General features: G+C 56.4%; 217 protein-coding genes, 5 tRNA genes, 1 other RNA gene, 1 CRISPR repeat array and 1 riboswitch (2 of these 225 running past the window's edge). Of the genes, 145 read left to right on the top strand and 78 right to left on the bottom strand.

Going from position 1 to position 228,997, the window contains the following annotated elements; genetic code table 11:
- The 4 genes in view from fliI to fliF are tightly spaced (at most 4 nt apart) and all read right to left on the bottom strand, a layout consistent with a single transcriptional unit that may run on beyond the window.
- Positions 1-1,289, bottom strand: partial view of a flagellar protein export ATPase FliI gene (gene fliI / locus IEW65_RS14445; RefSeq protein ID WP_188640143.1) — the 5' portion only. 100 nt of this gene lie to the left of the window's left edge; 1,289 of the gene's 1,389 nt are visible here — the first part of the coding sequence; the start codon lies at positions 1,287-1,289; its stop codon lies off the left edge, out of view.
- 4 nt (positions 1,290-1,293) lie between these two features.
- Positions 1,294-2,052 carry a flagellar assembly protein FliH gene (locus tag IEW65_RS14440; RefSeq protein ID WP_188640142.1) on the bottom strand — a complete coding sequence of 253 codons (759 nt, stop codon included), beginning with the start codon at positions 2,050-2,052 and terminating at the stop codon, positions 1,294-1,296.
- Entirely contained in the window at positions 2,045-3,049 is a 1,005-nt protein-coding gene (gene fliG, locus IEW65_RS14435) for a flagellar motor switch protein FliG (RefSeq protein WP_188640141.1), read from the bottom strand. The genes IEW65_RS14440 and fliG overlap by 8 nt, the downstream gene beginning before the upstream one ends.
- Entirely contained in the window at positions 3,042-4,799 is a 1,758-nt protein-coding gene (gene fliF / locus IEW65_RS14430; protein ID WP_188640140.1) for a flagellar basal-body MS-ring/collar protein FliF, read from the bottom strand. Before fliF ends, fliG begins: the two co-directional genes overlap by 8 nt.
- Before the next feature lie 256 nt (positions 4,800-5,055).
- Here fliF and fliE point away from each other — a divergent pair, with 256 nt between their 5' ends.
- A complete protein-coding gene (gene fliE / locus IEW65_RS14425; RefSeq protein WP_188640139.1) occupies positions 5,056-5,382 on the top strand; it encodes a flagellar hook-basal body complex protein FliE in 327 nt (108 codons plus the stop codon).
- Between the two features lie 96 nt (positions 5,383-5,478).
- Here fliE and IEW65_RS14420 read toward each other — a convergent pair whose 3' ends face one another.
- On the bottom strand, positions 5,479-5,835 hold the full coding sequence (locus tag IEW65_RS14420; protein ID WP_188640138.1) for a flagellar protein FlaG: 357 nt from the start codon (positions 5,833-5,835) through the stop codon (positions 5,479-5,481).
- A gap of 258 nt (positions 5,836-6,093) precedes the next feature.
- On the opposite strand from IEW65_RS14420, the gene IEW65_RS14415 reads away from it, so the two are divergent.
- The 27 genes from IEW65_RS14415 to IEW65_RS14285 all read left to right on the top strand — a co-directional run bounded on the left by IEW65_RS14415 (position 6,094) and on the right by IEW65_RS14285 (position 35,542).
- The gene (locus tag IEW65_RS14415; protein ID WP_188640137.1) at positions 6,094-7,785 is read left to right on the top strand and encodes an HD domain-containing phosphohydrolase; all 1,692 of its coding nucleotides are present in this window, start codon (positions 6,094-6,096) and stop codon (positions 7,783-7,785) included.
- Positions 7,786-7,955: 170 nt separating this feature from the next.
- Entirely contained in the window at positions 7,956-8,372 is a 417-nt protein-coding gene (gene fliS / locus IEW65_RS14410; RefSeq protein WP_188640136.1) for a flagellar export chaperone FliS, read from the top strand.
- A 7-nt stretch (positions 8,373-8,379) separates the two neighbouring features.
- Positions 8,380-8,787, top strand: a complete 408-nt coding sequence (fliT, locus tag IEW65_RS14405) for a flagellar protein FliT (protein WP_188640135.1) — start codon at positions 8,380-8,382, stop codon at positions 8,785-8,787.
- Entirely contained in the window at positions 8,784-9,995 is a 1,212-nt protein-coding gene (gene fliK, locus IEW65_RS14400; RefSeq protein ID WP_188640134.1) for a flagellar hook-length control protein FliK, read from the top strand. Before fliT ends, fliK begins: the two co-directional genes overlap by 4 nt.
- Entirely contained in the window at positions 9,979-10,272 is a 294-nt protein-coding gene (locus IEW65_RS14395; protein WP_188640184.1) for an EscU/YscU/HrcU family type III secretion system export apparatus switch protein, read from the top strand. The genes fliK and IEW65_RS14395 overlap by 17 nt, the downstream gene beginning before the upstream one ends.
- Before the next feature lie 105 nt (positions 10,273-10,377).
- Entirely contained in the window at positions 10,378-10,710 is a 333-nt protein-coding gene (gene flhD / locus IEW65_RS14390) for a flagellar transcriptional regulator FlhD (protein WP_188640133.1), read from the top strand.
- Positions 10,707-11,231 (top strand): flagellar transcriptional regulator FlhC, encoded by a 525-nt coding sequence (flhC, locus tag IEW65_RS14385; RefSeq protein ID WP_188640132.1) that lies wholly within the window; start codon positions 10,707-10,709, stop codon positions 11,229-11,231. The genes flhD and flhC overlap by 4 nt, the downstream gene beginning before the upstream one ends.
- A gap of 222 nt (positions 11,232-11,453) precedes the next feature.
- Positions 11,454-12,323, top strand: a complete 870-nt coding sequence (motA, locus tag IEW65_RS14380; RefSeq protein WP_188640131.1) for a flagellar motor stator protein MotA — start codon at positions 11,454-11,456, stop codon at positions 12,321-12,323.
- Positions 12,320-13,300 (top strand): flagellar motor protein MotB, encoded by a 981-nt coding sequence (gene motB / locus IEW65_RS14375; RefSeq protein WP_188640130.1) that lies wholly within the window; start codon positions 12,320-12,322, stop codon positions 13,298-13,300. The genes motA and motB overlap by 4 nt, the downstream gene beginning before the upstream one ends.
- 45 nt (positions 13,301-13,345) lie before the next feature.
- Positions 13,346-15,427, top strand: a complete 2,082-nt coding sequence (gene cheA, locus IEW65_RS14370; RefSeq protein WP_188640129.1) for a chemotaxis protein CheA — start codon at positions 13,346-13,348, stop codon at positions 15,425-15,427.
- Positions 15,424-15,924 carry a chemotaxis protein CheW gene (cheW, locus tag IEW65_RS14365; RefSeq protein ID WP_188640128.1) on the top strand — a complete coding sequence of 167 codons (501 nt, stop codon included), beginning with the start codon at positions 15,424-15,426 and terminating at the stop codon, positions 15,922-15,924. The genes cheA and cheW overlap by 4 nt, the downstream gene beginning before the upstream one ends.
- 101 nt (positions 15,925-16,025) lie before the next feature.
- A complete protein-coding gene (locus IEW65_RS14360) occupies positions 16,026-17,327 on the top strand; it encodes a methyl-accepting chemotaxis protein (RefSeq protein WP_229755574.1) in 1,302 nt (433 codons plus the stop codon).
- A 68-nt stretch (positions 17,328-17,395) separates the two neighbouring features.
- Positions 17,396-19,570, top strand: a complete 2,175-nt coding sequence (locus IEW65_RS14355) for a methyl-accepting chemotaxis protein (protein WP_188640127.1) — start codon at positions 17,396-17,398, stop codon at positions 19,568-19,570.
- Positions 19,567-20,436 carry a CheR family methyltransferase gene (locus tag IEW65_RS14350; RefSeq protein WP_188640126.1) on the top strand — a complete coding sequence of 290 codons (870 nt, stop codon included), beginning with the start codon at positions 19,567-19,569 and terminating at the stop codon, positions 20,434-20,436. The genes IEW65_RS14355 and IEW65_RS14350 overlap by 4 nt, the downstream gene beginning before the upstream one ends.
- An 87-nt stretch (positions 20,437-20,523) precedes the next feature.
- Positions 20,524-21,585: a protein-glutamate methylesterase/protein-glutamine glutaminase gene (locus IEW65_RS14345; protein WP_188640125.1), complete on the top strand. Its 1,062-nt coding sequence runs from the start codon at positions 20,524-20,526 to the stop codon at positions 21,583-21,585.
- Between the two features lie 53 nt (positions 21,586-21,638).
- Positions 21,639-23,351, top strand: a complete 1,713-nt coding sequence (locus IEW65_RS14340; protein ID WP_188640124.1) for a methyl-accepting chemotaxis protein — start codon at positions 21,639-21,641, stop codon at positions 23,349-23,351.
- 53 nt (positions 23,352-23,404) lie between these two features.
- The gene (gene cheY, locus IEW65_RS14335; protein WP_139527816.1) at positions 23,405-23,794 is read left to right on the top strand and encodes a chemotaxis response regulator CheY; all 390 of its coding nucleotides are present in this window, start codon (positions 23,405-23,407) and stop codon (positions 23,792-23,794) included.
- A 42-nt stretch (positions 23,795-23,836) separates the two neighbouring features.
- Positions 23,837-24,532, top strand: a complete 696-nt coding sequence (gene cheZ / locus IEW65_RS14330) for a protein phosphatase CheZ (protein WP_188640123.1) — start codon at positions 23,837-23,839, stop codon at positions 24,530-24,532.
- Positions 24,533-24,665: 133 nt separating this feature from the next.
- Positions 24,666-25,832 carry a flagellar biosynthesis protein FlhB gene (flhB, locus tag IEW65_RS14325; RefSeq protein ID WP_188640122.1) on the top strand — a complete coding sequence of 389 codons (1,167 nt, stop codon included), beginning with the start codon at positions 24,666-24,668 and terminating at the stop codon, positions 25,830-25,832.
- Positions 25,829-27,910, top strand: coding sequence for a flagellar biosynthesis protein FlhA (gene flhA, locus IEW65_RS14320; RefSeq protein ID WP_188640121.1), 2,082 nt, complete (start codon positions 25,829-25,831; stop codon positions 27,908-27,910). Before flhB ends, flhA begins: the two co-directional genes overlap by 4 nt.
- Before the next feature lie 52 nt (positions 27,911-27,962).
- Complete coding sequence (gene flhF, locus IEW65_RS14315; RefSeq protein WP_188640120.1) at positions 27,963-30,155, top strand: flagellar biosynthesis GTPase FlhF; 2,193 nt, start codon at positions 27,963-27,965, stop codon at positions 30,153-30,155.
- Positions 30,152-30,751 carry a C15 family peptidase gene (locus tag IEW65_RS14310; protein WP_188640119.1) on the top strand — a complete coding sequence of 200 codons (600 nt, stop codon included), beginning with the start codon at positions 30,152-30,154 and terminating at the stop codon, positions 30,749-30,751. The genes flhF and IEW65_RS14310 overlap by 4 nt, the downstream gene beginning before the upstream one ends.
- 106 nt (positions 30,752-30,857) lie before the next feature.
- On the top strand, positions 30,858-31,250 hold the full coding sequence (locus tag IEW65_RS14305; RefSeq protein ID WP_229755573.1) for a flagellar protein FlhE: 393 nt from the start codon (positions 30,858-30,860) through the stop codon (positions 31,248-31,250).
- Positions 31,251-31,276: 26 nt separating this feature from the next.
- Positions 31,277-31,978: an RNA polymerase sigma factor FliA gene (locus IEW65_RS14300; protein ID WP_188640118.1), complete on the top strand. Its 702-nt coding sequence runs from the start codon at positions 31,277-31,279 to the stop codon at positions 31,976-31,978.
- Between the two features lie 39 nt (positions 31,979-32,017).
- A complete protein-coding gene (locus tag IEW65_RS14295; protein WP_188640117.1) occupies positions 32,018-32,833 on the top strand; it encodes a motility protein A in 816 nt (271 codons plus the stop codon).
- A gap of 4 nt (positions 32,834-32,837) precedes the next feature.
- Positions 32,838-33,509, top strand: a complete 672-nt coding sequence (locus tag IEW65_RS14290) for an OmpA/MotB family protein (protein ID WP_188640116.1) — start codon at positions 32,838-32,840, stop codon at positions 33,507-33,509.
- Between the two features lie 23 nt (positions 33,510-33,532).
- Entirely contained in the window at positions 33,533-35,542 is a 2,010-nt protein-coding gene (locus tag IEW65_RS14285; RefSeq protein WP_188640115.1) for a sensor domain-containing diguanylate cyclase, read from the top strand.
- Here the strand turns inward: IEW65_RS14285 and IEW65_RS14280 are convergent.
- Complete coding sequence (locus tag IEW65_RS14280) at positions 35,539-36,105, bottom strand: hypothetical protein (RefSeq protein ID WP_188640114.1); 567 nt, start codon at positions 36,103-36,105, stop codon at positions 35,539-35,541. The two genes, IEW65_RS14285 and IEW65_RS14280, sit on opposite strands and share 4 nt — an antisense overlap.
- Before the next feature lie 205 nt (positions 36,106-36,310).
- Between IEW65_RS14280 and IEW65_RS14275 the strand changes: the two genes are divergently transcribed.
- Together IEW65_RS14275 and IEW65_RS14270 are read left to right on the top strand one after the other, a co-directional pair.
- Positions 36,311-38,422, top strand: a complete 2,112-nt coding sequence (locus IEW65_RS14275; protein WP_188640113.1) for an adenosylcobalamin-dependent ribonucleoside-diphosphate reductase — start codon at positions 36,311-36,313, stop codon at positions 38,420-38,422.
- Between the two features lie 49 nt (positions 38,423-38,471).
- Positions 38,472-39,233 carry a ribonucleoside-diphosphate reductase gene (locus IEW65_RS14270; RefSeq protein ID WP_188640181.1) on the top strand — a complete coding sequence of 254 codons (762 nt, stop codon included), beginning with the start codon at positions 38,472-38,474 and terminating at the stop codon, positions 39,231-39,233.
- Positions 39,234-39,241: 8 nt separating this feature from the next.
- Here the strand turns inward: IEW65_RS14270 and IEW65_RS14265 are convergent, their stop codons facing one another.
- Together IEW65_RS14265 and uvrA are read right to left on the bottom strand one after the other, a co-directional pair.
- Positions 39,242-39,979, bottom strand: a complete 738-nt coding sequence (locus tag IEW65_RS14265) for a Crp/Fnr family transcriptional regulator (protein ID WP_188640112.1) — start codon at positions 39,977-39,979, stop codon at positions 39,242-39,244.
- A 124-nt stretch (positions 39,980-40,103) separates the two neighbouring features.
- On the bottom strand, positions 40,104-42,953 hold the full coding sequence (gene uvrA, locus IEW65_RS14260) for an excinuclease ABC subunit UvrA (protein ID WP_188640180.1): 2,850 nt from the start codon (positions 42,951-42,953) through the stop codon (positions 40,104-40,106).
- A gap of 171 nt (positions 42,954-43,124) precedes the next feature.
- Here uvrA and IEW65_RS14255 point away from each other — a divergent pair, with 171 nt between their 5' ends.
- The 4 genes from IEW65_RS14255 (at position 43,125) to IEW65_RS14240 (ending at position 46,945) form a co-directional block, all read left to right on the top strand.
- Entirely contained in the window at positions 43,125-44,504 is a 1,380-nt protein-coding gene (locus IEW65_RS14255; protein WP_188640111.1) for an MFS transporter, read from the top strand.
- A 97-nt stretch (positions 44,505-44,601) separates the two neighbouring features.
- Positions 44,602-45,219, top strand: coding sequence for a single-stranded DNA-binding protein (gene ssb / locus IEW65_RS14250; RefSeq protein WP_188640110.1), 618 nt, complete (start codon positions 44,602-44,604; stop codon positions 45,217-45,219).
- Positions 45,220-45,308: 89 nt separating this feature from the next.
- Positions 45,309-46,202, top strand: a complete 894-nt coding sequence (locus tag IEW65_RS14245; RefSeq protein ID WP_188640109.1) for a sugar nucleotide-binding protein — start codon at positions 45,309-45,311, stop codon at positions 46,200-46,202.
- A complete protein-coding gene (locus IEW65_RS14240) occupies positions 46,199-46,945 on the top strand; it encodes a lysophospholipid acyltransferase family protein (RefSeq protein ID WP_188640108.1) in 747 nt (248 codons plus the stop codon). The genes IEW65_RS14245 and IEW65_RS14240 overlap by 4 nt, the downstream gene beginning before the upstream one ends.
- 61 nt (positions 46,946-47,006) lie before the next feature.
- Here IEW65_RS14240 and fabB read toward each other — a convergent pair whose 3' ends face one another.
- Together fabB and fabA are read right to left on the bottom strand one after the other, a co-directional pair.
- Positions 47,007-48,224 carry a beta-ketoacyl-ACP synthase I gene (gene fabB / locus IEW65_RS14235; protein WP_188640107.1) on the bottom strand — a complete coding sequence of 406 codons (1,218 nt, stop codon included), beginning with the start codon at positions 48,222-48,224 and terminating at the stop codon, positions 47,007-47,009.
- Between the two features lie 12 nt (positions 48,225-48,236).
- Positions 48,237-48,752 carry a 3-hydroxyacyl-[acyl-carrier-protein] dehydratase FabA gene (gene fabA, locus IEW65_RS14230; protein WP_188640106.1) on the bottom strand — a complete coding sequence of 172 codons (516 nt, stop codon included), beginning with the start codon at positions 48,750-48,752 and terminating at the stop codon, positions 48,237-48,239.
- A 273-nt stretch (positions 48,753-49,025) separates the two neighbouring features.
- Here fabA and IEW65_RS14225 point away from each other — a divergent pair, with 273 nt between their 5' ends.
- The gene (locus tag IEW65_RS14225) at positions 49,026-50,864 is read left to right on the top strand and encodes a putative bifunctional diguanylate cyclase/phosphodiesterase (RefSeq protein ID WP_188640105.1); all 1,839 of its coding nucleotides are present in this window, start codon (positions 49,026-49,028) and stop codon (positions 50,862-50,864) included.
- On the opposite strand, the gene IEW65_RS14220 is transcribed toward IEW65_RS14225, so the two are convergent.
- The 9 genes from IEW65_RS14220 to IEW65_RS14180 all read right to left on the bottom strand — a co-directional run bounded on the left by IEW65_RS14220 (position 50,861) and on the right by IEW65_RS14180 (position 59,802).
- A complete protein-coding gene (locus tag IEW65_RS14220) occupies positions 50,861-51,379 on the bottom strand; it encodes a DUF2878 family protein (protein ID WP_229755572.1) in 519 nt (172 codons plus the stop codon). The genes IEW65_RS14225 and IEW65_RS14220 overlap by 4 nt on opposite strands.
- Positions 51,380-52,648 carry an SAM-dependent methyltransferase gene (locus IEW65_RS14215; RefSeq protein ID WP_188640104.1) on the bottom strand — a complete coding sequence of 423 codons (1,269 nt, stop codon included), beginning with the start codon at positions 52,646-52,648 and terminating at the stop codon, positions 51,380-51,382.
- Complete coding sequence (locus tag IEW65_RS14210; RefSeq protein ID WP_188640103.1) at positions 52,645-53,409, bottom strand: DUF1365 domain-containing protein; 765 nt, start codon at positions 53,407-53,409, stop codon at positions 52,645-52,647. The genes IEW65_RS14215 and IEW65_RS14210 overlap by 4 nt, the downstream gene beginning before the upstream one ends.
- Positions 53,406-54,755: an NAD(P)/FAD-dependent oxidoreductase gene (locus tag IEW65_RS14205; RefSeq protein ID WP_188640102.1), complete on the bottom strand. Its 1,350-nt coding sequence runs from the start codon at positions 54,753-54,755 to the stop codon at positions 53,406-53,408. The genes IEW65_RS14210 and IEW65_RS14205 overlap by 4 nt, the downstream gene beginning before the upstream one ends.
- Positions 54,752-55,537: an SDR family NAD(P)-dependent oxidoreductase gene (locus tag IEW65_RS14200; RefSeq protein WP_188640101.1), complete on the bottom strand. Its 786-nt coding sequence runs from the start codon at positions 55,535-55,537 to the stop codon at positions 54,752-54,754. The genes IEW65_RS14205 and IEW65_RS14200 overlap by 4 nt, the downstream gene beginning before the upstream one ends.
- A 65-nt stretch (positions 55,538-55,602) precedes the next feature.
- Positions 55,603-56,034 carry a nuclear transport factor 2 family protein gene (locus IEW65_RS14195; protein ID WP_188640100.1) on the bottom strand — a complete coding sequence of 144 codons (432 nt, stop codon included), beginning with the start codon at positions 56,032-56,034 and terminating at the stop codon, positions 55,603-55,605.
- Positions 56,035-56,133: 99 nt separating this feature from the next.
- The gene (gene phrB, locus IEW65_RS14190; RefSeq protein WP_188640099.1) at positions 56,134-57,546 is read right to left on the bottom strand and encodes a deoxyribodipyrimidine photo-lyase; all 1,413 of its coding nucleotides are present in this window, start codon (positions 57,544-57,546) and stop codon (positions 56,134-56,136) included.
- Positions 57,547-57,580: 34 nt separating this feature from the next.
- The gene (locus tag IEW65_RS14185) at positions 57,581-58,501 is read right to left on the bottom strand and encodes a MerR family transcriptional regulator (RefSeq protein WP_188640098.1); all 921 of its coding nucleotides are present in this window, start codon (positions 58,499-58,501) and stop codon (positions 57,581-57,583) included.
- A gap of 236 nt (positions 58,502-58,737) precedes the next feature.
- Positions 58,738-59,802 carry an NAD(P)/FAD-dependent oxidoreductase gene (locus tag IEW65_RS14180; protein ID WP_188640097.1) on the bottom strand — a complete coding sequence of 355 codons (1,065 nt, stop codon included), beginning with the start codon at positions 59,800-59,802 and terminating at the stop codon, positions 58,738-58,740.
- 187 nt (positions 59,803-59,989) lie between these two features.
- On the opposite strand from IEW65_RS14180, the gene IEW65_RS14175 reads away from it, so the two are divergent.
- Positions 59,990-60,892 carry a TIGR01777 family oxidoreductase gene (locus IEW65_RS14175; RefSeq protein WP_188640096.1) on the top strand — a complete coding sequence of 301 codons (903 nt, stop codon included), beginning with the start codon at positions 59,990-59,992 and terminating at the stop codon, positions 60,890-60,892.
- Between the two features lie 24 nt (positions 60,893-60,916).
- Here the strand turns inward: IEW65_RS14175 and rapA are convergent, their stop codons facing one another.
- Entirely contained in the window at positions 60,917-63,862 is a 2,946-nt protein-coding gene (gene rapA / locus IEW65_RS14170; protein WP_188640095.1) for an RNA polymerase-associated protein RapA, read from the bottom strand.
- Positions 63,863-63,977: 115 nt separating this feature from the next.
- The gene (locus tag IEW65_RS14165) at positions 63,978-64,781 is read right to left on the bottom strand and encodes a TlpA disulfide reductase family protein (RefSeq protein WP_188640094.1); all 804 of its coding nucleotides are present in this window, start codon (positions 64,779-64,781) and stop codon (positions 63,978-63,980) included.
- Between the two features lie 66 nt (positions 64,782-64,847).
- On the opposite strand from IEW65_RS14165, the gene IEW65_RS14160 reads away from it, so the two are divergent.
- The 3 genes from IEW65_RS14160 to IEW65_RS14150 all read left to right on the top strand — a co-directional run bounded on the left by IEW65_RS14160 (position 64,848) and on the right by IEW65_RS14150 (position 67,973).
- A complete protein-coding gene (locus IEW65_RS14160; RefSeq protein ID WP_188640093.1) occupies positions 64,848-65,084 on the top strand; it encodes a hypothetical protein in 237 nt (78 codons plus the stop codon).
- On the top strand, positions 65,077-66,645 hold the full coding sequence (locus tag IEW65_RS14155; RefSeq protein WP_188640092.1) for a phospholipase D family protein: 1,569 nt from the start codon (positions 65,077-65,079) through the stop codon (positions 66,643-66,645). Before IEW65_RS14160 ends, IEW65_RS14155 begins: the two co-directional genes overlap by 8 nt.
- Positions 66,646-66,764: 119 nt before the next feature.
- Positions 66,765-67,973, top strand: coding sequence for an ABC transporter substrate-binding protein (locus IEW65_RS14150; protein WP_188640091.1), 1,209 nt, complete (start codon positions 66,765-66,767; stop codon positions 67,971-67,973).
- Positions 67,974-68,079: 106 nt separating this feature from the next.
- Here IEW65_RS14150 and IEW65_RS14145 read toward each other — a convergent pair whose 3' ends face one another.
- The 6 genes from IEW65_RS14145 to typA all read right to left on the bottom strand — a co-directional run bounded on the left by IEW65_RS14145 (position 68,080) and on the right by typA (position 75,616).
- Positions 68,080-69,405: a branched-chain amino acid ABC transporter permease gene (locus IEW65_RS14145; protein WP_188640090.1), complete on the bottom strand. Its 1,326-nt coding sequence runs from the start codon at positions 69,403-69,405 to the stop codon at positions 68,080-68,082.
- Complete coding sequence (locus IEW65_RS14140; RefSeq protein WP_188640089.1) at positions 69,405-70,409, bottom strand: branched-chain amino acid ABC transporter permease; 1,005 nt, start codon at positions 70,407-70,409, stop codon at positions 69,405-69,407. The genes IEW65_RS14145 and IEW65_RS14140 overlap by 1 nt, the downstream gene beginning before the upstream one ends.
- 16 nt (positions 70,410-70,425) lie before the next feature.
- Positions 70,426-71,154, bottom strand: a complete 729-nt coding sequence (locus IEW65_RS14135) for an ABC transporter ATP-binding protein (protein WP_188640088.1) — start codon at positions 71,152-71,154, stop codon at positions 70,426-70,428.
- A 118-nt stretch (positions 71,155-71,272) separates the two neighbouring features.
- Positions 71,273-72,043: an ABC transporter ATP-binding protein gene (locus IEW65_RS14130; protein WP_188640087.1), complete on the bottom strand. Its 771-nt coding sequence runs from the start codon at positions 72,041-72,043 to the stop codon at positions 71,273-71,275.
- A gap of 54 nt (positions 72,044-72,097) precedes the next feature.
- Positions 72,098-73,534, bottom strand: a complete 1,437-nt coding sequence (locus IEW65_RS14125; protein WP_188640086.1) for a sodium-dependent transporter — start codon at positions 73,532-73,534, stop codon at positions 72,098-72,100.
- Between the two features lie 255 nt (positions 73,535-73,789).
- A complete protein-coding gene (gene typA, locus IEW65_RS14120) occupies positions 73,790-75,616 on the bottom strand; it encodes a translational GTPase TypA (protein ID WP_188640085.1) in 1,827 nt (608 codons plus the stop codon).
- Positions 75,617-75,779: 163 nt separating this feature from the next.
- On the opposite strand from typA, the gene IEW65_RS14115 reads away from it, so the two are divergent.
- The 48 genes from IEW65_RS14115 to IEW65_RS13880 all read left to right on the top strand — a co-directional run bounded on the left by IEW65_RS14115 (position 75,780) and on the right by IEW65_RS13880 (position 111,740).
- The gene (locus tag IEW65_RS14115; protein WP_188640084.1) at positions 75,780-76,763 is read left to right on the top strand and encodes a biotin--[acetyl-CoA-carboxylase] ligase; all 984 of its coding nucleotides are present in this window, start codon (positions 75,780-75,782) and stop codon (positions 76,761-76,763) included.
- Positions 76,760-77,599 carry a type III pantothenate kinase gene (locus IEW65_RS14110; RefSeq protein ID WP_188640083.1) on the top strand — a complete coding sequence of 280 codons (840 nt, stop codon included), beginning with the start codon at positions 76,760-76,762 and terminating at the stop codon, positions 77,597-77,599. The genes IEW65_RS14115 and IEW65_RS14110 overlap by 4 nt, the downstream gene beginning before the upstream one ends.
- A 127-nt stretch (positions 77,600-77,726) precedes the next feature.
- Positions 77,727-77,810 (top strand) — tRNA-Tyr (locus tag IEW65_RS14105).
- Between the two features lie 106 nt (positions 77,811-77,916).
- Positions 77,917-77,990: transfer RNA gene (locus tag IEW65_RS14100), tRNA-Gly, on the top strand.
- Between the two features lie 15 nt (positions 77,991-78,005).
- Positions 78,006-78,080: transfer RNA gene (locus IEW65_RS14095), tRNA-Thr, on the top strand.
- A 150-nt stretch (positions 78,081-78,230) separates the two neighbouring features.
- Positions 78,231-78,306, top strand: a tRNA-Trp gene (locus IEW65_RS14090).
- A gap of 72 nt (positions 78,307-78,378) precedes the next feature.
- On the top strand, positions 78,379-78,762 hold the full coding sequence (gene secE / locus IEW65_RS14085; protein WP_188640082.1) for a preprotein translocase subunit SecE: 384 nt from the start codon (positions 78,379-78,381) through the stop codon (positions 78,760-78,762).
- Between the two features lie 8 nt (positions 78,763-78,770).
- Positions 78,771-79,304, top strand: coding sequence for a transcription termination/antitermination protein NusG (gene nusG, locus IEW65_RS14080; protein WP_188640081.1), 534 nt, complete (start codon positions 78,771-78,773; stop codon positions 79,302-79,304).
- Between the two features lie 122 nt (positions 79,305-79,426).
- Positions 79,427-79,858, top strand: coding sequence for a 50S ribosomal protein L11 (rplK, locus tag IEW65_RS14075; RefSeq protein WP_009098963.1), 432 nt, complete (start codon positions 79,427-79,429; stop codon positions 79,856-79,858).
- A gap of 2 nt (positions 79,859-79,860) precedes the next feature.
- A complete protein-coding gene (gene rplA, locus IEW65_RS14070; RefSeq protein ID WP_188640080.1) occupies positions 79,861-80,553 on the top strand; it encodes a 50S ribosomal protein L1 in 693 nt (230 codons plus the stop codon).
- A 301-nt stretch (positions 80,554-80,854) separates the two neighbouring features.
- Positions 80,855-81,361 carry a 50S ribosomal protein L10 gene (gene rplJ / locus IEW65_RS14065; RefSeq protein WP_188640079.1) on the top strand — a complete coding sequence of 169 codons (507 nt, stop codon included), beginning with the start codon at positions 80,855-80,857 and terminating at the stop codon, positions 81,359-81,361.
- 112 nt (positions 81,362-81,473) lie between these two features.
- Positions 81,474-81,842 (top strand): 50S ribosomal protein L7/L12, encoded by a 369-nt coding sequence (rplL, locus tag IEW65_RS14060; RefSeq protein WP_188640078.1) that lies wholly within the window; start codon positions 81,474-81,476, stop codon positions 81,840-81,842.
- A gap of 363 nt (positions 81,843-82,205) precedes the next feature.
- On the top strand, positions 82,206-86,282 hold the full coding sequence (gene rpoB, locus IEW65_RS14055; protein ID WP_188640077.1) for a DNA-directed RNA polymerase subunit beta: 4,077 nt from the start codon (positions 82,206-82,208) through the stop codon (positions 86,280-86,282).
- 10 nt (positions 86,283-86,292) lie between these two features.
- Positions 86,293-90,507, top strand: a complete 4,215-nt coding sequence (gene rpoC, locus IEW65_RS14050) for a DNA-directed RNA polymerase subunit beta' (protein WP_188640076.1) — start codon at positions 86,293-86,295, stop codon at positions 90,505-90,507.
- A 197-nt stretch (positions 90,508-90,704) separates the two neighbouring features.
- The gene (gene rpsL / locus IEW65_RS14045) at positions 90,705-91,079 is read left to right on the top strand and encodes a 30S ribosomal protein S12 (RefSeq protein WP_009098973.1); all 375 of its coding nucleotides are present in this window, start codon (positions 90,705-90,707) and stop codon (positions 91,077-91,079) included.
- A 139-nt stretch (positions 91,080-91,218) separates the two neighbouring features.
- Positions 91,219-91,689 carry a 30S ribosomal protein S7 gene (gene rpsG / locus IEW65_RS14040; RefSeq protein WP_106374971.1) on the top strand — a complete coding sequence of 157 codons (471 nt, stop codon included), beginning with the start codon at positions 91,219-91,221 and terminating at the stop codon, positions 91,687-91,689.
- A 167-nt stretch (positions 91,690-91,856) separates the two neighbouring features.
- Positions 91,857-93,980 carry an elongation factor G gene (gene fusA / locus IEW65_RS14035; protein WP_188640075.1) on the top strand — a complete coding sequence of 708 codons (2,124 nt, stop codon included), beginning with the start codon at positions 91,857-91,859 and terminating at the stop codon, positions 93,978-93,980.
- Between the two features lie 29 nt (positions 93,981-94,009).
- A complete protein-coding gene (gene tuf, locus IEW65_RS14030) occupies positions 94,010-95,203 on the top strand; it encodes an elongation factor Tu (protein WP_188640074.1) in 1,194 nt (397 codons plus the stop codon).
- A 159-nt stretch (positions 95,204-95,362) separates the two neighbouring features.
- Positions 95,363-95,674, top strand: coding sequence for a 30S ribosomal protein S10 (gene rpsJ, locus IEW65_RS14025; RefSeq protein WP_009098983.1), 312 nt, complete (start codon positions 95,363-95,365; stop codon positions 95,672-95,674).
- Positions 95,675-95,826: 152 nt separating this feature from the next.
- A complete protein-coding gene (gene rplC / locus IEW65_RS14020; RefSeq protein WP_188640073.1) occupies positions 95,827-96,465 on the top strand; it encodes a 50S ribosomal protein L3 in 639 nt (212 codons plus the stop codon).
- A 15-nt stretch (positions 96,466-96,480) separates the two neighbouring features.
- Positions 96,481-97,086, top strand: coding sequence for a 50S ribosomal protein L4 (rplD, locus tag IEW65_RS14015; protein WP_188640072.1), 606 nt, complete (start codon positions 96,481-96,483; stop codon positions 97,084-97,086).
- Positions 97,083-97,379, top strand: a complete 297-nt coding sequence (gene rplW, locus IEW65_RS14010; RefSeq protein ID WP_009723902.1) for a 50S ribosomal protein L23 — start codon at positions 97,083-97,085, stop codon at positions 97,377-97,379. Before rplD ends, rplW begins: the two co-directional genes overlap by 4 nt.
- A 17-nt stretch (positions 97,380-97,396) precedes the next feature.
- Positions 97,397-98,227 carry a 50S ribosomal protein L2 gene (gene rplB / locus IEW65_RS14005; RefSeq protein ID WP_009723901.1) on the top strand — a complete coding sequence of 277 codons (831 nt, stop codon included), beginning with the start codon at positions 97,397-97,399 and terminating at the stop codon, positions 98,225-98,227.
- A gap of 33 nt (positions 98,228-98,260) precedes the next feature.
- Entirely contained in the window at positions 98,261-98,536 is a 276-nt protein-coding gene (rpsS, locus tag IEW65_RS14000; protein ID WP_009098993.1) for a 30S ribosomal protein S19, read from the top strand.
- A gap of 18 nt (positions 98,537-98,554) precedes the next feature.
- Positions 98,555-98,887, top strand: a complete 333-nt coding sequence (gene rplV, locus IEW65_RS13995) for a 50S ribosomal protein L22 (RefSeq protein WP_044628831.1) — start codon at positions 98,555-98,557, stop codon at positions 98,885-98,887.
- Positions 98,888-98,898: 11 nt separating this feature from the next.
- Positions 98,899-99,603 (top strand): 30S ribosomal protein S3, encoded by a 705-nt coding sequence (gene rpsC / locus IEW65_RS13990; RefSeq protein ID WP_018917731.1) that lies wholly within the window; start codon positions 98,899-98,901, stop codon positions 99,601-99,603.
- 15 nt (positions 99,604-99,618) lie between these two features.
- Positions 99,619-100,032, top strand: coding sequence for a 50S ribosomal protein L16 (gene rplP / locus IEW65_RS13985; RefSeq protein WP_007112000.1), 414 nt, complete (start codon positions 99,619-99,621; stop codon positions 100,030-100,032).
- On the top strand, positions 100,032-100,223 hold the full coding sequence (gene rpmC / locus IEW65_RS13980; protein ID WP_096276518.1) for a 50S ribosomal protein L29: 192 nt from the start codon (positions 100,032-100,034) through the stop codon (positions 100,221-100,223). The genes rplP and rpmC overlap by 1 nt, the downstream gene beginning before the upstream one ends.
- 1 nt (position 100,224) lies before the next feature.
- Positions 100,225-100,485: a 30S ribosomal protein S17 gene (rpsQ, locus tag IEW65_RS13975; protein ID WP_188640071.1), complete on the top strand. Its 261-nt coding sequence runs from the start codon at positions 100,225-100,227 to the stop codon at positions 100,483-100,485.
- A 49-nt stretch (positions 100,486-100,534) separates the two neighbouring features.
- A complete protein-coding gene (gene rplN, locus IEW65_RS13970; RefSeq protein WP_009723896.1) occupies positions 100,535-100,906 on the top strand; it encodes a 50S ribosomal protein L14 in 372 nt (123 codons plus the stop codon).
- 14 nt (positions 100,907-100,920) lie between these two features.
- Positions 100,921-101,235, top strand: a complete 315-nt coding sequence (rplX, locus tag IEW65_RS13965) for a 50S ribosomal protein L24 (RefSeq protein ID WP_009723895.1) — start codon at positions 100,921-100,923, stop codon at positions 101,233-101,235.
- Between the two features lie 18 nt (positions 101,236-101,253).
- A complete protein-coding gene (gene rplE, locus IEW65_RS13960) occupies positions 101,254-101,793 on the top strand; it encodes a 50S ribosomal protein L5 (protein ID WP_054640904.1) in 540 nt (179 codons plus the stop codon).
- Positions 101,794-101,803: 10 nt separating this feature from the next.
- A complete protein-coding gene (gene rpsN, locus IEW65_RS13955; RefSeq protein ID WP_188640070.1) occupies positions 101,804-102,109 on the top strand; it encodes a 30S ribosomal protein S14 in 306 nt (101 codons plus the stop codon).
- Positions 102,110-102,141: 32 nt separating this feature from the next.
- Positions 102,142-102,534, top strand: coding sequence for a 30S ribosomal protein S8 (gene rpsH / locus IEW65_RS13950; RefSeq protein WP_009723892.1), 393 nt, complete (start codon positions 102,142-102,144; stop codon positions 102,532-102,534).
- Positions 102,535-102,543: 9 nt separating this feature from the next.
- Entirely contained in the window at positions 102,544-103,074 is a 531-nt protein-coding gene (gene rplF, locus IEW65_RS13945) for a 50S ribosomal protein L6 (protein WP_083026201.1), read from the top strand.
- A 9-nt stretch (positions 103,075-103,083) separates the two neighbouring features.
- On the top strand, positions 103,084-103,434 hold the full coding sequence (rplR, locus tag IEW65_RS13940; RefSeq protein WP_008959159.1) for a 50S ribosomal protein L18: 351 nt from the start codon (positions 103,084-103,086) through the stop codon (positions 103,432-103,434).
- 12 nt (positions 103,435-103,446) lie between these two features.
- The gene (gene rpsE, locus IEW65_RS13935; RefSeq protein WP_188640069.1) at positions 103,447-103,947 is read left to right on the top strand and encodes a 30S ribosomal protein S5; all 501 of its coding nucleotides are present in this window, start codon (positions 103,447-103,449) and stop codon (positions 103,945-103,947) included.
- Positions 103,948-103,953: 6 nt separating this feature from the next.
- The gene (gene rpmD, locus IEW65_RS13930; protein WP_188640068.1) at positions 103,954-104,136 is read left to right on the top strand and encodes a 50S ribosomal protein L30; all 183 of its coding nucleotides are present in this window, start codon (positions 103,954-103,956) and stop codon (positions 104,134-104,136) included.
- Between the two features lie 3 nt (positions 104,137-104,139).
- On the top strand, positions 104,140-104,574 hold the full coding sequence (gene rplO, locus IEW65_RS13925) for a 50S ribosomal protein L15 (RefSeq protein ID WP_162217886.1): 435 nt from the start codon (positions 104,140-104,142) through the stop codon (positions 104,572-104,574).
- Positions 104,575-105,906, top strand: coding sequence for a preprotein translocase subunit SecY (gene secY, locus IEW65_RS13920; protein ID WP_054640906.1), 1,332 nt, complete (start codon positions 104,575-104,577; stop codon positions 105,904-105,906).
- Positions 105,907-105,934: 28 nt separating this feature from the next.
- Positions 105,935-106,048, top strand: coding sequence for a 50S ribosomal protein L36 (rpmJ, locus tag IEW65_RS13915; RefSeq protein ID WP_009099023.1), 114 nt, complete (start codon positions 105,935-105,937; stop codon positions 106,046-106,048).
- Between the two features lie 121 nt (positions 106,049-106,169).
- The gene (rpsM, locus tag IEW65_RS13910) at positions 106,170-106,526 is read left to right on the top strand and encodes a 30S ribosomal protein S13 (protein ID WP_018917719.1); all 357 of its coding nucleotides are present in this window, start codon (positions 106,170-106,172) and stop codon (positions 106,524-106,526) included.
- A 52-nt stretch (positions 106,527-106,578) separates the two neighbouring features.
- Positions 106,579-106,965 carry a 30S ribosomal protein S11 gene (gene rpsK / locus IEW65_RS13905; RefSeq protein ID WP_009099028.1) on the top strand — a complete coding sequence of 129 codons (387 nt, stop codon included), beginning with the start codon at positions 106,579-106,581 and terminating at the stop codon, positions 106,963-106,965.
- 12 nt (positions 106,966-106,977) lie between these two features.
- Positions 106,978-107,598, top strand: coding sequence for a 30S ribosomal protein S4 (rpsD, locus tag IEW65_RS13900; RefSeq protein WP_127063231.1), 621 nt, complete (start codon positions 106,978-106,980; stop codon positions 107,596-107,598).
- A 125-nt stretch (positions 107,599-107,723) separates the two neighbouring features.
- A complete protein-coding gene (locus IEW65_RS13895; protein ID WP_016915790.1) occupies positions 107,724-108,719 on the top strand; it encodes a DNA-directed RNA polymerase subunit alpha in 996 nt (331 codons plus the stop codon).
- Between the two features lie 39 nt (positions 108,720-108,758).
- Positions 108,759-109,145: a 50S ribosomal protein L17 gene (gene rplQ / locus IEW65_RS13890; RefSeq protein WP_062363025.1), complete on the top strand. Its 387-nt coding sequence runs from the start codon at positions 108,759-108,761 to the stop codon at positions 109,143-109,145.
- Positions 109,146-109,412: 267 nt separating this feature from the next.
- The gene (locus IEW65_RS13885) at positions 109,413-110,756 is read left to right on the top strand and encodes a D-alanyl-D-alanine carboxypeptidase (RefSeq protein ID WP_188640178.1); all 1,344 of its coding nucleotides are present in this window, start codon (positions 109,413-109,415) and stop codon (positions 110,754-110,756) included.
- 108 nt (positions 110,757-110,864) lie between these two features.
- Positions 110,865-111,740, top strand: coding sequence for a DMT family transporter (locus IEW65_RS13880; RefSeq protein ID WP_188640067.1), 876 nt, complete (start codon positions 110,865-110,867; stop codon positions 111,738-111,740).
- 16 nt (positions 111,741-111,756) lie between these two features.
- Here IEW65_RS13880 and IEW65_RS13875 read toward each other — a convergent pair whose 3' ends face one another.
- The 7 genes from IEW65_RS13875 to IEW65_RS13845 form a co-directional block, all read right to left on the bottom strand.
- Positions 111,757-112,494, bottom strand: a complete 738-nt coding sequence (locus IEW65_RS13875) for a dioxygenase family protein (RefSeq protein WP_188640066.1) — start codon at positions 112,492-112,494, stop codon at positions 111,757-111,759.
- 70 nt (positions 112,495-112,564) lie between these two features.
- Positions 112,565-112,987 (bottom strand): DoxX family protein, encoded by a 423-nt coding sequence (locus IEW65_RS13870; protein WP_188640065.1) that lies wholly within the window; start codon positions 112,985-112,987, stop codon positions 112,565-112,567.
- A gap of 91 nt (positions 112,988-113,078) precedes the next feature.
- On the bottom strand, positions 113,079-113,999 hold the full coding sequence (locus tag IEW65_RS13865; RefSeq protein ID WP_188640064.1) for a LysR family transcriptional regulator: 921 nt from the start codon (positions 113,997-113,999) through the stop codon (positions 113,079-113,081).
- Entirely contained in the window at positions 113,996-114,610 is a 615-nt protein-coding gene (gene thiE, locus IEW65_RS13860) for a thiamine phosphate synthase (RefSeq protein ID WP_188640063.1), read from the bottom strand. Before thiE ends, IEW65_RS13865 begins: the two co-directional genes overlap by 4 nt.
- A complete protein-coding gene (gene thiM / locus IEW65_RS13855) occupies positions 114,600-115,409 on the bottom strand; it encodes a hydroxyethylthiazole kinase (protein WP_188640062.1) in 810 nt (269 codons plus the stop codon). Before thiM ends, thiE begins: the two co-directional genes overlap by 11 nt.
- Before the next feature lie 24 nt (positions 115,410-115,433).
- A riboswitch (TPP riboswitch) is annotated at positions 115,434-115,525 on the bottom strand.
- Between the two features lie 49 nt (positions 115,526-115,574).
- Complete coding sequence (locus tag IEW65_RS13850; protein WP_188640061.1) at positions 115,575-115,919, bottom strand: hypothetical protein; 345 nt, start codon at positions 115,917-115,919, stop codon at positions 115,575-115,577.
- Between the two features lie 139 nt (positions 115,920-116,058).
- Positions 116,059-116,433, bottom strand: coding sequence for a DUF2237 family protein (locus IEW65_RS13845; protein ID WP_188640060.1), 375 nt, complete (start codon positions 116,431-116,433; stop codon positions 116,059-116,061).
- A 208-nt stretch (positions 116,434-116,641) separates the two neighbouring features.
- On the opposite strand from IEW65_RS13845, the gene gloA reads away from it, so the two are divergent.
- Together gloA and IEW65_RS13835 are read left to right on the top strand one after the other, a co-directional pair.
- The gene (gloA, locus tag IEW65_RS13840; RefSeq protein WP_188640059.1) at positions 116,642-117,175 is read left to right on the top strand and encodes a lactoylglutathione lyase; all 534 of its coding nucleotides are present in this window, start codon (positions 116,642-116,644) and stop codon (positions 117,173-117,175) included.
- A gap of 1 nt (position 117,176) precedes the next feature.
- Positions 117,177-117,542 (top strand): DUF6164 family protein, encoded by a 366-nt coding sequence (locus IEW65_RS13835; RefSeq protein ID WP_188640058.1) that lies wholly within the window; start codon positions 117,177-117,179, stop codon positions 117,540-117,542.
- Here IEW65_RS13835 and IEW65_RS13830 read toward each other — a convergent pair.
- The 6 genes from IEW65_RS13830 to IEW65_RS13805 all read right to left on the bottom strand — a co-directional run bounded on the left by IEW65_RS13830 (position 117,526) and on the right by IEW65_RS13805 (position 122,140).
- Positions 117,526-118,215 carry a cupin domain-containing protein gene (locus tag IEW65_RS13830; protein ID WP_188640057.1) on the bottom strand — a complete coding sequence of 230 codons (690 nt, stop codon included), beginning with the start codon at positions 118,213-118,215 and terminating at the stop codon, positions 117,526-117,528. The two genes, IEW65_RS13835 and IEW65_RS13830, sit on opposite strands and share 17 nt — an antisense overlap.
- A gap of 131 nt (positions 118,216-118,346) precedes the next feature.
- Entirely contained in the window at positions 118,347-119,459 is a 1,113-nt protein-coding gene (locus IEW65_RS13825) for a metal ABC transporter solute-binding protein, Zn/Mn family (RefSeq protein ID WP_188640056.1), read from the bottom strand.
- A 44-nt stretch (positions 119,460-119,503) separates the two neighbouring features.
- Entirely contained in the window at positions 119,504-120,394 is an 891-nt protein-coding gene (locus IEW65_RS13820) for a metal ABC transporter permease (RefSeq protein WP_188640055.1), read from the bottom strand.
- Positions 120,378-121,112, bottom strand: coding sequence for a metal ABC transporter ATP-binding protein (locus IEW65_RS13815; protein WP_054640913.1), 735 nt, complete (start codon positions 121,110-121,112; stop codon positions 120,378-120,380). Before IEW65_RS13815 ends, IEW65_RS13820 begins: the two co-directional genes overlap by 17 nt.
- Complete coding sequence (locus IEW65_RS13810) at positions 121,109-121,258, bottom strand: hypothetical protein (RefSeq protein ID WP_162835825.1); 150 nt, start codon at positions 121,256-121,258, stop codon at positions 121,109-121,111. Before IEW65_RS13810 ends, IEW65_RS13815 begins: the two co-directional genes overlap by 4 nt.
- Before the next feature lie 213 nt (positions 121,259-121,471).
- Complete coding sequence (locus tag IEW65_RS13805; RefSeq protein WP_188640054.1) at positions 121,472-122,140, bottom strand: hypothetical protein; 669 nt, start codon at positions 122,138-122,140, stop codon at positions 121,472-121,474.
- Positions 122,141-122,296: 156 nt separating this feature from the next.
- Here IEW65_RS13805 and cas1f point away from each other — a divergent pair, with 156 nt between their 5' ends.
- The 6 genes from cas1f to cas6f all read left to right on the top strand — a co-directional run bounded on the left by cas1f (position 122,297) and on the right by cas6f (position 130,800).
- Positions 122,297-123,283 (top strand): type I-F CRISPR-associated endonuclease Cas1f, encoded by a 987-nt coding sequence (gene cas1f, locus IEW65_RS13800; protein WP_188640053.1) that lies wholly within the window; start codon positions 122,297-122,299, stop codon positions 123,281-123,283.
- On the top strand, positions 123,280-126,624 hold the full coding sequence (gene cas3f, locus IEW65_RS13795; protein WP_188640052.1) for a type I-F CRISPR-associated helicase Cas3f: 3,345 nt from the start codon (positions 123,280-123,282) through the stop codon (positions 126,622-126,624). Before cas1f ends, cas3f begins: the two co-directional genes overlap by 4 nt.
- 224 nt (positions 126,625-126,848) lie before the next feature.
- Positions 126,849-128,225 carry a type I-F CRISPR-associated protein Csy1 gene (gene csy1, locus IEW65_RS13790; protein ID WP_188640051.1) on the top strand — a complete coding sequence of 459 codons (1,377 nt, stop codon included), beginning with the start codon at positions 126,849-126,851 and terminating at the stop codon, positions 128,223-128,225.
- Positions 128,218-129,186: a type I-F CRISPR-associated protein Csy2 gene (gene csy2, locus IEW65_RS13785; protein WP_188640050.1), complete on the top strand. Its 969-nt coding sequence runs from the start codon at positions 128,218-128,220 to the stop codon at positions 129,184-129,186. The genes csy1 and csy2 overlap by 8 nt, the downstream gene beginning before the upstream one ends.
- 15 nt (positions 129,187-129,201) lie before the next feature.
- Positions 129,202-130,227 carry a type I-F CRISPR-associated protein Csy3 gene (csy3, locus tag IEW65_RS13780; protein WP_188640049.1) on the top strand — a complete coding sequence of 342 codons (1,026 nt, stop codon included), beginning with the start codon at positions 129,202-129,204 and terminating at the stop codon, positions 130,225-130,227.
- Positions 130,228-130,230: 3 nt separating this feature from the next.
- Positions 130,231-130,800 carry a type I-F CRISPR-associated endoribonuclease Cas6/Csy4 gene (cas6f, locus tag IEW65_RS13775; RefSeq protein ID WP_188640048.1) on the top strand — a complete coding sequence of 190 codons (570 nt, stop codon included), beginning with the start codon at positions 130,231-130,233 and terminating at the stop codon, positions 130,798-130,800.
- 129 nt (positions 130,801-130,929) lie between these two features.
- Positions 130,930-136,124: a CRISPR direct-repeat array (repeat unit 28 nt; unit sequence GTGCGCTGCCGCCCAGGCAGCTCAGAAA).
- A 64-nt stretch (positions 136,125-136,188) separates the two neighbouring features.
- Here cas6f and IEW65_RS13770 read toward each other — a convergent pair.
- A complete protein-coding gene (locus tag IEW65_RS13770) occupies positions 136,189-136,506 on the bottom strand; it encodes a hypothetical protein (protein ID WP_188640047.1) in 318 nt (105 codons plus the stop codon).
- A 144-nt stretch (positions 136,507-136,650) separates the two neighbouring features.
- On the opposite strand from IEW65_RS13770, the gene IEW65_RS13765 reads away from it, so the two are divergent.
- Positions 136,651-138,297 carry a sensor domain-containing diguanylate cyclase gene (locus IEW65_RS13765; RefSeq protein ID WP_188640046.1) on the top strand — a complete coding sequence of 549 codons (1,647 nt, stop codon included), beginning with the start codon at positions 136,651-136,653 and terminating at the stop codon, positions 138,295-138,297.
- Here the strand turns inward: IEW65_RS13765 and IEW65_RS13760 are convergent.
- On the bottom strand, positions 138,246-139,145 hold the full coding sequence (locus tag IEW65_RS13760) for an alpha/beta hydrolase (protein WP_422822620.1): 900 nt from the start codon (positions 139,143-139,145) through the stop codon (positions 138,246-138,248). The genes IEW65_RS13765 and IEW65_RS13760 overlap by 52 nt on opposite strands.
- Before the next feature lie 165 nt (positions 139,146-139,310).
- Between IEW65_RS13760 and IEW65_RS13755 the strand changes: the two genes are divergently transcribed.
- Entirely contained in the window at positions 139,311-140,336 is a 1,026-nt protein-coding gene (locus tag IEW65_RS13755; protein WP_188640045.1) for an acyltransferase family protein, read from the top strand.
- A 90-nt stretch (positions 140,337-140,426) separates the two neighbouring features.
- On the opposite strand, the gene IEW65_RS13750 is transcribed toward IEW65_RS13755, so the two are convergent.
- Positions 140,427-141,023: a glycosyltransferase family protein gene (locus tag IEW65_RS13750; protein ID WP_188640044.1), complete on the bottom strand. Its 597-nt coding sequence runs from the start codon at positions 141,021-141,023 to the stop codon at positions 140,427-140,429.
- A gap of 577 nt (positions 141,024-141,600) precedes the next feature.
- Here IEW65_RS13750 and glnA point away from each other — a divergent pair.
- From glnA to glnG, 4 genes are all read left to right on the top strand, one after another.
- A complete protein-coding gene (gene glnA / locus IEW65_RS13745; protein WP_188640043.1) occupies positions 141,601-143,007 on the top strand; it encodes a glutamate--ammonia ligase in 1,407 nt (468 codons plus the stop codon).
- Positions 143,008-143,160: 153 nt separating this feature from the next.
- Positions 143,161-143,646: a DUF4124 domain-containing protein gene (locus IEW65_RS13740; RefSeq protein WP_308421468.1), complete on the top strand. Its 486-nt coding sequence runs from the start codon at positions 143,161-143,163 to the stop codon at positions 143,644-143,646.
- Between the two features lie 210 nt (positions 143,647-143,856).
- Entirely contained in the window at positions 143,857-144,915 is a 1,059-nt protein-coding gene (gene glnL / locus IEW65_RS13735; protein ID WP_188640041.1) for a nitrogen regulation protein NR(II), read from the top strand.
- Positions 144,912-146,339, top strand: coding sequence for a nitrogen regulation protein NR(I) (gene glnG / locus IEW65_RS13730; protein WP_188640040.1), 1,428 nt, complete (start codon positions 144,912-144,914; stop codon positions 146,337-146,339). Before glnL ends, glnG begins: the two co-directional genes overlap by 4 nt.
- Before the next feature lie 97 nt (positions 146,340-146,436).
- Here glnG and IEW65_RS13725 read toward each other — a convergent pair whose 3' ends face one another.
- From IEW65_RS13725 to IEW65_RS13695, 7 genes are all read right to left on the bottom strand, one after another.
- Positions 146,437-147,405 (bottom strand): Bug family tripartite tricarboxylate transporter substrate binding protein, encoded by a 969-nt coding sequence (locus tag IEW65_RS13725; RefSeq protein ID WP_188640039.1) that lies wholly within the window; start codon positions 147,403-147,405, stop codon positions 146,437-146,439.
- Positions 147,406-147,480: 75 nt separating this feature from the next.
- Positions 147,481-148,995 (bottom strand): tripartite tricarboxylate transporter permease, encoded by a 1,515-nt coding sequence (locus IEW65_RS13720; RefSeq protein WP_188640038.1) that lies wholly within the window; start codon positions 148,993-148,995, stop codon positions 147,481-147,483.
- Between the two features lies 1 nt (position 148,996).
- Positions 148,997-149,353 (bottom strand): hypothetical protein, encoded by a 357-nt coding sequence (locus IEW65_RS13715; protein WP_188640037.1) that lies wholly within the window; start codon positions 149,351-149,353, stop codon positions 148,997-148,999.
- A gap of 461 nt (positions 149,354-149,814) precedes the next feature.
- A complete protein-coding gene (locus IEW65_RS13710) occupies positions 149,815-150,687 on the bottom strand; it encodes a ChaN family lipoprotein (protein WP_229755570.1) in 873 nt (290 codons plus the stop codon).
- Between the two features lie 4 nt (positions 150,688-150,691).
- On the bottom strand, positions 150,692-150,868 hold the full coding sequence (locus tag IEW65_RS13705) for a DUF6435 family protein (protein WP_188640036.1): 177 nt from the start codon (positions 150,866-150,868) through the stop codon (positions 150,692-150,694).
- A 73-nt stretch (positions 150,869-150,941) separates the two neighbouring features.
- The gene (locus IEW65_RS13700; RefSeq protein ID WP_188640175.1) at positions 150,942-151,472 is read right to left on the bottom strand and encodes a YqiA/YcfP family alpha/beta fold hydrolase; all 531 of its coding nucleotides are present in this window, start codon (positions 151,470-151,472) and stop codon (positions 150,942-150,944) included.
- 5 nt (positions 151,473-151,477) lie between these two features.
- The gene (locus tag IEW65_RS13695; RefSeq protein WP_188640035.1) at positions 151,478-151,609 is read right to left on the bottom strand and encodes an entericidin A/B family lipoprotein; all 132 of its coding nucleotides are present in this window, start codon (positions 151,607-151,609) and stop codon (positions 151,478-151,480) included.
- A gap of 729 nt (positions 151,610-152,338) precedes the next feature.
- Between IEW65_RS13695 and IEW65_RS17185 the strand changes: the two genes are divergently transcribed.
- Positions 152,339-152,470 carry a hypothetical protein gene (locus IEW65_RS17185; protein ID WP_268234731.1) on the top strand — a complete coding sequence of 44 codons (132 nt, stop codon included), beginning with the start codon at positions 152,339-152,341 and terminating at the stop codon, positions 152,468-152,470.
- Positions 152,471-152,528: 58 nt separating this feature from the next.
- Here IEW65_RS17185 and IEW65_RS13690 read toward each other — a convergent pair whose 3' ends face one another.
- From IEW65_RS13690 to IEW65_RS13680, 3 genes are all read right to left on the bottom strand, one after another.
- On the bottom strand, positions 152,529-153,974 hold the full coding sequence (locus IEW65_RS13690) for a sodium/glutamate symporter (RefSeq protein WP_188640034.1): 1,446 nt from the start codon (positions 153,972-153,974) through the stop codon (positions 152,529-152,531).
- An 83-nt stretch (positions 153,975-154,057) separates the two neighbouring features.
- Complete coding sequence (locus IEW65_RS13685) at positions 154,058-154,597, bottom strand: phosphatase PAP2 family protein (protein WP_188640033.1); 540 nt, start codon at positions 154,595-154,597, stop codon at positions 154,058-154,060.
- Complete coding sequence (locus tag IEW65_RS13680; protein ID WP_188640032.1) at positions 154,560-155,723, bottom strand: glycosyltransferase family 4 protein; 1,164 nt, start codon at positions 155,721-155,723, stop codon at positions 154,560-154,562. The genes IEW65_RS13685 and IEW65_RS13680 overlap by 38 nt, the downstream gene beginning before the upstream one ends.
- A 387-nt stretch (positions 155,724-156,110) precedes the next feature.
- Here IEW65_RS13680 and IEW65_RS13675 point away from each other — a divergent pair, with 387 nt between their 5' ends.
- On the top strand, positions 156,111-157,115 hold the full coding sequence (locus IEW65_RS13675) for a porin (protein WP_188640031.1): 1,005 nt from the start codon (positions 156,111-156,113) through the stop codon (positions 157,113-157,115).
- A gap of 142 nt (positions 157,116-157,257) precedes the next feature.
- On the top strand, positions 157,258-157,923 hold the full coding sequence (locus tag IEW65_RS13670; protein ID WP_188640030.1) for an SDR family oxidoreductase: 666 nt from the start codon (positions 157,258-157,260) through the stop codon (positions 157,921-157,923).
- A gap of 27 nt (positions 157,924-157,950) precedes the next feature.
- On the opposite strand, the gene phnE (IEW65_RS13665) is transcribed toward IEW65_RS13670, so the two are convergent.
- The 3 genes from phnE (IEW65_RS13665) to phnD (IEW65_RS13655) all read right to left on the bottom strand — a co-directional run bounded on the left by phnE (IEW65_RS13665) (position 157,951) and on the right by phnD (IEW65_RS13655) (position 160,578).
- On the bottom strand, positions 157,951-158,754 hold the full coding sequence (gene phnE, locus IEW65_RS13665; RefSeq protein WP_139527902.1) for a phosphonate ABC transporter, permease protein PhnE: 804 nt from the start codon (positions 158,752-158,754) through the stop codon (positions 157,951-157,953).
- 1 nt (position 158,755) lies between these two features.
- The gene (locus IEW65_RS13660; protein ID WP_188640029.1) at positions 158,756-159,559 is read right to left on the bottom strand and encodes a phosphonate ABC transporter ATP-binding protein; all 804 of its coding nucleotides are present in this window, start codon (positions 159,557-159,559) and stop codon (positions 158,756-158,758) included.
- Between the two features lie 143 nt (positions 159,560-159,702).
- Entirely contained in the window at positions 159,703-160,578 is an 876-nt protein-coding gene (gene phnD / locus IEW65_RS13655; protein WP_188640028.1) for a phosphate/phosphite/phosphonate ABC transporter substrate-binding protein, read from the bottom strand.
- Between the two features lie 176 nt (positions 160,579-160,754).
- Between phnD (IEW65_RS13655) and IEW65_RS13650 the strand changes: the two genes are divergently transcribed.
- Positions 160,755-162,389 (top strand): bifunctional metallophosphatase/5'-nucleotidase, encoded by a 1,635-nt coding sequence (locus IEW65_RS13650; RefSeq protein WP_188640027.1) that lies wholly within the window; start codon positions 160,755-160,757, stop codon positions 162,387-162,389.
- 55 nt (positions 162,390-162,444) lie between these two features.
- Here IEW65_RS13650 and IEW65_RS13645 read toward each other — a convergent pair whose 3' ends face one another.
- From IEW65_RS13645 to ugpB, 4 genes are all read right to left on the bottom strand, one after another.
- A complete protein-coding gene (locus tag IEW65_RS13645; RefSeq protein ID WP_188640026.1) occupies positions 162,445-163,500 on the bottom strand; it encodes a sn-glycerol-3-phosphate import ATP-binding protein UgpC in 1,056 nt (351 codons plus the stop codon).
- 2 nt (positions 163,501-163,502) lie between these two features.
- Complete coding sequence (ugpE, locus tag IEW65_RS13640) at positions 163,503-164,345, bottom strand: sn-glycerol-3-phosphate ABC transporter permease UgpE (RefSeq protein WP_188640025.1); 843 nt, start codon at positions 164,343-164,345, stop codon at positions 163,503-163,505.
- Between the two features lie 27 nt (positions 164,346-164,372).
- Complete coding sequence (gene ugpA / locus IEW65_RS13635) at positions 164,373-165,257, bottom strand: sn-glycerol-3-phosphate ABC transporter permease UgpA (RefSeq protein ID WP_188640024.1); 885 nt, start codon at positions 165,255-165,257, stop codon at positions 164,373-164,375.
- Between the two features lie 85 nt (positions 165,258-165,342).
- Complete coding sequence (gene ugpB, locus IEW65_RS13630; protein WP_188640023.1) at positions 165,343-166,668, bottom strand: sn-glycerol-3-phosphate ABC transporter substrate-binding protein UgpB; 1,326 nt, start codon at positions 166,666-166,668, stop codon at positions 165,343-165,345.
- 201 nt (positions 166,669-166,869) lie between these two features.
- Between ugpB and argE the strand changes: the two genes are divergently transcribed.
- The gene (gene argE, locus IEW65_RS13625; RefSeq protein WP_188640022.1) at positions 166,870-168,039 is read left to right on the top strand and encodes an acetylornithine deacetylase; all 1,170 of its coding nucleotides are present in this window, start codon (positions 166,870-166,872) and stop codon (positions 168,037-168,039) included.
- A gap of 80 nt (positions 168,040-168,119) precedes the next feature.
- On the opposite strand, the gene IEW65_RS13620 is transcribed toward argE, so the two are convergent.
- Positions 168,120-168,431 carry a hypothetical protein gene (locus IEW65_RS13620; RefSeq protein ID WP_188640021.1) on the bottom strand — a complete coding sequence of 104 codons (312 nt, stop codon included), beginning with the start codon at positions 168,429-168,431 and terminating at the stop codon, positions 168,120-168,122.
- A 155-nt stretch (positions 168,432-168,586) separates the two neighbouring features.
- Here IEW65_RS13620 and IEW65_RS13615 point away from each other — a divergent pair, with 155 nt between their 5' ends.
- The 10 genes from IEW65_RS13615 to IEW65_RS13570 all read left to right on the top strand — a co-directional run bounded on the left by IEW65_RS13615 (position 168,587) and on the right by IEW65_RS13570 (position 182,682).
- Positions 168,587-169,051 (top strand): YchJ family protein, encoded by a 465-nt coding sequence (locus IEW65_RS13615; RefSeq protein ID WP_188640020.1) that lies wholly within the window; start codon positions 168,587-168,589, stop codon positions 169,049-169,051.
- 36 nt (positions 169,052-169,087) lie between these two features.
- A complete protein-coding gene (locus IEW65_RS13610; protein WP_188640019.1) occupies positions 169,088-170,107 on the top strand; it encodes a tripartite tricarboxylate transporter substrate binding protein in 1,020 nt (339 codons plus the stop codon).
- Positions 170,108-170,157: 50 nt separating this feature from the next.
- Positions 170,158-173,649, top strand: coding sequence for a sensor domain-containing protein (locus IEW65_RS13605; RefSeq protein WP_188640018.1), 3,492 nt, complete (start codon positions 170,158-170,160; stop codon positions 173,647-173,649).
- Between the two features lie 6 nt (positions 173,650-173,655).
- Positions 173,656-173,931 (top strand): GIY-YIG nuclease family protein, encoded by a 276-nt coding sequence (locus IEW65_RS13600; protein WP_188640017.1) that lies wholly within the window; start codon positions 173,656-173,658, stop codon positions 173,929-173,931.
- 100 nt (positions 173,932-174,031) lie between these two features.
- Positions 174,032-176,287 (top strand): sensor domain-containing phosphodiesterase, encoded by a 2,256-nt coding sequence (locus IEW65_RS13595; protein ID WP_188640016.1) that lies wholly within the window; start codon positions 174,032-174,034, stop codon positions 176,285-176,287.
- A 58-nt stretch (positions 176,288-176,345) separates the two neighbouring features.
- Positions 176,346-177,389: a histone deacetylase family protein gene (locus tag IEW65_RS13590; protein WP_188640015.1), complete on the top strand. Its 1,044-nt coding sequence runs from the start codon at positions 176,346-176,348 to the stop codon at positions 177,387-177,389.
- Between the two features lie 109 nt (positions 177,390-177,498).
- Complete coding sequence (locus IEW65_RS13585; protein ID WP_188640014.1) at positions 177,499-177,888, top strand: hypothetical protein; 390 nt, start codon at positions 177,499-177,501, stop codon at positions 177,886-177,888.
- 32 nt (positions 177,889-177,920) lie between these two features.
- The gene (locus IEW65_RS13580) at positions 177,921-179,600 is read left to right on the top strand and encodes a VRR-NUC domain-containing protein (protein ID WP_188640013.1); all 1,680 of its coding nucleotides are present in this window, start codon (positions 177,921-177,923) and stop codon (positions 179,598-179,600) included.
- Positions 179,597-181,858, top strand: a complete 2,262-nt coding sequence (locus tag IEW65_RS13575; protein ID WP_188640174.1) for an ATP-dependent DNA helicase — start codon at positions 179,597-179,599, stop codon at positions 181,856-181,858. The genes IEW65_RS13580 and IEW65_RS13575 overlap by 4 nt, the downstream gene beginning before the upstream one ends.
- Before the next feature lie 44 nt (positions 181,859-181,902).
- The gene (locus IEW65_RS13570; protein ID WP_188640012.1) at positions 181,903-182,682 is read left to right on the top strand and encodes a sulfite exporter TauE/SafE family protein; all 780 of its coding nucleotides are present in this window, start codon (positions 181,903-181,905) and stop codon (positions 182,680-182,682) included.
- 63 nt (positions 182,683-182,745) lie between these two features.
- Here the strand turns inward: IEW65_RS13570 and IEW65_RS13565 are convergent.
- Positions 182,746-182,822 (bottom strand) — tRNA-Pro (locus tag IEW65_RS13565).
- A gap of 110 nt (positions 182,823-182,932) precedes the next feature.
- On the bottom strand, positions 182,933-183,937 hold the full coding sequence (ispB, locus tag IEW65_RS13560) for an octaprenyl diphosphate synthase (RefSeq protein WP_188640011.1): 1,005 nt from the start codon (positions 183,935-183,937) through the stop codon (positions 182,933-182,935).
- Between the two features lie 285 nt (positions 183,938-184,222).
- Here ispB and rplU point away from each other — a divergent pair, with 285 nt between their 5' ends.
- The 4 genes from rplU to proB all read left to right on the top strand — a co-directional run bounded on the left by rplU (position 184,223) and on the right by proB (position 187,383).
- A complete protein-coding gene (rplU, locus tag IEW65_RS13555; protein WP_016915863.1) occupies positions 184,223-184,534 on the top strand; it encodes a 50S ribosomal protein L21 in 312 nt (103 codons plus the stop codon).
- 30 nt (positions 184,535-184,564) lie between these two features.
- Positions 184,565-184,822, top strand: coding sequence for a 50S ribosomal protein L27 (rpmA, locus tag IEW65_RS13550; protein ID WP_030071394.1), 258 nt, complete (start codon positions 184,565-184,567; stop codon positions 184,820-184,822).
- 170 nt (positions 184,823-184,992) lie between these two features.
- Positions 184,993-186,183 (top strand): Obg family GTPase CgtA, encoded by a 1,191-nt coding sequence (gene cgtA, locus IEW65_RS13545; RefSeq protein ID WP_089674895.1) that lies wholly within the window; start codon positions 184,993-184,995, stop codon positions 186,181-186,183.
- Between the two features lie 39 nt (positions 186,184-186,222).
- Positions 186,223-187,383, top strand: a complete 1,161-nt coding sequence (proB, locus tag IEW65_RS13540) for a glutamate 5-kinase (protein WP_229755576.1) — start codon at positions 186,223-186,225, stop codon at positions 187,381-187,383.
- 10 nt (positions 187,384-187,393) lie between these two features.
- Here the strand turns inward: proB and IEW65_RS13535 are convergent, their stop codons facing one another.
- Positions 187,394-188,395, bottom strand: a complete 1,002-nt coding sequence (locus IEW65_RS13535; protein ID WP_188640010.1) for a DUF1853 family protein — start codon at positions 188,393-188,395, stop codon at positions 187,394-187,396.
- 115 nt (positions 188,396-188,510) lie between these two features.
- Between IEW65_RS13535 and IEW65_RS13530 the strand changes: the two genes are divergently transcribed.
- Entirely contained in the window at positions 188,511-189,860 is a 1,350-nt protein-coding gene (locus IEW65_RS13530) for a Glu/Leu/Phe/Val family dehydrogenase (protein ID WP_188640009.1), read from the top strand.
- A 121-nt stretch (positions 189,861-189,981) separates the two neighbouring features.
- On the opposite strand, the gene IEW65_RS13525 is transcribed toward IEW65_RS13530, so the two are convergent.
- Entirely contained in the window at positions 189,982-190,458 is a 477-nt protein-coding gene (locus tag IEW65_RS13525) for a PepSY domain-containing protein (RefSeq protein WP_188640008.1), read from the bottom strand.
- Between the two features lie 157 nt (positions 190,459-190,615).
- On the opposite strand from IEW65_RS13525, the gene IEW65_RS13520 reads away from it, so the two are divergent.
- The 13 genes from IEW65_RS13520 to IEW65_RS13460 all read left to right on the top strand — a co-directional run bounded on the left by IEW65_RS13520 (position 190,616) and on the right by IEW65_RS13460 (position 206,029).
- Entirely contained in the window at positions 190,616-190,981 is a 366-nt protein-coding gene (locus IEW65_RS13520; RefSeq protein ID WP_422822617.1) for a PepSY domain-containing protein, read from the top strand.
- A gap of 53 nt (positions 190,982-191,034) precedes the next feature.
- On the top strand, positions 191,035-191,709 hold the full coding sequence (locus IEW65_RS13515; protein ID WP_188640007.1) for a winged helix-turn-helix domain-containing protein: 675 nt from the start codon (positions 191,035-191,037) through the stop codon (positions 191,707-191,709).
- Positions 191,706-193,070, top strand: a complete 1,365-nt coding sequence (locus tag IEW65_RS13510) for a sensor histidine kinase (protein ID WP_188640006.1) — start codon at positions 191,706-191,708, stop codon at positions 193,068-193,070. Before IEW65_RS13515 ends, IEW65_RS13510 begins: the two co-directional genes overlap by 4 nt.
- A gap of 47 nt (positions 193,071-193,117) precedes the next feature.
- On the top strand, positions 193,118-195,040 hold the full coding sequence (locus tag IEW65_RS13505; RefSeq protein ID WP_188640005.1) for a metallophosphoesterase family protein: 1,923 nt from the start codon (positions 193,118-193,120) through the stop codon (positions 195,038-195,040).
- Positions 195,041-195,159: 119 nt separating this feature from the next.
- Positions 195,160-196,914, top strand: a complete 1,755-nt coding sequence (locus IEW65_RS13500) for a bifunctional diguanylate cyclase/phosphodiesterase (RefSeq protein ID WP_188640004.1) — start codon at positions 195,160-195,162, stop codon at positions 196,912-196,914.
- A 103-nt stretch (positions 196,915-197,017) separates the two neighbouring features.
- Positions 197,018-197,983: a phosphate/phosphite/phosphonate ABC transporter substrate-binding protein gene (gene phnD, locus IEW65_RS13495; RefSeq protein WP_188640003.1), complete on the top strand. Its 966-nt coding sequence runs from the start codon at positions 197,018-197,020 to the stop codon at positions 197,981-197,983.
- A 125-nt stretch (positions 197,984-198,108) separates the two neighbouring features.
- Positions 198,109-198,981 (top strand): phosphonate ABC transporter ATP-binding protein, encoded by an 873-nt coding sequence (gene phnC, locus IEW65_RS13490; RefSeq protein ID WP_188640002.1) that lies wholly within the window; start codon positions 198,109-198,111, stop codon positions 198,979-198,981.
- Entirely contained in the window at positions 198,978-199,805 is an 828-nt protein-coding gene (gene phnE / locus IEW65_RS13485; protein ID WP_188640001.1) for a phosphonate ABC transporter, permease protein PhnE, read from the top strand. Before phnC ends, phnE (IEW65_RS13485) begins: the two co-directional genes overlap by 4 nt.
- A gap of 62 nt (positions 199,806-199,867) precedes the next feature.
- Positions 199,868-200,683 (top strand): phosphonate ABC transporter, permease protein PhnE, encoded by an 816-nt coding sequence (phnE, locus tag IEW65_RS13480; protein WP_188640000.1) that lies wholly within the window; start codon positions 199,868-199,870, stop codon positions 200,681-200,683.
- 25 nt (positions 200,684-200,708) lie between these two features.
- The gene (locus IEW65_RS13475) at positions 200,709-201,338 is read left to right on the top strand and encodes a histidine phosphatase family protein (protein ID WP_188639999.1); all 630 of its coding nucleotides are present in this window, start codon (positions 200,709-200,711) and stop codon (positions 201,336-201,338) included.
- A gap of 75 nt (positions 201,339-201,413) precedes the next feature.
- A complete protein-coding gene (locus tag IEW65_RS13470; RefSeq protein WP_188639998.1) occupies positions 201,414-201,893 on the top strand; it encodes a C40 family peptidase in 480 nt (159 codons plus the stop codon).
- Between the two features lie 196 nt (positions 201,894-202,089).
- On the top strand, positions 202,090-204,033 hold the full coding sequence (locus IEW65_RS13465) for a methyl-accepting chemotaxis protein (RefSeq protein ID WP_188639997.1): 1,944 nt from the start codon (positions 202,090-202,092) through the stop codon (positions 204,031-204,033).
- Between the two features lie 280 nt (positions 204,034-204,313).
- Positions 204,314-206,029, top strand: coding sequence for a putative bifunctional diguanylate cyclase/phosphodiesterase (locus IEW65_RS13460; protein ID WP_229755575.1), 1,716 nt, complete (start codon positions 204,314-204,316; stop codon positions 206,027-206,029).
- Positions 206,030-206,055: 26 nt separating this feature from the next.
- Here IEW65_RS13460 and IEW65_RS13455 read toward each other — a convergent pair whose 3' ends face one another.
- A complete protein-coding gene (locus IEW65_RS13455; protein ID WP_188639995.1) occupies positions 206,056-206,661 on the bottom strand; it encodes a putative metalloprotease CJM1_0395 family protein in 606 nt (201 codons plus the stop codon).
- A 73-nt stretch (positions 206,662-206,734) separates the two neighbouring features.
- Between IEW65_RS13455 and IEW65_RS13450 the strand changes: the two genes are divergently transcribed.
- The 5 genes from IEW65_RS13450 to IEW65_RS13430 all read left to right on the top strand — a co-directional run bounded on the left by IEW65_RS13450 (position 206,735) and on the right by IEW65_RS13430 (position 211,570).
- A complete protein-coding gene (locus IEW65_RS13450) occupies positions 206,735-206,962 on the top strand; it encodes a DUF2835 family protein (RefSeq protein ID WP_188639994.1) in 228 nt (75 codons plus the stop codon).
- Positions 206,963-206,970: 8 nt separating this feature from the next.
- Positions 206,971-207,354 (top strand): hypothetical protein, encoded by a 384-nt coding sequence (locus IEW65_RS13445; protein WP_188639993.1) that lies wholly within the window; start codon positions 206,971-206,973, stop codon positions 207,352-207,354.
- Between the two features lie 115 nt (positions 207,355-207,469).
- Positions 207,470-208,048, top strand: coding sequence for an antibiotic biosynthesis monooxygenase (locus IEW65_RS13440; protein WP_188639992.1), 579 nt, complete (start codon positions 207,470-207,472; stop codon positions 208,046-208,048).
- A gap of 238 nt (positions 208,049-208,286) precedes the next feature.
- Positions 208,287-208,958, top strand: coding sequence for a glutathione S-transferase (locus IEW65_RS13435; protein ID WP_188639991.1), 672 nt, complete (start codon positions 208,287-208,289; stop codon positions 208,956-208,958).
- 41 nt (positions 208,959-208,999) lie between these two features.
- Positions 209,000-211,570 carry an EAL domain-containing protein gene (locus tag IEW65_RS13430; RefSeq protein ID WP_188640171.1) on the top strand — a complete coding sequence of 857 codons (2,571 nt, stop codon included), beginning with the start codon at positions 209,000-209,002 and terminating at the stop codon, positions 211,568-211,570.
- Positions 211,571-211,647: 77 nt separating this feature from the next.
- Here the strand turns inward: IEW65_RS13430 and nhaD are convergent, their stop codons facing one another.
- The 6 genes from nhaD to IEW65_RS13400 form a co-directional block, all read right to left on the bottom strand.
- Positions 211,648-213,126: a sodium:proton antiporter NhaD gene (gene nhaD, locus IEW65_RS13425; protein ID WP_188639990.1), complete on the bottom strand. Its 1,479-nt coding sequence runs from the start codon at positions 213,124-213,126 to the stop codon at positions 211,648-211,650.
- Between the two features lie 246 nt (positions 213,127-213,372).
- A complete protein-coding gene (locus IEW65_RS13420; RefSeq protein ID WP_188639989.1) occupies positions 213,373-214,992 on the bottom strand; it encodes an ABC transporter ATP-binding protein in 1,620 nt (539 codons plus the stop codon).
- Complete coding sequence (locus tag IEW65_RS13415; RefSeq protein ID WP_188639988.1) at positions 214,985-215,824, bottom strand: ABC transporter permease; 840 nt, start codon at positions 215,822-215,824, stop codon at positions 214,985-214,987. Before IEW65_RS13415 ends, IEW65_RS13420 begins: the two co-directional genes overlap by 8 nt.
- Before the next feature lie 45 nt (positions 215,825-215,869).
- Positions 215,870-216,829 carry an ABC transporter permease gene (locus tag IEW65_RS13410; protein ID WP_188639987.1) on the bottom strand — a complete coding sequence of 320 codons (960 nt, stop codon included), beginning with the start codon at positions 216,827-216,829 and terminating at the stop codon, positions 215,870-215,872.
- A 14-nt stretch (positions 216,830-216,843) separates the two neighbouring features.
- The gene (locus IEW65_RS13405) at positions 216,844-218,472 is read right to left on the bottom strand and encodes an ABC transporter substrate-binding protein (protein WP_229755569.1); all 1,629 of its coding nucleotides are present in this window, start codon (positions 218,470-218,472) and stop codon (positions 216,844-216,846) included.
- A gap of 21 nt (positions 218,473-218,493) precedes the next feature.
- A complete protein-coding gene (locus IEW65_RS13400; RefSeq protein WP_188639986.1) occupies positions 218,494-219,261 on the bottom strand; it encodes an HAD family hydrolase in 768 nt (255 codons plus the stop codon).
- Between the two features lie 375 nt (positions 219,262-219,636).
- On the opposite strand from IEW65_RS13400, the gene IEW65_RS13395 reads away from it, so the two are divergent.
- Positions 219,637-220,614 (top strand): TAXI family TRAP transporter solute-binding subunit, encoded by a 978-nt coding sequence (locus IEW65_RS13395; protein WP_188639985.1) that lies wholly within the window; start codon positions 219,637-219,639, stop codon positions 220,612-220,614.
- 4 nt (positions 220,615-220,618) lie between these two features.
- Here the strand turns inward: IEW65_RS13395 and IEW65_RS13390 are convergent, their stop codons facing one another.
- The 4 genes from IEW65_RS13390 to smpB form a co-directional block, all read right to left on the bottom strand.
- Positions 220,619-221,575, bottom strand: coding sequence for a calcium/sodium antiporter (locus IEW65_RS13390; RefSeq protein WP_188639984.1), 957 nt, complete (start codon positions 221,573-221,575; stop codon positions 220,619-220,621).
- A 318-nt stretch (positions 221,576-221,893) separates the two neighbouring features.
- Positions 221,894-222,400 carry a DUF4760 domain-containing protein gene (locus tag IEW65_RS13385; protein WP_188639983.1) on the bottom strand — a complete coding sequence of 169 codons (507 nt, stop codon included), beginning with the start codon at positions 222,398-222,400 and terminating at the stop codon, positions 221,894-221,896.
- 894 nt (positions 222,401-223,294) lie between these two features.
- Positions 223,295-223,674, bottom strand: a transfer-messenger RNA (tmRNA) gene (gene ssrA / locus IEW65_RS13380).
- A 45-nt stretch (positions 223,675-223,719) separates the two neighbouring features.
- Positions 223,720-224,211: an SsrA-binding protein SmpB gene (gene smpB, locus IEW65_RS13375; protein ID WP_188639982.1), complete on the bottom strand. Its 492-nt coding sequence runs from the start codon at positions 224,209-224,211 to the stop codon at positions 223,720-223,722.
- 127 nt (positions 224,212-224,338) lie between these two features.
- Here smpB and IEW65_RS13370 point away from each other — a divergent pair, with 127 nt between their 5' ends.
- Together IEW65_RS13370 and IEW65_RS13365 are read left to right on the top strand one after the other, a co-directional pair.
- Positions 224,339-224,773: a type II toxin-antitoxin system RatA family toxin gene (locus tag IEW65_RS13370; protein WP_188639981.1), complete on the top strand. Its 435-nt coding sequence runs from the start codon at positions 224,339-224,341 to the stop codon at positions 224,771-224,773.
- The gene (locus tag IEW65_RS13365) at positions 224,763-225,074 is read left to right on the top strand and encodes an RnfH family protein (RefSeq protein ID WP_188639980.1); all 312 of its coding nucleotides are present in this window, start codon (positions 224,763-224,765) and stop codon (positions 225,072-225,074) included. Before IEW65_RS13370 ends, IEW65_RS13365 begins: the two co-directional genes overlap by 11 nt.
- 11 nt (positions 225,075-225,085) lie before the next feature.
- On the opposite strand, the gene bamE is transcribed toward IEW65_RS13365, so the two are convergent.
- Complete coding sequence (gene bamE / locus IEW65_RS13360; RefSeq protein ID WP_188639979.1) at positions 225,086-225,538, bottom strand: outer membrane protein assembly factor BamE; 453 nt, start codon at positions 225,536-225,538, stop codon at positions 225,086-225,088.
- Positions 225,539-225,610: 72 nt separating this feature from the next.
- Here bamE and fur point away from each other — a divergent pair, with 72 nt between their 5' ends.
- Positions 225,611-226,063: a ferric iron uptake transcriptional regulator gene (gene fur / locus IEW65_RS13355; protein WP_188639978.1), complete on the top strand. Its 453-nt coding sequence runs from the start codon at positions 225,611-225,613 to the stop codon at positions 226,061-226,063.
- A gap of 122 nt (positions 226,064-226,185) precedes the next feature.
- Here fur and recN read toward each other — a convergent pair whose 3' ends face one another.
- Positions 226,186-227,859, bottom strand: coding sequence for a DNA repair protein RecN (gene recN, locus IEW65_RS13350; protein WP_188639977.1), 1,674 nt, complete (start codon positions 227,857-227,859; stop codon positions 226,186-226,188).
- Positions 227,860-228,058: 199 nt separating this feature from the next.
- Here recN and grpE point away from each other — a divergent pair, with 199 nt between their 5' ends.
- Together grpE and dnaK are read left to right on the top strand one after the other, a co-directional pair.
- Complete coding sequence (grpE, locus tag IEW65_RS13345) at positions 228,059-228,688, top strand: nucleotide exchange factor GrpE (protein ID WP_188639976.1); 630 nt, start codon at positions 228,059-228,061, stop codon at positions 228,686-228,688.
- Between the two features lie 152 nt (positions 228,689-228,840).
- On the top strand, positions 228,841-228,997 hold the start of the coding sequence (gene dnaK / locus IEW65_RS13340) for a molecular chaperone DnaK (RefSeq protein WP_188639975.1). It continues 1,775 nt past the right edge of the window; only the first 157 of its 1,932 coding nucleotides appear in the window; its start codon is at positions 228,841-228,843; the stop codon falls past the right edge of the window.

Genomic DNA, 228,997 nt, shown 5'->3' with positions numbered 1-228,997 from the left:
TTGACGGCCTCGTCCAGCCGCGGGTCATGCCCAGGGCTGTAGGCACCTACGCTAATCAAGTCACGGTTGCGTTGATAGCGAGAAAAAATTTGTTTAAAGGTGCGTGCTTTCTGCTGCTGCTCCGGCGTGACGATGGCGGTCATGGCGCGACTAATAGAAGCTTCTATATCGATGGCGGGGTAGTGTCCGGCTTCTGCCAGCGTTCGTGACAACACGATATGACCATCCAAAATAGCCCTGGCGGAGTCAGCGATGGGGTCCTGCTGGTCATCGCCTTCCGTTAGTACGGTATAAAAGGCGGTAATCGAACCGCCGCCTCGTTCTGCGTTACCCGCCCGCTCCACCAGCCCAGGCAGCTTGGCGAACACGGAGGGTGGATATCCTTTGGTAGCGGGCGGTTCACCAATCGCAAGAGCGATCTCCCGCTGAGCCATAGCGTAGCGCGTCAAAGAGTCCATAATGAGCAGCACATTGCGCCCGGCATCGCGGAAGCCTTCGGCAATACGGGTGGCGTAGGCGGCACCTTGTAGACGTTGCAACGGCGACGTATCCGCAGGTGCGGCGACCACCACTGCGCGTCGTCGTCCTTCTGGCCCTAAAATGTTGTCAATGAAGTCCTGTACTTCACGGCCACGCTCGCCAATCAAGCCAACCACAATCACATCGGCCTGGGTGTAACGAGCCATCATGCCAAGTAGGACGGATTTGCCGACACCTGAACCGGCAAAAAGGCCCATTCGCTGGCCACGGCCTACGCTCAGTAGGGCATTGATGGCGCGTATACCGACATCAATTTGCGACTCAATGGGGGCCCGTGAGAGTGGGTTGAGCGGCCTGGACTGAAGCGTAGTGCGTGGGGATTCGTCAATGCTCTCGCGATCATCCAAGGGGTTGCCGTTACCATCCAGTACGCGGCCAAGCAGCTCATCCCCGATTGGAAAGCGGCGAGCGCTATGGCCATTGCCATCCACCAGAGGCGTTACCCGTGCTCCAGGCATTAAGCCGGAAATCTCTTCAAGCGGCATAAGATAGAGTTTGTCGCCAGAGAAACCGACCACTTCCGCTTCGGCATGTTTATCGCTGTCGTTTAAACGGCCATCGACGCCGGGTAGCTCGATTTGGCAAGCGCTGCCGACGGCCACTCTTAGGCCAACCACTTCAATCACCATACCCGTTGCACGTACTACGCGTCCGCTACTACGAAAACGAGGCAGTCGCCCCACGCGCTGTGTGGTGCGTTGCAAGGCTTTTTGCCAGCGGTGTTGATGAGGGCAGGTGAAGTGGTTCATCGCGTTAACCTGAGGAGGGTGCGCTGTGGCGTTTGCGGAGCTGGGCTTGGACACTTTGCCAGCGACTTTCAAACGTCGCATCCAGCTCGCCCTGAGCGCTCGTCAAGCGGCAGCCGCCACGGGCCAACTGGTCATCGGGTTGCAGTGTCCAGTTAGCCGCTTCTAGCTCACTTCCCAAGTGCTCTGATACCTTTTCGTGGTCGGTAGGGTTAAGCCATAGGCGCTGCTTTCCTACGAGTGGCGGTTCGGTATGCAGCAGCTCTCTAACAATCGCTAAAATATGGTCTGGGTGCGCTTCCAGCGCTTCGCCCGCTAATTGCTTGCCGGTGGCCAGGGCAAGCTCTGCTAGATCGTGCGCGATGGTGTCGTCAAGGCGCTCAAGCGCCTCTGAAAACTGCTTGGCAAGCGCCGCTAACGGCGTCACGCTCTGGCGAATCTGCTCGTTCAACTCTTGCGCTGCATGCTCACGGCCTTCGCTAAGGCCTTGCGCATAGCCTTCATCATGGCCCCGTGTTAACCCTGCCTGGTAGCCCTCTTCTTCAGCGGATTGACGAATACGCTCATATATTTCTTGCTGCTCTTTTTCTTCCCGAGCGCGTGCCTCTTCCGCAGCGCGCTGAGCAGCTTCTACTTTGCGCTGATGCTCTGTAGGGGCGGGCGAGCGACTCGATGGCTTTGCACTGTTTGCCGTGGTCAGCTCATCCATTTGCCAGCGCCGCCAGTCACCGTGACGGTCAAACTCGGGAGAGTGAGTATTAGACATACTCGTCGTCTCCGCCCGCTAGGACGATTTCGCCAGAGTCTGCTAAGCGGCGCACAATTTGTAGAATGGCTTTTTGCTCTGTTTCCACTTGAGAGACACGGATGGGGCCTCGGGCCTCCATATCTTCGCGAACCAAATCGGCGGCACGCTGAGACATGTTGCGCAGGAATTTGTCCACCAGCGCATCTTGAGCACCTTTGAGCGCCACCACCAGCGAATTGGTTTCCACTTCCTGAAGCACCATCTGGATCGCACGGTTGTCCAGGTCGAGCAGATTCTCGAACAGGAACATTTCGTCGATGATCTTTTGTGCAAGATCCTCGCTGTGAGAGCGAACGGTCTCGATGGCCACTTCTTCTTGGGACGAGTTCATCAAGTTGAGGATTTCGGCCGCTGTTCTCACGCCGCCCATTTTGCTGCGCTTGAGGTTTTGGCCGTCCAACATGCTGGTGAGTACCTCGGTGAGCTCCTGCAAAGCGGCGGGCTGTACGCCGCTAAAGGTGGCAATCCGAAGGACAACATCATTACGCAGTTTTTCTTCAAACAGCTCAAGGATATCAGCGGCCTGATGGCGATCCAGGTGGACTAATATCGTGGCAATAATCTGCGGGTGCTCATCGCGAATCAGCTCAGAGACCATGGATGCTTCCATGAGGTTGAGCGCATCGATACCGGAGTTCTCGCCCGTGGTCTCGAGAATATCTTCGATCAAGCTGGTCGCGCGCTCGCTGCCCAATGCTTTGGTCAGTACCGAACGAATGTGCTCGCTAGAGTTGAGGTTGAGTGCCACAAACTCTTCCGTTTCACGGTGGAACGCTTCGAGGACGGCCTTCATATCTTCATGGGAGATTTGATGAAGCCGTGCCATTTCGGTACTGATTTCTTGCACTTCGCTGGCGCTGAGAAACTTGAAAATTTCGGCGGCGCTGTCTTCGTCCAGTGCCAGCAGAAGAATGGCGCTTTTACGTGCGCCGCTCATTTCAGCAATGCTAGTCATTGGCGTTCATCCAGCTGCGAATGATCATGGCGACCATACGGGGGTCTTCCTGTGCCATTTCTCGCAGGTCGTTAAGATTATGTTCATAGAGCGACGTTTTACGACGGCGCTTGGGCTTATTGCTGTAGGTGTCGTCATCATCAGCTTCACCTTCGCCCTCTTGCTCATCCTCTTCACCGCCCACACTGGTATTCAGCATGCCGCCCGGCGTTGTGGCTGCCATGATGGGAGGCTGAGTGTAGCGCTTGATCAGCGGGCGCAAGATCAGCAGGTAAAGTAGCAGAGCGGCCAATGCTACGAGTAAGTAGCGGCCTAGCGTCGCGCCCAGAGCTAGGTTATCGGGATGCTGCCACCAAACAGGCTCAATGCGAGCGTCATCGTCGCCGGCAAAGGGCGTATTAACGACCTCTACTTGATCGCCGCGCAGCTCCGAGAACCCCATCGCCTGCTGTACTAAACGCTCAATTTGGGCAATCTCTTCAGCACTTAGCGCTACCTGCTCAACATCGCCCTCTTCATTGGTGATGTTGCGGAAGTTGACTACGACCGCTGCTGATAGGCGCTGCACTTGTCCAAGTCGGTGTTGAATATGCTCAATGCTGCGGTCAACCTCGTAATTCACCACATCTTCTTGGCGCAGATTACGCAGCGCGCCTGGCTCCGCTACAGCGTCACCGTCACCCTCTTCAGCATCTGGCTGATTGATCGGGGAGGGGGCGACGCCCGGAGGAGTATTGCTAAGGGCGCCGGGAATGCCGGTCGCTAGAGGGTCTTCGCCATCATAAGAGAGGCTAAGCTGGCGGCTGCGGACCGCTGACTCATTGGGTGCCTGATTCGGATTGTAGCGCTCAGATGTTTGCTCACGACGAGAAAAGTCAATTTGTGCCGCCACTTGAGCACGCACATTATTGCTCCCCACGATGGGCGAAAGAATGTTCTCAATACGCTGTTGGTAAGAGCGCTCCACTTCAGTGATGTACGCTAACTGTGTGCCATCGAGGTCATTTCCTCGGCTACTGTTAGCGGTGAGCAGCCGGCCATTTTGATCAACGACGGTGACATCTTCGATGGCAAGCTCAGGGACGCTGCTGGAGACCATATGCACAATGGCGCTGACCTGGCCTTCACCAAGAACGCGGCCGGGTAACAGGGTCAGCACGACAGAAGCTTTGGCCGGTTCACGGTCACGAATAAAGACCGATGGTTTTGCCATTGAAAGATGCACACGCACGCTTTCTACCGGCCCGAGTGACTCGATAGAACGAGCCAGTTCACCCTCGAGGCCACGCTGGAAATTGACCTGCTCAGCAAACTGGCTGATACCAAACGCCTGGGTTTCCATCAGCTCAAGGCCAAGATTGCCACCTTGTGGAAGGCCTTGTTCGGCAAGCTGAAGTCTCAGGGTGTGGACCTGATCACTGGGAACCAGCAGTGCTTGACCGCCTTGACCAAACTGGTAGGGAACGCCGCGGCTGTCCAGTTCAGCGATGATTCTACCGCCGTCAGCTTCGCTTAGATTGCTATAGAGAACACGGTAGTCGGGGCTGCTCGCCCACATGAAAAGTGCCGCCACAATGGCGATAGACGCCGCAGCTGCTACCAACACAACCACAAGCGGGTTGCCGCGCAGCTGTTTCATAGTGCGCTCAAGTGCCGATGGGTTGCTGGGGTCGTTCTCTACTGCTCCGCTGCGCGGGGCACTTTGTGTCGTGCTATTTTGACGGCCTGCCGTAGCACCAGTTTCGCTCATGCGTCCCTCCATAAGGGCAGGCAAAACGGGTGTCGACCAAGGCGCATCACCAAAGAAGGCATAGGCTATATCCGTCAATCGCGGTTATCCGCTGAAAGGATGAAGCGGAATTGTGATGAACGCCATTATCCGGGGGTGCGTCGACCATAAATGAACGAAAAGCTTGGCTTTTCACACGCATTTGTACGTATGACGCTTTTCGTACTAATGGTAGGCTTTCAGCATTAAATGATTTCTTGCGAATTGAGGCATGCGTATGAGTTCACCTTCCATACAGTCTGCGTTGCAGCAGATGCAGGGGCTCGCTGCTCAGGCAGCTCAGCCCATTAAGGGCGAGCAAGTCTCCACGGCGGTCGGGCAGTCTGGTTTCGGTAGTGAGCTGCAGGCCTCTATTCAGCGCATCAACCGTTTGCAGCAAGCGTCAAATGCTAAGGCGATGGCATTTCAGGCGGGAGAGCCGAATATCGAGCTTAACGACGTCATGGTCGATATGCAGAAAGCGAGCGTTGCCTTTCAGATGGGAATGCAGGTGCGGAACCGGTTGGTGACCGCTTACCGAGACGTTATGAATATGCAGGTTTAAGGCATAAAACGATCATCAGGACGCTGTGTCGACATGCTTGAAGGCAAGAGCGGCTTGAGCGTACTTCTCTGCGCTGAGCCGCATTCGCCAGCCATATTATGCCTCAAGCGAGATCAGCTTTCCTTGCAGCGCTTCAAGTTGTTCTGCCATTAGTAGCACTTCTTCTGCCGGTATTTGGCGTATGACATCGCCTGTCTCTCGGTCGATCACCCGCGTGATGATGCGAGTAGACTCCTCACTAATATCAAATTCGAGCCCACGAGGCCTCATGACATCGTTGATACGCTGTATCGGTTCAACCAGTGCCTCTCTTGTCGCTTGCTTAGCCTCGGTGACTTCATCTTCGCCTGTGGGGGGAGCCGCGGGTAAAGGGTCGGTTGGTCGTATAAGGCGCTCCTGCGATAGGGCAGGAGTAGCGAGTGAGGTGGTTAGGTCAATAGAGAATGGGCTCATATATAACGTTCCTCTTATTCATAAGCCCGAAGGGGCTGGGTAACGTAGCTGCAGGGAGGCAGTGAGGCCGTTTGGTAATGAGCCTCTTTTAAAGTCTATCGGCGCGGTTGTCACAAACTTTATCCTTTTTACTATAGACGAAAAGAAAAGTGTTATTAGTCCTATGGCGGGCATACGGCTGGATAAAAGCTTCTGTTATGCTCTGCTGCTTTGTGATGAGCGTTAACGCATAACGCGTTTGGGGAAAGCGAGGCACGCATGGAAGTTCAGCAAGATGAGTACGAGAGCGTCACCAGCCCGGCGGCAATTAGCTCTCTTCTAAATACCATGATAGAGAGCGGTGGGGTGTCTCTTTGCCTCGCTACCCCTGATGCGCGACCTGAGCCCATTGTGCTGATGGAGCAGCACGAGGGTGATACGCTCGTCATGGACCTATCGTCTGTGGATTACCTGTTAAGTCGTCTTCAGCAGGGCGAGCAGTTTTTTCTGCGCGGGCAGTCTCAGGGCAAGGTGGTGCGAACGCCTCTGCTCTCATTAACGGAGACTCGCCGGTCTGGCGGACGTTTTCTGTGCTGTAGTGATTATCCCGCTACCGTCGATGTGCTCCAGCGCCGAGAGTCTTATCGCGCTGAGCTGCGCATGGGCATGGTGGTCGCAGCTACGGTCTTTGGAGACAGTGATGACAGTGCGTTAGGTGAGTTGCGCGACCTCTCGCAAGACGGCTGCCAGCTTGAGCTCCCGCTTACGGCCAGTGGCGTGTTAGCAGAGACTGACGAGCCTCTGAAGCTAGCTTTTACCTTCCCCAACGGCACCTACTTTGAAGTTCACGGTATTGCTCGCCATCAAAAAACTGACCCTGAGCGACATCTGCTGCGTGTCGGTTTTCGGTTTGCTGGCTGCACATCCGAGCAAGAGCGGCAGATTTGGTACTTTGTCTGCGAGATTGAGCGAGAAGCCGCGCGCTATAAGAAAGAAGTGCAGGAAGAGCGTCAGCCGTCGCCGCTATTTGAGCAGCCGGGCAAGCGAATGCCTGATACCGAGCACGTGGGTCGGCGCGATATTCGCCGCTACGCGACGCCTACGGCGCGCCGTCTAGTAAAAGTGGCCGCTTATCTTGATGCGCAGCTGCTGCTGCTTCAGCAGGGCAGTGATATCGACTCAAGGCAGCTATCCCGCAATGCGGATCGTTTGCTTGCGCTTCACGAAGAAGATCGTGAAGCCTTGTTGTTTGCTTCGCGTTGTCTATCGCTTGAGCCCTTGCTCGTCAGGCACGGGATAGCCGTTGCCGTGCACCTGCTCGATTTAGTCGGTGCCAATATGCCTCGGGAGGTGCGCAAAGCGATTGTCGCCAGCGGTTTGGTGCATGATCTTGGTAAAGCGCTGATTCCGCAGGTGGTGTTTAAATCTCCCAATTTTGAAGCAACGCACCGTCAGGCGTTGAGTGAGCATGTGTCATTACTGTTGGCGCGACTGCATACGTGTCAGTGGCTATCCGCCACCGTTGCCCAAGCGGTCATTGGTGGCATTAACGAACGTCTCGACGGTAGCGGCTACCCAGAAGGGTTGACCGGAGATGATATTAACGAGTTGGCAAAAGCCAGCGCTGTGGTGGATGTGGTGGAAGCGATGCGTCGTGATCGGCCAGACCGGCCAGGGCGAACCGCTCAGCAAATATATCGTCACTTGCTGGCGCATCCCCATCAGTTTGATCCTCGCTGGATTAAACGTTACATCGAGCATTTTAAGACATTGCCAGTCGGCTCGTTAGCGCTATTCTCAAGCGAACAGTTTGCCTGGATTTTGCGCCTGGATGATCGGGGCGCGCCGTTAGAGGTCGTGCTTACTCAGCAGCCCGAACCGCCTATGCGCGATACGTTAGGTGGCATCGTGCGTGGTGATGTCTTCGAGCGCCTGGGTAAACCTGTCCGTGAAGTGGCGGTGTCTACCTAAGTGCCCGAGTGTGCGGCGCTAGCAGAATTAAAAGTAATGAGGCGTTAAAGTCTGTAGATGCGACGCCGATATATTTTATAGCTGAGCAAACATGCTCAACCTTGAATACTAAACAGCAGATTCCGCTTATGGCACTGCTGTTGTTTTACCCTATAAAGGAGTGCCCGCTAATGACCTACACTCGCGGTGGCGCCGGTAACGGACGTGGCGCAAATGCTTATGCCCGTGTTGGCGTTGAAAGTGGTGTCATGTCTGCTGACCCGCATCAGCTGATTGTGATGCTGTTTGACGGCGCTCAGGCCGCCATCCGTGCAGCACGTATTCATATGCAGGCTGGGAACAGAGCAGAAAAAGGGCGCTCAATCTCCAAGGCGCTCGACATCATTAACAACGGTTTGGCGGCTGCTCTGGATCAAGAGAAAGGCGGTGTGATTGCAGAGCGACTTGCCTCGCTGTACGACTATATTGCTCGCTTGCTGTTGGCGGCTAATTTGCGCAACGACGAAGAGAGTCTTAATCAGGCTGAGCGGCTGCTGGAAGATATCGCCTCCGCATGGCGTGAAATCGGTCAACAGCAAAGTGCATGAGGCAAGCATGGCGGCTTCCGAAACAGCGCATAGTCATTCTCAACAGGCACTCCTAGATGCCTACGCTAAGCTATTGGTGCGTGTTAATTACATGCATGAGCTTGCAAACGCCGAGCAGTGGGCAGAGCTGATTGAGCAGCGCAGCAACTACGTAGTGTTAGTGGAAGAGCTTCGCACGTTAGATGTAACGGTGACGCTAGATGCCCAGGGCAAGCAGCGTAAAACTGAGTTGCTCGAACAAATTCTAGAGCACGACGTTGAAATTCGACGTCGTTTGGTCGCTAGGCGCGACGAGCTTGGTAAGTTGATTGGGGTTACCCAGCGACAGCGGGATCTGCACCGTGCCTACGCCCCTCAACAGGGTGTATATAGCGATCATGAGAGTGATCCTTCCCGCGATAAGGGGGCATCGTGAGTGGCATCACGCCGCTTATCGACACCCTTTTACATCAAGTGCTTGGACGCCAAGCCGAGGTGTCAACACAGCGTGCATTAAATGCACCGGTTCAACCTGTTTATGCAGGTGATGGTCCGCGTGCGCTTCAGGGTGATGCTGGGTTGGACGGGCGGCCTTTGCCCCCCTTATTAGGGGATTTGAAGCGCCTGCCGGGAGCCTTGGAGGGAGGGCGTCAAGCCCAGCCGGGTGCGCTGCCAAGTGGTGCGCCAAGTTCCACTCAAACCCACTTCAGCCCCGCTGCACGCACTATTGCCGATGTACTGCTGCGCTTTCCAGCCCCTCCTACCGTGCTACGCCCTCAGGCTCCGTTAATGCCCGCTCAGGAATCGCCGTCGGCCCCCGTGTTAGCGAGCCGTTTAGAGGCAAGCATTCGGGATAGCGGTTTGTTTTATGAATCACACTTGAAGCGCTGGTATCAAGGAGACGCGACTCGGCAGCAGCTGTTGCGGGAGCCGCAAATGCAGCCAGGGCCACGTCCTGCTGGTATGTTTGTCCCCAGTTTTACGTCGGCGGTACTGAGCGCCGCGCCTGCCTCTGCGTTATTGGCCAGTCAAGCATCGCCGTCTATTTTGCCTAACACCCCTTTGGTCGCTGCTGCAGGCGATAGGTTGCTGCTTGAACGGCCAGCCATTCTGCCGCCTAGCCCCAACGCCCCACAATCTCCTTTGATTGGAGAGCGTCGAGAAGCGCCTCCTCTACCGGTAGCACTGCCCGCTAATAGCGAGCTCGCGGTGTCCGCACGGGGCCCAAAAGAGATTGTTCACGACAGCCTGCAAGGGTTAGTGCGTCAGCAGTTAGAAATGTTAGTGATGCCCACGCTACGCTGGGAAGGTGATGTGTGGGCCGGTATTTTTATGGCGCTCGTGATTAATTTGCCTGGTCGTGACGGGCAAAAGAACACGACAGCTGAAGAGGAGGGCGCCGAAGAGGGGTGGCGCTCTGAAATGCAGCTGGACGTGCCCAACCTTGGCAGTTTTAGCGTTGCGCTTTCGCTTTACCAGGGGGCATTAAGCGTTGACCTAACCACGGATAATGCTTCTACGCAGCAGCGTCTAGACGCGGGAGTGAGTGCGCTAGAACAGCGTTTAAACGCATTTGATTTTCGCCAAGTGTATGTGAAGGTTAGATATGTAACATTGGAGGGCGATGATGGCGACCTCGGGTGAACGCCGTCGACAAGCCGTCGCGCTGGCGTATCAAGAAGGTGAGCAGGCCCCCCGCGTGGTGGCAAAAGGATACGGCGAATTGGCCGAACGCATCATGGCCGAAGCTCAGCGTCAGGGGATTTATGTCCACGATGCCCCAGAGCTGGTGGCGCTACTTATGCAGCTAGATTTAGATGCGGAGATACCTGCTAGTTTGTATCAAGTGGTTGCTGAGCTGCTCGTCTGGGTATTTGAACTATCGGATGATGGGCTGAATCAGCGTGAGAGGCTCAAGTAGCCAATACAAGCGTTGTATGCAACCATGATGCGGGGTAAGAAAAAGTCATTAATGGCGCCAGTATAATGGTCACAATGTAGCGCCTGTGTCGTTCGATGGGACACTATGAGTCAAACAAGCTTTCTCGATGAAATTCAAGAAATTAACTTAGCGTACCTATTACTTGCGCAACGCTTACTGAGCGAAGATCGCGAGGCTGCCATGTTCCGATTAAAAATCGACGGCGAGCTCGCTGATCTATTGGTCTCGCTGAATGCCTGGCAACTGACCAAGCTTGCGCGGAGTAATCAACTAGTGTGTCGATTTAGCCACGCCAGTGGTCAACGGTTGCGCGACATTCTAGAAAACCCACGCGATCAAGGGCTAGCAGGGCTGCATGCATCACTGCTGTCAGCCTGTGAGCCGATGACATCGTTCACCTCAGGAGAGTCGAAGTGAGCCAGAAAAGCTTGGTTGATGAAATGCACCAAGTACAGCTGGCGATAGAGCTGATTGAATTAGGTGCACGTCTTCAGGTGTTGGAAACAGAGACAGAGTTAAGCCGTACGCGCCTGATTAAGCTCTATAAAGAAGTGCGTGGCATGTCTCCACCTAAGGGAATGTTGCCGTTTTCAGCAGACTGGTTTGTCACTTGGCTGCCTAACGTGCACTCCTCTTTTTTTTACAACATCTATATAGGCCTACTGAAAGGTGCGGGCTGCGAGCGGATTGATGCATTTGTAAAAGCGTACCGCTTGTACGAAGAGCAAATTTCCCTGGAGCGTGTAGAGCCCGTGTTGGGGCTGACTCGCGCCTGGACGCTAGTGCGTTTTTTTGAAAGCGACCTATTACAGCTGACCACCTGTACTCGCTGTGAAGGCCACTTTGTGGCCCATGCCCATAGCCCGACCCACGATTACGTGTGCGGTATCTGCCAGCCGCCGTCACGTGCAGGTAAAACCCGAAAAGCAGCGCGTTGAACGTAGAAAATTGTCACGCCTCTATCCGTCAGGCTGAGAATTAATAAACTACTTCTTTAATGGATAGATAGCGGTAAAAGGCAGTGGTACTTTCTCATTAAGCATCGCCTGCAACTGAGTATGATGTGGTGAAGTAGCACTTGGGATAGAGCGGTGCCTGCGTGGATAAGCCAGAGGCTCTGCTCTGTTGATAAAAAAACTGATATCGCAAGGACTCTGCTTGTGCTGATTCTTTTAGGTTATGTGGTCGTACTGGTGTGCGTATTCGGCGGCTATGTGCTTGCAGGTGGAAGTATGGGCCCCCTCTATCAGCCACTTGAGCTGCTTATTATCGGCGGTGCTGGCGTAGGTGCGTTTATTGCGTCCAACAACGGCAAGGCGATCAAGGCAACCTTTAAAATCTTGCCGCGGCTGAAACGAACGAAGAAATATAACAAAGCGCTATATATGGAACTCATGGCGCTGCAGTACAAAATTCTCTCCAAGGTGCGTCGCGAGGGCATGCTGGGTATTGAGCGTGATATCGATAATCCTCAAGAAAGCCCTCTCTTTCAAGAGCACCCCTCGGTGCTTGCTGATCCTCATATCATGAACTTTTTAACCGACTACTTACGCCTGATGGTCAGTGGCGGCATGGAGCCCATGGAAATCGATGAGCTGATGCTTCATGAAATTGAGGTCTTTGAACAAGAGGCCCATATCCCCATTGATGCCATTTCTAAGGTGGGTGACGCCATGCCTGCATTTGGCATTGTGGCGGCGGTCATGGGGGTTATTAAGGCGCTTACCTATGCCGATGCGACAGCAGAGCAAATGGGGCAGATGATTGCCATGGCTCTCGTGGGCACCTTCCTAGGCATATTGATGGGCTACGGGTTTATTAGCCCGATTGCGAGTTACGCTGATCGTCAGGCCAAAGAAGCGGAAAAAATGCTTCAGTGTATCCGCGTGACGCTACTGGCCAGCTTGCACGGGTATGCACCACAGCTTGCTGTCGAGTTTGGGCGTAAAGCGCTGCACACTGCAGAACGGCCCAGCTTTACTGAGTTAGAAGAGTATGTGCGTGACGCCAAAAAGGGCGGTAATGCATGAGTAAGGGTGGGGATAAGCGCCCGATTGTTATCAGGCGTAAAAAAGTTGTTCACGCCCACCATGGCGGTGCCTGGAAAATTGCACTGGCGGACTTTATGACCGCCTTGATGGCACTGTTCTTGGTGATGTGGATTTTGAGTGTTTCAAGCGAAGAGACCCGGCAAGGCGTCGCAGAGTACTTTAGTACACCGCTTGTGACGGCCATTACCGGTGGAGATCGTTCGGGCAGCACAAGCGTGATTCCTGGGGGCGGCCCCGATCCGACGCATAGCGACGGCGAGCGTGCGCGCATTGACGTGTTGCAGCATACCCGGCCAAGTGCCCAAGAACGACGCTTCTTCAACGATTTACAAGAGCGTATCGAGCGTGCCATTGAGCGTGATCCGGAGCTACGCGAACTGCGCAATCAGATGCGCTTTGACTTGACCCGAGAAGGGCTGCGTATCCAACTGCTGGACACCGAGCAACGGCCGATGTTTGAACTGGGTAGCGACCAAGTCGCCCCTTACATGCGAAGCCTGCTGCGCACGATGGCACCGCTGCTTAACGATTTGCCGAATGACTTAAGCATCAGTGGACATACCGATAGTGTCCCTTATGTCGGTGGCTACCGTGGTTACAGCAACTGGGAGCTCTCTAACGACCGCGCAAACGCCTCACGACGTGAGCTAGTGGGCGGTGGGCTTGATCCAGATCAATTATTGCGTGTATCGGGCTTTGCTGATCGTGTGTTGTTGGCTGACACTGCGCCCACGGATCCGATTAATCGGCGTATTGAGCTAGTGGTGCTGTTACCCGAGATTGCTGAAGCCATTCGTAACCCAGGTATTCTCTCAGCAGACGACACTGTATCAGAGAGCAGTATGCCGGACGGGATGCTCGCCGATGAGCCCCCATTCGATGACGTAATGCGTAATGAGCCGGTGCCTGAACAACAAGTGCCACAAAACACGCCACAAGCCAACGATAACCAGTAAGCGCGGCTTGTCACAAAAAAATATGACGTTCACGTGGAGCGGTGCATGGATATAGCGGATTTTTTTGACACCTTTTTTGAAGAGGCTGAAGAGCTGCTCGCCGATATGGAGCAGCACTTGTTGGAACTGGATGTCGATGATCCGGATAGTGAGCAACTGAACGCTATCTTCCGCGCAGCCCACTCTATTAAAGGTGGCGCAGGAACCTTCGGTTTTAGCGTGCTACAGAAAACCACGCATATTTTCGAAAACCTGCTAGATCACGCTCGCAAAGGGGAACTCACCCTACGCGCTGAGCATGTGGATACCTTTTTAGAGGCCAAAGACATCATGCACGAGCAGCTCGATGCTTACCGCAACGAGGAAGAGCCCAATCAAGAAGCGTATGAGCGTATCTGCCACACGCTGCAGCAAATTGCGCTCGAGGAAATTGGCAAAACGCTTGACGCCCCTGCGGCCCCTGCAAAGAAAGCAGAGCCAGAGGAGGACAAAAAGGCAGCAGCGTCGAACCAACATCACCTCAAAGTAGCGCTTCTCAACGTTGGCGATAAAGATCGTGGACTGTTGGTAGAAGAACTAGAGCAATTGGGCGACATTCAGTCTCAGTCTGGCGATGAAAAGCGCTACGAGGTCACGCTCACGGGAGGAGTGAGTGCCGATGATATTGAAGCCGTTATGTGCTTCATTATTGAGCCGGATCAAATTGAGATCACCACGGTCGCTGCTGAAGCGTCTGCTCCAGGCGTAGCGCCAGCGGCTGAACCTGCTCCTAGTGCGCCTGCTCCTGTAGCGGAGGAGAAGCCGGCCGCGCCTGTTGCTGAGACGCCTCCTGTCAGCAAAGCCCCCGCCAGTAAAAAACCAGAGAAGGCGGCGGCTAAAAAAGCAGCCCCTGAATCATCTTCTATTCGTGTGTCCGTCGACAAGGTCGACCAGATCATCAACTTGGTGGGCGAGTTGATCATCACCCAGTCGATGCTGGATCAAACGGTCAGTGACCTGGGCGATCAGTCAGTCGGCAATAGCTCACTGCAAAACGGCATGAGCCTGCTGCAGCGTAATGCCCGCGATCTTCAAGAAGCGGTTATGTCGATCCGTATGATCCCTATGGAATTCGTGTTCAGCCGCTTCCCACGAGTGGTGCGCGATACGGCGGGCAAGCTGGGCAAAGAGATTGAACTCGTCACCGAAGGCAAATCCACGGAGCTTGATAAGAGCTTGGTGGAGCGGATTACTGATCCGCTAACGCATTTAGTGCGTAACAGTTTGGATCACGGCATCGAAATGCCTGATGAGCGTGAAGCACTGGGCAAGCCTCGCACAGGCAAGCTGGTGCTTTCCGCCCGCCACCAGGGTGGCAATATTCTGATTGAAGTCCGCGATGACGGTGCTGGTATGGACCGTGATCGTTTGCTGGCCAAGGCGCGTGAAAATGGTCTCAATGTCTCCGACACCATGTCCGATGAAGACGTCTATCAGCTCATCTTTGCGCCCGGCTTTTCAACCGCAAAAGAGGTCACCGATGTGTCTGGCCGCGGCGTTGGTATGGACGTGGTCAAGCGGAACATTCAAGGCATGGGCGGCCGGGTGGAAATCCAGTCTAAAAAAGGCGAAGGCACCAATACGCGTATCGTACTGCCGCTAACGCTCGCTATCCTTGACGGTATGTCCATTAAAGTGGGCAGTGAAACCTTCATTTTGCCGCTGTCGACGGTGCTTGAGTCGCTCCAGCCCGCGAAAGGCGATATGTACGCGATGGCAGGCGACGATGTGGTACTCAAAGTCCGCGATGAGTACCTGCCCGTGATTGCCATTCATGAAGTGCTGGATGTGGAAAATGCCATTACGGATCCGACCAAGAGCATTGCGGTTATCGTGCAAGGTGAAGGTCGACGTTACGCCATGCTGGTGGATGAGCTAATTGGCCAGCAGCAGGTGGTGGTAAAGAACCTCGAAGACAATTATCGCAAAGTGCCCGGCGTGTCGGCCGCTACCATCTTGGGGGATGGCAGCGTTGCGTTAATTCTCGATATCACTGGCTTACATCGTTTAAGCCGGGCCAAGAAAGAAGCAGGGAAAATCGCTAACCAACCACATCTCTCTTATTACAAGGAGGCTGAGCCGTCATGAGTCAAGCATCTAATGAGGCGGTGCTAGCCGCCGCAGAAGCGGAAAATCGTGAATTTTTGGTATTTTCGCTGGGTGACGAAGAGTACGCCATTGATATCTTAAAGGTGCAGGAGATACGTGGTTATGAAAACGTTACTCGTATTGCGAACGCACCTGACTTTATTAAAGGGGTAACGAACCTACGTGGTGTGATTGTGCCGATCGTGGATCTGCGCATCAAGTTCCACCTAGAGAACGTTGAGTACGGTGGTCAAACGGTCGTGATCGTGGTCAATGTCGCAGATCGAATTGTGGGTATCGTAGTGGATGGCGTTTCCGACGTGATGACCCTGACGCCAGAGCAGATCAAGCCGGCACCAGAGTTTGGCGTCACACTCTCCTCTGATTTCCTGAGTGGCCTCGGCAGTTTGGACGACCGCATGCTAGTGCTGGTGGATATCGATAAGCTGCTGACAAGCGAAGAGATGGCGTTGGTAGATAGCACCGGTAACCGCTAACGACCCGCCTAGGGGCACAGGGAACGTGCCCGTCTTAAGCCAAAAAAACAACTCGCTCTAGTGCCATGGATAGCGCTGGCAGTCAAGTTGTGTTTGGAGTAATGCGCGTGACACAGCTAGTACGTCAACTGATGAGCAACATGACTGTCCGTCTTAGCTGGGGGCTAGTACTAGCCACCTTCTCGCTGTTGGTGCTCATTGCTTGTGGTATCGGGCTCTATGCGCTGCATCATGGTGCCACCATTGTCCAAAGCGCCAGCGACCCCCAAGCTCAGCAGGTCGCATTTACTGCCTTTGCGACGCGCATTCGCTGGGTATTGATTGGCATTGTCGCCATGACCGTTTTAACGGTTGTGGTAGTGGTGTGGGGCGTCAGCGCTAACGTACTGCGGCCGCTAGATCGGTTAGTCGGTTATTTTGAACGCATGGCGCAGGGGGATCTCAATCAGCAGATCCGCTCACCCGGAAACAATGAAATCGGTAAGCTCTACAGTGCGATGGCCCATATGCAAGGCTCTTTATCCGAGACGGTGGGCGTGGTTCGCCACAGTGGCACCACGATTTTTGAACGCTCCCAGCATATTGCCAGCGGTAACAATGACCTCTCCTCACGCACCGAGCAGCAGGCATCCTCGCTTGAAGAAACAGCCTCCAGCATGGAGCAGCTCGCCTCAACCGTGAGCCATAATGCAGATAATGCCCGTCAAGCCAGCCAGCTTGCAGGTGATGCCACGCGGACAGCGCGACGCAGTGGTGAAGAAGTCAGTCATATCGTGGGCACTATGCAGGAAATCAGCGCCAGCTCCCACCAAGTTGCTGACATCATTACCCTCATTGACAACATCGCCTTCCAAACCAATATCCTAGCGCTGAATGCCTCCGTAGAGGCCGCGCGCGCTGGTGAGCACGGTAAAGGGTTTGCCGTAGTAGCCCAAGAGGTGCGCAGTCTTGCAAGCCGAAGCGCCAATGCGGCTAAAGAGATTCGCACGCTCATCGATGCTTCGCTGGGTAAAGTAGATGCCGGGACTCAGCGGGTAAATCAAGCAGGGCAAACCATGCAGGACCTCGTCGCGGCTGTACAGCGCGTGAGCGATATCATGGACGACATTGCTTCCGCCTCAGAAGAGCAAAGCAATGGCATTAGTCAGGTCAACCAAGCCGTTGCACAAATGGATCAAGTCGTTCAGCAGAATGCGCAGCTGGTTCAGCAAGCCGCACGCAGTGCCAATGAACTAGAGAGCGAGGCGGCACGCCTGCGTGAAGCCGTTGAACGGTTTCGTGTGGCGGGCAAAGGCCAAGCCTTGCCGCAAGTTCACATGTCCTCCCCTGTTGTGGCGCAGGTGTCGGCCCGCTCCTCGAACAGCGCCGCTACGGCTAAGACAGAAGAGTGGGAAGCTTTTTAAACCGGTGGCATTTTCCGCCGACCTAATAATCTGTTAACGCGCCAAAACACCAACAATAAGGCAGCACGATGCGTAATAACCAGCCAGTGACTCAACGGGAAGTTGAGCTAAAACAAGATGACTTTCTTGTCTCCCGCACCAATTTAAAAGGGCAGATTACCTACGCTAATCCGGCGTTTATTGAGATTAGCGGTTACCAGCACGAAGAGCTCATCGGTGCGCCGCATAACCTGATACGTCACCCCGATATGCCGCCGCCCGCGTTTGAGAACCTATGGAAAACCGTGCAAGCAGGCGATACATGGCGAGGGCTGGTTAAAAACCGCTGTAAGAATGGTGACCACTACTGGGTTGATGCCAGCGTCACACCGATTGTGGAGAACGACCAAGTGATTGGTTACACCTCGGTGCGGGTGCAGGCGACCCGTGAAGCCATTGCCCAAGCGGAGCAGCGCTATGCGCAAATGCGCGAAGGTCGCAATAAGCGTCTCTATCTGGATAAAGGTCGTGTGCGCCAGAAAGGCCTGTTACATCGTGTTAAACGTGTCCGGTTAGACACTATCCGCGCCAAGTTAATTGGCATGGTCGTCGTGGCGGGTGCATTACTACTCACCAGCGGTGGCCTCGGGCTTTATGGTCTAAATGTCGCGGGTGATCGGCTAGGTGAGCTGAATAACGACGGGCTGCGAGATGTCATTCGCCTTCAGCAGATCGACCAAACGATTGCCCAAACGCGCCAGTCGATGATTGAGCCTGAGCGTATGGAGCTGATCAGTCAGCGGTTTGAAATGGGCGAAGCAGTAGCAGAAAACGCCGCCGAGGTGGCGGACGTATGGGCGGCGTTTTACAGCCGCGATGTGAATGCGACGCCGCTAGCAGACGCTTTTAATGAGCAGCTGCAAACCTTTTTAGCGAACGGTATGAACCAAGCCGCGAGTGTGCTGCAAGCCGAAGAGACCTACCAGGCGTTTACCGGCCTAGATGGTGTGATCAACGTGATGAATGAAGATGGCCGTGCCCTATCCAGCATGGTGAATCAGTTGATTGCCCAGAAACAGGAAGCGGCTGAAGCCATGGCGGCAGATGCCGAACGCGGGCAAGCGACCATGCTAACGGCTCAGGTCGGCATGTTAGCGGTGGGTCTGCTGCTGCTAATACTCATCAGCGTGCTAACGCTGCGCTCGATTATCACTCCGCTCAAGCATGCCTCTCGTTTTACGCTGCAAATCGCGGGCGGCAACTTAGCCGCACGTGTGCCTCCTAAACGGCGTGATGAGATTGGTCAGTTGATGGACTCGCTGAACACGATGCGTAAAAGCCTGAGCAGTATTATTAGCGAAGTCAAAAGCGGCATCGAGGTGGTGACCCCCGCGGCTAAGGATATTGCCAGCGGTAATGAAGCGCTCTCATCGCGCACCGAGCAGCAGGCAGCCTCGCTTCAACAAACGGCCTCCAGCATGGAGGAAATGACCAGCACGGTGCGGCAAAACAGTGATAATGCTCAAGAAGCGCGTCGACTGGCCGATAATAATGCAACAAGGGTTACACAAACCGGCGAATTGATGACACAACTGGTCGCCAATATGCAGCGGATTACGCAAAGCTCACAGAAAATGACCGATATTATTAATGTCATTGATTCGATTGCCTTTCAGACCAATATCCTGGCGCTGAATGCATCGGTTGAGGCGGCTCGGGCAGGTGAGCATGGCCGTGGCTTTGCCGTGGTGGCGGAAGAAGTACGTAAGCTAGCCGGACGCAGTGCCGGCGCTTCACAAGAGATTCGTACGCTTATTGATGAATCTAGTCAGGATGTCCGTGCCGGTGCGGGGCTAGTGGAAAAAGCCGAAGCCGCGATCAGTGATGTCGCAGAAGCCGCGCGAAACGTGACGCAAATCATGCACGATATTTCGGCCGCCTCTGAAGAGCAAAGTAGCGGTATTGCAGAGGTGAATCAGGCCGTCGCAGAGATGGATCAAGCCACACAGCAAAACGCCCTGCGTGTTCAAGAAACAGCGCAAGCGGCGATGGCGCTAGAGCAGCAGGCAAGCCTGCTGGCGCTATCGGTGGAAGCCTTCCGGCTGACAAGCCAGGGGCCGTTGAGGCCACCTGCCGGTCAGGCCGGGATGGCCGCTTTACCTAGCGTTAACGCGCCATCGACAAAGATCAGCAGTGCCACAACGCCTGCGCCGAGTCATAAGAAGCGGCAGATGGCCTCTGTAGAGGAGTGGGAAGAGTTTTGACAGACCAACGCGAACGGGGAGTTGACGTCGGCCAGTGGGCGTCCAGTGGGCAGATCGAACGAGATCTGGTGCTGACCGATGCGGATTTTGTGCGCATTCGAGAGCTGATTTATCAGCGCGCAGGCATCGTTTTGGCCGAGCATAAGCGTGAAATGGTCTACAGCCGCTTGGCTAAGCGGCTGCGTCATCACGGCATGACGCGCTTTACTGACTACCTGTCGCGGCTGGAGCGTCAGCCTGACGCTAAAGAGTGGGAGGCGTTTACCAACGCGCTGACAACGAACCTCACGGCGTTCTTTCGTGAATCGCACCACTTTCCGCTGCTTGCTGAGCATATTAAGCACAAGCAAGAACCGGTAACGATTTGGTGTTCAGCGGCGTCGACAGGGGAAGAGCCGTACTCTATCGCCATGACGCTGTTAGAAACGCTTGGACCTAAGGCGTCTCAGGCCAAAGTGATTGCCACGGATATCGATACCGAAGCGTTAGCCAAAGCACGCAAAGGCATCTACCCCCAAGAGCAGGTGCGTAAACTTGATGAAGCCCGAGTAAAACGGTTCTTCCAAAAAGGCACGGGCAACCATATTGGTCTTGCCCGTGTGCGCCCAGAAGTGTCTGCACTGGTGGAGTTTATGCCGCTCAACCTGCTGGCCCCCCAGTGGCCAGTAAAAGGGCCATTTGATGCGGTGTTTTGCCGTAACATAATGATTTATTTCGATAAAGATACGCAGGCTAAGATTCTGAAGCGGTTTGCGCCGTTGATGAAACCCGATGGGCTGCTATTTGCGGGTCACTCCGAAAACTTCTCGTATATCAGTGATGCGTTTAAGTTGCGCGGGCAGACGGTGTACACCCTCGCTAAATAAGTGAACAAGAGACGCGCGCAATGCTCAGTGTTGGGCCACGGACCCCACGAGCGCTGCCGCGATGGCTACCGTAATAGGAGGCGTGCTTTGAGCGCAGCCAAGATCAAAGTGTTGTGCGTCGATGACTCGGCGTTGATTCGTGATTTATTAACAGAAATCATTAACTCACAGCCTGACATGGAAGTCGTCGCCGTTGCGCCTGACCCCATCGCCGCCCGCGATCTTATCAAGCAACACAATCCCGATGTCCTTACGTTAGACGTTGAGATGCCGCGTATGGACGGTCTCGACTTTCTGGAACGGTTAATGCGCCTACGCCCCATGCCGGTGCTCATGGTGTCGTCGCTAACTCAAAGTGGCTCGGAAATTACCTTGCGGGCACTGGAGCTGGGCGCACTCGACTTCGTGGCAAAACCAAGCTTAGGCATTCGCAGTGGCATGATGGAGTACGCCGACGAAATCGCCGAGAAGCTGCGAGCGGCAGCGCGTTCGCGTCCGCGTCAGGCGCGTCATAAAAACACTCCGCCACCGAGCCAGCTAAAAGCTCCCATGGTGTCCAGTGAAAAGCTGATCATTATTGGTGCCTCGACAGGGGGAACGGAAGCGATTCGCGCGGTGCTAGAACCGTTACCCGCTAATGCTCCGGCTATTCTGATTACTCAGCATATGCCGGGTGGTTTTACACGCTCTTTTGCGGAACGATTAGATCGTCTGTGCCGCATTACCGTGAAAGAAGCCACCGACGGCGAGCGTGTGCTGCCCGGGCATGCGTATATTGCCCCCGGTGACCAGCATTTAGAGCTTGCCCGTAGTGGGGCTAACTACGTGGCGCGCCTCAATGATGGCCCGCCAGTGAACCGTCACCGCCCATCCGTGGATGTGTTGTTTCACTCGGCGTCAAAGCACGCGGGTAAAAATGCCATTGGCGTCATTTTGACCGGCATGGGCAAGGACGGTGCGGCAGGCCTGCTGGAGATGCGTCAAGCGGGTGCGCCCACCATCGCGCAAAACGAAGAGTCCTGCGTGGTGTTCGGTATGCCGCGTGAAGCCATTGCCGTGGGCGGCGCTGTCGAAGTCGTCGCGCTAGACGATATACCGTCACGTCTGATGGCGCTGATTGCTGCCTCAGGCCGCGCCCAGCGCGTTTAAAAAACACAATAACAGCCACCGCGTGGGCATATTTTACAAGGGAAGCTACAACAATGACTCGCTTGCTGCGTAACCTCAGTATTCATGTGGCCGTCGTTACGGCGCTCACCTGCTTTGTTGCTCTTATTTTGGTAGTGGCTGGGTTGGGCGTTATGGCCGACCGCAGTGCTCAAAGCAATCTAGCGACGCTCAATTTAATTGGGAACGAGCAGTTGAACGAGCTGAACCGTGCCGATTCGCTGTTAAACCAAGCGATGCTGGCGATGGAAACCGCTTCGAATTTGCTCATGGTGGGGCGCACGCAGCAATCCAACGAGCAGATCGATGTAGCTGCCAACCGTATTGAGCGAGCGGAGCGCCGCTTCAATAGCTTTGCGGCCGCCCCGCGTACCCCTCAAGGGCAGGTTCTGGGCGGTGCGGTGGATGATAACTTCCATACCGTTCTCGACCTGGTGAAGCAGCAGCACGCCAGTTTTGAGTTTATGGATATCAACACCTTCAACCAGCTACGTGGTGAGCTTGCGCAGCCACTAAGTGAGCTGGCTGAAAGCACCACGGTGTTTGTGGAGTACGCGTTTAGCCGTGTTGAGACAACTCGCGCTGAGGCTGAGTCCCAAGGGAATACCTTCACCCTCATCAGCGCGTCAGCAGTAGGGCTGGCGCTCCTCGTGACGCTGGCTATTTATATCGGTTTACGCCGTACCGTCATTGCTCCGCTAAACAGCGCCGTAGAGCGGCTTGATCGCATTGCCCAGGCGGATTTGACCCAGCCGCTGCCAGAGGCGGGTAAAAACGAAATTGGCCGTTTGTTTTCTGCCATGGCCACCATGCAGCAAAATCTCAGCGCCACCGTTATGCGGGTACGGGAAGGGAGTCGTGAGATTCACCACGGCACCCGTGAGATTGCGAGTGGCAATGCGGACCTTTCATCGCGCACCGAGCAGCAGGCAGCGTCGATTCAGCAAACAGCGGCCAGCATGGAGCAGATGACGGCGACCGTGAAACAGAATGCGGACAACGCCCGCCAAGCCAGCACCCTCGCGGCAGACGCCTCGACCACGGCCGAGCAAGGCGGTGAGGTGGTGCAGCAAGTGGTAAATACCATGCATGGCATTTCTACCAGTTCGCAGAAAGTGGCAGACATTACCAGCGTCATTGATTCCATTGCCTTCCAGACCAATATTCTGGCCCTCAATGCTTCTGTTGAGGCAGCAAGAGCGGGCGAGCAGGGGCGTGGTTTTGCGGTAGTGGCGGGCGAGGTGCGCAACCTTGCCAGCCGCAGCGCCGATGCGGCAAAAGAGATTAAAACGCTGATTGAAGCGTCTGTTAGCCAAATCAACCAGGGCTCTTCTCTGGTAGAAAAGGCGGGGCAGACGATGACGGATGTCGTGACGGCTGTTCGTCGCGTAACAGATATTATGGATGAGATATCCGCAGCGTCTCAAGAACAGAGCGACGGTATTGAGCAGGTTAGCCAAGCCGTTGGCCAGATGGATCAAGTGACCCAGCAAAACGCATCGCTTGTACAGCAAGCGTCAGCGGCGGCAGCGTCGCTGGAAGAGCAGGCCAATCGTTTAGAAGAGGCCGTGGCCGTTTTTCAGGTGCAGAGTGCCCAGAATTCCCGCAGCACCCTGGCGGCAAAAAGCACGACCGCCCACGAGCCAAGTAACACAGCACCAGGCAAGCCTTCAGCTAAGCCTGTTGCTGAGCTGCCGACGCGCCGCATGGCGACCCAACAGCAGCACGACGAGTGGGAAGAGTTTTAACCCTGACTGAATTCACAGTCACCCAATACATGATGTTAGTGAGAGGATGACCCATGGCCGATAAGAACATGAGCTTCTTAGTAGTAGACGACTTCCCCACCATGCGCCGGATCGTCCGCAGCCTGCTAAAAGAGCTCGGCTTTACCAACGTTGATGAAGCAGAAGATGGTCAAGACGCGCTAAACAAGCTGCGTGCCGGTAACTTTGAGTTCGTTGTGTCGGACTGGAACATGCCGAACCTAGACGGCTTGGAGATGTTGAAAGAGATCCGTCAGGATGATGCGTTGAAAGACCTGCCTGTCTTGATGGTGACGGCGGAAGCGAAAAAAGAGAACATCATTGCTGCCGCACAAGCGGGCGCCAACGGTTATGTCGTCAAGCCGTTCACTGCCGCCACCCTAGAAGAGAAGCTGAATAAAATCTTCGAGAAAATGGGTAAATGACGCGGCTGAGCCAAGGTGCTCGGTTAACGAGGAGACAACACAATGAGTCAGAATGAGCAGGGTGGTTCTGCCCAACTGTCCGAAGAAGCCGCAGAAGACCTGATCTTTCGCATTGGCAAGCTGACCCGCATGCTGCGCGATAATATGCGCGAGCTCGGCTTAGACAAAGAGATTGAAAAGGCAGCTGAAGCGATCCCCGACGCCCGTGACCGACTGCACTATGTGGCGACGATGACCGAGCAGGCCGCTGACAAGGCGCTAAACGCGATAGATCGCGCGCAGCCGCTACAAGACCAGCTATCTGAGCGTGCGGAAGCACTCGACAAGCGGTGGGCCGAGTGGTTTGAGGCTCCCAAAGAGCTCGACGAGGCGAAGGTGCTGGTTAAAGAGACGCGCACCTACCTGAGCGATGTACCTGCCATTACCTCAGCGACGAACAAAGAGCTGATGGACATTATGATGGCCCAGGACTTCCAGGATCTTACCGGTCAGGTCATCAAGAAAATGATGGACGTGATCCGTGAGATTGAGCATCAACTGGTGCAGGTGCTGATCGACAACGTTCCGGGTGCCGAAGCGCGTGAAACCATGCAGCGCAGAGCAGAAGATCAGTGGAAAAATGAGAACGCCCGTCGCAACGAAGACCTTCTCAATGGACCGCAGGTAAAAGAAAACGCCCCCGATATCGTCACCGGCCAGGATCAGGTAGACGACTTATTGGACGAATTAGGCTTTTAATGCCGGGTTATTAGCACATTGTAAGTCGCCGCATCTGGCAAAATAAGACCTCCGCTCAGCCGTCCTTTAGGGCGGCTGAGCTTATGGTATGCCTTATTTTGGTCAACCGACCACTCGCTAGCCGGATGACATCATGGCCGATAACGACAGCGACCAGGAAAAAACCGAAGAGGCCACGCCCAGGCGCTTGGATAAAGCGCGGGAAGAGGGGCAGGTGCCTAGGTCCCGAGAGCTGACGACCTTTATGATGCTGCTTGGGGGCGTGATTGGTTTATGGAGCATGGGGCAGATGCTCTACAACCAGCTGGGTATGGTCATGGAGCAGGCCTTTTTGTTTGAGCGTCGCCATGCCATGGAAAGTACGCCGATGCTGGTCAATGCGCTGGACCTTGGCCAGCGCACCCTGATCGCAATGCTTCCGCTGTTTTTACTGTTCACGGTGATAGCATTGGTGGCACCCGCACTGCTGGGGGGCTGGCTAATTTCCTCAAAATCGCTGCAGCCTAAATTCTCAAAGTTGAACCCTATTAAAGGCTTAAAACGACTGTTTTCTGCCCAGGCGCTGGCGGAACTGGCGAAAGCCATTGCCAAGTCGGTGCTGGTGGGAAGCGTCGCGTTTAGCTTTTTATATTTTAATATTGGCAAGTTTTTGGGGCTGATGGATCAGCCTGTACAGCAGGCATTGGTCAGCGCGCTGAATATGGCGGCGCTCGCGGCAGGGCTTATCGTCCTGTCATTAATCGTGGTGATCCTGATTGATGTACCGTTTCAGCTGTGGAATAACGCGAAACAGCTGCGTATGACCAAAGAAGAGGTCAAACGAGAGCATAAAGATTCCGAGGGTGACCCCCACGTTAAAGGGCGCATTCGCCAACAGCAGCAAGCCATGGCGCGTGGACGCATGATGAGTAAAGTCCCTGAAGCGGATGTCATCATTACCAACCCGACGCATTATGCGGTGGCGCTGGTGTATCAGGAGGGCCGCATGGGCGCTCCACGGCTAGTCGCAAAAGGGGCCGATGCCGTGGCGGCTCGGATTCGTGAGATTGGCCAAGAGGCGGGCGTGCCGCGATTGGAAGCAGCGCCTTTAGCCCGTGCCCTGTATCATCATGTCGACTTAGAGGCCGAAGTGCCTGCAGAGCTGTACACCGCCGTGGCTGAAGTGATGGCCTGGGCCTACCGCCTGAAGCACGTTGCACAACAAGGAGGCGAGGTGCCCCCCACTCCCGATAATTTACCGGTTCCCCCGGAAATGGAAAGTCCCGGCCGTCGTGCCGATGGCAATGAGGCGCAACCATGAAAGGCTTAAGCCAGTTGATCAATCAGCGACCCTGGATGAACGACGTGAGCATGAAGCTGCTCGCTGGCCCGCTGCTGATTTTAATGATTTTGGGCATGATGATTCTGCCCCTTCCACCGTTCGCGCTTGATCTCCTGTTTACCTTTAATATTGCACTGGCGATTATGGTGCTGCTGGTCAGTATGTTCGCTGAAAAGCCGCTCGATTTTGCTGCTTTTCCAGCGGTACTGCTGTTTACCACGCTGCTGCGACTCTCCCTTAACGTGGCCTCTACCCGAGTGGTACTCATGGAAGGCCACGAAGGGGGAGACGCCGCGGGTAAGGTGATCGAGGCCTTTGGTACCTTCCTGGTGGGGGGTAACTTTGCGGTGGGTCTGGTGGTCTTCTTAATTCTGGTGATCATCAACTTCATGGTTATCACTAAGGGTGCCGGGCGGATTGCCGAAGTCGGCGCTCGCTTTGTGCTGGATGCCATGCCCGGTAAGCAGATGGCGATCGATGCCGACCTGAATGCCGGCTTGATTGGTGAAGAGGACGCTAAAAAGCGCCGTGCCGAAGTCGCACAAGAAGCGGACTTCTACGGCTCTATGGACGGTGCCAGCAAATTCGTCCGCGGCGACGCCGTCGCCGGTTTGGTCATCATGGTGGTCAATATTATTGGCGGCCTACTGATTGGTATGATGCAGCATGACATGGGCTTTGCCGATGCCGCGCGTACTTACACATTGCTGACGATTGGCGATGGCCTTGTGGCACAGATTCCCGCCTTGGTCATTTCGACCGCCGCAGGCGTCACTGTTTCTCGCGTAAATACCGATCAGGACGTTGGTCAGCAGATGATCAGCCAGCTGTTCGTGAACCCTCAGGTCATGATTCTGGCGGCGATGGTGATGGGCCTGCTGGGCATGGTGCCGGGCATGCCCAACTTTGTCTTCTTGGTGTTTACCGCGCTGCTGGGTGGGTTAGCGTGGTACCTGATTCGCCGTAAAGAGCAAACTCAAGTAAAAGAGGAGATCTCCGCTGCGCCCCCGCAGCTGCAAGAGACTCCCGAGGCCAGTTGGGAAGATGTACAGCTGGTAGATACGCTGGGGCTGGAAGTAGGTCATCGTTTGATTCCGCTGGTGGATTCGCGTCAAAAAGGTGAACTGCTTGCCCGAATCAAGAGCGTGCGTAAGAAGTTTGCCCAAGAGGTAGGCTTCCTGCCTCCCGTGGTGCACATCCGCGATAATTTAGAGCTGCCACCCAATACCTATGTGCTCTCCATGAAGGGAGCTGAGATTGGGCGTGCCGATGCGCAGCCGGGTAAATGGCTCGCCATTGACCCAGGCCAAGTGTCTGGTGAGCTCCAGGGTACGCCAACGCAAGACCCCGCCTTCGGTCTGCCAGCGGTATGGATTGATGCTAACCAGCGGGAGCATGCCCAGGTCTATGGTTACACGGTGGTCGACGCAAGCACGGTGATTGCCACGCATCTTAACCATCTGCTGCATCGCCACTCACCCGAAATGCTAGGTCGGCAAGAAGTACAAAAGCTGCTGGATAAACTGGGAGACGATCAAAAAACGCTCGTCGAAGAGGTTGTCCCCAAAGCCATCTCTCTCACGGTGTTGCAGCGTATTTTGCAGAACCTTCTCGATGAAGATGTCTCGATTCGCGATATGCGCACCGTGCTGGATACGCTGGCGGAGTACGCGGGACAGCAAAAAGATCCAAACGAGCTCACCGCACTGGTACGCATTGCGTTGGGGCGTGCCATCACGCAGCAGTGGTTTGCTGGTCAGGAAACGCTGAATGTGATGGGGCTGGATGCGCAGCTTGAGCAGGTATTGATGCAAGCCATGAACGGCAACGGGGCGATGGAGCCAGGGCTAGCGGATACGCTAATGAATCAGGCGCAGCAAGCGCTAGAGAAACATGAAGGCAGTGGGGAAGCGCCGGTGCTGGTTGTTCAGCACTCACTGCGGGCAGTGCTGTCGCGCTTTCTGCGTCGCCGTACACGCCATTTAGTGGTGATGTCTCAGGCGGAAATTCCCGATGACCGAACCCTGCGCGTCACCACCCTGGTAGGTGGCCGTTAATGATCATGGGCACACAGGCAGCCGCCTTTCACGTTTTGGCAACAGGTGAAACATGAGCGTTAGACGTTTTGTCGGAGCAAATAGCCGCGACGTAATGCGCCAAGTGCGCGAAGTGCTGGGTGACGACGCATTGATCGTTGCTAACCGCCGTACTGAAGGCGGCGTTGAAATTCTCGCCATGGCCGACGATGCCGTTGACCAGTTTGACCCATCGCCCAGCGTACCTGCGCAGCCCGCCAGCGTGACGCCTGCTCCGGTACCTGCGTTTTCGCTGCCTAAGCAGCCTGACCCCCTAGAAGCAATGAGCGAGCGACTGCTGCGGGAAATGCAGGATATGCGCGAACTGCTCTCTCGCCGACAGCCTGTCGCCGAGCCCCAACGCGGCACCCAAACCACCTATGAGCAGTGTCAGCAACTGCTGGCGCGGGTTGGTTTTAGCGCAGAGCTCAGCAGCGAAGTCTTGGAAGCGCTGCCTGATGAGCTAATGACGCCAGAAGGCAATAGTGACGCCGCGATGGCGTGGCTGCGCGAACAGCTAATGGCGCGTCTAAACGTGCTGCACCACGAAGCCAGCTTTTTTGATCAGACCGGTATTGTCGCGTTGGTTGGCCCAACCGGCGTGGGGAAAACCACCACCACCGCTAAGCTGGCCGCGCGCTTTGTCATGCGCCACGGCACGCGCCCGGTAGCGCTAGTGACGACCGATAGCTTCCGGATTGGTGCCCACGAGCAGCTACGTATCTACGCACGGCTGTTGGATACGCCCATGTACGCGCTGGACGTAGAGCAGCCCATTGATGAACTGGTGGGTCGGCTGCAGGGTAAGCAATGGGTCATTATTGACACCGTGGGGATGAGCCAACGGGACCAGCGGGTGATTGAGCAAATCGCCCATTTGCAGGGAGGTCAGTCGACCGTCCGTCTGGTGCTGCTACTCAACGCCGCCAGCCAGCCGGAAACGCTGGAAGAAGTCGTGATGCGTTACCGTCAGGCGGCGCGAGCCGCTGGCGCAGAGCTGGACGACTGTATTATTACTAAGCAGGACGAGGCCGGCCGGCTTGCTCCCGTCCTGGATATTGTCATGCGTCATGGCATGCGCGTGCTGTTTGGCTCCCACGGCCAACAGGTGCCAGAAGACATGGCCGTTGCGACACCGCAAGCGCTGATCGACCAAGCGCTATCGGCCCGCGCATCTCACAGCGGCGCACCGGCGGCTACTGCACCGATGAGCTTGCCCCGCTGGTCGCGGGATGTGTTGGGCCAAGGGCGCAGACTCTCCTCTGTGTTGATTCGTCTGCGTCAGCGGGTTGCCGATTTTCATCGTTTGGAAGCGGCGTGGGATATTGCGGCGTTACCAAGCGTCGTGCAAAGCCAGCGCTTGGACGAGTTGTTGACAGGAACCGAGGCTACCCATGACGCGATGGGGGTGGTGTGGTCTCCCCGTCGTAATGAGCGAGGCTGCGACTGGTCGATGCCGGATATAGCACTCAATGATCAAGGCGCTTGGCTGGCGCTGACCCGGTTGCAGCATCGCCAACCGGCGGGTTGGCAGCCGCGTTTAGCACGTTGCTCGACGGAGATCGCGGTACACCTACTGCCTGTGTTGCCGGAACCTGACGCAGTGGCATGGTTAACGGCGCAGCATCTGACCTGGGTCAGTGCGGTGCCCGCTAGCCAGCGAGTACACTGTCAAGGCGAGCGTTGTACCCTGCGTACGCTCTTTCAAGAGAGTACATTGACACACAGCGTGGCCATTCGCTTCCGTGGGCAGAGCGTGCAGTTATTCACGGCTTATGTAGAAGCCCAGGATGCCTCGGGTAATGCGGTGCTGGCTTGGGTGGGTGATATTTGTGATCCTGAATCTTCCAAGCGGATAGGACGCCGCTACTGGCTCACGCCCGCCCACTTAGGAAGCGATGTCTTGACGCTGCTGATCACTCAGCTACAGAGCGACGGGCTGTCTGCGCTGACCAAACGTGCGTGGCAGCAGCTAAAGGACGCGGATGGTGGCGAGGTGAGCAGCGAACTTCGCCTGATGATGGCCAGTGGGGCGGCGGCGGTCGCCGGTCACTTAGATAGTGCCGAAGACGACGATGCCCAAGCGCTACGAGCGGACTTGATGCGCTTGCTGGGGACTCAGCGCAAGCGGCGTGACACCGCGCTGTTGGATGCGTTGGCGCATGTGCTGATGGCGCGCGATGCTATCCGCCAGCTTGGCAGTGTTAGTCGGGAGGGCGTCGTATGAGTGGTCAGGATCAGGCAGCGGGCCTGCGCAAGTGGGCCGACTTACAGCGCCAGCAACGTGATGCAGAGGAAGACCCCAGCGGTGTGGAAAGTGACGAGGCGGCTCCTGCGGCTGCCGTCACTGCCGAGGAAGCGGCTGCCCACGCCCAAGAAGCCATGGCACCGACGATTGCGGCGGCCGCTGAGCCTGCCACTGTCACGCCACCGCGTCCTAAAAGGCCGCTGGTCGTCGTGGGGTTGCCTCATGCAGGGGCGGCTCAAGTGGATAAGGTACGTGGGCGGCTGGGGCAGTGGTCTGCACTAGGGCGTCAGTGGGCCGGAGACCCGCAGGATTGGGAGATCCAAGTGGTGATGGCGGACAGCCCATCGTTGGCAGCGTTAACAAAGGAGCGCTCCCGCTGGGCGTTATGGATCAGCAGCGATGCCGAGGCGTTTGCCACGATGTATCGCGTGTTGCGCCAGCTGCGCGACCATGGCGGCCCCCGGCAACTGTTAGCACTACACGAGCCGCATCTGCCGCGTCAGGGGCTGCTCGATAATTTACGCGATGCCGCCGCTCACTATTTAGATATTGAACTCCTATTGCTGGCGCGTTAGCGACGGGCTGTCAGAAGGGGAAATGATGCAGCATAGGTGCCAGCGTATGATGCCATGTGTGTTACAGATGTTGATAAAAGCCGCAAAGTTGCTGACAGTAAAAAGAGTGACAAATGTCGTCGTCACGCTGAGTTTTACCATCGCAGCGTTGGGTGCACAGGCAGCTCCAGGCAGTTGGAGCAGTCAAGCCCCAGGGGTGATGGTGGCGATGAGTGACCGCACCAGCAACAGTCAGGCGATAGCGCCGCCAGCGGGCATCCCGCTTAGCAATGCGACGCTGTCGAGAATTCAATGGCGCTTTGAGTCACCGCCCAGCACCCCTGTCAACGCATGGCTATGTCATCCTGAGCGCTGCGTGGCACTGTCAGGGATGCGTGGCAGTACCACGGCTCTGGAAGGAATGCTGGCGAATGCGCCGCTGCACTTTCGATTTGCGCTCTCGCCTGGCCAACGCCCGGTGCGTGTCCAAGGGTTACAGGTGATAGTGAACTATCAGTAAAGGTCGTTTAGCCGCGAGGCACGAGGATGTATACAGCACAAGGCAGGATCAAACAGAGTGAGCTGTTAACTCAATACATGCCACTGGTGAGACGTCAGGCCTTAACGCTGCAGGTAAGGTTGCCCGCGAGTATTGAACTTGATGATCTGATCCAGGCGGGGATGGTGGGGCTACTGGAAGCGCTTGGCCGCTTTGATGCTGCCCAGGGGGCAACGTTTGCCACCTTTGCTAGCCAGCGGATTCGGGGTGCCATGATGGATGAGCTGCGCACCCGAGACTGGCTGCCCCGTAGCGTGCGCCGCTCCGCACGGGCGGTGGATGATGCGGTACGGCGTTTGGAGCAACGGTTTGGTCGCCCGCCGGAAGAGGGTGAAGTAGCGCGAGAGCTTGAGATGCCGCTGAGTGAATATCAGCAGCTGCTCAACGATACCAATAGCGGCCAATTGCTGCCCTTTGAAGAGTTAGTGGCCGATGGTGGTGAGCCCTCAGGGGATGATGCGGGCAATCGTCTCTTTGACCAGCTGCTGGATGCTCAGCAGCGGCAAACGCTGATTGAAGCTATTGAGGCCCTGCCCGAGCGTGAAAAGTTGTTAATGGCGCTGTATTACCAGGAAGAGATGAATTTAAAAGAAGTGGGAGCGGTGCTTGGTGTTACCGAATCTCGGGTATCCCAGCTGCACAGTCAGGCGGTTAGCCGCTTGCGCGCCCGTTTGCATGAACACGATTAACCCCTTTATTCACTATCTATAACCGGCGAGGAGCCGTTGATGAACCCATCTACGCTGATCGGTATTTTTGCCAGCATGCTGCTGCTGGTAAGCGTGTTGTTCTTTACCGCTGAGTCGCCTGAAAGCTTTATTAATTTGCCAGGACTCGCGATTGTCATCACCGGCACGCTGGCGGCGACGTTTATCAGCTACCCGCTTAAAGAAGTGCTGCGGGTAGTGCGTTTGGTAGGGTTAGTTTTTCGCCGTGAAAATACCTACGTGCGGGACGACATCAATGAGCTGGTCTCCATGTCGCGGCTCTGGTTTAAGGGTGACGTTAGAGCGGTAGAGCGCGAGCTTGAGCACACCCGCAATCCGTTCTTGCGTACCGGCATCCAATTGGTGATCGCTAATACCAAAGAGGATGAAATTTTCGACATGTTGCGCTGGCGCATAGCGCGGCTGAAAGCTCGCGAGCATGCGGAAGCGCAAATTTTCCGAACAATGGCGACTTATGCACCCGCCTTCGGCATGATTGGCACCCTGGTGGGGTTGGTCAACATGCTCGAAGTCATGGATGCAGGCGACCTGCAGGTGATCGGGCCGCGTATGGCGGTGGCGCTGCTGACCACGTTCTACGGCATCTTATTGGCTAATCTTGTGTTCAAACCCATTGCCGTCAAGCTTGAGCGCCGCACCGAGGAGCGCTTGATCACCATGAACATGGTGTTGGAAGGCATCTCACTGATCACCAAGCGCCGTTTGCCCTCGTTTATTGAAGAGACGCTCAACTCTTTTGTGGCCAATTACAACGATGAAATCCGTGACGCCAACGTGAAGCCGCGGCCTGATGTAGGCTCTGCACTAAAAGGGTAGCGCCATGCTTGATCGTGATTCACGGCACGCTCTAGAGTTGCCCGCCGCTGCTGGCGAGAGCGACGAAAGCTGGCTGACCAGTTACTTAGATGTACTGACGCTGCTTATCACGCTGTTTGTACTACTGCTAGCGCTGACACCGCCAGGAGGCGGTGAAGGGAGCGACAGCGATGCCATGCGTGCCGCCAGCGCCGTAATGTCGTTGCCGTTGGCTAGTTTGGCGACCGGTATCCACCCTCGCCACGATGGCTTGCAGCCACAAATGGCAGGGCTCAATATCCCCGGTGTGAGCGTCTCGCAAGGGCAGGAGGGCGTCACACTGCGTATCGATGACAGCCTTTTGTTTCCCAGCGGGAATGATGTACTAACGCCCCAAGGGCAAGTTGTGTTAGAACGGCTCTCCTCAGTGCTAGAGACGTTTGATGGTCAAATCTCCGTTGAAGGCCATACCGATAATGTGCCCATTACGACGGTGCGGTTTCCATCAAACTGGGAGCTGTCGGCAGGGCGGGCCATTGCCGTCGTACGCCAGTTAGAGCGGCAAGGCATTGCCATTTCACGTATGCGGGCGGTCGGTTATGCCGACACCCAACCCATGGAAAGTAACGCTACCTCGGAAGGGCGAGCAGCCAACCGGCGCGTTGAACTGTTGCTACGGCAGCAGGTCGAGGGGTAAAGAGATATCTCGAGGCTATCTTCGTGTCGAAGCATCACTCGCTACTTCAAACGTTTGGTGCCGTTATGGTGCTCGACGGTGAGAGTAGACATATTCAGGCGATCAGTCCCCGTCTGACCCAGCTACTGGGTATACCGGACAAAGAGCGCCACGCCTTGACCGCCAGCAGTGTCTTGGGCAAACGGTTGAGCCAACGGTTACGTCATGAACTTCAAGGTCAGCAGCGGTTAACGAGCCCACTGGCCTTTAGCCGTCCTCACACCCTCACGCGCTTTCAGCTAAATGCCTACCGTAATGAGCGCCATGTGATTGTCGAGATTGAGCCGCTCAATCCGCTCGGCAAACGGCGTCTGTTGGGAACAGTCAATGAGCGGCTCATGCGTATAGCAGAGGCCACCCATCAAGAAGAGTTGCTGGACTACCTAGTCACCGCGGTGCAGCAGTTGACGGGCCATGACCGAGTCTCGGTGTGTCATTTTGATAGTGATTGGCACGGCTTAATTGTGGCTGAAGCGCAAGGTGGCCACTTGCCTGTCTTGTTAGGCCAGCGCTTTCCTGCCAGCGACTTCCCGATCACCCTGCGGCGGGCCTATGAGCGCCACCCTGTGCGGCTGATTTATGATGTGAATGCGCCTGCGGACATGCTGCTCATGTACACGCCTGAGGCAGAGATTGATTTGCGCCACTGCTTTCTGCGTGCTCCCGCTCCTGAACGGCAACGCTATTTACAGCGCCTAGGTGTGCGCGGCGCACTGAGTATTGCCATGCAGGGGGATACTGGGCTTTGGGGGCTGCTGTTCTGCCATTCAGCCGCGCCTCATCCGGTTGCACCGCCTGTACGCGATGCCGTCCGCACCCTGGTACAAATGGCGACTCAGCGGCTATTACTGCTGCGTGCCCGCCAGGAAGCACGCTACTTGCAGCGTGTGCAAGATAGTTTGGTGCTCTCTGCCAATGCGCGAGTAGAGCCGCAAAGCCCCGCCCAACTGCTAAATGAGCAAGCAGAGACGTGGTGTTCGCTCTTTCGAGCCCACGGAGTGGCGCTGTGGCTTAAAGGCAGCGTCTCTGCCAGTGGTCATACGCCCACGGCCCCTGTCATTTGCCAATTTGTAAAACGGCTTGAAAAAGCTCATCGGCACAGTGGCCCCTGGTGTACCCGTGGCGTGGCCAGTGAACCCCTGACGGCGTCGCTGAGTATGCCGGATCAGTGCGGCATTCTCGCCGTGCCGCTGTCGATGAACCCCGCTGCGCGTGGTTGGTTGATCTTCTTTCGCCCAGAGCAGGTAGAAACCCTGTACTGGGCAATGCAGCCCACCTCGGCGCCGCTGCCTGCTGTCATGGTGGCACCTTCAGCAGCGTGGTGCGAAGAGGTCGTGGGCAGAAGCGAAGCATGGCAGCGGGTCGAACGGCTTGCCGTGATGGATTTAGGCGAAGATCTGACGCTTGCCATCTCCGCCTACGAAATTAGTACGCTGAATATGCATCTGGAGCGAGAGCGTAAAGCCCTGGCGGATGCCAACCAGCGCCTCGAGCAGCTAGCGCACTTTGATCCGCTCACCCAGGTCTGGAACCGCTACCGCATTGAGCAGGCTATTGAGGCAGAGTTGGTGGCTGCCAAGCGTTACGGCGCTGCCTTCGCGCTGCTGCTATTTGATGTGGATCACTTCAAACAGATTAACGATACGCATGGGCATGGCGTGGGGGATGAGGTGCTGGTGTCGCTGGCGCGTTTAGTTGAGGCATCGCTGCGCGGTTGCGACCACCTAGGCCGCTGGGGTGGCGAAGAGTTTGTGGTACTGGCAACCCACTCTGATATAGAAGCCGCCGTGGGGCTTGCGGAGCGCTTACGCAGCCTGGTGGCGACTCTGCATGTGAGCGGGCTTGATCAGCCGATCACGGTGAGTATCGGGGTCGCTATTTGGCGGCCAGGCGACAGTTGTAAAACCCTGATGGGCCGGGCAGACGTGGCGATGTACCGAGCCAAGCGCAGCGGACGTAATCGGGTAGAAATTGCCGAAGAGCGTGTGCTTTAAGGTGCCGTATCGGTAGCTGGCGCAGCGGAGCACAGCGCTTGCATCCGCGTAATGGCCTCGTCGGCACCGTCTAGGCTGAACGTCATGTACCATGGCTCCTGCTCATGTTGATCAAAGCCAATAAACAGCGCTTCCCCAGACTGCATCTCCGCAATCAGTGTCTCCATATCGCTCAAGTAGAAGTGGGCGTAAAAACCGTCATCGCCGCGCTCAGTAATAAACTCCGCCATCGTATCGATAATCGGGTTGTCATCAATCCGCAGTCGAGCAGGCACTAGATTCACGGCGCGGCTCTCCCCTTGCTGCTGCTCAAGCGTCACGCGCATTTCCAGCCACGGTAAATCACATACCCCTTGGGTCGTATTCAGGCTCAGTGTGGAATCGGAATAGCTATGGGTTTCCACGGCGCGAAAGTGCCGCTCCTCCCCCAGGATCAATGCCATGGACTGCCAATGCTCGTGACTGTCAGTGGACGCCACATTAAAGGTGGCGGCCACTGCGGGCTGGGCGCTGGTTAGCAACAGGGCCGTCACGGCCAATGGGAATGTTTGATAGCGGCTCATAGAAGATATCGTCAGCGAAAACCCTAAGCCTATAGCGTGTTGTGAATAAGCAAAAGGGTAAGATGCTGATTTTCCTATATCTGGTATTTTGATCTTCAAAAAGCGGCCCATATAGTAGTAAGTCGGGTCTATACTCCTTAGCGATGTGCCTGAGCATCGGCTCACTTTTAAGCGTTATTGATCCCCAGTGAAGGAGTTGTTTGTCATGAACACCGCAGCCAAGGCGATAAAGACATCCAGTGAGGTCCCTATGCAGGCACCGTCTAGGGATATCTGGGATGCGAAATACCGCTTAAAAGATCGCCATGGCCAACCGGTGGATCAAGATGTTGAGGCAACCTTTGAGCGTGTGGCCCGTGCACTAGCAGCGGTGGAGGGTACAAAAGCCGATGAATGGCTGCCCAAGTTTCGTTGGGCGCTAGAAAACGGTGCTATCCCCGCCGGGAGAATTTTGTCCAATGCGGGTGCTGATGCCTATAAACCAGCTGTGAGCCTGATTAACTGCACCGTTTCGCGCACTATTCGTGACTCCATGCGCGATATTCTTGGTGCCGTCGTGGATGCGGGCATTACGCTGAAGTCTGGTGCTGGCATTGGCTACGATTTTTCGACGCTACGCCACAAAGGAGCCTTTGTGTTTGGTGCAGGTGCGGGCACCAATGGCCCACTGGCGTTCATGGATATCTTCGACAAGATGTGTTTCACCGTGGCCTCTGCCGGTGGGCGTCGCGGCGCTCAGATGGGTACCTTCGATGTGGGCCATCCCGACGTACGCGAGTTTATTCAAGCCAAGCGCGAAGCCGGTCGGCTGCGTCAGTTCAACCTGAGTCTGTTGATCACTGACGAATTTATGGAAGCAGTAAAAAACAATACCGATTGGCCGCTGGCCTTCCCACTGCATCCTGGTGAGAAAGAGGATGTGAGCGCCGAGGATGTGATTTACCGCGACTGGCCGGTGGTAGAAGAGGGCTACACCGTTGATGGCGAAGGGCGCGTGGCCTGTCGAATTGTCGAGGTGATTAAGGCCCGCGAGCTGTGGGATACGATCATGGCCTCTACCTACGACTACGCCGAGCCGGGTTTTATTCTGATTGACCAGGTCAATCGCATGAACAACAACTGGTTCTGCGAGGATATCCGCGCCACCAACCCCTGCGGCGAGCAGCCGTTGCCGCCGGAAGGCGCGTGCCTGCTAGGGTCTATCAACCTGACGAAGTTTGTGATCGAGCCGTTTAGCGCTGAGCCTCGCTTCGACTGGGAGCGCTACCGTAAAGTCGTGGCGATCTTTACCCGCATGCTCGACAACGTGGTGGAGATTGCAGGCCTGCCGCTCCCTCAGCAGCAGCGTGAAATCGAAGCCAAGCGCCGCCACGGCATGGGCTTTTTGGGGCTCGGCTCAACGCTCACCATGCTAAAAATCCCTTACGGCTCACAGGCCTCGCTGGCGTTCACCGAAGAGGTGAGCCGTCATCTGGCGATAGAGGGGTGGAAGCAGGCACTTGAGCTCTCCAAAGAGAAAGGCATGGCCCCCGTGCTTGAAGAGGAGCACACCATCACGCCCAAGATGATGCGTGAACGCCCTCAGCTCGCCAGCGACGGCTATGAAGTGGGCGACAAAGTACCGGGCCGTATTCTGCACGCCCGCTACAGCCAGTACATGGCGAAAGTGGCTGAGCTTGAGCCGGAACTGGTAGCGCAGCTTGCTGAGCACGGCGCACGCTTTACCCACCACAGCTCGATTGCGCCCACGGGCACCATCTCGCTCTCCATGGGCAATAACGCCTCCAATGGTATTGAACCGTCGTTCTCGCATCGCTACTTCCGCAATATCATCCAATCGGGCAAGAAAACCAAAGAGCAGGTGGAAGTGGTGTCGTTCGAGCTCGCCGCTTATCGCCACTTTATCGCGGCGAATGCGGTGGAAAGCGACCTGCCGGACTACTTCATTACCGCTGATGCTGTCACTCCCGAGCAGCACGTTGCCGTTCAAGCGGCAGCGCAGCAGTGGGTGGACTCGGCGATCTCTAAAACGGTGAACGTTCCGACCGATTTCCCGTTCGAGCAGTTCCAAGACCTTTACTTGCAGGCTTACGAGAGCCGTTTAAAAGGCTGTACCACCTTCCGCTTCAATCCAGAGGCCTTCCAGGGGGTGCTGGTGCGTGAGGATGACCTGAAAAACACCACTTACGTCTTTGAGCTGGAAAACGGTGAGACCCTGGAGCTAACCGGTGATGAAAAGGTGCTTTACGACGGTGAAGAGCACAATGCCGCCAACCTGTTTGATGCCTTGAAAGAGGGCACCTACGGCAAGTGGTAACCCCAAGCGCTCGTTTAATGAACTGTCTAAAGACCTGGGAGAGAACGTGATGGCGGTAGAAATTACCTCGAAAATTGTTGGTTACCGGATCAAACAGCAAGGGCAGCCAGCACCGGCTTTGGAGCTTCAGGAGGAGGACCCGCTGACGGTGCGCATCCCGTCGCGCCCGGAAGGTACGCTTGAGGCGGTGTCGGAAAAAATCTCCTATGTCGGGGCCGAGGGGCGCAAGAAAGTTTACCTGCTGGTCTCGTTTATGCCCGTGGAGGGCGTGATCGGCGGCCAGCGGGTGGTGATTGAGCGCCCGGTGGAGTTTTTCTTCCCCTCCGGCCAGCTCTCCAGCGAGCACCAGTGGATCACCGCCACCATGCGCAGCCTGTCGTTGGCGGCACGCGGGGGCTACGTGACCCAGGCCGTGGCAGATTTGCGTAAGGTAGCGTGGGATAAAGGCTTAGTGCGTTGCGGCATGAACCGTTGGAACAAACCCATGTTTCACGATTCGGAAGTGGCAGCGATTGCTTGGTCAATTCAGCAGATTCTTTATCGCCGCGGCTTTTTAGATCAGGAGGGTAACCAAGTGCCGGTGGAAACGCTGGTGGCCCGCTATGCGCATCGTATGCAGCATGGTCACGCCTGGCAGCCGGAGGAGCCCTCGGCGGCTGAAGACCTTACCAGCACTGTGAACGTGGCGTCTAAAGAAGCAAACGATGGCCCCGCCACCGTAGGCACGTGCCCTGAGTGTCGGGGGGATTTGATCATGATGGATGGCTGCCCGACCTGTTATGCCGGGTGCGGCTGGTCAAAATGTGGCTAGGGGCAGCGTCAGTCGTTGAGTAGTGGTCGGACGTTGTCGGTTAGGTAGCAGTCGTCAAACTCCCCTTCCGTGGCCAGCGCCTCAAGGTCTGGAATCGAAAGGTGATAGCGGTCACGGAAGACCAGCCCATCTTCACTCAGCGCGCTAAAGGTGCGGCTCACATGCACAGGGCTTAAGCCCAAGATATCCGCCAACTGCTCTTGGGAGAGCGGCAGGCGGAACTGCCCGCTAATATCGTCGTTGGTTTGGCGCAGACGCAGATACATCTCGTGGAGGAAGTGCGCCATTTTCTGCCGTGCGCTGCGCCGTGCCAAATTGACCAAGCGCTCTGTCAGCAGGGCCTGATGGCGACTGCCGATGGCAAACATGACGGAGGTTAGCGGCAACGACTGGCGAAATAGTTCCAGCATGCGCTTATGGGGGAAGTGGCACACAACGCCATCGGTAATCATGCGCACGTTTTCAAGACGCTGAGAAAAAGCGAATTCCCGTAGGCCAATAATATCGCCGGGAAGAAACACTTCCAGAATTTGCCGGTCGCCGTTTTCCAGGTGGCGGTAGGAGTAAGCCCAGCCGCTGCGCAGTGTGCAAAACTCGTTGGCCGGTGAGCCCATTTCCCAGAGCAGTGCGCCTGCTTTGATCTCTGTCGGGCTCTCCTCTAACGCGATTAGCAACTGCTTTTCATCGTCCGTCAGCGTACAGTAGTGGCTAAAGTGGCGAATAATGCAGCTATTGTCCTGTTCCACAGCGTCCTTCTCCTCAACGGTCTCAACCATTGTTAAACGGCACTGCTACCTACTATATGCAGTGATTCCATGTCTTGCTTGCTCTTTTCCTGTTCCCGGCACTGGCGTGCCGGGAAACGCTGGACTAGGCCTTAGAGGTCGCGCGGTTACCCCGCTCAAGAAGGGGAGCAAGGAAGCGACCCGTATGTGAAACGCTCTGCTTGGCGATCTGCTCCGGTGTGCCTTCAGCAATAATTTGCCCGCCGCCAGAGCCCCCTTCTGGCCCAAGATCAATCAGCCAATCGGCCGTTTTAATCACGTCCAGGTTGTGCTCAATCACCACGATGGTATTGCCATGATCGCGCAGGCGGTGGAGCACCGTCAGCAGCTGGCGAATATCTTCAAAGTGTAGACCGGTGGTGGGCTCATCGAGAATATAGAGCGTTTTGCCGGTATCGCGTTTGGCCAGCTCGCGGGCCAGTTTTACCCGCTGTGCTTCACCGCCCGACAGCGTCGTGGCGCTTTGCCCCAGGCGAATATAAGAAAGCCCTACATCCATCAGCGTTTGCAGGCGGCGGGCAATGGCCGGTACCGGGCTAAAGAACGCCAGCGCATCTTCTACAGTCATCTCCAGCACTTCGTGGATGGTCTTGCCTTTGTAGTGAATATCCAGCGTTTCGCGGTTGTAGCGCTTGCCCTTACACACATCACAAGGCACGTAGATATCGGGCAGAAAGTGCATCTCTACCTTAATCATGCCTTCGCCCTGACACGCTTCACAGCGGCCGCCTTTCACGTTAAAGCTGAAACGGCCCGGCTTATAGCCCCGTGAGCGCGCTTCTTGGGTGCCCGCAAACAGCTCACGGATCGGTGTAAAAATGCCGGTATAAGTAGCCGGGTTGGAGCGCGGCGTACGGCCAATGGGGCTTTGGTCGATATCAATCACTTTATCGAGCTGATCGAGACCCTCTACTTTTTCATAGGGTGCCGGGGTGAGCGTGGTAGCACGGTTCAGCTCACGGGCGGCAATCGGCATCAGCGTGCCGTTAATCAGCGTCGATTTACCCGAGCCTGACACCCCGGTGACGGCAATAAACAGACCTAGCGGCAGGCTGAGCGTGACGTTCTGCAGGTTATTGCCGGTGGCACCACGCACCACCAGCTGCTTTTCTGGATTGCCGGGAATGCGGTAGGGCGGTACGGCAATTTCTCGGGTGCCGGAAAGATACTGACCGGTGAGCGAGTTGGGGTTATCCATGACCTGCTGGGGTGTGCCTTGGGCGACGATTTCACCGCCATGAACCCCCGCACCGGGGCCGATATCCAGCACGTGATCCGCGGCGCGAATCGCGTCTTCGTCGTGCTCCACCACAATCACGGTGTTGCCCAGGTCGCGCAGGCGCTCCAGCGTTTTCAACAGGCGGTCGTTGTCCCGCTGGTGTAGGCCGATAGAGGGCTCGTCCAGAATGTACATGACGCCCACCAAGCCTGCGCCAATTTGGCTGGCAAGACGGATGCGCTGGGCCTCACCGCCGGAAAGCGTATCGGCGCTGCGCTCTAGGTTCAGGTAGTCCAGGCCCACGTTGACCAAGAACTCCAGGCGGGCATGGATCTCATTGACGATTTTGTCGGCAATTTCACCTTTGCGGCCGGGGAGGGCCAGCTCTGCAAAGTAGCGCTGTGCTTCGCCTATCGGGAGGCGGACCATATCGGCAATGTTATGGTCATCCACATAGACATGGCGTGACTCTTTACGCAGCCGTGAGCCGCTGCACGTGGTGCAAGGCTGAACCGCAATATATTTGGCGAGATCATCGCGCACCATATTGGATTCGGTTTCCCGGTAGCGGCGCTGCATATTGGGCAGCACGCCTTCAAAGGCGTGTTCCCGGGTGACTTTGCGACCGCGATCGCCTACATAAACAAACGGAATTTGCTCGTTGCCGCTGCCGTTGAGGATGATCTCGCGCTCGTGGCGAGCCAGCTCCTGCCACGGCGTTTCAAGCTCAAACCGGTAGTGTTTGGCGAGTGCTTGTAACTGGGTGAAGTAGTAAATATTGCGCCGGTCCCAGCCTTTAATCACGCCTTCTGCAAGGGAGAGCTCTGGGTGGCTAATCAGTTTGTCGGGGTCAAAATACTGCTGAACGCCGAGACCATCGCAGGTCTGACAAGCCCCCGCAGGGTTGTTGAAAGAGAACATGCGCGGCTCAAGCTCCGAGAGCGAGTAGCCACAGACGGGGCAGGCAAAGCGCGATGAAAACGCAAGGTCTTCCTGCTCGCCGTCCATAAAGTGAATCATGGCGGTGCCGTCGGCCAGATTCAGTGCGGTCTCAAACGACTCTGCTAGACGCTGGGCGATATCGTCGCGCACTTTAAAGCGGTCAACCACCACGCTGATATCGTGTTTTTTACGCTTATCCAGCGGTGCGATATCGTCTAACTCAAGCACCTGACCGTCAATTTGCACTCGCACAAAGCCTTGGGCGCGCAGCTCGCTGAGTAGCTGCAGGTGCTCCCCTTTGCGGCCTTTTACCACCGGGGCCAGCAACATCAGCTTGGTGCTCTCGGCGAGGTTCATCACTTGATCGACCATTTGCGAAATGGTTTGAGCTTCCAGGTCTTCGCCGTGCTCCGGGCAGCGGGGCGTGCCTGCGCGAGCAAACAGCAGGCGCAGGTAATCATAAATCTCGGTAATCGTGCCCACCGTCGAGCGCGGGTTGTGAGAGGTCGACTTTTGCTCAATGGAGATGGCAGGAGAGAGCCCTTCGATGTGATCCACATCGGGCTTTTCCATCATGGATAGGAACTGGCGCGCATAGGTAGAGAGCGACTCCACATAGCGGCGTTGCCCCTCAGCGTAGAGCGTGTCAAACGCCAGCGACGATTTACCGGAGCCAGATAGCCCGGTGATCACAATCAGCTTGTCGCGGGGCAGTTCCACATCGATCTGCTTGAGGTTGTGGGTGCGGGCACCCCTGACCAGAATGCTGTCCATCAACACCTCGAATCGCGTGGTAAAAGAGGGATTATACGTTTGCACTCCCGCTTCCGGCAAAACTGTCTCAGCTTTCCTCGCAGGGCTTGGCGTTTCCAGCGTGATGACAAAGCGCTAGAATGGGCGGTTATCTCAGGCCGTTCTGGCCCATTCACCATACACAAGGGCATTATGCGCAAGGTTTCTGCACTGCTGCTGGCCACTGAACGCCGTGCAATCAGCGGCTTGGCCGGCCTTTATGCGTCTCGTATGCTGGGGCTGTTCATGGTTCTGCCGGTGCTCGCGCTTTACGCCGACACGTTGGCAGGGGCTACTCCGCTATTGGTAGGGGTGGCGTTAGGAGTGTATGGCTTAACCCAGGCGATGCTGCAGATTCCGTTTGGCTTGCTGTCTGACCGCATTGGCCGTAAGCGTGTGATTGCGATGGGGCTGCTAATTTTTGCCGCAGGCAGCGTGGTGGCGGCCATGTCAGACACCATCGGTGGGGTTATTTTTGGACGCGCCCTTCAAGGCGGTGGTGCGGTAGCGGCGGCCATCATGGCACTGCTGGCCGACCAAACCCGCGAGCAAGTCCGCACGGCCGCCATGGCGACCATTGGTCTGTCGATTGGCGTATCGTTTGCGATTGCCATGGTGCTGGGCCCTTGGCTAGCGGCCTGGGCCGGGCTCTCGGGTGTGTTTTGGTTTACGGCGCTGTTAACCGTGGTGGGGCTGCTCGTGCTGTGGCGCTGGGTGCCGCCTGCGCCGCGGCGGTTGCGTCACCGAGATGTCGGGCTTGATCGGCAGCAGTTTAAAAGCGTGATTACGCGGCCCGATTTATGGCGGCTTGATCTGTCGATTTTTGCGCTACACCTTGTGTTAATGGCGATTTTTGTGGCGATTCCTTTCCGTTTGCTCAATGCAGGCGTGGCGGTGGAGTACCATGGATTAGCCTATCTGGGCATTATGGCGCTCTCTTTTGTGGCCATGGTGCCACTGGTCATCGTTGCCGAGAAACGCCAGCGCATGAAATTGATGTGCCTGTTAGCGGTTGGAGCGATTGCCCTAAGCCTTGCAAGCCTTGGGCTGCCGCTTTCCCAAGGCCACTGGCTGTTCGTGTGGTTATTTATATTCTTTACCGGTTTTAATTTGCTGGAGGCAACGCTGCCTTCCATGCTCAGTAAGCTGGCCCCGGCGGGTGCTAAGGGCACGGCCATGGGGGTGTACTCGACCAGCCAGTTTTTGGGTGCCTTCTTAGGCGGCACCCTGGGCGGTGTGTTCGCCAACTTCTGGGGTCTAAACGCCGTGTTTATTGGCTGTGCCGTGCTGGCACTGGGTTGGTGGATGGCCATGTGGCGGATGCCGTCACCTCCGCCCCTCTCCAGCGAAGTCATGGCGCTGCACGAGACGCAGCCCGATGCGATGAACCTGTTGATGGAGCATCTTGCCGACGTGGTCGGTGTGGAAGATGTGATGGTCGTGCCCGAAGAGCGCTTGGTCTACTTAAAGGTGAACCGGGAAGCACTGGACCAAGCGGCGTTGATGAAATTGATGTCTCCGCCACGATCGTAAGACTTGCCGCTGACTAGGCTTTAACAGGCTTCTATGCTGTTAAAGAGAGTGAGTGAACCGCTAATGTATACGATGAATGACGACGAGGAGCGACCTTATGGCGCGCGGTATTAACAAAGTTATTTTGATTGGCAACCTAGGCCAAGACCCAGAAGTACGCTTTACGCCTTCCGGTACTGCCGTGGCTAACCTGAACCTGGCAACCTCTGACACCTGGATGGATCGTCAAAGTGGCCAGCGTCAGGAGCGCACCGAGTGGCACCGCGTCGTACTGTTCAATAAAACGGCAGAAATCGCCCAGCAGTACCTGAAGAAAGGTTCAAAAGTCTATATTGAAGGCCGCCTGCAGACCCGTAAGTGGCAAGATCAGAATGGCCAAGATCGCTATAGCACTGAAATTGTCGCTAATGATATGCAGATGCTGGACGGCCGCACTGGCGACTTCCAGGGTGGCGGTGCACCTCAAGGCGGCTATGCCCAGCAGCCACCGGCCCAACAAGCGCCTGCGCAGCAGAACTATGGCCAGGGCGCACCCCAGCAAGGTGGCGGCGGCTATCCTCCTCAAGGTGGCGCGCCTCAGCGCGGCGCTCAGCCTGCTCAGCAACAGCCGCCGGCTCCTCAGCATCAGCAGCCTGCGCCTAATCACCAAAATAGCAGTTACGGGGCGCCGGATCCGGGTAACTTCGACGATTTCGACGACGAAATTCCGTTCTGATCGGTACCTTTTCAAGCGTGCCTAACACGCGTTTATAGCGGCCTAGCGCCGTCGCCGCCACGTTTTTGGGTTGAGGGAGAGGGTCTGACTTGAAGCTGCTGATACTGGATGCCGGGCACTGCTTAAGCTTAGCACTCGCCCGGGAGGCGAGCCGGCGCACGGATACCGAACTCGTCATTGAGCAAGGCCTAGCTGTTTCGCCTAGCCAGTTGCAGGCGATAGCTCCGGATGCGGTGATTATTCCACCGCTGGCGCATCCCCTGAGCATGACGCCTGCCGAAGTGAAAGCCCATGCGGATGCGGTGGACCGCTGCGTGGATGCTTGCCAATCCCAAGGCGTGGCGTTGGTGTGGTGCGTGTCTGACCAGCTCTATGAAGAGGGGTTTGATATCCCGATTGATGAGCATGTCGTACCCGCCCCCCGCGATGAATGTTTACGCCGCTTGGTGCAAACCGGGGATCGTATTCGTGCCGAGTATCATCGCCACCTGATTGTCCGCTTAGGCCCGCTGTTTGCGTTGGAAGGCAGTCATGCGTGGCTGAGCGAGATGATCGATAGCTTTGTCACCGGACAAGCCGTTCGCGCAGCAGAAGACGTGGTGTTTTGCCCAACGTCGGCGGATTCGGTGGCTATGGCGCTGATTGGCATGCTCCAGCAGCAAGTGTGCGGAGCCGATGCCTGGGGGGCCTATCATTTGGCGGGCACCGAGCCGGTGAGTGCGTTTACTTTCGCGTCTATGGTGCGTACCCAGTTGGCAACACACCTAGAAGGGCGGGGTGAAAAGGTTGCCCTTGGCGAGGTTCAAGCGCTGAATCATCACCACGATGCAAAGCTGCGCCGGGTATTAAACTGCCGTCGTGTGCTGGATATATTTGGTGTTCACCAGAAACCATGGCGGCTCGAAGTGGGACGTATGCTGGATGCGTGGTGCTTAACCCGCGATCAGCAGCGTGAGGATGCTGGGACAGGAGAGTCGGTTTGATCAATGTGGTGCGCAGCCTGCTGTTTTACGCGGGTTATTTTTCAGCCATGCTGCTGATTGGCATTCTGTTTTTACCCATCGCTCCGTTTCTGCCGTTGGCGGCACGCTATCGACTGCTCAACCTCTATAACTATTTTCTAATGGTGTGGTTTCGCATTGCGTGCGGCGTCCGCTATGACATTCAAGGCCGCGAGAATATTCCCGAAGGGCCCTGCGTGATCCAAGCGAATCATCAGTGTGAATGGGAAACCGTGTTTCTGCAGGTAATGAAGCCGCCGGTATGTACCGTGCTCAAGCAAGAGCTGCTGCGGATTCCGATTTTTGGCTGGGGGCTGCGTCTGCTTCGTCCGATAAGTCTAGACCGCTCCAAACCCGCACGGGCGATGAAGCAAGTATTGACCCAGGGGGTTGAGCGTTTAGGTACTGGGCTATCGGTACTGATCTTCCCTGAAGGCACCCGTGTCGACCCAGGGGTACGTAAGCGCTACAACAAAAGCGGTAGCGTGGTGGCGTGCCGGGCCGGTGTGCCGGTGCTGCCGGTAGCACATAACGCAGGCGAGCGTTGGCCGGGGCGGCACTGGGTAAAGCGCCCAGGAGTGCTGCGAGTGCGCATTGGCGCGCCTATTGAAACAGCCGGGCGTACGCCCGATGAGGTCTTGGCCGACGTAGAGGCCTGGATAGAGGGGCAGCTGCAGGAGATTTCCGACGTTCCAAGGCCAGCTACTCGCTCATCGGCGATGTAACTGACGCCATACAAAAACGGCACCTTTCGGTGCCGTTTTTGTTTATCTGCTATCAGTTGGCTCAGTCGTTATAGCGCTGGAACACCAAACAGGCGTTGGTGCCGCCAAAGCCAAAGCTGTTAGAGAGTACACGGTCAAGGGTGACGTCATCACGACGCTGGCTCACAATATCGAAGCCATCGGCTTGCTCATCCAAGTGCTCAATGTTGGCAGACGCAGCCACGAAGTTATGCTGCATCATTAACAAAGAGTAGATGGCTTCCTGCACGCCCGTCGCGCCCAGGGAGTGGCCGGTCAATGACTTGGTCGAGCTCATGGCCGGTGTTGAGTTACCAAACACGCCACGGATTGCCTTTAGCTCAGCCACATCGCCAACGGGGGTCGAGGTGCCGTGGGTGTTGATATAGTCGATATCGCCCTGCACCGTCGCCATGGCTTGTTGCATGCAGCGCATGGCGCCTTCGCCGGAAGGAGCGACCATATCGTGACCGTCAGAGGTGGCTCCATAGCCTACCAGCTCGCCATAAATCTTCGCGCCGCGTGCTTTGGCATGCTCTAGCTCTTCAAGTACCAGCATGCCGCCGCCGCCAGCGATCACAAAGCCGTCGCGCGCTTGGTCGTAGGGGCGAGAAGCCTTGTCAGGCGTGTCGTTGTAATGGGTCGAGAGCGCGCCCATGGCGTCGAACAAGCACGACAGCGTCCAGTGCTCCTCTTCGCCACCGCCTGCAAACACCACGTCTTGCTTGCCTAGCTGGATTTGCTCCATGGCGCTGCCAATGCAGTGAGCAGAGGTTGCGCAGGCAGAAGAGATAGAGTAATTCACGCCTTTAATTTTAAACGGCGTTGCCAAGCAGGCGGATACCGTGCTGCCCATGGTACGGGTGACGCGGTAGGGGCCTACGCGGCGCAGGCCTTTTTCGCGCATCAGGTCAGCCGCTTCTACTTGGTTGGCACTGGACGCGCCCCCCGAGCCTGCAATCAGCCCTGTACGTACGTTAGAGACCTGCTCTTCCGTCAAACCTGCATCTTCAATGGCTTGAGCCATCGAGACATAGGCGTAGGCCGCAGCGTCGCCCATAAAGCGGCGCAGTTTGCGGTCGATCAGCGTATCGAGGTCGATATCAACGCTGCCCGCCACATGGCTACGGAAGCCGCGCTCGGCGTACTCTTCCTTAAAACGAATACCGCTGCGCCCGCTTTTGAGCGCGTCTAGGACCTGTTGCTGGTCGTTGCCTAAACAGGACACGATGCCAAGGCCGGTGACTACCACTCGTCGCATGGGAGCCTCCTATTAGAAATTCGCAGTGGAGGTGAATAGGCCAACGCGCAGGTCATTAGCCTGATAGATATCGCGTCCGTCGACGGAAACGGTACCGTCGGCAATGCCCAGGATAAGCCGACGCGTGATGATGCGTTTCACATTAATGTGATACGTCACTTTCTTCGCGTCTGGCAGAATTTGGCCGCTAAATTTTACTTCGCCGCAGCCCAGTGCTCGGCCACGGCCAGGGTGGCCAAGCCAGCCTAGGTAGAAGCCAACCAGCTGCCACATGGCGTCTAGTCCTAAACAGCCGGGCATCACCGGGTCACCGGGGAAGTGGCAATCAAAGAACCAGAGGTCAGGTGTGATATCCAGCTCGGCGATCAGTTCGCCCTTGCCATGCTCACCGCCTTCTTCGTGAATGTGCATGATGCGGTCAAGCATGAGCATGTTAGGAGCTGGCAGCTGAGCGTTGCCGGGGCCGAATAGCTCGCCGCGTGAGCAGGCCAGCAGTTCTTCGCGATCAAAGGAATGTTGCTTGGTCACTGAGTCGTTCCGAGTATCAAGATGGTTGTTGCGCCTAGTCTACTTCCCGAAACCTCTGAATGCACGTCACAGGCGTTTTATCGTCACTTTCTAACGCTTTTTAATAGCTCGCCGATACCCTAAGGAAGCGGATTGTGACGTTCGTCTTAGCGAATTCGCACAATAAACGGCCTATTGACGTAATATGCTCTATCCAAGTTTTTGGTTAGGCGGCATGATGTCGTCATCGATTATTTTTTGTTAGTGACTGCTGATAGGACAACAAGAACCGCCATGTGGCTGCCTGTTTCTCTTAATCGTCCGCTGGTATGGATGGCGCTGATCGCGCTACCCGCGTGTGTATGGATTCCTGATGCCGCGCTACGCACGGTAGCGGCGAGTCTGGTGGCTTGCGGCCTATGGGATGCCTGGAGCCAGGTGCGACAGCAGCGCCTGCGTCTGCGTCTTGCCCAAGACGCGATGGGGCTAGCGGGAGATGCCATGGTGATCAGCGATGTTCATAACCGCGTGCTGACCGTTAACCCCGCGTTTACCGATATCACCGGCTATGAAAGCCAGGAGATGATTGGCCGTAAACTTGAAACCCTGGCCGCTCAACGTCATGACAAAGCGTTTTATCAGAGCTTTTGGAGCACATTAAAAGCGACTGGCCGCTGGGAAGGGGAGATGTGGAACCGTCGTAAACATGGCGATGAGTACCCCGAGTGGCTCAAAGTACGTGCAGTCACGGACAAACGCGGCAAGATTACCCACTTTATTAGCCTTTTTACCGATATTTCTGCCCAGAAAGCCCGTGAGCGTGATTTACGCCGCATCGGTTATGAAGATCCGCTCACTGGTCTGCCTAATCGTCGCCGTCTGCATGACTTAATGGCCTCGCGCTTACGCCATCTGCGCGCAGGAGAGAGTCTCGATATGGCGCTGATTGATATCGACGGGCTGAAGTCTGTTAACGATAGCCTCGGCGTTGAGCAGGGCGACCGCCTGCTGGCGCGTTTTGCCCAGCGCCTGACCAGTTATATGGCAGGCAGCGTGGTAGGGCGTCTTGGCGGCGATGAGTTTTTAGTCATTCGTACCACCACATTTGATGATCACGATAAATGGATCATGACGCTGCGTGATCACATGTGCAGCCCCTTTGAGATCAATGAGCAGTCGCTGCGTTTGGGGCTGACCATCGGTAGCTGTCGCGCACCAGAGGATGGGCGAGACTCCGGGGTACTGTTCCAACGCTTAGAGTCAGCGCTTTACAGCGCCAAGCGCCTTGGCCGCAACCATAGCCAGCGCTTTCGCCCAGCGCTGGATAAGCAGGACAACCCTCAGTTGGCCCTTGTCAGCGACCTACGTGCTGCGCTGATCTCTGGCGACCAGCTTGAGCTTCACTACCAAACTCAGCACCACCCCGGTAGCGGTGACATGATGGGGATGGAAGCGCTGCTGCGCTGGCGTCACCCCCAGGATGGCATGATTTCACCGGGGGAGTTCATCCCTCTGGCGGAGCGTCACGGTTTGATGGCTGAGCTGGGTAGCTGGGTGATTGAAAAGGCCTGTGCCCAGCAGGCGCATTGGCAAAATAGCGGCATGCCCAAAGTCACCGTATGGATCAATATTTCAGCGCTGCAGCTCTTCCAAGGCGACCTGGAAACGCAGTTGGCTACCTGCCTGGAGCGCTACCAGCTCAAACCGTCGCAAATTGGCCTGGAGCTAACCGAGTCGGTGCTGCTGGACGAGCGTGCGGGAGACATGGGGCCGCGTCTACAGGCTCTACGTGAACTCGGCTATGCCATCGCCATTGATGACTTTGGCACGGGTTACTCCTCACTGGGGTATTTGAAACGCTTGCCGGTAGACAAGATAAAGCTAGACCGTGCCTTTATCCGCGAGTTGCCTAACGACCCGGCGGACGCCGCGATTGTGACCGCTGTACTGGCCATGGCAGAAGGTATGGGATTAGAGGTGGTGGCGGAAGGCGTTGAAACACAAGCTCAGTGCCAGTTCCTGGTCAAGGCGGGCTGCACCATGGTGCAGGGGTTCTATTTTGCTCGGCCGCTGCCTGCCGCCGAGCTCGAACAGCGCTGGGCCCCGGTGGCGCTAGCCGAAGGTGCCAACTAAGCCACAGTGACAACGCGCTGGGCATAGCGGCTAATGCCCAGGCACAGCGCTCCCCAAATTACCGCCTGCACCGGCAGCAGCCACGGCGCTAGGCCAACATCCGCCAGCGCCGCGCCACCTAAATAAGAGAGCGGCCCGCTAATGGCCCCGCAGGCCGCCGCTATCAGCGGGTAGCGCCACAGCCAGGCCAGCGAGTGAAACACTAGGGTGGCAAACAGTGGCCACAGCATCCATAGCCACAGCGGTAGTAGGCCTGCGACGAGCGTTTGCTCGCCAAAATCAAAACCACCCGCCAGGTGTAGTCCGCCATCCAGTGCTAGCCCTAGCAGGGCAAACAGCGCAATAAAACGCCACTCGCCGGGCTTGGCCCAGTGCCAGAAGTGCCAGCCAAGCAGCACTGCTCCCGTGACCGCGGCGACCCACGAGCCGCCCAGGACGCACAGCATCCAGCCCGCCTCAAAGCGCAGTGCGTTAAAGAGCATTGCGCGCACCGGCATTGGGGATGGCTGGGCCATTTATAGCGCTCCTGTAAGTGGTACCGGTTTCGCGGCAGGCTTTGCTAGGAGCAGGTGGCAGGTGCCGATAGAGCGCTCAATAAAGCCGCCCTCGCAGTAGCACAGGTAGTAACGCCACATGCGGATAAAGCGCTCATCGTAGCCTTGGCTGCGTACTTGATCGAGGCTGGCTTCAAAACGGTGGCGCCACTCCCGTAGCGTCCGCGCATAGTGCTGGCCAATTTCGTCAAGGGCGACCACATTCAACGACGTTTTCCGCATCACGCTCGATAGCATCGCGTGGTGTGAGGGCAAAAAGCCGCCAGGGAAAATGTAGCGTTTGATAAAGTCCATGTCCCGCTTGGCCTCTTCAAATCGCTGATCGCGGATGGTGATCGCCTGCAGCATCGCTTGGCCATCGTCGGTCAGCAGGCTATCGACTTTCTCCAGATACGTATTGAGATACTGGTGCCCAACGGCTTCAATCATCTCCACCGAGATGAGTCGATCAAAGCGCCCGGTCAGTTCTCGGTAGTCTTGTTTCAACAGCGTGATTTTATCTTCGAGCCCCTCTTCTTGGATGCGCTTCGCCGTATGGGCGTGCTGCTCTTCGGAAATCGTCGTGGTGGTGACTCGGCAGCCGCGGGTTTTAGCTGCATGAATGGCCAGCCCTCCCCACCCCGTACCAATTTCTAGCAGGTGGTGTTCAGGCCGCACGTCCAGCTTCTCCAGCATGATATCGAGCTTGTACGTAGACGCCTCTTCTAGGCTAGCCTCCGGGTAAGGAAACACGGCGCTGGAGTACATCCAGTGGCGCTGATCTAGAAACGTCGCAAACAGGTCATTGCCGATGTCGTAGTGCGCGGCAATATTGCGTTTGGAGCCGGACAGGCTGTTGCGCTGGAAGCGATACGCAAGCCCCAGCAGCCAGCGAGTAAAGCGCGCGCTGCCGTTCTCCATTTGACCATTCACATGATCCAGGTTGGCGGCAAACAGGCGCACCAGCCCCACCAGATCATCGGCATCCCAGTCGCCATCCATATAGGATTCTGCCGCGCCTACCGTGCCGCCAAAGGCGAGCCGTTTCCAGGCGCGGGAGTGGCGGATCACCACGGTGACCTGGAGGGGACCTTCCTGTCCCAGATGGTGGCACTGATTGCCTTCAATCAGCGTGATGCGACCGCCGCGAAAGGCATCAAGCTGGGCCAGTAAACGTGGCTTTAACCAGCGGGTAAAGCGGTCTTGTCGCGCTGGCTGGCTATTGGGGGGTGTGGTACGCAGGGTGGTCACTTTGAAGTCTCCTTGCGCTTAGGGTGGTTATAAACGGGGATGCGCTTGAGCCACAGCCGAAGCGCTTCAAAATGGATTCCCGCGACCGTTTTTAGACTCATCCAAGGATGCTTGGCGAGGGTAGCCAGCAGCACTCCGCGGGTGGCGGGCGCTGCCTCAAGGGTGAGCGTGGCATCAAAGTGACGCTGCTCGTGCTGCCAGTTCTCCATATGCAGATAGAGCTGTTCGCCGGGGGTATTAAACTTCCAGCGGTAGGTCATCTCCATGGGGTTAAATGGCGATACATGCATGGCTTTGGCAAAGTGTGCCTGGTGCGCATGGCGATCGGTCTCGACGCGGCAGGCGTAACAGGTTCGCTCCCGCCAAGGCATATTGGTGACCTCGCCGAGTACGGCGGCCAAGCGGCCATACTCATCGTAGGCGTAATAAACGGTGATCGGGTTGAACATCATGCCGAGGGTGCGTAGCTGGGTCAGCATGCAGATTCGCCCGGTGGGCGCACTCCCCAGCTGGCGGGTCAGCTCTTCGCGTACGGCGGTGCGCAGGGGCCGGTCGGTGGGAGCAAGATAGTCTTCCCGGCGAAAGCGAGCCAGAGCAGGGCCTCGGGCGCTAAACCCAGGCACGCCATCAAATAGCGTCGGCAGCTCGTCAAGGTCAAGCCACGCCATCCACATCTGGTAGCTAAACGCATGTGATCCTGGCGTAAAGCGGCGGTGGCGTAGCGTGCCGCGATAGATGCGCGAACGCGGCGCGGCAATCATCCCAGCCCCTCCCCCACACTGTTGGGCATCAGTTCATGCGCAGGTAGCGCGCTAGGCGTGGTAGGTGGTTCTGCCGCTTCATCGCAGCCGAGCGCCTGCGCCACGCGCAGTGCGCTCCAGACGCCGTCTTCATGGAAACCGTTGCGCCAATAGGCTCCGCAGAAGTGGGTGCGTCGCGCGACCGACGAGATCTCATCGTGACGCATTTGGGCGGTTTGGCCCGCTAGGGTGAACTGCGGGTGCGCGTAGGTATAGCGCCCCAGTACCTTATTAGGGTCAATGTTGTCAGTGTCATTCAGCGTGACGCAGAACGTGGTATCCGCTTCTAGGCATTGCAAGATATTCATGTTGTAAGTCACCGAGACGCGCTCATCGGCACCTCGCCCGTCTAAACGGTAGTTCCAGCTCGCCCAGGCGCGCTGACGGCGGGGGAGTAGCGAAGTGTCGGTATGCAGCACTACCTCGTTATCCTGGTAGGGCATCGCCGATAGAATATCGCGCTCGGCAGGTGTTGCATCGCCTAGCATGGCCAGCGCTTGGTCGGCGTGACACGCCAATACCACTTGATCAAAACGCTCGCTGCCCTGGGCAGTGGTCACCGTCACGCCGGTATCGCTGCGGGTAATCTTGGTCACGGGCGTATTCAGGCAAATGCGCGCAGCATAAGGCGCGGTCAGCGCGGGAATATAGCGCTTTGAGCCACCCACCAAGGTGTACCACTGAGGGCGGTGATTGACCGAAAGTAACCCATGATTGCGGAAAAAACGCACGAAGAACGTCAAAGGAAAGGCACGCAAGTCGCCGATGCTGGCTGACCAGATAGCCGCTCCCATGGGCAACAGGTAGCGGCGCTGAAACGCTTCCCCGTAGCCATTGCGGTCTAGATACTCGCCTAAGGTCATCTCCTCAGGCAGGCGTTTACTCTCAAGGTCGGCGGTGGCCTGCTTGTTGAAGCGTAAAATATCGCTGAGTAGACGATAAAAAGAGGGGCTCAACAGGTTGCGCCGCTGAGCGAACAGCGAGGCGAGCGTATGGCCGTTGTACTCAAAGTCCACATCCGTCTCGTGCACCGAGAAGCTCATTTCAGTGGCTTGGCTAGGCACGCCAAGCGTTGCCAGCAGGCGCTGAAAGTGAGGGTAGGTCCAGTCATTAAAGACGATAAACCCCGTATCGATGGCATAGGGAGTGCCGTTGACCTCAACGTCCATCGTGGCGGTGTGGCCTCCCAGCCGGCCATCCGCTTCAAACAGCGTGACCTCATGTTGAGAGGAGAGGTACCACCCGGCCGCCATGCCGCTGATACCGCTGCCGATAATCGCGATACGCTGTGACGCTGTGACGCTCATGTGTGCTCCTTGGTTTGCCGCGTCATGCGCAGGCCAATCCATCGCCGTAAGGCGGGGGGTAAAATACCTAAACCTTTAACGAGGTAGGTGAAACGCCGTGGAAAATGAATATCCAAACGCCCTTTCGCGAGCCCGGCAATAATGGCCTTGGCGGCCTCATCCGCCGTCACTTGCATAGGCATGGGAAAGTCGTTGCGATCTGTCAGCGGCGTTTTAACAAAGCCAGGATGGATCAAGCTAACGTCAATTCCTTCCTGATGAAGATCAAGGCGCAGCGATTCCAAAAAGTAGCTAACGGCTGCTTTCGAAGCGCCATAGGCCTCGGCACGGGGCAGCGGCAGGTAAGCTGACGCACTGGAAGTGGCGGCCAGCCGCGCCGGTTTACCCTCTGCGCGAGCGGCCCGCAGCAGCGGGAGCGCTGCTTCTACACCGTAAAGCGTGCCAAATAAATTAGGCGTAAAAACGCGCTCGACCAGGGCCATGTCAAAGTGTTGAGCGTCTAGGTATTCACAGGTGCCCGCGTTGAAAAGTGCAATGTCCAACGCGCCCAGCCACGCGCTAATTTGTTCACCTGCCGCGAGCACCGCGTGATGATCGCTCACATCCAACGGCAGTGGGTAGGCGTTCGCATGGCCCTCACACAGCGCATTTAGCGCCTCTTCGTTGCGGGCGCTTAGCACCACCTGATGGCCCTCGGCAATCAAATGCTTGGCAAGCGCCTCCCCGATACCGGAAGTAGCACCGGTTAACCAGATGCGCTGGGGCGTTTTCCATGTGCTCATCCTGCTCTCCTGTAGCGGCCTGTTAGCTCGCAGCCTGCGTGCGTATAAACGAGGTCACACGTCTCTTAACCAAGGCGCTGCTTTAACCAGCGTATAACACGTCCCATCAGGGGGAGGTGTTCATACAGCATGGCCCCGGCGTCGAAATAGTCGCGGTGTCGCGATACTCTGCCATCCTCTTCGAACGTTAATGCACTACAACCTTCCACACGAATAGGCTTGCCCCGTGCCAAGCGAGGATGGACGAACTCCATTGTCCACGTCACAAAGGCCTGACTCCCCTGCTGATGCTGTGTGTGATAGGTGAATTGGCAGCGTTCAACGTTTTCGTACATGGTGGCGAAATAGCGCTCAAGCGCTTCACGCCCTTCAATGTGATGTAGCGGATCGTTGAAAACAACTATTTCAGTATATACCTCGTATAGTTTTTCTGTACAGGTATTGTCTAGTTTGTTGAAGAAGGTGCAAAAGTTTGCCAAAGCGTGATCGTTGGTCATCATAGACTCCGTGTCTGGTCGCAGTGCGTGCTATGAAAAGAGAGGCATCAGGAGGGCAGCATAGCGGCAGGACGCCGCTATGGGTGCTTAGGTTGGGTGCTATTTGGAAAGTGCTTTGAAAGCGTCTAATGCTCGCTGGCGTGCTGCCTTGTGGTCAACGATAGGAGCAGGGTAATCAACAGGGTTCAGCATATCCTGGGGCGGTGCATGGCGCGCCTTGGCGGGTAGCGATGTTAGCTCGGGCAGCCAGTGAGCAATGAATTCACCATCCGGGTCGAAGCGCGTTGATTGGGTGGTGGGGTTAAAAATGCGGAAGTAAGGTGCCGCATCCGTGCCTGTTGATGCCGCCCACTGCCAGCCGCCGTTATTCGCGCAAAACTCACCGTCGACCAAGTGGCGCATAAAAAATGCTTCGCCACGCCGCCAGTCAATCAGCAAGTGCTTGCTCAGAAACATCGCGGTAATCATCCTCAGGCGATTGTGCATCCAGCCAGTGGTGATCAGCTGGCGCATGGCTGCGTCCACAATCGGGTAGCCGGTGCGGCCCTCGCACCAAGAGGTAAACCCCGCGTCGTCATCGCGCCATTGGAGCTGCTTAGTGTGCTCTTGAAACGGTTGATAGCGGCATACCTGGGGGAAGCCGACCGCAACGTGCTGGTAAAACTCTCGCCAAATAAGTTCGTTTACCCAGGTGGTGAGCCCTGCATCGCCATCGGCGAGGTGACCGCCGTTTTCACTCATGACTGCTTGAAGGCACTGACGGTGGGAGATCATCCCCAGCGCTAAGTAAGGGGAAAGTTCGCTGGTGCCGCGGACCTTGGGAATGTCTCGCTGATCTTTATAGTAACGCCCGCGAAAACGTAAAAAGCGCTCAAGGTTGTCGCTGGCCGCGTTTTCACCGGCGGGCCAAAGGCGACCATCCAGCGGCTCATCGTCGAGGGTTGGCAGCGCCGGTAGCGGGTCGGAGGTAATGTCGAGAGGAGACTGTACTTTGGGCGTATCGCGTAGAGCGAGCTGCTCGGCGGTAATCTGCTTATGCCATGCTTTTGAAAACGGCGTAAACACGCCGTAGTAATCGCCCTTGCCGGTGAGGAGGCTGCCGGGGGCAAAGGCGATGGCGTCGTGATGGCCTTGGGCCGTAATCCCCGCTTGCTTAAACGCTTCCAACACCGCTTGGTCGCGGCGCTGTTCATTTAGCGGATACTCGTAGTTAAAGTGGAGCTGCGTCACCTGATGTTCGCGGGCAATTTCCAGAAGCACGTCGGGGGCTTCGCCGTAACGCCCAATATCACGGTGTAGCAGAGGAATATTTAGCCCGGTTAGCGACGCTTTCACCGCGCTAACGCCGCGCGCCCAGAAATCGAGCTTGTTCGCGCCGTGGCCGTGGTCGCACCACTGCTCAATGCTGCGCAAAAAAACCGCCACTACCGGCCCTTTGGCGGCAGCGGCGGCAAGTGCGGAATTGTCATGAATACGTAAATCACTGCGTAACCAAACAAGCTGCAGGTTCATGCAAAGTCCTTAGGTTGGCTGGCCGTGCGTGTATTTAAAGAATGCCTGACTCACGCAGCAGCGGGCGCAGCCGGGCGATTGCCTGGGGCAGATCGTCGCCCAGCATGTGAACGGAACCGTCACGCAAGTCGTTTTCACGCAAGCGAGCCACTTCGCCGCATACACCAATCGGTACGCCTAACGCTTGTGCTGCTTTGGGCAGCGCGACACGGATGTAGTCGTCGCTTTCCCGCTGGCCGCTAGAGAGCAGTACCATTGAGGAGTGCAGGCGTGACACCGCTTGTGGTAAGTCGTCGAGGGAGAGCGAGTGGTCGAATAGCTGCACGCGGTAGCCCTGCTCGCTGGCCATCAGTGCGCACATTAATACCCATAGCGGGCCGGGGTCATCCGGCATGGCACTGAGTAGAATGAGCGGCCCCCGGGTTGCTTGATTCGCATAGTGCAGGCGAATACCTACCTGACTGCGCAAAAAGGCTTCAAACGTACGGCGAACGAGGTCATCCGGCTGCGCTGCCCACTTGGCTTCCAGCGTGAGAATGATCGGCTGCCATAGTTCGTTAATGGCCACGCTCAGTGGGTACAGTGCCAAGCTTTGGTGGTACAGCGCTTCCAGCTTGGGCAAGTCGACGGCTTCAATCACCGCCTGTAGCTGCTGGCGTTGGCTGGCCCAGTCCCCGGCATTGGGGGTTGGGGTCTCTACCGTTTCAGGCTGATCAAGCAGGTCGGCGACTTGGCTGACCGGTACGCCCCGGTTAAGCCACTGAAGAATGCGCTCAATGCGGCTGATATCATCCTGGGCGTAAAGCCGGTGGCCCTTAGGGGTTCGCTGTGGGCGAATTAATCCGTAGCGTCGCTCCCAGGCGCGCAGGGTGACCGAGTTCACACCCGTTAAGCGGGAAACTTCCCGAATCGGATAGAGCGGGGTATCGGGTGGGTGGGTCGCCTTGTTGCTCATGGGCGCCATTGCCTCTTGGTTGCCTGCAGCAAGCGCTGCAGGGGTCTGTCAATAATTGCGGTGGCAGTGTTGTCGCGCCAGCTCGGCGCTTGGCCACTTAGTCGTGTTGCGATTCGTTGAATAGCACCTAATCGATCAGATAGGGTCACGCTATTATAGGCACCTTTGTACAACTTGTGGCGACTGGGTACAACCTTTGCTGCGTCCATTTTGGTACGCCTATCGCCATGCTGCCATTAGACCGACCGGCCTAATAACGCCTCTCCCAACTCATCACCGGATAGCCAAGCATCCTCCACACGGCTACCGCGAAAGCTGTCGCCGCACAGTGATAAGCCATGTTCGCTGTACAAGAACGATTGGCTTCCGGCAGAGGCGGGCTGTGCATAACGCCAGCGATGAGCCCCCAGCTCCAGTACGGCTGGCAGCGTAGTGTCGCCAGGCAGCAGTGTCGTGAAAGCGTCCAGCAGCTGTTGTGCCACTGCCTCGGGTGTGGCCTCTATATGGGTATCACTCCAATCCAACTGGGCCAGCAGGCTAAGACTCTCAGGCTGAGCGTCTCTGCCTGGCTTGGTGTGATTGCGTGACACTAAACGCAGCGCAGCGTGCTGGGTATGCAGGCTCTGCCATGCGTCATCAACCTGAGGAAGCGTGGGGAGCGGCGATTCAAAGATGGCCCACGCTGCCCAGCAGCCTCGCTGAGGCTGCGCTTCACAAGCTGCAGTGAGCGCAGGCTCCCAATCGGCTAGCAGTGCCTGGGCTTGAGGTGGCGGCGCGCTTATCACCACATGCGCAAAGGGCCCATGTCGTACGCCGCTAGCATCGGTTAATTGCCAGCCTGATGGTGTCTTATCGAGCGTTGTTATCTGGGTCTCCAGAGAGAGAGACGCGTGGCCAAAGGCGCTGAGTGTATCGGCCAAGTGGCGAGTAATGGCGCTCATTCGCGGGGCTCCGCAATAACGCACCTGACCATCATTATGTGTTTGCCAGCCGGATGCATTAGCCTGATAGCTGTGCACTGGCCATGTTGCCACGCAGCCAGCGGCCTGCCATTCAGCGACTTTTTTCGCGAAGCGGGTATCGCGTGCCGTAAAGGCTTGGGCGCCTAAGTCGAGCGTGGCTGCTGGTCGCTGCTTACTCGACATACGGCCACCGGGGCCGCGGGCTTTATCAAACAGCTGAACGCTGACGCCGTGTTGTGCTAGACGATGGCCACAAGCAAGGCCAGATAAGCCTGCCCCAATAATGGCCACGCTAGGCGTAGCCGAGGGAGTAGGCACCGCGTTCACCAGTGCAGCCATAAGTCCTCGCAAGTAGGTTAGACAGTTTGTTAAATTTACTGTAGCAGTTGTGTATAGATATCGTACAATTAAAAAATGTGCAACGTTCACCTGGAAATTTGTGGCGAGCGATAGGGGTTCATGTACGGTCATTATTACGTGAGATCAATTAGTGCTCAGGCACTCACTAGGCCAAAGGAGTGACACCATGCGAGTTTTAATCACTGGAGGCAGCGGCTTTGTTGGCCAACGGCTTTGCCAACAGCTCATTGCCCAGGGGCATGAGGTGCAGGTGGTGTCTCGGACGCCGCATGAAGTGCGGGGGAAGCTGCCCAAGGGGTGTGACATTCGTGATAGCGCCCAAGCCTTTGTGGATACACCGCCAGATGCGTTGGTGAACTTGGCGGGAGAGTCGATTGCGGCAAAGCGCTGGAGCACGGAACAGAAAGAGCGACTGATCCGTTCGCGGGTGACCAGCACACAGCAACTGATTGCGCTCTGTGAGCAGCTAGAGGCCAACGGCCAGCCGCTGCCCAGCGTGATGGTGAGCGGTTCTGCGATGGGCTATTACGGTGATCAGGGTAGCAAGGTGGTGGATGAATCCACGCCCCCTCATGACGAGTTCGCCCATCGGCTTTGCGCGCAGTGGGAAGCCGCGGCAAAGCCCGTAGAAGCTATGGGCGTCAGGCTGGCGATTGTGCGGATTGGCTTAGTGCTAGCGGCGGGCGGTGGGACGCTGCAGAAAATGCTGCCACCGTTCAAGCTGGGGTTAGGCGGGCGATTTGGCGATGGCACACAGTTTATGCCCTGGGTGCATCGTGATGACTTAGTGGCCGCGATCATGTTTCTGATCAATGAGCCGACGCTGTCAGGTGCCTTTAACGGCAGCGCGCCACACCCGGTGACCAACGCCGAATTTACGAAAACGTTGGCCAAGCAGTTGCATCGCCCTGCGATCTTCCCAGTGCCCGCCATCGTGCTGAAAGCGGGGTTTGGCGAGATGTCGCAACTGCTGTTAACCGGTGCGGATATGCGTCCAGCGCGCCTTAGCGAGGCAGGTTTCGACTTTCAGTACCCAACGTTGGATAAAGCGCTGGCGGCGATTGTATAGCGCCGCCAGCGGCGTTCTGCTTCGTTAGGCATTCGGGTCGACGGTGATCACCACGCGGACGGAGTCAAGCCGCAGGCGGGTGTTCTCGATAGCGCTGCTCAGCGCCTGACGCTCCTGTTTCAGCGCTTCCAGCTCTTCGCTGCGTACCGCCGGGTTGTGCTCTGCTAACGCCGTTAGGCGGGCAAGCTCGGCGTCTAACTGGGCACGCATACGCGTTTCGGCGGTTTCGACAATGCTGGGCAGTTCACGCTCAGCTTCACCTTCGCCTTGAATCAGCAGCTCGCGCAGCTGGTCATGTCGGCTTTTGATCAGGTCGCGTGCCAGCGATTTATTGACCTTTTGCAGGTTCTTGCCCAAACCGGTGAAGGAGATTTTGCTGGTCAGGTTGGCACCCGACTCATCTAGCAGCACGCGCACCGCCGTGGGCGGCAAAAAGCGATTCAAATGCAGCGATTTTGGGGCCGGGCAGTGGGTGCGGAACACCAGTTCAGCCATTAAGCGCCCGCTGGGAATGGCGGGGTGGCGCAGCAGCGCTAGCGCCGTATTGCCCATCGTGCCGTCTAAAATACGGCCCATCATTTCCCGCAGCAGCGGGTGTTCCCAAGAGAGTCGCTGAATATCGTCTCGTGCCAGCGCCTGAGCGCGGCTGTAGGTGGCTGAAAAGCCCTCTTCGCCTTTTACCAAGCCCGGCAGGCCGTCGAGCATATGCTGGCTGGGTTGAAGGTACAGCAAGCCCTTGCCAATCTCTTGGCTATCGACCCCAAAGATATCCAGCGCGCGTTCCACATAGCGGGGTAGTGCCGGGTCTTCGTCCAGCTCGCGGACTGCCTCAATCACCTGCTGCGCCCGCGCCGGACGGCACGCATTTAGCTCTAGTAGGCGGTTGCGACCTGCGTCCCGCTCGGACAGCTTGGCGGTGAACATCTCTTTGGTTTCGTCGATGATCTCGGTGAGCGCTTCGTCGTCGAGCAGCGCATCGGCCAGGGCATCGCCAAAGGCGTCAAACAGGTCGCTGCCGATGCCGTGGGGGGCGCTGAAGGCGTCCATACCCTCGTGGTACCAGCGCATCAGGCGCTCGCCTGGGCTGCCGATAAAGCTGGGCACGTGCAGTTCAATGGCGTGGCGTTGACCAATACGATCCAGGCGACCAATGCGTTGCTCTAGCTGGTCGGGATGCTGGGGCATATCGAACATTACCAAGTGGCGACAAAACTGGAAGTTGCGCCCTTCAGAGCCAATTTCGGAGCAGACCAATACTTGGCAGCCCTCTTCTTCATCGGCAAAGGCGGCGGCCGCCCGGTCGCGCTCAATCAGCGACAGGCCTTCATGGAACACGGGCGCTTGATAGCCGCCCAGTACTCGCAGGCCCTCCGCTAAGCCTTCCGCCGTCTCGCGGTGGTGAGCAATCACCAGCACTTTGTCGTTGGCAAAGCCTGATTCACTGTCGTCGCTGAGTTTTTCCAGCAGCCAGTTGACCCGTGGGTCGATGTGCCACCAGAACTCGGTGTTCAGCGGGTCGTTGCTTAACTCCCGGTACATCGCATCGGGATAAATCAGCACATCGGGATGATCCATGCCGGTTTCGATCAGTAGTTCATCCAGATAGTCGTCGTCGCGCTCCAGGCGACGCAGCACGCGGCGATAGGCGGAGGGCAGCTCAAACTGGGCCAAATGAAGGCGACGCTCAGGGAAGCCGCCCACGTGGCGGCGACTGTTACGGAACATCACGCGACCTGTGCCGTGGCGGTCGAGCAGCGCATCGCGCAGCTGGGCGCGGGCGGCATCTTGCTGTTCGCTGCTGGCTTCGGCGTTGCACAGCGTGGCGAGCAGTGCTTGGCTATCGCGGTCGTCGGCGACCGCTGCGACACGCTCGCGGGCGCTGGCGGTGTCGGGGAGTTCATCCAGTGCATCGATGGCGCTGGCCACCGCTACGTAGTGCTGCTCTTCGTCTTTGAAGCGCTCAATATCGTGGTAGCGCTCGGCATCGAGCAGGCGCAGGCGCGCAAAGTGGCTCTCCAGCCCCATCTGCTCTGGCGTAGCGGTAAGCAGCAGCAAACCCGGTATTTCAGCGGCCAGCTGCTCTACGCACTGGTAGCCGGGGCCGCTACCCTCTGGGCTCCAGTCCAGGTGGTGTGCTTCATCGACAATCAATAGGTCGAAGCGGCTGGCCAGCGCCTGGTCTTGGCGGTGAATGTTGGCGAACAGCCAGCCTTGGCTGGCCAGAACTAGCTGCGCGCTTTCAAATGGATTGGCGTTGCCGTGGGCCTGGCTCTGGTGTTCATCCAGCAGCGTGACGTTGAGCGAAAAGCGGCGTAAAAGCTCCACCAGCCACTGATGCGTCAGGCTATCGGGTACCAGAATCAGCGCGCGCTCTACTCGGCCTGCCAGCAGCAGGCGGTGGAGGATTAAGCCCGCCTCAATGGTTTTGCCCAGGCCCACTTCGTCGGCCAGTAGAACGCGCGGCGCATGGCGGCCGGCGACTTCATCAGCGATATACAGCTGGTGGGGAATGAGATCAATACGCGGCCCAGCAAAGCCTAACGCGCTGTGCTGCTCGATGCGCTGGAAGTGGTGCAGGGTGCGAAAGCGTAGATCAAACCAGTCGTTACGGTCGACTTGGCCGGTGAGCAGGCGGTCACGGGCCTGGTCGAACTGCATGGTATCGGCCAGCTTGGCTTCGGGCAGCTCACGCAGGCTGCCTTCGCTATCTTCACCGATGTAGGTGATCAGGCCACGGCTCTCTTTGCTGTCATTCACGATCATCTGCCAGCCGTCGGCAGACAAGATGCGGTCGCCACTGCCGAACATCACGCGGGTGAGCGGCGCTTGGCGGGTGTTATAAGTACGGGTTTCCTGGCTGGCACTGAACAAAATGGTAACGCTACGGGCGTCGCAGTTAAGCACGGTGCCGAGCCCAAGCTCAGCTTCGCCGTCACTAATCCAGCGCTGGCCGGGAGAAAAATCGCTCATGATGCCTCGAGGAAGTCGTCGAAATCGGGTGGTACGCCGCCGGGGCAGGTCACCGGCGGCCAACAGGGCGGGGGATTCTAACGCAAAGCAGCGGGGGTATTAAGGTCTATCGTGGTCAATCGTTTAACCAGCGCTCTAACTGCGCACGGGTGAGTTCGCCGACGTGCACGTCCAACGTCTTGCCGTATTGATCAAACAGTACCGTGGTGGGCAGGCCTGGGGCTTGGAACTGAGCCATTAGGGTTTGCTGTGGGTCGCGCAGCGGGTAGCGAAAGGCGAGTGACTGCTCGTCTAGATAGCGAGCAATCGGCAGCAAGTCTTCGCCCTGATTAACCACGACCACGCTGACGCCTTCGCGCTGGTCGGCCTCTTCCAATAACGGCATTTCGCGTAGACAGGGTGGGCACCAAGTGGCCCATAAATTGACGATAATCAGCTCATTTTGGTTGGCTAGCGAGGGCAGGTGCACCGCGTTGCCTTCCAGGTCTTCCAGGGTGACGTCTGGCAGCGCCTCCACGGCAAACTGTTGGCCTAGCGGTGCGAGTGTGACTAATACTAACCAGAGGCTCGCAGCCCCTACCGTCATGGCGAGTCCACCGATCATCGCCAGCAGCCGTGTACGTAACGTCCAGGCGGTCCAGATGAGGCCTGCGAGAAGTCCGCCAAGAGCGTTGTAGCCGGGTTGCCACAGTTTTACCGCGTCTATGGGCGTCGCGCTGTAGCTCTCCCAATGGAGGGTGACAAACGCAACACGGGCACCCAATAGCCATACGATAAGCAGGCCATTAAACCAGCGGCCATGCTGTTTAGTGGGAAGGCCCAGTAAGTAGCGGCTACTCAAGAGCAGCAGCAGCGCGCAACCAAACGCATACAGGCGAGGCGTAGAAATCAATAGTGGACCGAGGGCAATGGCATTCATAGTCGTTCCGATAAGCAGGTACACTGGGCAACCATACCATGCACGCTTCACATGACGGAGATGTCGATGCCGCAATCCTCTTTTGACCCGCTGCGGGCGCTGGCCATTGGCACCCAAGCGCTGGGTCTTGCGCTGATTATTACCTTAGAAACGGTCCTGGGCGACGGGGCGCGCCCTTGGCAGGGAGTGGTGCTCTTTGCCATGGTCGCCGTGGCGCTTTCCATCGCCTTGGTGCGGCTGTACCGTAAGAAACGTCGCCAAAAGCAGCTGGCTCGCCAACAGAATGAACACGGCGATGCCTAGCGCCTGCCAGCCTGGGGCTTATCACGCAACACAGTGGGCGCTGCTGCTTCTGGTGTGTAGCCTGCTGGTAGGCTGCACCCATCCGGTGGTGCGCGAACATCAAACGGCGCTGGGCATCGCCGATGCTCGGCAAACATGGTTAGGCAACCAAGTGGCCGTCGCCGCCGCTGAGCAAACCGACCCCGATGGTTTTGCGCTGCTTGCCAATGGTCGGGAAGCGTTTGCGGTACGTGTGGGGTTAATTCGGCAAGCGCAGCGTGAATTGGATATCCAGACCTACTTGCTGGGCGATGGGCAAACGACTCGATTAGTGCTTTCTCAACTGATTGATGCCGCTGAGCAAGGGGTGCGCGTGCGCCTACTGGTGGATGATATAGGCGCTATTGGTCAAGGGGAGCGTTTAGCCGCGCTGGCCAGCCATCCGGATATCCATGTGCGCGTTTATAACCCGCTCGCCGTGGGCCGTGGGCACATAGTGACGCGTGTGTTGGCATCGGCGGTGGACCCCGCTCAGCAGCATCGCCGTATGCACAATAAGCTGTGGGTGGCTGATAACAGCGTGGCCATTGTGGGGGGCCGCAATCTTGGCGATGAGTATTTTGATGCCAATGATACGCGTAACTTTGCCGATTTAGACGTTGTCGCTATTGGCGAAGTCGTGCCTGCGCTGTCCAACAGTTTTGACCTGTACTGGAATCACGGCTTAGCTCAGCCGATTGAGCGCTATCACCGGGTGGATGCCAACGCTTGGCAGGGGCTGGAGCGCGATTTAGAGGCTTGGCTGGAGGCGCATGCGGATTCTGAGTACTTCACCGAGCTTCGACGCCAGCCAAGGCGCACGCCGCCTTGGGAAACCTTGCACTGGGGCGAAGGCTTAGCGATATGGGATGCGCCGGGTAAGCTTTCATACCCTGGCACGCCAGAGTGGCAAAACACGCTGTTGGGAGATCTGACGGCTGCTACGGAGCTGAACGAGCGGCTCGTTGTTATTTCCGCCTACTTTGTTCCCACTGAGCGTGGTGTAGAGCGCTTGGTTGAGTTAGCGGATCAGGGCGTTGAGGTCGATATCATCACCAATTCGCTCGCCTCCACTGATGCGGCGGTGGTGCATGGCGCTTATGCTCCCTGGCGAAAGACGCTGCTAGAGAGTGGGGTCAACCTGTATGAACTGCGCCCAGAGCAAGACACCACCACGTCTGAGGCGAGTGAAGAGATGCGGGTGCCTGGCGCGTCAGCGTCAGCTCTGCATATCAAAGCCATTCGCTTTGATGACCAGCTGTTTGTCGGCTCTTTTAACGTTGATCCGCGCTCCATTTTTTGGAATACCGAGGTCGGCGTGCTGATCCGAAGTGAGTCATTGATGCCGGCGTTTAATGAATTGGTGGCCACCGGTCGCGACCCTTCGATTAGTTATCAGCTGACGCTTGATGATAACCATCAGCTGCTTTGGCAGTTTGAACGCGAGGGTCAGCCGGAAGTATTGACGGACGAACCCGGTACCAGGTGGCAGCGTTTTAACGCTTGGCTAAGCCATACCCTGCGCCTTGAACGGTGGTTATAAGAAAATTGTAATGTAGCGTTAGAAAGCGTTACTTGTGTTTTTGGCGCGACGGTTCCAGATTAAGAGGAGCCCTGCGCTGGACAGTCGGGGCACTCAACATACTGGGAGCGACAAACAATATGATTAATAAGCGCGCATTAGCCATTGCCGTAGCGGCCTCATCACTTGCCTTAACCGGAATGGCCCAGGCGGAAGTTAAAGTTGGCTTCTTGGGCGGCTTTACCGGGGGTATTGAGAGCCTGACACCCCCTATCTTTGCGGGTGCTCAACTGGCGGTTGCCCAGGTCAATGAGCAGGGGGGAATCTTAGGGGGACAAACCCTGGTAATGCCTTCGGGCGATACGACGTGTTCCGACGCATCCGCTGCCTCTAACGCCGCTGACCGGATGGTGAACTCTGAAAACGTGACCGCTATTGTCGGCGCGCTGTGTACTGGGGCAACCATTGCCGCTGCTAACAATGCCGCGATTCCCGGCGGTGTGCTGATGGTGTCTCCGGCATCGACCGCGCCGGCGGTCTCGGAGCTGGACGACAATGACCTGGTGTTCCGCACCGTGCCTTCCGATGCTTTCCAGGGTGAAATGCTCGCGAAGCTTTTGTTGGATAAAGGCATCGACTACGTTGCGGTCACCTTTGTGAACAACGACTACGGTCGTGGCCTGTCCGATGCCTTCAGTGCGGCGTTCACGGACGGTGGTGGCGAAGTGGCAGAAAACCTGGCCCACGAAGACAACCGTGCCGACTACCGTTCTGAGCTGGGCTCGCTCTCTGCCAGCGGCGCCGATACGTTAGTGGTGTTGGCGTATGCGGACACGTCTGGTCAAACCGTGCTGCGCCAGGCCTATGAGAGCGGTATGTTCACCCAGTACGTGGGTGCCGACGGTATGGTGGGCGACAGTCTTGTGAACGCCATTGGTGCGGATGTGCTGGATGGCATGATTGCCACCCGCCCCGGTAGCCCAGAGCTACCCGGCACCGAGCTATTTAATACCGCCGCTACGGAAGCCGATATCGACCCTAGCGCGGTGTTTGCCGCCCAAGCGTACGATGCTGCCTTCCTGGTAGCGCTGGCCATTGAGCAGAACGGCAGCGCCGACCGCGAAGGGCTTGCTGAGGCGTTACGCAGCGTATCGAGTGCGCCGGGTGAAGTGATTCTGCCGGGCGAGTGGGAGAAGGCCGTCGAGCTCATCGCCGCGGGCACCGATATCAACTACGAGGGCGCCTCTGGCTCCCACGAGTTTGATGACAACGGTGACGTACCGGGCGTAGTGGTTGAGATGGTGGTAGAGAACGGTACGTTTACCAGTAAAGGCCAAGTGGATCTGTAACACGACGACCTGTCAGTGGCTCACTCAGTGAGCACTGACACTGGGTAGATAGCAAACCGCCCCCGCTCAATGAGCGGGGGCGGTTTTTTTAGGAGACGCGATCTTGTTAGCCGTGGCTCTTAATTTTTTCGGGCAGCAATCCTTTAGGCGCAAAGCGCAGCACCAGCGTAATCAGCATCCCAATGACCAACACCCGCGCTTGAAGCGCTCGGCTATCCATATTGCTAGGCGCATCCCAGCCGAAGGTGCCTTCGCCAAATGCGACGGCTAGCTGCATTAAAAACAGCGCCAACGGCTCCGACATAATCCAGATGATGTACACCGCGACCGCACCAAAGATGGTGCCTAGGTTATTACCTGGGCCGCCCAGAATGACCATCACCAGCACTAAGAAGGTGTGGTTGAGGGGTAAGTAGCCTTGTGGGTCGAACAGGCTGTTGAAGGTGCCCAACATGCCTCCCCCCAAGCCCATCAAAATGCAGCCCAGCACGAAAATCTCCAGGCGACGCTTGTTGATGTCCTTACCCATGGCGGCTGATGAGACTTCGTTATCGCGAATCGCGCGAATCATCCGCCCCCAAGGGGCGTGGTAAGCGCGATGCAGCAGGAAGAAAATCACCGCAATCACTACCGCCGTCACCGAGAGGTAAATCGCGCGGGAGAGCGTAAACCCCAGCTCGGCGGGGCCAGGGGTTGGCCAGGGCAGCGGCGAGACCGTCGCTGTGCCGCGGGTCAGCCAGTCGGAGTTTTTCAAAAACGCCTTGATGATCTCGGCAATCCCCAGGGTGGCAATAGCGAGGTAGTCGCTGCGCAGCCCAAGGCACACATGGCCGATAAAGTAGCCCACGCCACCGGCCAGCGCACCGCCGACAATCCAACCCACCCAGGGCGGCAGTCCAAACCCACCCACAAAGCCCGCCTGGGACTGAATTTGGCTGGTCACATCGCGCAGCAGGCTAATCACAACGAGGTAGAGCACTACCGCCAGCACGACCGCAATCACGGTGCGCAGCTTTTTCGGTACGCCTAATCGGTCAAGCTTGGTAGCGCCTACGACCAGCAGCGTTGCCGCAATGCCATAAAGCAGCACTTGGCCTAGCTCGCCCGGTAGCTCCGTGCCCCAAAAGGCATCATTGACCGGCACGCTAAACAGCATGGCGCAAAACCCGCCAAGGGCCACAAAGCCCATCACCCCGGCGTTAAACTGCCCGGCGTAGCCCCACTGAATTGTCAGGCCCAAGGCCAGAATGGCGTAACAGGCGGCTTCTACCAGCATGCGCGTGCTGTATGCCGCGCCCATGAGTGCATAGACCGCCAGTACCGCTATAAGCAGCGCGCCAAACAACACCAGTTCGCGCAGCGGGAAGCGGCGTGTCTGGGTGGCGTCTTTCGGCGTGTAGGCAGGGTTACGAGTATTGGTTGGATGACTCATTAGATCACCTTGCCTTTAAACAGGCCGGTCGGGCGCCACACCAGGATGGCCACCAGAATAAAGAATGGCACCACAATCTTGTATTCAGTGCCCACGAAGGCGAGATTCGATGGCAGCGTCAGCCATTCGGGGAAGCTGTCTTGGAACGGGCGTAGCAGCACGTTCCAGTTGAATACCGCCAAGGTCTCAGCAAAGCCAACCACAAAACCACCGGCAATTGCGCCATACGGGTGTCCCACCCCGCCCACAATGGCCGCTGCGAAAATCGGCAATAGCAGGAAGAAGCTCAGGTCCGGTTTGAAGGTGACGTCTAAAGAGAGCAGCGTGCCCGCAATGGCGGCCAGGCCACCTGCAATCACCCAGGTAACGGCCACAATGGTATTGGTGTTGATACCCGACGCCTGCGCCAGTTCTGGGTTGTCAGACATGGCGCGCATCGCCTTACCCAACCGGGAGCGGTTAAGGAAAAGGTGAAGTGCAACGACCGCCACCAGCGTAATCACAAACAGATAAATCTGCGGCTCGGTGATCACAATCGGTGCCCGAGCGCCTTCAAACGGCAGCGCTAGACGAAAGATCTCTTTGCGATCATCGACATACAGGCTTTGCCCGCCGGTTCCTGAGAACAGGCGAATAAGACCCTGCAGCATCAGTGTGACGCCCAGCGAGCCAATCACCATCACAATAGGCTTTACGCCGTGGGCGCGCAGCGGCTTGTAGAAGGCCTTATCGATGCCTACCGCGAGTAGGGCGGTGAGCAGCATGGCCAGCGGCAGCATAATCAGCGCCGTGGGTACGCCAATACTGGCACCCACCGCCGGGAAAGCGGTGGTGAGCAGCAGCACCATAAAGGCACCGAAGGTCATCATGTCGGCATGGGCAAAATGGGCAAAGCGCATAATGCTGAAAATCAGCGTAACGCCAATCGCACCAATGGCATAAATCGAGCCGGTAACGCTGCCCGCAATCACCACGTTATTAATAAAAAAAGCCAGTTCGTTCACGCGTTTCTCCCCCGGGCTAGCCGCCCAAAAAGCTTTTGGCGACATCAGGGTCGGCAAGCAGTGCCGCCCCGGTATCCGTAAAGCGGTTCTGGCCCGCTGCCAGCACAAAGCCTTTATCGGCAATGGCCAAGGCCTGCTTGGCGTTCTGCTCGACCATTAAAATGCCTACGCCTGCGGCGTTGATCTTCTTCACGCGGTCGAAAATCTCGTTCATATAGAGCGGTGATAGGCCCGCCGTGGGCTCGTCCAGGAGCAGCAGGCTAGGTTCTGCCATGAGGGCACGCCCCATGGCGACCATCTGGCGTTGCCCGCCTGAAAGCTCGCCAGCAGGCTGGTGGCGCTTTTCGACCAGCGGGGGGAAAAATTCGTAGACCTGTTCCAGCATGCGCTTCACGTTTTGCGGCTTCAGGTAGGCGCCCATTTCCAGATTCTCTTTGACCGAGAGGCTGGGAAACACGTTTTTTTCCTGGGGCACAAAGCCCATGCCACGCTCAACGAGCTGGTTGGGGGGTAGGTTGTGAATCGGCTGGCCGTTGAGCAGGATCTCGCCCTGGTTCACGTTGAGCAATCCAAACACGGCTTTGAGCATGGTGGACTTGCCCGCGCCGTTGGGGCCGACAATGACGCCGACCTCGTCGGCATACAGCGTCATATTGACCCCGTTTAAAATATTCATGCTGCCATAGCCGCCGTGCACATCGCGTGCATCAAGCAGTGGCTGGGGTGATGCGGGAGTGGATGACATAAAGGTGTCTCAGCAAGCGCTGCGTTGGGGTGGCCATCGCAACGATATTGTTGTAGCCCCTATGGTTAGCCCGTTGTTGGCTAGCATTGGTCACTGTTGTTTATTAGGTTGCTGCGCTTTAAGCGGCATCAGAGCCGAAATAGGCTTCAATCACCGCTGGGTTATTTTGTATATCTTCAATGTGCCCTTCGACCATGACGCTGCCCTGGGCAAGCACAATGACCGGGTCGCAGAGCCGCGAGATCATGTCCATATCATGCTCAATCACTAAGAAGGTGTAGCCCATCTCGCGGTTGAGTCGTTCGATATTGCCCATCAAATCGCCCAGCAGGGTGCGGTTTACCCCGGCGGCAATTTCATCCAGCAGCACGACCTTGGCATCGGTCATCATGGTGCGTCCAAGCTCTAGGAGCTTTTTCTGACCGCCGGAAAGGTTGCCCGCCAGTTCGTTGCGCACGTGGTGCAGGCCCACAAAATCAATCACCTCCAGTGCGCGGCGGCGCACCTCAGCCTCTTGCTGGCGTACCAGCCCTGGCTTAAACCAAGTGTTGAAGAGGCTTTCACCCGCTTGCTGGGGCGGCACCATCATCAAATTTTCTAGCGCGCTCATTTGACTGAACTCGTGGGCAATTTGGAAGGTGCGCAGCAAGCCTTTATGAAAGCGCTGGTCGGCACTAAGCGTGGTGATATCTTCACCATCCAGCAGAATAGAACCGCTGTCAGGTGTCAGGGCACCAGCGATCAGGTTAAACAGGGTCGATTTACCCGCCCCGTTGGGGCCAATCATGCCGGTAATCGAGCCTTTCTCTACTCGAATCGAGCAATCGTTGATGACGTGTAGCCCACCGAACGCTTTATTAACGTGTTGTACTTCGATAAGCGGTTGCATGGTGTCCTCGGACGGCAGGCGACCCGTGGGTCGCCTGCGGCATGGATGTTATTGTTAAGCCTTAGTGTGGCGCAGCCGCTGGCTGGCGGCAAAGGCCCCCACAATGATGAGCGACCCCAAGGCAGGAATGAAGTAACCCTCCACCTGAGGAATGGTGCGCAAAAAGACAAAGGAAACCGCTGCCGGGCCCACAAAACGCACTAAGAAACGCCAGATCTTAAACCATGTCGCGTTGGTGCCAAGCTCCTTCATTACTTCACTTTGCGTCAGCGCCCAGCCTGCAAATAGCGCAATCATCAGACCGCCTAGTGGCATAAAGATATTGGTCAGCAGCTCAATAAATTCGAAGGCGCTGCGGCCAAACAGGCTATGGAAGATAGTCCCTTCCGCCCATACGTTGAAGCTCACCACCGTCAGTAGGCCCATTGCCCAGGCGGCAACGACCATAATCATGACGGCCTGCGGGCGGGTCATATCAAAACGCTCCACTAGGAAGGCAGCCACTGGCTCAATCAGGGAAATTGATGAGCTAATCGCCGCACCCAGTACCAGGATAAAGAATACGCCGCCCACCAGGGCTCCAAACGGCATCTCGGCAAAGGCCAGCGGCAGCGTTACAAACATCAGCCCGGGGCCTTGCCCGGTTTCAAGGCCTGCGCCAAAGACCAGTGAGAAGATCGCTAGACCTGCCACCATCGCGACCGCTGTGTCTACAAAAGCCACGGCAATGGCCGTGCGCGTCAGTGAGGCTTCGCTGGACATGTAAGCGCCATAAGCCATGATCGCGCCCATCCCCAAACTCAAGGTAAAGAAGGATTGGCCCATCGCCTGCAGCCAGCCTTCCAGGCTCAGGTCGCTGAGATTAAACGTGAACAAGAAGCTGGCAGCAGCGCCCACATCACCATTGATGATGCCGTAAATCAGCACCACGATCAGAATCACAAACAGCGCAGGCATCATAATGCGCAGGCCAGACTCAATGCCTTTATGAATCCCCATGCCGACAATCAGCGCCGAGCCTGCGATAAACAGCGTGTGGTACAGCGTCATCAATCCAGGCGAGGCGAGCAGTGCATTAAAGCCGTCGCTAATGGTTTGGGCATCGGCACCCACTAACGAGCCAGTGAGCATCAGCCAGGTGTAGTGCAGCGCCCAGCCGGCAATCACCGAATAAAAGCTTAAAATCAAAAAGGCAGAGGCGGCCCCCAACCACCCAATCGACTCCCACGCTCGGGACGTTTTATGGGTTTTAGTGAGGTGGCGCATACCCATAATCGGGCTTTGACGGCTGGTGCGACCCAGCATGGTTTCAGCAATTAAGATCGGGATGCCAACAGCGAAGATGGTCAGTGCATAGACCAGAATAAAGGCACCGCCACCGTTTTCACCGGTCAGGTAGGGAAAGCGCCAAAGATTACCTAGGCCAACAGCAGAGCCGACGGCTGCTAGCAAGAATGTGCCTTTGTGAGTCCAGACGTTATGACCGCTCATGTGAAGGAGTGTCCGTGTAAGGGTGCAAGGATGGGGGTAGGTATCCAAACACTTGTATGAATTGTAGCCCGTTAGCTGTCCGCTGGCGCTAACGATTGCGCTACTTTGCGATAGAACGACCACGCTTACCAGCGTGCTAGCGTTTAGGTTGCGTTAACGAAGCCGTTTGGTAGTGCGTGTAACAGGCAACACTGCGAAGAGGCGTTTCATAAAAAAGCCCGCACAGCGGCGGGCTTTTGACGAACGGCGGTTAGCTTACTTCTTGCTAGCGCGCTTACGCTCGTTTTCGGTCAGGTGCTTCTTGCGCAGGCGGATGTGGCTGGGCGTGACTTCTACCAGCTCATCGGAGTCCAGGAACTCAATGGCTTGCTCAAGGGTGAACTTGATCGGCGGCGTCAGAACGATGTTCTCATCGTTACCGGTCGAGCGCATGTTATCGAGCTTCTTGCCCTTAGTCGGGTTCACCACCATGTCGTTGGCACGGTTGTTAATACCGATCAGCATGCCTTCGTACACTTCAGTCGCGTGGTCGATGATCAGCTTGCCGCGCTCTTGAAGGGCGTACAGGGCGTAAGCCAGCGCCTTACCGCCTACCATAGAAACCAGTACGCCGTTGCGACGCTCGATAGACGCATCGGGCTTCAGCGGGCCGTAGTGGTCAAAACGGCTGGTCAGGATGCCGGTGCCTGACGTCAGGGTCAGGAACTGACCACGGAAGCCGATCAAACCGCGTGCAGGAATGATGAAGTCCAAACGAACGCGGCCTTTACCATCCGGGTTCATGTTGGTCATCTCACCTTTACGGTAGCCCAGCTCTTCCATGATGGAGCCTTGGTGCTGCTCTTCACAGTCGATGATGACTTCTTCGTAGGGCTCTTGCTTAACGCCGTCGATCTCTTTGATGATGACTTCCGGGCGGCCAACGGCGAGCTCGAAGCCTTCACGACGCATGGTTTCGATCAGTACCGACAGGTGCAATTCACCACGACCAGAGACTTTAAACTTCTCGGGTGTTTCGCCTTGCTCAACGCGCAGAGCGACGTTGTGGATCAGTTCCTGCTCTAGACGATCTTTGATGTTACGGCTGGTGACGAACTTGCCGTCTTTGCCAGCGAACGGCGAGTCATTGACCTGGAAGGTCATAGACACGGTCGGCTCATCAACAGACAGCGGCGGCAGCGCTTCAACGGCGCTTGGGTCGCACAGGGTGTCAGAGATGGACAGGTCTTCGATGCCCGTGACACATACGATATCGCCAGCGGTGGCTTCGGTGGTTTGAACTCGCTCAAGGCCCATATGGGTCATCACCTGACCGATTTTGCCCTTACGAGTCGTACCATCAACGCTGATGACCGAGATCTGCTGGTTAGGCTTCACGGAACCACGCTTGATGCGGCCAAGACCGATAACGCCGACGTAGCTGTTGTAGTCGAGGGCAGAAATCTGCATCTGGAACGGGCCATCAACTTCAACGTGCGGCGGCTCAACAATGTCCACAATCGCTTGGAACATCGGATCCATGTTGTCGGCCAGCGCGTCCGGGTCCATGCCGGCAATACCGTTCAGCGCCGAGCAGTAGATAATCGGGAAGTCGAGCTGTTCGTCGGTCGCACCCAGGTTGTCGAACAGATCAAAAATCTGGTCGATCACCCAGTCCGGGCGAGCGCCGGGGCGGTCGATTTTGTTAACCACGACAATCGGCTTCAGGCCCTGAGAGAAGGCTTTCTGGGTCACGAAGCGCGTTTGCGGCATCGGGCCGTCTACGGCGTCAACCAGCAGCAGAACCGAGTCCACCATGGACATAACACGCTCAACTTCACCACCGAAGTCGGCGTGCCCAGGGGTGTCCACGATGTTGATGTGGTAGCCCGTACCATTACCATCCTGCCACTGAATAGCGGTATTTTTGGCCAGGATGGTAATACCACGCTCCTTCTCCTGGTCATTGGAGTCCATGATACGCTCTTGACCTTCGGCCTTACGGTCGAGCGTGCCAGACTGGCTTAACAGTTTGTCTACCAAGGTAGTTTTACCGTGGTCAACGTGGGCGATGATGGCAATGTTGCGAAGATTCTCGATCACGACGCGATCCTGCTAGAAAAATAGGGCGGCATTATAGGGTCTGGGGGTGGTCCACTACCAGCGCTGTCTTAAATAAAGCAGCAAGTCAATAACCTAAACGCGGCAGTTTTCGCCCTTGTGGCGCTTCCGTTAAGATAGGCGTTTTCCCAGTTGGGGCAAGCACATGACCATCGGTAACCTGATGCGTTTGTTAAGCGATGGCGAGGTTCATTCCGGTGAACAATTAGGTGAAACGCTAGGCGTTTCCCGAGCCGCCGTGTGGAAACAGCTAAAAAAATTAGAGACGCTGGGTGTGGAGCTGGTGGCCGTGAAGGGGCGAGGCTATCGGTTAGCTTGCCCGTTAGAGCCGCTGGATGGGGCTAAAATCGTCGAGCGCCTGCCCGCCGATGCTCGCCACTTGCTGGCACGATTGTTTGTGGAAGATCAGCTTCCCTCCAGTAATGAGTACCTGCGCGAGCGCTTCACGCAAGGGGCAGGGCATGGCGAAGTCTGCTTTGCGGAGCTGCAAACCGCCGGACGCGGGCGTCGTGGCCGCGTATGGTCAACGCCGTGGGGGCAAAGCCTCATGGTGTCGGTGGGCTGGCGGTTTGAGTCGGGTATCAACGCGCTGGAAGGGTTGAGCCTTGCGGTGGGTGTTGTGGTGTCCCAGGTGCTGGAGCAGTACGGTGTGTCGCCCAAGCTGAAGTGGCCCAACGACGTGCTGTTGGCTGAGCAGGGCGATGAGTTGGGCAAGCTGGCCGGTATCTTGATTGAAGTCACCGGTGATGCAGCAGGTCCCTGCGAAGTGGTGATCGGCTTGGGGATGAATCTATCGCTACCTGAGCGCCTGCGTGCCACCATTGATCAGCCGGTGGCAGCGCTGTTTGATGCTAAGGCGGGCATTTCCCGTAATCAGCTAGCGGCCGATATGGTGGCGGGCCTGCTGAATCTGCTGGCAGGCTTTGAATCTCATGGTTTTGCCCCCTGGCGCAATGCCTGGAATCAGCGGCACGCCTATGCAGGGCTGCCTATCCGAGTTATTCAGGGCGAACGCACCAGCGATGCCGTCGCAGGAGAAGTAGATGAGAGTGGTAACCTGTGGGTTACCGAAAACGATCACTCGCGACGCCTATCGGGCGGTGAGATCAGCGTACGTAGGCGCCTATGATTTTGGATTTAGATATCGGCAACACGCTGTCGAAATGGCGGCTTAAAGATGCCGAGAGCAGCGAGATCCGTTCGCGAGGAGCCGTGTGGACACGGGAAGAGTGGCGTCCAGGAGCGGATATTCCTGACCTGGATGTCGTTGAAGCGGTGCGGATCTCCAGCGTTGCCAGAGCGGCCGTGCTGGATGACACCGTGGCGCTACTGCGCCGTCAGGTGCGACATGTGTACGTCGCCCGCTCAACCCCAGAAGCACTGGGTGTGGTGAATGGTTACGAAGAGCCAGGTCGGTTGGGCGTTGACCGCTGGATGGGGGCGCTGGCGGGCTATCAACTGGCAGGTGGTTGCTGCGCAGTAGATTGCGGAAGTGCGATTACGATTGATTTCGTACTGCCCGGCGGCGTGCACCTGGGCGGCTTTATCATCCCTGGTCTGCGCTTAATGAAAGAGAGCCTGAAGCTTGGCACCCGCAATGTCGCGATCGACCCCGAGAGCGAAGCTGATGCGCTTCTGGAGCCTGGGCGGCGTACGGTGGATGCGGTGAATCACGGTATCTATATGGCGGCGGTGAGCGCCATTAATCGTATTTACAGTGAGGTATGCGATCAGCAGGGGGTCGCGCTCCCCATGCTGCTTACCGGGGGGGATGCCAGGGTGGTATCGCGAGGTGTGCAAGTGCCCCACGCGGTATGGCCGGACATGGTGTATGGCGGGCTTGAGGCAAGCTATCCCTTAACCTTTGCTGAGCGAGCGGGCAAAATGTCAGGCGCGCCGCGGGTGCCTGAGCCCGTATCCTTAGAAAAAATTCGCGCAGGCCTTGCATTCTCCATGTTGCTTTGACAGAATGCAGCGCGTTCCAGAGCGGAAGCAGCGCTAGAAAACACGTTGCCTCCAGCAAGCTTTGATAAATAAAGAGTTTGCAGGCTTGACACCGTTTTGGAGGCTGGCATAATATGCCGCCACAGCTGGAGAGGTTCCCGAGTGGCCAAAGGGAGCAGACTGTAAATCTGCCGCGAAAGCTTCGAAGGTTCGAATCCTTCCCTCTCCACCAAGTTTATCAGGCGTTGGCTAATTCAGCGCTTGGGAATGAAAAGCCGGTAAGCGGGCATTAGCTACTGTTACTCGTGCAGCGGATTGTCATTCTATAGGCAAGTTCGGCGGGCGTAGTTCAATGGTAGAACCTCAGCCTTCCAAGCTGATGGTGCGGGTTCGATTCCCGCCGCCCGCTCCAGTTTGATGTGTTTTGGCTCATGTAGCTCAGGGGTAGAGCACACCCTTGGTAAGGGTGAGGTCGACGGTTCAATTCCGTCCATGAGCTCCATATTGCGAAGAAAGCGAGCGAAGCTCGCTTTTTTTGTCTTCGCCTTCTGCGTAATGCAAAAGGTGGGAAGTAAGGGTTGTCAGGCGGTGTTTTCTCCGCTACTATGACGCCCGCTATTGCGTAGGCGTTTGCTTATGCATGTGACGATACAGGCCAGTAGCTCAATTGGCAGAGCAGCGGTCTCCAAAACCGCAGGTTGGGGGTTCGATTCCCTCCTGGCCTGCCAACCTTCCCCAGGTTGGTATGTCTTTTCTAGAATTCCTTTGTCGCTCGCTGCACCCTTAGGAGTCTCGTTTTTATGAAGCCTAGTTCCGTAAAACATGGCGCAGAGGTGCAACAGACGCGCCATGACGGGCTCAAATGGGCAGCGGTTGTGGCGTTGCTTGTCGTTGCAGTCGTTGGTAATACCTATTTTGCCGATATTGGCCTGCTCTACCGCGTCTTAGGTGTGGTGGTGTTGTGTGCGCTTGCTGGTTTGATCGCCTTAACAACCACGAAAGGTCGCGATTTAGTTGAGCTTGCCATAAGCGCCAAGAAAGAGATTCAGCGCGTTGTATGGCCGACCCGTCCCGAAACAATTCAGACAACGGCTATTGTGCTGGTGGCTGTGTTGGTGGTGGGGTTGATGCTGTGGTTGATTGACACTCTTCTTGGCTGGGCGATGTCCGGCGTCATTGGTTAGGAGTTTTCATGTCCAAACGTTGGTACGTCGTCCACGCCTATTCCGGCTTTGAAAAGCATGTCATGCGCTCGCTGATTGAGCGTGTGAAGATGTACGGCATGGAAGACCGCTTCGGCGAGATCTTGGTGCCGACGGAAGAAGTTGTAGAGATGCGTGACGGTAAGCGCCGTAAGAGTGAGCGCAAATTCTATCCTGGCTACGTGTTAGTCGAGATGGAAATGGTAGATGAAACCTGGCACTTGGTAAATGAAACGCCACGCGTCATGGGGTTTATCGGCGGTACCAAAGAAAAGCCCGCCGCCATTACCGCTCGCGAAGCAGAAGCTATCCTACGTCGCGTAAAAGATGGCACCGACAAGCCGCGGCCTAAAACCATGTTTGAGCCGGGTCAGTCAGTTCGCGTTATTGATGGTCCATTTGCCGACTTCAACGGTGTTGTTGAAGAGGTGAATTACGACAAGAGCCGTCTGCAGGTCAGCGTGCTGATCTTTGGGCGTGCGACACCTGTTGAACTTGAGTTCTCTCAGGTAGAAAAAGAGTAATTTCAAAATGTTGCAGGGTGGTGCGCAGTGCGTGCCACCCTGGATTCATGTAAAGCAGCCCAGCGCTGCTTTACGCGTACCGGGGAGCCGTCAGGCGCTATCACCCAACTGGAGTATTTACCATGGCCAAGAAAGTACAGGCTTACATCAAACTGCAGGTTGCTGCAGGTAAAGCCAACCCGAGTCCGCCCGTAGGCCCCGCGCTGGGTCAGCACGGCGTGAACATCATGGAATTCTGTAAGGCGTTTAACGCTGCGACTCAAGAAATTGAGCCGGGCCTGCCGACGCCTGTCGTGATCACTGTTTACTCTGACCGCAGCTTCACGTTCGTCACTAAGACGCCGCCAGCTGCCGTACTGCTGAAAAAAGCAGCGGGCATCAAGTCTGGTTCTGGTGAGCCGAACAAGAAGAAAGTCGGCACCGTGACCCGCGAGCAGCTCGAAGAGATCGCCAAAACCAAAGAGCCTGATATGACGGCTTCTGATCTCGACGCCGCGGTGCGCACCATTGCTGGTAGCGCTCGTAGCATGGGCTTAAACGTGGAGGGTCTCTGATCATGGCTAAACTGTCTAAGCGCGCGAAAGTCATTCGCGAGAAAGTAGACACGAACAAAGCGTACTCTCTGGAAGAAGCCGTTGCGCTGCTTTCTGAGCTGTCTACCGTTAAGTTCAAAGAGTCTCTTGACGTTGCGATCAACCTTGGCGTTGACCCGCGTAAATCTGACCAGGTTGTACGTGGCGCCACCGTTATGCCTAACGGTACTGGCAAAGATGTACGCGTAGCGGTCTTCACTCAGGGTGCAAACGCCGACGCTGCTAAAGAAGCGGGCGCTGACATCGTGGGTATGGAAGATCTGGCTGATCAGGTCAAGAAAGGCGTGATGGACTTTGACGTTGTTATCGCTTCTCCGGATGCGATGCGCGTTGTAGGTCAGCTGGGCCAGATTCTTGGTCCGCGCGGCCTGATGCCGAACCCGAAAGTTGGCACCGTAACGCCTGACGTGGCGACTGCGGTTAAAAATGCCAAAGCGGGTCAGGTACGTTTCCGTACCGACAAAAACGGCATTATCCACACCACGCTGGGTAAAGTTGATTTTGACGTAACCGCCGTTCAGGGCAACCTGGAAGCGCTGGTTGCTGACCTGAAGAAGCTCAAGCCGAGCTCCTCTAAAGGTATCTACTTTAAGAAGATTACCCTGTCCACTACCATGGGTCCGGGTTTGACTCTCGACCACTCCGCGCTGGTATAAGCGGGTTGTCGGCAGGTTTTTAGTAAGAACCGAGCAAGAACTTTGCGGTCCCTCGTCGGGTGTTACACCCAGCGAGGCGCCGTCAAAGACCGCAGGTGCCGCCTTTTCTTATGAAAGTAGGCGGCTTAATCGCCCTAGAGCGCCTGCGCAGATGGTGTGGCCGCCAGTTGGTTAACGCTTTTCGCAAGCCGCTTTCTGGTGAGCACCATCCCCTAAGGCTTCCAGTGTAGGTTGTTAGTACCTGGAAGAGATGGTAACCACCGGAGCCTTTTATGGGTTCCGGCACGAAGGAGTGATCACTGTGCCACTAGCACTTGAAGGCAAGAAAGCGATTGTTGCCGAGGTCAGTGAAGCGGCCAAGGGCGCACTCTCCGTCGTAGTTGCCGATTCTCGCGGCGTCACGGTCGGTAAAATGACCAATCTGCGTAAGCAGGCGCGTGAGAATGGTGTAGAGCTGCGTGTTGTTCGTAACACGCTGGCTCGCCGCGCCCTCGAAGGCACTCAGTGGGAGTGTCTGAACGAGAGCTTTGTTGGTCCTACTCTGCTGGCTTTCTCTACTGAGCACCCGGGCGCTGCCGCTCGCTTGTTCAAAGAGTTCGCTAAAGACGAGAAGAACTTCGAAGTTAAGGCGTTGGCCTACGAAGGTGAGCTGATTCCGGCTGCTGACATCGATCGTCTGGCAACCCTACCGACTTACGACGAAGCAATTGCCAAGTTGATGTCGGTAATGAAAGAAGCCTCCGCTGGCAAGCTGGTTCGTACTCTGGCCGCCCTGCGCGACCAGAAGCAAGAAGCAGAAGCTGCCTAAGCAGCGTTTCTTGCAGGCGGCGTGAACGATGTGATCGATCCGCTGCCTGAACCGAGCAATGAACCCCGAGTCCTCGGCTGACCGAGACTCCCGCAAAGTTAGGAATGAAACAATGGCACTGTCCAAAGACGATATCATCAATGCTGTAGCCGACATGTCCGTAATGGAAGTTGTCGAGCTGATCGAAGCAATGGAAGAGAAATTCGGCGTTTCTGCTGCTGCAGCTGTTATGGCTGGTCCGGCTGCTGCTGGCGAAGCTGCTGAAGAGCAAACCGAGTTCGATCTGGTACTGGCATCTGCTGGTGACAAGAAAGTTAACGTCATCAAAGCTGTTCGTGAAATCACCGGTCTTGGCCTGAAAGAAGCCAAAGGTGCCGTTGACGGCGCGCCGGCGACCATCAAAGAAGCGATGTCTAAAGACGACGCTGAAGCAGCTAAGAAGAAGCTGGAAGAAGCGGGCGCAACCGTCGAGCTCAAGTAATTCTTGTGCTGATGGCTTTACGCGCTGCGTAAGCTTCCACGGCTGGCGGCGGGCTATCCCGCTGCCGGCCTTTTTCTGTTGTAGTATGCTGCAAGGCAATACATCAGAAACGCTGCGTTAAAAAGCAGCAAAACAGTAAGACCGTTGTTGTGAAGCGTACGTTGTTGTAACGCGTAAGTTGTGAAGCGCGAGTGATGCTAGCAAGCGACAGCAAAGCGCGAACAGCACTACTGTAACACTGTTATCTATCAAGATTTTTGACGGCGAGCTACCGATTTAGGAGCTTGCTGTCTGCGTCTGAAACGCCCGCGGGGCAGATGACCACGCATCGGTCACCCATGGTGAACAAGCTGGGGAATACAGATGGCTTACTCATATACTGAGAAAAAACGCATCCGCAAGGATTTCGGCAAACTGCCCCAAGTGATGGATGTGCCTTACTTGCTGGCCATCCAGCTTGATTCCTACTACGACTTTCTCCAGCAGGATCGTTCGCCCGACGAGCGCCACGAGGTTGGCCTGCACGCGGCGTTCAAGTCCGTGTTCCCGATCGAGAGCTTCTCCGGCAATGCGGCCCTGGAGTACGTTAGCTACCGCTTCGGTACGCCGGCGTTCGACGTTAAAGAGTGCCAGCTGCGTGGTGTGACGTACTCCGCCCCGCTGCGTGTCAAGGTTCGCTTGATCATCTATGATCGCGACTCCTCGAACAAGGCAATCAAGGATATCAAAGAGCAAGAAGTCTACATGGGGGAAATCCCCCTGATGACTGAGAACGGTACCTTTGTGATCAACGGTACTGAGCGGGTTATCGTTTCCCAGCTCCACCGCTCACCCGGTGTGTTCTTTGATCACGATAAAGGCAAGAGCCACTCTTCTGGTAAGTTGCTCTACTCTGCTCGCGTGATTCCTTACCGTGGCTCCTGGCTGGACTTCGAGTTCGACCCTAAAGACAACGTCTTTGTACGTATCGACCGTCGCCGCAAACTGCCGGCGTCTGTGTTGATGCGCGCGTTGGGTATGAGCACCGAAGAGATCCTGGCTGAGTTCTTCGAAACCAGCAAGTTCCACATTGAGAAGTCTGGCTTCTCCGTGGAGCTGGTGCCGTCACGTCTGCGTGGTGAAACCGCTACTTTCGACATCAAGGATGGCGAAGGTGAAGTGATTGTCGAAGAAGGCCGTCGGATCACCCAGAAGCACATTCGTCAGCTTGAAAAAGCCGGCCTTGAGCGCCTGGAAGTGCCGATGGAGTACCTGTTCGGCAAAACGCTGGCGAAAGACCAGATTGATACCAAAACCGGCGAGCTGATCTGCCCGTGTAATACGGAGATTACCCCGGAAGTCCTTGAGCGCATGGCTCAGGGCGGTATCACGCATATCGAAACGCTGTACACCAACGACCTCGACTGCGGTTCGTTTATTTCCGATACCCTGAAGCTTGATGGTACGGGTTCAGCGCTTGAAGCGCTGGTGGAAATCTACCGCATGATGCGCCCCGGCGAGCCGCCCACCAAAGAGGCCGCTGAGACGCTGTTCCATAACTTGTTCTTCACCGAAGACCGCTACGACCTGTCGGGCGTTGGTCGGATGAAGTTCAACCGTCGTCTGCGTCGTGAAAGCGACACCGGCTCCGGCGTGCTGGATCGCAAAGACATCCTGGATGTGCTGCGCGAGCTGATCAATATCCGTAACGGCTTCGGCGACGTGGACGATATCGATCACCTGGGTAACCGTCGTATTCGCTGCGTAGGCGAAATGGCTGAGAACCAGTTCCGTGTCGGCTTGGTGCGCGTTGAGCGCGCGGTGAAAGAGCGTCTTTCCATGGCGGAAAGCGAAGGCCTGATGCCGCAAGACTTGATCAATGCCAAGCCCGTTGCGGCGGCGGTGAAAGAGTTCTTCGGTTCTAGCCAGCTTTCCCAGTTCATGGACCAGAACAACCCGCTTTCTGAGGTGACTCACAAGCGTCGTGTGTCTGCACTCGGCCCGGGTGGTCTGACCCGTGAGCGTGCAGGCTTCGAAGTACGTGACGTACACGCCACGCACTACGGCCGTCTGTGCCCGATCGAAACGCCGGAAGGCCCGAACATCGGTCTGATCAACTCACTGGCAACGTACAGTCACACCAACAGCTACGGCTTCTTGGAAACACCGTACCGCAAAGTGAACGCCTGTCAGGTCACTGACGATATCGTTCACCTGTCAGCGATTGAGGAAGGTGACTTCGTTATCGCCCAGGCGTCGGCGGCGGTTGACGAGTCTGGCAAGCTGATTGATGACCTGGTGCAGGTACGCCACCGTGGTGAAACGACCTTTATGCGTCCTGAGCAAGTGACGCTGATGGACGTATCTCCCCGTCAGGTTGTATCGGTCGCGGCGGCACTGATCCCGTTCCTTGAGCACGATGATGCTAACCGCGCCTTGATGGGTGCGAACATGCAGCGTCAGGCCGTTCCGACGCTGCGCGCTGATAAGCCGCTCGTGGGTACCGGTATGGAGCGCTTCGTTGCCCGTGACTCCGGTGTTTGTGCCGTTGCTCGCCGTGGCGGTGTGATCGACTCCGTTGATGCGCGTCGTGTGGTGGTTCGGGTTCATGAAGATGAAATCATTGGCGGTGAAGCCGGTGTCGACATCTACAACCTGACCAAATACACCCGTTCTAACCAGAACACCTGTATGAACCAGCGCCCCATCGTGCGTCCTGGTGACAGCGTCGCGCGTGGTGACATTCTGGCCGATGGCCCGTCTGTCGACATGGGTGACCTGGCGCTTGGCCAGAACATGCGCATCGCGTTCATGCCCTGGAACGGTTACAACTTCGAGGACTCCATCCTGCTGTCAGAGCGGGTTGTTCAAGAAGACCGTTTCACCACGATCCACATCCAGGAACTGACCTGTGTGTCTCGCGACACCAAGTTAGGGCCAGAAGAGATTACGTCTGATATTCCCAACGTTGGCGAGTCTGCGCTGGGTAAACTGGACGAAGCGGGCGTTGTATACATCGGTGCTGAAGTCGGCCCCGGCGACATTCTGGTCGGTAAGGTAACGCCGAAAGGTGAAACCCAGCTGACACCAGAAGAGAAGCTGCTGCGTGCCATCTTCGGTGAGAAAGCGTCTGACGTTAAAGATACCTCCCTGCGTGCCCCGACCGGCATGAAAGGTACGGTCATCGACGTTCAGGTGTTTACGCGTGACGGCGTTGAGAAAGACTCCCGTGCGCTCTCCATCGAGCAGATGCAGTTAGACGAAGTGCGCAAGGATCTTCAGGAAACCTACCGTATTGCCGAAGACGCAACCTTTGAGCGTCTCAAGCGTACGCTGGATGGCCAAGCGGTAAATGGCGGCCCGAACCTGAAGAAAGGCGACGTGCTGGACGAGGATTACCTCGACGAGCTGCCGCGTCAGCAGTGGTTCAAACTGCGCATGCAGGATGAAGCCTACAACGAACTGCTGGCCCAGGCCGATGAGCAGCTCGAGAATCGTCGTAAAGAGATGGACGAGCGCTTTGAAGATAAGAAGCGCAAGCTGACCCAGGGCGACGATCTCGCACCGGGCGTGCTGAAAATCGTCAAAGTCTACATGGCGGTGAAGCGTCGCATTCAGCCCGGTGACAAGATGGCCGGTCGTCACGGTAACAAAGGTGTTATCTCGGCGATCATGCCCATCGAAGACATGCCGTTCGACGAGAAGGGCGAGCCGGTCGATGTGGTGCTCAACCCGCTGGGCGTACCGTCGCGTATGAACGTCGGTCAGATTCTGGAAACCCACTTGGGTATGGCAGCACGTGGTCTTGGGGTCAAGATTGACGCCATGCTGCGCGATGCGCGTGGCCAGCAGGTCGCTGAAATTCGTGACTTCCTGGGTCAGGTGTATAACACGCCAGGCACTCGTGTTGAGGATATCGACTCCCTAACCGATGAAGAAATCATCGCGCTGGCGAAAAACCTCAAAGGCGGTGTGCCGATGGCTACGCCGGTGTTTGACGGTGCCAAAGAGCACGAGATCAAGCATCTGCTGAAGCTGGCGGACATTCCTGAGTCTGGCCAAATGGCGCTGTACGATGGCCGTACGGGCGATGCGTTTGACCGCCCGGTTACCGTTGGCTACATGTACATGCTGAAGCTTAACCACCTGGTAGACGACAAGATGCACGCACGTTCTACTGGTTCTTACTCGCTGGTGACTCAGCAGCCCTTGGGTGGTAAGGCACAATTCGGTGGTCAGCGCTTCGGTGAGATGGAAGTGTGGGCGTTGGAAGCATACGGCGCCGCGTACACGCTACAAGAGATGCTCACCGTCAAGTCGGACGACGTCGAAGGCCGCACCAAGATGTACAAAAACATCGTGGATGGCGACCACACCATGCAGGCAGGCATGCCGGAATCCTTCAACGTACTCGTGAAGGAAATCCGCTCGCTGGGCATCGATATCGAGTTAGAGAGCTAGGAGCCGTCATATGAAAGATTTGGTGAAAGTACTCAAATCGCAGTCTCAGTCCGAAGAGTTCGACGCGATCAAGATTACCCTCGCGTCGCCGGACATGATTCGCTCCTGGTCGTTTGGCGAGGTGAAGAAGCCTGAGACCATCAACTACCGTACCTTTAAACCGGAGCGGGACGGTCTGTTCTGCGCCAAGATTTTTGGTCCGGTCAAAGACTACGAGTGCTTGTGCGGCAAATATAAGCGCATGAAGCACCGCGGTATCATTTGTGAGAAGTGTGGCGTTGAAGTCACCAAGGCCGCCGTGCGCCGCGAGCGCATGGGCCATATCGAGCTTGCCTCGCCGGTCGCTCACATTTGGTTCCTGAAATCACTGCCGTCGCGTATCGGTATGTTCCTCGATATGACTCTGCGTGATATCGAGCGCGTGCTCTACTTTGAAAGCTTTGTCGTTATCGACCCAGGCATGACCACGCTGGAGCGTGGTCAGCTGTTGAACGACGAGCAGTACTTCGAAGCGCTAGAAGAGTTCGGCGACGACTTTGATGCCCGCATGGGTGCCGAAGCGGTCCAAGAACTGCTGAAAGACATCGATCTGGAAGAAGAGATTAACCACCTGCGTGAAGAAATTCCGCAGACCAACTCTGAAACCAAGATCAAGAAACTGTCTAAGCGCTTGAAGCTGCTGGAAGCGTTCTACCACTCCGGCAATGCGCCGGCGTGGATGGTCATGGAAGTGCTGCCCGTGCTGCCGCCGGACCTGCGTCCGCTGGTACCGCTGGACGGCGGCCGTTTCGCGACCTCCGATCTTAACGACCTTTACCGTCGTGTGATCAACCGTAACAACCGCTTGAAGCGTCTGCTGGACCTCAATGCGCCGGATATCATCGTACGCAACGAGAAGCGCATGCTTCAAGAAGCGGTCGACGCGCTGCTGGATAACGGCCGCCGTGGTCGTGCCATCACCGGCTCTAACAAGCGCCCGCTGAAATCGCTTGCCGATATGATCAAAGGTAAGCAGGGCCGTTTCCGTCAGAACTTGTTGGGTAAGCGCGTCGACTACTCAGGCCGTTCGGTGATTACCGTCGGTCCGACGCTGCGCCTGCACCAGTGTGGTCTGCCGAAGAAAATGGCGCTTGAGCTGTTCAAGCCGTTCATCTACTCCAAGCTGCAGTCGCTGGGCCATGCGTCCACGATCAAAGCGGCGAAGAAGATGGTTGAGCGCGAACTGCCGGAAGTGTGGGACATCCTGGCTGACGTCATCCGCGAACACCCGGTGCTCTTGAACCGTGCGCCAACGCTGCACCGTTTGGGTATCCAGGCGTTTGAGCCGCTGTTGATCGAAGGTAAAGCGATCCAGCTGCACCCGCTGGTGTGTGCGGCCTACAACGCCGACTTCGACGGTGACCAGATGGCGGTCCACGTACCGCTGACCCTGGAAGCACAGCTCGAAGCCCGTGCGCTGATGATGGCGACCAACAACGTTCTGTCGCCCGCTAACGGTGAGCCCATCATCGTACCGTCGCAAGACGTTGTTCTGGGTCTTTACTACATGACCCGTGAAAAGATCAACGCCAAAGGCGAAGGCATGGTGTTCTCTGGCCTTAATGAGGTAGAGCGCGCGTTTGGTACACAGTCAGTCTCACTACACGCCCGCGTGAAAGTGCGTCTTGACGAAATCGATGTCGAAGAAGAGACCGGTGCGCGTAGCTTCCACCGTCGCATTTACGACACCACTGTGGGCCGTGCGCTGCTGTTCCGTATTCTGCCGGAAGGCGTGCCGTTCGCACTGATCGATCAGCCGATGAAAAAGAAGGCGATCTCCAGTCTGATCAACGAGGTATATCGTCGTGCTGGTTTGAAGCCGACTGTTATCTTTGCTGACCAGCTGATGTACACCGGTTTCCGTTTGGCAACGTGGTCGGGTGCTTCTATCGGTGTTAACGACTTCGTTATCCCCGAAGCCAAAACCGAGATCGTTGACGCCGCGGAAGCGGAAGTTAAAGAGATCGAAGATCAGTTCTCTTCTGGTCTGGTAACGGCGGGTGAGAAGTACAACAAGGTTATCGATATCTGGTCCAAGGCGAACGATAAAGTTGCCAAGGCGATGATGGTGGGTATCTCGAAAGAGACGGTCGTTGATCGTGACGGTAATGAAGTAGAGCAAGACTCCTTCAATAGCGTCTTCATCATGGCCGACTCCGGTGCCCGTGGTAGTGCTGCACAGATTCGTCAGCTGGCGGGTATGCGTGGCCTGATGGCCAAGCCGGATGGCTCGATCATCGAAACACCGATCGTGGCGAACTTCCGTGAAGGTCTGAACGTACTTCAGTACTTCATCTCGACCCACGGCGCACGTAAAGGTCTGGCGGATACGGCACTGAAAACGGCCAACTCCGGTTACCTGACTCGTCGTCTGGTAGATGTTGCTCAGGACTTGGTGATTACCGAGACCGACTGTGGCACCGAAAACGGCCTGACGCTGCACCCGATCATCGAGGGTGGCGACATCATCGTACCGCTGTCTCAGCGTGTACTGGGTCGTGTGGTTGCGCAGGACGTGGTTGACCCGAGCACCGAAGAAGTATTGATTCCGCGTAATACGCTGCTGGATGAGAAGTGGTGTGCATCGCTGGACACCATGGGTGTGGACGAAATTATCGTTCGTTCAACCATCACCTGTGATACCGCGCATGGCGTATGTTCGTCCTGTTACGGACGTGACCTTGCCCGTGGCCACCAGGTCAACATCGGTGAGTCTGTCGGTGTTATCGCCGCGCAGTCGATCGGTGAGCCGGGTACCCAGCTGACCATGCGTACGTTCCACATCGGTGGTGCGGCATCGCGCTCTTCAGCGGTCGATAGCGTTCAGGTGAAGCACGGCGGTAAAGTGCGCCTGCACAACATCAAGCACGTTGAGCGTGCCGACGGGAAACTGGTTGTCGTGTCTCGTTCAAGCGCCCTGGCCGTTGCCGACGATCATGGTCGTGAGCGTGAGTACTACAAGCTGCCCTACGGTGCTGAGCTTTCCGTACGTGATGGCGATGTCGTTGATGCCGGTGCCGTGGTCGCTAAATGGGATCCGCACACGCATCCGATCATTGCCGAGGTAGAGGGTAAGGCGCAGTTCATCGACCTCGACGAAGGTGTCACCATGCACCGCAGTGTCGATGAGATGACCGGTCTGTCGTCTATCGAAGTCATCGAGTCGGCAGCACGTCCGATGGCGGGCCGCGATAAGCGTCCGATGGTAATGCTGAAAGACGCGGCGGGTGAATACGTCTCCGTCTCCGGCTCCAACACGCCGGTACAGTACCTGTTGCCAGGTAACTCCATTATCTCTGCAGATGATGGTGCGACGATTGGCGTGGGTGAAGTCGTTGCCCGTATCCCGGTTGAGGCCTCGGGTAACAAAGACATCACCGGTGGTCTGCCGCGCGTTGCCGACCTATTCGAAGCGCGTAAGCCGAAAGAGTCTGCGATTCTTGCAGAAATCAGCGGTGTTATTAGCTTCGGTAAAGAGACCAAGGGTAAGCGTCGTCTGACGATTACTCCGGAATCTGGTGATCCGTTTGAAGCGCTGATCCCGAAATGGCGTCAAATCGCCGTCTTCGAAGGGGAAGCGGTTGAGAAGGGTGAAGTCATTTCCGATGGCCCGAGTAACCCCCACGATATCCTGCGTCTGCTGGGTGTCGCGGAACTGGCGAAATACATTACTGCCGAAGTGCAGGATGTCTATCGTCTGCAAGGTGTAGGCATCAACGATAAGCACATCGAAGTCATCGTGCGTCAGATGCTGCGTAAGGTAGAGATCACTGATTCTGGTGACTCTGACTTCATCACCGGCGATCAGGCTGAGCTTGTGCGTGTGCTTGAGCAAAACGTACGGCTTGAGAAAGAAGGTAAGTTCCCAGCCAAGTATCAACGCTTGCTGCTGGGTATCACTAAGGCCAGCTTGGCCACTGAGTCGTTCATTTCAGCGGCGTCGTTCCAGGAAACGACACGCGTACTGACCGAAGCAGCGGTAACCGGCAAGCGCGACTACCTGCGTGGCCTGAAAGAGAACGTGGTGGTTGGGCGTCTGATTCCGGCAGGTACCGGTCTGACGCACCACGCAGAGCGTCGTCGCAAGCGCGAAGACGTAGAGCGTCTGTTCAATCCCTCGGCGACCGAGGTAGAACAGGAGCTGGGTGCTCAGTTGACAGCGTTGGATTCAGACGACGATCTGTAACCTGCGATAGGCAACGAGCAGCCACGAGCGGCTGGCCCTTATGGCGTGGTCTTGCTGGTGAATTCGCCAGCAAGACTTGACGCCACCTAGGGTCAGCCTTTAGAATGCGCAGCCTTTAACAGTGGGGTGGGTGCGCCCGCATCCGCTGCCCGTATTTGTTTAAAGGCTAAGGCAACCATTGGAGTCAGCTAAACACCATGGCAACGATTAATCAGCTAGTGCGCAAGCCGCGCAAGCGCCCCGTCACCAAAAGTGACGTGCCTGCGCTTCAGGCATGCCCGCAAAAACGTGGCGTATGTACGCGCGTTTACACCACTACCCCTAAGAAGCCGAACTCGGCCCTGCGTAAGGTTTGCCGTGTGCGCCTGACGAACGGCTTTGAAGTGTCTTCTTACATCGGTGGTGAAGGTCACAACCTGCAAGAGCACTCTGTTGTTCTGATTCGCGGCGGTCGTGTAAAGGATTTGCCAGGTGTGCGTTATCACACCGTTCGTGGCGCCCTTGACACCTCTGGCGTACAGAACCGTAAGCAGGGTCGTTCTAAGTACGGTACTAAGCGTCCGAAGTCCTAAGGTCGCTTATCACGGCGCATCGCGCGGTGGCGTTACCTTTTATACGAATATGACGGTCTGATAAGAGTAAGGTCGGGCAACGCTGAAAGCGAATGTTAGTCCCGGGTTTACCTGAAGGATCCTTAATTGAGGGCTTATCATGCCTAGAAGAAGAGTTGTAGCTAAACGCGAAATCCTGCCGGATCCTAAGTTCGGAAGTGAGCGTCTGGCGAAGTTCATGAACCACCTGATGGTCAGCGGCAAGAAGTCCATAGCTGAGCGCATCGTTTATGGTGCGTTGGACAAGGTTGCCGAGCGCAGTAAAGAAGAGCCGCTGGAAATCTTCGACAAAGCGCTGGAAACCATCCAGCCGATGGTCGAAGTGAAGTCGCGCCGTGTAGGTGGTGCGACCTATCAGGTGCCGGTTGAAGTTCGTCCGTCACGCCGCCAAGCGCTTGCTATGCGCTGGTTGGTAGACGCTGCGCGTCGTCGCGGTGAGAAAACGATGGTTCAGCGCCTGGCAGGTGAAATGCTGGATGCCGCTGAAGGCAAAGGCTCGGCTGTTAAGAAGCGTGAAGATGTGCACCGTATGGCGGAAGCCAACAAGGCCTTCTCTCACTATCGTTTCTAAGCTCGGCGTTTCTAGGTTTGTGTTTTCTTTTGCCGGTTGCGCTGCGTTAAAGACATTTTTCGTCATGTTGCAACACGCCGCCGCTATCGTTGTCGATGGCGGCGGTGGCATAGGCAAAGATTACACCGCTGGATTAACGAGCATCGCCAACTAACGGGAGCTTCACCGTGGCACGCAAGACTCCACTAAATCGCTATCGCAATATCGGTATCGTCGCTCACGTTGACGCGGGTAAAACCACGACAACTGAACGCGTACTGTTCTACACCGGTCTTTCCCACAAAGTGGGCGAAGTACACGACGGTGCAGCGACCATGGACTGGATGGAGCAGGAGCAGGAGCGTGGTATCACTATCACCTCAGCTGCAACTACCTGTTTCTGGCAGGGCATGAGCAAGCAGTTTGATGAGCACCGTATCAACATCATCGACACCCCTGGACACGTTGACTTCACTATCGAAGTTGAGCGTTCACTGCGTGTTCTTGATGGTGCGGTCGTTGTACTGTGTGGTTCCTCCGGCGTTCAGCCGCAGACCGAAACCGTATGGCGTCAGGCTAACAAGTATGAAGTTCCGCGCATGGTCTTCGTCAACAAGATGGACCGTACCGGCGCTGACTTCTTCATGGTTGTTAACCAGCTGAAAGAGCGTTTAGGCGCTAAAGCTGTGCCGATCCAGATCAACTGGGGCACGGAAGAAGATTTCAAAGGCGTTATCGACCTGATCGAGATGAAAGCCATCTTGTGGGACGAAGAAAGCCTGGGTATGAGCTTTGAGCTTGTCGATATCCCAGCTGAGCTGCAAGAAGCCGCTGAGAAATATCGTGAAGAGATGGTCGAAGCTGCCGCTGAAGGCTCTGAAGAGCTGATGGACAAGTACCTTGAAGAAGGCGAGCTAACGATCGCTGAAATCAAGGCTGGTCTGCGTGCGCGCACGTTGGCGAATGACATCGTTCTGGTTACCTGTGGTTCTGCCTTTAAGAACAAAGGCGTTCAAGCAGTGCTGGACGGCGTTATTGAATACATGCCTTCACCGACAGAAGTTAAAGCGATTGAAGGTGAATTGGACGACAAAGACGGCACCATCGCTACTCGTGTAGCCGATGACAGTGCGCCGTTTGCGGCGCTGGCGTTTAAAATCGCCACCGACCCCTTTGTTGGTACTCTGACGTTCATCCGCGTTTACTCGGGCGTTCTGAAGTCTGGTGACGGCGTTTATAACTCCGTTAAGCAGAAGAAAGAGCGCGTTGGCCGTATCGTACAGATGCACGCCAACTCACGCGAAGAGATCAAAGAAGTACTGGCGGGCGACATCGCAGCTTGTATCGGTCTGAAAGATGTGACCACGGGTGACACCCTGTGCGATATCGATAACAAGATCGTTCTTGAGCGCATGGAGTTCCCGGATCCGGTAATCTCTGTTGCCGTTGAGCCGAAGTCTAAGGCTGACCAAGAGAAGATGGGCGTTGCACTGGGCAAGCTGGCTCAGGAAGATCCCTCCTTCCAGGTTAAAACTGATGAAGAGACCGGCCAGACCATCATCTCTGGTATGGGCGAGCTCCACCTGGACATCATCGTTGACCGCATGCGTCGCGAGTTCAAGGTTGAAGCTAACATCGGTAAGCCTCAGGTTGCCTACCGCGAAACTATCCGCGGCAATATCGAGCAAGAAGGCAAGTTCGTACGTCAGTCCGGTGGTCGTGGTCAGTATGGTCACGTTTGGCTACGTATCGAGCCGCTGACTGCAGCAGAGAAGGGTGAAGGCGAAGAAGAAATCTTCTTCAAGTTCAACTCTGAAATCGTAGGCGGCACGGTTCCTAAGGAATACGTACCTGCGGTTGAGAAGGGTGCTTTTGAGCAGCTCAAAAACGGTGTCATCGCGGGTTACCCGATGATCGACGTTAAAGTAACGCTGTTTGATGGCTCCTTCCATGACGTGGACTCGAACGAGACTGCGTTCAAGATTGCTTCTTCTATGGCAGTGAAAGAAGGTGCCAGGAAGGCCAAGGCCGTGCTGCTGGAGCCGGTGATGAAGGTCGAAATCGTGACCCCCGAAGAGTTTATGGGTGACGTCATGGGCGACCTGAGCCGTCGTCGCGGTCTGGTGCAGGGCATGGATGACTCTTCTTCTGGTAAAGTCATTCGTGCAACGGTGCCACTGGGTGAGATGTTCGGTTACGCAACCGATCTGCGCTCACAGACCCAGGGCCGTGCGAGCTACTCTATGGAGTTCGCGAAGTACGAGGAGGCGCCCTCCAGCGTCGTTGAAGCCGTCATCAATCAAAACGGTTAACCGTTAGCTAACGTAAAGAGGTTATAGCAGTGGCTAAGGAAAAATTCGAACGTTCCAAACCGCATGTCAACGTCGGCACCATTGGTCACGTCGACCACGGTAAAACGACTCTGACAGCGGCCCTGACCCGTGTGTCTGCCGAAGTATTCGGTGGCGACTGGCGTGAGTTTGATACCATCGATAACGCTCCGGAAGAGCGCGAGCGCGGTATCACCATCGCTACGTCTCACGTTGAGTACCAGTCTGAGCAGCGTCACTACGCTCACGTTGACTGCCCGGGACACGCTGACTACGTCAAGAACATGATCACCGGTGCTGCGCAGATGGACGGCGCGATCCTGGTATGTTCTGCTGCTGACGGCCCGATGCCGCAGACTCGCGAGCACATCCTGCTGTCTCGTCAGGTTGGCGTACCGTTCATCGTTGTGTTCCTGAACAAAGCGGACATGGTTGATGACGAAGAGCTGCTCGAACTGGTAGAGATGGAAGTTCGCGAACTCCTCGACCAGTACGACTTCCCGGGCGACGACACGCCGATCATCACCGGTTCTGCCCTGATGGCACTGAACGGTGAAGACGAGAACGGCATGGGTACTACCGCCGTTGCTAATCTGATCAAAGCTCTGGATGAGTACATCCCTGAGCCGGAGCGTGCCATCGACCAGCCGTTCCTGATGCCGATCGAAGACGTATTCTCTATCTCTGGCCGTGGTACTGTTGTTACCGGTCGTGTAGAGCGCGGTATCGTGAAAGCCGGTGAAGAAGTGGAAATCGTGGGTATCCGCGACACCACCAAAACCATCGTTACTGGCGTTGAAATGTTCCGTAAGCTGCTCGACGAAGGTCGTGCTGGTGAGAACGTTGGCGCCCTGCTGCGTGGTACTAAGCGTGATGACGTCGAGCGTGGTCAGGTTCTGGCCAAGCCGGGCACCATCAAGCCGCACACTACCTTCGAAGCAGAAGTATACGTACTGTCCAAAGAAGAAGGTGGTCGTCACACGCCTTTCTTCAAGGGCTACCGTCCCCAGTTCTACTTCCGTACCACTGACGTAACAGGTACTTGTGAACTGCCGGAAGGTGTTGAAATGGTCATGCCGGGTGACAACGTGCAAATGGTTGTTACTCTGATCGCTCCGATCGCCATGGACGAAGGTCTGCGCTTCGCTATTCGCGAAGGTGGTCGTACCGTTGGTGCTGGCGTTGTGGCCAAAATCGTTCAGTAATCTGATTACTTGATGATTAGAGGGGGCTCTTGCGAGCCCCCTTTTCTGCGCACCAAGAGCAAATGTTTGACATAGGCTTTTGGCGTGCCTATAATGCGCATCCTTTGAATGCGTGGGTAGACGGCTCGCGCCGTCGACATCCATTGGAGTTTAGGGCAAATGCAGAACCAAAAGATTCGCATTCGGTTGAAAGCGTTCGACCATCGCCTGATCGATCAGTCCACAGCGGAGATTGTTGAAACCGCTAAGCGCACTGGTGCTCAGGTACGTGGGCCGATCCCGCTGCCGACCAATCGCGAGCGCTACACCATCCTGATTTCACCGCACGTCAACAAAGATGCGCGTGATCAGTATGAGATTCGTACGCACAAGCGCGTGCTCGACATCGTTGAGCCGACCGAGAAAACTGTTGATGCATTGATGAAGCTTGATCTCGCCGCTGGCGTAGACGTGCAAATCAAGCTCGACTAATTACACTAGACACTTCGCGGCCCAGCGCTCACCGTTTCTAGTATGTGAGCAGCAGCCGCCGCGCCGTGAGGCGCCACACAATGTGCTAGTGGAATGCTCTGGAAAGGGCAGCCATAGCGGGTGATAGCCCCGTACACTATAGGAGACTGAGTATGACTATCGGTTTAGTCGGTAAAAAGGCCGGGATGACCCGTGTCTTTACCGAAGATGGCGCATCCGTGCCCGTGACCGTTATTGAAGTTGATCCTAACCGTGTAACACGCGTTAAGACCATTGAGTCTGACGGTTACGCAGCGGTTCAGGTGACTACAGGTTCTCGTAAAGCCAAACACCTCACCAAAGCGCAGGCTGGACAGTTTGCCAAGGCGGGTGTTGAGGCTGGTCGTTCACTGATGGAATTCCGCCTTTCTGAAGGCGAAGAAGCTCCTGAAGTGGGTGGCGAAATCACCGTATCCCTCTTTGAAGCTGGTCAGATGATTGACGTGACCGGCACCTCTAAGGGTAAAGGCTTCCAGGGTGCTGTTAAGCGCTGGAACTTCCGTACCCAAGACAACAGCCATGGTAACTCCCTGTCGCATCGTGCGCCGGGTTCTATCGGCATGTGTCAGACACCTGGTCGCGTATTTAAAGGCAAGAAAATGGCCGGTCAAATGGGTAACACCCGTTGCACCGTACAGAGCCTTGAGATCGTCCGTGTCGACGCCGAGCGTAACCTGCTGCTGATCAAGGGCGCTGTACCGGGAGCTACCGGTAGCAACGTTATCGTTCGCAGCGCCGTGAAAGCTGGCTGAAGGGGATAATTACCAATGAATCTGAATCTTGCTGCAGGCACGGGTACCGTTGAAGTAGCCGACGCCACTTTTGGCAAAGAATTCAACGAAGCGCTGGTTCACCAGGTCGTCACTGCCTACTTGGCTGGTGGTCGTCAGGGTACTCGCGCTCAAAAGAGCCGTTCCGATGTTCGTGGTGGTGGTAAGAAGCCATGGCGTCAGAAAGGCACCGGTCGTGCACGTGCCGGTACCATTCGCTCTCCGCTGTGGCGCAGCGGCGGTGTCACTTTCGCGGCGCGTCCTCAGGACTTTAGCCAGAAAGTTAACCGCAAAATGTACCGCGCGGCGATGCGTTCCATCCTGTCTGAACTGGTACGTCAAGAGCGTTTAGTCGCTATTGAAGAGTTCAGCGTAGATGCGCCGAAGACCAAGCAGGTAGCTGCCAAGCTGAAAGAGCTCAACCTTGAGAAAGTGTTGATCGTGACTGAAGAAGTTGACGAAACGCTCTATCTGGCCGCACGCAACCTTCCCCACGTTGACGTGGTGGATGTCGCTGCAGCTGATCCGGTGAGCCTGGTTGCCTTTGATAAGGTCCTGGTCACCGTCTCCGCCCTGCGTAAATTCGAGGAGAAGCTGGCATGAACCAGGAACGCGTATTCAAGGTTCTGCTTGGACCGCACGTGACCGAAAAGGCCGCGATGGCAGCCGAGCGCAACCAGTACGTTTTCAAGGTGGCAAGCGATGCTACCAAGCCCGAGATCAAGAAGGCCGTTGAAGCACTGTTCGGCAAGAAGGTCGGCAGCGTTCAGGTACTGAACGTGAAGGGTAAAACTAAGCGTACTGCTCACGGCGTTGGCCTGCGTAAGGGTTACCGCAAAGCGTATGTGACCCTGGCTGCGGGTGAAACGCTCGAAGACTTCTCTGGCGCCGAATAAGGGCAGGAGTACGGATAATGGCAATCGTCAAGACCAAACCCACATCCGCCGGTCGTCGCCACGTCGTTAAGATCGTTGGTGAGGAACTGTACAAAGGCCGTGCTTATGCACCGCTTTTGGAAAAACAGTCCAAGTCTGGTGGGCGTAACAACTACGGTCGCATCACTACCCGCCACGTGGGCGGTGGTCACCGTCAGCATTACCGGCTGATCGATTTCAAACGCACCAAGGATGGCATTCCGGCCACCGTTGAGCGTCTGGAACACGATCCGAACCGCAGTGCGCACATTGCACTGCTGAAGTATGCCGATGGTGAGCGTCGTTACATCATTGCACCGAAAGGTGTCAGCGCGGGTGACGTGCTGGAATCTGGTGTTAACGCGCCCATCAAGAAAGGCAATGCCTTGCCGCTGCGCAATATTCCGCTTGGTTCTACCGTTCACGGTATCGAACTGAAGCCGGGTAAAGGTGCGCAGATTGCTCGCAGTGCCGGTACTAGCGCCCAGCTGGTTGCTCGTGAAGGTAACTACGCTACCCTGCGTCTTCGCTCTGGCGAAATGCGTAAGGTGTTAGCTGAGTGCCGCGCGACCTTGGGTGAAGTGAGCAACTCCGAGCACAGCCTGCGTCAACTTGGCAAGGCCGGTGCGAAGCGCTGGAGAGGCGTGCGTCCGACTGTTCGCGGTGTCGCGATGAACCCGGTGGATCACCCGCACGGTGGTGGCGAAGGCCGCACCAGTGGTGGCCGTCACCCGGTATCCCCATGGGGTGTGCCGACTAAGGGTCATAAGACGCGTAAGAACAAGCGCACCGACAAGCTGATCATTCGTCGTCGTAATAAGACGCGTTGATCTAAATTGCCAAGACATTAAGAGGTAACGGCTGTGCCACGTTCACTAAAGAAAGGTCCCTTCATTGACCTTCATCTTTTGAAGAAGGTAGAGGCTGCAGTGGAGAAGAACGATCGCAAACCGATCAAGACTTGGTCGCGTCGTTCGATGATCCTGCCAAACATGGTAGGCCTCACAATCGCTGTCCATAACGGTCGCCAACACGTCCCGGTGCATGTCTCCGAGGAAATGGTTGGTCACAAGCTGGGCGAATTCGCTGCTACTCGCACATATCGCGGGCATGCGGCGGACAAGAAAGCCAAACGGTAAGCCAGAGAGGATTAAGAGATGGAAGTCACAGCTAAGCTGAGTGGCGCTGCTTTATCCGCACAGAAGGCCCGTTTGGTGGCTGACCAGGTGCGCGGTAAACCGGTCGCCGAAGCTCTTGACCTGCTGACCTTCTCCCCGAAGAAGGCTGCCAAACTGGTCAAGAAAGTGCTTCAGTCCGCCATCGCGAATGCGGAAGAAAACAACGGCATGGACATCGACGAGCTGCGTGTCTCGACCATCTGCGTCGATGAGGGCATGACGCTTAAGCGTATCAAGCCGCGCGCCAAAGGCCGTGCGGATCGTATCTTGAAGCGCACCTGCCACATCACCGTCAAGGTAGCCGAGAAGTAGGAGTCGACCAGATGGGTCAGAAAGTCAATCCAACAGGCATTCGACTGGGCATCGTCAAAGACCATGCTTCTGTCTGGTATGCCGAGCGCGGCGCCTATGCCGATAAGCTCAACAACGATCTCGAAGTGCGCAGCTTCCTGGAAGAGCGTTTGAAAAACGCCTCCGTAAGCCGCATTCACATCGAGCGTCCGGCTAACAATGCCCGCATCACCATTCACACTGCCCGTCCGGGTATCGTGATTGGCAAGAAAGGTGAAGATGTCGACCGTCTGCGTCGCGATCTCACCGAGATGATGGGTGTCCCGGTTCATGTGAACATTGAAGAAGTTCGCAAGCCGGAGCTGGATGCCAAGCTGGTTGCTGCTAACGTAGCAGGTCAGCTTGAGCGTCGCGTTATGTTCCGTCGTGCGATGAAGCGCGCGGTACAAAACGCAATGCGTCTTGGCGCTGGCGGCATCAAGATTCAGCTGTCAGGTCGTCTTGGTGGTGCCGAAATCGCACGTACCGAATGGTACCGCGAAGGTCGCGTTCCGTTGCACACTCTGCGTGCGGACATCGACTACGCCACTTACGAAGCTCACACCACCTACGGCGTCATCGGCGTCAAAGTGTGGATCTTCAAGGGCGAAATCCTCGGCGGTATCGAGGAAGTACGTGCCAAGGCTAAGCAACAGCAGCCTGCCGGCAACGCGCCCAAGAAGAAAGGTTCCAGGTAAGGGGAGAGCGAGTCGATGTTACAGCCCAAGCGTATGAAATTCCGCAAGATGATGAAAGGCCGCAACCGTGGTCTGGCTCATCGCGGAAGCAAGATCAGCTTCGGGGAATACGGCCTAAAAGCTACCGGTCGTGGCCGCATCACTGCGCGTCAGATCGAAGCAGGCCGTCGTGCGATCACACGTCACGTTAAGCGTGGCGGTAAGATCTGGATCCGCGTTTTCCCTGACAAGCCGATCTCCAAGAAGCCGCTCGAAGTTCGTATGGGTAAGGGTAAAGGTTCAGTTGAGTACTGGGTAGCCCAGATCCAGCCGGGTCGGGTCCTGTATGAAATTGAAGGTGTATCCGAAGAGCTGGCCCGTGAAGCATTTGAACTGGCCGCACAGAAGATGCCCCTGTCCACCACCTTTGCGAAACGGACGGTGATGTGATGAAAGCCCAGGAAATTCGTGAAAAGTCCGCAGGAGAGCTCCAAGAGCAGCTCCTCGAGCTCCTCCGCGAGCAGTTTAACCTGCGCATGCAGAAGGCCACTGGCCAACTGAGCCAGACTCATCTGCTCAAGCAGGTCCGTCGGGATATCGCCCGCGTTAAGACTATGCTCAACGAGAAGGCAGGTGATTGAGATGGCCGAAGAGAAAAAAACACGTACGCTAACCGGCAAGGTGGTTAGCGACAAGATGGATAAGTCCATCGTCGTCATGATCGAGCGTCGTGAGCGTCACCCGATCTACGGAAAATACGTCAAGCGCTCCACCAAGCTGCACGCCCATGATGAGGCGAACCAGGCAAAGGCAGGCGATACGGTTTCCATTCAGGAGTGCCGTCCGCTTTCCAAGAAGAAAGCCTGGACGCTGGTCGAGGTGGTTGAACACGCCAAGGGTTAATCCCAAGGCTGTCCAACCAGTGCAGTCAGATTAGGTTTGGAGAAAACCGATGATTCAGACTCAGACAATGCTGGATGTCGCCGACAACAGCGGAGCGCGCCGGGTGCAATGCATCAAGGTGTTAGGCGGTTCACACCGTCGCTACGCCCGCGTTGGTGACGTCATTAAGGTAACGGTGAAAGAAGCGATTCCGCGCGGTAAGGTCAAAAAAGGCCAAGTGCTGAAAGCGGTTGTCGTTCGCACCCGTAGTGGCGTCCGTCGTAGTGACGGTTCGCTGATCCGTTTCGATGGAAATGCGGCAGTTTTGTTGAATAACACCAACGAACAGCCGATCGGCACGCGTATCTTCGGGCCGGTAACTCGTGAACTTCGTAATGAGAAGTTCATGAAGATCATTTCCCTAGCGCCTGAAGTGCTGTAAGGAGCGAGGCGGATATGCAAAAGATCAAACGTGACGATGAAGTCATCGTCATCGCCGGGAAGGATAAAGGCAAACGTGGCACCGTTAAGCGGGTATTAGAAAACCGCTTCGTGGTGTCCGGTGTGAACATGATTAAACGTCACACCAAGCCTAATCCCATGGCGGGAAATCAGGGCGGTATCGTCGAGCGTGAGGCTCCGATTCACGCGTCCAACGTAGCCATCTTCAATTCGGAGACCGGTAAGGCGGATCGCGTCGGCTTCCAAGTTAAGGAAGACGGTACCAAGGTACGTATCTACAAGTCGACGCAGACGCAGATCGACGCCTAACGCGAGTCGGGTAGCAAAATGGCGAACTTGAAAGAACGTTATCAAAACGAGGTGGTGGCTCAACTCAAAGAGCAGTTCAGCTACGCCAACGTAATGCAGGTACCACGGATCACGAAAGTGACTCTGAACATGGGTATCGGCGAAGCGGTCAGTGATAAAAAACTGATCGACAACGCCATCGGCGATCTGGAGAAGCTCTCTGGTCAAAAGCCGCTGGTGACTAAAGCACGTAAGTCCATCGCGGGCTTCAAGGTGCGCGAAGGTTGGCCGATCGGTATCAAAGTAACACTGCGCTCCGCGCGTATGTGGGACTTCCTGGACCGCTTGGTGAACATTGCGATTCCTCGCGTGCGTGACTTCCGTGGTCTCAATCCGAAGTCTTTTGACGGTCGCGGCAATTACTCTATGGGTGTGCGTGAGCAGATCATCTTCCCAGAGATCGAGTATGATAAAATCGATCGCGTACGGGGGCTGGACGTCACTATCACTACTACCGCCAACACCGACGAGGAAGGTCGTGCGCTGCTTGCAGCACTGAACTTCCCGTTCAAGAAATAAGGGTTGGATCATGGCTAAGAAAAGTATGGTAGAGCGTGAGCTCAAGCGTACTCAGCTAGTCGAGAAGTTTGCGGCTAAGCGCGCAGAGCTCAAGAAAATCATCTCGGACGTGAACGCTTCTGAAGAAGATCGTTTCGAGGCGACGCTGAAGCTGCAGCAACTGCCGCGCGACTCAAGCCCGGTGCGTCAGCGTAACCGCTGCCGCGTGACTGGCCGTCCGCACGGTTTTTACAACAAGTTCGGCCTCGGCCGTAACAAGCTGCGTGAAGCCGCCATGCGTGGCGACGTCCCTGGTCTGAAAAAGTCCAGCTGGTAACGCTACGTAGAATCATCAGGAGCGCACATTAAATGAGCATGCAAGACACTCTGGCGGATATGTTTACCCGTATCCGCAATGCGCAGATGGCCACCAAGGAGACGGCTACCATGCCGTCCTCCAAGCTGAAAGTTGAAGTGGCCCGAGTGCTAAAGGAAGAAGGCTACATTACCGACTTTACGGTGGCTGAAGGCGTTAAACCCGAGCTCACCGTGACTCTCAAGTACTTTGAGGGTAAGCCGGTTATTGAGCACATTCAGCGGGTTTCCAAGCCGTCTCTGCGCCAGTACAAGGGCAAGGACAACCTGCCTAAGGTCGCCGATGGTCTGGGTATCGCGATTGTCACCACCTCTAATGGTGTCATGACCGATCGTGCCGCGCGCCAAGCAGGCGTCGGTGGCGAAGTCATCTGCACCGTATTCTAGGAGGCTGGAATGTCCCGCATAGCGAAATATCCGGTTAAAGTGCCTGCCGGCGTTGAGGTTAAAATCAATGCCGACCAGCTGACCGCCAAAGGCGGCCAGGGCACACTATCTATGACTGTTCACCAAGATGTGGTGATCGGTCAAGAAGATGGTCAGCTGACCTTCGCCCCGAGTGAGTCTGCCAAGAGCTGGGCAATGGCCGGTACTACCCGCGCCTTGGTTCAGAACCTGGTAACGGGCGTATCCGAGGGTTTCACAAAAACTCTCGAAATTGTTGGCGTCGGTTATCGTGCCCAAGCTAAGGGCCAGACGCTCAATCTTTCACTGGGCTTCTCGCACCCGGTCGACTACGAACTGCCTAAGGGTGTTACAGCGGAAACGCCGAAAAACACCGTGATCGTGCTGAAAAGCGCGGACAAGCAGATGCTCGGTCAGTGCGCCGCGGAAATCCGCGCCTTCCGTCCGCCAGAGCCGTATAAAGGCAAAGGTGTACGGTACGCCGACGAGCAGGTGCGTCGCAAAGAAGCCAAGAAGAAGTAAGGCAGGGTTATGAACGCGAAGAAAGAATCTCGTCTCCGTCGTGCCCGCCGCGCTCGCGCCAAGATCCGCGAGCTGGGCGTGTATCGCCTGTGCGTCAACCGTACCCCGCGTCACATCTACGCGCAGATTATCTCGCCGGATGGTGGCAAGGTGCTGGCCAGCGCTTCTACGCTGGACAAAGCACTGCGTGAGGGTGCGACCGGTAACTCAGACGCGGCCTCTAAGGTCGGTGCTCTGATTGCCGAGCGCGCTAAAGAAGCAGGCATCACCCAGGTGGCCTTCGACCGTGCTGGCTTTAAGTATCACGGTCGCGTCAAGGCTCTGGCCGACGCCGCTCGTGAAGGCGGCCTGGAATTCTAAAGGGTTTTTACGATGGCGAAGAACGAACAGCAAAGCGGTGATCTGCAAGAGAAGTTAGTGCAGGTCAACCGCGTCGCCAAGGTGGTCAAGGGTGGTCGTATTTTCGGCTTCACCGCACTGACCGTCGTTGGTGATGGTAAAGGTCGTGTCGGTTTTGGTCGTGGCAAGGCGCGTGAAGTGCCGGTCGCAATCCAAAAAGCGATGGACCAAGCTCGTCGCAACATGGTCAAGGTTAACCTTGCAGGCCATACGCTTCAGTACCCGGTAAAAGCCCGTCACGGTGCTTCCAAGGTGTACATGCAGCCGGCTTCTGAAGGTACCGGTATCATCGCTGGTGGCGCCATGCGCTCTGTATTAGAGCTGGCCGGCGTTCACGATGTACTGGCCAAGTGCTACGGTTCCACCAACCCGGTTAACGTGGTACGAGCGACTGTTAAAGGTCTCTCTGCCATGCAAGGACCGGAAGACATCGCCGCTAAGCGCGGTCTGTCTGTCGAAGCGATCACGGGGTAAGGCACCATGGCAGCAACGATCAAGGTCACTCAGATCCGCAGCACCATCGGCGTTTTGCCCAAGCACAAGGCTACTATGAAGGGCCTGGGTCTGCGTCGCATCGGTCATACGGTTGAGCTGGAAGACACCCCTGCCGTTCGCGGCATGGTCCACAAGGTGAACTACCTTGTGCGCGTTGAGGGAGAGTAATCCATGAAACTCAATACCCTGAGTCCGGCACCGGGCTCCAAACACGCTGCAAAGCGCGTTGGTCGTGGTATCGGTTCCGGTCTTGGTAAGACCGGTGGCCGTGGCCACAAAGGTCAGAAATCTCGCAGTGGCGGCAGCGTCAAGCCTGGTTTCGAAGGCGGTCAGATGCCGCTGCAGCGTCGTCTGCCGAAGTTTGGCTTCACGTCTGCTAAGTCGCTGGTATCTGAAGAAGTACGCCTGGCTGAGCTTGCCAAGGTTGCTGGTGATGAAGTCACCATGGAAACCCTGAAGCAAGCCAACGTGCTGAAGGATGCTACGCTACACGCGAAGATCATCCTTTCTGGCGAACTGAACAAGGCGGTTACCGTTCGTGGTATCAAGGTCACCAAAGGTGCCCGTGAAGCGATCGAAGCCGCTGGCGGCAAGGTAGAGGACTAAATGGCCAAGTCAGGAAATATGCCGGCGATGGGCAGCGGTCTGAGTGAACTGTGGGCGCGTTTGCGCTTCGTGCTCCTCGCCATCGTGGTGTACCGTATTGGTGCCCACATTCCCGTTCCCGGTATCAATCCTGACCAGCTTGCTGCCTTGTTTAGGGAGCAACAGGGCACCATCCTGGGCATGTTCAACATGTTCTCGGGTGGCGCCCTGGAGCGCATGAGCGTCCTCGCCTTGGGCATTATGCCTTATATATCGGCGTCGATTATCATGCAGCTTATGACTGCGGTCTCCCCTCATCTTGAACAGCTCAAGAAAGAGGGTGAGGCTGGCCGCCGCAAGATCAGCCAGTACACCCGCTACGGCACGGTGATACTGGCACTTGTCCAGGCTACCGGCATGTCCGTAGGTCTGGCTAGCCAAGGCATCGCGTACAGCGCTGACTTCAGCTTCTATTTCACTGCGATCATCACCTTTGTGTCGGGCGCGGTGTTTATGATGTGGCTAGGTGAGCAGATCACTGAGAAGGGTATCGGCAACGGCATTTCGCTGCTGATCTTCGCAGGGATCGTCGCTGGGCTGCCCAGTGCCGTGGGGCAAGCCTTTGAGCTTGCTCGCAACGAAGGGGCCTGGAATGTTCTTCCGCTGTTAGCGCTGTCAGTGCTAGGTATTGCCACCGTAGCGTTTGTGGTGTTCATTGAGCGCGGCCAACGCCGCCTCAAAGTGAACTACCCACGACGCCAGGTCGGCAATAAGATGTATGCAGGCCAAAGCAGCTACTTGCCCTTGAAAGTGAATATGGCGGGTGTTATCCCAGCCATCTTTGCTTCCAGTATTCTTCTCTTCCCGGCCTCAATCGGTCAGTGGGTGGGTGCTGGCGAAGGAATGGAGTGGTTGCAGCGTGCATCGCAAGCGTTAGGCCCAGGCCAACCGCTTTACATCTTGCTTTTCGCGGCGGCAGTGGTATTCTTCTGCTTCTTTTACACAGCGCTGGTCTTCAACCCCAAGGATGTGGCTGACAATTTGAAAAAGTCAGGCGCCTTCCTGCCGGGCATTCGCCCCGGCGAGCAGACCGCTCGCTATATCGACAAAGTGATGACTCGTCTCACTCTGTTCGGTGCCTTGTATATCACTGCGGTTTCCTTGATGCCCCAGTTCCTGATTGTAGCGTGGAACGTACCGTTCTTCTTCGGCGGCACGTCGCTTCTGATCGTGGTAGTGGTCATCATGGACTTCATGGCCCAGGTGCAGTCGCATCTCATGTCGCATCAATATGACTCAGTGATGAAGAAGTCCAACCTGAAAGGCTACGGTAGCGGCGGCATCATGCGCTGAGGCGCGCCGTTGCGAATTGGAGAGAACGATGAAAGTTCGAGCTTCCGTAAAGAAGATGTGCCGTAACTGTAAGATTATTCGTCGCAATGGCGCTGTTCGCGTCATTTGCATCGAACCGCGGCACAAACAGCGTCAGGGCTAAACCTGGGCTGTATTAAGCCGGTGCCGGCATACCCCTTGCCTTAGGGCTCTTAAAGGGGTATGCTGTTGCGCCTTTTGTAGATGAATAAACGAGCAAGCCGCTCAAATTTCGGAGTAAGCTGATGGCCCGTATTGCAGGCGTCAATATCCCGGACAACAAGCATGCGGCGATCTCGCTGACCTATATCTTCGGGATTGGCCGTACCCGCGCTCAGCACATCTGTGCTGCTGCCGGTATCGAGCTGACTACCAAGATCCAGGATCTGTCTGGCGAAGAGCTGGATACCCTGCGTTCTGAAGTTGGTAAGTACACCGTAGAAGGCGACCTTCGTCGTGATGTTACGCTGAACATTAAGCGTCTCATGGACTTAGGCTGCTACCGTGGTCTGCGTCATCGTCGTAGTCTTCCGCTGCGTGGTCAGCGGACTAAGACTAACGCGCGTACCCGTAAGGGCCCGCGTAAGCCGATCCGCAAATAACACGCAGGTTCTTTAATAGAGAGCTGACGTTAAGACAGGAATAGACATCAACATGGCTAACCCGCGTAGTAACCGTAAAAAGGTTAAAAAGCAGGTAGTGGACGCCGTAGCGCACATCCATGCCTCTTTTAACAACACGATCGTGACGATCACAGACCGCCAGGGCAATGCTCTTTCTTGGGCAACAGCCGGTGGTTCGGGTTTTCGTGGTTCTCGCAAGAGCACCCCGTTCGCTGCTCAAGTAGCAAGTGAACGTGCAGCGACTGCTGCAGCCGAGTATGGTGTGAAAAACGTAGACGTACTGGTCAAAGGCCCAGGTCCCGGTCGTGAGTCCGCCGTGCGCGCACTGAATGCCGCCGGCTTCCGCGTGCAAAGCATCGTAGACGCGACGCCCATTCCCCATAATGGCTGCCGTCCGCCGAAGAAACGCCGCGTTTAAGGAGACAGATTCATGGCTCGTTATATTGGACCGAAGTGCAAACTGTCTCGTCGTGAAGGCACCGACCTCTTCCTGAAGAGTGGTGTGACTCCCTTCGAGAAAAAGTGTAAATCCGAGCAAATCCCGGGTGTACACGGCCAGCGTCGTCAGCGTCTTTCCGACTACGGCTTGCAGCTTCGTGAGAAGCAAAAAGTACGTCGTATGTATGGCGTACTCGAAAAGCAGTTCCGCAACTACTACAAAGAAGCCGCTCGCCTGAAAGGCGCGACGGGTGAGGTATTGTTGCAGCTGCTTGAATCCCGACTGGATAACGTCGTCTACCGTATGGGCTTCGGCTCGACTCGCTCTGAAGCGCGTCAGCTGGTCAGCCACAAGGCGATTTCCGTGAACGGCCGCACCGTTAACGTAGCTTCCTACCAAGTGAAGCCGGGTGACGTGGTATCTGTTCGCGAAAAGGCGAAGAACCAAGCTCGTATTCAAAGCGCGTTGAGCATTGCTGCCAACCGTGGCGATATCGTTTGGATCGAAATCGACGCCAAGAAGATGGAAGGCACTTTCAAGGCTCTGCCTGAACGCGGTGACCTGACTGCCGACATCAACGAAAACCTGATCGTCGAGCTGTACTCCAAGTAAGCAGTTTGATGTACGTTTCTGCTTCTTGAGGCCTGGGCGGGATAGCAAAGCTAACCGCCCAGATGCTCTTGAGTATCGTGCTTTAGAGTACTCAGTATCCGTTTGGCAGCCTGAAAGGTGTTCATATGCAGCGTTCAGTGACAGAGTTTCTTCGTCCTCGCGACATCAAGGTCGAAGAAATCAGCGCACATCATGCCAAGATCGTCCTCGAACCGTTCGAGCGCGGCTTTGGCCACACCCTGGGGAATGCACTTCGTCGCATTCTGCTTTCATCCATGCCCGGCGCTGCCGTGGTAGAGGCTGAAATTGCCGGTGTAGAGCACGAATACAGTGCACTCGAAGGGGTGCAGGAAGATGTCATCGAAATCCTCCTGAACTTGAAAGATGTTGCGATCAAGATGCACAGCCGCGATGAGGCGGTGCTCTCGCTGAACAAGCAGGGCCCAGCCGTCGTCACCGCTGGCGACATTGCGCTTGATCATAGCGTCGAAATCGTCAACCCGGACCACGTCATTGCACATGTCAATGAAGGTGCCGAGCTGAAAATTCAGCTTAAGGTAGCGCTGGGTCGTGGTTACGAACCGGCTGACGCTCGTGGCTCTGATGAAGAGACCCGTGCTATTGGCCGCCTGCAGCTGGATGCCACCTTCAGCCCTGTTCGCCGTGTTTCCTACTCGGTCGAAGCCGCTCGTGTTGAGCAGCGTACCGACCTCGATAAGCTAATTATCGACCTGGAAACTGACGGTACCCTGGATCCGGAAGAGGCTATCCGTCGCAGTGCGACCATTCTGCAAGAGCAGCTGGCCGCCTTCGTCGACCTGGAAGCTGACAAAGAGCAGGAAGTCGAAGAGGAAGAGGATCATGTCGATCCTATCCTATTGCGCCCCGTAGACGATCTTGAGTTGACCGTACGCAGCGCGAACTGCCTAAAAGCCGAGAATATTTACTACATCGGTGATCTGATTCAGCGCACAGAAGTTGAGCTGTTGAAGACCCCGAACCTCGGTAAAAAGTCTTTGAATGAAATCAAAGATGTATTGGCGGCGCGTGGCTTGTCCCTCGGTATGCGGCTGGAAAATTGGCCACCCGCTAGCCTGAAGGACGACAAGGCCTCCGCGTGAGTGTCGACTTGAGTCCCAGTTTGGTAAGGAATCACAACCATGCGTCATCGTAAGAGTGGTCGTCATCTGAATCGTACCAGCTCGCACCGTCAGGCCATGTTTAAAAACATGTCTGTCTCGCTGGTCGAACATGAAGTTATCAAGACAACCCTGCCGAAAGCCAAGGAACTGCGTCGCGTTATCGAGCCGCTGATCACCCTGGCTAAGCAGGATAGCGTTGCAAACCGCCGTTTGGCGTTTGCCCGCACGCGCTCCAAAGAAGCCGTCGGCAAACTGTTCAACGAGCTGGGTCCGCGTTACGCCGAGCGTCCGGGTGGCTACATCCGTATTCTCAAGTGCGGTTTCCGCACCGGCGACAACGCGCCTATGGCGTACGTTGAGCTAGTAGACCGTCCGGTAGCTGAAGAAGAAGCAGTAGCTGAGTAAGTATTACTCCTTCTTTCAGGCACAATGAAAACCGACCCTTTGGGTCGGTTTTTTTATGGCTATACGTTGGCAATGCTAAGGCTTATTGTGTCGATTCAGCTCATTCAACTAAGAGTGGCTCAATTTCTGTAGTAGGCGTGCTAGGCTAAAGCAGCAGCCGTGGAGAGCGGCAACGTGACAGGCGGTGTGATCAATGAGCAAGGGGTCGGTATGGCAACAACACGGGGAATAGGCGCAGCGCCTTGGGTATGGCAATGGTGGTTAGTAATGCTCGTTGTGACGTTCATTGGAAGCACGAGCGCCCATGCGAATCCGCGTTATGCAGGCATCGTCGTCGACCTTGAAAACGGTGAAGTGCTGTACGCTGAAAATGTTGATGAGCCGCGCTATCCCGCCTCGTTAACCAAAATGATGACGCTATATCTGACGTTTGAAGCGTTGGAGAATGGCACGCTGAGTTTGAATCAGGCGCTCCCTGTTTCCGCTCAGGCGGCGGCGATGCCGGCCACTAAGCTTTGGCTCTCAGCGGGCAGCTCTATCCCCGTTGATACCGCTATTCGTGCTTTGGCAGTGCGTTCCGCCAATGACGTGGCGGTGGTAGTCGCGGAAGCGTTGGGTGGCAGCGAGCAGCGCTTCGCCAACGTGATGACGGCGAAAGCCCGCGAGCTGGGTATGAATGCCACTACATTCCGCAATGCCTCAGGGTTACCAGACGACCAGCAAATGACCACCGCGCGGGATATGCTGACGCTCTCGGTGCGTGTGATGCAGGATTTTCCCCAGTACTACCACTATTTTGGTTTGCAGGAGTTTACTTACCGGGGCACTCGTCACACCAGTCACAACCGCTTAGTACGTGATTACCCAGGCGCGGATGGTCTAAAAACTGGCTTTATTCGTGCCTCGGGTTTTAACGTGGCGACGACCGCCGTCCACAATGGCCGCCGCATGGTGGCGGTGGTGATGGGGGGGTTCAGCTCATCGTCCCGCGATACCCATATGGCAGATCTGCTAGATCGCAGCTTTATGCGGGCATCGCTACGTGACCAACGCTCCTGGCTTGCTAGCACCAGTTTCTCCAATGAGTTTATGGGCTTTGCAGGGCCCGCTCAGCCGCTTTCGCAACCACCTTCCCAGCCCCCAGCGGCACGACCGGCAACGCAGCCGATGGTGGCCAATGTGTCAGCCACCTCGCTGTCACCTATAACGTCCTCAAGTCCGTCAGCACAAGCCGTAGAAACCCAACTGATTCAGGCGCAGCAGGCGCGGGAAGAAAGGCCGGTGACCGCTTCGCAAGATCCGCTGCAGGCATTTATTGAGCAGGAGCGCGTCTTAGCAACAGCGTCTACTTCTGGTCAGGCGGCACCCGGTGGCTGGGGGATTCAAGTGGGGGCGTTTAGCCAAGCGTCGCAAGCAGAGCAGCTTGCCCGGCAGGCCGTTCAGCGCTTGCCCAGCAGCGTAGGTGGGCAGGTCGCGATTGATCAGTATCAAGGGCAAACCCCAGTATTTCGCGCACGTGTCGTCTCCCTGAATGAATCCCAGGCACGCCAAGCCTGCCAAACGCTTCAGGCGCAAGGTATGGACTGCATGGTCGTCAACGCTAGCCTCTAACCTTATGTGCGGTCCCCGCCCCGCCAATGGCTCGTTGGCGGGGTTTTTTATTGTAGGTCGATGACCACTGAGCAGAATCATAATAAGAGCAATACAAGGAGCATGTTCATGACGCCCTCTCTCAAAGGCATCCTTTGCATGTGCTTAGGCGTGCTGTTTTTAGCGCTAGGTGATGCGGTATCGAAGTGGTTAGGAGCGGTGCATTCGCCACTTCAGATTATTTTCTTTCGCACGCTGGTATCGCTGCCGCTGATTGCCCTGCTGGCCTATTTTAGCGGCGGGCTGCGCAAGCTACGCACCAAACGCCCAGGTGTCCATCTGCTGCGTGGGCTGATCTACACCGCCACGATGGTGTGCTTTGTGTGGGGACTAACCCTGCTGCCGCTGGCCGAAGCCACTGCGATTGCGTTTGTGGCACCGCTATTTGTCACGCTGCTTTCCGTGCCGCTGCTGGGTGAGCGTATTGACCCACCGGTACTGGTGGCCTCTCTCGTGGGGTTTGTGGGTGTGCTGATTGTTGTCCGCCCGGGTGGTGATGCGTTTCAATTAGGGGCGATGATTGTGCTGGCTGCGGCGGTTTTCTATGCCCTGATGATGGTGACCGCCCGCCGCTACGGTGCCAACGAGCATCTTTGGGCCATGGTGTTCTACATGACCATTGTGCCGCTCGTTATTACCGCCATCAGTTTGCCTTGGGTATGGCAAACGCCACAGCCCTGGCATTGGCTGGGGTTTGTCGTGTCTGGCGTCTTGGGTGTGGGGGCCACGGCGTTTATTACGCTGGCCTTTCGTCACGCTCCGGCAGCGATTGCCGCACCGTTTGATTACACCGCCATGCTCTGGGCCGTGCTGCTAGGCTGGTGGTTCTGGGGGGAGTTGCCTGATCTGTGGGTATGGGTGGGCAGTGCGCTGATTATGCTGAGCGGGTTGGCGATTGCCTATCATGACCGGCGCACCACGCTGAAACGTCGCCCCACGGCTTAAGCGAGGGCGCGCGCCGTTAGGCAAACTGATACACATCCATGGCGAGTACGCCGTGCTCTACGCTGTGGTGCTGTCGTGTAGCGGTAGTGCCGGCCCCTAACGCCACTAACAGCGGCTGGAAGTGCTCTGGAGTAGGGTGATTGCGCTTGGCTTCTGGAGCGTCTTGCCAATGGTTCAGGGCATCACGATCCCCTGCCACCAGCTTGGCATGTACCCACTCGGCAAAGCGATCCACCCACTCTGGCATTTCGCTATCCCGCGGCTGAAGCTCATACAGATTATGGGTCAAGCTGCCTGACCCTATCACCAAAATGCCCTCTTGGCGCAGAGTCGCCAGCTGCTCGCCCAACTGCATCAGCGCGGTATTGCTCCAACGGCTGGGAAGCGACAAAGACACCACCGGCACGTCAGCATTGGGGTACATCAAGGAGAGCGGCACCCAGGTACCGTGATCCATTCCACGCTCCACCGGCGTTGCACCCAGTAGCGTGGCTAGCCGTATGGCCAACTCAGGATCGCCGGGGGCGGGATATTGAAGGGCAAACAGGGCATCAGGAAAGCCGCCAAAATCGTGAATTGTGGCGGGCTGTACGCTGCTGCTGACCTGTAAATGCTGCGTTTCCCAGTGAGCAGAGACCACCACCACCGCCTTAGGGCGCAGGGCGCTGCCTAGCTCCCGTAAAAAGTGATGAGCGGGTGTCGGCGTGAGCGCCAGCATGGGGGAACCGTGGGAAATAAACAGACTGGGTAACATGAGAAGACCCTCGGCAAATACCCGCTAACGCTGTCGCCTTAGCGGGTGATGAAGTGAAACGCGATGACCGTTATGCCCAGCGGCGGTTAATCACGAGGCTACCGCTCCCTAAGCCAGCCTGAACCAGCAGCGCCACTGCCCAAAATACCGGGAACTCCCAGCCACCGCCCGCATTCGAGAACATCCAGCCGTTACCTAAATGAACCCAGGCGGCCCCTAACAGCACGGGCACCAACGCCAGGCTGACCCAGCGAGTATAAACACCGAACAGTAGCGCTAAGCCACCGCCTACTTCGGCTGCAATGGTTAAGTAGGCCACAAACCCAGGTAGCCCCAAAGACTCAAAATAGCCCACCGTGCCGGGAAGAGTAAAAACGAACACTTTCAGCAAGCCGTGGGCCAGTGCCATGACCCCTAGGCTAATACGCAGTAGCGCAGTGGCGTGAAGGTTCAGTGTAGAAGCTGATGCGGGTGTGACGGATAAAGTGGTCATAGCGCTCTCTCGTGGTAGTGAGCATCCTTGTGGATGCGATGAGGCTACTCTACGACGGCGGGCACATAAGATAATCCAGCGGTGTCGCACTTCACTGTTGCGTTTTTCGCGACAATCCCAGTTCCTGCTCCCACACCGGTGGGTCGCCCCACGCATCTGCTAGTTGATCAATAAAGCGCACCACGTTGGCTGGTAGAAAGCGCCTGGCAGGGTAGAGCGCATGAATATCCAGCAGCGTGGAAGGCAGGTGCGTCAAAATAGGCACTAAACGCCCGCAGGCAATGCTTTCGGTTACCAAGAAACTGGGCTGCTGCGCAATACCCAGCCCCGCTTCGGCTGCGTGGGTCAGCATGTCACCGTTATTGCTCTCAAGCGGCCCTGCCACGTTAAACAGCTGGTTGCCAAGCCGCCAGTCGCCGCTCGTTTGCCCACTGCGATAACGCAGGCAGCGGTGCTGGGCAAGGTCTTCAATGCACGCTGGCGTGCCGTATTGGGTGAGATACTCGGTTGAAGCGCAAAACACTAACTGGCAGCGGGTGAGGCGTTTGGCAATCAGGCTTGAGTCGGGCAGGCTGCCAATACGAATGGCCAGGTCGTAGCCTTCCTCTAACAGGTCCACGCGGCGATCGTTAAGGTCTAACCGCACCTCTAAGGCGGGGTGGGCCTGCATAAACGCAGCGACTTGAGGAGCCAAATAGCGGGTGCCGAAGCTCATTGGCCCGTTGATACGCAGTCGCCCGCTGACGGTGCGGGTGCCGCTGCCGACATCGGCCGCGGCCTCATCCAAAGCGAGTAGTATGGCCTGAGCGCGGGCCAAGTAGCGCTCGCCCGCTTCGGTGAGGTGCAGCCGCCGTGTGGTGCGCTGAATCAAGCGCGCGCCCAGCGCTTCCTCTAGCGCCATTACCTGCCGCGACACCCGCGTGCGCGAGAGATCTAGCGTCTCCGCGGCGCGGGTGTAGCTGCCAAGCTCTGCGACTTTGACGAAGGCCGCTAGCTGGTCGAGCTGAATCATGGGGCGCGAAACGCCAGCGCTGCCTGGTAGGGGTCGGGCTGGCCGCAAATGGCGGAGATCACCGCAAGGCCGTTGGCCCCCGCGGCCCTCACTTGGGTGGCATGCTGTGCTTTCAAACCGCCAATCGCCACGCTCGGCAGGGGGCAGGCGCTGGCCAGCGTCGCTAAGCCATCAAAACCAATCGGCTGGGCGTGGTCTTGCTTACTGACGGTCGCAAACACCGGCCCCAAACCCACGTAATCTAGCAGCGCCACGGGGGCGTTGTGCAGCTGCTCCAGCGTATTAATCGATAGCCCTATGATGGCCTGTGGCCCCAGCGCTTGGCGCGCCTCCAAAACGGCGGTATCGCTCTGACCAACGTGCAGGCCATCGGCCTGGCTAGCCACGGCGACGTTGAGCCGGTCGTTAATGATTAACGGCACCCCAGTGCCTGCCAGTAGCGCTTTAAGCCGCTGCGCCTGGGCGATCATCGACTCGTCGCTGGCGTGTTTGTCGCGCAGTTGCACCAGGGTGACGCCCCCTTTCACGGCGGCCTCCACCGTGGCTTCCAGGCCTGCTTTTGCACACAGGGCCGCATCGGTGACTAAATAGAGCGAAAGATCACACCGCATGCAGTGCCTCCAGTTGGCTAAGGGAAGAGAGGTCATCCGGCGTGAGGGAATACAGTGCGTCCAGGAGCGCCACTTGAAAGCTGCCCGGCCCGCTGGCCTGCTGCCCTGCACGGCTGCCTGCAATGCTGAAGCATGCCAACGCCGCCAGCGTGGCCGTCAGTGGGTCTTCGCGGTTAGCGGCCACAAACCCAGCCACCAGAGCGCTTAACCCGCAGCCCAGAGTGGTCACGCGGGGCATCATGGAATGCCCGCCCGTTAAGCGGTAATGGTGGGTGCCATCGGTAATGAAGTCGGTTTCTCCGGTCATCGCGACGATGCAGCGCTGCTGCTGGGCTAAACCAATGGCGGCTTGGGCGGCATCCTCTGTCGTTGTCGTCGCGTCGACACCACGCCCTTGGCTGGTAAGGCCGGTAAGCGCCATGACTTCCGATGCGTTGGCACGAATAACCGTCGGCTGGTGGGCCAGTAGTTCAGTACACACCTGCTGACGAAAGGCCGTTGCCCCAACGGCGACGGGATCTAATACCCAAGGCGTGCCTGCCTCGTTTGCTGCGCGCGCGGCAAGCGCCATCGACGCTGCCCAAGAGGAAGAGATCGTACCAATATTGATCGAGAGCGCACCTGCGATGACGGTGAATTCAGCCACTTCTTCCGGGGCGTGTAGCATGGCGGGCGATGCCCCGATAGCCAACAATAGGTTAGCCGTGCTGTTCATCGCGACATAGTTGGTCATGCAGTGAACGAGCGGGGTGGTCTCGCGCAACGTGGCGAGCATGTCGCCAAGCGGTGGGTGGGTCATAGCATCCTCCCGGCAAAGGAGGTGGTGGAAAGCACCACGACTCCCTACGCCGGCGTTATCCGGTTCAGGTTCAAAGGGTGCTTCTCAGCCGCCGTGCGGCGCCCCTGTCGTTGGTGGCTACTATCCTAGCCTTGGGCTGGGCTGTAAACCCCTGGCGGGCAAGACTTAACGAAAGGCGATGCGGGTGCCGTAGGTGAGCATTTCATCTGGCGTGATGGCGCGGCCGGAAACGCCGATCATTTCATCGCCGCACTGGTCTGAGAAGGTCAGTACGCCATGGGTCAAGCCGAGCTGGCCCAGCGTGTCGCGAATTTCTCCGGTGCCCAGAAACGTACTCACGCGTCCGTGGGTATCGCTCAGATCCGATACCCCATTGGCATGATGAAAGCGCACCTTGTAGATCCCATCCATGGACTCCACTTCAACAATTGGCGAAAAGCCGTTTTGAATGGCATAGGCTAACTGCTTTAGCGTAAGGCGGTCGCCAAGGGTCATATCGATTGCGGTCATGACGCACTCCTGCAGGACGCCATCAGCGAGGCATCACTAGTCAATATGTAAAGATGTTGAAAGAGAAGTGTAGAAGGGTTGCATAGATTTTCCAGTGACGATTTTCCAATGATAAGGCGCATAAACCCTATTATGTTCGTTAATGCACGGCATCCAGCGCATGCTGCTGCAATTTAATCAGCGGGATAATCTCTAGAGTGCGCTCATTGGTGCCTGAAAGAATCACGGGCGGTGCCAAGCCTACCTGAGCGGCTTCGGCCCAGCGGTGCGCGCACAAGCACCAGCGGTCGCCAGGCTTCAGGCCAGGAAAGCCACACGCTGGTCGCGGAGTCACTAAGTCGTTCCCCTGGGCTTTGGAGAAAGCGAGAAACTCCTCGGTGACCATGGCGCATACCGAATGGATGCCCACATCATCAGGGCCAACGCGACAAAACCCATCGCGGTAGAATCCGGTTTTAGGGTCGTGGCAGCAGGGTGTTAACGGTTCACCCAGCACATTTCGATCACGGGACATAAAGGCTCCTTGGGAAAAGGGCTGGAATTCTCCATTCCGCGCCCTCATAACAGGGGAAATAAGCCGTGCCATCAGCATACAGTGAGCCTGTGCGAGAAGGCGGGCGATGTTAAAAGTCTAAGCCTTGTACAAAGTAATACGTTCGTCAAAGAATTTGCGCAATGGCCGCGCTGCTTGGATGATGGCCCAAACCGAAGAGGAGAGTTGTATGTCGTATCAAGGTGAACAGCACCCAGGTGTCGTCCCGGCAGCCCCCCAAACCGAGGGCTTTCGTTTAAATCACACCATGCTGCGGGTCAAAGACCCCGAGCGTGCGCTGGCCTTCTACTCCAAAGTGTTCGGCATGCAGGTGCTGCGGCGGCTGGACTTCGAAGAGATGCAGTTCTCGCTCTATTTCCTCGCCAACGTAGAAGCCAACGACAGCGTGCCTGAAGAGACCCAGGCCCGTACCGCCTGGACCTTCAGCCAGAAGGGCCTGCTAGAGCTGACCCACAACTGGGGCACCGAAAACGAGCAGGACTTTGCCTACCACGATGGCAACGCAGAGCCGCAAGGCTTCGGGCATATCTGCTTTAGTGTGCCGGACTTAGAAGCCGCCCAAGCGTGGTTCGATGAGCACGACGTCACCTTCGTTAAACGTGCCGACCAAGGCAAAATGAAAGACGTCATCTTCGTGAAAGATGCCGATGGCTACTGGATCGAAGTGATTCAAGCGGACCGCATGGCAGCGATGGGCGACTAATATGGCCCACTTGCTGTTTCGGTTGCGACATGTCACCGATGAAGAAGCCATGGAAGTTCGCCAACTGCTGGATGAGCATGGCTTTGATGTGTACGAAACCCAGGCGGGGTTTTTCCGCCTGGGGGTCGATGCCATTTGGCTGCGCAACCCCGCCCAGCGCGAACAAGCAGAGCACGTGCTGGCCGAGTACCAGAGTGAGCGCCAAGCCAACGCCCGAAAAGCCCATGAAGAAGCGCTGGCGCGTAATGAAGCGCCCACGCTATGGCGGCGCTTATTAGCGCATCCGTTTCAGGTCACGCTCGTTATAGTGGCGGTGGTGTTGATTGCACTGCTCACTTTGCTGCCGTTTATTAGCTTGGCGCGTTAGCGTGGGAGAGGGCGTCGGAAAGATGCCCACGCTTCACGTACATCATAACCCCCTGCTGACCTGCACGAAGTTGCGGGGTCGCGCCGGGTGGGTAGCGGCACCAGCTGCCTTCCGGATACTCGCAGCTTGCATCGCACAGCGAGCCTTCCAGCACCAGCAGTTCTAATCCACCCGGCAGTGAAGGGTAGTCGATAGTGATATCGCTCTCCCAACGCTCCAGGCTGACCCGCTCATTTTGATAGGTGTGCAGCATTTTATACGTAATGCCGGGCCTGCGGTCGGGTTGCCAGGGCAAGCGGTGGGCGGGAATGGCAAGCTGAAGCAGGTCGTTCTCATCAAACTGATGCAGCTTTACCAGGATCAACGCGCCCTCTTCGCCAATTTGCGGCGTATGGCCGGTACCGATGGGGTTGCGCAGGTAGCTGCCCGCCGGGTAGCGGCCATGTTCATCCGCAAACACGCCTTCTAGCACGAGAATTTCTTCACCGCCGTCGTGAGTATGGCGGCTGAACTGGCTATTGGGCGCGTAGCGCACCAGGCTCGTGGCGCGGGCTACCTCATCGCCGATGCGGTCTAGCATCATTCGTTCCACACCTGCGCTAGGCGAGGCAACCCAGCGATACTGCTCCGGTGTGACACAGGCAAAGTGGCTAAAATCGGCGTTTAGGCGCATGGTAGTGGCTCTTTGCAGTGGTTTAAACAACGTTAACGACAATCGGTGGTGCAAGTCTCCCCATCCACCGAGCAAAATGCAATGCAAAAAAATACCGCCTTTCGGCGGTATTTTGCGCTTCACGGTATGGATCAGTGGCTATGACCATGATCGTCGTGGTCGTGGTCGTGGTCGTGGTCGTGGTCGTCATGACCATGATCGTCATGGCCCGGTGCTGCCAGGGCGTCGTGCAGCACCTGCGCATTGTGGCGCATCATGCCAAGGTAGGTACTGGCGTCGCCTTCACTGGCTAGCGCATCCGCGTAAAGCGTGCCTGCGATGGGCAGGCCGGTTTCTTCTGCCAGCTGCGTAATGATCGCTTGGTTGGTCATGTTCTCGTGAAACAGCGCCTGCACGTTCTCCTGCTCAATCACATCCACCAGGGCCGCCATGCTAGCGCCGCTGGGGTCGGCTTCGGTAGAGAGCCCGACCGGTGAGAGGAAGTTCACGCCGTAAGCGCTTGAGAAGTAGCCAAACGAGTCGTGCCCGGTGATCACACTGGCCGACGCAGGAATCTCGCTGAGCAGTTCACGAATCTCGGCATCAACGCTATCCAGCTCTGCCAGGTAGCGTTCGGCGTTGGCTTGGTAGCTCTGCGCATTGGCGCTATCCGCCTCGATCAAGCCATCACGAATATTGGCGACGTAAACCTTGGCCTGCTGCAGGTCCTGCCAAGCGTGAGGATCTTCGTCCCCATGTTCGTGGCCACTATGGTCATTATGGGCGTGCTCTTCTTCGTCATGCCCGTGATCGTCATGATCATGATGCTCATGCTCATGCTCATGCTCATGCTCATGCTCATGCTCATGCTCATGCTCATGCGCTTCGTGCCCATGGTCATCATGGTTATGGGCCGCAAACGCCCGCGGAGCAATGCCGTCGGTGGCGGTGACCATCGGGCCGCTATAGTCGCTTGAGTCAATCAGGCGCTCCATCCAGCCCTCAAACAGCAAGCCGTTGAAGACCACCAAGTCGGCACCGGCTAGCGCACGGGCATCGCCTGGGCTGGGGGAATAAACGTGGGCATCGCCATCGGGGCCCACCAGCGAGCTGACCTCCACATGCTCTCCACCGACGTTTTCCACCATGTCCGCCAAAATGGAGAAACTGGTGACGACCTGCACCCGTTCGTTGGCCATGGCGGCAGGCAGTGCCAACATGGCCGAAACGCCCACCAGCCAACGCGATGAAGAGAAAAGCGACATAACATGCTCCTGATTTAAGAAATAACCGTATGAACATCAACCCGCTAGTGCGACTGTTCCAGCGCCAAAGGCGTGGTTTTGCGTCGCAGCTTGGCGGCCAAGCTGTGGTAACGGCCAAACAGCGCCGAGAGTAAATACGCCACCCCGGCCAGCAAAATAATGCTGGGGCCTGAGGGCGTGTCCAAATGAAACGACAGCAGCAGCCCGCCGGTGCTGGCCAGCATTGCTAACACCACGGCAATACCGATCAAGCCTTCTAACCGCTTGCTCCAAAACCGTGCTGCCGTAGCGGGCAGCATCATTAAGCCAACGGCCATCAGCGTGCCCAGGGTTTGGAAGCCCGCCGTTAAGTTCAGTACCAGCAGCCCTAAAAAGACGCTATGTACCCAACCGCTGCGACTACTTTGGCCGCGTAAAAACAGCGGATCTAAACACTCCACCACCAGGGCGCGGAAGATAATCGCCAGGGTGATCACAATGAGCGTACTGATTGAGGCGATCAGCAGCAGCGCCGTGGAGTTAATCGCCAAAATGGAGCCGAACAGCACGTGGGTTAAATCCACGCTGCTGCCCCCCATGGAAATCAGCATGACCCCGGCGGCCAACGAAATAATAAAAAAGCTCGCCATGGCCGCATCTTCCCGCTGGCCGCCCATTTTCGAGACCGCCCCTGCCAGTAGCGCCACTAATACCCCAAACAGCACGCCGCCCACGCTCATCACCGGCAGCGAAAATCCCGCCAGCAAAAAGCCCAGTGCCACGCCAGGTAAAATGGCATGGGCCATGGCATCGCCAATCAGGCTCATGCCGCGCAGCACCAAAAACACTCCCAGCGGCGGGGCGGCCAGTGAAAGGGCAAGCCCGCCAACCACGGCACGGCGCATAAAGCCGTAATCAAACGGTGCAATGAACCATGCATCAAGCAGTGCCAGCATGACGGCCTCCTAAGGTAAACGGCACCACTTGGGCCGGGGCATGCTGGTGGTTAAGCGCGCTGGGAGCGACCCAGCGGCCATGGCCGCCATTAAGCATCAACACCTCATCCGCCAAGCGGCGCAGGTGGTCCATATCGTGCAACACAATAATGATCGTGACGCCCTCGTCGGCCATCTGGCGCAAAATGCGAATCAAAATATCGACCGTATCGCTATCTACATTGGCAAACGGCTCGTCTAGCAGCAGCAGCTCCGCTTCCTGCATCAGCGTGCGGCCAATCAGCGCCCGCTGGCGCTGGCCGCCGGAAAGCTCGCCCAGCGGGCGGTGAGCCAAGTGCGAAATCCCCAGGCGCGCCATAATCTCGCGGCCTTTACGGTAATGGGCGGCACAGTAGCCTTTCATCGCCCCGTGGCTTGGCCAACTGCCGGTCATGACCAGCTCTTCCACGCTCATGGGGAAGGTGAGGTCTAACGCCAGCTGCTGGGGCAGCCAGGCACGGCGGGCTTTATCCACCGTACATACCACCTTGCCGCTAATGGGCCGCAGTTCACCCATAATGGCCTGAATCAGCGTGCTTTTACCGGCACCGTTCGCACCAATGAGCGCGGTAATCGCGCCGGGTTTAATATCGCCATCCACATGCTCTAGCACCGTGCGGCGGCCCTGGGCCAAGTGCAGGTCGTGCAGCTGCAAGCGCGAAGAGGAACGCTCGCTCATAGCGGCCACCCGCCTGCCCACACCACTAGCCCCCACAGGGCCAGCAATGGCAGCGCAACAAAGCCCAGCCGCTTAGTGGCCGACAGCGACATCAACGAAAAATGACAAGGACCTTCCTTGTTATGGCGATGCATATGCTCACTCATCGAGCGACCTCGCTAACGAATAAATAAGTTATAACATAACATTTGATGAAACCAAAAAAAGTGGCGGATATTTTACGCGCTCACAGCGCGCTGACAACGGTAAGCGCGCTAATCTTTGAACCACGTAAAAAGTGCCCCGTAGTGGTTAATGACTAAAGGGCTAACAACAGCGGGCACGGTGAGGGGTAGGCAAATGGCGGAGGTAAGGACGATTTAATAGCGCCAGGTAGCCCCAATCTGTTGGGGCGACACCATCAGCGCGTATTCACCTTCCAGCGTGAGAGGGCCAAACGAAACGCGGGCGGGCTGAAAGCGGTTGATCGCGCTGGAGGCTTGGTTGGGCTGCGTCCAAATTTGCAGTTCATTAATCAGCATGCCCGTCGCAAAGTTGACGGCACCATCGCGCTCGCGCCCGTCAGCCGCAATCACCGCGCCTGCCACCGTATTCACCACCAGCGAGCTGACCCGCGCTTCCCATCCCCGGCGCTCGCGTTCTGCCTGGGCCAGCTGCAACCCCAAGGCTTGCACGCCGCTTAATTCGCCCTGCGCTTTAAGGCGCTCGTACTCTACCAGCGCCGCCTGATGCGGCTGGCGGTCAGTCAGCATACCGCCTAGGGCTAACGCCGATTTCACGACCCCAACGCGGGCATCAAAACGGTCGTCCGGGTCGCTGGCTTCACTGGACTGGTAAGCATCATACGCAAGGCTGGCGGCATAGATGCCCGTCCAACCCGCATCCCACCACTGCGCGTGCTGCGCCCCACGCTCAAACACCTCATCGTAAGCCGCCCAATCCGCACTGGTTTGTGCCTGAACAGGCAGCGACACCAACAGCGCCGCCCCCGCCGCTAAGCCCACTCGTAAACGTTGACGTAACTGCATGGATGAGCCCCAAAGTAATCGATATGAATGCGTTAAGCGTAGCACGGCAGGGGAGCGCTACGAGCGTGTAAAGCGAGTGGGCAAAGTGTGATGAGGATCAATGGCGTTTTAAAGCGAAGGGTGCTTAGATGGGGGTAAGAAAATAGGAGAGCTGCCATGGATGACTTTTCGCCTTCTGATCTTAAAACCATCCTGCATTCCAAGCGTGCCAATCTCTACTACCTCCAGCACTGCCGAGTATTAGTGAACGGTGGGCGAGTGGAGTACGTCACCGATGAGGGCAGCAAATCCCGCTACTGGAATATTCCCATCGCTAATACCACCTCGATTTTGCTGGGGACAGGCACCTCTATTACCCAAGCCGCCATGCGTGAACTCGCCAAAGCGGGTGTGTTAGTCGGATTCTGTGGAGGCGGTGGCACACCGCTGTTTGCTGCCAATGAAGTGGATGTGGACGTTGCCTGGCTGACGCCACAAAGCGAGTACCGGCCCACGGAGTACCTGCAATACTGGGTACGCTTCTGGTTTGATGATGCCAAACGCTTGGATGCCGCCCGCGCATTTCAGCAGGCGCGCCTTGCGCGTATTGAAGCGCTGTGGACAAGCCGAGTGATGAAAGACGCAGGCTTTACTATTTCAACCGATCACCTGCACAGCGCGCTCAACCATCACCGCGAAGCGATCAAGCATGCCCCCAGTACTGTCGATCTGCTCACCTTAGAAGCGCGATTAACTAAAACGCTGTTTAAACTCGCTGTGAATGCCGTCGACTACGGTGATTTCACCCGAGCCAAGCGTGGCACAGGCACCGACCCCGCCAACCGCTTTCTCGATCACGGCAACTATTTGGCTTACGGATTGGCGGCCACCGCCACTTGGGTACTTGGCATTCCTCATGGATTGGCGGTACTTCATGGCAAAACCCGCCGGGGCGGCTTGGTGTTTGATGTAGCCGACTTGGTGAAAGACGCCGTCATCCTGCCCCAGGCATTTATTTCCGCCATGCGCGGCGATGAAGAGCAAGAGTTCCGCCAAGCCTGTATTGAGCGCTTAACCCGCACTGAATCCCTCGATTTTATGATTGATACGCTCAAGGAAGTCGCCCAGGCGCTGGGGCAAGAACTGGGGAGCGGCGATTCATGAACGTGCTGCTAATTTCCCAGTGCAATAAAAATGCCCTAAAAGAAACACGCCGCATCCTCGACCAGTTTGCCGAACGCCGGGGTGACCGCACGTGGCAAACGCCCATTACCCAAGCCGGGCTGGATACGCTGCGTAAGCTACTACGTAAGACGGCCCGTAAAAATACTGCCGTTGCCTGCCACTGGATTCGTGGCCACGATCACAGCGAGCTGATGTGGGTGGTGGGGGATGCTGCCCAGTTCAATCTCAATGGTGCGGTACCGACCAATACCACCGCCCGCGATATCTTGCGCCGCCGCGATGAAAATGACTGGCACAGCGGTGAAGATATTCTTCTGCTCACCGCCTTGGCCGCGTTACTGCACGATCTTGGGAAAGCCTGTGATGCCTTTCAGCAGCGGCTCAAAGGCAAAGTAGATGGGCGCAACTTATACCGTCATGAGTGGATATCGCTCCGCCTGTTCCAAGCATTTGTGGGAAGTGATGACGACGCTGCCTGGTTGGCGCGTCTGGCTGAAGGTAACTATCAAGAGCAAGACTGGCTGGAGGGATTAGAGCGCGACGGGCTAGATACACCCACCTCTGCGGTGTTTAGCCGTTTACCCCCGTTGGCGGCTGCGCTGGGTTGGCTAGTGCTTAGCCACCACCGGTTACCGTTAAAGCCACCGGAACGCGATGGCGCGGCTGAACGACGTTGGGGCAGAGGAAATACGCCACTTCAATCGGAGCAACTAGGTGCGCTGTTTGCCTCTATTCATGCCGAGTGGAACGAGATTCCTGAGACCCAAGACCCTAAACGTATTGCGCCATACTGGCAGTTTAAAAGGGGGTTGCCCGTTAGTACGCCACGTTGGCGTGAGCGTGCCACAAAGCTTGCCACGCGGTTACAGGCACGGCTGCAAACTGGTAGCCACTGGCTGGAAAGCCGCTACGTTATGCACTTAGCCCGGCTTAGCTTAATGCTGGCCGACCACCACTACTCAAGCCTAGAAGACCTCCAGCATCGCGTGCGCGGCGAGCCCAACTACCCGTTAATTGCCAATACCGTGCGCAAAACTGGCAAGCCCAATCAGCCGTTGGATGAGCATATTTTAGGGGTTGAAAAACACGCGGCAGCGGTTGCCCGTGCGCTACCCAGTGTAGATAGCCACTTACCCCGTTTAGCGCGCCATAAAGGCTTTCGTAAACGCAGTAGCCACCCACGCTTTCGCTGGCAGGATAAAGCTTTCGACCTAGCGCAATCGCTTAGGGAGCGCAGCCAGCGCCAAGGCTTTTTTGGCATTAATATGGCGTCTACCGGCTGCGGTAAAACCCTCGCCAATGGGCGCATTATGTATGCCCTGGCCGACCCCCAGCAGGGCGCGCGCTTTAGCATCGCGCTGGGGCTGCGCACGCTAACCCTGCAAACTGGCCAAGCCCTTCGCGACCGTTTGCATTTGGGTGAAGATGAACTCGCCGTGCGCGTGGGTGGCAGTGCTAATAAAGCGCTGTTTGAGCACTACGAGCAAGAAGCCGAAGCCAGTGGCTCAGCATCTAAACAGGCGCTGATCGAAGAAGATGCTCACGTGGTGTTTGACGGCAATTTTGATAGCCACCCGGTACTGCGCCGTTTAAGCGATGAGCCAGGCACTCGCGCGCTGATCGCCGCGCCCATTTTAGTATGTACCGTTGACCATCTAGTGCCCGCCACGGAAAGCACACGCGGCGGGCGGCAGATCGTGCCCATGCTGCGCCTGATGAGCAGCGATTTAGTACTCGACGAAATCGACGATTTCGATATCAACGACCTGCCGGTGCTTACCCGGCTCGTCAATTGGGCGGGGCTGCTAGGTTCACGAGTGCTACTTTCATCGGCCACCTTGCCGCCTGCGCTGGTGGAGGGTTTGTATGAAGCCTATCGCAGCGGTCGCGAAGCCTTTCAGCGCCACCGGGGCGAACCGGGTTTGGCGGTGGATATTTGCTGCGCCTGGTTCGACGAGCATGACCGCCAGCATGAAAACTGTGCCAGTAGCGAAACTTTCAAGGCCGCGCATCAAGACTTTGCCAAGCGTCGGTTAGAGCGCCTCGCCAAAAGCCCGGTACGCCGCCGCGCGGATATTTTAGCGTTGCCGCCGCTGGGCAAACGCCCTGAAGAGATAAGGCCAGCCATTGCGACCCTACTGCGTGAGAATGCGCTAGCACTCCACCAGCAGCATCACTCCGTTGACCCGCATTCGGGCAAACGCGTCAGCTTTGGCTTGGTTCGCATGGCTAATATTGATCCCTTAGTGGATGTCGCCAGGGCGCTGTTTCAGCAGGGCGCGCCGGAAGGTGTGCACATTCACCTCTGCGTTTACCACTCCCGCCACCCGTTGGTGATGCGCTCTGGTATTGAGCGCCAGTTAGATAGAACACTGCAACGGGCGGAGCCTGATCGCGTTTTCCAGCAGCCGGATATCCGCCGCCTGCTGGATAGCAGCGAAGAAAGCGACCACTTGTTTATCGTGCTTGGCTCGCCGGTAACGGAGGTGGGCCGCGACCACGACTATGATTGGGCCATAGTGGAGCCTTCTTCTATGCGCTCGATTATCCAACTGGCGGGCCGCGTACGCCGACACCGCGAGCAAGTTTGTGAATCGCCCAATATCTTGCTGCTCGATACTAACCTCAAACATTTAGAGCAATCTGGAAAGCCTGCCTTCCACAAACCTGGCTTTGAAACAGATCTTCAATGGCGGCTAAGTAGCCACTCGCTTAGTGAGCTGTTAACGGAAGATGAGTACAAGGTAATTGATGCACGCCCCCGTGTGCTGGCGCGGGAAACGCTGCACGCCAAAGATAGCCTGGTAGACCTGGAGCACGAGCGGCTACACCAACTGATGATCGAGCAGCCCGCCGAGCCGTTAACCAAAAAAGAGCTACGAATCGGCAAAACACCTAAGCCGCCGCCCTTAGGCGCCTATAGCTGGCATGTGATGCCGCAGCTGCATTTAACCGGTGTGTTGATCCAACGTGACCCGTTTCGTAAGCAGCTTGAACCTGAAATAACGCTAGCGCTGCTGCCCGATGAGGGCGGTGAAACCTGGACGCTACACCGCGTAGACGATGGCGCAAGGCGCGGTGAAAAGCTCTATGTGCCGGTGGAGGAGAGCCTGCTGGTGCGGGTAGACCTAACAAAAGAGCAGGGCGAGCGGATTCAACCCTGGGGCGCAAGCGACTACTTAACGGCACTGGCTGACTTGGCGGAAGACCTGGATATCTCCCTAGATCGCGCCGCCCGAACCTTTGGGACGGTGACGGCCTCGGCTAGAAACCAGCGGTGGGGGTATCACCCGGTGTTGGGGTTTTGGCGGAGCAAATGACATTAAACATGTTCATTAATATCCGCGAGCGTTTCGCAAACCAGGGCTTGTATGCCAGCAAGAGCTTCAGCGTTGTCATTAGCAAGCCAGGAGAGACTTGGAAATTTTGAGCATAAACCTACAAATTGTTGGTCTTCTTCAGACCAAAGAATACTAAAGATATGGTCGCTGTGATTTATCATCATTTCTATGCCAGCAGGGTGGGATAACGACAAGGAGAATGTATGGCAGATAATAGTAGAGCACCAGAAATACGCTCTGGGATTAAAGCCTTCTTAAAAGAGCGCTTTGATACCAAGGCAGAAAAGCTAGCTCCTGATGATCCAAAATATCAAGCGCTGGTTGAGCAGTTCCAATTCGATACCTGGATCAACGATGCAGCAAGACGCGTTGGTCAACTACAAGTCGTTACCCACTCCCTCAAACCTATTCATCCGGATGCCAAAGGCTCCAATCTTTACGCCCCACCTGAATCGCTAAATAACCATTCTCTTGTTGGCAGTCACACGCTAACTGCTGATTTTGCGGGCGATGTCGTAGGGAACGCTGCCGCCTTGGATGTTTATAAGTTCTTGAAGCTGCAATTTGAGGGAAAGTCGCTACTTGAGCGGGCGCTGGAAAATGACACTGAGCTGGCAAAAGCGTTAAGCGATAATCCTGAGCAAGCTCAGGCGTGGATCAGCGCCTTTGCGGCGATTACCGAACCGCGAGGTGAGCACGCCTCGCATACCCGAGGCAAACAGCTCTACTGGCTGGTGGGAGATGATGCCGCAGACGTAGAAAATGACGCTGAGAACTTTCATCTGCTAGCACCGCTCTACGCCACTTCTCTGGCGCACAGGGTCTTTCAAACCATTAACCATGACCGTTTTAGCGAAGAGGCCAAAGAGGCACGTAAAGCCAAGCGGGAAGGCAAATACGCTGAGCAATCGGTGCACAGTTATCCCAACTTGGCCGCCCAGAAAATGGGTGGTACCAAGCCACAAAATATCTCGCAGCTGAATAGCGAGCGGGGCGGTAATAACTATTTGTTAGCTTCCATGCCACCCAGTTGGAATGTGCGCGATATTCGCCCACCGCTGAAAGTCGCATCGGTTTTCTCCCACCCTGGCGTCTTTGGTAGTCGTTCAGACGTACGTTCGCTGGTTAAAGACCTCAAACAGTTTCTTGAAACCAACCCTACGTCAGACATGCACACCCGCGACCTGCGCGATGACTACACCGCCATGTTGATGGATGAGTTGGCGCTGTTTGCCATGCAGATGCATAGCCTGCCTGCGGGCTGGAGCGACGATGAAAAGTGCGAATTATCAGTAGAAGAAATGTATTGGCTAGACCCTGGCCGCGCCGAAGAGGATACCGCTTTTCGTGAAGCGCGAAACAGCGTGGAGTGGGCAGACGATATTCGCCACCGCTTTGCTAGCTGGCTCAATGCCGCGTTAGGCGGAAAGCTGCCTTTGGGTGATGTGGAGTTCCGCCACTGGAAGAAAGCGCTCGCGAAAGATGCGACCCATCAACGCCTGCAGGATCGTGATCGCCGCTGGATGGAAAGCCTAACGGAAGACTTAACCAACCTGCCAGGAGGTGATGACGATGAGTGAAGTAAAAAACCTCCTAGTTCTGCCGCGTCTGCGTGTACAAAACGCCAACGCGATTTCCAGCCCAATGACCTGGGGCTTTCCTGCCATGAGTGCATTTGTAGGTTTGATGCATGCTCTGGAACGGAAGTTAGCAGAGGCGAGTCTTCCCGTTGCACTTGGCCGTGTTGGGGTTATTTGTCATGACTTTGAAGCCCAGGCCACTGAGGGTGGTTACATCCGTGGCTTTCACCTGACGCGCAACCCAGTGGACAAAACCGGTGGTACGGCAGCGATTGTAGAAGAAGGGCGCGTCCATCTGGATATCACGCTGATCTTCTCGATTGATACCGGCGCTGTAGAAAGCGAGCATGAGAATATCGCTAAACAAATCGGAGAGATTGTATCGGGCATGCGCATTGCCGGAGGCAGTGTCATCCCTAACCGTGCGGTGCCAAGCCATAAACAACGCCCGCAATGGGTCACGCTTGATGACAAAGAAGATGAACGCTACAAGCAGTTCGCTCGCTTGAAGCGGCGCTGGCTGCCGGGCTTTGCCCTCACCCTGCGGGATGATTACCTCACCGAGCACCTTCAAACACTGCAACAGCAAAATCCAGACGCCAGTTTGCTGGATGCGTGGTTAGACCTCTCTCGTCTTAACCATGTGTGCACGTTAGAAAATGAAGGCGAACCCAACGAGAAGCCCGTTTGGCAGACGCAGCGGCCCTATCGCGGCTGGCTGGTGCCCATTCCAGTGGGTTATGGCGCTATTTCAGATCTTTTTCAGCCAAGTGAAGTCGCCAACGCCCGTGATACCAAGACCCCGTTCCGCTTTGTCGAAAGCCTCTACTCCATGGGTGAATGGGTTAGCCCGCACCGCATGAAGCAACCTGAAGACCTGCTTTGGTACGTTGATAACGACGAAGAAGCGGGCCTCTACCGTCTCAATAACGACTATTACCTTCGCGCCTCAGCACAGTAAACAAGGAGCTTTATCATGGCTAAAAACGATACCCTCAAAACCGCTTCTGTCCTCGCTTTTGAGCGCAAGCTCGACCCTTCCGATGCGCTGCTATACGCCAGCCACTGGGATAAGCGGCAAGATGAACAGCAGTGGCAGCCGGTTGAAGTGCGCGAAAAATCGGTGCGCGGCACCATTTCCAACCGCTTGAAAGCCAAAGACCAAGACCCCGCGAAACTAGATGCGCAGATTGAAAACCCCAATCTACAAACCGTCGATGTAGCCACACTGCCTCACGATGCAGATACCCTAGTTGCCCGCTTCACCCTGCGCGTACTGGCTGGTGCTGGAACACCGTCAGCCTGTAATAACGCTGAGTACCAAGCCAAGCTGGAACAAGCCGTCGCTGAGTATAAGCAAGCGCAAGGCTTTGGCGAGCTGGCGCATCGTTACGCCAATAACCTCGCCAATGGCCGCTTTCTGTGGCGCAACCGCATGGGCGCAGAGCAAGTAGAAGTCAGTATTCGCCAGTTGGCTCAAGGCAAAGCCACCAAAGAGTGGACGTTTGATGCACTGTCACTTTCGTTGCGTGCCTTCGAGGATACTGCCGAGCTTAAAGAACTTGCGGGTGTCATCGACTCCGCGTTGGCGGGCGAGCAGCACTTGCTGCTAGAAGTGGTGGCCTATGTCCGCATGGGTAGCGGACAAGAGGTGTTCCCCTCTCAAGAGCTAATTCTTGACCGGGGCCGGGGCGATAAGAGCAAGACGCTGTATCACGTCAGCGAGATTGCCGGTATTCACTCTCAGAAACTGGGTAACGCCATCCGTACCATCGACACTTGGTACCCCAATGAGAACGATGAAGATCTGGGGCCTATTGCTGTCGAGCCTTATGGCTCGGTGACTACCCAGGGCAAAGCGTATCGCCAGCCCAAGCAGAAAGCTGACTTCTACTCACTGCTGGATAACTGGATGATCAAAGACCAAGTGCCTTCTAAGGAGAACCAGCACTTTGTGATGGCAACCCTGATCCGTGGCGGTGTGTTCGGCGAGGCGGGGTAAGCCATGGATTATTATATTGATATCCGGCTCAGGCCCGACCCCGACTTTCCCGAAGCCATGCTGATGGGCGCGCTTTACAACAAGCTGCATCGGGCGCTGTTCGACTTACAGGCTGCGGACGTAGGCGCCAGTTTTCCAGGGCATAAACATGGTGTTCGCGCTCGCACGTTGGGTGACCATCTGCGCCTGCATGGAACCCAGACGCGTTTGCAGCAGCTAATGAATGCAGACTGGCTAACGGGCATGCGTGATCATACTCATGTAAGTGAGGTGATCGTTGTTCCCAAGAATGCGCAGCATATTAATGTCGTACGGAAGCAGTTCAATACCGGGAGTGAAAGCCGTGCCAAGCGTTATGCCAAGCGGAATGGCATTTCAGAAGAAGAGGCGCGGAAAATTTACGCCAAAGTAGCCGCGCGGCGTATAGAGCTGCCCTTTGTGCAGATTAATAGCCGTTCTACCCAGCAGCGGTTCAGCCTGTTTATCGAGCACAGCAAGCCACAGGAAAGCTCGGTGGTGGGTGCGTTTAACCACTATGGTTTAAGCAGTAATGCTACGGTGCCGTGGTTTTGACCCTTTTTTCTAACGTGAAAATTGACCACCAATAATCAATCGCTTAGCGGTATCGCTCAAGAAAGGGTGATACCGCTTTTTTTGGCCAAAGCTCTTTAACAATCAGCAGATTAAATTTGATATGCTCTAGTGCGCTGCCGCCCAGGCAGCTCAGAAATTGCCCATGATCGGCTCGAAACGCGCCCACAGGTGCGCTGCCGCCCAGGCAGCTCAGAAAACTTTCTTGCGCCGTACAGCTTCAGCGTCGCAGTGCGCTGCCGCCCAGGCAGCTCAGAAAAGCATGAAACGCAATTTCCAGGCAGCTCGGCGGTGCGCTGCCGCCCAGGCAGCTCAGAAATGCGCTTTTTCACTTTGAAGCGTGCCCGTTTAGTGCGCTGCCGCCCAGGCAGCTCAGAAAACCTGGTTAAGCGGCAGCGGCGTGGGGTGCCAGTGCGCTGCCGCCCAGGCAGCTCAGAAAATTCGCCGTGGCCACCACGTTATCGACGCGATTGTGCGCTGCCGCCCAGGCAGCTCAGAAAATAAGAGGAAGCCTTAGGATAAGAGTAGGAATGTGCGCTGCCGCCCAGGCAGCTCAGAAAAACTCGAACACCTGGGCGTACTCACCGCCAACGTGCGCTGCCGCCCAGGCAGCTCAGAAAGATACCGTCGAGCAAGCCCGCAAAGCAACTATGTGCGCTGCCGCCCAGGCAGCTCAGAAATGGGGCCAATCTAAGCCAATATGTTTGGTGAGGTGCGCTGCCGCCCAGGCAGCTCAGAAACTCGCCCTCAAGGCTTGGGTAATACGCATGCAGTGCGCTGCCGCCCAGGCAGCTCAGAAACGGCGGATGAGCACCCGCGCCTGTGTCGCTCCGTGCGCTGCCGCCCAGGCAGCTCAGAAACCAAGCATCCTAAGGATAGAAAATCATGGAAAGTGCGCTGCCGCCCAGGCAGCTCAGAAAACAAAGGGTGCTATGCATAAGCAGCCTGCTTAGTGCGCTGCCGCCCAGGCAGCTCAGAAAATCCGGGGTTTTCTCGTTTCTAGGGATTAGACGTGCGCTGCCGCCCAGGCAGCTCAGAAAATCACGGCGAATCTCAACGCCGCCCAACTGCCGTGCGCTGCCGCCCAGGCAGCTCAGAAACATGAGATACGCCCTTTTGGGTCAGCCACGGCGTGCGCTGCCGCCCAGGCAGCTCAGAAAATATTGCGACACACATCAACACGAGTAAGCACGTGCGCTGCCGCCCAGGCAGCTCAGAAAATGAAAGGGTGGGCACTCATAATGGTCATGAAGTGCGCTGCCGCCCAGGCAGCTCAGAAATACTATGACCGCCTGCACCGTATGCATTACGAGTGCGCTGCCGCCCAGGCAGCTCAGAAAATCAATCGCACTGGCGCGCCGGACTACAAAGGGTGCGCTGCCGCCCAGGCAGCTCAGAAAATTAACCAATTTCTCTAAAACGCTATAACGCTGTGCGCTGCCGCCCAGGCAGCTCAGAAATAGACGAAGGCGAGCTACCCCCCGACCAGCTCGTGCGCTGCCGCCCAGGCAGCTCAGAAAATCGGGGAATTAAGAGGAATAGAGAACGGTAAGTGCGCTGCCGCCCAGGCAGCTCAGAAAATCACCATCAGATCGACAAGGGCATCATCGAAGTGCGCTGCCGCCCAGGCAGCTCAGAAAAGGAACATCGCCACCGCCGTCGCTGCCGCCGTGTGCGCTGCCGCCCAGGCAGCTCAGAAATCGTTTTGGATTGACGCGGTGTTGCCGTTACTGTGCGCTGCCGCCCAGGCAGCTCAGAAAAAAACGCCCGATTGAAATGCACCAGGGTATTGAGTGCGCTGCCGCCCAGGCAGCTCAGAAAATGAGTTCCAGGAGGCGCTATGAGCGCAGAGCGTGCGCTGCCGCCCAGGCAGCTCAGAAAACGATCATTGGCAGCACTTGGCTGTTGTTCGTCGTGCGCTGCCGCCCAGGCAGCTCAGAAATCTGCCCAGGCGCCGCCCAGCACATTGTCCACGTGCGCTGCCGCCCAGGCAGCTCAGAAAGTAGCAAAAACCCTTGTTTGGCATGAGGGAGTGTGCGCTGCCGCCCAGGCAGCTCAGAAAGTCAGCGTGCAAAGAGCCTGCTATATAAACAGGTGCGCTGCCGCCCAGGCAGCTCAGAAAACCTACGCCTGCCCACACTGCGGCACTGAATGGTGCGCTGCCGCCCAGGCAGCTCAGAAAACCGCACCCATATACTGCCGTTCACTAGCATGGTGCGCTGCCGCCCAGGCAGCTCAGAAAGACTGGCAGCAAAAGGGCTTGCCTGTTGAAGTGTGCGCTGCCGCCCAGGCAGCTCAGAAAGCAAGGCCATTGAACAAAAAGTACGCATCGAAGTGCGCTGCCGCCCAGGCAGCTCAGAAAAATGCCGCTTTAAAATCGCTTCGGTTGTAATACGTGCGCTGCCGCCCAGGCAGCTCAGAAATGGGAAGGATGACCCAAGATGATCGTGCATTCGTGCGCTGCCGCCCAGGCAGCTCAGAAATATATATTTACGACTTTAAACACGGTCACCGTGTGCGCTGCCGCCCAGGCAGCTCAGAAACAAACTCTATTACACCTTCTGCCTGATTAATCGTGCGCTGCCGCCCAGGCAGCTCAGAAATTAGCAGCATGGCAATGTCGTGACGAATAGCGGTGCGCTGCCGCCCAGGCAGCTCAGAAAGGCAACGGCGTTGATGTATTTGCCGACCGCCTGTGCGCTGCCGCCCAGGCAGCTCAGAAATGAATACCCTGGGACTTAGTAACGATAAGCGCGTGCGCTGCCGCCCAGGCAGCTCAGAAAGCCGCCACGTTGAAGATGGACTGACCACATTGGTGCGCTGCCGCCCAGGCAGCTCAGAAAATCCAAAACGACGCAATGCGCGTTTCACGCGGGTGCGCTGCCGCCCAGGCAGCTCAGAAAAGCATCATCAAAGCCTGCCAGACCACCGGGCAGTGCGCTGCCGCCCAGGCAGCTCAGAAATTTTTGTGGAACGCCAAGCACTGGGACTCAAGGTGCGCTGCCGCCCAGGCAGCTCAGAAACCCGTGTGGCCCACGTCGGCAGATCGGCTGGCGTGCGCTGCCGCCCAGGCAGCTCAGAAATCCCGCTACCGCCTTGCTCAGTTTTGCCATGAGTGCGCTGCCGCCCAGGCAGCTCAGAAAATACTAAAACGCAACGTTAGCGGATCACCCAAGTGCGCTGCCGCCCAGGCAGCTCAGAAATAAAGTTGGTGGGCTCCAATTCACCGTCATCGGTGCGCTGCCGCCCAGGCAGCTCAGAAAGTGATGCGGTTTCCGACAGTCCGACAGACTTTGTGCGCTGCCGCCCAGGCAGCTCAGAAAACGTCAATATGCGGCGCGTCAAAGCCAGTGGTGTGCGCTGCCGCCCAGGCAGCTCAGAAATTTGGAATGTTTCACGGTCTCGCGACCTCAACGTGCGCTGCCGCCCAGGCAGCTCAGAAAAGAAACGCGCCGGCGCGAACGATGCGCTCATCGTGCGCTGCCGCCCAGGCAGCTCAGAAATTCCATGGCGTCATCTTCGGCTTTGACGGTGAGTGCGCTGCCGCCCAGGCAGCTCAGAAAACTGCACCGACTGCCCCGCAATTTGGTACGCCGTGCGCTGCCGCCCAGGCAGCTCAGAAACGCCCCAGCGCCAGCAGAAAATCCGGGTTAAGGTGCGCTGCCGCCCAGGCAGCTCAGAAAGTGGGCGGCAACCTCACACTCATCACGCCCCGGTGCGCTGCCGCCCAGGCAGCTCAGAAAGACCGCTGGCCGGATGGGCGTTACGGCTACGAGTGCGCTGCCGCCCAGGCAGCTCAGAAATCATCGCATGGCAACCCCCACCTGCAATGAGGGTGCGCTGCCGCCCAGGCAGCTCAGAAATGCCAGGTTGGCCGCTTCAAACGCGGTGGCCAGTGCGCTGCCGCCCAGGCAGCTCAGAAAACGTTCAGCGACGCCTTTGCCGGTGCCTTTGATGTGCGCTGCCGCCCAGGCAGCTCAGAAAGTCGCCAAGGGTCTAGTTCTTCGCTGATTGCGGTGCGCTGCCGCCCAGGCAGCTCAGAAAATTCAGACAAAGTGCGTAAACCAGCAGACCTAGTGCGCTGCCGCCCAGGCAGCTCAGAAAATGTTCATGCGGCAGCTCAAGGATTACGGCGAGTGCGCTGCCGCCCAGGCAGCTCAGAAAGTCCGGCGGGTAGTTCTGGCCCCTGGAAAATCGTGCGCTGCCGCCCAGGCAGCTCAGAAAACGGTGGAAGCGGCGCAGTCCGAAGCGACCCAGTGCGCTGCCGCCCAGGCAGCTCAGAAACTACCCCTACCAAGGAACGCTGCGTGCGAGCGGTGCGCTGCCGCCCAGGCAGCTCAGAAATAGCGCAGTACGGAGTTGATAAAGATACTCCAGTGCGCTGCCGCCCAGGCAGCTCAGAAATTCCTCTCTTCTCCTGTCGGCTTCTGTTCAGGGTGCGCTGCCGCCCAGGCAGCTCAGAAATGGGAGTGCGTTTAAGTAATCTGGTGGGTCGAGTGCGCTGCCGCCCAGGCAGCTCAGAAACTCACCGTCATATATACGATAGAGATAACTAGGTGCGCTGCCGCCCAGGCAGCTCAGAAAGACGATGCGCGTAGCTCGCGTGTACCTGCGTGGTGCGCTGCCGCCCAGGCAGCTCAGAAAATAGAAAAAGAGCCCATTAAAAGAGATTGGTCGTGCGCTGCCGCCCAGGCAGCTCAGAAATGCAAAAGCGCGTAGCCGAACTACGTGCCGAGGTGCGCTGCCGCCCAGGCAGCTCAGAAAACCCATGCGCCGATGCGATGGAAAGTGACGGCGTGCGCTGCCGCCCAGGCAGCTCAGAAAGCCGGAAGAGATGAACCTAAGTTTTGGCGTGAGTGCGCTGCCGCCCAGGCAGCTCAGAAAGCGACAATCATCTCGGCAATGAGGGTTTCGAAGTGCGCTGCCGCCCAGGCAGCTCAGAAACGAACTCATCCGGGTCGAAGAACGACCGCCAATGTGCGCTGCCGCCCAGGCAGCTCAGAAACTGGCAAATTGGCCGTAGCCGTAGCATCAGCCGGTGCGCTGCCGCCCAGGCAGCTCAGAAATAATAACGGTGGCGACAATAACGAGCAAAGGTGTGCGCTGCCGCCCAGGCAGCTCAGAAAGATGGGCTTACACAACGCCTTGACGTCTTCAGGTGCGCTGCCGCCCAGGCAGCTCAGAAAAAGCTGTTTCCGAAGTATGGCCGTAAGGCGGGGTGCGCTGCCGCCCAGGCAGCTCAGAAAATGACGCGCCGCCTGGAGGCACCGATAAGCCTGTGCGCTGCCGCCCAGGCAGCTTTCAGTAGTAGGGTGTGGAGTGCTGGCAGTGGTGGGTAATGCCAGGCCCCGCCAGCGGGGCCTCCATCACTTACTCTTTCTCTTCTTCGTCATCCTCTACCCAGCGTTCCATGGCGCGTTTGTCGTCGGGGAGCCGGACTATATCGCCTACGTTGAGTTTTTGGTGCGACTTAAAACGGTGGCCGTGCTGGTCGAGAATGGCGGCAACGCTGCCGATGCTGACGGCGTCTTCCTCCCGGTAGGTTTCAACTTTGACCCGCACAATGCGGCCCTGGTAACGGGCGGAAAGAACCGCGCCGGGGTAGGGAGGCGTGTGGTCGGGGTCGTTTTTAAAGTGGGCGGCGACGCTGGCGCTGCCGGGGTCGTCCCATTCAACGTGTTGATGCATGGTCAGTGTCCTTACATAAGCCGTTAGAAAATAAGAAAGCGCTTTCAGTGTAGTGTGCGTTGGCTGAACTCGGCCAATGTCCATAGACAGCCTTGGCCTGTGCGCTTAACTTACTCGTTTAAGGGAACCTGGGGAGAGGTGGCGATGCATCCGTACCGTGCGCTATTTGAGCAGTCGGGCACACCGCTCTTTGTGGTGGAACGTTCAGCCCCTGGTGCGATGAATGTGTCTGCGAACGCGGCTTTTCGGCGCGTGGTGGGCTGGGCCGCTGAGAACAGTGAACTGGCTCTGGCAAGCTGCTTTCCATTAGACGTTAGCAACGTACTAGCCGCTGTCCAAGCCTGCGACCAGCAGCAGGCGGCGCAGGAGCTCATGGTGGCCTGGGGGGAGTCGTCGCGCAGCTGGCAGCTGCAGCTTTCACCCGTGAATGAAGGGGAGTACCGCGCGGTCTGCGGGTCGCTTTTCCAGCAAGCGCTGCCGTTTGGCGAGCCTTTGGATGCTCTGCTGTCGCAATTGCCGGGCTTTATTTATCAGTTGCACTACTCGTTAGAGGGGGCGTGGCGTTACACCTATGTGGGGCAGCGCGTGGTGGAGCTGTTTGGCATTCGGGTCGATGAGGCCTTAGACGATGCACAAGCGCTGCTGGCCAACATTCACCCAGGGGATCGCGATGCGGTGATTGACAGCTCGCTGGAAAGCGCGCAAACGTTAATGCCTTGGAAACACGAGTTCCGGATGTTCCACCGCAACGGCAACATGCTGTGGGTGGAGGCCATCGACCACCCCCGTCATGAGCCGGATGGCAGCATAGTATGGACAGGCTACGCCAACGATATCACCCAGCGTAAGGCCTTAGAGTCGGCCTTGAAATCCAGCGAGCAGCGGTTCCGGCAATTGGTTGAACAGGCCAACGATATTATTTATACGCTGAGCGCAGACGGCACCCTGACCTATATATCGCCGAACTGGCCACGCATTTTGGGGCATGAAGTGCACGAGGTGTTAGGGCGCAACATGAGTTTTGTGCTGCACCCAGAAGACCTAGAAGCGTGCCGCCGCTATATCGCCAAGGTGTACCACACCGCCGAGCCGCAGGGGTTGATTGAGTACCGCGTACAGCATGCCAACGGTGAGTGGCGCTGGCACTTTACCAACGGGGCACCGCTGGTCGATGAGCAGGGGAGCGTCACGAGCTTTTTAGGGATTTCCCACGATATTACCCCTCGCCGGGAGATGGAGCAGCGGGTGCTCCATTTAGCTCAGCACGATACCTTAACCGACCTGCCCAACAGGGCGATGTTTTTTGGCGAGCTGGGGCGAGCGCTGGTAAAGGCGCTACGCGAAGGTGGCCAATTAGCGCTGCTGTTTATCGATTTAGACCACTTTAAGCCGGTGAATGACCGCTGGGGGCACGGCGTGGGCGATCAGTTACTCACTGAGGCGGCCCAGCGTATGCGGCTTCGGCTACGCGGCACTGATATGGTCGGCCGCATTGGTGGTGATGAGTTTGTGGCACTGCTAGGCGGCCCCGTCACAGAGGACACCGCCTGGGTGGTGGCTAATCAGCTCTGCCAAGCGCTGGCAGAGCCGTTTATGTTGTCGGTAGGCGAGGTGCGTGTCTCTGCGAGCATTGGCGTGTCGCTCTTTCCGCTGCACGCCTGTGATGAAGCTACCTTGATTCATTGCGCTGATCAGGCGATGTATCAAGCGAAAGCCGAGGGGCGCAACCGGGCCGTGCTTTACTCTCCGCTGGCCTCTGCCAGTGTTTCTTCCGATGCACCAACGTACTGAAACATAAAGTTGAGAGCGGCGGGTAAGCTGGCCCGCCATACGCGCCATGTATGGCCGCCAGGGTACAGATCTAGCCGCACATCGCCGGGTTGAATGCGCTCCATGGTTTGGCGAAGCTGGCGGGCATGAAACTCGGCATCGTACACGTCGCTGCGTCCGGCGCTGATGTAGAGCGGCACGGGTGGGGTGTCGCTTTGCTCAGCATAGGGGCGCGGCGTTACCTGTAAGCGGTAGCCTTCTAAATGCGCCGTGTAATTCAGCTGTTCCCAAAGCGCCTGGTCAAACTCTCCCTGCTTGTTTAAAAATGCCGGATGCCGGGTGGCAGAGGAGTTGGCAGGCGGTGCCGGCACGTAACTGGCCGGGCTAAGTGCCGCCGCGGCGGCAAACATATCCGGGCGTTCTAGGGCGAAGTTCACTGCCCCATAACCGCCCGCTGAAAGCCCCCCCACGCCGCGCAGCTGGCGTGTCGTTCCCACGTGGTAGGTGGCTTCAATGTGCGGTAACAAGTCGTTGAAAAAGGCGCTGCGTGCAGCTTCATTGCGCCCATCTACCCACCAGCTTCGGCTGCCGGGCATCACAAACACCGCCGGGGGCAAATGCCCGGCTTCTATCAGCCGGTCGGCGGTTTGGGGAAGGTTGCCTCGCGTCGCCCAATCCAGTTCGTTACCAAAAGAGCCGTGCAGCAGGTAAATCACGGGGTAAGGCGCTGACGCTTGTTTGTCATAGCCATCGGGTAAATACACGGTGTAGGGGTAGTCGTAACCTAGTGTGGGCGAGAAAAACTGTTCTCGGGATACCTCGCCCGCCAGGGTCATGCTGCTCAGCGTTAGCCAGCCGAAGACACCCACAACATAGCCTGCCCAGCGTGTGCAACGCGCAATGGTCGGTTTTTTGAGCACAAAGCCTCCAGGAATTTACCGGCGTTTAAGGGGTCGGACAACGCTGTAAGCCAAGGTGTTCATTCATATAAGCCTATATCTAAGCCTAGCAGCAGTGGCGTGGCGGGAGGGTTAATGCAAAAAGTAGAGGAGATTTACTGGCTGCGTGCCTACGGCTGTGTAGCCGTATTTTTATTTCACTGGCTGGATCATTTGAATCAGCGTGTGGACAACGTGGTGACCGACCTGATGCGAATTCCACTGGTGCTAGGCACGCCGGTGTTTCTGTTTATCTCTGTGTTTGTGTTTGCCGTTCGTTACGATAAACAAGTGCCGCCGGGCTTTCTGTTGCAGCGAGTGAAATACGTCATGCTGCCCTATTTGGTGTACGGGTTCATTTACTCCACTGCTCAGTGGTGGAACTTGGCCGGTAGTGATGATGCCGTGGGCTTTTGGGAAAACGCAAAAGCCTATTTTATTTATGCGGGTTGGCACGGCTATTTTTTGATAATTGCCATGCAGTTCTATGCCGCGTATTGGGCCTATACGCGCTGGCAGCTGTGGCGCTTGCATCCGGTGCCTTGGCTATGGGCCGCCTGTATAGTGAGCATGGCGTATTGGGGCTTAGCGTATTGGTTTGAGATTGAGCCGCCGGGCTACTTGCTGTGGATTGCTCCGCTAGGCTGGGTGTATCTGTTTTTCTTGGCGCTGGTGTTGGTGCGCTATTACCCGTTAACACCTTCAGAAACGTTAATTGAGCGCCCTGTTTGGCTGCAAACCCTTTCTCAGCCGCGTTGGCTTGCGCTGTTTGTTGGTGTGATCGTGCTGGCCACCTTTGCCCACTGGCTGGCGTTCTCCTCTAAAGAAGTGTGGGTCATTCCCTTTTTTGTGTTGTTCACACTGGCGCTCATGCGTGGCTTAAAAGGGCGTCGAGCACCTGGCTGGGTGCGCTATATCAATGCGTACTCATTTGGTATTTATCTGGCGCATCCGATGTTTTTTACCCTGACCGATACGCTGGTGGGCACCACAACCCTGCCGCTGGAGGCTTACGCGCTATTGTTGATTCTCGTCGGTGGCGTTGGGTCGATTTTGCTTAATAAAGCGGTCAATACCACTACGTGGGGAGCGATGCTGTTTGGTAAACGGTTGAAGGTCTGAGCGATTCAAACAGTGAGCAGTAGCAGTAAGCGGTGTAAACGGAGAGATTTTACAAAGAGCAGAGGCACAGAAAGGCAGGGGGCGTAGGCGCTATGGCGAGTCGGGGGGAGACGCGCCGACGGGCGACCCTCGTGCAAGGCCTAGTGATTCACCGCTTAAGGATTTGAGCCGAGTAGGGCATGCGTAAAGTCGCTGCAGAAAGTCGAGCAGGGCCGGCTCATCCAACTCCGGATCAAAGCCGCCAATGCGCTCAAGCCATGCACGGCGAATAGCGATATAGGGAGGTACTGTGACAGCAGAGCTGAGAAAGTGCAGCAGTAGCCGTTCTGACAGTCGCGGGGCGGCAGCGTTGATTAACAGCGCATCCATGGCGGTATTAAGCTGGGGGTAGAGTAAGTACCAAAGCTGCGCCGCCATAGGCTCTTTATGCAGTGCAATCAGCAGCCACTCCGCTTGGCTGACATACGCCGCTTGATTGAGGCGCGCACCCAGCGTGTGAGATGGCGTGACGAGGCAGTGGGCGTGATAGCGCTGCTCAAGGTCGGTGAGCCGTTCGTCGGCCTGTGGGCAAGTCACAATGATGGGCACCACGTGGTCAGCAAGACCTGACTGGCGAATAGAGCGTAAGTGGCGCGGTAGCAAGGCTCCTGTCACCGAAGCATCTACGATAAAGCAAACCGTACCCATGCACGCGGCTTCCCTTTGTTATGAAACCTGTCTGATTGTAATTTATTGTAGGTGTGGGTTTCTTTGTGTAGCAAGAGAAAGTTTTTAACGAAAATGATGGATGATTATTTTTTTGCGATCATTTTTGGTGCGTTTTGCTTAATTGTTGCACCAAGTTTGTGCGCAAGGGGCGTGATAGTGATGTTCTCCCCCCTTTTTAATACGCACCTGCTGCATTAAGAAGCACTAGAAGTATGATTTTTATAGTTAAAAAACAATGGCTTGATATTTTTTAAATCCATTATGGTGCAGAGTTGGCACGCTATGTGCTTTTATTTTGCAAGTAGCTTGCAGGCAGTGATGCAAGTAGATTTACAGCGGCTAGCGGGTCGTAGGCAGAAGCCTCGCGGCGTGCTACAACGATAGCCGGTCTGAAATGATCGCTGAGCGATTTGTTATCTATCGTCAAGCAAACGTTAAGCGAACAAAAAAGACAAACGCGCCACATGCAGCTGCGTGTTGAACGATTTGTTGAATAACACTTTTATCGATAGCTTACAGTTACACGCTTTAAGCCACGCTCATATCGGAGGACACTATGTCAGCCAAGACTCTCGCGCTAATCGAAGAACATGATGTTAAGTGGGTAGATCTGCGTTTCACCGACACGCGCGGTAAAGAGCAGCACGTCACCGTACCGGCACGCGACGTGAATGAAGAGTTTTTTGAAAACGGTCAAATGTTCGATGGCTCTTCCATCAATGGTTGGAAGGGTATCAACGAGTCTGACATGATCCTGCGTCCGGAAGACGGCACTGGCTTCCTGGACCCCTTCACCGAAGACGCTACCCTGATTTTGCGTTGCGACATCATCGAGCCTGCTACCATGCAAGGCTACGACCGCGACCCGCGCTCTATCGCTAAGCGTGCAGAAGCTTACCTTGAGTCTACTGGCCTGGGCGACACCGCTTTCTTCGGCCCAGAGCCTGAGTTCTTTATTTTTGACGAAGTACACTGGAAGTCTGATATCCAAGGCTCCATGTACAAAATTACCTCTGACGAGGGCGCTTGGGCCACCGACAGCACAGTAGAAGGCGGCAACCTGGGCCACCGTCCGCGTCTGAAAGGCGGCTACTTCCCGGTTCCTCCGGTAGATAGCTTCCACGATATCCGTGGCGCTATGTGTAACACCCTGGAAGCGATTGGCCAGACCGTGGAAGTACACCACCACGAAGTGGCTAACGCGGGTCAGAACGAAATCGGCGTGAAGTTCAACACGCTGGTGAAGAAAGCTGACGAAGTTCAGGAAATGAAGTACGTGATCCACAACGTGGCGCACGCTTACGGCAAAACCGCTACCTTCATGCCGAAGCCGCTGGTAGGCGACAACGGTTCTGGTATGCACGTACACCAGTCGTTCTGGAAAGATGGCCAAAACCAGTTCGCGGGCGACGAGTACGCTGGCCTGTCTGAAATGGCGCTGTACTACATTGGCGGTATCATCAAGCACGCTCGTGCCCTGAACGCCTTCACCAACGCGTCTACCAACTCGTACAAGCGTCTGGTGCCTGGCTTCGAAGCACCGGTTATGCTGGCCTACAGTGCTCGTAACCGCTCTGCGTCTATCCGTATTCCTTACACCGCTAGCCCGAAAGGCAAGCGTGTAGAGACTCGTTTCCCTGATCCGACTGCCAACCCCTACCTGGCGTTCGCAGCGATGCTGATGGCGGGTATCGACGGTATCAAGAACAAGATCCACCCTGGCGATGCCATGGATAAGAACCTGTACGACCTGCCGCCAGAAGAAGGCAAGTCCGTACCGACAGTGGCTAACAGCCTGGATCAAGCACTGGAAGCACTCGATGCTGACCGTGCGTTCCTGACCGAAGGTGGCGTGTTCACCGACGATATGATTGACGCCTACATCGAACTGAAGATGGAAGACGTTGAGCGTATCCGCATGACGACTCACCCGATTGAGTTCGACATGTACTACTCTTGCTAAGAACGGTCTTTAAGGACGGTGCTAAAATCACCCTTGCGGTGTGATTAGCCTGAAAACCCCGCTTCGGCGGGGTTTTTTTATGGAAGCAAAATGAGGAAGGGGCCAATGATGTGCAGGCGGCATTTGCAATGCAGAATAGGTTTATCCACAGCGGTGGCACTCCTGCTGTGCCTGTGGGTAAGCGTGGCTCAGTCACAAACGGTGTATCGCGTGGTGGATGAGCAGGGCAATGTGACGTTTACCGACAACCCCGAGCGGGGTGGAGATGCGATCACGCTAGCACCGCTGCCCAGTATGCCTTCGGCGTCGCGCCCTTCAGCGGCAGCCCCACGCAGCCTGGGCCGCCCTGGGCAGCCGTTTATGCCTTACGACCGCTTTGCGATTGCCAGCCCTTCGGGTGGCGCATCCGTACGAGGAGGCATGACGCCGGTGGAAGTGCAGGTAGTGCCACCGCTGCGAGACGATCATCAAATTCAACTGCTGGTCAATGGCGAGTTAAGCCAATCAGCGCTGCATAGCGATGCTTTCTGGTTGGCTGGCTTACCGTCTGGCCAGCATCGGCTACAGGCAGAGCTGTTAGATAACCAGGGGCGTGTGCAACACCGCACTGATCCGGTGACTATTTTTATTGCCGAATAAGGCATTGCACTGTAATGGTGCGTTAAGGCAGCGATCTGGACGGGCTGCTGCGCTATAAACGCTCGCGCTACCCCCATCCAATGCCCATAAGCCGTGCAAGATGCGGTTTGCGCCGAATTGGCGCGCTTTTTGCAGTTCCTCCTCTAATACCACTCTTTCCATTGATCAGTGCGTTTTCGTATTTATCAAAGCGACGTTTCAGGACACGCCATGTATCAGCGCTTACTTGAACACCTCACCACGGCAGTCCTGCTGCTTGACGGTGAACTCCGCGTCCGCTGGATGAACCCGGCGGCGGAAGCGCTGCTGGCGGTGAGCTTTAGCCGCGTGCAGGGCATCAGTTTAGATACCCTGCTGGGTGGCGATGAAAGCATTGATGAAGTGCTCGCCAAAGCCCGCGATGCGTTTCATCCTTACACTCAGCGGGAAGCGCGGATTACCCCGCTGAACAGCGAGCCCTTAACCGTGGACTACACGGTAACACCGCTTTCGCCGGATGAGCTGCTGTTGGAAGTTGAGCCGCGTGACCGCTTGATGCAGATTTCCCGAGAAGAAGCCCTGACCACCCGCCAAGAGACCATTAAGGTGCTGGCGCGGGGGTTGGCTCATGAAGTGAAAAACCCCTTGGGCGGGATTCGCGGCGCGGCGCAACTTCTAGAGCGTGATTTAGACGACCCGGCCCTACGGGAATTTACCCATATCATCGTGGAGGAAGTTGACCGCCTGCGTGACTTGGTCGACTCCATGCTGGGTCCGAATCGCATCATCAAACACGAACCGGTCAATATCCACAAAGTGCTGGAGCGGGTGCGGGCGCTGCTCATTGCCGAGCACCCGCAGGTCACCGTTAGCCGTGATTACGACCCCAGCTTGCCGGACCTTTCCGGTGACGAATCTCAGATGATTCAAGCGGTGTTGAACGTGGCGCGTAACGCGGTGCAGGCCATGAGCGATGCAGGGACCCCCTCACCGGAACTTACGCTGCGCACGCGTGCCCGCCGCCAGTTCACCCTAGGCGCCGAGCGGCACCGGCTGGTGAGTGAAGTGGGCGTGATTGATAACGGCCCAGGAATACCAGAAGCACTGCGCGAAACCCTTTTTTACCCGATGGTGTCTGGCCGCGCGGAAGGCAGCGGTTTGGGGCTGTCGATTGCCCAGTCAATTTTGCACCAACATCAAGGATTGATCGAATGCGACTCACGACCCGGACACACCGAATTTCGTTTATTGATTCCATTGGTTATTAATTTCACCGGAGAAGCGTCATGACTGAGGCGACACGTACCGATGTTGCACGGGTGGTTATTGTCGATGATGACCGCGCTATCCGCTGGGTGTTGGAGCGCGCGCTTGCGCAGCCAGACCTGGATGTCGAATGTATTGAGCGTGCGGATGCAGCGCTACCCCGATTGTTAGAAAATCCGCCGGATGTGCTGGTCACCGATATTCGCATGCCGGGGATTGATGGGCTGGACTTGATGTCTCGGGTGCGTGAAGCCCATCCTGACCTGCCGGTGATTGTGATGACCGCGCACTCGGATTTAGACAGCGCCGTGGCCTCTTATCAGGGCGGGGCGTTTGAGTACTTACCCAAACCGTTTGATGTGGACGAGGCGCTGGCGCTGGTACGCCGCGCGGTGGCCCATGCCCGTGAACGTCAACGGCCAGTGAGCGTGCCGGAAGGGCTAAGCGCCGAAATCATCGGTGAAGCTCCGGCCATGCAGGAAGTCTTTCGCGCCATTGGGCGGCTCTCCCATTCGCATATTACGGTGCTGATTAACGGCGAGTCGGGTACGGGTAAAGAGCGAGTGGCTCAGGCGCTGCACCAGCACAGCCCCCGCTCGGGCAAGCCGTTTATTGCACTGAACATGGCGGCGATTCCGCGAGATTTGATTGAATCCGAGCTGTTTGGCCATGAGAAAGGCGCGTTTACCGGCGCGGCTCAGCAGCGCCAGGGGCGCTTTGAGCAGGCGAATGGCGGCACGCTGTTTCTGGATGAGATCGGTGATATGCCTTCGGAAACGCAAACCCGGCTGCTACGGGTGTTGGCCGACGGCGAGTTTTACCGTGTGGGCGGGCATACTCCGGTGAAAGTGGACGTGCGTATTATTGCGGCCACGCACCAAAATCTTGAGTCACTGGTAGACGACGGGCGCTTTCGTGAAGACCTGTTTCACCGCCTGAACGTCATTCGTGTACATCTTCCGCGTCTTGCGGAGCGCCGCGAAGATATTCCCCGGCTAACCCGCCACTTTTTGGCCGAGGCGGCAAAAGAGCTCACTACCGATATCAAAGTACTGACGCCAGAAGCAGAAGCCCACTTAACGCGCTTGCCGTGGCCCGGTAACGTACGGCAACTAGAGAACATCTGCCGTTGGCTAACGGTGATGGCGTCAGGGCGAGAGATTTTGGTAGAAGACCTGCCGCCAGAACTGCGTACCGTGAATGCGCCTGAGGGGAGTACGTACGGTGACTGGCGCTCGGCGTTTCGAGACTGGGCCGACCACGCGCTGGCCGAAGGCCACACGCATTTGTTGGAAGAGGCCGTTCCCGACTTCGAGCGTATTCTGATTGAAACCGCCTTAAAGCACACCGGTGGGCGCAAAGGCGAAGCGGCCGAACTGCTGGGTTGGGGGCGCAACACGCTCACCCGTAAGCTAAAAACGCTGCTGCCTGCCTTGGCAGATGATTAAGGTGAGGGGGCTTAACGGCTCTTAAACAAATGCCCGCTGCTATGCAGCGGGCATTTTTATTGGACGCTACTCACCTTAGGTGAGCGTAACGATATGGTTATTCGTCTGCGCCTGGTACGCCGCCCAGTTCTTCAATCAGCGCTTTGTAGCTTTCTGTTTGCTCGGTGAGGGTCTGGGTCACTTCCTCTTCGGAGAGGTAGACCACCGGCATCAGAATGCGCTCTTCAGTGATTTCGATGAAGCGCTCATCTTGGGTCGCCGCTTCTAGGGCTTCTGCTAGGCGCTCAACGTGAGCGTCAGGGGTGTTTTTAGGCACCATGACCACACGGATTTCGGCGGGGTTAATGTCGTATCCCGCTTCTTGCAGGCTTGGCGCATCGGGGAAAGCAACTAAGCGCTCTTCTGCCAAGCTCAGCAAGACCGGCATTTCGCCTGTTTCAGCGTAGCCTGAGTGGGTGCCGCCGCTATAGGCAAAATCCACATCACCAGACAAAATCAGCGGTGCCATACCCGCGCCACCTGCTGTGGGTACAATGCGCAGGTCGAGGCCTTCTTGCTGGGCAATATACTCAATGATCATACGGTCCAGCGCCGTTTGTGTGGCATAGCTGGTGCCGGGGTTTTCGCGTGCATACTCCACCAACGATTCCCAGCTGTCGCCAAAGGGGCGGCCTTCGCCCGTTACAATGGCGGATTGGCCTAGGGTGACGCCAGCGGCGTAGCGGAAGTCGTCAAGCTGGTAAGCCGTTTCAGTGGCCAGCGGGCCATAGGTAATCGTCATCGAGGTGCCGAAGGCAAACGTATAACCTTCATCGTTATTGTTCGCCAAACGCGTTAAGGCGACGCCGCCGCCAGCGCCCGGCTGGTTCACAACGTTCACCGGTTGGCCTAGCTCTTCTTCCAGCACGTTCGCCAGTACGCGGGCCTGAATGTCGGTGCTACCGCCTGCGCCAAAGCCCACTACCAGGGTAAGAGGTTTGCTGGGGAAGTCGTTGGCGTGCGCCGTGCCTGCGGCAACGGTGAGTGCCGCTGATAAGATAGCAGTGGTGAGTAGTGTTTTTTTCATGGGTCGTTTCCTCGATGGTTTTTTCTTTGTGTTAAAGGACTTTGTGTAAAAGGGCTCTGTGTTAATCAAGACGTGTTAAGCCGTGGTTTGGCGGCGCTGTCGATATTGGCGATAGCTGCTCCATAGCAGGTGAATGACCAAGAGAGCCGTCGCGACAACAAACACCAGGGCAATAGGGCGCTGCAGTAAGATGCTGATCTCTCCGCCCGACAAAATGACGGCTTGGCGCAGGTTCATTTCCAGCATCGGCGTGACGATAAACGCCACGAGAAAGGTGACAAACGAGTAGTCGTGTTTTTTCAGGAAGTAGCCAAAAATAGCGAAGCCAAAGACCGTTAGTAGGCCAAAGGTGCCGTACCCTTGTACTTGAATGCCGGCTAGGCAGAGAAAGATCACTACGGGGATGACAATGTTCTGAGGAACATCCGTCACTTTGGCGAATAAGCGCAGGCCATACCAGCCTATTGCCAGCATGATCAGGCTAGCTACGATCATGCCTGCGAAAATGGTGAACAGCATCTGCGGATGGTCGCGCAGCATTAACGGGCCTACTTGGATGCCGTGAATCATAAAGGCACCGACTAATAGGGCGGCGGAAACGCTGCCGGGGATTCCCAAGCCAAATAGCGGGATATAGCTGGCCGGTATGACCGCGTTGTCAGCGGCTTCCGCGGCGGCAATGCCGTTAGGGTTACCTTTGCCAAAGCTATCGGGGTCTTTCGCTCCTCGTTTCGCTAATCCGTAGGCCATAAAGGAGCCTACCGAAGGGCCAAGGCCGGGCAGTGCGCCTACAAATGCCCCTACGCCTGTACTTTTAAAAATGGTGGGTAAGGTGCTTTTGAACTCTTTAAAAGTTAAGTCGTCGTTGGGGTTGTTGGCCAAGTGGATAGAGTGTCCACCCTTGTTGCGTCGGTAGGCTTCTAACTGCACAAACATTTCAGAGAGGGCCAACGTGCCAATCACTAACGGTAAAATAGGCACGCCTTCCATCAATTCAGCATAGCCAAAGGTAAAACGCATGGCACCTGTCTCGGGGTCAAGGCCGACCGTGCCTAAAATCACCCCCATGCCACCTGCCGCCATGCCTTTTAAAAACGACCCGCCCGCCATGCCTGCAATAAAGACCAGCGCAAAAATAAGAATGGCGGCCAGCTCATAGGGGCCAAACTTAAGCGCAATAGACGCAAAAGGAATGACAACAACAATCAATAGCAGGGTGGACAGTAAATCACCAATGACGGAGGCCAGTAAGCCGACTTTTAACGCCTTGCGAGGCTGCCCATTACTTGCCATGGGATAGCCGTCTAGGCAGGTAGCCGCCGAAGAGGGCTCTCCTGGCGTGTTCAGCAAAATAGCCGATACAGCACTGCCCGCAGCGGTGCCCTTTGAAAGGCCGATCAAGAAGGCGATAGCCGCATAAGCGGACATGTAAAACGTTAATGGAATGGCAATCGCAATGGCGACAGAGCGGTTTAAACCAGGAATAACCCCCACTAAGTAACCCAACAATACGCCGCCGAGTATGACCATAATGGAGTGGAGCGTTAATGCATCGCCAAAGGCGCTAGTAATGGCACTCAGTTCTGGCATGTTAAACGACTCCAATGCGCATTAAATGTACGGTTAAAAGATACAGTGCTGCCGTTGGAATGGCAGATGCACCTAATAAAACATACCAGCGGTGCTCGCCTAATAGTGCTAGAAGACATCCGATAATAAAGGGGGCTAACCAAGTAAGTGGGAGGTAAGCAGCTAAAATAATAAATAGAAGCACATATAAAAAAGGCCAAACTTGGTACCACAGAGCGCCCAGAGGAATAGACTGAAAAAGCGGGGCATGTTGTTGCTTAAGACGAATGAAGCTAACAACTGCCAGAGTGGCGGCGCAGGCTAACATGACCCAGGCACCCAATGTCGCTAAGCGCTGCGGGTGCATGCCAAAGGCCATGCCTGAGCCACCGTAGCGTGGAATGAGCCATATCAGTAGCCAGCCCGCCACTAAGGCGACCCCTATGCCTGACCATACGTTTCTTCGCTGTAGCTGGGTTTTGGGCGTCATAGGATTTTTTTATCGACGTTAGTAGAGTCTAACTACCCTATGATCCACAAAACATGTAATCAATTGGTAATATCACGCTGTTTAAACGCGACAATCAACGGTATTTTTTTGTAATAAGTTTAATTTTTAATGGCGTCATGTTGTTAGCGGTCAAACTAAATTGATGAGATAGTATGAGCTGGCGAGAGCGAACAGGGTGTGAGAGTGACGCGGTCATTAAGAAATAGCAGCCGTAACAAGCGTGAGCTCTAATTCTGAAGTAGCTAGTAGTATTGCTGTCGTTAATGACATCTTTTTAGTTATAAAGCTATTATAAAAACGTCATCAAAGCATCGCCGCACGCTAGTGCTTTAATTCCTCAAGGGGGGAAGAACAAACACGGCATCGGCCAGCGCTGGGTCTGGAAGGTGGCAGTCGGTCTGCTCCCATGGCAGTAGGCTAAAGGTGTGTTCAATCCCCAAGCCTTCCAGTTGATGCTCTACGCCGTGGCCGTAGATGACGTGTCCTAGGCCCATTAAGCCAACGGCTAACGTGCCGTCTTTTGCAACGTCTGCCAGTCTGTGAGCCATTGCGATATCCCAGGTAAGCTGCGCTTGGGTAAAGCGCTCCAGCATCGCGGGGTTCTCTTGGCCCATGGCGTGTTGGTCAAATACCTCCGTTAAACGCTCTTGATAGGCGGAACTGGCGGGTAGCGGCGGGGGAATCGCATGGCGCTGTTGGGCAGGAACGCTTTCAAACCCCTCTTGTGAGAGCCGTTGGCGTAGTTCAGGCGCAATATTGAGCGCGATCAGTGGCACCTGCTGGAGTCGTGCAAACTGGAAGATAGGCAGATAAAGCTCGGCATCAAACCCCCAGGCCTCTTCCCAGTGGCTCTCAGTGAGTAATGCTTCCTCGGTGAGCTGGCCCGCCACCCATTGGTCCAGTACTGGCTGTGCGCTCCTAGGCAGCATCTCCAGGCCAATCACCAGATCTTCTCGAAGTGCATGTAGCCCTGCCAGGGTGTGCAACTGCCAGCGGTGGTGGTCAATGGCATCGTGCTGCTCACCTAGTAGCACCACTTGCTGATTGGCCGCTTGAGTGAGAATGGCGTTAGCCACCTGGGCGTGCCCCGCTTGCCACCATTGGCCAGGCTGTGGGCAGCTTCCGTGGGCATGGCTCGTAAAAAACCCAACCACCATGGCCGCCCATCCTGAACCCTGCTTCAACCCCAAGCCGAACGGCATAGCGTTAACCTTCTTGGGCCTTGAGCCGGTTAATCTCAGCAAGAATCTCTTCAGCCTCTTCTGTCAGCGTCGCGTTAGCCCGCATATCGCCATTGCGAGAGGCTTCCATCGCTGCTTGCAGCTTGCGTTCGTACGCTTGTTGAAGCTTCTTTTTGGGGTCGCGCTTAAATAGACCAAACATGAGCACTCTCCTTTTGTGTGTATATACTTTGTATAGACTTGAGGGGGCAATGTCGACCATTTGTCGCGCTTTTTTAAGTGTCGCTATGGGCCGTCTCGGCGCATTGAGCTAAAAAGCGGCTGAAATCAGCCAGAATCGTATCCAGGCTGTTATGCAGCCGGTGGTCATCATCAATCATTCTGAGTGATAGACGCTGTGCGCGGGCGCGCTCAATGACCGGGCCTGGTGGAACAACGTCGTCCTGCCAGCCGTGAATGATATGCGTATGCTGAGCTTGGATCGTGGGTGAGGTTTCCGGGTATTTGGGTAGCCCGAGCGCAGGGGCCAGCAAAAAGCAGCCAAGCACGGGTGTCTGAGCGCTAACGGCAGCACTGAGCCAGCCGCCTAGGCTAGACCCTGCCAGCACACAGTGGGCGGGATGGTCACCACGAGCCAGCAAGGTCGCGGTGAGGTGTTTCAAGCGCTCTGCTGGCTCGTGCATGCCCCGGTAATCCATGACGACCGGCTCACAGTCATCCAGCTGTTCGGCAATGCCCTTTAACGCCTGCATTTTGAGCGCGCCAGGGCCACTCTCCAAACCGTGTGATAGGTAGACGGTCATCATCATGATTATTCTGCCGAGCGCTGAATAGCTTCACCGCCCTGTTCAATATCTTGCCCCATGCCGCGGACAGTATTGCAGCCGCTCATGACCAGTAGCGTTGCCAGCAGTAGTGTGGCAAGTGCGATTGTGCGTTTCATTGAGTTTTCCTCATACCCTAACGATGCCCACGGGGGCGTGATGGTGTGATGAGTAACATAAGCGTTGTTGGAATGAGCTGCCACTGTAAAGCACGTGTTTCGGTCACGTTGTGCCAACGGGGGGGATGACAGTGAACATAAAGGCCGTGCGATTTTGTCGCATGTGTCAGTTTTATACATAAAAGTTAGCATATAAGGCCCAGGGTGCACGTTATCTTTGATACATCTTAATTTTTTAAGATGTTGTTTTTATTTAATTTTTCAATTTTTTGGCAGGATTGGCTCAAAGACTGCAATATCCTAGTTAGAACTATGTAGTCAGTACCGCCAGCCATCAACAGTCGCTAGATTCAAAGTCATCAGAAAATGTAACCGTTAATAGCGTGAGCAGGCTGACAGGTAGACAAGGAGGGCAGGACGCCCAGCAAGCATCAAGGATGTGAAAGGACACTCAGCCTGCTCACTCTTATCAGCACAGGACGTGTTGGTCATCAATGCCAAGGAGTGGCAGCGGTGCGAAACAGCCATCTCGCTTTAGCGAGGTGGTTTTTTTGCGTTGTTTTTTATATCCAAGCACATGATTTATAGGTATTTTCTATATTTATAGGGAGTTTTGCATAGCACTTGTACAGATGAGGGTGCGGTTTTGGTCTATCCTTTCGGTTAAACCAAAATTCAGCGGTTAGAAGACGTCAACGCAGCAGCCGCATACTTTCAGGGACAAGCGTTATGGCGATGGTACTGATGTTGGGCATGTTCGTCCTGTTTCTGGGTTTTTCCGGGGTCGGTGTTTATATAATGTTCAAAACATCGTTTATGGGCGCGGTGGATGATCGCGACGATATGCCGCCAGATATGTAAAAGAGAGCTTGTTACGACAACGCCCGCAAATGCGGGCGTTGTCGTATAACTGAAACGGTTATTTACCCTTCCAGCGCCCTTTGCCTCGCTGGGGTACCATTCGCCCGAAATAGAGCAAACCAAACGCTAGCCAGCCTAATGTCAGCAGCGCCGCGAAGATCAGTACGGAGAGCGCGCCGAACTGGGCGATCAGAGGCAGTGCTGCGGCCGTAAATAAGCCGCCACCCACTACGGGCTCAAACATCAGTTGCTTGTAGCCGAAACTTTCAAGCGCCCCCGATTTGTTTTTTGGATCCGCCATACGCATCAACAGCAGCCCGGTGACCGTTACCCCCATGGATTGGCCAAAGTCTCCAATCCCCCGTTCAAACCAGTTTTCGGGAATGACGCGTGGTGCAATCACAATCAATACAAACAGACCCCAGGCGATACCCGCCAGCGATAGCAGTAGGAAAGGTAGGAAATAGTCGCCTAACGTGGTTAAGGACAGGGTTGCTAAGGCGGCCACAATAGTGAAGTCGAGCGCGGTACCGGCAATGCGTGACATGGTGCGGGTAGAAACATGCCGCTCCAGCCCAAAACGCATAACACACAGTTGTACGATGACCCCGCCAATCATCGCGATGGGGAAAAGCGGCACGTGCGCGAGTATTTCCAACCCGCCGTCACGTGCCCATGTCATCTGTTCAATCCACTGCAATCCTGATAGCAGCAGCCAACCAATCACAATCGCAATACCCACTAGGCCAATATGAAGGCTCAGTGGGTCTGTGGTGCCTGCTTCTTGTACAAGGTCCTTTTTGAACTCGCTGAACTCTTCCGTGGAGGGGCGTTCGTCATCGCGCAGGCTTTCATCCGGCTGCTGTTCTTCATGGCTGGGAGTAACAATACCGCGACGTGCCGCAATATTGATCATCACCGTACCGATCAACACGCCTGACACAATACCCACCGTGGCAAGGCCAAGCGCAAGGTCAGCACCCTCTTCAAAACCGAGGTCAGCAAACGTGTCTGCCATCCCAGCAGCGGTGCCGTGCCCGCCTTCAAAACCAATCTCAATCAGCGCGCCTACCATGGGGTTCATATTGAAGACGGGCACCAGTACCAACAGAGCAAGGCTTAGCCCGACGACGTACTGTCCCCACGCCATGGTTTGGCCCACCACCACCTGCGGGCCAGCGCGCAGCCAGATGGTGCGCAAGCCAGGAATGGCTTTACCAATGAACAGAGCAGCAAACACAACGTTGATTAACAAACCGGGTAGCGCCGACCAACTCTCTTGTACGTAAGCGGGAAAGAGGCCGGGGCTCTCTTCAAACAGGGTGGGAGTAAAGCGTCCAATCACATCGGGCCCTAATAGCAGCAGGATCAAGCCACCAATTACCGAGCTAGGAAGAAACAGTCGTCGAAGCCAGGGGAGCCCTAAGCGCAAGGCATTGCTCATAAGTAGCACTAGGGCAATGATCACCAGCGCAATAAACAGTTCACCAACGGTCATCGTCATCTCATCGCTCCATGATGATTAGAAAAGGGTAATGAGATAAACGTAGTGCTGATTAAATAAAAGCGCTATGGCGTGGGTGCCATTCAGCCCATCCAGTACAGGCTGAGTAGTGCGAATCCGTAGCCCATGGCACCACCTACTAAGACATCACTCACGTAGTGGAGCCCAAGCCCCACCCGGGAAATCGCAATGAATAGGCTCAGCGGAAGTATGATCGGAAGTAACCAGGGGGTGTGAGCGGCTACCAGAACGCTAAACATCACAGCATGCATGGTATGTCCGCTGGGGAAGCTGTAGCGGTCCCGGGCGGGTTCGCCGCAGTGCACACCGCCTAAATAGGTAATGAAGGGGCGCTCGCGACACAGTTTGGTTTTCACCAGCTTGTATACCGTCACAGCGACGAGAGCGATGAGCGTGTACTGCATGATTCGCCACAGGCCATCCGGCTGTAACCATGGCTGGGCGGCAATCAGCAGCACCCACACCGGCCAGTCGCCGAGTTTGCTAGCCGTTTGCAGCGTTAGCCGCCAAGGGCGATATAGCGAGAGGTGCGTCACCCGTTGGCAAAACCGCCACTCCCACAGGTCAAGACGATCGAATACGACAAGCGGACGAGCTCGCATGGGTGGCCTCCTGGGCATAGTTGAGGTAGCGCAGAAATTGCTCAGCGATGCCCGACCAGCTCTGTTCCAGGGCGCGTAAACGGGCAATTCTTCCTATTCGTGCGTATTCGGCGGGGTGCTGGCACAACGCAACGGCTGCCTGCTGAAACGCTAGGGCATCGTTGGGTTCTACGGTGATGCCGTTATGTCCACTCTGAATGAGCTCTGCGCTGGCGGCATGACGATATGCCACTACGGCTAAGCCGCTTGCCATGGCTTCGGTGACCACGTTTCCCCAGGTTTCCGACAGCGAAGGAAACACAAACATATCGGCACTGGCGTAGTGCTGAGCCAACGCCGGCTTGTCCACAAACCCCGTGAAATGTGCGTCAGGCAGCGCTTTTTCTAACTGTGCCCGCCCAGGGCCATCGCCAACAATCACGAGGGCCATATCGGGACGCACGTCACGCATGGCTTGTAGGGTTTCCTGGAGCAAAGCCAAGTTTTTCTCGGGCGCTAACCGACCCACATACAGGGCGACCGGCTGGTGCTCGCTCACTCCCCACTGTTTGCGCAGCTCGGTATCACGGTGGGCCGGTGAGAACTTGTCGCCATCGATGCCCCGTGAGAGCACCTGTACATCATGAATACCTTGCTGGCGCAGTACAGCGGCCTGCTGCTGGGTGGGCACCAGCGTGAGCACACAGCCGTTATGGAAGTAACGAAGGTAGCGGCGCGTTGCTGCTGAGAGCCAGGAAACACCATAGTCATGGCAGTAGTGATCAAAATTGGTGTGCCAACCTGCTACCAGCGGGAGCCCAAGCTGGGTAGCCGCTTGTCGAGCCGCCCAGCCAAGTGGCCCTTGAGTGGCAAGGTAGATCACATCGGGCCGGTGCTGCTGCCAAAAACGACGCAGCGTAGCGGGTCGTGCAAAACCTACCTGTACATCACGGTAACCGGGTAGCGAACAGCGATTTACCTGTAGCTCTTGGTTCACGCCAGTGGCGTCTCCAGGGACTTTAGGCGCTGGGCGAATCACATCCACTGTGACTCCCAGACGCTGCAATTCACGGCACACCCGATTGAGGGTATGGGAGACGCCGTTAATTTCTGGTGACCATGTTTCGCTAACGATACAGAGCCGCATGAGCGATTCATCCCTTTATCACGTTTTCCAACATAATGCGCAGGCACAATGACACTGCCAAGACAAGCAAGTGAACAAGCGATGACAGCCCGATGCGTAGCGCGACCGTTGCATCCACTCCCATTGAAATAAATGATAATTAAGTTTTCTGTATTAACAGATAAATGTTAACTCTATAAGTCACTTTTGTTTAATTTGTTTTTTATAAAAGATAAGTAAATAAAATAAAACTTTAAGAAGAATGACATATAACGCCTTTAAGGTAGCCAGTGACGAGGCAGCCAACGCCTCAGTGTGCCTTCGCAACGCGCAATCAAAGTTACCTAAATCTGACTTTAGCTGAATAAGTGCTGATAACAAGCACTCGCTACTTAAAAGGGATCCATCATGTTTAAGAAAACGACACTTGCTCTGGCCGTTAGTGGTTTACTCGGTGCTTCTGCTGCTCAGGCCGCCATGGTCTACGACCAAGACGGTACCACGCTGGATATTTATGGCCGTATCGCCATGGGTATCGAAGGTGGTGGCGCAGAAGATGGGGTCGATAACAGTGAAGAGTTCCGTAACTTCGGTTCGCGTTTGCGCATTACTGCTGGCCATCAAGTGACGTCTGACCTGCGTGCATTTGCTCGTGTGGAGTGGCGTTTTACAGGCGACGAGCGTAACCAGACATCTGGTTTTGATGAAGTTCGCAACAGCTACCTCGGCCTGGAAAGCCAGCAGTTCGGTACCTTTACCGCTGGTAACTTCGACAGCTTCTACGACGGCGAAGTAATGGGCGTGTTCGACGTGTACGTTGAGCGCGGCTATGAGTTTGCAGGCGGTGGTTTGCAGGCACGTGGCGACTCATTGGCGTACATGACACCTGATTTGAACGGTTTCCAGGCCTTCGTTGCTGCTAAGCACTTCTCTGAGCGTGGCTTAGAAACGGCGGCACAATCCAGCGAAGGAAACGTGATTGCGACGCAAGGCGGTGTGACGTACTCCACTGGCCCGCTGCGTCTGGCGCTGGGTTACGTAGAAGATACCGTTCGTGGTGGTGGTAACGGTGAAACTCGCGTGGGTACCACTGCTGAATACGCCATCAACGACGCTTTCTCTGCCCGTCTAGGTTACGAAACTCGCGGCGACAGCGACACGCTGGGCGGTGGTTTTGACACCGTGGGTCTGGGTGGCACCTTCGCCACTGGCGCATGGACGTTCTATCTCGATTACTACAACATCGAGCTAGATAATGACTCTAGCAGCCGTAATGCATGGGCCGCTGCTGCCCATTATGATCTGACGAATAACTTCGATGTCTTCGTAGAACTTAACGATGCTAACGAAGATGCGGTAAATAACTACGAAGATGATCTGTATTACGCAGTGGGTGCACGCTACCACTTCTAAGTAGTGTCTTAAGTTTAAGTGGTGCGTTAGGTTTCTTAACGTTTTAATGCTTTGAAAGATCGTTTTTGCCGATGTGTTTATCACACATCGGCTTTTTGCGTTATGCTGTTTTATTATTTGATCGCGTGCTTAAGGAGAGATGATGTCTTCCATCGTTGTGATTACCGGCGCAAACCGTGGCGTAGGGTTAGCCCTTGCTGAGCATTATCAACAGGAAGGATGGAAAGTCATCGGCGTGTGTCGTCAAAGCTCTGAGGAGCTAGAGCGGGTCGCCGCCAAGGTGGTAGAAGGCATTGATGTGACCGAGGCGGAGGGCATTGCTCGTCTTGCAGCGGCGCTGGATGGCCATACCATCGACCTGTTGATCAACAACGCAGGTCTGCTGCGCGATGACGTGTTGGGGAGTATCGATATCGATAGCCTGCGTCAGCAAATGGAAATCAACGCTTATGCGCCCCTTCGCGTCACTGAAGCGCTGCTGCCGTTGATGAAGCAGGGCAGTAAAATCGCCAATATCACTAGCCGGATGGGCTCTTTGGCGGATAACGACTCAGGTGGCCGCTACGGCTATCGCGCGTCAAAAGCGGCGTTGAACGCCTTTGGTAAGTCGCTGGCTATTGATCTCAAGCCTCGCGGCATCGCCGTGGCACAGCTGCATCCGGGCTATGTAAAAACCCGGATGGTCAACTTTGGTGGCCACATTAGCCCACAGGAGTCCGCAACGGGCATTGCCGCCTGCATCAAGGCGCTCAACGTAGAGAATAGCGGCGGCTTCTGGCACTCCAATGGCGAACAGTTGCCTTGGTAGACGTGCCGTGAGCCGCCTGGGCATACCTTAGATCACGCGCTTGCGGATTTGCGACGAGAGCTGCTCAAAACCAATCACCACAACAAGGATCACCAAAATAATGGTGAGCGCGCGGTCGTAGTTAAATAGCCGCATGGCGGCGGCGAGTTCAACGCCAATGCCGCCTGCGCCCACCAGCCCTAGCGTGACCGCTGAACGCAGCGCTTTCTCGACGCTGTATAAGCTGGTGGCCGTCATGGAAGCGAGGGTTTCCGGCAAAATCGCGCCTCCAATCACGGATAGCCTGCCCGCCCCGGTGGCGGTTAGCGCATCGGAGGGGCCGGGGTGGACTTCCTCAATCCGCTCTGAGAAAAAGCGGGCGGCAAAACCAATCGTATCCATCACGATGGCCAGCACGCCCGCCATCGGCCCTAACCCTACCGCAACCACAAAGATCAGTGCCCAGATAAGGTCTGGAATAGTGCGCATGGTGGCAATCATCAGCCGCGTGATAGAGCGCACCCACGGAGCGGGGGAGGTATTGCGCGCCGCCAGCAGTGCAAACGGCACGCTGAGGATAACGCCCAGCGTTACGCCGACAATGGCAATATTGAGAGTTTCATACATCGACCATGCCAGTACGTCTAAATTGCTGAGATCCGGAGGGAAAGCCCGCCCTATAAAGTGACCTAGGTTTGTCGCCCCGCGTATCAAACGCTCGAGTGTGACATTGGTGGCCATGACGCCTTGTATAAACAGCGCTAAAAAGCCGAGGCTGATGCCCCAAACAAACAGGGAAGGGCGGCGAAAACGGGGAGGCAGGCTGGCGGTTGGCGGTAGCTTCGATGGCATATTAAATCGCCTTTAGCGGTTGGCGGGTTGTGGAGGATGAGGGCGTTTGCTCGACGCGGGTGTCACCTTGATAGAGCGCCTGCATATCGCTCAGCGCGGCCGCCTCACGAGGCGTATCGAGCACTACGGTGCCCGCTTTCATGCCCACAATACGGTCACCGTACTGTTGCGCTAGCTCTAGCTGATGCAGCGTACACAGCACAGTGAGCCCACGTTCGCTCACTACCTCTAGCAGCAAGTCCATAATCTCGCGTCCCGCTTTTGGGTCCAGGCTGGCGATGGGCTCATCCGCGATGATGATGTGGGCGTCTTGCATCAGCGTTCTGGCAATCGCGACGCGCTGCTGTTGACCGCCAGACAGTTCACGACAGCTTGCCAGGGCCTTATGGGCCAACCCCACCCGGTCCAGCGACTTCATGGCGCGCTCACGAAGCGTTTGGCTCGCGGTGCAAGAGAGTGTCGACAGTAAGCCAAGACGCTGCTGGCCCAGTGCGCCATACAGCACGTTTTGAAACACGCTGACGTTCTGTACCAAGTTGAACTGCTGAAAAACCACGCCAACTTTTTGACGCAGTGTGCGCAAACGCGGTTTGGAAAGCTGTGAAAGCGATTCGTTGAAAATACGAATATCGCCCTGATCGTGAGGGGCTAAGCCGTTGATGCAGCGCATCAGCGTGGATTTACCACAGCCGTTAGCCCCCAGCAAAATGACACACTCCCCTTTGGGAATGCTGAGCGTTAGCCCACGCAGTACGTGTAAGCTGCCGTAGTGCTTATGAACATTGGTAATGTCGATGGCATTCATACAAAAACCTCCTGCGCGGAGGCCAGGAGGGGGAGTGAAACAACAGACATGAGAGACCTACCGTGTCTTGGTACTCACAGAGCCTTTGCTCGATCAGCGCACGTCCCTGTGCGATCACGATAAAGGGAACGGTGGAAAACGAATTAGAGCGGAATGCCCGCTGCTTCGTAGGCTTGGCGCACGACATCGTAATCTTCATTGGTGCGGTCAAAGCCCAGCGAGGAGTCGCGGTTTAAAAACTTGTCTTCGTTTCGGTCGGTGGCAATCAGCGCGTTCCACAGGGTGTCACTGTTCTCTTCCAGAGTGCTGCGCAGTGCGGTTTTGCAGGCGTCGTCTAGGGAGCCGCGCATCACCACTGGGTCGCCAGGCAGTACGTCGCTGGTGGCAATCACGCGATACTCGCCGTTCGGGTCCATCGCTTGAATCTCTTCGATATCGCGATTACCACCGCCCATGGCATCCACATCGCCGTTAACCAGCGCGGCAATACGGGCATCGCCCGCCATAATGATCTCAAGATCGCGATCAATATCCAGACCCGCATCAACCAGCATCTGGCTCGGGAAAATATGGCCGCTGGTGGAGCCCACGTCTTTCAAAGCGACGCGGTGGCCTGCCAGGTCTTCCAGCGACTGAATATCGCTATCGGCAGATACATAGAAGCTGCTGCCGTAGTGGGGGCGCTCAATCGCAAATAGAATTTCAATGTCGCTTTCACGGTCGAATAGGACGAACTCAGACGGGCCCGCAAACACGAGGTCGACATCGTCATACTGCAGCGCAGTGCCTGCTGCGGTGCGGTTGCTCAGGCTGAACATGTCAAGCGTGAGGCCGGTGGTCTGTTCAAATGCTTCAGCAAAGGGGCCAAATGCCTCGGCGAGTGGGCCCATGCCCTCAATGCCGGTATCGGCCATGCGAATAGGGTTGGGGCATACATTGCTTAAATCGTTATTGGCATGGGCGGTAGACACGGTAAAGGTCACGGCGGCAATCGCCAACGTTAATAGTGTTTTCGTCATGGTCGGGTTCCCTTAAGCTGTTTTTTGCGATGCCTACCTAGCAGTAGGCACTCGTTATGATCAGCATTAGGGTGGCAGGTCACTGTGACACTAAGGTGTAGTCAAGATGACGGTATGATCACGTGAAGATGACAGACTAATGGCCCTACCCCCATCACTCAGCAAGGAGCATGGTTATGCATGCGTTACGAACAGGCATCACGCTAGGGACAGCGCTATGGGTTGTGACTCCAGCAGCATTGGCGCAGTCGTTTACCCTCACCCTTTATCACACCAACGATCTGCATGGCCGCACCGATGCTTATCCATCGCTGATCACCACGCTCAATGAAGCGAAAGCCACCTATGGCGATGGCCTGCTGCTGGAAGCGGGCGATATTTTTTCCGGTACGCTCTATTTCAATGAGTTCCTAGGGCAGGATGCGCTGACCTTTATGAACGCAATGGGGTATGACGCCTTTGTACCCGGTAATCATGAGTTTGATTTAGGGAGTCCTGAGGCAGGCCATCAAGCATTGGCCGCGTTTTTTGCCGAGGCCAATTTCCCTGTTCTAGGCGCGAACTTGGACTTTTCCGCTGCCGCTGAGTTTGCTGAACGCGTGGGCGAATCGATCAGCGCGTCGCCCCAGTCGGGCTACCTCTACGACGGTATTATTGTGGAGCAGGAGGGCGAGCAGATCGGCATTTTTGGCTTGAGTACCCAGGATAGCGAAACGATTTCCAGCCCCGGCGAGGTCGTTATCAGCGACTACCGTGAAGCTGCTGAAGCCATGGTGGCAGCCTTTGAAGCACAGGGAGTCAACAAGATTATTGCGCTCACGCATTTAGGCTATGACAGCGACCCAAGCGTCGGCAATGACCTGCTGTTGGCCCAGCAGGTGGAAGGCATCGATATTATTATTGGCGGCCATAGCCACACGCGGGTAACGCCGCCTACGCTGGTGAGCCACACGTTGGCAGGTGAGGCGAAAGCCCCAACGGCCATCGGCCAGGCCGGTGAGTATGGCGAGCATTTAGGCGTGATGCAGGTGACGTTTGATGCAGATGGCGTCGTTCAAGAGGTGACCGGAGAGCTGCTCGCCACTGAAGAGCGCACGCCGGACGAAGCAGCGCTTGCGCAACTGGCACCCTTTACGCAGGCAATAGAGGCGCTGCGCGACCAGCAGGTGGGGGCCACCGCGATTCGTACGCTGGAGAACCCGCGCCATGGCCAGGGGGAGGCGCAAAGCGTGCGGGCCAACGAAACGGCACTGGGCAACCTGATTGCCGATGGCCAGCTTTACGCCGCCCAGCGGGTGGTTCCCGATACCATCATGGCGTTTCAAAATAGCGGCGGTATTCGCGAAGCATTACCCGAAGGTGAGGTCACCGTGGGCGAGCTGGTTGCCGTGCAGCCGTTTGGCAATCGCCTCACGCTGCTGGAGGTGACCGGCGCTGAACTGCTGGAAACCTTTGAAATTGCCCTAGCCAACGCACCAGAAGAGAACGGTGGCTTCTTGCAGGTCTCCGCAGGAACGCAGCTGGTCTTCGATAGTCGCTTGCCGGTGGGGGAGCGTGTGGTGAGCTTGAAGGTGAATCGAGAGGGCGCGATGCAGGCGATTGATCCCGATAAAACTTACACCGTGGCGACCAATAACTTCACGGCGGCGGGCGGCGACAGCCACGCAGCGTTAGGGGCTGCCTATGACGATGGCCGTAACACCATCGTGGGCAATACCGATTGGGAAATGCTGCGTGACCACATCGTGGCGCTTGGTGAAGTATTTTACCAACCTGAAGGGCGCATTACTGACCGTGCCTTAGGGGAGTAACCTTAGGCGGGTAACATTAGGCGAGTAACGTTGTTACCCGCCTAGGCGCTGGGTACTAATGGGCGGTGCGCTTGCCGGTGGTGCGGTTGAACGGGTGAAGCGCATCGCTGGTCACGTACACCTGCAGCGTTTCACCTTCGCTGACCGGCGGCTGGCCTGCGGTACGCACTACCGTGGGTTGGTCGCTGCCTGCCAGGTTCAGGTAGAGATGGCTCTCTGCCCCGGCGGCTTCAAACAGCATCAAGGTGGCGTCTAGCATGACGTAGGGCGCGGCTGGCGGGGTGAGTTGCATGTCGTCTGGGCGGATGCCGACAGTATCGGTCTCTTTCGGCAACTGGCTCAGCACACCCTGAGTATCCTGCTGCGCAAGGTAATCCAGCGGCAGCATGTTCATGGCTGGGGAGCCAATAAACTCCGCCACAAACATAGTGGCCGGACGGGCGTAGATCTCCATCGGCGTGCCCACCTGCTCTATCTGACCGGCATTGAGCACCACAAGCCTATCTCCCAGCGTCATCGCCTCGAGCTGGTCGTGGGTCACATAGAGGCTGGTGGTTTTTAACCGCCGCTGCAGCTGTTTGATCTCGACGCGCATCTGCACGCGCAGCTTGGCATCTAGGTTAGAGAGCGGCTCATCAAACAGAAACGCGGCGGGCTCGCGCACTAACGCACGGCCCATCGCTACCCGCTGGCGCTGGCCACCGGAGAGCTTGCGCGGTTTGCGCTCCAAGAAGTCTTCTATCTCCAGCATCTTGGCCGCCGTGCGCACCCGCTGGTCGATGTCGTCTTTCTTGAAACCGCGATTCTTCAGCCCATACGCCAGGTTGTTGTACACCGTCATATGGGGGTAGAGGGCATAGTTTTGGAACACCATGGCGATATCCCGCTCGGCGGGCTCTAGCTGGTTCACCACCCGCTCACCGATTTTTAGGGTGCCCTCGGTAATGGTCTCCAGGCCAGCCACCATGCGCAGCAGGGTGGATTTACCGCAGCCAGAAGGCCCGACCAGCACCACAAACTCGCCGTCCTGAATGTGTAAATCGACCCCTTTGACCGCCGCCACGTTGCCCGCGTAGGTTTTTTTCAGCCCTTCCAAGGTAATGCTGGCCATGGTTATTTCTCCGTCTCGGTCAGGCCTTTCACAAACAGGCGTTGCATAAACAAAATCACTAATACCGGTGGCAGAGCCGCCATTACCACGGCAGCCATAATGAGGTGCCACTGGGGGTTCTCCTCAGAGGTCATGCGCTGAATGCCCATCACAATGGTGTAGTAGTCCGGGTCGGTAGTGATCAGCAGCGGCCATAAATACTGGTTCCAGCCGTAAATAAACATAATCACGAACAGCGCGGCGATATTGGTGATCGAGAGCGGCATCAGAATGTCTTTAAAGAATTTCAGCGGGCCTGCGCCATCCACCCGGGCTGCTTCCAGCATCTCTTCGGGGATCGTCATGAAAAACTGCCGAAACAAAAACGTCGCGGTGGCGGAAGCAATGAGCGGTATCGACAGCCCGGCAAAGCTATTGAGCATGTTGAGATCCGCGACCACCTGGAAGGTAGGAATAATGCGTACCTCCACCGGCAGCATCAGGGTAAGAAAGATGAGCCAGAAGAAGAACATCCGAAAGCGGAAGCGGAAGTACACAATCGCAAACGCGGAGAGCAGCGAAATCGACAGCTTACCCACGGTAATCGCCATGGCCATGATAAAGCTGTTCCATAGCATTTTGCCGGCAGGCGGTGCGCCCGCGTTAGATACGCCGGATTGCCACATACGGGTAAAGTTTTCGATGCCGTGTGCACCGGGTAGCATCGGCAGCGTGCCGCGCAGCAGGTCGCCCGGCGCTTGGGTGGAGGCCACCAGCGCCACATAAACGGGAAACACCACCACCGCGACGCCTACCATCAGCGTTAAGTGGGCAAAAAAGTTCGCCCAGGGACGATTTTCAACCATGACAAAACTCCAACAGTCAGCCTGCGGCTAGTAGTTCACCCGGCGCTCGATAAAGCGGAATTGCACTACCGTGAGTGCCACCACAATCACCATCAAAATCACCGACTGCGCGGCGGATGACCCCAGGTTCAGGCCGACAAAGCCATCGGCATACACCTTGTACACCAGCGTGTTGGTGGCCTGGGCGGGGCCGCCCTGGGTAGTGGCGTGAATAATCCCGAAGGTATCGAACATCGCGTACACCACGTTCACCACCATCAGGAAGAACGTGGTCGGCGACAGCAGCGGGAACACAATGGTCCAGAAGCGCTTCATGGGGCTGGCGCCATCAATGGCAGCGGCTTCAATGAGCGATTGAGGAATCGACTGCAGCCCGGCGAGGAAGAACAGAAAGTTATAGGAGATCTGTTTCCAGGCGGCGGCAAAAATCACCAGCAGCATGGCGTCTGCTCCAGAGGTGCGGTGGTTCCACTGGTAGCCCACCATATCCAGCATATAAGGCACGATGCCAATGGAGGGGTTGAAGATAAACCACCACAGCACCCCGGCAATGGCGGGGGCAATGGCATAGGGCCACACCAGCAAGGTGGTATAGGTGCTGCGCGAACGAATCATGCGATTCACCGTGCAGGCCAGCAGCAGCGCCACTGTCATGGAGAGCAGCGTCGTGCCAACGGCAAACACCACCGTCACCGACAGTGAATTGAGATAGCTGCCATCACGGAACAGGCGGGCGAAGTTCTCAAGCCCCACAAAGGTGGTGCGCAGCCCAAACGCGTCTTCACGTAACAGTGATTGATAGAGCGCTTGGCCAGCAGGCCAGATAAAGAAAATCAGCGTGATAATGACCTGAGGGGCGAGCAGCGCGTAGGGCAGAAAGCGCCCTGGGAAGGTCATGCGTTTAGTTTGCATAGGCGATGAAACCTGCGATTAACAGACGGCACTAAAAACGGCATCGCCGCCTGCCCAAAAGGCAGGCGGCGATGCCGGTGCTTACTTACTGGTTGGCAGATTCAAAGTCGCGCAGTAGCCCGTTGCCACGCTCCACCGCGGCATCGGCGGCTTCTTGGCCTGACTTATTGCCGGTCATCACCGCTTCCATCTCTTCAGAGATGATGTCGCGGATCTGGACGAAGTTGCCAAAGCGCAGGCCTTTTGAGTTCTCAGTAGGCTCGTTGAGCGTCATCTGCTTCAGCGAGATATCCGCACCAGGGTTCTCATCGTAGTAGCCCTGCTCTTGACTCAAATCCCAAGCGGCTTGAGTAATCGGCAGGTAGCCGGTTTGCTGATGCCACGTGGCCTGTACTTCCGGCTGAGAGAGGTACTCGAAAAACGCTGCGACGGCGGCGTATTCGTCATCAGTGTGGCCCTGCAAGGCCCACAGCGTGGCTCCGCCAATGATGGAGTTCTGCGGCGCGCCTTCTACGTCAGCGTAGTAGGGCTGCATGCCAAAGCCTACTTCAAAGTCGGCATTGGCAGCCACGTCTGCACGGGAGGCGGACGAACCGAAGAAGATCGCACACTCTTGGGAGTAGAACAGCGGTTCCGCATCTGGGCCAGGGCCGGGGCCGCCCCATTTGAAGGCGCCAGCATCTTGCCAGGTTTTCAGGTTATCCCAGTGGCGGGCGACCAGCTCGTTGTTGAAGTTCAGCTCGGTGTCCATACCGCCAAAGCCGTTTTCTAGCGTGCCCAGCGGGGAGTTATGCATGGCGGAGAAGTTCTCCAGCATCACCCAGCTTGGCCAAGAGGTGGTAAAACCGCAGTTAGCAGCACCAGATTCGGTAATTTGAGTGGCGTATTCCGCGAGCTCTTCCCAGGTTTGCGGCGGCTGTTCTGGGTCTAGGCCTGCTTCCTCAAACGCATCACGGTTGTAGTACATGATGGGCGTGGAGGAGTTAAACGGGAACGACAGCATGTTGCCGTTGGTATCGGTGTAGTAGCCCACCACGGCGGGCAGGAAGGCTTCGCGATCAAACGCACGGCCATGAGCTTCCATCAGCTCATACACCGGATAAATCGCCCCTTCGGCGTTCATCATGGTGCCGGTGCCGACTTCAAACACTTGCAGAATGTGCGGCTGCTCGCCTGCGCGGAACGCTGCAATAGCGCCGGTCATGGTTTCGGTATAGTTGCCGCGGTAGCTGGGGGTAACGCGGTACTCATCTTGAGAAGCGTTGAACTCCTCGGTCATGCCTTCCAGGATTTCGCCCAGTTGGCCGCCCATAGCATGCCACCAGGTGACTTCGGTAGCGGCAGTAGCAGAGAGGCTGAACGAGGCGGTGGCAACACCGAGGGCAAGCGCGTGCAACGTGAAACGAGACATAACGGCTCCTTGTAGGTCCTGCGCAGTACGTTTATTAAGTTTTTGGGTGCACTGAACAGTAGAAAGTGTAGATGACGCTTTCATGAATGCACGGTGAACTTGTCGTGACGGTCAACCTTTAGTGAGGCGCTGGCAGCGCTCAGTAGGCAAAGGGAATGCGGGGTGCTAGGGTGGCTAAAAAGCCTAACCAACGAGATAAACATGACGAACGTAACTGCGCTGCTGACCCAACTGGTGGCGTTTGATACCACCTCTAGCGAGTCGAACCTGGCGCTGATTGAGTTTGTTGAGCGCTATTTAGCCGATTACGGCGTGACCGCTGAGCGGGTGATGAGCCCCTGCGGTACCAAAGCCAACCTGATTGCCCGCATTGGCCCGGATGCCCCCGGCGGCGTGATGCTGTCTGGCCATACCGATGTGGTGCCTGTGGCTGGCCAGCCCTGGAGCAGCGACCCGTTCACCCTGCGCAATGGCGGCGATGGCCGTTTGTACGGGCGCGGCACCTGCGATATGAAGGGCTTTATTGCCTGCGCGCTCGCCATGGTGCCTACCTGGGCGAAGGCACCGCTGAAGCAGCCAATCTACTTCGGCTTCTCTTATGATGAAGAGATCGGCTGCGTGGGCGCCCCCAGCTTGATCAAACGCTTTTATGAGCACTACTCCACCACCGCCCATGTGATCGTAGGCGAGCCCACCAGTATGCAGCCGGTGGTCGCGCAAAAGGGCGCGACCAACCTGCGCACCACCGTGATTGGCCGTGAAGCACACAGCAGCCAGGTGAATCAAGGCACGTCCGCGATCCACGTGGCCGCCAGGCTAGTGACGTTTATTGAAGACACCATGGCGGCACTGGTGGAAGATGGGCGCGTGGATGAGGCTTTTAACGTGCCGCATACCAGTTTGCATGTGGGTAAAATCAGAGGTGGCACGGCCATTAACATCATGGCGCGGGAGTGTCAGTTCGAGTGGGAGATTCGCCACCTGCCCACGGAGACCTTTGAAGAGGTGTACGGGCGTTTTAGCGACTACTGCGCAACGCTCAGTGAGGCGTTAAGCGCTCAGGGCAAAACCGTGGACATCATGACTGAGCCGCTGAATGTAACGGTGCCGGGGCTAGCCGACCGTAACAATCAGCAGGTGCTGCGGTTAGCGCAGGACCATTTGCCTAGCGGCTGCTGCCAGCACGCGGTCGCTTACGCCACGGAAGCTGGGCAGTTCCAAGGCCAGGGGTTACAAACCATTATTTTAGGGCCGGGCAGTATTGCCCAGGCGCACCAGCCGGATGAGTATATTGAAACAGCGCAGCTCGATGAATGCAGTGCGTTTATGCAGCGCTTAGGCAGCGCCCTGGAAACGCCTTATTCAGGCTAACGGGTTTATTTGCGCCCAATAAAAAACACCCGCCAGTGTGATCGGGCGGGTGTTTTCTTGAGACGCTTACGGTCTGGCTGTTAGTGCTGATGCTGCTCTTCGTAAAGCTCTGCTTTCGCATGGCGCATCACATCTTCGCACGCCTGCTGTTGGGCAAGCTGGGTTAGCAGCCGTTGGGTGACTTCAAACCCTTTTCCCAAGCAGGTATCAACGTCATCACGGCTCACCTGTGGCGAGACGCTGCAGTCGATTTTGATCGTGCGGCCGCCGCCTTCAAGTCGGTCGGCAAACTCTCTAAGCCGCCACGCGATTCTCTCTTTCCAATTTGCTGATTCTACCGCGCCTTCGTTTACGCTAAACGTGCACTGCCATTCCGGTTTGTAAACCTTCATAGGAGAACCTCCACTGCGTTTGGAAAGAATGATCGATCGTGTTGTCGTACTCCGTCTGTCTAGGGATCTTGCTCTGCTACTATACCCTTCTCAGGGCCAATACCGAAACAAAACATCTACAGCGCCCGTTAAATGCATAAGCCAGAGCCACTGCTATGACTCAACCATCGCTTAAAAGTTGCCCATGCGGTAGCGATATACCCTTTGACGCTTGCTGCCAGCCCTACCATCAAGGGCCTATTTTACCGCCAACACCCGAAGCGCTGATGCGCTCACGTTACGCCGCTTTCGCGTTGAATCAGCGTGACTATTTGCTAGCGACGTGGCACCCCACCACCCGCCCTCAGCAGCTACCGGCCGACCCTGATACCCAATGGGTCGCCCTTGAGATTGTGGCAGCGCCCAGCGCGCAAAACGATCAAGGTACCGTGCATTTTCGCGCCACCTTTCGCGAGCCAGGCGGCTGGCACATGTTAGAGGAGGCATCGCGATTTATAAGGGAAGAGGGGCGCTGGTGGTATGTGGACGGTACGCCTAGCGTGAAGCGTTTAAAACCGGGGCGGAATGAGCCTTGCCCCTGTGGTAGCGGGCGCAAATTAAAGGTATGTTGCAGGGCATAAGCACAGAGTTGCTAAGTAGCATGAGGCATAAAAATAATGGGTACTTGGCCAGAAAGGGCGCGCCTTAGCAGCCGCGTAGGCACGCGTATCGCGATGATAGCCGCTGTGGTGTTCGGGATGATGACGTTGAATGCTTACGCTGAGAGCGATATACGCGAAGCGCCCTTTCCGGCGTCTGACATTACGTTAGTGGTGCCGTTTGGCGAAGGTGGGGCTACCGATATCCTGTTTCGCGCCATTGCAGAGCAGGCGCAGGTTCACCTTGGCAGCGCTATTATCCCTATGAATATGCCGGGCAATGGGGCCACGCTCGGCTCTCAGTTTGTGAAACAGTCACCGCCAGATGGTTACACACTGCTAGGCAGTCATCAAACCATTGACCTTGCCTATATTGCCGGGCTTTCTGACTATTCCCACGATGCATTCGCCCCTGTCGCCCTGCTAACCCGCACCGTCAATATCCCTGCGACCATGGCTGGCCATACGTTAACCCAGGCCAGCGATCTGGCGGCGCTCGTTAAACAGCGCCCGGGTGAATTACTGGTCGGCATTATTCCCAACTCGACGGATCATTTTTTCTGGCTACATTTCTTTGAGCAGGCGGGTATCTCGCCTGCTGATATTCAGTTCGTACGTTACCCCGATACCGGTGCCCAGGTAGTGGCCTTATTAGGCGGCGAGCTGGATCTCGCTATGCTGAACTTACCCTCGGCGGGCGCGCTATTTAACAGCGGTGCGCTGGTGCCACTGGGCGTGGCAAGCGATACACGACTCGCAGCGCTGCCGCAGGTGCCTACGCTGATTGAACAGGGCATCACGCTGACTAACACCACTGATCGAGGCGTATTTGCACCGCTTCATACCCCGCCAGAGCGTGTGGAGCGCTTGGCTCATGCGTTCGAGCAGGCACTCCAGCAGCCAGCGTTGATGGAAGCACTGCTCTATACCCACGGTTCCAGCGTCGACTTTATGCCGCGCGAGGCGTACAGCCGATATCTCGATACACAGTATGAGCAGTTGCAGCGGTTAGCGGACAATATCGCGTTTGAGCGCTAAATAAGGGGCCGTGGTTAGCAGTGCCGTGGTGAGAAGAGGAGGGGCAAAGTTTGCCGCTAAATACGCGTGATCTAGCAGCCGAAACGCTGCTATTAATTGCCTCGGCCACGCTGCTGTTTATGGGCGGTGCCGGACTGCTGGTAGGTCTGTTGCTGCCAGAGACACTGTTTGGGCCCATGCTGGTGCCTGATGCGTCGCTTGCCACGCTGTTGATTGGCATCAGCTTGTTGGCCACGCTGTGCCAAGTGCGCTGGCTGCGGCTGTTGAGTGCCGCAGGGTTAGCGGCGCTGCTGATCTATACCCTCACACATAACGCTCTGGATCGCGGTGTGGCGGCGTCGCTGGTGACCCAAGAGAACCGTATGACTACCCTGTCGGGGCTGATTCTGGCGTGGATTACGGGCTGCCTCTGGGTAGGCGTAGGGAGCACCGTTCGCCGACTCTATTGGCGAGCTACCGGGATCGGGCTGCTGCTGTTTGGTGGGTTAGTGGTCGTGCGGCTATGGGGCAGCAATGAGGGCTATCAGCCGCTTTTCACTTCATCGCCCATTGCGGTGTTGGTCTTTATCGTCTTGCTGGGAGCGGCACTGCTGGTCGCTGGCTGGCGTCATCGTCCAGAGCGTTTAAGCCCCGGGCGGCTAACAGTGATGGTCGGGCTGGCGGGGGTCATGGTGAGCAGTCTTGCTTGGCTGCTGCTGAGCATGAATCAGCGCTCTACCATTGAGTTACAGGCACGCTATTTACTAGATAACGTGCAGCTCAACGCTGAGCAGGCTATGTCGGATAGACTGCAACTCATGCATCGCATGGCCGAGCGGTTGGGGGTGGTACCTGATGACCAGCTGGATGTACTGCTCAATCAGGATGCGCAGAGTTATTTCCGCGATACCCTTAGCTTAACCGTGATCTCGTTCATCGATACCCAAGGCAACCCTCTCTGGGTACAAGGGCGGCAACAGGGCAGTGACGCATGGCTTTTAAATCAGTTGGAAAAAGCCAGCGTACAGGCGTGGCTCGCCATACCGTTTAGTCGGCCACGTTTATTGATGCCTGACCATCAACAGCCCAACATGATGCTGATGGCCCTGCCTGTGCCCAATAGAGACCAGCAGATGTTAGCCGCCATGGATTTAGGCGCACTGCTGCATCATGAACTTAGCCTAGCGCTAGGGCCGTTTAAGGTGGGTGTTAGCCGGGGCGAGCAGTTGTTGATGATTTTGCACCCTTCCGGTTTTGCCGTGGATGAAGTTGGCTCGCCTTCTTACGCACTTGCCACACGCCTAGCCGGGCTACCAGGCGGCGTAAATTTAATGCTGCGCGCGTATCCTGGCCAACACTATAACTGGTATTTGCTAGGCGTTATGCCGATTAGCGTGGCCATGGGCGGTTTGTTAATGAGTTGGCTGCTGGCCTTTAGCGTAGGCGTTGTGGGGGCAAGCATTGCCCGCACGCGTGAACTGGCAGCCGCGCGCCACTCCTTGGAAGAGAGTGAGCAGCGCTATCGTTCGCTGTTTGTGCATCATCCCGATGCGGTTTTTTCGCTGGATAAATATGGCTATTTTCAAACCGCCAACACCACCTGTTCTGATGTCACCGGCTATCCGTTAGACGAGGTTGTAGGGCGGCACTTCACCGATTTTATTGCCTTACAAGAGCGGGAGCGCATCAACGGGCATTTTAAGCACGTACTGCAAGGCGGTATTACCCGTTATGAAGTCACCATCACTGATCGTGAAGCTCAGCAACGTACGCTGGACCTCATCAGCCTGCCCGTCACGGTTAACGGTAGTATCGAAGGTGTCTACGGTATTGCCCAAGATGTGACTGAAAAGCGTCGCCAGCAGACGCGGCTACGCACACTGGAACGCAGCGTGGAAGCCAGTGTGAACGGCGTGCTTATTGCTGATGCCCGTCATCCGGATTTGCCGATTATTTATGCCAATCAAGCCTTCAGCACCATGACAGGCTATTCACAGCACGAAGTATTAGGACAAAACTGCCGGTTTCTGCAAGGCCCCGATAGTGACGCTGTCATGGTGAACAAGTTACGGCGTGGTATTCAAGAACAGCGGGAAACCCACGTTACGCTGTGCAACTATCGTAAAGATGGGACGCCCTTCTGGAACGATTTATACGTTGCCCCGGTGCGTGATGGTAGCGGCGATGTCACTCATTTCGTGGGTGTGCAGCACGATATTTCAAAGCACAAGGCTTACGAAGCACAGCTTGCCTACCATGCTACCCACGATGATCTGACGCGACTGCCTAATCGCATGATGTTTGAAGAGACACTGCACAAGCAGTTCGCTTCTATCCAAAGCAGCAGTGAGCGCATGAGCGTGCTGTTTGTGGATCTGGACGACTTCAAGCCGATTAATGACACCTTGGGGCATGCGGTGGGCGACCAAGTACTGGTAGAGGTCGCAAAACGACTGCGGGCTGGGTTGCGCCAGGAAGATACCGTTGCTCGCTTGGGGGGCGATGAGTTTGTTCTTCTGATTACCAACACCTGCGATGAAGGACAGGTCGTCGAAGTGGTAGAGCGATTATTACCTTCCCTGGCTAAACCGTACTGCATTGAGGGCCACGAGCTGTATTTAACCGCCAGTGTTGGGATCGCCATCAGCCAGCCCGATACACCGCTGCCGCAAACACTAATTCAGCAGGCAGATATGGCGATGTACAAAGCCAAGCAGCAAGGGCGCAACGCCTATGCTTGGTTTAGTAGCGATATCAATGACATCGCCAGTGAACGGGTCAGCCTGCGTAATGACCTTCAGGAAGCCATTGATCATCAAGGCTTTGAGCTGCATTACCAGCCGCTGTTTAATCGTCATGGAAAGATTGTCAGCGTGGAAGCCCTGCTACGTTGGCCGCACCCCAGTAAAGGCTACCTCTCTCCCGCTCGCTTTATTCCCCTGGCGGAAGCCACTGGGCAAATTATGCCCATTAGCGAATGGGTGCTACAGCGTGCTTGCGCGGATATGCTGGCGCTCAAGCAGCGGGGGCTAGGGACGCTGCGGGTCGCGGTGAATCTTTCGCCGCTGCAGTTCCATCGTGAAAACTTTCTCGCCACTCTTTGCCAAACGCTGTCGGATACCGGCCTGCCTGCCGAACAGCTGTCGCTTGAGTTAACGGAAGGTATTCTGATGGATAACACGGCCTCGGCGATTGATATTTTGCATGCCCTGCGCAGCATGCAAGTGAGCGTTTCCATCGATGATTTTGGCACCGGCTACTCAAGCCTGAGCTACCTAAAGCATCTGCCTATCAGCACCGTGAAAATTGACCGTAGTTTTATCCACGAACTCACCAACAGCAGCGATGACGCCGCCATTGTTCAGGGGATTATCTCCATGGCGCATCACTTAGGCTTAAGTGTCGTGGCGGAAGGCGTAGAAACCAGCGAGCAGCATCAGCGGTTGCTCACTTACCACTGTGATGGGTTTCAGGGCTTTGGACTGGCTAAACCCATGCCGTTGGCGGAACTTGAGGGCCTGCTGACGGCTCAGGAATCCACTGCCACCCCCGTTAATCAATGAGTCACTATGGACCATAGCCAAGCCCCCCAATGGTACCTCTACTTGCTAGAGTGTCAGCGCGGTACCTATGTAGGCATTACCAACAATCTGACCAAACGCTATCACGCCCACGCGGCGGGCAAAGGCGCACGCTACACGCGGGCAAACCCACCGCTGGCGCTGCTTGGGGCGCAACCCTTTGCTGACCGCGCCGCTGCCAGCCGAGCAGAATATCAGTTGAAACAGCAAACTCCTGATCAAAAGCGCCGTTGGGCAGCCAAGTGGCCCGTTGCGTTGAGTTAAGGTTCATTAAGCCGTGGGATAGGAGCAGCACAGCCCGTGTAAATGGTTTAGCTTGTTCTGACGTTGCTTAGCGTTAGCGCTGACACAGAGGGAGCAATCGATGCGGATGACACGTCATATCCACGGTGAATGGCTAACTAAGCGAAGGGGTATCCCGCTTTGTTTGGCATTTGCCACTTGGTGGTTAGCCGCAGTGACCACAACGCTGCTCTTCCCGCCGATGGATAGTACGCTGCCGATATCGCCGATTTGGGCGGCCAATGCCCTTGCGTATGGCGCTATTTTAGTGGGTGGTCTACGTTGGGTGCCTGCCTTTGCGCTGGCCGCGTTGGTTTGGAATGTCGTACGCGGCGATAGCATCGGTGAAATTATCGTCGGCATGACGGCCTTTGTGCTGATGCTGCTGTGGGTGGCATGGTTATCCCACTCTCTCCAGCAACACGTCAGGCGAGATCGTGCGCGCCGGTTATTGGCCGTACCGCTGATTGCACTCATGAGCGCCAGCGTATTTGCTGGGCTAGGTGCATGGCAGTTCAGCGATGGCCCGCCTAGCCAATCGTTGTGGATGGCGCTGTGGCTCTCTGAAACGGTGTCCGTGCTGCTGTTTGCTCCACTTGCCCAGCAGATCTGCCACTATGGCGTTAAAAACACCTTTCTGAGTATTCATTTCAAGCACTGGCCATTATGGCTATGGATGGGCGTCGCCATATCCGCGCTGCTCGCACTGCTGCAATTAGGCAACGGCACCACACTTTGGCACCTCGGTGCGCCGTACCTAGCGGTGACGGTGCCGATCATGGCAGTGTACTGGCTGCCCTCGACGTTAGCCCGCACAGCCATCGCCTTGTTTGTGACGCTTTGGTTATTGGTCAATGTATCGCTTGCGACCCAGCCTACGATTTCCTTCGATGTGTTGGCATGGTTAGATCGGCAGTGGGTTATCTTTATCGCGAGTTTGGTGGGCTTTTTATCGATTGAGTCTGTGCGCAGTGCCGAAGCCGCTAGCCGTCGTTTGACGCTGCTTCGGCTAAAAGACCCGGTAACAGGACTTGCAAACGAACTAGGGGTGGCAGAATTAGCGCAGCATTTGTCGCTTGAGCATGTGAGCGTGATCGGCGTACAGCTGCCATACACGGATGAACTCGTGGCGCTGGTGGGTGATGACACGGTACAGCGCATTGAGCGACAAATAGCGGATCAACTGCGCTCCCAGAACGCTGATGACATCGTCAAAATCGCGAGATTGCGACCCGGTCTATTTGCCCTGGTCATGAAGCATACTCCTAACGCCCAACATCGCACGTTAGCAGAACGCTTAGCGACGCAGCTGAGCAGTGAAAGAAGCGGTATGGAAATTCCCGGCACTCACCTTGGCATCACGGTGGTGATGCTACCGAACGTTCAGGTGTCAGAGTTTTCCAGTATGGCGGCACTTCTACTCACCGCCTGTCGCCATGCACAGAGGAACCCTCAGGAGTCGCTCTACCATTATCATGGCACGACAGCCGAGTTAATCGCTCAACAGAGTCAGGAAGCAGCCTGGATACACCGTCTACGCGCAGCGTTAGGTGGAGATACACGCCAGGGTAAGCTGCTACTGTATGCGCAGCCAATCGTGTCGCGGCGCGAGCCAACGCAGTGCCGCTGCGAAATACTGCTGCGCTGGCAATCTATTGATGGTCATGTGTTATCGCCACAGGCTTTTTTACCCATTGCCGAAACGTTCGGCCTGATGCCGCAGGTGGATCGATGGGTATTAGAAAATACGCTTTTTGCTTTATCGCAACATCCTAACGGTCATCGGTTGAGCAGCGTATCGGTGAACTTATCGGGAGACTCGTTGAACTGTGATTGGTTGGTGGATGTGGTAGACGAGTTAATGAGCCGCTATGAATGGCCTCCTCAGCGACTCTGTTTAGAGCTAACGGAAAGTGCCACGATTCAAGATACCCAAGCGGCATCATTGAGCCTGCAACAATTACAGCGCATGGGAGTATGCCTAGCGATTGACGATTTCGGCACGGGGCGGGCTACTTTTGCTTATCTTAAACAGTATCATGCCCAAGAGCTCAAAATAGATGGTGCCTTTATTCGCGACCTTGAAAGCTCTGCGTTTGACCGAGAAGTTGTCAGAGCAACGTGTACACTGGCGCAACAATTGTCTGTCAGTTTAGTGGCAGAGTTTGTCGAAAACGATAAACAAGTCATGTTGCTAGAAGCGTTAGGCATTGATTATTTACAGGGTTACGGATTATCGCCACCCATGCCGTTGGACGAGTATCTCTCTTGTATCGATGTTTTAGCAGATAAGTGGCAAGCACAATTCAACACGTTGCCGGTGCTCTCAAGTGAGTAGGTGGTGCGCTTATTCTATGAATCCAGGGGCTAACGGTTAGCCAACCATAGGAGTGTCAATGTTAACGTTTTTTTCTGAAGGCAGCCGTCGACGTCAAGCCCGTAGCGAGCTACACGATGGCGCATTAGTCACCCCTTTTGAGTGCCCGGAGCGAATGGATTTGGTGCTCGCGGCGTTGAGCAACGCCTCGTTTGAAGTACGCATGCCAAACGACTACGGGCTTGCGCCGGTGCTGGAAGTGCATGACGCGGGTTACGTGGCGTTTCTGGATAACTGCTGGCAGGCATGGCAAGCGGCGGGCCATGCGGGTGAGGCGATTCCCAACATTTGGCCAGCGCGCACAATGCGTGGCGACCGCATTCCCCAGTCGGTGAGCGGCCAGTTGGGCTACTATGCCCTGGCTGCCGAAACGTCCATTACTGAAGGTACGTTTGCCGCTGCTCTGGCGAGTAAAGACACCGCGCTGGCGGCTATCGAGCATACCCTGGCCACCGGCGAGCCGACCTTTGGCTTGTGCCGCCCACCGGGCCACCACGCGGCGGTGGACCAGTTTGGCGGCTACTGCTTTTTTAACAATGCCGCCATTGCCGCCCAGCGCGCACTAAACGCAGGCAAGCGCCGCGTGGCGATTTTGGATGTGGATTTTCACCACGGCAACGGCACTCAGCAGATCTTTTATCGCCGCGACGATGTGCTGTTCGCCTCGCTCCACGGCGACCCTGACGTGACCTTCCCCTACTTTTCGGGCTACGCCGATGAAACGGGCGAAGGCCCAGGTGAAGGCTTCACGGTTAATTACCCGCTGCCGCCGGGCACCTCTGTTGCCACGTGGATGGCTGCGTTGGATGAGGCGCTAGCGCGTATCCAGCAGACGGAGTGTGAGTTGCTGGTGGTGTCGCTGGGCGTGGACATCTTTGAAGGTGACCCGATCAGCGCGTTTACCTTTCAGCATGCCGACTTTATTGCCCTCGGAAAACGCCTTGCTAACGCTGGGCTACCCTGCGTGTTTTTGATGGAAGGGGGCTATGCCGTTGAGGATATCGGGGTCAACGTGGTGAACGTATTGCAAGGTTTTGAGGAGGCTATACAGGGCGTGAAATAAGGCATTAAGGTGACAGTTGCACGAAATTCGGGCAGTCTTATGCCTTTTTGGCCTATGCTATAGGTCGTTATCTCTTTTTTATCTTGATCGTTCAACGCGGGAGCGGCACGTGGCAGTTTACGGCGGTATTCAGGCACATGAAGTGGAGCGTTGGCTAAATGCCCTCACCAACGCCGCCTACGACCGACGCTGCCCGCTCTCTAAAGTGCACGGGGGAAACGCCCGTGCCCGCACTGCGCGTCAAGATTTGCTGCACTTGGCCAGCGCGTTTCGCGGCGGGGACTGCCCTCGCGAAACGGTGGCCGATGGCCTGAGCCGCTGGTGCCAGCACTATCTTACTGAAGCCGAATGGTATGTGTTGGTAGGGGGGAAAGCGCCTGTTGCCAAGACGGTAGCATCGCCCAGTGCGGTTAAGTTGCCTGCCTCTGAGACCAGCGACAATGCGCCTGACTCCGAACCGTCGGCCCTCGACGTTCTTTATCAGCATCGGGTGGGTTAACCCACAGCGATCAGCACTGTTACAATGGATGCATGCACAGTGCTCCTGCCGCTCCGGCCACCGCCTCGTTAGATGACCCTTTCTATTATCTAGTGAATTTTCGCTACGTCGTCGCGTGGGTGCAGTCTCGTCATAGCGATCTGCTGAACGCAGAGGAACGCGATCTGCTTCAGCAATGGCAGGCGCTGCCCCAGCCGTCTCAAGCGCTGTTGGTGCGTATGGTCATGCGCAAAGGCGAGCTGTTTCGTACTGATAAATTAAGCTATGCCGAGATTGGCGATACTGCGCAGGCGTTAGCGCCGCTGCTGGCGTTGGGCTGGGTGGACGACGCGCCGCTGTTAAACGTGGATGAGCTATGTCGGCTGTTGCGCCTTAGCGAGCTGCGCCTTGCCTTGAACAGCCAGCTGCGGACATTAAACCTGCCCCCCAACGCCACAAAGACGGCACTTCAGGCGGCGGTCACGCCGGTGCTTACCGATTTACACCCCCTGCGGCAGTGGTGGCCAACGGCCACGACGAGCATCGTGCGCCTTAACATCATGGCGCTCTGCGACCGCCTGCGGCTGATGTTCTTTGGCAACTTACGCCAGGATTGGGCCGAGTTTGTGCTCACCGAGCTAGGCTTGCAGCGTTTTGAGCAGGTGCCGCTTACCGCCGCGTCACGGGCCTTTCAGCACCGAGATGAGGTGGATACCTACCTAACACTGCACCACCTGCGCGAACGCCTGGAAAACGGTGAGCTTCCTCAACGGCTGGCGGCAGATGTGCCCGCGGCCTCCGACAACCGCTGGCTAGCTGCACGCCGCTCGCGGCTGCTGCTTACTCTCGGGCAAGCGGCAGAGCGCAGCGGTGAAGCAGAGCAAGCGCTTTTGCTGTACGCCGAATCGGCCAATAGCGAGGCACGCATTCGCAGGCTGCGGGTGTTAGAGCGGTTAGGCCGTTACCACGAGGCTTATGAACTTGCCCAGACCGCGCAAGGGCAGGCGGGAGAGAGCGAAACCCAAGCGCTTGGGCGCTTGTTGCCGCGCTTGGCGCGCAAGCTGAACCAGCCTGCACCCCAGGCCGTGAAAGCCGCCGATGCCCCGACCTACGTGCTCGAACTCCCTGGCCCGCAGTCGGTAGAGCGTGCCGTTGCCGAACACTTATCCACCGCCAGTGCTCCGGTGTTCTATGTGGAAAACAGCCTGATCACCGGGCTGTTTGGCCTGTTGCTCTGGCCGGCGATTTTTAAACCGCTGCCAGGGGCGTTTTTTCACCCGTTCCACAGTGGGCCTGCGGATTTATACCGCGAGGACTTTGTTCGCCAGCGCCAAGCAGACATCGACGCCTGTTTGGCGCAGTTAGACGACGGGCGCTACCGCGAGACGATAAGAGCCACGTGGGAGGCCAAGCAGGGGATTACCTCACCGTTTGTGCATTGGGGTATGTTGAGTGAGCCGCTGTTATCGACGGCGCTCACGTGCCTGCCTGCCGCGCATTTACGTGCTTGCTTTACCCGCTTGCTGAAGGATCTTAAGCGTAACCGGGCGGGCCTGCCGGATCTTATTCAGCTAATGCCCGATGCGCCCGCCGGGGAGCCTCGCTACCGCATGATCGAAGTGAAAGGCCCAGGCGACCGCCTGCAAGATAACCAGCGCCGCTGGATTGATTTCTTCTGCCGCCACGAGATGCCGGTGGAGGTATGCCACGTGCGCTGGCTGCCTACTCTATGAGCCACTACCGGGTCGCGGTGCGTACGTTGTGCGATTTCACTGCACGCCAAGGCGACCTCGACCACCGTTTTACTCCCGCTCCCAGTGCCCAAGAGGGCATTGAAGGCCACGCGCTGGTAGCCAAACGGCGGGAAAACATAGCGGGCTACTTAGCTGAACTGCCGCTCTCCGGCGAATATCAGGGGCTAAGGGTGACGGGCCGCGCCGATGGCTTCGATGTGGCGGCCAACTGTGTCGAAGAGGTCAAGACCCATCGCAGCAGCCTAACGCGCATGGCAGATAACCAGCGGGCGCTGCACTGGGCCCAGGTGAAGGTATACGGTGCGCTGCTCTGCGCCGAGCGTGGCCTTGCACGCATCACGCTGGCGCTGGTGTACTTGGATATTGCCAGCGGCCAGGAAACACGACTGACGCTGGATGCCAGTGCCGAGGAGCTAGCGGCGTTTTTTGCTGACCAGTGCCAACGCTTTTTAGCCTGGGCCGAGCAGGAGGCTGCCCACCGCCAGCGCCGCGATGAATGGCTCGCCACGCTGACCTTTCCCCACGTGGATTTTCGCCCAGGCCAGCGAGCGTTGGCCGAGGATGTATTTAAAGCCGCCAGCACCGGGCGCTGCCTGCTGGCTCAAGCACCTACCGGCATTGGCAAAACCCTGGGCACGCTGTTTCCCATGCTCTCTGCGATGCCCCGCCAGCGCCTCGACCGCCTTGCTTTTCTCACCATGAAAACCCCTGGCCGCCGCTTAGCGTTAGATGCGCTGGCAAGCTTAGACGCCCCCGCGCAGCCGCTGCGGGTGCTGGAGCTGGTGGCCCGTGATAAAGCCTGCGAGTACCCCGGTAACGCCTGCCAGGGCGATACTTGCCCTCTGGCAAAAGGGTTTTACGACCGCCTACCCGCTGCCCGCCAAGCGGCGGTGGAACAAGGCTGGCTAGCGCGCGATGCGCTGCGCGAGGTGGCGCTGGCGCATCAGGTCTGCCCTTACTACTTAGGCCAGGAGCTGGCCCGCTGGGCCGATGTGGCGGTGGGGGATGTGAACCACTGGTTTGATAGCCACGCGCTGCTGCATGGGCTTGCCCAGGCCAACGACTCGCGGGTGGGGCTGTTGGTGGATGAGGCGCATAACTTGGTAGAGCGTGCCCGCGGCATGTACAGCGCCGCGCTCTCCCAGCAGCGCTTGAGCTACCTGCGCCGCCACTCCCCGCCCGCCTTAGCCAAGCCGCTGGCGAGACTGGGCAGGCAGTGGCAGGCGCTCAACAAAGAGGCAGCCGCCCAAGCGCCGGAGCGGCGTTACCACTTGCTGGAAGCGTTGCCCACCAAGCTGGTGAGTGCCCTGCACACCCTGGCCGGGGCGATCACCGATTACTTAGTCGAGCATCCCGAAGGGGCGAGCCAAGCGCTGCAAGAGCTGCTGTTTGAAGCGCTGGCGTTCTGCCGTTTAGCGGAATCGTTTGGCGACCATTCCCTGTGCGATCTGGAGAGTCAGGGCAAAGGGAGTGCGGTGCTCGGGCTGCGCAATGTGATCCCCGCGGACTTTCTCGCCCCGCGTTTTAAGCGTGCCCACTGCACGGTGCTGTTTTCCGCCACGCTGTCGCCTTTCCATTACTACCGTGATTTGCTTGGCCTGCCCGAACAGAGCGTATGGCGCGAGGTGGATTCGCCCTTTGTCGCCCGCCAGCTAGAGGTGCAGCTACGTACGGATATTTCCACGCGCTATCACCATCGTGTTGCGTCGGTAACGCCCATCGTCGCTACGCTGGCAGAGCAGTATCGGCGCACGCCGGGCCACTATTTAGCCTTTTTCAGCAGCTTTGCTTACCTAGAACAGGTGATGCGGGCGTTTGAGCAGGCGCACCCTGAGGTTACGGTGTTTGCGCAAACACGCAGTATGCAGGAAGCCGAGCGCGAGGCGTTTTTAGCGCGCTTTACGCCCGGCGGTAAAGGCATCGGTTTTGCCGTGTTGGGCGGTGCCTTTGCGGAGGGCATTGACCTTCCCGGTGAGCGGTTAATCGGTGCCTTTGTGGCCACATTGGGTTTGCCACCCTTTAACGATTTCAATGAAGCGCTAAAAGCGCGCTTGCAAACACGCTTTGGCCAGGGCGATGACTACACCTACCGCATCCCCGGTATGATCAAAGTCGTCCAGGCCGCAGGCAGGGTGATCCGTAGCCCCCAGGATGAAGGGGTTGTGGTATTAATGGATGATCGTTTTGCCCAAGCCCGAGTGCGCGCCCAGCTGCCGCGCTGGTGGCAGCTGGGCTGATCCATCACTGCTGATTCATTACTGCTAGGACCTCTACCCACGCTATGGCTGATTTACTGTGGTATCAGTACGCTCTGATTGGGCTGATCTTTGCCTGGAGCGGCTTTGTTCGCACGAGTTTAGGCTTTGGCGGCGCGGTGTTAGCGCTCCCATTTCTGCTGCTCGTGGTCAATGAGCCGCTGGTCTTCCTACCCATTATTGCCATCCACTTGCTGATATTTTCCAGTTGGATTGCCTGGAACGGCCATCGCCAGTTACAGCAGGCGGGCAGCGGCGCGGCGGTGCAGAGCAATATCGATTGGCGCTATTTAGGCAAAGCGCTCAAGATCATGATGGTGCCCAAATTGATAGGCGTGGTGGGTCTGCTCACTCTGCCCGCCAATGTCATGACCAGCATTATCTTCGGCATTGTGATCATCTATGCCATTGGCTATGTGTTGAATAAACCGTTTAGAAGCAACAACAAATACGTGGATTACGTGTTGCTTGGGTTGGGGGGCTATGTGAGTGGCACGTCGCTGATTGGGGCACCGCTGATTGTGGCGGTGTTCGCTACTCACGTCGCGAAAGAGCAGCTGCGCGACACCATGTTTGTGCTGTGGTTTATTCTGGTAGTGATCAAGATGGTGTCGTTTGTGATCGCAGGCGTTGACCTACAGCTGATCCACCAGCTCTGGCTTTTGCCCTGCGCCTTTATCGGCCACTTGCTTGGCGAAAAGGCCCACCGCTACCTGCTCAATGCTGATACGGGGCTGTTTTTTCGCGTATTGGGCGCAGTGCTGATTGTGGTCAGTGTGGTGGGGCTGATTCACCCGCCGGGTTAACCTGCACACAAACAAAAACGGCCACCTGCTCTGAGAGCTAAGTGGCCGTTTTCATTGAATTCTTGGTCGGAATAGCAGGATTCGAACCTACGACCTCTGCCTCCCGAAGGCAGCGCTCTACCAAGCTGAGCTATATTCCGAAAGTTGCTGAGGCGTGCTCAACAACGGGACGAATCATACGCAGGCGAAGGGCTTTTTTCAAGCCTCTTTTTCACGCCCTCGCTTTGTGCAACGTGAAGGGCGTTGGCGATTAGGCTTGGCGATCAACGGCTAAGCGGGCAAGTTGGGCCATGCTGTCGCGATAAGGGCTGGGGGGCAGGGCATCTAGCTCAGCCAGTGCTTTGTCCGCCATCTCTTCTGCCCGTGCGCGGGTGTACGCAAGGGCGCCGGTGTCATGAATAATCGCCAGTACATCGTCTAGCTGCTCAAGACCGCCTTTACGAATCACCTGACGAATCAGCTTGGCCTGCTCAGGAGTGCCACGCTCCATGGCGTGAATGAGCGGTAGCGTGGGCTTGCCTTCGGCCAAGTCGTCGCCAACGTTTTTGCCCATTGCCTCGGCGTCGCCTTGGTAGTCCAGCAGGTCGTCGATCAGTTGGAAAGCCAGGCCCAGGTAGCGGCCATAATGCTGCAAGGCGCGCTCCTGCTCTGGCGTAGCCTCGGCCAACACCGCACCGCTGTGGGAAGCGGCTTCAAACAGCATCGCGGTTTTGCCCTGGATGGTCTCAAAGTAGTCCGCTTCGGAAATGCCGGGGTTGCCAATGTTCGTCAACTGCAGTACTTCGCCTTCCGCAATCACGCAGGTCGCGCCAGAGAGGATCGCCATGATGCGCATGGAGCCCACGTTCACCATCATCTGGAACGAGCGCGAGTAGAGAAAATCACCCACCAGTACCGAAGGTGCATTGCCCCAGGCGTCGTTGGCGGTTTTTTTGCCCCGGCGCATATGCGACTCATCCACCACATCGTCGTGGAGCAGAGTGGAGGTGTGCATAAACTCAATCAGCGTGGCGAGGGTAATGTGTTTGTCGCCTTCATAGCCCAGTGAGCGGGCCGCCAGCAGCACCAGTAGCGGGCGTAGGCGTTTACCGCCGCTTTCAATAATGTACTGGCCAATGGTTTCCACCAGCGGCACTTTGGAATTGAGTTGCTCAACAATGGTGCGATTGACGGCATCAAAATCATCGGCCACCACGGCGTGCAGCGGTGAAGGCGTTGGGCTGGCAGGCGGGGTTGGGGAGACGTTGGCTGTCATGGGTTCCGTTCATCGCGGCAGGTAAGAGAGTGGGGGTCATGCTATGGGGCTGCCTGTAAGGCGTCAAGGTATAGCCGTGCCAGGTAAATGTCAGGATGATTGACAAGCCCCCGTGGCCTTGTGGTAAGTGTCGATAGTCGTTATAATCCGCGACCCACTCATCATGCTCCCTGTCAGATGGTTGCCAAAAGAGGCGCCACTCGCAGCAGGTCGATAAGAGCGGAAGGCGATGAGCGTTGGTTACGCGGGGCGTAACTGGCATTAACGACAAGTCCGGAGAGCGACATGTACGCAGTTATCAAAAGCGGTGGCAAACAGTACCGCGTTCAGGAAGGTCAGACCCTCAAGCTCGAGAAAATCGAAGTCGCCACCGGCGAAACGATTGAGTTTGATGAAGTGCTGCTGGTTGCAGACGGCGACGACGTTAACATTGGCGCACCTTTCATCAGCGGTGCCAAAGTTTCCGCCGAGATCGTTTCCCACGGCCGTGGCGATAAAGTAACGATCATCAAGTTCCGCCGCCGGAAGCACCACATGAAGCGTCAGGGCCACCGTCAGTGGTTCACTGAAGTCAAAATTACCGGAATTTCTGCGTAAGCAGCCAATTCCCTTTAGGAGGATTTTGCAATGGCACATAAAAAGGCAGCCGGCTCCACGCGTAACGGCCGTGATTCCGAATCCAAACGCCTTGGTGTAAAACTCTTCGGTGGCCAAGCGGCAACTGCGGGTAACATCATCGTTCGTCAGCGCGGCACTCGTTTCCACGCGGGCACGGGCGTTGGCTTAGGTCGTGATCACACGCTGTTCGCTCTGAACGACGGCTTCGTGAAGTTCGAGACCAAAGGTCCGAACAACCGTAAATTCGTTAGCATCGTTTCTGCCTAAGCAACCTCGGTTGCTTTGTGTAAGTTGATTTGTGTGGCTTACGCAGTGCGAAGATGACGAAAGAAAAGCCCCGCCATGGCGGGGCTTTTTTGTCTTTTCGATCCCTTTTGCCCGCATAAGGCGGGTGGGGATAGTGTAGTGAGGGCGGCGGAAGCGGCCGGGAGAATCCAATGCAGTTCGTCGATGAAGCCTCGATTATTGTTGAGGCAGGTAAAGGCGGCAATGGCTGTCTGAGCTTTCGCCGCGAGAAATATGTGCCCAAAGGTGGCCCCGATGGTGGCGATGGCGGCCACGGTGGCAGCGTTTATCTGATTGGTGATGATTCGCTCAACACCTTGATTGATTTTAAATTTCAGCGGTTCTACAAAGCTGAAAATGGGCAAGGCGGCATGGGCCGTCAGATGAGTGGTAAAGCCGGGGAAGACCTGCACGTAAAAGTGCCGGTGGGCACCACGGTGATTGATGAAGACACCCTTGAGGTGATTGCCGACGTGACCGAAATTGGTCAGGTCGTGCTGGTAGCAGAAGGCGGCCGCCGTGGATTGGGGAATATTCACTTTAAATCCTCTACCAACCGTGCACCGCGCCGCACCACGCCGGGCACCGAAGGCGACCGTCGTAACCTGCGCCTGGAAATGAAAGTGATGGCAGACGTGGGCCTGCTCGGCATGCCCAACGCCGGTAAGTCGACGCTGATTCGTTCGGTCTCTGCGGCCAAGCCCAAAGTAGCCAACTACCCGTTCACCACCCTGGTGCCAAACCTGGGCGTGGTGAAGCTGGGGATGCACGAGCACTTTGTAATGGCCGATGTACCTGGGTTGATTGAAGGTGCCTCTGACGGCGCTGGCCTGGGGCTGCGCTTCTTGAAGCACCTGACCCGCACGCGTCTGCTGTTCCACGTGGTCGATGTGGCGCCGTTTGATGAGTCCGATCCGGTGGAAGCCGCGCAGGCGATTATTCACGAGCTGGGCCAGTTCTCTCCGGCGCTGTCTGAGCGACCTCGTTGGCTGGTGCTGAACAAGTTCGACCTGCTGCCAGAAGAGGAGCGTGAGGCGCGCGCCCAGGCGATCATTGATGCGCTGAACTGGGATGGCCCCGTGTTCCGTATTTCAGCGATCAGCAGTGAAGGCACCGACAAGCTGGTGCAAGCCGCCTACCGCTGGCTCACCGAGCAGCAGCGCTTGGAAAACGAAGACGAAGAGGCCCATGCCCGCGAGCAGGAGATGCGTCGCCGCATGGAAGAGGAGTCGGTGGCCCGTACCGAAGCCCGCCTTGGCCGTCGTCGTAAGCGCGATGATGAAGAAGACGATGACGATTTCGACGACGATGATTACGATGTCGAAGTGGAGTACGCCCCGTAAGCAGAAGGCGTTCTGGGAACGATCAATCGCGTGAGCGCAATGGTGTGGGAGAGTCGCGACGTGGAAAGCAACGAGCAGTTGCCGGGCCGTGAGGCGCTGAGTAGCGCCCGCCGGGTGGTGGTCAAAATTGGCAGCGCGCTGCTCACTAATGATGGTCGCGGTCTGGATGAAGCGGCCATTGGTGGCTGGGTGGATCAAATTGCCGCCCTGCATCAGCAGGGTAAAGAGGTGGTGCTGGTCTCCTCTGGTGCGGTGGCCGCCGGCATGGTGCGTTTGGGCTGGCAGGCGCGCCCGAGCGCCGTGCACGAGCTTCAGGCGGCGGCTGCCGTGGGTCAAAATGGCCTGACTCAGTGCTACGAGCAGCACTTTGCGCGCCACGGCATGCTCACCGCGCAGATTCTGCTCACCCACGACGACCTCTCTAACCGCAAGCGCTACCTGAACGCGCTCTCGGCGCTGCGCACGCTGGTTGAGATGCGCGTGGTGCCGGTGATCAACGAAAACGATACCGTCGTCACCGACGAGATCCGCTTTGGCGATAACGACACCCTCGGCGCGCTTGTGGCGAACCTGCTGGAAGCCGATGCGCTGGTGCTGCTCACCGACCAAGAAGGCCTGTTCGACGCTGACCCCCGCCACAACCCTGACGCCACGCTGATCGCTGAAGGGCGTGCCGACGACCCGCGCTTGGCCGCCGTGGCAGGCAGCGGTGGGGCGCTGGGCCGGGGCGGTATGAGCACTAAGGTACGCGCTGCCCAGCTCGCGGCGCGTTCCGGCGCGGTGACCGTGATTGCCAGCGGCCGCCAGCCGGAGGTGATTACTCGGGTGATGAACGGTGAAGCACTCGGCACGCTGCTGCGCCCTGACCAAGCCCCCATGGCGGCGCGCAAGCGCTGGCTGGCAGGCCAGCTTCAGGTGCGCGGCACCCTGGTGCTGGATGCGGGCGCGGTCAACGTGCTGCGCGGCAAAGGCTCCAGCCTGCTGGCGGTGGGCGTTCGTGACGTGCAGGGCAGTTTCAAGCGCGGCGACATGGTGCTGTGTGTCGATGAGCAGGGCACTCGCGTGGCCAAGGGCTTGGTCAACTACGGGGCCGACGAGGCGCGCCAGCTAGCGGGCCAGCCAAGCCATCAAATCGAAGCCATCCTCGGCTACGTGGAAGCCCACGAGCTGATTCATCGCGATAATCTCGTGGTGGTATAAGGCGGGTGGATTAACCACGCCGTTTAGGCGGTAGCGGTACCTGGCGCGGCCAGTCGTTGGGTACCACCATCAGCCGCGTGAGCGGTCTCTCCTGGCAACTCTCTTCCCGGCAGCTCTCTTCTCCCTTCGGGTCGTACAGCATTACTTGCTGCGGCCCGTAGCGGTTTACCTGTTCCATTACGTCCGCCATCTGTTCATCAGCGCGGCCAAACGCGTCGAGCGTTGGCGGCGCTAACCAATGGGGCTTTGCTAGCCAAGCGACCTGTAGCGCCGAACTGTAGCGTTCGGCCACGCGGGGCCAGGCGTGTTGATGACACCACCACCCACGCCGATGCTCGGCCGTTGCGCCGGCAGGGGGTGGCAAGTTGGCCTGCCATGGATAAAACAGCACGCCGGGCATGGCGAGCTGTTGGGTCAAGTGGTCACTTAGTGCAGCCGTTTCGCCGACATCCCTTGGCGCTAGCCAATGAGTGATATTGGCCAGCGCTCCCGGAGTACGGGAGAGCGGCAACTGGTGATGGAGCAGATGGCTGCATTTCAACGCCAAGCTATCCAAACCGCCAGGGCCAATCCAGCGGCTTTGGCTGGTGGCTTCTCCTGGCCCTTCCGGTAGGCCCAGATAAAATTTAATCGCGACTTCTAAGTGCACAGGCGCAGGGTTTTTGCGCGTACGGTAGAGCATATCCAGCTCGCCTAGCGTGATGCGGCGCTGATGAATGCGTAGGTTGTTAGCCAGCAGGCGAGTGTTAGGCGCGTTATCCAATAGCAGTTGCCACAGCCGTTCGTGGTAATGGCCCATGCGTGTGGCCAGCTTGCCATTAAGCGCTTCTACCTGTGGCAATAGGGTGTTGATCCAAGCCCAAGGTCTCTCCGCAAGACCCAGCGTTGAGGGGGGCGGGCGGCCAGGATAGTGGCCAAGGGAGACTAAATCGGGCGTTTCTAAGAGCCACGCTATATCGCGCAGCACCGCGTTGTGAATCCCATCGCTGACACCTTCGGCGGAGGTCGTCAAAAGTCTCTCCTATCAACCGGCTTGATATACGACTGATATAGCCGCTTGCTGCTACGCTAAACACATTATCGCGCGATGCCAATAAAATCCCTTAGATACCGCAAAGGAGTGTTGCATGGGCAGTACGAAGTCGAAAAAGCACAAAACGAAAGCCAAAAAATCCTCGGCCAAAACGTCCCCCACGAATGCGCCTCAGCAGCTAACGCCAGAGACAGGGGCGGCGCTGTTTGAGGATGCTCGCTCGCGCCTGGAAGAGGTGTTTAAAGCGCTGGATATTCACCCCGATGCCCAGGCGCGATTGATGCAGCCAAGCCTCTCGCTACAGGTGAGCGTTCCGGTACGCATGGACGATGGCAGCCTGAAGGCATTTCCCGCGTGGCGGGTGCAGTACGACACCAGTCTCGGCCCGGCTAAGGGCGGTGTGCGCTTTCACCCTGATGTGAATCAGCATGAAGTGACCACCTTAAGCTTTTGGATGGCGGTGAAGTGTGCCGTGGTGGGGTTGCCCTATGGCGGCGGCAAAGGTGGCGTGCAGGTGGATGCCAAGGCGCTCTCTTCGTTAGAGCGTGAGCGCTTGGCGCGGGGCTATATTCGTGCGATTGCCGACATCATGGGCCCTGACCGAGATATTCCTGCCCCCGATGTCAACACCGATGCCACCGTGATGGGCTGGATGATTGATGAGTACGAACATATTCTGCGTGCCCAGGCACCGGCTGCCATTACTGGTAAGCCGCTGTCGCTTGGCGGCTCACCGGGGCGTGTAGAAGCGACCGGGCGTGGCGCACTGACCGTGTTGGATCTGTGGGCAGAGCGTGAAGAACGCCAGCCGGAAGATACCACGCTGGCGGTGCAGGGGTTCGGCAATGCGGCCTACCATTTTGCTCGCTTGGCTAGCCAACGCGGCTATCGAGTCGTGGCGATCTCGGATTCCAGCGGAGCCATTTATAACGCCGATGGCATAGATGTAGACGCTGCTAAAAAGGATAAAACCCAACAAGGCAAGCTTGCAAAAAGTCAGCAAGGCAAGGCGCTATCCGGCGATGATTTGCTCGCGTTAGAGGTCGATGTGCTGGTTCTGGCTGCGTTGGAAAACCAGCTGCACCGCGACAACGTGGGGAATGTAAAAGCGGGGGCCGTGCTTGAAATTGCCAATGGGCCACTCACCAGCGATGCGGATTCGGCGCTGGAGAAGCGCGGCGTTCCGGTGTTGCCTGACGTAGTGGCGAACACAGGCGGTGTCATTGTGAGCTATTTCGAGTGGCTGCAAAACCGCGCAGGAGAGACGTGGAAAGAAGAAGAGGTGCATCAGCGCTTGGATGCACGGTTAGGCGAAGAGGCCAAACGGGTGCTGCAGCGCGCTGAAAAAGATCAGGTCACCTACCGCCAAGCGGCTTATCGTCAAGGCATCGAGCGTATCGCAGAGGCCATTATGGCTCGGGGCAACTGCCAAGACTGCCGTTAGTGCCCGTTCGGTCGTGGCTAGAGGATAGAGAGTAGAAGATAGAGGATAGGCAGAAACAAGCAGCGGGCCCGAAGGCCCGCTGCACTGCTCAAAGAGATAAGATTGAGAGATAGCGCTGCGATTAATCGCGATCAATCTGGGTAACTTCGAACGAACCCTGACGCAGGCTCAGTTCTAGATCGCGGCCGTTCTGTTCCCGGCCTTCGATATCAATGATGCCGCTCTTATCGATATCGATTTCCTCAAACTCAACCATGCCTTCTGCTTGGGCTGCATTGATGGCTTGGCGAACATCTTCTTCGCTCATCCCCCAAGCACCCGTAATTAAGCGCTTACGCTCTTCTTTCAGCGTATCCCCGCCATCCAGGGAGAATTCAACATCGGCGTACCACTCGTCGTCCAGCCAGCCTTCTACTTCAATACGGCCACGGCTTTTTACTTTAATTTCTTCGTAATGGGTAAAACCATAATCGGCAGAACTCGTCAGAATATCATCCATCCGATCCATTGGCTGGGTATCTGCCTGAGCGTTACCCGCCGCGACGGCGAGCAGAAGAGCAGAGGTCGGGATCAGCAGCATTTTTTTCATAGCGTTCATTTTAAATTCCTTCTTTGCTTAGTGAATGCATTGCCGGGTGATTTCTAACAAAGGTCAGTCAGCAAATGCGACAGGGTATTTATATCACCGGGGTTCTTTCCTAAACCTGACAAAGCTGTTCATCTAACGTTCATGTTGCCTTTGGCATCCTAGCGATATGAAAAATACGTCTCTTCTCTCCATTAAGCAGCGATCTTGGCAACGGCTTCCCTATAAGGGCGGGCTGGTGCTGGCGTTGGTGCTGATGTTAATAGGTAGCGCGATCGGTGACCAACACTGGGAAGCGCTGCACAGTGAAGTGCGGCGAGGCGATGTGGTTCCTCTGGACACCATTCTTGACTGGCTAGAAGCCCACTATATTGGCGAGGTGCTGGAAGTCGAAATTGATCGCGACGGTGGGCTTGTCGAATATGAAATTAAGCTGCTAGGCCCCCAGGGGCAGGTGGTAGAGTTTGAATTCGACGGCCACAGCGGTCAGCTCATGCAAATAGAGGGCGTGCGCATTCGTGACATGCAGCGTTAATGCGCCTTATCTACGTTTCCCACCTCCATTGAGTTATTCATAAGGGTTCTTTGATGAAGTGTTTACTGGTAGAGGATGACCAGGCGCTTGCCCGTGAGCTGAGCCAGGCGCTGCAAGATGGCGATTGGATTGTAGAGCGGGCAGAGAACGGTCAAGAAGCAGACTTTTTAGTGCGCACGGAAGCCTACGATACGGTCATTTTGGATATTGGTTTACCCGATGGTGACGGCACGCGCTGGCTCTCCTCCTGGCGGGAAGACGGCATTGATCTGCCGGTACTGATCTTAACCGCTCGTGAACGCTGGGCCGATAAAGCCGCTGGGTTTACCGCCGGTGCCGACGATTACGTGACGAAACCCTTTGAGCCCGCTGAGGTGCTGTTTCGCCTGCGGGCCTTGGTGCGTCGCACCCATGGTCATGCGCACCCAGTATTGAAGGTGGGCGAGCTTAACCTGGACACCCATACCCAGCATGTCACGCTGGCGGGTCGGCCGGTCAGCTTAACGGCCCAGGAAACTCGGCTGCTGAGCTACCTCATGCATGCCGCTCCCCGTGTGGTCAGCCGCAGCGAGCTGTCTGAGCACGTCTATGACCGCGACCACGAGCCAGACTCCAACGTGATCGACGTTCAGGTTAGTCGGCTGCGCCGCAAGCTAGGAGCATGGCGCATCGCGACACTGCGCGGGCAGGGCTATCGCCTCTTAGCAGACGAGCCCAGCGACTCATGAGCGCAGACGTTGTCTCTTGGAGCCAGCGCTGGGCTAGCCGCTCCATTAACCTTCGCTTGCTCCTGGCGGTGCTGCTGATGGTACTGTTGGCACTGCCGGTTGCCGGTTGGCTGCTGGCGCATCACTACCGTACTTCAGCCGTGAACGCGTTCGATGAGCGTCTGGAAGCGACGTTAAACGTGGTCATTGCGGGGGTTACCTACGACCCGTTAACGCAACAGCTGAACTATGATCGGGCGTTAGGCGACCCACGCTTTGACCACGTTTATTCTGGCTGGTACTGGCAAATTACCGATGACGCGAACCACTCGATCACGTCGCGGTCGTTATGGGACCAACGTTTACCGGTATTAGAGAACGAACGATTAACGGCGCGTAACCTGCCTGGGCCGCGTGGCCAGCAGATGCGAGTGGTCGAGCGGGATATTTATCTGGCACCGTTAGAGGCACCGCTGCACGTGAGCGTGGCAGCGCGGGATGATGATTTGCGTGACGATATTCAGACGTTCCAGCAAATGCTAGGGCTTGGCCTATTGGGACTGGGAGCACTGCTGCTGAGCGTGTTAGCGCTGCAGGTGCGCTGGGGGCTCGCGCCGCTGCGGCGCATGAATGTCAATCTGCGTGATGTGGAACAGGGGCGGGTAGAGCAGCTGGATACCCGCTTGCCGAGCGAGTTGGCCACGTTGGCAACCTCCATGAATGCGGTGCTGGCCCGTGATCAACGGCTTATCGAACGAGGTCGGCATACGGCAGGGAATTTAGCCCACGCGCTCAAAACACCTATTAGTGTTATGCGCCTGTTAGCCAAACAGCTGCCTAGCGATAATCGTGCCACCTGGGAGGCCGAGCTATCGCGCATCGATAACGCTGTGCGCCACCATCTGGCACGGGCATCCGCTGCTGGCGAAGGGGTGCGTTTTGCCCCCGTTGTGCTGCAAGACACCCTGTCGCCGCTCATTACCGGGCTTGCACGTTTGGCGCAGCGGCGTCATATCGCCTTACGCCAAACGGTGGATAGCGGTGTGCGGGCGCACATGGATGGCCAGGACCTGCAGGAAATGGTCGGCAATTTGCTGGATAACGCCCTGCGTTGGGCAAAAAGCGATGTGCACATTCGTCTGCAGGCTCAAAACGAGACGCTGTTTTTGGTGGTGAGTGATGACGGCCCCGGCATGACGCCAAAAGAGTGCCAAGCCGCTGTTCAGCGTGGCAAACGACTGGATGAGCAACGCTCAGAAAGCGGCCTCGGGTTAGCTATCGTGACGGATCTTGTCACGCTTTATCATGGCCAGATGCGCTTACAGCGTGCTGAGTCTGGCGGTTTAGAGGTAGTCATTGAACTGCCTGTGGTCGCTACTTAAATCAACCTGCTAAGCAGCGATGCAACACACAGCACAGAGGGTGTGAAATGGCACAAAGCGCCACGACGTTACCGGACGTATTGGTTGGGCCCTTGCTGCGCCGGCTGTCACCGTCACGGTTGATCTTATGGCTGGTGGCGACCCGCCCCCTCGCCATGCAGCTGGTGCTGAACCCAGACCAAGAGGATCAGCAAACCCACGCGCTAGATAACGCCTATCAGTGTGTGGCAATTGGTCGGCATGCCTATATTTACGCGATTGACCTCAGCCTACCCATCGCGCTTCCCACCGACACACGCATTGCCTACGACCTGCAGGTAAAAAGCCCAGCAGGCGAGTGGCAGCGCCTGCCGGAGTGGGCACCATGGCTATGCCACGACGGCTACGCCTACCCTGGATTTGTGCTGGCTTCCCGCCACCACCGTTTGATGCACGGTTCCTGCCGTAAGCCCCACCACGATAGCGCCGATGGCTTAGTGCGTGCCGATAGCTGGCTAGCCGAGCGTCAAGCGTCGCCCACTGAGTGGCCCGCTTGGCTGCTGATGACCGGTGACCAAGTCTACGTCGATGATGTAGCAGGCCCTATGCTGCGGGCGGTGCATGCGCTTATTGCCCGGCTTGGACTGGTGGATGAGTGGTTGGAAGGGGCCACCGTCGACGATAGCCAAGCGCTGTATAACGCTCCAGAAAGCTATTACCACCGAGAAGCGCTGCTGCCGGATGTGACCAGTAATGCGGCGCTGCGCGAGCGTTTTTTCGGCGGGGTTAAGAAGCCTGTCTTTACCTCTGCGAACGCGCAAAACCACCTGATGACTCTGGCGGAAATGCTCGCCATGTACTGCTTGGTGTGGTCGCCCACGCCCTGGCAGGTGATTGCTTATGACGCCCCGGCGTTAGGCGAAAAAGAGGCCGAGGCCTACCGTAAAGAGCAGGCTGTGATCGAATCGTTTGTGGAGGGCCTGCCTCAGTGCGCGCGGCTGATGGCCCACGTGCCCAGCCTGATGATTTTTGATGATCATGATGTCACCGACGACTGGAACCTGACCGCCGATTGGGAGCGCTGTGCCTACGGCCACCCGTTTTCCAAGCGTATTATCGGTAACGCGCTGGTGGCGTATCTGCTTTGCCAGGGCTGGGGGAACGCTCCCGACAAGCTCAACCCGTTACTGCATCAAGCGATCACCCTGTTTGACGATGTCGGCCCGCTCAATCCCAATGCCCAGGACAGCTTTATCGAACGTTTGCTGCGCTTTCAGGGCTGGGAATTCCAAGTGCCCGGCACACCGGCACTGATTGTGCTGGATACCCGCACGCGCCGCTGGCGTAGCGAGCGCAGCCCCAACCGACCATCAGGGTTGATGGATTGGGAAGCGCTGATGGAGATGCAGCAGGCATTACTGGGTACCAAAAGCGCAGTGATTGTGTCGCCTGCGCCGATGTTTGGCGTCAAGTTAATAGAAGGCATTCAAAAGCTCTTTACCTTAGCGGGTAAGCCGCTGGTGGTTGATGCAGAAAACTGGATGGCGCACCGCGGCGCGGCTAATGTGCTGCTGCATATTTGGCGGCACTCCAAAACCCCCGGTAACTATGTGATCCTCTCAGGTGATGTTCACTACTCCTTTGCCTACGACATCGTCGTGCGCCGCCAGAAGCGAGCCCCCCAGCTATGGCAGGTCACCTCCAGCGGAGTGAAAAATACCTTTCCTAAGCAGCTGCTGAATACCTTTGACCGGCTGAACCGCTGGCTCTACGCGCCGCTGTCGCCGCTGAACTGGTTCACCAAGCGGCGCAAACTCAGCATCTACCCCCGCGACCCGGACCAAGCCAGTGCCGGAGAGCGGCTATGGAACGCCAGCGGCATTGGCTTGGTGAGCTTGGACGAGCAGGGCAGGCCGACAGATATTCGCCAGCTCGATGCCAGCGGAGGCGATGTGGTCTTTCCGCCGCCCAAGGTGCCTATCGACCCGTAGAGAACACTTGGCTGTCATACAAATGTCATCACAATGACGCACGCTTGCTGCCCTAGAACCTTCCTCATGGAGCGTTACAAATCATAGGGATAGTCGACGTTTGATAGGGCAGCAGGCATATGACCGCACAAGAAGCACAATGGCTAAATCAAATTATTGCGGCAGAAGAGCTGCATGTGCTGTTCCAGCCGATTGTGGACGCCAATCAGCAGGCCATTTACGGCTATGAAGCGCTGATTCGCGGGCCGAAAACGTCCCCGCTTCACTCACCGTTGCGGTTATTTGATGTGGCCACCCAGGCGGGGCTGCTGGTCGAGCTGGATTTGCTCTGTCGGCGGCTCGCCATTCGCCGCTTTGCCGAGCTTGAACTGCCAGGGCTGCTGTTTCTCAACGTGATGCCGCTGACCATCGTGGAGCGCGACTTCCGCGAAGGGCTAACGCTGAGCTTTATTCAAGAGAGCGGCCTGCCCCCTGAGCGTGTGGTGATTGAGCTCACTGAGCACGTGCCAATTCACGATTACGAACTGATGCGCCAAGCGGTCGACCATTACCGCGACATGGGCTTTCAGGTCGCGCTGGATGACTTGGGCGCTGGGCACTCTAGCCTGCGCCATTGGTCGGAGCTGCGCCCCGATTTCGTCAAACTAGATCGCCACTTTATTTCAGGCATTGATCAGGAGCCAGCCAAGCGGGAATTTCTGCGCTCGATCCTGGACGTCGCGCGTAGCCTGGACTGCCAACTGATTGCGGAAGGAGTGGAGACGGCTGCCGAGCATCTCTGCCTATGGGAGTTAGATCGCGGGCTGGCGCTGTTGCAGGGGTTTTACTTCGCCCGACCTAGCGTGCAGCCACCGATGCAGCTCAATACGCTGTTGCCTGCCACGACTCAGCTAAAAAGCCCGGCAGGGCGCACGGCGCACTCCATTTTGCGTCCGATAGAGGGTGTCTCCACGAACTACTCGGTACCTGCGCTGGCCGAACGCTTTCGCGAGGACCCTCGCCTGCGCTGCGTGGCAGTGATCGACGACGGGGTGCCCGTCGCCGTAGTACGGCGCAACGCGTTTCTCACCTTATTCACGAATCAGTACAGCCACGCGCTGTATGCGAAACGCTGTGCGCTGGAAATCGCGGATCCTAAAATGATCGTGGCGGACGCAGACTTGTCTCTAGAAGCGCTCAGCCAGCAGCTCACCGACAGCCGCGACACCGAGCAGGAAGATTTTGTGATTGTTGATAGCGCTGGGCGCTATCTCGGTTTGGGTAACATCGTGGATCTGCTGCGCGAAATTACGGCGATTCAGGTGCGCCAAGCCCGTCACGCCAACCCGCTCACTGGGCTGCCCGGTAATATTTTGATTAACGAAACCCTGGCCTCCTATTTATCTCAAGGCAGCGGGTTCGCGGCCGCCTACGTAGATTTAGACAACTTCAAAGCCTTTAACGATGCCTACGGCTACGCCCGCGGCGACCATGTGATTATTTCGTTATCGAGACTCTTACAGGCGCAGGTAGAGAGTGCCGGCGGCTTTATTGGTCATATTGGCGGCGACGATTTTATGATGCTGCTGCCTTTGGAGCACTGGGAAACGGTGTGCCAGCAAATTCTCCACTCTTTTGAAGTGATAGCCCCTGGGTTTTACGAAGAAGAGGATCGCAAGCTCGGGGGAATCACCATCGAGAGCCGTCAGGGAGGCATCACGTTTTTCCCGTTTGTCAGTGTCTCTATTGCGGTAAAACCGATTACCGATCCTGGCCAGTGCAAGGCGCTGGATATTGCCGCGCAGCTTTCCGAACTCAAGCATCAAGCCAAAAAAATCGCTGGCAACAGCCTGTTTGTCGAACGGCGTGGCTGCTGCGTGGGGGAGTGTCACTAGGCTGTCACCAAGCCGTCACCCAGGCGTCATGAGAGTGTCCCACCGCTGTCATATCGAGGCATCATGATAACGCCTAACGTTTCACAACCCGTTTAGGTGATCCATGCATACTCTCTCTTTTTCTCGTACGTTGCTGAGCGCTGCGGTAGCAGGCACGTTTGCATTGGCCGCAGTGACTGCCTCTGCTGACCTCTCTTCACGCTATGTGGACAACGATGGCGATATGATCGCGGATGTGCCCAGCGACGAGTCGCAGTGGGTAGACCCGGATACGCTGGTGTTTGCTTACACGCCGGTTGAAGACCCAGCTGTTTATGCTGACGTATGGGCAGACTTCCTGGACCACCTGAGCGACGCTACCGGTAAAAACGTTCAGTTCTTCCCTGTGCAGTCCAACGCTGCCCAGCAAGAAGCGCTGCGCGCTGGCCGCCTGCATGTGGCGGGTTTCAACACCGGTGGTGTGCCGGTCGCGGTGAACTGTGGTGGCTTCCGCCCCTTCGCTATGATGGCCGCTGAAGACGGCAGCTTTGGTTACGAGATGGAAATCATCACCTACCCAGGCAGCGGCATTACGTCGGTGGATGAGCTGGCTGGCCGTCAGTTGGCCTTTACCTCTGAAACGTCCAACTCAGGTTTTCGTGCTCCCTCTGCGCTGCTGCGTTCTGAGTACGGCCTGGAAGCCGGCGAAGATTTTGAAACAGCCTTCTCTGGCTCTCACGATAACTCCATTCTGGGTGTCGTGAATAAAGACTATGACGCGGCCGCTATTGCCAACTCAGTCGGCACGCGGATGATCTCTCGTGGCGTCGTTAATGAAGGTGACTACGACATTATCTACACCTCTGAGACGTTCCCGACCACCGCTTATGGCTTGGCTCACAACCTGAGCCCAGAGCTTGCCCAGCAGATTCAGGATGCGTTCTTCAGCTACGACTGGGAAGGCACCGCTCTGGAAGCAGAGTTCGCTAACTCCGGCGAAGCGCAGTTTATTCCGATCACCTATCAGGAAAACTGGTCGGTCATTCGTACTATTGCCGATGCCAATGGTGTGACGTACGACTGCGATTAATCGATCGGTCATTCCGTTAGTTTTCTCGGCCAGGAGGGCGACCTTCTGGCCGAGCCGCTATGTAGCTCAATACATAAGTCCTTATTCATATAAGCACTTGAGTATCAGACACTGAGGCACTTCCCATGTTGACACTCACCGGCGTTGGCAAACGTTACCCCACCGGCGACCGCGCGCTCACTGATATCCAGCTGTCACTGCCCAAAGGGCAGGTCATGGCGCTGATTGGCCCGTCTGGCGCAGGTAAAAGTACATTAATTCGCTGCGTTAACCGCTTGGTTGAGCCCACTCAAGGCAGTATTCGTCTGGAAGATGTGGAGCTGACGAAGCTATCAGGCAGCCGCCTGCGCCATGCGCGCCGCTCCATGGGGATGATCTTCCAAGAGTATGCGCTGGTGGATCGCCTGAGCGTGATGGAAAACGTCCTCTCTGGCCAGCTGGGCTATGTCGGGTTCTGGCGCAGCTTCTTACGTCGTTACCCACAGGAAGCCGTGGCGGAAGCCTTTCGCCTGCTGGAACGCGTAGGCCTGCCGCATGCGATTGATAAACGCGCCGATGCGCTTTCCGGTGGCCAGCGCCAGCGGGTAGGCATTGCCCGTGCGCTGCTGCAAAGCCCCAAACTGCTGCTGGTAGATGAACCCACCGCGAGCCTGGACCCCAAAACCTCGCGCCAGATTATGCGTTTGATTCGAGAGCTATGCGCGGAGCGAGAGTTAGCGGCCATTATCAACATTCACGATGTGGCGCTGGCTCAGCAGTTTGCTGACCGTATTGTGGGGCTTCGTGCAGGGGAAATTGTGTTCGATGGCAAGCCCAGTGAACTCACCAGCGATATTCTCACCACTATTTACGGTGAGGAAGATTGGGACACCACTCCCGAACCCGCCGATGACGATGAAGATGGCGAGCAAGTGACTCATCCCGCTGAGCCGCTGCGCGCAACCCAGTCTCACTCCGTGCCGCGCCAAAGCCTGCTGGCGAGTGGAGGCGCGCAATGAGCACGGCGAACTCTTCAGCACGCCAACAGAGTGCCCGCCAAGGCCAGTGGCGGCGGCTGCCGCTGATTGAAAGCTCTCGGCTGCGCTGGGCGCTGGTGTTGGGTGGCGTGGTTTACCTGCTGCTGGCGTTGGCATCGGTGGAAGTGAACTGGGCGCGCGTCGCCGAAGGCTCGGGGCGCGCCCTTAACTTTCTAGGTGCGTTTTTGCAGCCTGATTTCATGAGCCGGCAAAACGACATTCTGGCCGGGTTAATGGAAAGTCTGACCATGACGCTGACGTCCACAGTGATCGGCGTTTTGCTGGCCATACCCGTGGGCTTAGGTGCTGCCAAAAATATTGCGCCGTTGCCAGTGTATGCGGTGTGTCGGGCGATTATTGCCGTCTCGCGTACCTTTCAAGAAATTATTATCGCGATCTTGTTCGTGGTGATGTTTGGCTTTGGCCCCTTTGCGGGCATGCTCACATTGGCCTTTGCCACTATCGGCTTTATGGCCAAGCTGCTGGCAGAGGATATTGAAGACCTCGATTGGAAGCAGGTAGAAGCGGTGCGCGCCACCGGAGCGAGCTGGTGGCAAACCATGAACCACGCCGTGCAGCCGCAGGTGATGCCGCGTTTGATCGGGCTTTCCATGTATCGGCTAGATATCAACTTCCGCGAGTCGTCGGTGATTGGCATTGTCGGGGCGGGTGGTATTGGCGCGACGTTAAACACCTCACTCAGCCGCTATGAGTACGGCACATCGGCCGCCATCTTGCTGATCATCATCGCCATTGTGCTGATGAGTGAGTACGCCTCTAGCCATGTGCGTCGCTGGACGCAGTAGCGCCGCATCGCACGCTTGTTGCCAACCATTTTCGTACTGCCTTTAGGCAAAAGGGACCACGCATGCCAGTTTCATCTTCACCTCAAGGGGTGCCGCAGTGGCAGCGGCGCACCACCCGCGCTCAGTGGCTACAGTATATCGCCTGGCTGGCGGGTATCAGCCTGTTCTTACTCTGCTGGAAAGTGATTTCTGACAACACCATGTGGGTGTTTGTCGAAGACGCTGGCCGCCAGGGCAGCGATTTGATTAGCCGTATGATGCCGCCCCGCTGGGAATATGCCAGCCAGCTGTGGAAACCCATGTGGGACACGCTGAATATCGCCACGTTGGGCACTGCACTGGGTATTATGATGGCGTTTCCTGTCGCTTTTTTGGCGGCGCGTAACACCACACCGCATCCCCTTGTACGCAGCTTGGCGTTGATGATCATTGTTTCCTCGCGCTCTATTAACTCACTCATCTGGGCCATGCTGCTGGTGACCATTCTGGGCCCTGGCGTGCTGGCCGGTATCATCGCCATCGCGCTGCGATCGATTGGCTTTGTGGGTAAGCTGCTCTACGAGGCCATTGAAGAGATTCACCCTACGCCGGTAGAAGCCATCAGCGCCACCGGTGCCAGCCGCTTGCAGGTGATGAACTATGGCGTGCTGCCGCAAGTCATGCCTGCCTTTGCGGGGATCAGCGTGTACCGCTGGGACATCAACATTCGTGAATCCACGGTGCTGGGCCTGGTGGGCGCGGGCGGCATCGGTCTGCAGCTGAACGCGTCGATCAACAGCTTGGCCTGGAATCAGGTCAGCGTGATTTTCGTGCTCATTTTTGCCACGGTGCTGGTGTCGGAGTGGGTCTCGGCTCGTGTTCGTCACGCTATTATTTAATTCGCCCAAATAAAGGAAAACCGATATGCGCTTTCCAAATGCCGAGATCACCACGTTTGATCTGATGCGTCACGGTGAACCGCTGGGAGGGCGAATGCTGCGCGGCAGTACCGATCACCCGCTCAGTGATACTGGCTGGCAGCAGGTGACCGATGCGGTGATGCGCCATACGGTCGATGGTCGGCCACCCTATGATGCCATTGTGAGCTCGCCATTGGCTCGGTGCCGGGAATTTGCGCTCTGGCTAGGGGAGGAATTCGACCTGCCGGTACAGGTGGACGACGACCTAGCAGAGCTGCACTTAGGCGAGTGGGAAGGGAAAACCTATGCCCAGGTGTACGAACAGGAAGGCAGTGAGCAGATGAGTGCCTTCTGGTACGACCCCGCCCGCGCCGCGCCGCCCAGCGGTGAAACCCTTGCTGAGCTGGATGCCCGCGTGAGCGAAGCGTGGCGGCGGCTTTTGGCGAATCCTCCCGGCCAACATGTCCTTGTCGTCGCCCACCTGTTTGTGTGCAACGCGCTGCTACGCCAAGTGCTGGAGCAACCGCTCAGTAATGGCTTAGTGATGGATTTACCCTATGCGGCCATGAGTCGGCTACGCCATGAGCGCCACGCGCTGGGTGAAAGCACCTTTATTGAGTGGGTAGGGCGGTAACGTCGATGGGAAGCAGTAGCGGGTCAACGACGCTTAGGCCATGATAAGAGCTCTAGGCTAACTTGGAGCGTTTTCATGCCGTTAACCCGCCTCTCTCCGCTGTTTGCGCTGTTTGCCCTTCTACTTTTAGCCGGATGTGCCAGTAAAGACGTGGCTATGACCCCCGCGCCCAGCCTGCCATCGGGCATCTCGATGGAGCGCGCGTTAATTCTCTCCCATGCGCAGCAGGCCATTGGCACGCCCTACCGCTTTGGCGGCAACTCTCCGGATGGCCTGGACTGCTCAGGGTTAGTTGAAATGACCTACCGCGCCGCCGGTATCCGCGTGCCACGCACTGCCGATGGCCAGTTCCGCGCACTTCCTCAGGTAGACGCCCCGCGCCCCGGCGACCTGCTCTTTTTCGGCGATGGCAACAAAGCCACGCACGTGGGCATCTACGGCGGCAACCGCCAGATGATTCACGCCCCGGGTAGCGGCCGCGCAGTGGTCAGCGTGCCGCTGGATATTGATTACTGGCAGCAGCGCTTTTTAGGGGCGGCATCGGTGGCACCTTGAGGTGTGTCCAATGCTGACCTACGTCAATGCAGGATCTTTTCTTCGCGTTACACTCATGTCGCCTTGCTGGCTAAGCATATTTAATTTAGCCGCAAAGTGCGGCAAACTTAGCTAATAATGTGTCTTAAAGGCACGGACAATAAACGAGTACGCCGCTTACCTCCCCTAATGATATGACTTGAGGCTAAGCAACGCGATGAAAGAGCTGCTCCACCGCTTATCGATGCGGTATAAATTTGCCCTGGTGTTGATATTACCTTTGATAGCACTTGGCTGGTTCGCTACCAGCGGTATTTTAGAACGGCAGGCTGCCGTGACGGAGCTTTCGCGTATTCAGGCGCTGACGGCGTTGGCACAACAGTCCGGCAACTGGGTGCATCAAGTACAGCTAGAGCGAGGTATGACGGCTGGATTTATCGGCAGTCAAGGCAACTCATTTGGGAACCGCTTGAGCCAGCAACGTCCTTCCACGGAAGCGGCGGCAGAGGTCTTTTTTCAACAGCGCCAAGCATTGGAAGCAGGTCAACTGAGTGCAGGGTTGAACGCATTGCTAATGGAGATTGAGCAGCGCTGGCAGGGTGTCCAAGCGATGCGTCGTCAGGTAGACCAGCTCAGCGTGCCTACCTCCGATGCGCTTGCTCACTATACGGAGCTAAACAGTACCTTAATGTCACTGGTGGGGGAGCTGGCTCACTTGACGGGCGAAGGAACTATTACGCGTCAGCTGGCGGCCTACTACAACCTTCTTGAAGCCAAAGACTTAGCGGGCATTGAGCGAGCGCTACTCTCTAATGTATTTGCGGCAGATGAGATGCCTGATAGCACGCTTCAGCGGTTGCTCTCTTTGGTAGGGGCCGAGCACGCCTTTTTAGAATCTTACCGGGTGATGTCTGACGACACGCAGCGCGAAGCGTTAAGTCGTGCGCTAAGTGGTCCTGAGATCGAGCGCGTGTTAGCACGGCGAGCATTGGCTATTCAGCAAAGTGGCAATTACGGCGTGAGTTCCGAAGAGTGGTTCGATTGGCAAACTGTCAAAATTAGCCGTTTGAAAACACTCGAAGACAGTGCCGCAGGTGCCATTGTCGCGACCACGGATGCGCTAAAACGGCAGGCTCAGCAGTCGCTATGGTGGTATTTGAGCATTGCTGTCATTACCACAATGGTGGCAGTAGGCATCGCCATGCTTATTGTGCGCACCATTACTCAGCCGCTTCAGCAGGCCCTGGTGAGTATTGCCACCCGGGGGGATGATCTTACTCAGCGCTTGCCGGTTCTCGGGCGTGACGAGTTGTCTAAGCTCTATCAAGCCGTTAACGATGCGTCTTCGCAAACGGAGCAGCTGGTGGCAGAGATGAAACGCAACGCGCAGTCTGTGGCGCTGGCCAGTAATGAAATCGCACAGGGCAATCAGGACTTGGCGCAGCGCACCGAAGAGCAGTCGGCCTCTCTGGTGCAAACAGCTTCTAGTATGGAGCAGATGACTGCCACTGTACGTCAAAATGCGGAGAATGCGCACCAAGCCCAAAAGATGACCGGCGATGTGGCGGTTCAAACACAAGAGGCCACTGACGTGGCGATGCAGGCACGCCAAGCCATGCAGCAGATTCATCAGGCAAACGAGCAAGTGACCTCTATTGTTGTCGCCATTGATAAGATTGCTTTCCAAACGAACTTATTAGCGCTGAATGCTTCTGTTGAAGCCGCTCGTGCTGGTGAGCACGGGCGGGGGTTTGCCGTTGTCGCTGACGAAGTACGCAAACTTGCTAGTCGCAGCGCTGAGGAGGCGAGCCAGATACGGCGTTTAATCGATAATAACGTGGCGTGTATTAGCGAAGGTGAAGCACTGGTGTCCACGACGAGCACGACGCTAGCGCAAATCGCTGAGCGAGTTCAGCAAGTGGCCGTACTGGTGGATGAGATTGCCACCGCGAGCCATGAGCAGTCGGCTGGTGTTGAGCAAATTAGCCATGCAATGGCCCAGCTCGAAGATGTTACGCAGCAAAATGCGTCACTGGTAGAGCAAGTCGCCACCGCGAGTCGTTCATTGGATGAACAGGCAGATGGGATGTCGACGCTGGTGAGCCGCTTTCACGTCGGTGAGCTGGCCCCCAGCGAGCATCGTCAGCTCACTTATGGTTGATAAGTCAACGGTGGTAAATCAAAGGGGGCTGAACGCTCCCTTTTTTAATGCCACACCTATTTCTGTGGACATTTCTAAAGGAGCTTTCGCGTTGATTCAGCGCTGTTGAATCTAAAACACGTGCGGCAAGACGGTGTTAATATGACCAAAAGTCATTAAATAACTACCGCTTATAAGAGGAGAGCAGAGACGCATGTGCCCGCCCTTGAATGATCCAAAGGAGCAGTCTTTGCCTCAGCCAGCCACTCATACAGCGTCACTTGCCTTTAACGCTGTCGCGATGTCGGTTATGGATTCCAGTACCCCATTTACGCCTGCTGAATCGGCCTTTCGCTACGCTAATGAGGCCATCATTATTACCAACGCAGATAACTGCGTGGTGGATGCTAACCCCGCTTTTAGCGAGCTGACTGGCTTGGCACTGCACGAGGTAAAGGGGAAGTCCCCCGAGGCATTCAGTATTCTGCCTCTTGATGATAGCCGCACTACTCGTTTAATGCGTGAAGAGCTGCAGCTGCGTGACCGTAGCAAGGGGCAAATTAGCTACCGCAGCCACGATGGGCAGTTCTATCCCGGTATGATGTCGATCAATCGGGTGCGCGATGAGCGAGGGCGAGTGGATCACCATGTGATCGTTTTGGCGGATCTTTCCGCGATTCCCTCCCATGCGCGCCATTTGAACCGCGAAGTCTATTTTGATGCGCTGACAGGCCTGCCGAATCTTCAGCTATTAACCCAGCTGATTCAGGAATCGATCCAGCATGCCGAAAACCGGCAGCTGCCACTGGCGGTGTGCGCGCTGGATATTGATCATTTTCAAACCATTAATGATCGATTGGGCCCTCAGGTAGGCGATGCGCTGCTATCAGCATTTGCACAGCGGATTAGCCATCTGCTGTTTGGCGATGATGTGCTGGCCCGTATTGGCGGCGATGAGTTTGTACTGCTGCTTCATCACGGCGTGGAAGAGACGTTTTTTGAGAAGCTGCTAGCCTCGATACGCCAACCGCTGCTGATTGAAGGCCAGACGATTTACCTCACCGCAAGCCTGGGTATTACCTGTTTCCCGAATGACCATGCACAGGGCGATGTGCTGTTACGCCACGCGAATCAAGCGATGTACCGAGCTAAGCAGCGAGGGCGAGATACCTACCACTTTTTCGATCCTAACCATGACCGCAGGCTGCAGGTGCGTCATGAACAGCGCCAGCGCTTTATGGATGCGATTAACCATGATGAGCTGCGCCTGTTCTACCAGCCTCAAGTCGATATGCGCAGCGGGCAAGTGGTGGGGGTCGAGGCGTTGATTCGCTGGCAACACCCCGAACTGGGGCTGCTTTCGCCGGGAGAGTTCTTACCCATTATTGATGGCACGCCGCTAGAGGTTGATCTCGGCGAGTGGGTGTTAGAGCACGCGCTGCGCCAGCTCACGCTGTGGCAAAGCGACGGCATCTCACTACCGGTGAACGTCAATATCAGCCCGTCACACCTGTTGGTGAATACGTTTAGCCAGCGCTTGGCCGACCTGCTGGCGCGCTATCCTACGGTATCGCCATCGTTATTAAAGCTTGAAGTGCTCGAGAGCGCGGCCATGCACGATGTGCAGGCAGCATTGAAAAACATGGCGCGTTGCCAAGCGCTGGGGGTGGGGTTTGCGATTGATGACTTTGGGACGGGGTTTTCATCGCTGACGCATTTGCGCCAGCTGCCCGTCAATTTGATTAAAATCGACCAGAGTTTTGTTCGCGATATGCTGATCGACCAAAACGACATGGCGATTGTAGAAAGCGTGATTTACATGGCCAACCGGTTTCAGCGCCCTATGCTGGCAGAAGGGGTGGAAACCCTGGCACATGCAAAGGCGCTTATGGCGTTGGGGTGCGAGTTGGCTCAGGGGTACGGTATCGCACGTCCTATGCCGCCAGAGGCCATGCCGGTATGGTTAGCCCATTGGCCAGAACGTCAGGATTGGCGCGGCTTGGCCACACTTCAATAGTGGTAAAGGTGCGCCAAAGCAGGCCGTTATGCGGCCTGCTCCGGCGGTTCGTCATTGACCGCTACGTCGCTTGCTTGCTCTGTACGGGCCTGATTCATTTCGCTCTGTTCCCGCGCCGCTTCCAGTTTGGCTTCCAATAGATATTGGCGAGCCTGCGCGGCTACCTGCAAATCTTTAGGGGAGGGGTCGGCAGGCGCTAGCGCTGCGGCGATGACGGTCTGCATTTTTTCGACGGTGGCTTGGGGGTCGCCTGGCACCGGGCCATAATCAATCGAGACCTCACCAGCGACAGCGTAACGTTTGCCATCTGGGCCAACTTCGTACTCATAAGTGGCGCCGCCAGTATACGGTGCTCCGACGGTTTGGTGCGCCATCTCGTGCTGGCGCACTTCACGGTCAGTCTGTTTTAGCTGTTCGAGCTGTTGGATCTCTTCAGGTGCCAGCGGTGTGCCATCAGGACGCGTAGGGCCAGTGGGCGTATCGCTGGCGCTGGTTTCTTCGCCTTCACGGACATCGTCAACCGCCTCAGAGGCGCTGTCAGTCTCATTACGCGACACTCGGGCAGCAGGCGGCGTGGGGGATGTCCAGCCCACGGAGGACGCGGTGTACACGTTAATAGAGGAAAGATCCATAAGCGGTTACCGATATTTGCGGCTATTTCAGTTAGCATAGAGTATCTGTGAGCCAGCCGAATTGCGCAACGTTATGCACTCCATTGACGTCATTCTTCATTTAAGTGTCACCGAATGTTTAGCCTATTATGAAGGCCATTATGACAATGTGCGGACGCGCAGTGTGGATGGCCGCTGGGTGGTGTTTCCAGCTCAGGCATTGCATCGTGTCGTAGGGCAGGAGGGCGTGCACGGGGTGTTTCGGATTACGTTTACTGACCAGGGTCGCTTTCACAATATTGTTCCATTAAACCGCCGTTGAGCCTGTTTATGCACCAGCATGATGCAACCATGACGCTTTATGAGCTGATGTATTCAGTGATTCCCAACTTAAATAGTGCCGAGCGTTTAGTGGGCAGCACCTTAGATAACTTGATTGCCTCCACAGAAAACCCGCTCGATATTGTGAAGCGCACCGAACAGCGCCACGCCTTTAATTTGGAAGTGCATCGCGTACGCATGAACATTGAGCATCTGTTGGCCCGCTATCGTGCCGATGTGGACGAAATATTGCGCACGGAAGGGGGGATTAAAGGACCGGTGATCAAACCCGATGCGCTAGAAGCCGACGCGATTCAAAGCGCTATCGATATTTATCAGCATGTTAGAGCGTTTCAGCGCGGAGAGCGCCGCCAGCCTATTCCTCGGCGATAAGCATACATGGCATTATTATTGCCTGTATAATGTGGAACGAGCATCAGGATTACCCTCCTGACTGCCCGCAGCTCGCCTACCCGGCAGTGGCTGCTTACACATTAGGAGATCACCCATGTCTGCCTCACCCGTCACATTGATGGTGGCTCGCCGTGTTGCGAATGGCCGCTACCAGGATTTTAATCGTTGGTTAAATGAAGGTCGCGAATTGGCGGCTGATTTCCCCGGCTACCTGGGCTCGGGTGTGCTTGCACCCCCCAAAGATGATGATGAGTATCAAATTATTTTCCGCTTTGAGAGCCAAGCTTCCCTTGCCGCTTGGGAGCACTCTGCCTCGCGTCATGCCTGGCTTGTGCGTGGCAAAGATCTTTACGATGCCCCCCACGAGCACCGTGCGACTGGTCTAGATGCCTGGTTTAATGTCAGTCCAGGGGTAGCACCTCCACGTTGGAAGCAAGCGGTGGCTGTCTGGCTTGCGTTTTTCCCTATTTCATTACTCTTTCAATGGGTTTTCGGCGGAGTGCTTGCTGACTGGCCTTTGATTCCCCGTGTATTAGCCAGCACATTAATACTGACACCTATCATGGTGTTTGTATTTATTCCTCTTTCCACCCGCTTATTGGCTCCCTGGTTGCAGGGGAAATGGTCACCGATGGATCTTTTAGCGCGTTTAAAGCAGCAGCATAGAGCGTGATAACGAGCGCTATTAAAACGCTATTTATTGACTAAAAGTCTATTAAAACAATTGCTTAAGATTATAAGATAGACAGGGGCGAGATCCATTTCTCGCCCCTGTTTGCGTTTGCGCATCCGTCATTGCTTTCTCCATGGGGTTCAACGCTGCAATAGTGCTAAGCTGAGATAGCTTGCAGTCAATGGATAACTGACACCAGCGCTATACTGGTTGTATCAAGTCGCCTCATGGAGTAGTTATGATTTGTGTTCATCATCTTGAAAAATCCCGCTCTCATCGTGTTTTATGGCTTTTAGAGTCATTAAATCTTGAATATGACATTCAAGTTTATCAGCGGGATGGCAACACTCAGCAAGCACCTGAGGCGTTAAAAAAAGTGCACCCTTTGGGTAAGTCCCCAGTAATTACCGATGGTGAGTTAACGGTGGCAGAGTCAGGTGCCATTATTGACTATGTGGTGAATCGCTATGGTAACGGTAAGTTGCAGCCCGCCCCAGAAGCAGTCGATGAGTGGGTGAATTATCGTTACTGGTTACACTATGCAGAAGGCTCATTGATGCCTCTGTTGGTGATGGGGCTGGTGTTTAGTCAAATACCGAAACAGTCGCCCTGGCTCATTAAGCCGCTTGCCAAAGGCATCAGCGATACGGTGAAAAAGCGCTTTATTCAGCCTCAGTTAAAGCAGCATTTAGGCATGATAGAGGCTCACTTGGCATCGCGAGGTGATTTTGCTGGCGAATGGCCAAGCGGGGCAGATATTCAGATGAGCTTCCCGCTTCAAGCCATGAAAGCAACGCAGTCGCTCTCTGCATACCCATCTATTGCTGCGTTTGTTGACCGTATAGAAAACGACCCGGCCTGGCAGCGCGTCGTAGAGCGCGCTGGCCCGTTAACCATGCCGGGTGAGTAACGCCTACTATGCTGCGCAAGGGAGTGTTCGCGTTGAGCCGGATGCAAAGCAACCGTTCCACCAAGCATTTTAAACGCTATGTCCTTTGGCCTTTTGCGCTACTGACGCTAAGCGGAGGAAGTGCCGTCGCGCAGGCCGATCTTGCGCTTAGGGTAGGGGTCTACCATAACCCGCCTAAGCTATTTGCGGGTGAGCAAGGCCAGATTCGCGGCGTGCTTGGCGAGCTGCTGGAGGCCATGGCGCAGCAGGAACAGTGGCAGTTGGAAAGCGTGCACTGCGATTTCCAGCAGTGCTTAACGCTGCTGGAACAGGGTGAGATTGATCTGCTCCCCGATGTTGCCTGGAGTGAGGAGCGAGCCCGGCGTTTTGCCTTCCATAATGAACCGGTCATGCACAGCTGGTCGCAGTTGTATCAAGCGACCGATAGTCGTGTTGAGGCAATTTTAGATCTAGAGCAGCGGCGAGTAGCCGTGGTGGATGGCTCCATTCAGCAGAGCTACTTAGCGGCTGTGACAGAGCGCTTTGATATCGCGGTCACATGGCTGCCAGTCGATAGTTTTGCTGCTGGCTTTCAAGCGGTGGCGAGCGGTGAGGCTGATTTAGTGGCCTCGAATCATCTTTTCGGTGACTGGCGGGCACGGGATTACGGCTTGCGAGAAACACCGATTATCTTCCAGCCTTCTCGGCTTTTTTATGCGGCCTCCCCCTTACTATCAGCGGACGTGCTCGAACGTATTGATGTCGTGCTACTCGGCTGGAAAGATGACATTAATTCAGTCTATTACGAGACGCTTAGCGCATGGCGTTCCCAGAGTGCCACGACAAATCTGATTCCTTACTGGGTATGGTGGGGCGTTGGGTTTTTGGTGTGCATCCTACTGGCAGCCGTAGGAGCGAGCGCTCTGTTAAGGCGTCGCGTTGCCTCCAACCGCGCCAAGCTATCGACCAATGAAAATTTGCTGACCACGATTCTGGATAGCGTTGACGCCTATATCTACATCAAAACGCCTTCGCTTGAGTATCGCTATGTCAATCGCCAAATAAGCGAGCTGTTCCAGCAGCCCTCGGATCAAATACTCGGCAAACGGGACGAGGCGTTTTTCGATTCTGCCAGTGCGGCTGAGATGGCCGAAGTCGATCAGCAGGTACTGACGTCGGGTAAAAAAATCACCGTTGAAGAGCATAACGTACTGCAAGGTGAGGATCGCGTACGCACATTTTTATCGATCAAAATGCCGTTGGAAATGGCACCTGGGGAGGCGCCCTGCCTATGTGGTATTTCCACCGAACTCACTGAATATCTCGAGATGCAGTCGCGCACCCACCATCTTGCTTTTTATGACGCGCTGACAGGATTGCCTAATCGCCGCCTGCTGTTGGAGTCGCTGGCGGAAGCGACTAACCCTGAGGGAGGACCCTGCGGCTTTAGCGCCGTGCTGATTATTGACCTGGATAATTTTCGGCTCGTTAACGATATACAGGGGCACGAAAGCGGCGATCAATTGCTGATTAACGTTGCACAGCACCTAAAGCAGCAGCTCAGTGAGGATGCCACTGTAGCCCGCTTTAGTAGCGATGAGTTTGTAGTGCAAGTGAATGGCTTGGGCGAGCGGCAGAGCGATGCGGCGGCTAATGCCGAACGGCTGGCACGGCAACTGTTAGATACGGTCGCTCAGTTGCGCAACGACCGAGCGCTGCCTATTAGCGCGAGTATTGGTATTACACTGTTCGACAGTGCGGGCCAGGGGGTCAATAGCGTTTTGCAGCAGGCCGATATGGCGCTGCAGCAAGCCAAAGCGGCAGGGGGTAACACCCTGCGCTTTTTCAATGTGGATATGCAAACCAGTGTACTGGAGCGCGCGAGCCTAGAGGGTGATTTGCATCAAGCGTTAGCACGCGATGAACTTGCTCTCCACTATCAGGTGCAAGTGGATCACCAAGGGGCCACCACGGGGGTAGAAGCGCTGCTGCGCTGGTACCACCCTCAGCGTGGCTGGGTGTCGCCGGGGACATTTATTCCTCTGGCAGAGGAGAATGGTCTGATTGTCCCTATTGGCTATTGGGTACTTCAGTGTGCCTGCGAGCAGCTAGCCAAGTGGTCTCATCAACCTGCGTATGCTGGCCTGACGATTTCCGTGAACGTCAGTTCGGTTCAGTTCCAGCAGCCTGAGTTTGTTCGCGATGTAGAGGGGCTGTTGGCTCAGACCCAGGCACCGCCAGGACGCTTAGTGCTAGAGGTGACGGAAAGCCTGCTGATGCGAGAACCCACACGGGTGCGTAACACGATGCTGAAACTCCGCGCCCAGGGCATTCGCTTTGCGCTGGATGATTTTGGTACTGGCTACTCTTCCCTGAGCTATTTAAAACGCCTGCCGCTGGACGAGCTGAAAATTGACCAATCCTTTATCCGCGAGCTGCTGACGGATAAAACCGATGCCGCGATTGTGGATACCACCATCTTGCTGGCGGTCAGTTTAGGTCTAACGGTCGTAGCAGAAGGGGTGGAGAAAAAAGAGCAGCTGGATTGGTTAAAAGGCCACGGCTGCTACCGCTATCAAGGGTATTTGTTTGGCCGACCCACGCCTATTGAGTACCTATTTGAGACCTATTAGCCATCCTGCCCAACCCATGAATGCAAAACAGCCCGCCCAAAATCTGGGCGGGCTGTTGTTTAGGTCTGGGGGTCTCGCTAGCCAAATACGTTGAAGCTATCGGCATTCAGCCATAGATGTACCGCGATGCTGGCAATGTAGCCCAGCAAAATCACCGGTGACCAACGCAGGTGACCAATAAAGGTATATGCGCCGCGCGCTTGACCCATCACCGCGACACCTGCAGCCGAGCCGATCGAGAGCAGGCTACCGCCTACCCCGGCAGTTAACGTGATCAACAGCCAGTGCCCGTGAGACATATCCGGTTCCATGGTCAGCACGGCAAACATCACCGGAATGTTATCCACCACCGCCGATACAACGCCTAACGCAATATTTGCCCAGGTAGCGTCCCAGCCGGTATAGAGCGCTTCTGATAGTAGCCCCAGGTAGCCCATAAAGCCTAAGCCACCCACGCACATAACGACCCCGTAGAAGAACAGCAGCGTATCCCACTCGGCGCGGGCCACGCGGTTAAAGACATCAAACGGGACGACGCCACCCAACTGCTCCAGTTTTTTGTTATCGCCAAGGCGGCTATAGCGCTCGCGCTTGCGCTCCAGCGAACGAGGTAGGCTTTGGCGCAGGTAGTAGCCAAAAAACTGCAGGTAGCCAAGGCCGGTCATCATGCCCAGTACGGGGGGCAGGTGTAGCAGCGTATGGCAAAGCACTGCTGTCACAATCGTTAGCAAAAAGAGCGCAATAATACGCCGTGCGCCGCGTTTAAGCTGCACATCTTCATAGACGCTGCTGGGTTTCTGATCCTTGATAAACAGGCTCATTACCGCCGCAGGAATCAGGAAATTCACCAGCGAAGGAATAAACAGGATAAAGAATTCTTGGAACTGAATAAGCCCCGCCTGCCACACCATCAGCGTTGTGATATCGCCAAACGGGCTAAAGGCGCCCCCCGCATTGGCAGCGACCACAATATTGATACAGGCTAAATTAATAAAACGCTTGTCGCCTTCTGCCACTTTAGTAATAACGGCGCACATTAATAACGCGGTGGTTAAGTTGTCGGCAATAGGCGAAAGTATAAATGCCAAGCCACCGGTTAACCAAAAAAGCGTGCGGTAGTTAAAACCTTTGCGCAGCATCCAAGAGCGCAGTGCATCAAATACCCGGCGCTCTTCCATGGCGTTGATGTACGTCATCGCGACCAGTAGGAACAGCATTAGCTCGGTGAACTCCAGAAGCGTCACGCGGAATGCGTACTCGGACGTGTCCGACATGCCGTTCTGAACGTACACCCAGCCAATGAGTCCCCATATAATGCCGGCAGCCACCAGTACCGGCTTGGATTTACGCATATGGATTTTTTCTTCGGCCATAACGAGCGCATAGGCCAACACAAAAATCACTACGGCAAAATAACCAATGGCAGAGGTGGTTAAGTCGATCTCACCTGTCACGGCAAAGGCCGCTGGGCTGATAAAAAATAGTAAGGCCGCTAACAAAAAAGGCCAGCAACGAGCGTATCGAGGCTGGCCTGGGTCATGATGTAACGTCAACATGGCGTGTTTATCCTTATAATGATTAAAAGAAGGAGGAGTAAGCGCCGCCAGTTTAGCAATCTATATTGCGTTGCAATACGGAATAAAACCGAATGAAAACCGTTAATACATTAGCGATTACGTCTTTTTTTTGGAAATTATCCGTTTAGCTAATAGTAAAGTTTTCTAAACAGTGTAAGAAATTTAGCCCATTAAACGAATGTCGATAAGAGCAGCCCTTCCCTGGCCGCTCTTATCGTATAGACGTTAAGCCGTGTGGGTCGTGAGTGCCTCTTCTAACCACCCAAGTTTCATTTGTGGCACCGACGCCAGTAGCTTTTGGGTGTAGTCGTCAAAGGGAGGAGAGAGCACGTTGTCGCGTTCACCATAACGCACCACTTTACCCCGGTGCATCACAGCAATACTGTCGGCGATAGCCTTAACGGTAGCTAAATCGTGGGTAATAAAGAGATAGGCCACGTTCTCTTGCGCCTGAAGCCGCAGCAGTAGTTTGAGAATGCCATCTGCCACCAAAGGGTCGAGCGCACTGGTCACTTCATCGCAGATAATCAGCTTTGGTTTTGCCGCCAGTGCACGTGCGATACAAACGCGCTGCTTTTGGCCACCTGAAAGCTCTGCCGGGTAGCGGTCAATAAACCCTTCACCCAGCTCAATTTCATCGAGTAGCTCAATGACCCGTGCGCGGCGCGCTTTGCCTTTTAAGCCAAAGTAGAACGTCAGGGGGCGGCCAATAATGGTTTCCACCGTATGGCGCGGGTTCATGGCCACGTCAGCCATTTGGTAAATCATTTGTAGCTCACGCAGGGTCTCTTTATTCCGCGCGCCCAGCGTGCCTGGCAGTGGCTGCGACTGAAAACTCACTTGCCCCTTATTGGGTGGAAGCAGCCCGGTAATCACTCGAGCCAGGGTGGATTTACCCGACCCAGACTCACCCACGATGGCTAGCGTTTGTCCGGCACTCAAGTCCATGCTAATGCCGTCCAGCACGTTATTGCCGCTATTGCTGTACGCTGCGCTGACGTTCTCCACACTTAGAATGGGAGTGTCGGTCGGGGCTTTGGGCGTGTGGTCAATGGAGCGTACTGACACCAGGGCCTGAGTGTAAGGCTCCTGCGGCGATTCAATAATCTGCGCAGCGCTGCCCATTTCGACCTTATCACCTTGTCGCAAAACAAGAATATCATCGGCGACCTGGGCCACCACGGCGAGGTCGTGGGTGATATACAGCGCGCCGACACCGGTGGTTTTAATCGCATGCTTAATGGCGGCAAGCACATCGATTTGCGTGGTGACATCCAGCGCGGTGGTGGGCTCGTCGAAAATAATCAGGTCAGGTTCTGGGCAAAGCGCCATGGCCGTCATGGCACGCTGTAGCTGACCGCCCGATACCTGATGCGGGTAGCGGCTGCCGAAGTTTTCCGGGTCGGGTAAGCCTAGCTGCTTAAACAGTTCAACCGCACGTGCTTCTGCTTCTTTACGTGTTGCCAAGCCGTGCAGCAGCGTGGTTTCAATCACCTGCTCCATCAGCGTGTGGGCAGGGTTGAAGGCCGCAGCAGCAGATTGCGCCACGTAGCACACCTCTTTGCCACGCAGCTGGCGCAGCGCTTTGGGCGAGCCTTGTAAAATATCGCGCCCATTCACCCACACCTCGCCGCTTAGGCGGATGCCGCCGCGCCCGTAGCCCGCCGGTGAGAGGCCAATGGTCGATTTGCCCGCGCCCGATTCACCAATCAGCCCCAGCACTTTGCCGCGCTCTAGGGTGAGGCTGACCCCATTCACAATGGTGATCTCCTGAGGCGCTTCGCCGGGTGGGTAGGCCGTGGCTTCGATGGTTAAGTTGCGAATATCTAACAGCGTATCAGCCACTGCGGCCTCCTTTGAGATCGGTGGTTTGGCGCAAAATCCAATCGGCCACTAGGTTCACCGAGATGGCCAGCAGCGCGATGGCCGCCGCGGGGATGAGCGCCGCGGGGACGCCAAACACGATACCTTGGCGATTTTCACGCACCATGCTGCCCCAGTCGGCTTCCGGTGGCTGCACGCCGAGCCCTAAAAACGAGAGGGACGATAAAAACAGCACGGCGAAAATAAACCGCAGGCCCAGCTCTGCCACTAAGGGGGTGAGGGCGTTAGGGAGGATTTCACGAAATACGATCCAACGCTTGCCTTCACCGCGTAGGCGCGCAGCCTCTACAAAGTCCATCACGTTAATATTGACGGCCACGGCCCGTGAAATACGAAATACGCGGGTCGAGTCCAGGATACCCATAATCAAGATCAGCATTAACATGGTGCTAGGCATGACCGACAGAATCACCAGCGCGAAGATGAGCGTTGGTATCGACATAACGATATCCACGCCCCGTGAGATCGCCTGATCTACCCAGCCGCCGTAAACAGCGGCCAAGATGCCGAGCACGGAGCCAATGGAGAACGCCAGTGCAGTGGCCAGTGCAGCAATCGTCATGGTAGTGCGTGCGCCGTACATCAGCCGAGACAGTAAGTCGCGGCCAAGATTGTCGGTGCCTAGCCAGAATTCGGCGGAAGGCCCCATCCACATATCGCCTACGCTTTCCGACATGCTGTAAGGAGCCAGCCAAGGGGCGAAGACCGCCATAATTAAAAAGCTGAAGGTGAGCAGCAGCCCGACCATTGCGGTCACTGGCATTCGCTTCAGCAGCGTCAAAGATTTCGACATGGTATTACGTTCCTGTCTGAGAACAGTGGCCTAATAAACAACGTATTACTTAGGATGACGTAAGCGAGGGTTGGTCACGATGGCGATGATGTCCGCCAGCATATTGAGTCCGATATACACCGCGGCAAAGATAAGCCCCACCGCTTGTACGACCGGTACATCCCGCTTTGATACGTGATCAATCAGGTACTGCCCCATGCCGGGGTAGACAAAAATCACTTCCACTACGACTACCCCCACAATCAAAAACGCTAGGTTTAACATGACCACATTGACCACCGGAGCAATGGCGTTGGGAAAGGCGTGGCGGGCGATAATCCGAAACGTGCCTAGCCCTTTAAGTTCGGCGGTTTCGATATAGGGCGACTGCATCACGTTTAAAATGGCGGCCCGGGTCATGCGCATCATGTGGGCTAAAATCACCAGCGTTAAGGTGGCGGCAGGGAGGGCAATGGCATGCAAACGCTCACCAAGGCTCATACCGCTGTGGACAGTAGAGACACTGGGGAACCAGCTAAACTTAACGGCAAACACATAAATCAGCAGGTAGCCGATAAAGAACTCGGGCAGTGATATCGCCGTGAGAGTGGTGCCGGAGATAACGCGGTCAGGCCAGCGGCTTTGGTAACGAACGGCCACTAACCCCAATAGAATCGCTAATGGCACGGCGACAACAGCCGTCCAGAAGGCAAGAAACAGCGTATTGCCCGCGCGGCCCCATAACGATTGACCAATATCCTGACGGTTGGAGAGCGCAGTGCCCAGGTCGCCCTGCAAAATACCGCCTAGCCAGTCGAAGTAGCGCGCCCAGGCGGGTTGATCAAGACCCAGCTCGCGACGAAGGTTCTCGACGGCTTCTGGTGTAGCACTTTGACCCAAAATGGATTGAGCAACATCGCCAGGTAGCAGTTGGGTACCGACAAAAATCAGTACAGAGACCGCTAATAACAACAAGAGGCCCAGCGCCAAGCGCTGGGCAATCAGTTTTAAAACAAAGGTGTTCATAGCAGAGGTCCGGATTAGGAAGCCAACCAGCACTTCGACAGGGCAAAGCCTGCCATCATCTCGCCCATTGGGTTCGCTGACCAGCCCCCGACATTGCTTAATGTTGCTTCGATGTAGTCATTGAACATCGGCAGAATCAAGCCGCCTTCGTCACGCACCATCATCGCCATATCTTGGTACAACTCGCTGCGACGGGTTTGATCCAGCTCACCGCGGGCTTCTCGGGCAAGGGCGTCGAAGTCATCGCGATAGAAGCGGGTATCGTTCCAATCGGCGCTGGAGATGTAGGCAGTGGAGTACATTTGGTCCTGAGTGGGGCGGCCGCTCCAGTAGGAGGCGCAGAACGGCTGCTTATTCCACACCTCTGACCAATAGCCATCGCCGGGCTCGCGGCGAATTTCCATATTGATACCCGCTTCAGCACAGTTCTGCTGGAAGAGCTGGGCCGCATCGACCGCGCCAGGGAAGGCAACGTCGGAGGTGCGCAGTACGATGGGGCTGTTGTGGCCGGACTTTTTGTAGTGATAGTTGGCGCGTTCGGGGTCGAATTCGCGCTGTGGAATGCTATCGGGGAATAACGGATAGGCGGCATTAATCGGGAAGTCGTTACCGACGCTGCCGTAGCCGCGCAGAATTCGCTCGACCATATCTTCACGGTTGATGGCGTACTTCAGCGCTAGGCGCAGGTCGTTGTTGTCAAACGGTGCCGTATCGCAGTGCATGGGGAAGACGTACTGAGCACGGCCTGAGGTGTTATTGATCACGATATTGGGCAGGCGCTGCACCATCTCCACCACGCGCGGCTCCACCCGGTTGATCATATGTACCTGACCGCTTTGCAATGCCGAAATACGGGCGGTGGGGTCGTTAATAATGGTGATTTCGATCTGGTCGGCAAAGCCGTATTCGTCCGGGTTCCAGTAGCCATCGAAGCGTTCGGCGATTTGGCGCACGCCGGGCTGGAATTCCACCACTTTATACGGACCGGTGCCGATGCCTGCTGCCGGGTTGTCCACGCCACCGCCCGGTTGAATCATCAGGTGGTAGTCGGAGAGCAAGAAGGGCAGGTCGGCATTGGGCTCCAGCGTCACAATGGTGACTTCGTAGGTATCCGTTGCGCTAATGGACTCAATGCCGCGCATAATGCCTAAGGCGCCGGATTGAGAGTCTTCGTTTGAGTGGCGCTCCAAGGTGGCGACGACATCCGCCGAGGTCATCTCCTGGCCGTTGTGGAACTGCACGCCACGACGCAGTTTAAACACCCAGGTTTTAGCATCTGCAGAAGATTCAACGCTTTCCGCAAGGCGGGGTACCAGCTCGCCTTCTGGTGAAACGTTGGTCAGGGCTTCGCCCCAGGATTGACCAAAGGAGTGCTGTACTTGACTGGTCCAGCTTGCCGGGTCGAGGCTGTCGGTGGACTCGCCTCCTTGCATACCGGCTTTCAGAATGCCGCCACGCTGCGGAGTACCGTTATTGGCGAACGCCTGACCTGGCAGCAGTGAGCCCGCAAACGGAACGGCGATACCTAAAGCGATGGCACGGCGCATAAAGTCACGGCGCGAAAGCTGGCCTTGTTGTGCTTGCTGGGTTAATGCCTCAAGGGTGGGGTGCATGTGCGTTAAGTGGTTATGTTCTTTGTTCATGCGGTGGTTCCCTGGGTTGGTTTAATGATGAGGTGATCCAATAGCGAGAGTGTCGTAATCACGAATCACGTGGCTGGCCAGCGTCAGGTGCTCACCGTCCAAGTGCGGCGCTGCACAGATGCCAATGCCCGCCAGTAGGCCTGCGGCTTTCCCCATGGCCATATCGCCGTTAGAGTCGCCAATAATAAGCGTACGCTCCGGGGATACGCCTAGCTGTTGGCAGGCAACAAGCGCCATATCGGGGAAGGGCTTGCCACGGTCGACTTGGTCGTGACCCAGCACCACGGGGAAGTTGTGAGTCAGCGACAGAAGCGAAAGATGTCGCGTAGCATTGTGATAATCATCAGAGGTCACGACACCCAGCTTGATACCTGCACGGCTGGCGCGGGCGACAAAGGCTTGAAGCCCTTTTACCGGTGTGACACAGCGCGGCCAATCTATGGTGTCGCTAACAGAGTGAAGGGCATCCTGAGTGATCTCAGTGGCTTCATTCCAAGGTACGCGGGCTTCAAAAAGAGCGAGCGCAACAATGGTGGCAATATCATTCAGCGAGCCAATGGTCAGCGGGCCAGTGGGATCCCAAAGCCGCTGCTCTGAATAAATACCCACTTTAGGATACAGCTCACGATGGGATAGCGATTGTGAAACGGGGAGGCGGCGATTCACCGTCGTGACGAGCTGATCGAACCAGCCGATCCATAGGTCGCCAAAATTGAGAAGCGTGCCATCTTTATCAAATAAAATGGCATCAATGTCGTAGGTAACGCCTTGCACAATAAGCTGGGGCATGGGTAGTAGCGGCTTTAATAAGCCCTCTCGGTAAGGGCGGTAACGCGGCGGCTGCGTAAGCTTTCAATAGTGCGCTAGCGGGCAGCAACGCTCAGCGATTACCAAGATTTTTCTTGAACGTTCAATTGAAAACGAAAGTTAGCCTGAGTAATCCCATCGTTGATGTCAAGTTGATGACAGCGGTGCAATGCCTTGTAGGGCGTTTAAACCGCGATTGGTTTAAGGCGCTGCGGGTTGCTAACGTAAGGGGTAATATGCCGCTATGCTGACCTTGCCAGCCAAGTCTTTTGGCAGCAGCGGTTGCTCTGCTTCACAACATAATTAACAAGCTTAATAAACGAGGCCGAGAAGGCCCCTGACCCCAAAGGACGTTGCATGCGTGCCTGTTTTTGCTCTCTTGATCGTTTGATTGGTGTGCTGTCTATCGCGCTTGCGTTGGGGATGGTGGCGCTGCCTGCTCAGTCGCAAATGCGGATTACCTATAAATCGGCGCTTGAGGGCACGGCTTATTATCAGATGGGCACTGAGCTTGCCCAGGCTATTCGACTGGGAAGTGAGGGCCACGTCATACTCACTACGGAAGAGAGTCAAGGCTCGGTTCAAAATATTCAGGAAGTGATGACTCGTGAAGGGCGCTATGTGTTTACCGCGCCCCCAGCGCTGGTGGCTAACGCCATGGCAGGAGAGGGGGCGTTTGCAGGGCACAGTCATGAGCGTTTTGCTGCTATTCGAGGCCTGTTTCCCATTCCTTCGCTGACGATGCACTTTGTGATGGCGGGTGACGACGGCACGACCACTATTGACGCTCTAAGAGGTAAGCATGTCCTGATTGGCCGTGGAACCTTTAGCGCGGGGGAGGCCGCTCGCTACTTCCAGCTCTTTGGCTTAGAGGGCAAGGTGCGCTTAGCTGATGCGTCTATTACCAACGGCCCAGAAGCGCTAAGAGAAGGTCGCATCGATGCCTTTGTGACGGCCAGCTCTTTCCCAACACCGAACGTGATTGAGACCGCGTCCTTGGTGCCGATTACGTTGGTGAGCTTCACCGATGAGCAAATCGCTCAAACAGGTGCGGTGCGCCAAGTGATTCCCGGCGGTACTTACCCCGGCATTGCCCAACCTGTGGCCACCACTTCACTACCCGTAATGGCATATACCACCGAGCAAATGGATGCCGATACTGCCTACCTACTGACGAAAGCCTTCTGGGAGCAGAAAGCTGCTCTGTCCGAACAGTCGGCCTGGTGGGAAAGCGTGACCTCTGAACTGCTCGCACATATGAATACTCCACTGCATCCTGGTGCACTGCGTTATTACGATGAAGCCGGTGCCGAGCTTCCCGAGCATGTGCGGTGATTGACTAAAAAATAGTAAAGCTAAGTGCGATATAGGCGACGTAGCCACCCAGAAGTGCGGCCCCTTCCCAGCGCGAGAGGCGCATTCCCGTGTAGAGAAACAGCAGTAGTATTCCTGCCGACCCTAGCATTACCCACTGGTCAAACTGACTGACCCTTTCTGCAATAGGCAGCGGCTGCAAAAAAGCGGAAATACCCAGGATTCCCAGCACGTTGAAGATATTGCTGCCCAAAATATTGCCTACGGCAACATCGGCGTGGCGGCGCAGCGCTGCGATTACGGATACCGCCATTTCAGGCAGCGACGTTCCTACCGCCACAATGGTGAGACCAATCACCGCCTCTGAAATCCCCATCGCCTGGGCCAAGCCAATCGCGCCGTAAAGCAGTAGCTGAGAGCCGCCGATGAGCATGGCCAAACCGACTACTAGCGCGACCACAATCATTCCTGTTGAGGAGGGAATAGCCGTCACTTCCTCTGCTTCTGCCGCATGCATCTCCCCTTCTGGCACGGGGTGCTGGCGCTCAGTGCGATAGGCCCAAATCAGATAAGCCGCGAGTGATGCAAGCAGCAGGGCCGCTTCTAAGCGACCAAGTGAGCCGCTCCAGGCCAATACAATAAACAGCACGCTGGCCGCCACCACCACAACGCCATCGCGGCGTAGGGCCAGGGGTTGAACGGTCATGGGGCAGATGGCGGCGCAGAGACCAAGGATCAATAAAATATTACCGATATTGCTGCCCACAATATTGCCCACGGCAATATCAGGCTGCTCTCGAATGGCTGCATCAATAGACACCACCAGCTCCGGTGCCGAGGTGCCAAAGCCCACTACCACAAGGCCTGTCAGCAGTGGCGAAACCCCCATCCGCTTAGCGCCCGCCACGGCACCACGTATTAACGCTTCCCCACCGCCAAATAACAGCACAATACCGGCCAGCAAGCTCAACCCATACAGCATGTGTCACTTCCTTCGTGATTCGCTCAGCCATTTGCCAAGCTTAGGCTTCTAACATTAGCTGGCTTAATTAAGTGTGCAAAGAGGTTTAGAAAGGCTTTTGAAAAGAAGGCGCAGATGAGGAGCGGTAAGGCGTTTGGTGGAGTTCTTTGAGCGCTTAGTCGCTGAACTCGGTGGGTATGGCGAGGGGTCAGAAACGAAAAAAGCACCCGAGGGTGCTTGATTCGAAGGGGTGTCTGGTGGAGGCGGCGGGAATTGAGCCCGCGAGCGAATTAATAAAAACAGTACGTTAGATTTATATGTTGACAGAATGTCGGCTTTTCATATTTGCTTTTTTTTCTTTAGAGGGCTTTTTCTCCATCGTTTGATCAACCATTCAAACTCTTGGTAAGCAGTGTCTGCGTTCTCTCGTACGCCCTCTATAAACTTACTAGATCGTTCGTAAGTCCTTACAATTGTTGAATATTGTGATTTTTTTATCATTTTTTCATTATAAATTTTATCTTGTATGCCAACGCTCAGCCTCTCGAAATGATTGAGCAGATAGCGCAAGTCTTGTGCGTCCTGATTGTCAGCTTTATTTTCTCTGCCTAATGTCAGCAAATTGGTATTTTCACAGACATGCAACTGGCGTAGCCGCTGAATACTTTTCTCTAGCCTAATGTCAGTGCGCAACTCCAGCAGATAATCAGCAGTCTGCTTTTTTTGTGCTGTGGACTTCACGCTGAGAACTGAAATGACAGCTACTGTAATACCCACTGACGTGAGAATTGCTTGTATTGCATCCGGTTCCAAAGAAGTTACGTGCAGCATTAGCCAATCGAACACGTCAAGGCCTCTATTTTTTACTAATTATGAAAAGCAAAAGAGGTGCCAAAGGCACCTCTCTACTAGGTTACAGCTAATTAACAGCTATGTGAAATTATCTCATAGGCCATCATTCTCGTCATATGACTTAGTGGCGTCGGCATTGAAACGCATGCAAATTTTCATAGTGTTATCTCCTTAGCGCATCCTTGATTAGGTTGCTGATCTACGTCAGCTTGGATAGAGAGTTGGCCTGCGAGTTCCTCGTTTTTGAGCACTCAAGCTAGCCAATTCACAACAACACAATACAACAAAATTGGGGTTTGCGCGATGCGGGCTGTGAATATTTCATTTGTTCATTGATGCGTCAAGCCTTCTCACATTGAATTGAATACGTTTTTGTAACTAACAACCCTATCCGGCTATTTATGTCAGGTATTCACCTCTCATAGGTCCGTGAGGTAGTCACCGCGGCGGTATGCCACATCTGCTTGAGTACCCACGCTAGCGGCTCGCCTGCGCCCCGTCCATCATGCTCGCGTTGATGTGGCGGGTTTGGTATGGCAGTCGGTACCGAACGCCTATGTGCTTTAGTGCGTGGGTCCAAGTGTTTTGCGTATCGCCTGATCGCCGATCCATGGTTCGCCTGTGCGGGATTGAGGAAAACAAGGCCGATTGGGTGTAAGTAGCTGAGCGTCTTCTGCATTTTCAGTGCTTCTAAAGCGCAGGGCAGTAGGTCGCTAGTGCGTTTGCCTGCTGTGGTCTTCGTGGTTGCCGTTTGGGCTAGTAGCGCAAACTGAATGAGTGGTAGGGAATAACAGAGTAGAGCGGCTAGAATTGCCTTTTTGAATAAACGCATTCTCGTGCGTCAGAAACGAAAAAAGCACCCGAGGGTGCTTGATTCGAAGGGGTGTCTGGTGGAGGCGGCGGGAATTGAACCCGCGTCCGCCAGCACGCGCCTATTGGCTCTACATGCTTAGATTTCGTCATTTGCTTTAACGCGACTGACTCCGACGATCAGGATTCAGCCTCGCGAGCCTTCTAAAGTTTGACGGTAGGCGAGAAGACACCACCTACCGCGGTCCTATCAGCTTTAGCTCATATCCCCTCAGCGATGAATAGGCACATCACCTTGGGGCCAGACAAGAAGCTAGCAGGGTTTAAGCTGCCAGCGCGCCTTGAGCGTAGTTTTCGTCATTTGCGACTATTTTTCGTGATGTGGGATTTACGAGATACATCACGCTCTCGGCATGCACCGCAAGGGTTGTCACCGGCGTCGAAACCATGTCGCCCCCTTAGTTCAGAGCCGCATTCTAACGTGCTCAGCTCCAATTGACCAGTTATGCCTTGTTATGTTCCCGCATAATTCGGCCTTTTTGGCGGCTCCAGTCGCGGTCTTTCTCGGTGGCGCGTTTATCGTGAATTTTCTTACCGGTCACCAGTGCCAGCTCGCACTTCACCTTGTTGCGTTTCCAGTACAGCTTGAGCGGCACACAGGTGTGGCCCTTGTCCTGGGTAACCGAAAAGATTTTGGCAATTTCTTTGCGGTGCAGCAGTAGCTTGCGGGTACGGGTAGGGTCAGCAATTTCATGAGTGCTGGCTGTGTTGAGCGGCATAATATGGCTACCCAACAGGTACGCTTCGCCGTTGCGGATTAAAATATAAGTGTCGGTCAGCTGTGCTTTACCCGCACGCAGGCTTTTCACTTCCCAACCTGCCAGCACCAAGCCCGCTTCGAAGGTTTCGTCGATATGGTACTCAAACCGCGCCTTCTTATTCTGGGCAATTACGCTGCTGCCGGGGCCCTTGCTGTTACCTTTCTTAGTGGCCATGGAACCTCTTCGTTGATCTGTCAGTAGCATCCCCCTTCGTTATGTGGGGAGGCGTGATACCATTCAAGGTCTGAAAAAATGTTTCCCATGATACGCTTTGGGCACTGTGAAGTCAGCGGAGAGGTCAATGCCAACCGTTAATCGTACCGCCTTGGTGCGGCACACCCCCCAACAAATGTTCGATTTGGTCAATGACTTCGAACGCTACCCCGAGTTCCTACCGGGGTGCCGACGGGCGCGTTTGCTTGAGCATGACGCCGACCATCTCATTGGCGAGATGACCTTAGGGCGCGCCGGGGTGGAGCAAACCATCACTACACGTAACGACCTATTTGCCCCCGAGCGCATCGATCTTTCGCTGGTGAAGGGGCCGTTTAAACAGCTGAAAGGGCGCTGGCTGTTTACGCCTATGGGCGAAAATGCCTGCAAGGTAAGCCTGGAAATGGAGTTTGTATTCGCCAATCGGTTGCTGAGCATGGCGTTTGGCAAGCTGTTCCAGCAAATTGCAGGGCAGCTAGTGGATGCCTTCACTAAGCGTGCTGACGAGCTGTATGGCCGATAGCGAGCTGAAGGTAGAGGTTGCCTTTGCGCTGCCGCACAAGCAGCGCATTGTGGCGCTTGCGGTGCCTAAGGGCACCACGGCGCGCCAAGCCGTGGAGATGGCAGATTTGCCAAGCCTGTTCCAAGAGCTGCCCAGCGAAACTTTTCTAGAGGCTCCGCTGGGTATCTTTGGCAAGGCTATTCGCCACCCGGACAAAGAGCCCCTGCGCGAGGGCGACCGTGTGGAAGTCTATCGCCCATTGCAGATTGACCCCAAAGCGGCCCGCCTAGAGCGGGCCAAACGCCAGGCCAAGGGGCAATAAGCCCCCAGCCGTTACTCACCCGTGATGATGGGCTGTGGCTCTGGCGTGGGTGTTTGCTGCGTGGGCATCGCATCCAGCGGGTCAGCGCCTTCTACGGCTGGTCCCATGCCGCGGTCTGTGCTGATCGGTAGGTCGCGGGATAAATCGCCTTCCTGCTCAATGTTGACCAGCCTGCCTGCGTTATCAAACGTGAGCGTTACGCGGCGCTGTTCAACGCCTTCATACGCTTTATCGATGCGGTAGACATAGTCCCACTCGCGTGAATCGAACGGCGCTTCCAATAGCGGACGTCCCATCACATAGGTCACCTGCTCCTGGGTCATGCCCGGCTGGAGCTGGCTGACCATCTCCTGGGTGATCAGGTTGCCCTGGGGAATGTCGCGCTTGTAAACGCCAACGTAGCTACAGCCGCTAACAACAGTCAGGGCAACGGAAAGGGTAATGATACGAGTCAATTTTTGCATTTGAGCCTGTTCTTCACTATCGTGGTTTCGGTCGATGATACCCGACCTAACCTGTTACTGCGAAGAGCAACCATGGCCGATCAGAACCATGAACTACGCAAAGCCGGGCTGAAAGTGACCCTGCCGCGCGTCAAGATCCTGCAGATTCTCGAAAATGCTTCGGGCCAACACCACCTTAGCGCAGAAGAAGTGTATAAAACACTGATTGATGCGGGCGAGGATGTTGGCTTGGCAACCGTCTACCGCGTGCTGACTCAGTTTGAATCAGCAGGCTTGGTGATTCGTCACAATTTTGACGGTGGCCATGCGGTGTTCGAGATGACCCAAGAAGACCACCACGACCATATGGTGTGTCTGGAAAGCGGTGAAATCATCGAGTTTGTAGATGATTTTATCGAGCGTCGCCAGCAAGAGATCGCCGAAGAGCACGGCTACGAGCTAGTGGATCACGCTCTGGTGTTGTACGTACGCCCTCGCGGGTCAGACGTCACACGCCAGGACAGCGGTCCAACGAATCGTAAATAGCGAATCGTAAAAAGCGCATAGCCGTGTGAAAACGCTCCCAGAGTGCCAGTGAATCATCACTTGCGCCCTGGGAGCGTTTTTGTGTTTAACGCCAGATTAAGGTAAGGCTCGACCCTACTATCTCAGTGCGGCGGGCGCTGGCTGGCCAGCAGCATTTCACGTGCGTGGGCCAGGGTTTGATCAGAAAGCGTCACACCGCCCAGCATGCGGGCCAGCTCGCTAATGCGGCCGCGCTCATCCAGCAGTGCCATGTGGGTGAGGGTGGTGTCCCGTTTCGCGCGTTTTTCAATATGCAGGTGCTGGTGCGCTTGAGCGGCCACTTGGGGCAGGTGGGTCACGGTCATTACCTGGCCGTTTTCTCCTAGCTTGCGCAGCAGTTGCCCAACAATTTCAGCCGTTGCCCCTGAGATACCCACATCGACCTCATCAAATACCAGGCTTGGAATCGTTGAGTGTGATGCTGCTACCACCTGAATCGCTAAGCTGATACGTGAAAGCTCACCGCCCGAGGCCACTTTGGTCAGCGGGCGAGCGGGCTGGCCGGGGTTGGCGCTAATTAAGAATTGAACGTGGTCCAAACCTTCTGGCGTCGGCGTTTCGCGTGGGGTCACGTCCACTTCAAAGCGTGCTTTACCCATAGCTAAGAAAGCGAGCTGTTGCTGAACCTCCTTACCCAAGCGCACAGCGGCTTTTTGGCGTGCCTCGCTCAGTTGTTTCGCTTCACTGCGATAGCGCTCGCGGTATTCAGCTACTTGGGTGCTTAGCGACTCAAGGTCATCGTCGCTGGCTTCTAGCTGGGCTACTTCGTGTTGCAGCTGAGCATGCAGTGCGCAAATCTCTTCGGGGGCAACGTGATGCTTGCGGGCAACGCGGTGTACATCGCCCATGCGCTCTTCCACCCAGGCGAGGCGTTCGGGGTCTAGCTCGGTGGTGCTGGCTAAACGCTGCAGCTCGCTGGCGGCTTCTTCTACCTGAATACGGGCATCGCGGAGCATAGTAAGGGTGTTGGCAAGCGTTCCTTTATCACTGCCGGGCAGGGCGCTGAGATGGGCGTACGCTTGGTTGAGCAGCGACAGCGCACCGCCTTCGTCACTTTCACAGCAGTCGGCGGCAAATTGGGTTTCGCGTAGCGTCTCTTCGGCATGAGCCAAAGTGTGCTGCTCCTCTTCGAGGGTTTGCAGCTCTCCTTCGGCAAGGCCTAGCTGGTCAAGCTCTTCGACCTGATAGCGCAGTAGCTGGCGTTTGGCTTCTACTTCGCTACCTTCTTCGCTGAGCTTCTTCAGCCGCCGCCGAACGTTGCGCCATTCACGGAAGGTCTCAGCGAGCTGCTGGCTGCGCTCGCGTAATCCCGCGTAATCATCCAGTAGCGCTAAATGCGTTTCTTCGCGCATTAAGGCCTGGTGGGCATGCTGGCCATGAATTTGAATCAGCTGCTCACCGAGGGATTTTAGGTCCGCAATGGTGACAGGGTGGCCGTTGATCCACGCTTTTGAGCGGCCATTCGCCGTCACGACACGGCGCAGTAGGCACTCTTCAATAGGCAGGTCGCGGGCGGTGAGCCACTCAGTGGCGCCAGGAAGATGCTGAATATCAAAGCGAGCGGAAAGGTCAGTGCGCTCGCAGCCGTGGCGTACGCTGCCCGCATCGGCGCGCTCGCCCAGGCAGAGGCCCAAAGCACCTAGCAGAATGGATTTGCCCGCCCCAGTTTCACCGGTAATGGCGGTCATGCCGCGGGTTAGGTCGAGTTCTAGGCGGTCAACGATGGCGTAATCTTGGATGGCTAGCTGCGTAAGCATAGGGCCTCCTGAGGCGGTGCAGCACAGAAGCTGGATACTTATCCACTAATTGGTGTTTTATACAGTAGTCGATAACTCACTTCAATGCCCCTCTTGAGATGCTTTTTATGGCCCCCATATAGGCAGCATACGTGGTTAATACCCGCTACTTAACGTAGGTGGCCGCTACCGGCACCGCTACTTATTTCAGGAGTAAGGCATGGCTAAAGAACCGCAAACCCCGTTGGAAGATGAGCTGGCCCGCCAAGAGCAAGAAGCCGAGGTGACCGAGCAGTCTGCTGAAGAGCGCCTGGTAGAAGGCGAGCTTGAAGGCTTGATTGACGACGACGGCGCGCTGGAAGGCAGCGTTGGTAGCCCCGAAGCCGACGTGCTGGCCGCCCAGGTAGAAGAGCTGGAGCAGAGCCTAGCGGAAGCCAAAGACCAAGCGTTGCGCGCAGCGGCGGAAGCCCAGAATGTACGTCGTCGTGCGGAACAGGAAGCGGAGAAAGCGCGCAAGTTTGCCCTTGAAAAATTTGTTAAGGAGCTGTTGCCCGTTGTCGATAGCTTGGAGAAAGCGCTGGAAAGCATGCAAGAAGATGCGTCTGACGTGCACCGCGAAGGTGTTTCCATGACGCTGAAAATGCAGCTAGACGTGCTGAACAAGTTTGGCGTGGAAAGCATTGAGCCCCATGGCGAGCCCTTCGACCCGCAGGTGCATGAGGCCATGGCGATGGTGCCAAACCCAGAGCTAGACCCCAATACGGTCATGGATGTGATGCAGAAGGGGTATCTGCTCAACGGTCGCCTCGTGCGCCCGGCCATGGTGGTGGTCAGTCAAAAAGTAAATTAAGCCGCGTTGACGCATTGCAGTAAAAAAAGCCCTTGAAATGCTGCAAGCGGCCCCCAAATAAAGGGCAACCCGCGGGAAAACCCGCAGACGCCAGCAGAGTCATCGCGGCGTAAAACATCAGTTTTGTTTCAACCGAATTCGAGGTTTTTGCTATGGGACGCATTATTGGTATCGACCTGGGCACCACTAACTCTTGTGTGGCCGTGCTCGATGGTGACAGCGCTAAAGTCATTGAAAACGCCGAAGGCGGTCGTACCACGCCTTCCATCATTGCCTACACCGACGACGGTGAAACTCTGGTAGGTCAGG

The organism is Vreelandella lutescens, from assembly GCF_014640815.1.
Lineage (GTDB): Bacteria > Pseudomonadota > Gammaproteobacteria > Pseudomonadales > Halomonadaceae > Vreelandella > Vreelandella lutescens.
This window is presented reverse-complemented; position numbering and strand designations above follow the sequence as displayed.

Excerpts from the sequence above, each read along its gene's own strand:
- fabB (WP_188640107.1), bottom strand. The coding sequence starts at position 48,224 with ATGCGACGAGTGGTAGTCACCGGCCTTGGCATCGTGTCCTGTTTAGGC.
- rplC (WP_188640073.1), top strand. The coding sequence starts at position 95,827 with ATGACTATCGGTTTAGTCGGTAAAAAGGCCGGGATGACCCGTGTCTTT.
- glnA (WP_188640043.1), top strand. The coding sequence starts at position 141,601 with ATGTCAGCCAAGACTCTCGCGCTAATCGAAGAACATGATGTTAAGTGG.
- IEW65_RS14440 (WP_188640142.1), bottom strand. The coding sequence starts at position 2,052 with ATGTCTAATACTCACTCTCCCGAGTTTGACCGTCACGGTGACTGGCGG.
- IEW65_RS14130 (WP_188640087.1), bottom strand. The coding sequence starts at position 72,043 with ATGCAACCGCTTATCGAAGTACAACACGTTAATAAAGCGTTCGGTGGG.
- IEW65_RS13470 (WP_188639998.1), top strand. The coding sequence starts at position 201,414 with ATGCCGTTAACCCGCCTCTCTCCGCTGTTTGCGCTGTTTGCCCTTCTA.
- rpsL (WP_009098973.1), top strand. The coding sequence starts at position 90,705 with ATGGCAACGATTAATCAGCTAGTGCGCAAGCCGCGCAAGCGCCCCGTC.
- IEW65_RS13700 (WP_188640175.1), bottom strand. The coding sequence starts at position 151,472 with ATGATGACCGTCTACCTATCACACGGTTTGGAGAGTGGCCCTGGCGCG.
- rpsJ (WP_009098983.1), top strand. The coding sequence starts at position 95,363 with ATGCAGAACCAAAAGATTCGCATTCGGTTGAAAGCGTTCGACCATCGC.
- IEW65_RS13805 (WP_188640054.1), bottom strand. The coding sequence starts at position 122,140 with ATGCAGTTACGTCAACGTTTACGAGTGGGCTTAGCGGCGGGGGCGGCG.
- IEW65_RS13475 (WP_188639999.1), top strand. The coding sequence starts at position 200,709 with ATGCGCTTTCCAAATGCCGAGATCACCACGTTTGATCTGATGCGTCAC.
- motB (WP_188640130.1), top strand. The coding sequence starts at position 12,320 with ATGAGTAAGGGTGGGGATAAGCGCCCGATTGTTATCAGGCGTAAAAAA.
- rpsG (WP_106374971.1), top strand. The coding sequence starts at position 91,219 with ATGCCTAGAAGAAGAGTTGTAGCTAAACGCGAAATCCTGCCGGATCCT.
- IEW65_RS13515 (WP_188640007.1), top strand. The coding sequence starts at position 191,035 with ATGAAGTGTTTACTGGTAGAGGATGACCAGGCGCTTGCCCGTGAGCTG.
- rpsM (WP_018917719.1), top strand. The coding sequence starts at position 106,170 with ATGGCCCGTATTGCAGGCGTCAATATCCCGGACAACAAGCATGCGGCG.
- IEW65_RS13460 (WP_229755575.1), top strand. The coding sequence starts at position 204,314 with ATGTCGGTTATGGATTCCAGTACCCCATTTACGCCTGCTGAATCGGCC.
- csy3 (WP_188640049.1), top strand. The coding sequence starts at position 129,202 with ATGGCTAAAAACGATACCCTCAAAACCGCTTCTGTCCTCGCTTTTGAG.
- recN (WP_188639977.1), bottom strand. The coding sequence starts at position 227,859 with ATGCTTACGCAGCTAGCCATCCAAGATTACGCCATCGTTGACCGCCTA.
- IEW65_RS13750 (WP_188640044.1), bottom strand. The coding sequence starts at position 141,023 with ATGGGTACGGTTTGCTTTATCGTAGATGCTTCGGTGACAGGAGCCTTG.
- IEW65_RS13715 (WP_188640037.1), bottom strand. The coding sequence starts at position 149,353 with ATGGCCTTTGGCATGCACCCGCAGCGCTTAGCGACATTGGGTGCCTGG.
- IEW65_RS13850 (WP_188640061.1), bottom strand. The coding sequence starts at position 115,919 with ATGACCGCAATCGATATGACCCTTGGCGACCGCCTTACGCTAAAGCAG.
- IEW65_RS14220 (WP_229755572.1), bottom strand. The coding sequence starts at position 51,379 with ATGGCCCAGCCATCCCCAATGCCGGTGCGCGCAATGCTCTTTAACGCA.
- IEW65_RS13895 (WP_016915790.1), top strand. The coding sequence starts at position 107,724 with ATGCAGCGTTCAGTGACAGAGTTTCTTCGTCCTCGCGACATCAAGGTC.
- uvrA (WP_188640180.1), bottom strand. The coding sequence starts at position 42,953 with ATGGACAGCATTCTGGTCAGGGGTGCCCGCACCCACAACCTCAAGCAG.
- IEW65_RS13865 (WP_188640064.1), bottom strand. The coding sequence starts at position 113,999 with ATGATTCAGCTCGACCAGCTAGCGGCCTTCGTCAAAGTCGCAGAGCTT.
- csy2 (WP_188640050.1), top strand. The coding sequence starts at position 128,218 with ATGAGTGAAGTAAAAAACCTCCTAGTTCTGCCGCGTCTGCGTGTACAA.
- IEW65_RS14290 (WP_188640116.1), top strand. The coding sequence starts at position 32,838 with ATGCTTGATCGTGATTCACGGCACGCTCTAGAGTTGCCCGCCGCTGCT.
- flhD (WP_188640133.1), top strand. The coding sequence starts at position 10,378 with ATGAGTCAAACAAGCTTTCTCGATGAAATTCAAGAAATTAACTTAGCG.
- IEW65_RS14255 (WP_188640111.1), top strand. The coding sequence starts at position 43,125 with ATGCGCAAGGTTTCTGCACTGCTGCTGGCCACTGAACGCCGTGCAATC.
- IEW65_RS14295 (WP_188640117.1), top strand. The coding sequence starts at position 32,018 with ATGAACCCATCTACGCTGATCGGTATTTTTGCCAGCATGCTGCTGCTG.
- fliG (WP_188640141.1), bottom strand. The coding sequence starts at position 3,049 with ATGACTAGCATTGCTGAAATGAGCGGCGCACGTAAAAGCGCCATTCTT.
- IEW65_RS14195 (WP_188640100.1), bottom strand. The coding sequence starts at position 56,034 with ATGACCAACGATCACGCTTTGGCAAACTTTTGCACCTTCTTCAACAAA.
- IEW65_RS14300 (WP_188640118.1), top strand. The coding sequence starts at position 31,277 with ATGTATACAGCACAAGGCAGGATCAAACAGAGTGAGCTGTTAACTCAA.
- smpB (WP_188639982.1), bottom strand. The coding sequence starts at position 224,211 with ATGGCCACTAAGAAAGGTAACAGCAAGGGCCCCGGCAGCAGCGTAATT.
- fliE (WP_188640139.1), top strand. The coding sequence starts at position 5,056 with ATGAGTTCACCTTCCATACAGTCTGCGTTGCAGCAGATGCAGGGGCTC.
- IEW65_RS14395 (WP_188640184.1), top strand. The coding sequence starts at position 9,979 with ATGGCGACCTCGGGTGAACGCCGTCGACAAGCCGTCGCGCTGGCGTAT.
- IEW65_RS13755 (WP_188640045.1), top strand. The coding sequence starts at position 139,311 with ATGCAAAAAGTAGAGGAGATTTACTGGCTGCGTGCCTACGGCTGTGTA.
- fliT (WP_188640135.1), top strand. The coding sequence starts at position 8,380 with ATGGCGGCTTCCGAAACAGCGCATAGTCATTCTCAACAGGCACTCCTA.
- phnE (WP_188640000.1), top strand. The coding sequence starts at position 199,868 with ATGCCAGTTTCATCTTCACCTCAAGGGGTGCCGCAGTGGCAGCGGCGC.
- IEW65_RS13825 (WP_188640056.1), bottom strand. The coding sequence starts at position 119,459 with ATGTCGCTTTTCTCTTCATCGCGTTGGCTGGTGGGCGTTTCGGCCATG.
- IEW65_RS13440 (WP_188639992.1), top strand. The coding sequence starts at position 207,470 with ATGTCTGCCTCACCCGTCACATTGATGGTGGCTCGCCGTGTTGCGAAT.
- IEW65_RS13390 (WP_188639984.1), bottom strand. The coding sequence starts at position 221,575 with ATGCTGTATGGGTTGAGCTTGCTGGCCGGTATTGTGCTGTTATTTGGC.
- IEW65_RS14155 (WP_188640092.1), top strand. The coding sequence starts at position 65,077 with ATGCCTAGCGCCTGCCAGCCTGGGGCTTATCACGCAACACAGTGGGCG.
- rplA (WP_188640080.1), top strand. The coding sequence starts at position 79,861 with ATGGCTAAACTGTCTAAGCGCGCGAAAGTCATTCGCGAGAAAGTAGAC.
- rplX (WP_009723895.1), top strand. The coding sequence starts at position 100,921 with ATGCAAAAGATCAAACGTGACGATGAAGTCATCGTCATCGCCGGGAAG.
- rpoC (WP_188640076.1), top strand. The coding sequence starts at position 86,293 with ATGAAAGATTTGGTGAAAGTACTCAAATCGCAGTCTCAGTCCGAAGAG.
- IEW65_RS13680 (WP_188640032.1), bottom strand. The coding sequence starts at position 155,723 with ATGCGGCTCTGTATCGTTAGCGAAACATGGTCACCAGAAATTAACGGC.
- cas1f (WP_188640053.1), top strand. The coding sequence starts at position 122,297 with ATGGATGACTTTTCGCCTTCTGATCTTAAAACCATCCTGCATTCCAAG.
- IEW65_RS13685 (WP_188640033.1), bottom strand. The coding sequence starts at position 154,597 with ATGCGAGCTCGTCCGCTTGTCGTATTCGATCGTCTTGACCTGTGGGAG.
- IEW65_RS13765 (WP_188640046.1), top strand. The coding sequence starts at position 136,651 with ATGCATCCGTACCGTGCGCTATTTGAGCAGTCGGGCACACCGCTCTTT.
- IEW65_RS13430 (WP_188640171.1), top strand. The coding sequence starts at position 209,000 with ATGCAAAGCAACCGTTCCACCAAGCATTTTAAACGCTATGTCCTTTGG.
- IEW65_RS13525 (WP_188640008.1), bottom strand. The coding sequence starts at position 190,458 with ATGAACGCTATGAAAAAAATGCTGCTGATCCCGACCTCTGCTCTTCTG.
- cas3f (WP_188640052.1), top strand. The coding sequence starts at position 123,280 with ATGAACGTGCTGCTAATTTCCCAGTGCAATAAAAATGCCCTAAAAGAA.
- IEW65_RS13835 (WP_188640058.1), top strand. The coding sequence starts at position 117,177 with ATGGCCCACTTGCTGTTTCGGTTGCGACATGTCACCGATGAAGAAGCC.
- rplL (WP_188640078.1), top strand. The coding sequence starts at position 81,474 with ATGGCACTGTCCAAAGACGATATCATCAATGCTGTAGCCGACATGTCC.
- cheY (WP_139527816.1), top strand. The coding sequence starts at position 23,405 with ATGGCCGATAAGAACATGAGCTTCTTAGTAGTAGACGACTTCCCCACC.
- IEW65_RS13710 (WP_229755570.1), bottom strand. The coding sequence starts at position 150,687 with ATGCCGTTCGGCTTGGGGTTGAAGCAGGGTTCAGGATGGGCGGCCATG.
- IEW65_RS13450 (WP_188639994.1), top strand. The coding sequence starts at position 206,735 with ATGCACTCCATTGACGTCATTCTTCATTTAAGTGTCACCGAATGTTTA.
- phnE (WP_188640001.1), top strand. The coding sequence starts at position 198,978 with ATGAGCACGGCGAACTCTTCAGCACGCCAACAGAGTGCCCGCCAAGGC.
- IEW65_RS14115 (WP_188640084.1), top strand. The coding sequence starts at position 75,780 with ATGACCATCGGTAACCTGATGCGTTTGTTAAGCGATGGCGAGGTTCAT.
- IEW65_RS13870 (WP_188640065.1), bottom strand. The coding sequence starts at position 112,987 with ATGACCACTTTATCCGTCACACCCGCATCAGCTTCTACACTGAACCTT.
- rpsH (WP_009723892.1), top strand. The coding sequence starts at position 102,142 with ATGAGCATGCAAGACACTCTGGCGGATATGTTTACCCGTATCCGCAAT.
- IEW65_RS14210 (WP_188640103.1), bottom strand. The coding sequence starts at position 53,409 with ATGATTGCCGCGCCGCGTTCGCGCATCTATCGCGGCACGCTACGCCAC.
- secY (WP_054640906.1), top strand. The coding sequence starts at position 104,575 with ATGGCCAAGTCAGGAAATATGCCGGCGATGGGCAGCGGTCTGAGTGAA.
- proB (WP_229755576.1), top strand. The coding sequence starts at position 186,223 with ATGGTGTGGGAGAGTCGCGACGTGGAAAGCAACGAGCAGTTGCCGGGC.
- phnC (WP_188640002.1), top strand. The coding sequence starts at position 198,109 with ATGTTGACACTCACCGGCGTTGGCAAACGTTACCCCACCGGCGACCGC.
- IEW65_RS13575 (WP_188640174.1), top strand. The coding sequence starts at position 179,597 with ATGAGCCACTACCGGGTCGCGGTGCGTACGTTGTGCGATTTCACTGCA.
- IEW65_RS13880 (WP_188640067.1), top strand. The coding sequence starts at position 110,865 with ATGACGCCCTCTCTCAAAGGCATCCTTTGCATGTGCTTAGGCGTGCTG.
- rpmA (WP_030071394.1), top strand. The coding sequence starts at position 184,565 with ATGGCACATAAAAAGGCAGCCGGCTCCACGCGTAACGGCCGTGATTCC.
- rplV (WP_044628831.1), top strand. The coding sequence starts at position 98,555 with ATGGAAGTCACAGCTAAGCTGAGTGGCGCTGCTTTATCCGCACAGAAG.
- IEW65_RS13570 (WP_188640012.1), top strand. The coding sequence starts at position 181,903 with ATGGCTGATTTACTGTGGTATCAGTACGCTCTGATTGGGCTGATCTTT.
- IEW65_RS13595 (WP_188640016.1), top strand. The coding sequence starts at position 174,032 with ATGCGGATGACACGTCATATCCACGGTGAATGGCTAACTAAGCGAAGG.
- thiM (WP_188640062.1), bottom strand. The coding sequence starts at position 115,409 with ATGACCCACCCACCGCTTGGCGACATGCTCGCCACGTTGCGCGAGACC.
- IEW65_RS13415 (WP_188639988.1), bottom strand. The coding sequence starts at position 215,824 with ATGTCGAAATCTTTGACGCTGCTGAAGCGAATGCCAGTGACCGCAATG.
- IEW65_RS13610 (WP_188640019.1), top strand. The coding sequence starts at position 169,088 with ATGGGTACTTGGCCAGAAAGGGCGCGCCTTAGCAGCCGCGTAGGCACG.
- rplR (WP_008959159.1), top strand. The coding sequence starts at position 103,084 with ATGAACGCGAAGAAAGAATCTCGTCTCCGTCGTGCCCGCCGCGCTCGC.
- IEW65_RS13600 (WP_188640017.1), top strand. The coding sequence starts at position 173,656 with ATGGACCATAGCCAAGCCCCCCAATGGTACCTCTACTTGCTAGAGTGT.
- phnE (WP_139527902.1), bottom strand. The coding sequence starts at position 158,754 with ATGCCATCGAAGCTACCGCCAACCGCCAGCCTGCCTCCCCGTTTTCGC.
- rpoB (WP_188640077.1), top strand. The coding sequence starts at position 82,206 with ATGGCTTACTCATATACTGAGAAAAAACGCATCCGCAAGGATTTCGGC.
- IEW65_RS14275 (WP_188640113.1), top strand. The coding sequence starts at position 36,311 with ATGAACACCGCAGCCAAGGCGATAAAGACATCCAGTGAGGTCCCTATG.
- IEW65_RS13845 (WP_188640060.1), bottom strand. The coding sequence starts at position 116,433 with ATGTCCCGTGATCGAAATGTGCTGGGTGAACCGTTAACACCCTGCTGC.
- IEW65_RS13650 (WP_188640027.1), top strand. The coding sequence starts at position 160,755 with ATGCATGCGTTACGAACAGGCATCACGCTAGGGACAGCGCTATGGGTT.
- IEW65_RS13725 (WP_188640039.1), bottom strand. The coding sequence starts at position 147,405 with ATGAAAAAAACACTACTCACCACTGCTATCTTATCAGCGGCACTCACC.
- IEW65_RS14150 (WP_188640091.1), top strand. The coding sequence starts at position 66,765 with ATGATTAATAAGCGCGCATTAGCCATTGCCGTAGCGGCCTCATCACTT.
- IEW65_RS13435 (WP_188639991.1), top strand. The coding sequence starts at position 208,287 with ATGATTTGTGTTCATCATCTTGAAAAATCCCGCTCTCATCGTGTTTTA.
- phnD (WP_188640003.1), top strand. The coding sequence starts at position 197,018 with ATGCATACTCTCTCTTTTTCTCGTACGTTGCTGAGCGCTGCGGTAGCA.
- ugpB (WP_188640023.1), bottom strand. The coding sequence starts at position 166,668 with ATGTCTCGTTTCACGTTGCACGCGCTTGCCCTCGGTGTTGCCACCGCC.
- IEW65_RS13645 (WP_188640026.1), bottom strand. The coding sequence starts at position 163,500 with ATGGCCAGCATTACCTTGGAAGGGCTGAAAAAAACCTACGCGGGCAAC.
- rplD (WP_188640072.1), top strand. The coding sequence starts at position 96,481 with ATGAATCTGAATCTTGCTGCAGGCACGGGTACCGTTGAAGTAGCCGAC.
- rpsE (WP_188640069.1), top strand. The coding sequence starts at position 103,447 with ATGGCGAAGAACGAACAGCAAAGCGGTGATCTGCAAGAGAAGTTAGTG.
- rpmC (WP_096276518.1), top strand. The coding sequence starts at position 100,032 with ATGAAAGCCCAGGAAATTCGTGAAAAGTCCGCAGGAGAGCTCCAAGAG.
- IEW65_RS13830 (WP_188640057.1), bottom strand. The coding sequence starts at position 118,215 with ATGCGCCTAAACGCCGATTTTAGCCACTTTGCCTGTGTCACACCGGAG.
- IEW65_RS14145 (WP_188640090.1), bottom strand. The coding sequence starts at position 69,405 with ATGAGTCATCCAACCAATACTCGTAACCCTGCCTACACGCCGAAAGAC.
- IEW65_RS13720 (WP_188640038.1), bottom strand. The coding sequence starts at position 148,995 with ATGCCAGAACTGAGTGCCATTACTAGCGCCTTTGGCGATGCATTAACG.
- IEW65_RS13370 (WP_188639981.1), top strand. The coding sequence starts at position 224,339 with ATGCCAACCGTTAATCGTACCGCCTTGGTGCGGCACACCCCCCAACAA.
- rplP (WP_007112000.1), top strand. The coding sequence starts at position 99,619 with ATGTTACAGCCCAAGCGTATGAAATTCCGCAAGATGATGAAAGGCCGC.
- rplW (WP_009723902.1), top strand. The coding sequence starts at position 97,083 with ATGAACCAGGAACGCGTATTCAAGGTTCTGCTTGGACCGCACGTGACC.
- IEW65_RS14110 (WP_188640083.1), top strand. The coding sequence starts at position 76,760 with ATGATTTTGGATTTAGATATCGGCAACACGCTGTCGAAATGGCGGCTT.
- rplN (WP_009723896.1), top strand. The coding sequence starts at position 100,535 with ATGATTCAGACTCAGACAATGCTGGATGTCGCCGACAACAGCGGAGCG.
- argE (WP_188640022.1), top strand. The coding sequence starts at position 166,870 with ATGACGAACGTAACTGCGCTGCTGACCCAACTGGTGGCGTTTGATACC.
- rplO (WP_162217886.1), top strand. The coding sequence starts at position 104,140 with ATGAAACTCAATACCCTGAGTCCGGCACCGGGCTCCAAACACGCTGCA.
- rpmJ (WP_009099023.1), top strand. The coding sequence starts at position 105,935 with ATGAAAGTTCGAGCTTCCGTAAAGAAGATGTGCCGTAACTGTAAGATT.
- rapA (WP_188640095.1), bottom strand. The coding sequence starts at position 63,862 with ATGAGCGATTTTTCTCCCGGCCAGCGCTGGATTAGTGACGGCGAAGCT.
- IEW65_RS14355 (WP_188640127.1), top strand. The coding sequence starts at position 17,396 with ATGCGTAATAACCAGCCAGTGACTCAACGGGAAGTTGAGCTAAAACAA.
- cas6f (WP_188640048.1), top strand. The coding sequence starts at position 130,231 with ATGGATTATTATATTGATATCCGGCTCAGGCCCGACCCCGACTTTCCC.
- secE (WP_188640082.1), top strand. The coding sequence starts at position 78,379 with ATGAAGCCTAGTTCCGTAAAACATGGCGCAGAGGTGCAACAGACGCGC.
- IEW65_RS13395 (WP_188639985.1), top strand. The coding sequence starts at position 219,637 with ATGCGTGCCTGTTTTTGCTCTCTTGATCGTTTGATTGGTGTGCTGTCT.
- IEW65_RS14205 (WP_188640102.1), bottom strand. The coding sequence starts at position 54,755 with ATGAGCGTCACAGCGTCACAGCGTATCGCGATTATCGGCAGCGGTATC.
- fur (WP_188639978.1), top strand. The coding sequence starts at position 225,611 with ATGGCCGATCAGAACCATGAACTACGCAAAGCCGGGCTGAAAGTGACC.
- IEW65_RS13770 (WP_188640047.1), bottom strand. The coding sequence starts at position 136,506 with ATGCATCAACACGTTGAATGGGACGACCCCGGCAGCGCCAGCGTCGCC.
- rpmD (WP_188640068.1), top strand. The coding sequence starts at position 103,954 with ATGGCAGCAACGATCAAGGTCACTCAGATCCGCAGCACCATCGGCGTT.
- IEW65_RS14200 (WP_188640101.1), bottom strand. The coding sequence starts at position 55,537 with ATGAGCACATGGAAAACGCCCCAGCGCATCTGGTTAACCGGTGCTACT.
- IEW65_RS14135 (WP_188640088.1), bottom strand. The coding sequence starts at position 71,154 with ATGTCATCCACTCCCGCATCACCCCAGCCACTGCTTGATGCACGCGAT.
- IEW65_RS13455 (WP_188639995.1), bottom strand. The coding sequence starts at position 206,661 with ATGGATCTTTCCTCTATTAACGTGTACACCGCGTCCTCCGTGGGCTGG.
- rplU (WP_016915863.1), top strand. The coding sequence starts at position 184,223 with ATGTACGCAGTTATCAAAAGCGGTGGCAAACAGTACCGCGTTCAGGAA.
- IEW65_RS13815 (WP_054640913.1), bottom strand. The coding sequence starts at position 121,112 with ATGAGCGAGCGTTCCTCTTCGCGCTTGCAGCTGCACGACCTGCACTTG.
- IEW65_RS14420 (WP_188640138.1), bottom strand. The coding sequence starts at position 5,835 with ATGAGCCCATTCTCTATTGACCTAACCACCTCACTCGCTACTCCTGCC.
- glnG (WP_188640040.1), top strand. The coding sequence starts at position 144,912 with ATGACTGAGGCGACACGTACCGATGTTGCACGGGTGGTTATTGTCGAT.
- IEW65_RS13875 (WP_188640066.1), bottom strand. The coding sequence starts at position 112,494 with ATGTTACCCAGTCTGTTTATTTCCCACGGTTCCCCCATGCTGGCGCTC.
- IEW65_RS13510 (WP_188640006.1), top strand. The coding sequence starts at position 191,706 with ATGAGCGCAGACGTTGTCTCTTGGAGCCAGCGCTGGGCTAGCCGCTCC.
- nhaD (WP_188639990.1), bottom strand. The coding sequence starts at position 213,126 with ATGTTGACGTTACATCATGACCCAGGCCAGCCTCGATACGCTCGTTGC.
- IEW65_RS13365 (WP_188639980.1), top strand. The coding sequence starts at position 224,763 with ATGGCCGATAGCGAGCTGAAGGTAGAGGTTGCCTTTGCGCTGCCGCAC.
- IEW65_RS13690 (WP_188640034.1), bottom strand. The coding sequence starts at position 153,974 with ATGACGATGACCGTTGGTGAACTGTTTATTGCGCTGGTGATCATTGCC.
- IEW65_RS13675 (WP_188640031.1), top strand. The coding sequence starts at position 156,111 with ATGTTTAAGAAAACGACACTTGCTCTGGCCGTTAGTGGTTTACTCGGT.
- bamE (WP_188639979.1), bottom strand. The coding sequence starts at position 225,538 with ATGCAAAAATTGACTCGTATCATTACCCTTTCCGTTGCCCTGACTGTT.
- IEW65_RS14360 (WP_229755574.1), top strand. The coding sequence starts at position 16,026 with ATGCGCGTGACACAGCTAGTACGTCAACTGATGAGCAACATGACTGTC.
- rplE (WP_054640904.1), top strand. The coding sequence starts at position 101,254 with ATGGCGAACTTGAAAGAACGTTATCAAAACGAGGTGGTGGCTCAACTC.
- cheW (WP_188640128.1), top strand. The coding sequence starts at position 15,424 with ATGAGTCAAGCATCTAATGAGGCGGTGCTAGCCGCCGCAGAAGCGGAA.
- gloA (WP_188640059.1), top strand. The coding sequence starts at position 116,642 with ATGTCGTATCAAGGTGAACAGCACCCAGGTGTCGTCCCGGCAGCCCCC.
- rplQ (WP_062363025.1), top strand. The coding sequence starts at position 108,759 with ATGCGTCATCGTAAGAGTGGTCGTCATCTGAATCGTACCAGCTCGCAC.
- phrB (WP_188640099.1), bottom strand. The coding sequence starts at position 57,546 with ATGAACCTGCAGCTTGTTTGGTTACGCAGTGATTTACGTATTCATGAC.
- cgtA (WP_089674895.1), top strand. The coding sequence starts at position 184,993 with ATGCAGTTCGTCGATGAAGCCTCGATTATTGTTGAGGCAGGTAAAGGC.
- cheA (WP_188640129.1), top strand. The coding sequence starts at position 13,346 with ATGGATATAGCGGATTTTTTTGACACCTTTTTTGAAGAGGCTGAAGAG.
- flhB (WP_188640122.1), top strand. The coding sequence starts at position 24,666 with ATGGCCGATAACGACAGCGACCAGGAAAAAACCGAAGAGGCCACGCCC.
- IEW65_RS14415 (WP_188640137.1), top strand. The coding sequence starts at position 6,094 with ATGGAAGTTCAGCAAGATGAGTACGAGAGCGTCACCAGCCCGGCGGCA.
- IEW65_RS14225 (WP_188640105.1), top strand. The coding sequence starts at position 49,026 with ATGTGGCTGCCTGTTTCTCTTAATCGTCCGCTGGTATGGATGGCGCTG.
- ugpA (WP_188640024.1), bottom strand. The coding sequence starts at position 165,257 with ATGCAAACTAAACGCATGACCTTCCCAGGGCGCTTTCTGCCCTACGCG.
- rpsK (WP_009099028.1), top strand. The coding sequence starts at position 106,579 with ATGGCTAACCCGCGTAGTAACCGTAAAAAGGTTAAAAAGCAGGTAGTG.
- IEW65_RS13620 (WP_188640021.1), bottom strand. The coding sequence starts at position 168,431 with ATGAAGGTTTACAAACCGGAATGGCAGTGCACGTTTAGCGTAAACGAA.
- fliF (WP_188640140.1), bottom strand. The coding sequence starts at position 4,799 with ATGAGCGAAACTGGTGCTACGGCAGGCCGTCAAAATAGCACGACACAA.
- IEW65_RS13445 (WP_188639993.1), top strand. The coding sequence starts at position 206,971 with ATGCACCAGCATGATGCAACCATGACGCTTTATGAGCTGATGTATTCA.
- rplK (WP_009098963.1), top strand. The coding sequence starts at position 79,427 with ATGGCCAAGAAAGTACAGGCTTACATCAAACTGCAGGTTGCTGCAGGT.
- IEW65_RS14175 (WP_188640096.1), top strand. The coding sequence starts at position 59,990 with ATGCGAGTTTTAATCACTGGAGGCAGCGGCTTTGTTGGCCAACGGCTT.
- IEW65_RS14125 (WP_188640086.1), bottom strand. The coding sequence starts at position 73,534 with ATGAGCGGTCATAACGTCTGGACTCACAAAGGCACATTCTTGCTAGCA.
- IEW65_RS13660 (WP_188640029.1), bottom strand. The coding sequence starts at position 159,559 with ATGAATGCCATCGACATTACCAATGTTCATAAGCACTACGGCAGCTTA.
- ugpE (WP_188640025.1), bottom strand. The coding sequence starts at position 164,345 with ATGGTTGAAAATCGTCCCTGGGCGAACTTTTTTGCCCACTTAACGCTG.
- glnL (WP_188640041.1), top strand. The coding sequence starts at position 143,857 with ATGTATCAGCGCTTACTTGAACACCTCACCACGGCAGTCCTGCTGCTT.
- csy1 (WP_188640051.1), top strand. The coding sequence starts at position 126,849 with ATGGCAGATAATAGTAGAGCACCAGAAATACGCTCTGGGATTAAAGCC.
- IEW65_RS14280 (WP_188640114.1), bottom strand. The coding sequence starts at position 36,105 with ATGAGCCGCTATCAAACATTCCCATTGGCCGTGACGGCCCTGTTGCTA.
- IEW65_RS14185 (WP_188640098.1), bottom strand. The coding sequence starts at position 58,501 with ATGAGCAACAAGGCGACCCACCCACCCGATACCCCGCTCTATCCGATT.
- IEW65_RS14160 (WP_188640093.1), top strand. The coding sequence starts at position 64,848 with ATGCCGCAATCCTCTTTTGACCCGCTGCGGGCGCTGGCCATTGGCACC.
- thiE (WP_188640063.1), bottom strand. The coding sequence starts at position 114,610 with ATGCGGTGTGATCTTTCGCTCTATTTAGTCACCGATGCGGCCCTGTGT.
- rpsN (WP_188640070.1), top strand. The coding sequence starts at position 101,804 with ATGGCTAAGAAAAGTATGGTAGAGCGTGAGCTCAAGCGTACTCAGCTA.
- nusG (WP_188640081.1), top strand. The coding sequence starts at position 78,771 with ATGTCCAAACGTTGGTACGTCGTCCACGCCTATTCCGGCTTTGAAAAG.
- ispB (WP_188640011.1), bottom strand. The coding sequence starts at position 183,937 with ATGACAGCCAACGTCTCCCCAACCCCGCCTGCCAGCCCAACGCCTTCA.
- IEW65_RS13615 (WP_188640020.1), top strand. The coding sequence starts at position 168,587 with ATGACTCAACCATCGCTTAAAAGTTGCCCATGCGGTAGCGATATACCC.
- IEW65_RS14270 (WP_188640181.1), top strand. The coding sequence starts at position 38,472 with ATGGCGGTAGAAATTACCTCGAAAATTGTTGGTTACCGGATCAAACAG.
- IEW65_RS13580 (WP_188640013.1), top strand. The coding sequence starts at position 177,921 with ATGCACAGTGCTCCTGCCGCTCCGGCCACCGCCTCGTTAGATGACCCT.
- ssb (WP_188640110.1), top strand. The coding sequence starts at position 44,602 with ATGGCGCGCGGTATTAACAAAGTTATTTTGATTGGCAACCTAGGCCAA.
- rpsC (WP_018917731.1), top strand. The coding sequence starts at position 98,899 with ATGGGTCAGAAAGTCAATCCAACAGGCATTCGACTGGGCATCGTCAAA.
- cheZ (WP_188640123.1), top strand. The coding sequence starts at position 23,837 with ATGAGTCAGAATGAGCAGGGTGGTTCTGCCCAACTGTCCGAAGAAGCC.
- IEW65_RS14180 (WP_188640097.1), bottom strand. The coding sequence starts at position 59,802 with ATGGCTGCACTGGTGAACGCGGTGCCTACTCCCTCGGCTACGCCTAGC.
- IEW65_RS14340 (WP_188640124.1), top strand. The coding sequence starts at position 21,639 with ATGACTCGCTTGCTGCGTAACCTCAGTATTCATGTGGCCGTCGTTACG.
- grpE (WP_188639976.1), top strand. The coding sequence starts at position 228,059 with ATGGCTAAAGAACCGCAAACCCCGTTGGAAGATGAGCTGGCCCGCCAA.
- flhA (WP_188640121.1), top strand. The coding sequence starts at position 25,829 with ATGAAAGGCTTAAGCCAGTTGATCAATCAGCGACCCTGGATGAACGAC.
- rpsD (WP_127063231.1), top strand. The coding sequence starts at position 106,978 with ATGGCTCGTTATATTGGACCGAAGTGCAAACTGTCTCGTCGTGAAGGC.
- IEW65_RS13405 (WP_229755569.1), bottom strand. The coding sequence starts at position 218,472 with ATGAACAAAGAACATAACCACTTAACGCACATGCACCCCACCCTTGAG.
- IEW65_RS13530 (WP_188640009.1), top strand. The coding sequence starts at position 188,511 with ATGGGCAGTACGAAGTCGAAAAAGCACAAAACGAAAGCCAAAAAATCC.
- IEW65_RS13410 (WP_188639987.1), bottom strand. The coding sequence starts at position 216,829 with ATGAACACCTTTGTTTTAAAACTGATTGCCCAGCGCTTGGCGCTGGGC.
- IEW65_RS13520 (WP_422822617.1), top strand. The coding sequence starts at position 190,616 with ATGAAAAATACGTCTCTTCTCTCCATTAAGCAGCGATCTTGGCAACGG.
- IEW65_RS13400 (WP_188639986.1), bottom strand. The coding sequence starts at position 219,261 with ATGCCCCAGCTTATTGTGCAAGGCGTTACCTACGACATTGATGCCATT.
- phnD (WP_188640028.1), bottom strand. The coding sequence starts at position 160,578 with ATGACGAAAACACTATTAACGTTGGCGATTGCCGCCGTGACCTTTACC.
- IEW65_RS13885 (WP_188640178.1), top strand. The coding sequence starts at position 109,413 with ATGCTCGTTGTGACGTTCATTGGAAGCACGAGCGCCCATGCGAATCCG.
- IEW65_RS13670 (WP_188640030.1), top strand. The coding sequence starts at position 157,258 with ATGTCTTCCATCGTTGTGATTACCGGCGCAAACCGTGGCGTAGGGTTA.
- IEW65_RS13810 (WP_162835825.1), bottom strand. The coding sequence starts at position 121,258 with ATGAGTGAGCATATGCATCGCCATAACAAGGAAGGTCCTTGTCATTTT.
- IEW65_RS13590 (WP_188640015.1), top strand. The coding sequence starts at position 176,346 with ATGTTAACGTTTTTTTCTGAAGGCAGCCGTCGACGTCAAGCCCGTAGC.
- IEW65_RS13695 (WP_188640035.1), bottom strand. The coding sequence starts at position 151,609 with ATGAAACGCACAATCGCACTTGCCACACTACTGCTGGCAACGCTACTG.
- IEW65_RS17185 (WP_268234731.1), top strand. The coding sequence starts at position 152,339 with ATGGCGATGGTACTGATGTTGGGCATGTTCGTCCTGTTTCTGGGTTTT.
- IEW65_RS13820 (WP_188640055.1), bottom strand. The coding sequence starts at position 120,394 with ATGCTGGCACTGCTTGATGCATGGTTCATTGCACCGTTTGATTACGGC.
- rplF (WP_083026201.1), top strand. The coding sequence starts at position 102,544 with ATGTCCCGCATAGCGAAATATCCGGTTAAAGTGCCTGCCGGCGTTGAG.
- IEW65_RS14165 (WP_188640094.1), bottom strand. The coding sequence starts at position 64,781 with ATGAATGCCATTGCCCTCGGTCCACTATTGATTTCTACGCCTCGCCTG.
- IEW65_RS14310 (WP_188640119.1), top strand. The coding sequence starts at position 30,152 with ATGAGTGGTCAGGATCAGGCAGCGGGCCTGCGCAAGTGGGCCGACTTA.
- rplB (WP_009723901.1), top strand. The coding sequence starts at position 97,397 with ATGGCAATCGTCAAGACCAAACCCACATCCGCCGGTCGTCGCCACGTC.
- IEW65_RS13505 (WP_188640005.1), top strand. The coding sequence starts at position 193,118 with ATGGCACAAAGCGCCACGACGTTACCGGACGTATTGGTTGGGCCCTTG.
- IEW65_RS13465 (WP_188639997.1), top strand. The coding sequence starts at position 202,090 with ATGAAAGAGCTGCTCCACCGCTTATCGATGCGGTATAAATTTGCCCTG.
- flhF (WP_188640120.1), top strand. The coding sequence starts at position 27,963 with ATGAGCGTTAGACGTTTTGTCGGAGCAAATAGCCGCGACGTAATGCGC.
- fliS (WP_188640136.1), top strand. The coding sequence starts at position 7,956 with ATGACCTACACTCGCGGTGGCGCCGGTAACGGACGTGGCGCAAATGCT.
- IEW65_RS13705 (WP_188640036.1), bottom strand. The coding sequence starts at position 150,868 with ATGTTTGGTCTATTTAAGCGCGACCCCAAAAAGAAGCTTCAACAAGCG.
- IEW65_RS13500 (WP_188640004.1), top strand. The coding sequence starts at position 195,160 with ATGACCGCACAAGAAGCACAATGGCTAAATCAAATTATTGCGGCAGAA.
- rpsQ (WP_188640071.1), top strand. The coding sequence starts at position 100,225 with ATGGCCGAAGAGAAAAAAACACGTACGCTAACCGGCAAGGTGGTTAGC.